Source organism: Citrobacter sp. GW821-FHT02E08 (assembly GCF_059421685.1).
In genome coordinates this window covers 1-230,686 of the sequence record NZ_JBWKVL010000006.1, presented here as the reverse complement: position 1 = coordinate 230,686, position 230,686 = coordinate 1, and the positions used below count along the sequence as shown (strand labels likewise).

The following is a 230,686-nucleotide window of genomic DNA, read 5'->3' as shown; positions in this document are numbered from 1 at the left end:
CGCATCCACTTTCAGCAAATTACGAATTAAATTGATGGCCTCAAGAGGCCTTACGCTAAGGTGATCCAGCGCTTTTAACATCAAATTTCCGAGGTTATGCCCGGAAAGTTCGCCATTACCGCCAAAACGATACTCAAACATGGCCGAAGCGACGCTAGGTTCAGTAATTAACTGGTTCAGACAATTACGCATATCGCCCCAGGCAATACCGCCTTCTGAACGGCGAATACGTCCTGTTGAGCCGCCGTTGTCTGTCGTCGTAACAATACCGGTCAGGCGTGAACCTAATGGCGAGAGTGAAGAAAGAACGCGTCCTAATCCATGCCCTCCGCCGAGAGCCACAACACGGTCGAGGTCTGCCAGCGTGCGATTGCGCATATAAATTCCTGGTGTCAAAAGATCTGCATTACAGTAGCGCAAATCGCGGGTTTTCAGCAATTAGCCAGGTAGGCTGAGTGGAAATAAAATCTTGCCGTCTACCTCTTTATGGCGAGGGGTAAGGTACAGCAAAATGATGTATATCAATGCAAAACTGTGGTTTTTGCTTATTCTGTAGCGAAAGTGCACGATCATGACGCTATATATATGATTATACAGCGTAAGTGTAGATGGCGTAAAAAACGTTTACACGCTAGTATCGGCATAACCACAATAAACACTCTAGCCTCTGCACCTGGGTCAACTGATACGGTGCTTTGGCCGTGACAACGCGTAAACGTGCTTGTCACCAGGGCGCAGGAAGAAATGACTCCGCCTCCCGTATTTGGAAAGGTGTACATGGGCTCACAACTTACCGATGCTTTCGCGCGTAAGTTTTACTACTTACGTTTGTCGATTACCGATGTGTGTAACTTTCGTTGCACCTACTGCCTGCCGGATGGCTACAAGCCTGGCGGGGTCACCAATAATGGCTTCCTGACCGTCGACGAAATTCGCCGGGTTACGCGCGCATTTGCGAACCTCGGCACCGAGAAAGTGCGCCTGACGGGCGGCGAACCTTCCTTACGTCGTGACTTTACCGACATCATCGCCGCCGTGCGTGAAAATGCCGCGATCCGCCAGATTGCTGTCACCACTAATGGCTACCGCCTGGCGCGTGATGCGGCGAACTGGCGCGACGCCGGTCTGACCGGCATCAACGTTAGCGTCGACAGCCTCGACGCCCGCCAGTTTCATGCCATTACCGGGCAGGATAAATTTCAGCAGGTGATGGCAGGAATCGATGCCGCCTTTGACGCCGGGTTTGAAAAGGTCAAAGTTAATACCGTGTTGATGCGCGATGTGAATCACCATCAGCTGGACACCTTCCTTGCCTGGATTCAGGCGCGCCCCATCCAACTGCGTTTCATCGAACTGATGGAAACAGGAGAGGGGAGCGAACTCTTCCGTAAACATCATATTTCTGGTCAGGTGCTGCGTGACGAACTGTTGCGTCGCGGCTGGCTCCATCAGCTACGCAAGCGCAGCGACGGCCCGGCACAGGTGTTCTGTCACCCTGACTATGCCGGTGAAATTGGTCTGATCATGCCGTATGAGAAAGATTTCTGCGCAACCTGCAACCGTCTGCGCGTGTCGTCAGTGGGTAAACTCCACCTGTGCCTGTTTGGCGAAGGCGGCGTCAGTCTGCGCGATCTGCTGGAAGATGACGCTCAACAGCATGCGCTGGAAGACCGCATTTCTGCCGCGCTGCTGGAGAAAAAACAGACCCATTTCCTGCATCAGAACCAGACCGGAATTACGCAAAATTTATCGTACATTGGTGGATAAACGCTAAAAGGAGATTTCAGATGAGTCAGGTAAGTACTGAATTTATCCCAACCCGTATCGCTATTCTTACGATTTCCAGCCGTCGCGGCGAAGAAGATGACACGTCAGGCCATTTTCTGCGTGATTCCGCGCTGGAAGCTGGCCATAAAGTGGTCGATAAAGCCATCGTAAAAGAAAACCGTTACGCCATTCGTGCCCAGGTTTCCGCCTGGATTGCCAGCGACGACGTGCAGGTGGTGCTGATAACCGGTGGGACGGGGCTGACTGAAGGTGACCAGGCGCCGGAAGCGTTATTGCCGCTGTTTGACCGGGAAGTTGAAGGGTTTGGCGAAGTGTTCCGCATGCTCTCTTTTGAAGAGATTGGCACCGCGACGTTGCAGTCTCGCGCGGTGGCAGGCGTGGCCAACAAAACGCTAATTTTCGCCATGCCGGGTTCCACCAAAGCGTGTCGCACCGCGTGGGACAATATTATTGCGCCGCAACTGGATGCCCGCACGCGTCCGTGCAATTTCCACCCCCATTTGAAGAAATAAGTATGTCGCAACTGACCCATATTAACGCCGCTGGCGAAGCGCACATGGTGGATGTCTCCGCCAAAACGGAAACCGTTCGCGAGGCGCGCGCGGAAGCCTTTGTCACGATGCATAGCGAAACGCTGGCGATGATCATCGCTGGCAGTCACCATAAAGGCGACGTTTTTGCGACCGCCCGTATTGCCGGGATTCAGGCCGCCAAACGCACCTGGGAACTGATCCCGCTGTGTCATCCGCTGCTGTTGAGCAAAGTAGAAGTACAACTGCTGGCGGAACCGGAGCACAACCGTGTGCGTATCGAATCTGTCTGCCGTTTGACCGGGAAGACCGGTGTGGAAATGGAGGCGCTGACCGCGGCATCTGTTGCGGCGTTGACCATCTACGACATGTGCAAAGCCGTGCAAAAAGACATGGTGATTGGCCCGGTACGCTTGCTGGCGAAAAGCGGCGGCAAGTCGGGAGATTTTAAGGTGGATGCCGATGATTAAGGTGCTTTTCTTCGCGCAGGTGCGCGAACTGGTCAATACCGATGCGCTGGAACTGCCAGCCAGGTTCACCACGGTGGATGCGCTGCGTCAGCATCTGGCGGCACAAAGCGATCGTTGGGCGCTGGCGCTGGAAGACGGCAAACTGCTGGCTGCGGTTAACCAGACATTAGTCAGCTTTGATCAACCGTTGGTCCATGGTGATGAAGTGGCGTTCTTCCCGCCAGTGACGGGAGGTTGAGATGGCTGAAACGCGAATTATTGTCGGGCCTGCCCCGTTTTGCGTAGGGGAAGAGTATCCCTGGCTGGCGGAACGCGATGAAGATGGCGCCGTCGTTACGTTCACCGGGAAAGTCCGCAATCATAATCTTGGCGACAGCGTGAAGGCGCTGACGCTGGAGCACTACCCTGGCATGACGGAAAAGGCGCTGGCGGATATTGTTGATGAGGCGCGTAGCCGCTGGCCGCTGGGGCGTGTGACGGTGATTCATCGTATTGGCGAACTGTGGCCAGGCGATGAAATCGTCTTTGTCGGCGTGACCAGTGCGCATCGCAGCAGCGCGTTTGAAGCCGGACAGTTCATTATGGATTATCTGAAAACACGTGCGCCGTTCTGGAAGCGTGAAGCGACGCCGGAGGGCGACCGCTGGGTAGAAGCGCGTGATAGCGATCAACAGGCGGCGAAACGCTGGTGAGATAATGTGATACGCTTAGTGACAGGTATCACTTTCAACCAGGAGATTATCATGGACCGATTTCCACGATCCGATTCTATCGTGCAGGCGCGTCCCGGCCTGCAAACCTACATGGCGCAAGTCTACGGCTGGATGACCTGCGGTTTACTGCTGACGGCGTTTATCGCGTGGTATGCCGCCAATACGCCTGAACTGATGATGTTTATCTTTTCCAGCAAAATCACCTTCTTTGGTTTGATTATCGCTCAGCTTGCGTTGGTGGTTGTGCTGTCTGCGATGGTGCATAAACTCAGCGCCGGGATGGCGACCACGCTGTTTATGCTTTATTCCGCGTTGACCGGGTTAACGCTGTCGAGCATTTTTATCGTCTATACCTACTCTTCCATCGCCAGCACCTTTGTGGTCTCGGGTGGCATGTTTGGCGCGATGAGCCTGTACGGTTACACCACCAAACGCGATCTCAGCGGTTTCGGCAACATGCTGTTTATGGCGCTGATTGGTATCGTTCTGGCGTCGTTGGTCAACTTCTGGCTGAAAAGCGAAGCGCTGATGTGGGCGGTGACCTATATCGGGGTGATTGTGTTTGTCGGACTGACTGCGTACGACACGCAAAAGCTGAAAAACATTGGTGAGCAGATTGACGTCCGTGACAGCGCTAACCTGCGCAAGTACTCCATACTGGGCGCGTTAACGTTGTATCTGGACTTTATCAACCTGTTCCTGATGCTGCTGCGTATTTTCGGTAATCGCCGTTAATTGCTGTTGTGCCGGACGGCGTTCGTGCTGAACGCCGTCCGGCAAAAATCACTTCGCCATCGCCTTTTCGTTTTTTGCCCGTAATTTCTTCGCCCGACTCTCCAGTACCAGATAACAGATCAACGCCAGCAGTAGCGGAATAAAATAATAGAGCACCCGCCAGGCGAGCAGGGCGGCGATAATCGTGCCCTGAGAGGTATGTTCTCCTGCGAGAAGGGCGATAAAAACGGCTTCCAGTACCCCAATCCCTGCCGGAATATGCACAATGACGCCTGCAATACTGCTCACCAGTAACACGCCAAGGACAAAGAAATAGTTTACGGACTGCCCCATTAACAGCCAGATGGTCGCCCCCATCACCATCCAGTTAATGCTGGAAATGGCCATCTGTGCGAGGGCGAATTTCCAGGAGGGCAACACCAGCTTTTGCCCTTTGATGGTGAGATGTCGATGCTTCGCAAAGGCGCAGCACCACAGGTACAGCATAATGATCAAAAGCAACGCCACGCCCAGAATACGCAGCGTATTTTCATCGATATACCAATGGTCAGGCAGTTGCACCACGCCGAAGGTAAAGATCACGCCCCCCAGCACGATGTAACCCAGCCAGTTGGTGGCGATGCTGAGTGAAAAAATTCGCGTGACCGTGCTGCCCGGTAAGCCGAGACGGGAATACAGTCGGTAACGCATCCCGATACCGCCAACCCAGGTACTGAGGGTCAGATTGAAGGCGTAACAGATGAAAGAGACCAGCATCACCTGCCGCTTTGCCAGCCGGTGCCCACAGTAGAGGCGCGCGAGCAAATCATAACAGCCATAGAGTAGGTAGCTGACGATCACCAGCCCGATAGCGCCTGCCATGGCCATCCGGTTGTAATCGCGGACAACCGTCCAGACCTCGCTCCAGTCGACTTTGCTGGCGTAGACCACCAGCAGCACGATGACGGCAATAAAAAACAGCCAGGTGAGGATTTTTTTAGCCCTCCGCCAGCGCGCACGCGATTTAGCCATCAGGGTTTGCCCCCCGTATCTTGCGCTTCTACCCGGTCCTGAGTTTCCATCGCAGGCTGGGCTGGTGGTTCAACCCGTGTTAAATGCGGAGTATGGGCCGGAAGCCAGCCGACCAGTGCGGGGAAGTGACGCAAAAAGTGGAACGCCAGTACGCTTTTGGTGAGATTCCACCAGGTGCGTTTAGGTAACATCGAATCATCAACCTGTTTGCAATCATCGGCAATGATCGTGCTGAGATTGTCGCGTAACGTCTGGTTAAATGTCCGATCATGAATGATGATGTTCGCTTCCAGATTGAGCGACAGACTGAGTGGGTCAAGGTTACTGGAACCTACGGTTGCCCAGTGGTCATCCATCAATGCCACTTTGCCATGCAGAGGGCGACGGTGATATTCAAAAATCTGTACGCCGCCTTTTACCAGATAGTTGTAGAGCAGCCGCGCGCCGACTTTGACAATCGGCATGTCGGGCTCACCCTGCACGATAAGCTTTACGCGCACGCCGCGTCGGGCCGCGTTGCGCATCGCATGCAGCAGGCGATAGCCCGGGAAGAAATAGGCGTTCGCAATCATCACTTCGCGTTTTGCCTGAGTGAGCATTTTCAGGTAATGGCGTTCGATATCGTCGCGGTGTTCGTCATTATCGCGCCAGACAAACAACGCCTGCGCTTCGCCGGGCTGGTGATTTTCTTCCGCGCGATGATGGCGCCGCCACCAGCGGCGTGCTGCGCGCTGTCCCGGCAGATTCTCCAGCTCAAATTGCAGAATATCCTCCACAATCGGCCCTTCAACCCGAACGGCGTAATCTTGTTTGGCCTCGGGGCCATAGTCGGACATCTGTTCGGCGGAATAGTTAATCCCGCCAACAAAGGCGATCCGGGCATCGATCACCACAATCTTTCGGTGCATCCGGCGGAACAGATTGGTGCGCATCCCCAACAGGCGGGGGCGGGGATCGTAATAGCGAAAAATAATCCCTGCCGCCGTCAGCGCTTCAACAAAAGCGTCGCTGAGATCCGGGGAGCCGTACCCGTCCAGCAACACTTCGGTGTGTACGCCACGTTGGGCGGCATTAAGCAGGGCCGCGTGCAGTTGTCTTCCTACCTCATCGTCAAACCAGATAAAGGTTTCCAGAATGATTTTCTGCTCCGCCTGGGCGATGGCGTCAAACACGGCAGGGTAAAACCGATCGCCGTTCTCCAGTAACTGGATCTGATTGCCTTCACGCCAACCGCATTTCATAGATGAATCTCCGCACTCAGAGGCGCATGGTCAGATAAGTGTCGCCAGTGATGCAGCGGTAGCGCCGTGGGGGCGCTGGCATTGGCGTTTTTGACATAAATACGATCAAGGCGCAGTAACGGCAGGCGCACCGGAAACGTCCGCGCCGGGCGACCGTAGGCGCGGGTGAAGATCTCCTCCAGGCCCGCTCGGGTCTTTAACGGACGGTTAGCCTGTTGTCGCCAGTCATTAAAATCCCCCGCGACAATCACCGGTTCGCCAGGGGGGAGGCTGTTAACCCAGTCGGCCAGCAGGGTGAGTTGCGCCTGGCGGTGGGCTTCACGCAGGCCCAGATGTACGCACATAACGTGGATCGGGTGGTTCAACTGTGGCGGTATAATGCGGCAATAAAGCACGCCGCGTTTTTCGCTGTTGCCAACGGAGATGTCACGATTTTCATCATATTCAATGGGATAACGTGAGAGTACGGCGTTGCCGTGGTGCCCCTCCGGGTAAACGGCATTGCGCCCGTAAGCAAAATCACGCCACAGGGTATCGGCGAGAAACTCGTAATGGGGAGCCTCCGGCCAGTTTGCAATGCGCTGGGGGTGAACCTCATGGGCGCCCATCACTTCCTGCAAACAGACAATATCCGCACTGACGGCTCGCACCGCCTCCCGCAGTTGCGGCAAAATAAAACGACGGTTAAACGCCGTGAAACCTTTGTGGGTATTGAGGGTGAGCACGTTGAATGAAAATCGCTGCGTTTGTCCGGGCATAATTCTCCTGTTTGCATCACTTTCCTGAATAAAAATAGTGTAGTCGTCGTCACAAAAAGATGCGGTCTTACGGAATTTTCCGTAAAGTCCGGTACTCTGAGTAATTAGACAAAAATCCTTCAGGAGATTAGCCATGAGGTGGCAACAACGTGTTCGTGTCGCAACGGGTCTAAGTTGCTGGCAGATTGTGTTGCATTTACTGGTAGTGGCGTTGCTGGTGACGGGCTGGATGAGCGGTACACTGGTACACGTAGGGCTCGGGCTTTGCGTGGTTTACGGCGTGACAGTGTTGCTGATGCTGGCGTTACAACGCCACCATGAACAGCGCTGGCGTGACGTTGCGGATGTACTGGAAGAGCTGACCACAACCTGGTATTTCGGCGCGGCCATGATTGCGCTGTGGTTGCTGTCTCGTGTTTTGCAAAACAACGTACTGTTGGCTGTTGCGGGGCTGGCAATCCTTGCCGGACCCGCGGTGGTTTCGTTACTGGCGAAAGAGAAAAAGTTACATCACTTTGCGTCTAAACATCGCATACGCCGCTGATCCCGTTGTGGCTGCTATCACCAGTAGCGGCCACAAACTTCCCCAGACAATCTTCAGACTCGCATCCTTCAGGTAAATCTGCTTGGTGATATCCGTAAAGTGGCGGATAGGGTTTATCCACGTTAAATTCTGCAACCAGACCGGCATATTCTCGACCGGAGAGACGTACCCCGAGAGTAAAATCGCCGGCATCATAAAGACAAACACACCGATAAACGCCTGTTGCTGGGTGGCGCACAACGACGAGATCAACAGCCCGAAACCAACCAGTGATAAACCGTAAATCACCATCGTGAAGTAGAACAGGGCCAGTGAACCGGCAAAGGGAATTTGGTATGCCCAGATGCCGATGCCCAGCACGATAGTGGCCTGCCCGGTAGCAACAATCAGCGCAGGGACGGCTTTGCCGATGAAAATTTGCCAGGTGGTCAGCGGGGAAACTAACAGTTGATCCAGCGTACCTTGCTCGCGTTCACGGGCAACGGAAAGCGAGGTTACGATCATTACGCCAATAGTGGTGATCATGGCGATCAGCGACGGCACCACGAACCATTTATAGTCCAGATTCGGGTTGTACCAATTTCTCACGACCAGCTCGCTGTTGTTGGGTTTGGGTTTACCGTCCATCAGTTCCTGCTGATAATCTTTGACGATTTGCTGCAAATAGTTGGCAGCGATTTGCGCGCTGTTGGAGTTTCGCCCGTCAAGAATCAACTGCATCGGCGCCTGCTGGAAGGTATCCAGATTACGCGAGAAATCCGCCGGGAAGCGCACCAGTAACAGCGCTTTTTGGGTATCGATGGTCGGTTGGATCTCTTGCGGGCTATTGAGCAGCAGAATATGCGTAAAGGCTTTGGCGCGGGCAAAACGTTGGGTCAGCTCGACCGAATGCTTGCCGTTATCTTCGTTATAAATGGCGATGGTGGCGTTGGTGACTTCCAGCGTGGCGGCAAAGGGAAACAGAATAACCTGAATCAGCACCGGCACAATCAGGATCGCACGGGTCTGCGGCTCGCGCAGCAGCGATTGCAGCTCTTTGCGGATTAACGTCCATAAGCGATGAAACATGCTCTTCTCCCTAATCCAGCCGACGTTTGGTTTTGAGCCACGTCAGACCAATAAACATGACTGCCGACGCGATTAAAAACAGGACGTTGATCATCAGCACCACCGGGATATTACCGGCCAGAAACAGGCTTTGCAGGGTACTGACGAAATAGCGCGCCGGAATAATGTATGTCACCGCGCGGATCACCGCAGGCATGCTGTCGATCTGGAAGATAAACCCCGACAGCATAATCGAGGGCAAAAAGGCGGCGTTTAACGCCACCTGCGCGGCGTTAAACTGGTTACGGGTAATGGTCGAGATGAGCAATCCCATCCCCAATGTGCTGAGTAAAAACAGGCTGGTGATAAAAAACAGGATCAATAGCGAACCGCGATACGGTACGCCGAGAATAAACACCGAGACCAGCATACAGAGCAGCATCGCCAGCATCCCGAGGAAGTAATAGGGGATCAGCTTACACAGCAGTAATTCCACGCGGGTGACTTCGGTGGAGAGTAGCGCTTCCATGGTGCCGCGTTCCCATTCGCGCGCGATCACCAGTGAGGTGAGGATGGCGCCGATCACCGTCATAATGATGGTGACCGCCCCCGGGATAATAAAATGCTGGCTGATGGCGGCCGGGTTAAACCAATAGCGGGTCTGCACGTCAATCAACGGTTTAAACTCTTCTCCGCGATCTTCCGCCCGCTGCATTTGCCAGATCTGCCAGATCCCCTCGACATAGCCTTGCACAAAGTTTGCCGTGTTCGGCTCGCTGCCGTCAGTGATCACCTGAATCGGGGCGGTATCATTGGCTCGTGCCATTTGCTGGGCGAAATCGACCGGGATCACCACCAGACCGCGAATGCGCCCGGCCTGCATCTTTTCGATAAGCTCATGACGGTTATCGCTGATGGTGGCGTCGATATAGGGTGAGCCCGTCATGGTGTGCGTAAAGTCGAGCGCCTCTTCACTTTGCTGCTCAAGCAGGATCCCCACCCGCAGTTTGCTGGAGTCGAGGTTGATGCCGTAGCCAAAAATAAACAGCAGTAGCAACGGTATCACCACCGCAATCAGCCAACTGCTGGGATCGCGAACGATCTGGCGTGTTTCTTTGATGCACAGGGCGCGCACCCGGCGCCAGGAGAGTACGGTGTTACTCATGCGTATGCTCCTTGTCCCAGTCGTGGATGAGGGTGATAAAGGCGTGCTCCATCGTCGGGTCCGGCGTGTCGTTGTCGGCGGTCTGCGCTTTCAGGTCATCCGGGGTGCCGCTGGCGATCAGTTTCCCGCGATACACAAGCCCTATACGGTCACAGTATTCCGCTTCATCCATAAAGTGGGTGGTGACCATGACCGTCACGCCTTTTTCGACCATGCTATTGATATGCAGCCAAAATTCGCGGCGGGTGAGGGGGTCTACGCCTGAGGTCGGCTCATCGAGAAAGAGAATATCCGGCTCGTGCATCAGCGAGCAGGCCAGCGCCAGGCGCTGTTTAAATCCCAGGGGCAGTTCGTCAGTGGCATGCGACGCAATGCTTTTCAGACCAAAGGCTTCGCTCATCCGCGCAATTTTTTCGTTTTGCGCGCGTCCTCGCAGGCCGTAGACGCCGGAGAAGAAACGCAGGTTTTGCTCCACCGTCAGGTTGCCGTAGAGGGAGAATTTTTGTGCCATGTAGCCCAAATGCTGACGCGCCTTGCCCGAGCTGACTTTCAGATCCATATCCAGTACCAGCGCTTTACCGGAGGTCGGCACCAGCAGACCGCACATCATTTTAAAGGTGGTGGATTTCCCCGCGCCGTTGGGGCCGAGCAGGCCAAAAATCTCCCCACGCTTGACGGCAAAATTCACCTGGTCGGTTGCAGCAAAATCCCCAAACTTTTTGGTCAATTGCTTTGCTTCAATCACCGTCTCGCCGGGCGTTCCCTCCACCGTATGCAGGATTGCGCCAAGCGGGGACTCTGACGTGCCCGCCCCGCCAAGCAGATCAATAAACGCATCTTCAAAGCGAGGCGCAGTTTCATCAATCGCGATTTCCGGCATCCCTTCGCCGTTGCGAATATCGTCAGCCGTGGCCTCTTTTTTCAGGATCAGACGAACGGATTTTCCCTGAATCATGCCGTCGCTGACCTGCGGCAGTTTTAATGCCTGCTGCAACAGTTTGCGGTTGTTTATCTGCGGACTGCTGATTAAAAAACTGCGGCCCGCCATGGTTTGCGTCAGTGCCGTCGGTTCGCCCTGATAGAGAAGTTCACCTTCGTTCATCAGCAGCACGTCGCGACACTGTTCGGCTTCATCGAGATACGAAGTGCTCCACAGAATCAGCATTCCGTCACCCGCCAGCTCATGCACCATCTGCCACAGCTCGCGTCGTGAAATCGGGTCCACGCCGACGCCGGGTTCATCCAGCAGCAGAACCTTAGGCGCGCCGACCAGCGTACAGGCCAGCCCCAGCTTCTGTTTCATCCCGCCGGAGAGCTTACCCGCCAGCCTCCCGGTAAACGGGCCGAGCGAGGTGAATTCCAGCAGTCGCTCAAAGGTTTTTTTTCTCGTCTCACCGGTGACGCTACGCAGATCGGCATAGAGGTTAAGGTTCTCCATGACGGTCAAATCTTCATACAGGCCAAATTTTTGCGGCATATAACCGAGTACGGCATGCAGCGCGCTGTCGTCGCGAATCGGATCAAACCCAATCACCGAAGCCTGACCGCCGTCGGGCTTCAGTAGCCCCGCCAGCATCCGCATCAGGGTGGTTTTCCCGGCACCGTCCGGCCCCACCAGCCCCGTGACATAACCCGCGTGAATCGTGCAGTCGAGCGGAGCCACGGCGCACTTTTCCATTCCCGCAAAGCGTTTAACCAGTCCGTTTAGCGTAATGACGGCGTCATTCATGCCGCGCCTCATTACCGAACTTCAGCGTCACCGGCATCCCCTGGCGTAACGCATCATCGGCATCTGTCACCACAATGCGTAGGCGATAGACCAGATCGGTGCGCAGATCCGGGGTCTCGACGGTTTTCGGGGTGAATTCTGCGGTCGGAGAAACAAAACCGATTTTGCCGTGATAGGGCTTATCGGGACGGCCATCGGTATACAGCAAAATCTCTCGCCCTGGCGGTACCTGGCTCAGGTTACGCTCATCGACGTAGGCGCGAACCCAGACCGGACGCGTCAGCGAGAGGGTGAGAACCGTGCCGCCGGCATTCAGCATGCTGCCCGGCTCCACGGCACGGGTTAACAGCGTACCGTCAGAGGGGGCGACCAGTGCGGTATCCTGCAAGTCGAGTTCGGCTTGCGCCAGTTGCGCCTGCGCCTGTTCAAGGCTGGCTTTCGCCTGGGCGATATCCTGTTGGCGGTTACCGGTGCGGTACTGGCTCAGTTTGTCCTGCGCCGATTTCAGCGTTGCCTGCGCCTGGTCACGGGACGAGCGGGCGTTTTCCAGATCGTTGGCGGAAATTGTGCGGCTTTTCCACAATCCCTGCTGACGCTGATAAAAGTTCTGCGCGTAGTCAAAGGCGGCCTGCGCCTGTTTGACGGCGGCGGCGGCCTGGGCAATCTCTTCATCGCGATAGCCTGCCAGCATCAGGTCATACTGTGCCTTTGCGACTAAGACGCCCGCTTTGGCCTGCATTAATGCGTTTTCATACGGCGCTTTATCGAGCGTGCCCAGCACCTGCCCGGAGGTGATGGTATCGCCTTCGTCAACCGCCAGTGAAGCGAGTCGGCCGCCGACGCGAAAGCTTAAATTGACGGTGCGAATGTCCACATTACCGTACAGCGTCAGCCCGTTATCCTGCCGACTTTGGTACCACCACGTTCCACCAGCAATCACGGCGACAAGCACCGCCACGGCCAGTCCGATAACGACGGGTTTCTTCATGAGTCCAGACTCCTTTGCGTTAAACCTTGCAGAATGAGATCGATATGAAAGGTGATCGTCTGGTAAATCAGCGCAGTTTTCTCCTCATCAAATTGCGACCAGCCTGTGCGCTTGAGGATCGTTTCCTTTCCCAGACGAAACGCCAGCACTTCCCCTAACAGCGCATGGGTATGCAAAATGGTTTGGGTATCTTCGGCATCACTGCCGGTATAGGCCGCAATCAGCCGCGTCAAATGGGTGTGCAGTGGGGCGATAACCTGATGGTGTATCAACTGATAGGCTGCCGTTGGGGAGAGCTGTTCGCGCGAGATGAATTTGCTGAGATTCACCGTGTCTTCCTGGGTCAGCAGCATGATCATGTTCTTACACGCGCGCAGAATCAGCTCGCGCATTGCAGCGCGATCGGGCTGCGGCTGGGCGAAGAGCTGTTCCGCCTCCTCGGCGTGAGGACGAAACTGCCCGCCAATAAAGTCGGCAATCCACTGGGCGCAGGCGAGGTAGAGGTCATCCTTTGAGCCAAAATAGTAGGTAATGGCAGCGATATTCTGCCCGGCCTGCGCGGCGATATCCCGGGTGGTGGCATGCAGGCCATATTCACCGAACTGCGCAAGGGCAGCGGCAATCAGCTGGCTTTTTGCCTGCTCGCCTTTGGTCGTCATGGTTGAGGTATTCATGGCATGACCTAAGTATTAATCAATCGATTGATTAACATTATGACTGATTTTTACGCTTGTCCAGCCCAGCGCTTTATTTTGTTTCAGGTACGCTCCGGGATAATTTATGCGGTACGTCACAAAAACTGCTACACTCCGCCCCTTCATGACACTGTGGTTTTTGTCATCTCTTTTGCGAGTATCTCCCTGAAAACTACACCGGGAACGGTCGGGGCGGTTCGGAGTAGTTATGTCTTTTGATTCCCTGGGTTTAAATCCTGATATTTTGCGCGCCGTTGCAGAGCAGGGCTACCGTGAACCCACCCCTATCCAGCAGCAGGCGATCCCTGCGGTACTGCAAGGCCGTGACCTGATGGCCAGTGCGCAAACGGGTACGGGTAAGACAGCGGGCTTTACGCTGCCGCTGCTGCAGCATCTTATTTCCAATGAACCGCATGCTAAGGGACGTCGCCCGGTACGTGCGTTGATCCTGACTCCAACCCGTGAACTGGCCGCGCAAATTGGCGAGAACGTGCGGGATTACAGCAAATACCTGAACATTCGCTCGCTGGTGGTTTTCGGCGGGGTAAGCATCAACCCGCAGATGATGAAACTGCGTGGCGGCGTAGACGTGCTGGTGGCAACCCCTGGCCGTTTGCTCGATCTGGAACATCAAAACGCCGTCAAATTGGATCAGATTGAAATTCTGGTGCTGGATGAAGCTGACCGCATGCTGGACATGGGCTTTATCCACGACATTCGTCGCGTACTGGCTAAATTGCCGCCGAAGCGTCAGAACCTGCTGTTCTCCGCGACCTTCTCCGACGACATCAAAGCGCTGGCTGAGAAATTGCTGCGTAATCCGCTGGAAATCGAAGTCGCGCGTCGTAACACGGCGTCCGAGCAGGTGACGCAGCACGTCCATTTTGTTGATAAGAAACGCAAACGTGAACTGCTGTCGCAGATGATTGGTCAGGGCGACTGGCGGCAGGTGCTGGTCTTCACCCGCACCAAACATGGTGCCAACCACCTGGCGGAGCAGTTGAATAAAGACGGCATTCGTAGTGCGGCCATCCACGGCAATAAATCGCAAGGGGCGCGTACGCGTGCGCTGGCTGATTTTAAATCCGGCGACATTCGCGTGCTGGTCGCCACGGATATCGCGGCGCGTGGCCTGGATATTGAAGAGCTGCCGCATGTGGTGAACTATGAATTGCCGAACGTGCCGGAAGATTACGTCCACCGTATCGGTCGTACCGGGCGTGCGGCGGCAACCGGTGAAGCGCTGTCGCTGGTCTGTGTTGATGAACACAAACTGCTGCGTGACATCGAGAAACTGCTGAAAAAAGAGATCCCGCGTATCGCGCTGCCGGGCTATGAGCCGGACCCGTCCATTAAAGCCGAGCCGATTCAAAACGGTCGCCAGCAGCAACGTGGTGGTGGCGGCGGCGGCGGTCGTGGCCGATCCCCACAGGGGCAAGGTCAGGGCGGTGCAGGCCGTGGTCAGCAGCAACCGCGTCGTTCAGAAGGTAGTGCGCCTAAAGCCGGGGCCAAACCTTCGCGCCGGTCAGGTGATGCGAAACCGGCGAGCGATAAGCCGCGCCCGCCACGCCGTCCGCGCAGACTGTCTTCGGCAGAGTAATGCAGTAAACGGGAAGCCCGACCGAATGGTCGGGTTTTTCTTTTTGCGACCCGTCTAAGAAAGTGCCACAATAGTGGCTGTTTATACAGTATTTCAGGTTTTCTCATGGCATTGACCGCTGCGCTAAAAGCGCAAATTGCTGCCTGGTATAAGGCGCTTCAGGAACAGATCCCCGACTTTATTCCCCGTGCGCCGCAGCGGCAGATGATTGCTGACGTCGCTAAAACACTGGCCGGGGAAGACGGGCGACATCTGGCGATCGAAGCGCCGACCGGCGTCGGGAAAACCCTCTCGTATCTGATCCCCGGTATCGCCATCGCGCGCGAAGAACAAAAAACGCTGGTGGTGAGTACCGCCAACGTCGCCTTGCAGGATCAGATTTACAGCAAAGACCTTCCCCTGCTGCGAAAAATTATTCCCGATCTTAAGTTCACCGCCGCCTTTGGGCGCGGGCGGTATGTGTGTCCGCGCAATCTGGCGGCGTTGGCCAGCACCGAACCTGACCAACAGGATCTGCTGGCGTTTCTTGACGACGAACTCACACCGAACAATCAGGAAGAGCAAAAGCGTTGTGCCCGGCTGAAGGGCGATCTGGACAGCTACAAGTGGGATGGTTTACGCGATCATACCGATATCGCCATTGATGATTCACTGTGGCAGCGTCTGAGCACCGACAAAGCCGGCTGCCTCAACCGTAACTGCCACTATTACCGCGAATGTCCGTTCTTTGTGGCGCGCCGTGAGATTCAGGAAGCCGAAGTGGTGGTGGCAAACCATGCGCTGGTGATGGCGGCAATGGAGAGCGAAGCGGTTTTGCCGGATCCGAAAAATCTGCTGCTGGTGCTGGATGAAGGGCATCATCTGCCCGATGTTGCGCGCGATGCGCTGGAAATGAGTGCTGAAATCACGGCGCCCTGGTATCGCCTGCAACTCGATCTGTTTACCAAACTGGTGGCGACCTGTCTGGAACAGTTTCGGCCAAAAACCACGCCGCCACTGGCTATCCCTGAGCGTCTGAACGCGCACTGCGAAGAGCTGTATGAGCTGATTGCCTCGCTGAACGCGATTCTGAATCTTTATATGCCCGCCACCCAGGAGGCGGAGCATCGCTTCTCAATGGGCGAATTGCCCGCAGAGGTGATGGAGATTTGTCAGCGGTTGGCGAAACTCACAGAAATGTTGCGTGGGCTGGCGGAGCTGTTTCTCAACGATCTCAGCGAAAAAACCGGAACCCACGATATCGTGCGCCTGCATCGGGTGATTTTGCAGATGAACCGTGCGTTGGGCATGTTCGAAGCGCAAAGCAAGCTGTGGCGTCTGGCGTCGCTGGCACAATCGTCAGGCGCGCCGGTGTCCAAATGGGCCACCCGCGATGTGCGCGACGGGCAAATGCATGTCTGGTTTCACTGTGTCGGCATTCGCGTCAGCGATCAGCTGGAAAGGCTGCTCTGGCGCAGCGTGCCGCATATTGTGGTGACCTCCGCCACGCTACGTTCGCTGAACAGTTTCTCTCGCTTGCAGGAGATGAGCGGACTGAAGGAGAAAGCGGGCGACCGTTTCGTGGCCCTCGACTCGCCCTTCAACCATCTAGAACAGGGGAAAATCGTCATACCGCAAATGCAGTATGAGCCGCTTATCGATAACGAAGAGCAACATATTGCGGAGATGGCGGCCTATTTTCGTCAGGAGCTTGAGAGCAAAAAACACCAGGGCATGCTGGTATTGTTTGCCAGTGGCAGGGCGATGCAACGGTTTCTTGAGCATGTGACGGATTTACGTCTGCTGTTGTTAGTTCAGGGCGATCAGCCGCGATACCGGCTGGTGGAGTTGCACCGCAAGCGGGTGGAAAATGGCGAACGTAGCGTGCTGGTGGGTCTGCAATCTTTTGCGGAAGGGTTGGATCTGAAAGGTGAATTGCTCACTCAGGTTCATATTCACAAGATTGCTTTTCCACCTATCGACAGCCCGGTGGTCATCACCGAAGGGGAGTGGCTGAAAAGCCTGAACCGTTACCGCTTTGAAGTGCAGAGTTTGCCCAGCGCGTCGTTTAATTTAATCCAACAGGTGGGGCGATTGATCCGTAGCCACAGCTGCTGGGGGGAAGTGGTGATTTACGACAAGCGTCTGTTGACCAAAAATTATGGGAAGCGTTTACTGAATGCGTTACCCATTTTTCCGATAGAGCAACCTGTCGTGCCAGACGTTATAGTAAAAACAAAAGCAAAAGCGACTCGCCGCAGACGGCGCTAATGGTGTGTGCACCCCCGCAAGGAGTTTTCGATGGATTACCGCAAAATCATCAAAGAGGTTGGGCGAGGTAAAAATCATGCCCGCGATCTGGACCAGGACACCGCGCGCGGCCTGTATACCCATATGCTAAAGGGGGAAGTCCCTGACCTGGAAATGGGCGGCGTACTGATTGCGCTGCGCATTAAAGGAGAGGGCGAAGCCGAAATGCTGGGCTTCTATGAGGCGATGCAGAACCACACTATTCGTCTGACGCCGCCAGTGGCAAAACCGATGCCTATCGTGATCCCCAGCTATAACGGGGCGCGTAAACAGGCGAACCTGACGCCGTTGCTGGCTATCCTGCTGCGTAAACTGGGTTTTCCGGTGGTGGTTCACGGGGTGAGCGAAGATCTGACTCGCGTATTGACCGAAACTATTTTTGAACTGTTGGGAATTACGCCGACCCTGAATGTCGGTCAGGCGCAGGCAAAACTCGACGGACACCAACCGGTGTTCATTCCCGTCGGCACACTGTGCCCGCCGCTGGAAAAACAGCTGGCGATGCGCTGGCGAATGGGGGTGCGTAACAGTGCACACACGCTGGCGAAGCTGGCGACGCCTTTTGCAGAAGATGCCGCCTTACGTCTTGCCAGCGTTTCTCATCCGGAATATGTCCCACGTGTGGCGAAGTTCTTTGGTGACATTGGCGGACGCAGTCTGCTGATGCATGGCACCGAAGGGGAAGTGTACGCCAATCCGCAGCGCTGCCCGCAAATTAGCCTGATCGATAAGCGTGGAGTGCAGGTGATTGTGGATCGCCAACGTGAGATGCCCGAGGAGCCGGTGCCACTCCCTGTCGCGAAAGATCCAGAAACCACGGCGCGTTGGATTGAGCGCTGTCTGGCGGGTAGCGAACCGGTTCCTGACGCGTTGAAAATTCAAATGGCCTGCTGTCTGGTGGCAACTGGTGAGGTGGAGACACTGACAGACGGTCTGGCACGCGTTGGTCAGAGTTTTTAACGGATTCAGGTAAAAAAAGCCCGTCCAGTGGTGGACGGGCAAACAAAGGGTAACACACAGGTCTATGAGGGTTGGAGCAGGGCGTCTGTTGGCATACAGACAAAAAATTATTTGTAGATAACCGCAGTACCGCTCATTTTGTTGTTGCTGTATGCAGAGGTAATGCTATAGCTGCTTGCGCCAGCAGCAGCGGCTTTCTCAGCCAGTTTCGCTTCCAGACCGTCCAGGGTAGTGGCGCCTTCCGCAGAAACTACACCGATTTTATTCATGTCTTGTGCTTGTGCAGCCGTTACCGGCTCGGCAGCGAAAACGCCAAAAGAGAGTCCAGACAGAGCGATAGCGGCAACAGCATATTTGATGGTTTTCATAGTTAATTTCTCGCAGGTTATTCTGTTAGTAAGACGATGTTCCGTCGATGTGATAAGTATCACGTTATTTAGCGAGAGATAAAATCGAATAGAATTGACGGCGTTAATCAAAAATATTGAATGACAAATAACTTATTGATTATTAATAAATTCGGATTATGCATTTACAGTTCTTGTTGTTGCCGTTTACAGAGCAAAGGATAACGGCACATTTTGCTACGCAGTTCGCCAAAAACCGTGAGCGTAAAGAAAAACGCGTCGCGCGATTTTTTCGGTAAAGATAAGTCAACGTAACTGGCTGTCTTTCGATCCTCTGCGATTATATCCTGAGAATGTTTCGTTTCTTGAATCTTTCTCCTGTTGGCAGGCGAGGCATAACCTCACTCCCGGAACGGCTTTGCGTCGGGCTTCGGGAATAGGATCGCCACACTCTTCGCATTCATGCAGACTTTCCCCCTGGGGTAATTCCCCGCGAACGCGTGCGACAGCATCTTCAATGGTATTGTTGATCTGCTCATTCACGGCGTCGTCATTTGCCCATCCGGATGCCATAAGCCGTTACCTCCACATTCATTTCATAGGGTAATTGTAGTGAATGTGGGGGCAATAATCGCACCGTCAAGACAGCGTCTTCTCAGATCTCAGACCATTCACGCAGCAGGTTATGGTAGAGGTTGAGCAAAGAGAGGATCTCCTCACTTTCGCCGTTGTGGCTTTTGAGTGACTGGATATTTTTGTCCAGTTCAAACAGCATCGCGCGTTTCTTATCATCACGGATCATCGACTGGACCCACATAAATGATGCAACGCGGACTCCCCGTGTTACGGGGGTGACGCAATGCAGGCTGCTGGAGGGATACAGCACCACATCGCCGGCCGGTAACTTCACCGCATGCTGCCCGTAGGTATCGTTAACAATCAGTTCCCCACCGTCATAGCTCTCCGGCGAACTCAGGAATAGGGTGGCAGAAAGATCGGTGCGCATCCAGCCGCTTTCCGGGTGGCTGCGTACTGCGCCATCAACGTGAAAACCATAGGTTTCATTATCCTGATAGCGGTTAAACAACGGCATGGAAATTGTTTTCGGCAAGGCGGCCGAGAAAAACAGGGCGTTCTGGTTGATGGCTGACAGTACCGCCTTCTGTAAGGCGATATACAGCTCGCTTCCGGTATCAACCTGCTGGTTATTTTTGACCTGAGCGCCCTGAGCGCCAGTGGTTGCCCGGCCATCGATCCAGTCAGCCTGCTCAAGTTGTTGTCGACATTGCTCGACGCCTTGCGGCGTTAAAACGCCCGGAATGTGATACATCATGTGCGATTCTCCGAAAAGTGGGGCCGGAGCCCCACGCGATGTAAATCAGAAATGCATATTGGCCGTGAACAGGAAGGTTCTGGGTTCACCCGGATGATAACGGTATCCGCTCTTGTTAATCGAGGAGACGTAGTCAGTATCAAACAGGTTGTAGACGTTCAACTGGAAATCGAGATTGCGGTTCACGCGGTATCCCAGTTTTGCATCCGCGACCCAATAACCTTCGGTATAAGATGGCGTGCCGACTGCACCGTCGGAACCCCGGTGCATGCTGCCGATATAGCGCGCGCCAGCACCGACGGAGAGATCGCTGGTGGCCTGATACTGGCTCCACAGCGTAAAGGCGTGTTCCGGCGTATACGGCAGGGATGAGGAACCATCCTGTGCCACATCTTTGCCGTCGCGAATGGTGGCGTGCTGTTGGGTGTAGCCGCCGATAACCTGCCACTCCGGCGTGATGTTCCCGGCCACAGAAAGTTCATACCCTTCCACACGCTTCTTCCCGTACTGGGAGTACGTCCCGTCGTCGTTCTGTTCAACTTCATTTTCGATATCGGTGCGGAATATCGCGGCGGTTAACAGTAGACGTTTATCCAGCACTTCCCACTTGGTGCCAATTTCGCTGGTTTTCGCTTTCTGCGGTTTGAAGTCAGTACGGTTAGCGCTGTTGCCGCTGCCGCTCTGGGCGAGGGCAAAGTTATTTCCGCCTGGCGGTTGCTGAGAAATGGCGTAGTTAACATAAATATTGCCGTTGTCCGTCAGATGGTACAACGCGCCTGCTTTCCAGTTCACCAGGTTACCCGATTTCGCGGTGTCCACTGTCGTGACCGGGGAACCTTTCGCTGCGCCCGCCGGGCACGCTACCGCGCCGCGTCCAGTGCCGCCACAGGCGGTGGCGCTATCGTACTCGGTACGGTAATTATCGAGTCGAATACCGCCGTTGAGTTCAATGTCGCGGGTGATTTGCAGGGTATCAAACGCGTAGATGCCGAAGGTGTCGGTCTGGCCATTGGCGTTTGCGCCATTACGGGTCAGCCCGCCAATGTGGACGTTGCTATTGGGGTTGTAAATATTGACCGGAGGCGGCGTCAGAGGATTTACACCGTAGTTGGTCTGGGTTTCACGGGTAAATTCAACACCCGTGCTGATGTCATGCCCGATGGAGCCGGTATAAAACGTCGACGTCAGGTTGGTCTGGTTGGTCAGGATCTTGTTGCTGACATCTTTGGTATTCGCCAGACGGGACCAGGTCCAGGAGTCAACGTTGCTGTCAGGCTGTGTGATGTTCGATGCGCCGCCCATTACGGCGGTCATCAGATAATCCTGTTTGACGCGTGACCAGCGTGTGGTGTTACGCAGGGTGGTGCTGTCGGTCAGGTCATGTTCGAAACGCATGGTGGCGGTATCGGTCGTGGAATCGTCGTAATCAGAATCCGTGCCGTAAAAATTGTGCGTATCCACTTTGCCAGAACTGTTGAGCGCGGATGTACCAGCAGAAGGGGCAGAATAGCCCGGTAAACCAATGGTCGGGATACCCCCGTCTGGCGTGTTGTGCTGGGTCACGTGCAGATAGTTCAGATACAGACGAGTCGGCGTACTCAAACCGAAAGCGACGGAAGGGGCGACGCCGTAACGTTCATTTTTAACGTTATCACGGCCCGCATCGTGCGTTTTTTCGCCCATCAGGTTCAGGCGCGCGGCGGTGGTTTCGCCTATCACCTGGTTAATATCCAGCGTACCACGGCGAAACCATGCGCTCCCCACGCTGGCAGAAGCATCAATACCCGAGTCGGTACGTGGCTGTTTGCTGATCATATTGATTGAGCCCGTCGGCGCGCTGCGGCCGTAGTCGGTCCCGGACGGGCCTTTTATCACTTCAACCTGTTCGGTATTGAAGGTATCGCGCGTGACGCTGCCAATGTCACGCACGCCGTCAATATAGATGCTGTTTGAGGTATCGGCGCCACGCATATAAACCGCATCGCCGGTGGTGGAGTTACCGTTCTCGCCTGCAAAGAAAGCGCCAACGCCGGGCACGTTTTTCAGAGCATCGGTCAAATTGGTGGCGCCCTGATCTTTGATCACCTGTTCTGAAATCACCGTCATTGTGCGTGTGGTGTCCGCCACCGGGCGTGAGAATTTCGGATCGGCGGATTGCGTCGGGGCGTAAAGCGACGGGGTGGAGGCCTCCACGACTAACGTATCATCCTGTTTCTTTGTCTGTTCATCTGCGGCGACAGCGTGTGCAACGGGTGAAAGTCCGATGCACAGACCGGCAAAAAACGTGAGCGAATGGAAGCTACTGGAAGGCAGGTTGCGATTTTTATCCATGTTAATAAGCGACTTTTTATTATTTGATTGATATTTCCACACCGCGAAGGGGACATCTCTGCGGATGTCATGCCACTGCAGGTCTCGTCGGTGTGGAATCGTAAGTGATAATGATTTTGATAAGGATTATCACTTGGCGCGACTTTCTATCATTCATTCGTAAAAAAATAAATACATTTATTTACATGGCTCTCAAATTTCACACATAGTGTTTACAAATTAAGCGGATATTGAAGAAGCAAAAGAGCGACAGGAGAGGAGGAAACTGCATCCAGGATGAATGCAGTTGAGCAGGTAACAGCGTTATTTGTAGATGGTTGCAGTGCCGTGCATCTGATTATTACCGCCAGCGGAGTTAACCACAAAACCTTTAGCGCCTTGCTCACGCGCTTTTTCAGCCAGTTTATCTTCCAGATCGCTCAGGTTAGTCGCCCCTGAAGCGGAAACGGTACCAGACGCTCTTAGCTGTCCGGTTTCTGGACTGGTGATTGGCGGTGCGGCAAATGAGGCAAACGTCAGGCCGGTAAGTACGGTGGCTGCAAGTAAAGTGAGGCATTTTTTCATGATGACTTCCTCTGAGAAACAACAGGTAGTGCCTGATAAGTTTAGGACGTCAGAGGACGACAATTAACGCAAAAAATCGATGAAGATCTGCTCATTTTTTGAACAATATATATTGACGAATATTGACAAATCAAGGACATAAATATTGCTTATTTGGGTAACTCTGGTAGTAAAATTTATGTGCTTTGTTGATAACCTTCTGGCGTCATAAAGGTTTTCGCCGCTTAAGCATGTTTACCGCGTTGCGTTATACGGGTATCTTACGCCGCTGTTAAAAGGAGAATGCCATGTCCCCCCAGAAACCGGGATTACACCCCCGTAACCGTCACCACAGTCGTTACGATCTCGCGACATTATGCCAGGTCACGCCAGAGCTGACGCAATTCCTCGTTCGCACGCCAGGCGGCGAACAAAGCGTTGATTTTGCCAACCCGCTGGCAGTAAAGGCGTTGAACAAAGCGCTGTTAGCGCATTTCTACGCCGTGACGAGCTGGGATATTCCGGACGGTTTTTTGTGTCCACCGGTACCGGGGCGTGCGGATTATATTCACCATCTTGCCGATCTGCTCGGTGAGACGACGGGAACCATTCCAACCACGGCGAGCATCCTGGACGTGGGCGTGGGGGCGAACTGTATTTACCCGCTGATTGGGGCGCATGAATATGGCTGGCGCTTTACCGGAAGCGAAACCAGTGATGAGGCGCTCGCCAGCGCTCAGGCGATTATTAAGGGTAATCCGGGGTTAACCCGGTTAGTCCGTTTGCGTCGACAAAAAGATCCTACGGCGATTTTCAACGGCATTATTCATAAAAATGAACAGTTTGAAGCCACCCTGTGTAACCCGCCGTTCCATGACTCGGCCGCTTCTGCGCGTGCCGGCAGCGAGCGTAAACGCCGTAACCTCGGGCAGGATAAAGACGATGCGCTGAATTTTGGCGGGCAGCAGCAGGAGTTATGGTGTGAAGGCGGCGAAGTGGCGTTCATCAAAAAAATGATCGCGGAGAGCCAGGCGTTTGGCCGTCAGGTGATGTGGTTTACCACGCTGGTCTCGCGCGGTGAGAATTTACCCCCGCTGTATCGTGCCCTAACGGATGTTGGCGCGGTCAAAGTCGTTAAAAAAGAGATGGCCCAGGGGCAAAAGCAGAGTCGCTTTATCGCCTGGACCTTTATGGATAACGATCAGCGTCGCCGCTTTATGACGCAGAAACGCTGACCGGCCTAGAGCGTCGGTTCGTCTGGCGGCAGAGGTTGCGCCGCCGCAGTCCCTCCGGTCGGTGCCGGTAGAACCTGATACGTTTGCACCGGGGTACGGATATTGGCGAGGTCAAAGTGTTTTTTGACCTGAGCGTCGAGCGCGAAGCGGACAGTCCACTGCTTCAGCGGCAATGTGGTAAACGATACGCGCAGCGTAAATGACGTATTGGTTAAGCCCACAATGCCGGAGAATGATGGCTCGCCAATAATCAGGCCGCGCACTTCGTCTATTTCCATCACCGCCGCAACGGCGTCTTTCAGCGCCTGGTTAGCTTTGTCGGCATCTTCATGACGATCCACATCATAATTCGCCACGACCGAACCAATACCGCGTACAAAGTTGGCGAAGGTGGTAATCGATGACCACGGAACAATATGGTAAGCCCCGGTATCCTGACGTACGCCCACTGAGCGAATAGACATCCGTTCCACCGTCCCGGTTAACGGGCCGATCGTCACCAGATCGCCGGTGTTCATGCCGTTTTCAAACTGAATAAAGATCCCGGTAATAATATCTTTCACCAGCGTTTGCGAGCCAAATGAAACCGCCAGCCCCAACGCCCCGGCGCCTGCCAGTAACGGCGCGATATTGACCCCGATTTCCGAGAGCACAATCATGATGGTGATGGTACTGATGATCACCGCCAGCGCATTACGAAACAGCGTGAGTAACGTGCGCGTGCGGGCGCTGGGCAGCGGACGCCCGTGGACATCGGAGGCCAGACGGTTTTCTATCAGGCTGGCCAGTACAGTCCAGCCAATGGCAGAGAAAAACAGAATCAGCGCGATGCGGATCAGGATATCCACCGTTTTTTCCCCCGCGCCGTAATGCAGCCAGTTCCAGAAGTCGAACAATCCCCAGGCGTTCAGCAGCAACATGGCGGCGATACAGACCGTCAGGAATCGCGCTACTTTCAGCGCCATAGAGAGCCAGTTATTGAGCCGCTTTTGCAGCTCGGGGTAGTTTCGCTGTGTTTCAGGAGACAGGGTGATGGTTTTGGCTATCCAGCGAGAGAAGACCCCGGAGATAAACGCGGCGGCACCAACAATGATCAGACTGCGTACCGTGGCACCCATCATAAATTTCAGGCTATTGCCGGGATCAAACAGAGAAAAGAAAAACAGCACGATGAAATAGGCGCTGGCCAGCCAGTGCCACACCAGGGCAAAGGCGCGGATAAACAGACTAAAAAACGCCAGCGAACGTTCCGCCAGATCCAGCAGATGCTCAGTGATCTCCTGCTTGTTTTTGAAGATCAGATACAGTGCCCATAAGGTGATGCACAACATGATGATGACGTTGGCCATCGCCCCAACCTGGACATTCACCTGGTTGGAGATAATGGGGACGGCGACAATCAATCCATAGCCAATCAGGCTGCTGAGCGAACTTAAACGGCGGTTCCAGTAGCGTGCTCCGGCATTCTGAAGATTAAACGGGCGTAGCTCTGGCACGCCAGGGCAAAATATCAGGCGCAGGATAGCCTTGAAAAATTCAATCAGCGCAAACGCATTGAGGAACAGACTCTGCTGAAATGCGATGGTGCGGCTACCGGCGTTCATTTTGTCGCTCAGGATCTGCCCGACAAATAATGTCAGCGCCAGCAGCAGCAGGTCGATAATAAACGCGCCGACAATCATTGCGGGTAGCTGTAGCCAGTTACTGCGATCGCGATTTTTGTTACGCGCCCACTGACCCATTTTGCGATACAGCGGCAGCGTACACAGACGGATGACCCAGTAAAAGGTGAAGACGGAGGCCGCCAGCATTAAAAAATGGGTCAGAGCATTTGTAAACGATTGTGAATTGAAGGGTTTGTGCGGGGCGTCGGTAATATTGCGATAGAGTTGGGCAAACTTCCCGGAGAGCGCGTCGCCGTAATGGCGACTGATGTCAGTGACATTCTCCAGCACGGTTTTTTCTTCAGCAAGCGTGGGGGGCGTGATTTTAGGCACCGGCTCTGCGGGAGGCGTCTTCGCGACTGACCGTAACTGCGTAATCAATTCTTTACGCGACGTCTCATTTTCCAGCACGTCTGCGAGCGCCGCATAGGCCGCTTTCTTTTGTTCGACATCAGGTTCCGTTGTGGGTGCCGCGCCCGCTTGAGACGGCGTGCCCGTCGTTACGCCGGGTATCGCGACTGCATGGGCGGGAGCGCCCAGTAGAATGAAGAGGATGAACAGAATCCACCGCATGACTCCTCCAGTGAGAAAGTAAAACAAAAGGATAAGTATAGAGGATGGGGGAGGAGGGATTTGAAATGGGACAATTCGCAGGGAACCTCCCTTCCGAAAGAAGGGAGGTAAGAGCGGGGATCAGGAGACGTGCTGTAAAAATTCCTGTAAACGCTGACTGGGTGGATTTTCAATCAGGGTTTGCGGGTTACCGTCTTCCGCAATGCGGCCTTTGTCGATAAAGATCAGACGTGAGGCCACTTTCTCGGCGAAGCCGATCTCGTGCGTCACGATCACCATCGTCATGCCTTCTTCCGCCAGATCCTGCATCACTTTCAATACTTCGTGGCGCAGTTCCGGATCGAGCGCGGAGGTCGGCTCATCAAACAGCATCATTTTGGGCTTCACCGCCAGCGCACGGGCGATCGCCACGCGCTGTTGCTGGCCGCCGGAAAGCTCAGACGGGTAGTGATGAGCGCGTTCCGCCAGCCCGACTTTCGCCAGCAGCTCTTTGGCCAGTTTCTCCGCGTCCTCTTTTTTCGCGCCGCGTACGCGCTGTGGACCGAACATGACGTTTTCCAGCGCCGTCAGATGTGGGAAGAGGTAGAACTGCTGAAACACCATCCCGGCTTCCTGGCGGATTAAGCGCTCGTCCACCTTCGGATCGTTCACTTTCAGGCCATCGACGATCAGATCGCCAGAGGTGATCTCTTCCAGTTTGTTGATGCAGCGCAGCAGGGTGGATTTACCGGAGCCGGAAGGCCCGATAATAACGACCACTTCGCCCTGACGGATGTTCAGATCGATGTTATGCAGCACCTGGGTTGGACCAAAATGCTTAGAGACGTTTTTAAATTCAATCACAGGATTTTCATCCTTCTTTCCAGACGACGCAGAATAAAGCTCAATACCAGCGTAATGATCAGGTAGAACACCGCAACGGCGCTCCAGATTTCCAGTGCGCGGAAGTTACCGGCAATGATCTCCTGGCCCTGACGAGTGAGTTCAGCCACGCCGATAACAATGAACAGTGAAGTATCTTTAATGCTGATGATCCACTGGTTACCCAGCGGCGGCAGCATGCGGCGCAGCGCAAGTGGCAAAATGACATGACGAATGGTCTCTGTGCGAGAGAGCCCAAGCGCCAGTCCGGCTTCGCTGAAACCTTTATGTATTGAGAGCACGGCCCCACGCGTAATCTCTGCGATGTAGGCGCCAGAGTTGATCATGATGGTGACGACGGCGGCGCTGAACGGGTCAATCCGCAGATCGTTAAACGCCATTGGCAGTGCGAAGTAGATAAACATTACCTGCACGACGATGGGCGTACCGCGGATGACTTCAATAAAGACCAGCGCAACGTGGTTGGCAATCCAACCGCCATAGGTGCGCGCAAAGCCTGCTGCCAGCCCGATAACCAAACCGCCGGCCAGACCGAGGACCGAAATCCACAAGGTCATTTTGGCGCCTTCAATGAGAAGCGGAATGGCGGGCCAGATGGCACTCCAGTCAAACTGCATATGTCGTTCCTGTTACCGTGGTGAAATTATTCAAATGCCCATACTGTTAGATGCAAACAGGGGCTAAAACGTAGGCCCGGTAAGCGTGAGCGCCACCGGGCACGACGAGCCGATATTCAGGCTGTTTTATTTAGGTTCAGTACCGAACCATTTTTTGTAGATTTCGTTATAGGTGCCGTTATCACGCAGCGTCTTCAGCGCGCCGTTCACTTTCTCGCGCAGTTCATCGCTGCCTTTCGGGAAAGCAATACCGTACTGCTGCGCTTCCAGAGACTCACCAACCGCTTTAAACTGGCCGTTGCCCGCAGTTTTGATGAAGTACAGGATGTTCGGCGTATCATGCAGAACAGCGTCTGCGCGGTTGGTGCCCAACTCCATATACGCGTTATCGATGTTCGGGAACTGACGCAGATCTTTGGTTTTGATGTTGGCTTTCGCGTAATCAACAGAACCGGTTCCGCTCTTCACGGCAACGACTTTACCATCCAGGTCTTTTACGCTTTTGACGTCGTTGTTGTTCGCTTTCACCATCACTAACAGACCACTTTTGTAGTAGCCATCAGAGAAGTCGATCGCTTTTTTACGTTCTTCTGTAATGGTGATGCCTGCCAGCGCCAGATCGATGTTTTTGGTTTGCAGCGCAGGGATGATGCCGCTGAAATCCATCGGTTTCAGTTCATAATCCAGCTTCAGTTCTTTTGCTACGGCAGCCCACAGGTCCACATCAAAGCCAACGTATTTGTCGCCCTGTTTGAATTCAAACGGAACGAAGGCCGTGTCGGTCGCGACAACCAGTTTCTTATCCGCGGCGTGAGAGGACACCGCAAAAGCCAGGGTAAGTGCAGCCAGTGAAACTTTTAATACAGACTTCATAGCATTTCCTTTTATATCCACGGGGCGATCCCCTGCGAGAACAGATAATGTAATGAAAAAAACATGCCAACTTTGCAACTCATTGTTTTAACAGGCATGTGTTTTATGTCGTTGCACAATAAGCAGGGCAAAGTCGACGCTTCGCACCGTTTTGGGGCACTGAATTAGTGCAGAATTGTCCTGGTGCAAACGGTACGACTATTTAGCGTAAAAATTGTTGCTAAAACAATCTCTCGTTAACGATTGTGTGAAGTGATTATTACAATTTATTCACTTTGGCAGGGCGGGAGGATCCTTTGGTGCACCATAAAAGTGCAAAACCCCCGCCAGAGCGAGGGTTATTAGAGGGATTACTTATGACGTGCTTATTCGATGTTGGATTCAATGAACCACAGGAATTTGTCGAGATCGCGAGAGGCGGCGGTGAAGATATCTGCGGTGTCTTCATCTTTCGCTTCGCTGATGGCTTTACGCACATCGTTAGCGACTATTGCATAGCGATCGGCCAGCTCTTTCAGGTGATCCTGTACGGTATGGATATCCAGGGGGTAGCTTTTCAGCGGCGTCTTGCTGTTAATGACTTGCGTTGTGCCTAATGCCACGCCACCCAGCTGTACTGCGCGTTCAGCCATCGTATCAAGGTGATCGGTCAATGCGGTACGGAAGCCATCCAGCATTTCATGTACGGCAATGAAATTGGCGCCGCGCATGTTCCAGTGGGCCTGCTTGGTTATCAGTGACAGGTCAATAAACTGGATCACCTGACGATTCAACAGCTCGATTGTCGCTTTCTTATCGCTGTCAGAGACATCGTTACGGGTATAAAGCAGATTAGACGCTTTCGTTTTTACCAATTTAGCGGTACTCATAATCTCATATCCTCTTGATGTTTTGTGTCCCAGGTAATTAACGAAACTAAGTATAGCAGCATATTTAACCCCTGCTTTTTTGGTTGTGCCTATTGCATTAATAGTGTCGATGATGGGAAATATAAAAACAGATAAAAATCAATCATATAGTTGTTTTGTTGCGTATTTGTTACTTATTTTAAACAGGGATTGAAAATGAGAATAAATATGCCAACGAGAACGCCAAAAATAAAAGGATATCAGACGGTTCAGCAGGGGAGAATATTCTGCATGATGATGCACATCATGCAGAACGGCGACGTTAATTAATATCGACTTGCTCTATTTTGGTTTCACGACGCAGGGTGAGCGTTGAACCCATGGATGCCGCAATGATGGCGCATAAGGCCAGCGTCTGTACCCACGTCAGCGTCTCTCCCAGGAAGATCATCCCGGACACGGCGGCCAGGGCAGGCTCCATACTCATCAGCGTGCCAAAGGTGCGCGTGGGCAGGCGTGTCAGCGCAATCATCTCCAGCGAGTAGGGCAGTGCTGTGGAAAGGACAGCGATAGCCAGGCCTATTGGGATAATCGACCAGTGCCACAGGGCATCACCCGCCTGGAGGACGCCAAGCGGGACAAAAACCATTGCGGCAATGAGTGAGCCGACTGCGACGGTGGCGGGACCGTGCTCCTCTCCCGCGCGGTGTCCGGTGAGAATATAAACCGCCCAGCAGGTGCCTGCTCCAAGCGCCAGTAACGCGCCGGTGAGATCAACATGAGAGACATCCTGTCCCAGCGGTAACAGAAACCAGAGCCCGAGGACGGCCAGCGCCACCCAAATAAAATCAACGGGACGTCGTGAAGAAAACAGGGCCACCGCAAGGGGACCGGTGAATTCCAACGCAACGGCGATACCCAATGGCACCGTCTGGATCGACAGATAAAAGAGGTAGTTCATTCCCCCCAGCGACAGTCCATAAAGCACCAGAGGAAGACGTTGTTCTTTTGCAAAACGCAAACGCCAGGGTTTAAAGAACGCGATAAGGATTAACGTACCCAACGCAAGGCGCAGCGCAGTAACGCCCGGCGCACCAACGAGAGGGAAGAGCGTTTTCGCCAGTGAAGCCCCGCTTTGAATAGAGGACATGGCAATAAGTAAAACCAAGATGGGTAACCAGACTGGCGTTTTTCGTGACGACCCCGGCATCCTTTCTCCTGTCAATAAGTGTGTAGAAAAGTAAAAGGGGGAGTGTAAAGGAAATAACCCTCTGGCGGTTGAGTATTCGTTGAAAAAAAAATCCAGAAAATCCGTAAAATGGGTGTTTGTTGATGGATTAATAATCTGCGTGATTAGGATTAATCTGGATGAACGTGCCATATTTTGCGCGTAATAATGGTGCAATCATGCGGAAAAGTGATGTTATTTGAAAGAGATAGCGAGCTTTGGAAACGTTCTGTTACATGAAAGGCTTCGTTAGACATCGCGAATCACAAAGAGTTTCTCATCAATATTTGATATATTTAAAGCTTAGGATTTACTTGAAGCACATTTGAGGTGGTTATGAAAAAAATTGCATGTCTTTCAGCACTGGCCGCTGTACTGGCTATCTCCGCAGGTACTGCTGTAGCTGCTACTTCTACCGTTACTGGTGGTTACGCTCAGAGCGATGCTCAGGGCCAGGCCAACAAAATGGGCGGTTTTAACCTGAAGTATCGTTACGAGCAGGACAACAACCCGCTGGGCGTAATTGGTTCCTTCACCTACACCGAAAAAAGTCGTACCAACAGTGCAGGCGATTACAACAAAACCCAGTATTACGGCCTCACCGCTGGTCCGGCTTACCGTCTGAACGACTGGGCAAGCATCTACGGTGTAGTGGGTGTTGGCTACGGTAAATTCCAGGAAACGAATTTACCGACTGACAAACACGACACCAGTGACTACGGTTTCTCCTACGGTGCCGGTGTTCAGTTCAACCCGATCGAAAACGTTGCTCTGGACTTCTCCTACGAGCAGAGCCGTATTCGTAGCGTTGATGTTGGTACCTGGATCGCGGGTGTTGGTTACCGCTTCTAATCACTACGGTGATATGAAAAATCCGCCTCTTGGGGCGGATTTTTTTTGTCTGAAAATGGCGAAAGCGACGGGGGATATCTCATCCCCCCGTTCGGTTATCACGATTTGGTGTCGAAGATGTCAGTGCCAAGGTGGTTGTAATCCACCTTCTGTAATTTGAAGTTGGTAATGAAGGTAGGCCCGGCTTTCTGCTCAGAGATGAAACGGTATTTGGTAGTGATCTCTTTTGTGCTGATCCCGGTCCATTGTGCGAAAAAGCCCAGGAAGTCATTAGCGGAACGGCGCGCTTTGATTTTGCGGTGGGTTTTATCATCGCTGGAGATCACCATAAACGGCACCTGGAAGTTCTGCTGGAACTGATCATCATGCGCCAGATATTGCACCTCTTTTCCACGCTCTTTAAACGCCAGACCGTGATCGGAGAAATAGACCATCGAGAAACTGCTGCCGCTATTGCGCAACTGGTCGTACAGCTGGCGTAGCAGGTCGTCAGTTTGCGTCATGGTGTAGAGATAGCAGGATGTCTCTTTTGACTGCACGAATTCCGCGTATTTACCTTGCGTACGATCGCAGGCCTGCGGATGAGATCCCATTAAATGCAGGACAATAAGCTGCGGCTGCGTATGCTCGGTTTCGAGTACCTGGGCGGTCATTTTTAACAGCGCTTCGTCACGCGCATTTTTGTTCGCTTCAAAGTTGCCGTCTTTCAGGAAATGCACTTCGTCAGCACGTTTCGCAATACTGGCGATAGCGGTGTCGTACTCGCCAATTTGCCCCTGATTAGAGAACCACCATGTCTGGAAACCGGCTCGGTTGGCCAGCGTCACAAAGTTATCCTGATACTGCGGTTGATTGTCCACCACACGGTTAAGCGTCAGGCCAAGCGATTTTTGTGTGGATCCGCTCGCAGCAACGTAATCCATAAAAATATTGCCGTTGACCGTGCTGGCGAAGGGGGTGTTATCCCAGTGACCGCCAAACGCCCCCAGCGCGTCCCGGCGTGCACTTTCGCCAATCACCACCACATAGGTATGGTATTTGGGTTTGACCGCCGTCACAGTCCAGGTGTCCTTCATCCCGGCCAGTTTCGCCATCCGCGCCTTTTCATCAATCACTTCATTGTTATTGACGATAACGTCTTTGACGAAGCGGAATACCGGGTAACCCGTATCTTTCAGTTTAAAGACGCCGCCCCATGCCAGGTTTTGTACGGGGGTAACAAAGAACGTGATGACGCTAAACAGCAGGCACAGGCTGTTGAGCGTATTCCAGGGCTTCTTTTCGGTCTCTTTTTTGCGGCGGATAGCAATCACGCCCAGCGCAAAAATGAAGACGCCCACCAGGTAGTTGTACCACGGGAAGATCGTCAGGATCTCGGCCGACTCTTCCACGTTGGTCGAATGCATCGCCAGCAGGGTATTAAAGTTGGGCGAACCGTATGCCTGGCCGAACGGGAAATACATTGCGGCGATCAATGAACATACGCCGACCAATACCTTTTGCGTACGCGGCGCGCTGCGCCATAGCAGCAGCAATATGCAGGTAAAGGCTGCACTATAAAGCAGGCTAAAGGGGTAACCCAGTGCGAGGTTAATCAGCAAAGATTGTAAAAAGTAAAAGGCCGTCCACGGGGTAATGACCCGGCTGCGGGCAATAAGCGAGTCTTTGAGGGTTAAATTCATATGCCACTATTACAAAAACGCCATGTGCTTACCCTGGCGCAAAGGGTTAATGCCTGCCTGAGAGTGCGTGAAGAGGGTATCTGCGTGCCGCAATATATGCAGGGCTGCAAGAAGATAGAACTTGCTCATGTTTAGGTCAACTACTACAGCGAAAATGTTTTGCGAAGGGGATAACAAATCAGACAAAAAGAAGGGGTATTTGCGCTGAAACGATAAAATGATCTGTAGTGGAGATAAGAAAATGATGCGGCGTACCGCGACGCCGCGTTAGCGTGAGGAGGGTTTATCCTGCTCTGGTTTGCCGTTGATCATTTCGCACAGCATTGAGATCAGCATTAACCGTACCTTAAAGGGGGAGTGACTAAACACGCGCATGCACCTCTTGAATTCGTTCATATAAACCTCCTGACTTCTCGATCCCATCAATCCGTGAGGGATGACTGTATTACATACAGATATAGCACAGGCTATATTATATAGCTATTGCTAAAACGTTAATTTTTTGTGCCAGGACAACTCTGGTTTACAATGACTTCTCTTACATCAGATACAGTCAACACGTCACAGTCATGGGGAAGCAGAATGAGTCGTCGCGCAGGTACGCCAACAACAAAAAAAGTGACGCAATTAGTGAATGTCGAGGAACATGTCGAGGGGTTTCGTCAGGTCAGGGAAGCGCACCGTCGTGAACTGATTGATGACTATATCGAGCTGATTTCCGACTTAATCATCGAGGTCGGGGAGGCGCGTCAGGTCGATATGGCGGCCCGACTCGGTGTTTCGCAACCCACCGTCGCCAAAATGCTTAAACGGCTGGCCTCGGTCGGGCTGATTGAAATGATCCCCTGGCGAGGGGTGTTCCTGACCCCGGAAGGGGAGAAACTGGCGCAAGAGACCCGTGAGCGGCATCAGATCGTTGAAAATTTTCTGCTGGTGCTGGGTGTGAGTGCGGATATCGCGCGCCGTGATGCAGAGGGAATGGAGCATCACGTGAGTCAGGAAACGCTGGAGGCTTTTCGACTGTTTACACAAAAGAACGGAACCGCATCTGAATGAGTCTTCCCTTTTTTTTGCGCGCGCTCAGGCGCGATCGCTTTTTTCAGTTGTTGATGATTATTGGGATTGGCTTAAGTTTTTGTGTACCGTTTGCGCCTCGTCGTTGGCTCGCTGCCATTGACTGGCATACCATTATTACCCTCAGCGGTTTAATGCTGCTGACAAAAGGGGTTGAACTGAGCGGCTACTTCGATGTGCTGGGGCGCAGAATGACCCGCAGGTTTGCCACCGAGCGTCGTCTGGCGATGTTCATGGTGCTGGCGGCCGCAGGGTTGTCGACATTTCTGACCAACGATGTGGCGTTGTTTATCGTGGTCCCTCTCACCATTACCCTCAAAAAACTGTGCGCGATTCCGGTTAATCGGCTGATCATTTTTGAAGCGCTGGCGGTGAATGCCGGTTCACTGCTCACCCCCATTGGCAACCCGCAAAATATTCTGTTGTGGGGACGTTCTGGCCTGTCATTTACCGCCTTTACCTGGCAGATGCTGCCGCTCGCTGTCGCAATGATGCTGACCTTACTGGTGCTGTGCTGGTTCTGTTTTCCGGCGAAAGCGCTGCAATACCATACCGGGACGCGCTCGCCAGACTGGCAGCCGCGGTTGGTGTGGTGCTGTCTCGGGCTGTACATCGTCTTTCTGAGTTCGCTGGAGCTGAAGCAGGAACTGTGGGGACTGGCGATTGTGGCGGCAGGATTTCTGGTACTGGCGCGCCGGGTAGTGCTCAGCGTTGACTGGACGTTGCTGCTGGTGTTTATGGCGATGTTTATCGACGTGCATTTATTAACGCAGCTTCCCGCGTTGCAGGCAATTTCAGGCCATATCGGCACGCTTTCCGGGCCGGGACTTTGGTTGACGGCTATCGGACTGTCGCAATTTATCAGCAACGTGCCCACGACGATTTTACTGTTGAACTATGTACCGCCTACGCTGTTGCTGGCATGGGCTGTTAATGTCGGCGGTTTCGGTCTGTTACCGGGCTCGTTGGCAAATCTGATTGCATTACGCATGGCAAACGACCGACGCATCTGGTGGCGTTTCCATCTGTATTCGTTACCGATGTTGGTATGGGCGGCGTTGGTAGGGTATGGATTGTTGCTGTTGAGATAGCGCTTAGGCAGGATGTTGGCTGGCGTGTTAAAGGCCCGATAAGCATAGTGCTATCGGGCCTTTTTCATGGAGTTAGTTCAGACGAACCGGCATACCAGAACGGTTCTGTACTGCCTGTTCAACGACGGACTGATCGACGTCAGGCTGACCGGTGATGCTTGTAATGCTCTTGTTCAGCGTAATCGGCACGATCTCACCGCCTTCAAACTGAGCTTCAGTGGTTGACAGTGGGTTATGCACCTCAATGTAGCGGCTGCCGTCTGGCTCGGTGGTAGCTTTCACAGGTTCATCAATGAACTGAACGCGCGTACCGACCGGCACATTCTGAAACAGGAATTTGATGTCTTCGTTACGCAGACGCACACAACCGTGGCTCACGCGCAAACCAACACCAAAGTTGGCGTTAGTCCCGTGGATAGCATACAGACGGCCAATATACAGTGCGTACAGACCCATCGGGTTATCCGGACCGGCAGGCACGACCGCAGGCAGCGGTTCACCCGCAGCACGGTATTCGGCGTGCATTTTTGCCGTCGGCGTCCAGGTCGGGCCTGCTTTTTTACGTTCCACTTTGGTGGTCCAGTTGATCGGCGTATCTTTACCTAACTGGCCAATACCAATCGGCAGCACGATAACGGTGTTGGTGCCTTTCGGGTAGTAGTACAGACGCATTTCAGCACTGTTGATGACAATACCTTCATGCACGGTATCCGGCAGGATCAACTGCTGCGGAATGTTCAGCACCGTACCGCCTTTCGGCAGGAAGGTATCCACGCCAGGGTTCGCTTCCAGCATGTTGGAAAGACCCATCTGGTATTGGGCTGCAAAATATTCCAGCGGCTGGGTGTTGCCTTCCGGGACAGTGATGACCTGGTTTTGACCAATCACCCGGCTACCGTCTGTCGGAAGTGGATACGTAACGGCTGAAGCAGTGCTGCAAAAGCCAACAACTGCGAGTGCCGCCGCGAAAAACGTTGTCAATTTCATATTCATATTCATTTATGCGAGATTCAGTGCCAGGCAGGCTATTGGGTTGAGAATTCTGTAGTGTTGGGAGCGCATTATATGTGCATTCGGGTTCACAGGGAAATCAGATGTGTACGAAATCACATTTTTCCCTTGATCTGACCTTTTGTTCTGCATTCCTGCTCCTGACAATACGCGATCTTATTTAAGACTTGTGGCATAATATGCGGTTTGTCACATATTTTTCTCAGGATACGCCAGTGTTAGTTTCCAGCAACGTCACCATGCAGTTCGGCAGTAAGCCGCTGTTTGAAAATATTTCCGTCAAATTTGGCGGCGGCAACCGTTACGGCCTGATTGGCGCGAACGGTAGCGGTAAATCCACCTTTATGAAAATCCTCGGCGGCGACCTTGAGCCGACGCTGGGTAACGTCTCCCTCGATCCCAATGAGCGTATTGGTAAGCTGCGTCAGGATCAGTTTGCGTTCGAAGAGTTCACTGTACTGGATACGGTGATCATGGGCCACGCTGAACTGTGGGAAGTGAAACAAGAACGCGATCGCATTTACGCGCTGCCGGAAATGAGCGAAGAAGACGGCTATAAAGTGGCCGATCTGGAAGTGAAATACGGCGAGATGGACGGCTATTCTGCTGAGTCACGTGCTGGTGAACTGCTGCTGGGTGTTGGCATTCCGGTAGAACAGCATTACGGCCCGATGAGCGAAGTCGCTCCCGGCTGGAAGCTGCGTGTGCTGCTGGCGCAGGCACTGTTCTCAAACCCGGACATCCTGCTGCTTGATGAACCGACCAACAACCTGGACATCGACACCATTCGTTGGCTGGAGCAGACGCTGAACGACCGCGACAGCACCATGATCATTATCTCGCACGACCGTCACTTCCTGAACATGGTCTGTACGCACATGGCGGATCTGGACTACGGCGAGCTGCGTGTTTATCCCGGTAACTATGACGAGTACATGACGGCGGCAACCCAGGCGCGTGAACGTCTGCTGGCCGATAACGCCAAGAAGAAAGCGCAGATTGCCGATCTGCAGTCCTTCGTTAGCCGCTTTAGCGCCAACGCCTCGAAATCGCGTCAGGCAACGTCACGTGCGCGTCAGATTGATAAAATCAAGCTCGACGAAGTGAAGGCTTCCAGCCGTCAGAACCCGTTCATCCGTTTCGAACAGGACAAGAAACTGTTCCGTAACGCGCTGGAAGTGGAAGCGCTGGCCAAAGGCTTTGATAACGGTCCGCTGTTTAAAAACTTCAATTTACTGCTGGAAGTGGGCGAGAAGGTTGCCATCCTGGGGGCGAACGGCGTGGGTAAATCGACCATGCTGAAAGCGCTGGTAGGCGACATGGCGCCGGATAATGGCACCGTTAAATGGTCTGAGAATGCGCAAATTGGCTACTACGCGCAGGATCACGAATATGAGTTCGAAAACGATCTGACCGTTTTCGAATGGATGAGTCAGTGGAAACAGGAAGGTGACGACGAGCAAGTTGTTCGTAGCTTCCTTGGTCGTCTGCTGTTCAGCCAGGACGATATCAAAAAGCCCGCTAAGGTGCTGTCCGGTGGTGAAAAAGGGCGCATGCTATTCGGTAAGCTGATGATGCAGAAACCGAATATTCTGGTGATGGATGAACCGACCAACCACCTGGATATGGAATCTATCGAATCGCTGAACATGGCGCTGGAGATGTATCAGGGCACGCTGATCTTCGTTTCTCACGACCGCGAATTCGTTAGCTCGCTGGCAACCCGCGTGATCGAAATTACGCCGGAACGCGTGATCGACTTCACCGGTAACTACGAAGATTACCTGCGTAGCAAAGGCGTCGAATAATCAGGCTCTAATACTGCCTGAGTAATGCCCAATGCAACATTGGGCATTTTTCCTGAGACCTTCCCCCGGCTTGTGGTCTGGGGAAGGTGACAAACCCCATACTTAACGCTTCGACACCGACGTGTCTTCCTGCAAATATTTCTTACCGACGTCCAGATACTGCTGCCAGTCGTAATGAAAGAGATCGTGAACCCCTTCCCGGTAGTGATAGTTCAGACGACTGTGTAACGGCTGTCCTGTTTTTGGCTGTTGGTCGGTTGTGAAAATATCATCGGTATAAAGCTGATAGACGCTTTTGGCGGCCACAACAGATAAAAACTCGCCTTTGGGATCTGACCATTGATCCTCTTTCGCGCTGGCGACATACACCGGACGGGGGGCGATCAGGTCGATCAACATATGCTGGTCTACGGGTAGCGCATCAATGTTATTGGCATAGCTCGCGTATTTGACCGAGAACCAGTGCGGGAAATCGGTGGTGATTGACGCCAGCGTTTCGCCATAGTTACGGCGTGCCAGCGCCGCGCCGCCTTCACCGGCGTTGTTGGCGATGACGTAGCGAAAACGCAAATCATTGGCGCCTGCCCAGAGTGCCGTTTTGCCCAACCGCGAATGACCGATGACCGCCAGACGGTCGCTGTCGACATCCTTACGGGTCTGCAGATAATCCGCGACGGCGCTTAAACCGCCGGCCCAGACGCCAATCGCGGAATAGTCTCCCACCGCTTCACCGGGACGGCTGGTTTGGATAAAGCGTTTAAAATCAGCAGGGTTATCGGCGACGACGTCACCATAATACAGGGTGGCGACACCGAAGCCTTGCGACACGATGTCATCGAATGGCCAGCGATAGGCGCGCACGCCGCGCGAGGCGGGGGTGAAGGTATTGTGCAGCGTCGTGACCTGTGTGGGGTCGACTTTGCTGCCGCAGACCAGCGGATTCGCCCATTGCGTGGAAACAGGCAGTGCAGGATTGAACGTCACCCCGTGGTTGCCGCAGAAGTTATACCCGACGAATACCGGCACCGGTTTGGCGGAATCAGGCATATACATCAGCAATTGCGCAGGCCGACCGTCCAGCGATAAATCCACGGTCTGCCAATAGCCTTTGGAAAGCGTTAAGGGATGCTTTGCCGATGTTTTTATAACTTTCACCTGCTTAAACGTGAAAGTTTTGCCGTACACGTTGTCATGAAACAGATTTAAAATTTCACTACGCCGCGTTGTTTCCCATGTGAGTCTGGCATCCTTTGTGCCCGCCGGAATTGCCTGCGGCAGCGACAGGGTGCCTGTTTTACTTTCATCGTAATTGGGTTTGAAGCCTTCGGCGGCAAAGGTTGAAGGGGCGGTGAAGGCGGCAAGCGAGACAACGACAGCTAAGATAGTCTTGTTCATAAAAACTCCGTGAAGGGGTCCATTCATGTCCGACTCTCCCAAAGACGCCCGTCGTGGGCGTCTCTGTTAACAGGTAAGAACCGTACAAGGTGGAACTCACCGTTGATGTCACTGCAATGTGGAGGTGGAGAGGCAAAAATGCGCATCGTCTCGTGAAACTTCTTTGCCATCGATAAACACGGTGCGTGGGTCATTGCCCACCAGCGTAACGGCCAGTTTGTGCCACGCGGGCTGATAGTGGCCTTTACGGGTGAAGTTCACATGGATCGCGCTGGCGCTGCAACGCATCTCCCACGTAAGCCACAGCGCATTGCCTTGCTGATAATTCCAGCTCTCGCCATCATCTTCAAACAGCATACCGGTCGTCGTACCTGTGCCCTTCACGGGGAAGAGTTTCAGCTCGCGCGTATCATCTTTTTCTGCGCTGACGTGGGTGATGCGTTCGCTCAGCGGTAAACCGGCGCCTGCCCGTACCAGCAGCGGCAGTTTTTCCAGCGGGGCATCGCGGGTAATCCACTGGCCGCCAGAGAACCATTCATGAGTGTAAAAATCGTACCAGCCTGTTTCGTTATCCGGTAACCAGATGCGGCGCTGGCGCTGGCCCTCTTCAACTACGCTTGCGACTAAAATATCGCGGCCAAGCAGGAAATCGTCGCACTCTTCGAAGGTTTGCGTGTCATGCTCATGGTCGAGGAACGTTGGGCGCAGCATCGGCTCATCGTCGGCATGGGCTTGCCAGAGCAGGGTATAAAAATAGGGCAGTAAGCGATAACGCAGCTCAATTGCACCGCGAATGGCGGGCGTCACACCCGGGTACATCCACGGTTCATTGACCGTATGGTCATCATTCCAGGAGTGAATGGTAAAGCGTGGGTGCATCACGCCATTCTGTACCCAGCGTACGAACAGTTCTGCATCCGGTTTGTCGCCAGAAAAACCACCTACGTCGTGCCCCACGTTAAACAGGCCGGAAAGGCTCATCCCCAGCCCCATTCTTGTGTTGTAGCGCAGCGTGTCCCAGTTGGTGCGGTTGTCGCCACTCCAGGTCTGGACGTAGCGCTGCATCCCGGCGCAGCCGGAGCGCGAGATCAGATACGGGCGTTTTTCCGGGGCAAAGCGCTGCTGGGCTTCCATAGAGGCGCGCATCATCAGCAGAGGCATCACCGGGCGAATGTGCTTAATGGCGATTTCCTGGCCAAAACCGTGACAGCGGGCTTCGCCGTCCCACACTTCAAACTCGTTGTTGTCGTTCCAGGTCGAGTCGATGCCCATCTCCAGCAACTGGGTCGTCACGCCATCCTGCCACCATTGAATAGTCTGCGGGTTGGTAAAATCGAGATTAGACCCTTCATCGTCCCAGAAGCTGGAGCGTTCCGGCGCATTCGTTTCTGAATCACGAATGAACAGACCTTTTTCCGCCACTTCGTTATAGCGCGGATGGTCTTGCAGCAAGCACGGCTTGATGTTGGCCGCGAGTTTCAGCCCTGCGTCATGGAACGCGCGGGACATCACTTTCGGCTGCGGCACTTTGTCGTAGTTCCAGTTGAAGACGTAGCGCTTGCCGTTGATCGAGGTATAGCCAGAAGAAAGCTGGAATGAGTCGCACGGAATCGCGTGTTCTTCGCACAGGCGAATAAAGTTCATCAGCTGGTTTTGCGCGTCCGGCGCGTCGGTGTAGTGCATGGTCGAGCCGCTGTAGCCCAGACTCCACTTCGGTCCGAACAGCGTTTTTCCTGTCAGACGCACAAACGCTTTGGTCACGTCCAGCACCCGCTTGCCGGTAAACATGTAGTAATCGATATCACCAGCTTCCGCCTGCCAGCGGCGATACGCGGTGTGATAGTTGTCAATTTCATTACCCAGATCCAGCCAGCAGCTGCTCAGGTTGTCATAAAAAAGACCGTAGCTCACGTCGTCGCGGCGGGTTATGGTGAAGGGAATATGTTTGTACAGCGGGTCGGTGCTGACGGCGTTATAGCCCATCGCATCCAGATTGCGCATCTCATAGCGTTTACCGTTGCGCTGTAAATTACCGGCTTTCTCACCCAGCCCGTAAAAGCGTTCATCTTTTCGGCGACTCAGATAGTGCGCCACGCCGTCGCCGTGGGCATTCAGCAGATAGGCGCTGGTGCTGCGATCGCTCGCCAGCGGCTGCCAGTCGCCCGCCTCATCGCGATAATGCCACTCCAGCCACAGCGGCTGGTGGACGGTGACGCGCAGCTGTTCAGTGCTGATCGTCACGGTTTCGTCCTGCTGCTCCAGGGTCCACGCCGGGCAGCTAAAGCCGCTGAGGTCATCGCGATGGCGCCCCTCCCAGGGCACATCTTGTTTAGGTGCGATGCTCCAGGTTCTGTCCAGCGCCAGCGCGCCTTTACGCTTAATCAGTACGCGGAACAGATTCTCTTCCAGTACATACAGGCATACGCGGTGCTGGTTATCCACCAGCAGCTCCAGATGATGCGCTGATTGCTTATCAACGATCCAGTTCTTCAGGGTTTTCATATGCAATACATCCACTATCAAGCGCGCTTGGCGCGACGTTCAGCAATAAATGCCACCAGGAAAATAGCGCCAATCAGGTCGAAGAAGCCCATGGCGATGAAGAGTGGGTTAAAGCCGATTTTGTCAGCGGTAACACCAATCAAAAGGGAGAACAGGAAACTGGCGATCCACGCCGCCGAACCGCGCATGCCGTTGACGGTCGCCATCTGACCTTTATCAAATGACTCCACGACCAGCGCACTCAGCATGCAGGAGATGATCTGATGCCCGAAGCCGCCGATGGACATCAGGATCACGGCAACAATCGGATCCCGGGTGATCGCCACCGCGGCGAGCGAAATCATCATAAATGCGCCGGTGACGGAGCTGGCGATGGTTGAGTTAACGCGTGAGTAGCCGAACAGGCGGGTATAGAGTTTGGTCAGATAGCCACTTGCCACGCTGCCCAGATCAGCGGCGAGAAACGGCAGCCAGGCAAATAAGGCGATCTGCTTGAGATCCATATTGTATTCTTTGGCGAAGTAGAGCGGCATCCAGAAACTGAACACTGCCCATGCCGGTTCCGCCATAAATGCCGGGATGGCGATACCATAAAAACGTTTGTTTTTAGCGACGCCTTTCAGCGCGGTGAAGAAGGGCTGTTTTACGGGCGCGGGCTCGTTGTCCTGCTTGATCCAGGCCAGCTCGTCCTTGCCGAGATTCGGGTGTTTTTCCGGGTTATGGTAGAACGCCCACCACAGAATCACCCACAGCAGCGCCAGCACGCCGGTGAACATAAATGCACCCTGCCAGCCAAAAGAAGCGTGGGCAAAGTAAATAATTGGCGGCGCTAACATCGCACCAATTGAGAAACCCACACCTGCCCAGCCAGCGGCAATCGGGCGTTCGGTTTTCGGGAACCATTCGCCAAGGGTTTTGGCGTTGGCCGGGGTGGCAGCGGCTTCGGCACCGCCCATAAAGAAGCGCAGAATAGCCAGATGCAGCCAGTTCCCGGCGCCAGCGTGAGCGATACAGGCAATGGCCCACAAACAGGCGCAGATCATAAAGCCGAGCTTCAGGCCGATCACATCAATCAGCCAGCCGCACAGGGGCTGGAAAAGGGTGTAAGCGAGCTGGAAGGCGCCAACGATCCAGGAGTATTGTTCGGTGGTAATACCCAGACTGTCTTTGAGCTCCGGGGCCAGAATACCTAACGAGTTTCGCGTGATGTAGTTAACTGTGACGCCAAGTAAAAACAGCACCAGCATATACCAGCGCAAGTTTTTCATGACACGGCGGGTTTTGCTTGCCGTAACTGTGTTGTTAATGTCCTGACTCATTTCTTTCTCCACAAGACGGACGATATAGGGAAAATTCATTCCAGTTGTCATACAGATTTGTATCGATTTGATATGTATCTGTTTTATGGTCTAAAGCTGACATACAACTAGTATGGGAGTGGTGTAACAAATTCACCTTAAGGGAGAAAAGAGGTGGGTAATAGCGGATTTTGTGCAAGCTTTCTCATAACGATTGTCTTTTATTTGTCATGATGCGCCGGACACCCGTTACTGCTTAATCTCAGGGTTATGAAAATTTTTTCATTTGCCCGATGGAGCGAGATCACAAAATGGATAAAAGGCTCAAAATCGCCGAAATTGCCGCCCGTACGCAGCTCTCCATCAGCACCGTTTCCCGGGTGCTCGCGGGGAAGGCCAACACCAGTGAAAAAGCACGCAGTAAGGTACTGGCCTGCGCGCGGGAACTGGGGGTGATGGACGGTATGGCGGCGGGGCGGCTGCTGCTCAATAACCTGTTGGTTTTTGCGCCACAACGGGCGTTTGATGAGCGGTCCGACATCTTTTACTACCGGGTGCTCCAAAGTTTAAGTAAAGGGCTGGCTTCCCATGAGGTCAGGCTACGCTATTGCGCGCTGGAAGAGCTGGACAGCGATGCCCAGCTTTTTCTGACGCGTATTAACGAGCCGGAAACGCAGGCAGTCATGCTGCTGGGTATCGATGATCCGCATATTCATGATCTGGTGGTGGATGTCGGGAAACCCTGTATGTTGATCAACTGTCGCGACAGAAGACAGCGTTTGCCTGCGGTCGCGCCTGACCATCGCGCGATTGGCGAGCTGGCGGCTGACTATCTGTTTGAGATGGGCCACCGGGAAATCATGAACGTGTTCTGTCTTCGTCGTTACACGATGGAACTTCGGCTGGCGGGCGTTCGCGATGCCTGGCAGTCGCATAATCTGACGTTTAATGATCAACGCGATTTGCTGGTGGTGCCCAGTTTCAGCGCGAAAGAAACGGAGCTGCAGGTAAGCGAATGGTTGAAGCACACGCCAGCCAAAGCGCTGCCGACAGCGTTTCTGGTGGGCGGTGATTTTATGGCCGCAGGGACGATCAGCGCACTGCAAAAGCAGGGGTTGCGTGTGCCGCAGGATGTCTCGGTAATGAGTATCGACGGATTTAATCTGGCGACGATTCAGGATGTTCTCTTAACTGCTGTTCATGTCCCGCGCGATGCGCTGGCAATAGAGGCCGTGCATATGCTCCAGCAGCGGCTGATGCGCCCCGATGCGCCGGTCGGTACGCTGTTGCTCAATGGTTCGCTGGCAATCCGCGAATCTGTCCGGCGGATACGTCAGGGAAAACGACGCACCGCCGTAGAGAGAGAAGGGCTGTATGACGATTAAGCCATACCCAGCGCGCGCTTACCGTGAATATTCAAATCATCGAGCGTAAAGCGTCCTTCCCAGTTGGTTTCATAATCCTCGCGGGGGAAGTCGCCCGGCGAGGCGCCTTTCTCCAGTGCTGCTTTGACTTTGTGCGCGTAAGCCAGATTTTTTTCGCACAAAGGCGCGGCGGGGATGTACATCACGTTACCCCAGCCTTGCTGGTTTTCAACGGGTGCCACGGAGTGAATGACGTCGCAATGCCACCAGACAGAGTCACCGGCTTCCAGTTGTGGAATGCTGGTTAACGCTTCAATCAACAACGGATGCCATTGTTCAGAAATGGGCAATACTCTGCCTGGCGCGACGCCGCACAGTTCATCTTCCGGGACATCATCCAGCAGGGGACGTAACAGGACATACGCCATCGCTTCCGGGATCGGCACCACGTGCAGCAATCCCTGGCCGGGCAACATATCGGAAAGCGCGGTCCAGCCCTGGAAAGTACGGAACACTGAACATTTGGTGGTGTTCTCCACGGTGTACTCTTCCACGTCGGTACGGTGCGCAGCGTTCCACGGATCGTACTGATCGACATTGCCGCCAAACACCTGCGCGAAGACCTGTTGATACGCAGGGAGCAGCCAGCGTTCCAGGGCGCCAGAGTCGGTATGCGCGCCAAGCCCTTTTGAGGTTGTTCCCGGCGGGCGGCGGCGAATACGATCCGGGTAGATAACGCTCACATCCGGGTTAAACCACTGCTTGCCGTCGCTTTCAAAGGTCCACAAACGGTTGAGAAACGACTGGGCGTTAGCCATCTCCTCGCTTTGACGCGCCTGCATTTGCGCCTGTGACCAGTAGATCGGATAAATTTCCGGTCGGGAGGCGGACAGTGTCCCGAAAAAGTTATCGCCCGGACCTTTATACACCTCGTCAAAATGGTTGTGATCCAGGTAGTCGAGCATGGACTGATCCCAGTCCAGCGCCTGTTCCCGCGGGAAATGCTGCTTAATGACCACGCAGCCGTGTTGTTTAATCTCTTCTCGCTGCGCGGCCGTGATGCGACCTGCTTTCATGTCAGCGTAAGTGAGTTCAGGCCAGACAGTTTCGCCGCGTGCTTTACGCGCATTAATGTCCGCCACGCGGGTTGCAATCACATCACTGAGTTTGTCAAAAACCTGCTGAACATCACCGATTTGTGCTCGCAGCGCTTTTTTCATCTGGCGGATAGCGGATTTGTGGTCGGCGGGTAACGTATCGCTGGTAAAGGTAAGAGCCATAAACACCTCACTTAAACTTTCATTCGAAAGAAATGTAACTTACAAATGATACTTTAAGTTAAAAATAAGTTAATGCAAGTTGAAATTTTCGACAGTGTGAAAAGAATGCTGAGTGAGGAAGAAAAATTTGAGCGCAATGCGCGAAGGGGCACAGGAATCAGAGAGAACCTTTTACTCTGGTGAAGGGTGACTCACCGCCGCCTCCCTGCGGGCCGCCCCGGCCAGTCGTCAACGTCGCATCGATTTTCAGCCGGACCGTGGTGTCGCTTCAGCATTCTGACTTTCAGTGGTTTCCGTCTGGCTGTTTAAACAACAACTCAGATGGTCAGGTGTGGGGAGAGTCCGGCCGAAAATTGTCGACGTGTTTCCGTAAGGCCGGGGAACCCGCAGGGATGCGGGTTCAGGGCGCGTTTTACACGGACGTTACCTCGCGCCCGACCCGGTAGCCTGGAGGAATAAGCGGAGGTACACCGCGAAGCGGCAATTTTCCTGCCGGGAGCCGGGATTGTTAAGGGTGCGGCGATAGCACCCTTAACCCGTTCACGGGACATGAAATGCCAGAGAAGCGAGGAACATAAAGTGAACGGAACCCTTCGCAAAACCAGCATGTTGAATCTGCAGGGTAAATGCCTTATTGCTTTTTGGTTGGTCAGTGCTGAACCAACCAGCATTAAATCACAACGCTCCGGATTGATGAGTCATTCATTGAACGGGGCGGTTTTATCCAGTACGGCCTGAATAACGTTCAACGCGCCCTGGTGATTATTATCGTCAGTTGCATAGCGAGAGAGGGCTTTGATGCTGTCTGCGGCGTTCTTCATGGCAAACGAGTAGCGTGCCATTTTCAGCATTTCCGCGTCGTTGCCGCTGTCACCGATGGCGACCACATTTTGCGGTGACAAATTCCAGCGTTTTAACAGGCGGCTAATGCCGTTGGCTTTATGCAGACCCGGAATGATCAGGTCTATAAAGCCGAATCCGCTGGTGACCGGTTTCATAATACCGTCCAGTGCGGTATGCAGCGTGTCGATCATCATAGGGATCTGCTGATCCGGTAAATTCAGTGAGAATTTAAACAGCACGTCATCGATGTCGTGATAATCCTTCACCGGTTTCAGGCGGTGATAGTGTTTTGACATCAGCGCCACAAAGGCGTCGGGGGCGTTTTCGCTGATGTACGCGCTTTGCAAACCACAGGCGACGAAATTGAGCTGTTTATCTTTTAACAATTCACCAATCACGATGCGCGACTCGTGGCGGGTCAATTCGCCGTGAAACAGCTGTTTGCCATGCTCAAAAACCAGCGCACCGTTTTCGGCGACAAAAGAGATTTCATCTTTGAGTTCGGGGAAGAAGGAGATGAGTTGGTAATACTGATTGCCGCTGGCGACGACAAATTCAACATCGCGTTTTTTCAGTTCCTGATACTGCGCCATAAAACGCGCATGATCGTACTGCTTGGCGTCGTCGAGAAAAGTCCCGTCCATATCGGTGACGATAACTTTTACGGTCATACATTGCTCTCCAGAATATTACTGCGACTAGCAACATTCTAATAACAATGTGACCTGAAGCACAAATTTAATTTCGAATGAAAGTGGGAGGGGGTACAGACGCTGTAGGCCGGATAAGCGTCAGCGCCATCCGGCAATCGTGAGGAGTGGCTGCCGGATGTCGGTGTGAACGCCTAATCCGGCCTACAACTCTTATGTCATCGTCCGTTTACAGCATATGTTCGGTACGGGCGATGATATCGTCCTGGGCATCCGGAGAGAGCGCGGTGAAGAAGGCGGAATAGCCTGCCACACGCACGACCAGGTCGCGATACTGATCCGGGTGCTTTTTCGCTTCCAGCAAGGTTTCACGCGAAACGATGTTGTACTGAATATGCCAGCCTTTGTGCTCTTCAAAGAAGGTGCGCAGCAGGATCATCAGCTTCTGCTTGTCGGACTCGTTTTCCAGGGTGGCTGGATTCAACTTCTGGTTGAGCAGCACACCGCCGAGAATGGAGCCGGTCGGCAGTTTGCCGACGGATCCAATCACCGCCGTAGGTCCGAGGTGGTCAGTACCAGAAGAGGGGCTTGCACCTTCCGCCAGCGGCGTGTGGGCTTTGCGGCCATCCGGCGTTGCCATCGTCGCGGCGCCAAAAGGCACGTTGGCAGAGATAGAGGACGTACCGGCGTAGTAGTTGCCACCCGTCGGGCCACGACCGTAACGCGGGTTATGGTACTGTTTCAGTTCGTCGATATAGGTCTGGTAAGCACGGGCCAGCAGAGTATCGACGCTATCATCATCATTACCGTACTTCGGCGCGCCGTTGATCAGACGCTGACGCAGCTGTTCATGGGTCAGCCCCTCGAAATCGTCAGCCAGTGCCGCCGCCAGCTGTTGTTGACCAATCGCACCCTGGTCAAAGACCAGTTTTTTCACTGCGGCCAGGCTGTTGCCCAGGTTGGCGATACCCACCTGCAGACCCGAAACCCAGTCATACTTCGCGCCGCCTTGCTTGATGCTTTTCGCCCGCTCGATGCAGTCATCGACCAGCGCCGAACAGAGAATGTCATGTACGTTCTCTTCCAGCATGGTATCGACCACATACTCAATTTCGATCGATTTACGGGTGTAGTAGCGGATCTGGGTATCCCAGGCTTCCATCACCTCGTCGAAATTGTTGAAGTTACCGGCAGAGAGCGCTTTTTCCTGCGGCAGGAAGACTTTCCCGCTGGTGGCGTCACGACCGCCTTCCAGCGCCGCCAGCATCACGCGCGCAAAGTTAATAAAGCTCATCCCGGTGCAGCGGTAACCCCATTTGCCGCCAACGGCGGTTTCGATACAGCCGATTGCCGCGTAGTCGTAGGCGTCCTGCGGGTCGATGCCGAGTTTAATAAATTCCGGAATAACGATTTCGTCGTTGTTAAAGGCTGGCATCCCAAAACCACAGCGAATCACCTGTACGCAGGCGTCGAGGAAGTCATTGCTCATCCCGGCGTGGTAGCGCACGCTGAGGTTTGGCTGCGTTGAACGCAGACGACCACAGGATTCCAGAATAGCGTAGGAGAGCGGGTTAACCGCATCCATAGGCTGGTCGTTAACCAGATTCTGACCGCCAATGGTGACGTTCTGATACAGCGGGCTACCGGCAGACGCTTTGGAGTGGGAGCCGGAGCGGATTTTGTTCACCTCCAGCAGTTTCAGCCAGCAGCTGTGCAGAAGTTCAATGGCGTGCTCGCGATCCAGCGTCTGGTTCAGCTCGACGTCGCGACGGTAGTACGGATAGAGATACTGGTCCATACGACCGAACGAGACGGAGTGGCCGTTAGACTCAATTTGCAGAATGAGCTGGATGAAGTAGCACAGTTGTAACGCCTGCCAGAAGGTTTTTGGCGGTTCGTGAGCGATCACATCGCAGTTTTCCGCCATGGCCAGCAGTTCGTCGCGGCGGCTTTCGCGCGTTTCGGTGGCCGCCATTTCGCGCGCCAGGTCGGCAAAGCGCTCGATGTGCAGACTCACCGCGTCGAGAACGATATCAATCGCTTTCAGGAACTGATCGCCGTGCAGATCTTCCAGACAGGTGAGGTTAATGCGGGAACGACGTTCGTCGACTTTGTGGCGCAGGCCATCGAGCCCTTTTTCCAGCACCAGCGGGAAGTTGACCGCCAGATGCGCATCGCCGGAGGTCATGTTGCCTTCGGCCTTGATGATCCCCGTTTCCAGCAGACCTTTTTGCTCATCGGTAAACATGCCGTAGCAGCGATCCTGAACGGTCTGTCCGCGCCACCAGGGGCAGACTTCATGCAGCACGCGTTTGTTCTCTTCGCTGACCGCAAAACCCGCACCCGGACGATCGGCGAGGTCATCGATCTCTTTTTCAATCCACGAGACGGTGTATTCCGGGAAGATAGGCGCAGCGCGGACTTCACTTGCCTGGTTGCCGATGATCAGCTCGTCGTGTTTGATCCAGATGGTACGTTCCGCCAGATGATGCGCCAGCGCCAGAGCACGACGAACCGGGATAGGTTTATTCAAATGCTGCTGGTACATCTCGGTGTAGTGCTGGGCGCGTTCGGTACATACCGGCGGTTTCACAATATGGATCAGCGCAGTTTTGTGGGCCTTGATGCGGTCGCTGAGTGTATCCAGTTTCAGTGTGGTCATGGGAATTATCCTCGTAAAGTCGCGGTCAAACCTTTCGTGCTGGCGTACTGTTGCGCAAAGTCGAGCAGCGCAGGCGCATCAAGCGGTTTGTCTGGGGCGTTGTAGGGTTGACTGAGTAAGTGGTATTTGTTGATGCCCAGCGTGTGGTAGGGCAGAAAATGGATTTCACCGACGTGCAGTTCGTCGGCGGCAAAATCGGTAATGGCTTTTATCGCCTCTTCATCGGCATTAAAGCCCTGAATCAGCGGCACGCGAATAATGATTTTTTTCCCTGCGGCAGCCACTTTTTTCAGATTTTCCAGCACCCGGGCGGCGTTGCCATCGGTCCATTGTTTGAACGGGGCGTCGGCTACATGCTTCAGGTCTGCCAGAAACAGATCGATATTCGGTAACGAGGGCGCAATGTATTTCCAGGGCACATGCAGGCAGGTTTCCACGGCAGTATGAATGCCTGCATCATGGCTGGCTTTGAAAAGCGCGGCCGCCAGTTCTGGCTGCATAAACGGTTCGCCGCCGGAGAGGGTAATTCCACCGCCGCTGCGATCGTAAAAGGGTTTATCGCGCAACACGGTGGCCATGATCTCTTCCACGCTTTTCATCTCGCCGCACACGGTTAACGCCTGTGTCGGGCAGCAGTCGGTGAGCGCATTGATATGGGCGTCGTTCAGTTTTTCACGGTGGATCAGCAGGCCATTCAGCGTACGCTCGCACACACCTGGGGCTGCCTGAGCGCAAAGATCGCACCCTTCCAGGCACAAACGCGCATCGTATAAAAGATCCTGCGTACGTGCGCGGCTCTCCGGGTTCTGGCACCAGCGGCAGCTCAGGGAGCAGCCTTTGAGGAACACCACGGTTCGTATACCTGGGCCATCGTGAGTGGAATAGCGCTGAATGTTGAAAATCATAAAACGGCCCTCTTGTTTCGTATAAAGATTAAATTACTTTCGAATGAAAGTTATATTGACGCAAGTCAACTAACCGAGCAGTTTTGCCGTGGTATCGTGAATCCATGCTAAATCTCACAGTTTGAGGAATGATTATGGAACTCTATCTGGACACTTCTGATGTCGATGCCGTGAAAGCCCTGGCGCGCGTTTTTCCGCTGGCGGGTGTCACCACCAACCCCAGCATTGTGGCCGCAGGTAAAACGTCGCTGGACGTGTTATTGCCTGAGTTATATGAAGCGATGGGCGGTAAAGGACGTTTGTTTGCCCAGGTGATGGCCACCACCGCAGAAGGAATGGTCAGCGATGCGCGCCTGCTGCGGGCGATTATCCCTGACATCGTGGTGAAGATCCCGGTCACCTCAGAAGGTCTGGCCGCCATTAAATTGCTGAAATCTGAAGGTATCCCTACGCTGGGTACGGCGGTTTACAGCGCTGCGCAAGGGCTGCTGGCAGCGCTGGCTGGAGCGGATTACGTTGCGCCATACGTGAACCGTCTCGATGCGCAGGGCGGTGATGGTATTCAGACGGTCAATGAACTTCAGCAACTGCTGCACATGCATGCGCCGCACGCTAAAGTCCTGGCGGCCAGCTTCAAAACGCCGCGTCAGGCGCTGGATTGCCTGTTGGTAGGGTGTGAGTCTATTACTCTTCCACTGGATGTCGCCCAGCAGCTGATCAGCTCTCCGGCGGTGGATGCTGCGGTGAAGAAATTTGAGCACGACTGGCAGGGAGCCTTCGGGCGGACCTCTCTGTAAGTTCTGATACCGGGTGGGCGTCATGCTCACCCGGTCTTATTTACTTCCCGCACACCTCACAGCCCGGATTGCGCATCAACTTCATTTCGCGGAACTGGCAGGTCATGGCGTCATACATGACGATTTTGCCGGAAGCAGGCTTTCCGTACTGCGCCAGTAATTTAATCGCCTCCATGGCCTGCAACGAGCCAATCACGCCGATCAGCGGCGCCATAACGCCCGCTTCCACGCAGGTCAGCGCGTTCTCGCCGAACAAACGACTCAGACAGCGATAGCAAGGTTCACCGTCTTGCCAGGTGAAGACGGTAATTTGGCCTTCCATGCGGATAGCCGCGCCGGAAACCAGCGGCACTTTTGCGGCGAAGCAACCTGCGTTGAGCTGATTACGCACCGTGACGTTATCGGTACAGTCCAGCACCAGGTCATGCTCAGCGATCAGCGCATGGAGGGCTTCATCCTCCAGCAGGGCGTTAAGCGGGGAGATAATGATATGCGGATTAATACGCATCAGCGCGTCACGGGCGGATTCGACTTTGGGTTGCCCGACCGTCGCGTCACTGTGCAGCGTCTGACGCTGTAAATTGGAGACCGACACCGTATCAAAATCGAGCAGCGTCAGATTGCCAACCCCCGCGCTTGCCAGATATTGCGTGGCCGCACATCCCAGTCCACCCAGCCCGACCACCAGCACGCGCGCCGCTTTTAAGGCTTCTTGCCCGTCAAAATCGAAGCCACGCAGAATGATTTGCCGGTTGTAGCGCATCATCTCCTGGTCGCTGAGCTCAGCCATTACAGACCTCCAAACAGCGCGTTAAACGGCTCGACTTCCACCCATTCGCCCGCTTCAACATTGCCGCGATCGCGCTCCAGCACAATAAAGCAGTTCCCCTGGCTAAAGGAGCTGAAAATATGTGAACCCTGATGTCCGGTGGTGGTGACTTCCAGTTCGCCCTCGGCGGTGCGCTGCAGTACGCCGCGCTGAAAATCAAGACGCCCGGGGGTTTTCTTCAGCCGAGAGGCGGTGCGCACCCGCTGGCGCGCGGGCAGTCCGCATGCGGTATTGCCGCTGAGTTTAGCCAGCAGTGGCTGAACAAGTTGATAAAACGTCAGCGCGGCGGAGACCGGGTTGCCCGGCAGACCGCAGAACCAGCTATTGTTGAGTTTGCCAAAGGCGAAAGGTTTACCGGGCTTAATGGCCAGTTTCCAGAACGTGATTTCGCCCAGCTCTTCCAGAATCGTTTTGGTGTAGTCCGCTTCGCCAACGGAGACGCCGCCAGAGCTAATCACCACATCCGCCTGGCTGTCCGCTTCTACAAATGCGGCGCGTAAGGCGTGCGGGTCGTCGCGGATAATGCCTAAGTTGATAACGTCGCAACCGAGCTGTTCCAGCATCAGATGCACCGTTAAACGGTTGGTGTCATAAATTTGCCCGTCGCCCAGCGGCTGACCCGGCAGTTGCAGTTCATCACCTGTCGAGAACAGCGCCACGCGCACTTTACGTACCACCGGGACGTCGGCGATGCCCAGCGAGGCCAGTACTGGCAGTTCTGCGGTGGTCAGGCGCGTTCCCGCCGCAAATACAGTGGCGCCAGCGGTAATATCTTCTCCGCGATGGCGAATGTTTTGCCCGTCGCGGACTTCCGCCGTAAAGCGTACGCCTTCGTCCGTTTGTTCTGTTTGTTCCTGCATTACCACCGCTTCGCAGCCTGCGGGGACGGGAGCGCCAGTCATAATACGGATACAGGTATGTGCAGGCCATTCACCCTGAAAAGGCTGCCCGGCAAAGGCTTTACCGGCCACAGGAAGCGGCTTACCGGAGGCCAGATCGCCTAAACGAACCGCATAGCCGTCCATCGCCGAGTTATCAAATCCCGGCACATCGAGGGGAGAGACAACGTCGTTTGCCAAAATGCGACCAAAACACTGAACCAGCGGCAGCGTTTCGACAGCAGTAAGAGGGGTAATGCGCGATAACATTTGCGTGAGTGCCGATTCAAGCGGCATTAATCCGGCGGTAAATTCCATGGAAATACTCCTGCGGGGCAAATTCGAATCCGTCTATTATGTCAGAAAATGCCAGCAGACTGTATGCCACCTCGGGCTTAACCTTTACATGCTGCTTGCATCTTTCTATATTCAAAAATCGAATGAAGAATTCACAATAATTCTGATATTTATAGCAAAAGTGTGTGCCACCGTTAATGGACGACAAAAATGGGCAAAGCAGTCATTGCGATTCACGGCGGCGCAGGCGCCATTTCCCGCGCGCAATTGAGCCAGGAGCAAGAGCAGCGCTACATCCGGGCGCTGTCCGATATTGTTGAAGCAGGGCAAAGGATGCTCGAAGCGGGAGAAAACGCGCTTGATGTGGTGACGGAAGCGGTGCGCTTGCTCGAAGAGTGCCCTTTATTTAATGCCGGTATTGGCGCGGTGTTTACCCGGGATGAAACCCACGAACTGGATGCCAGCGTCATGGATGGCAACACGCTAAAAGCCGGTGCCGTCGCCGGGGTGAGCCAGTTGCGTAATCCGGTGCTTGCCGCCAGGTTGGTGATGGAGCATAGCCCACATGTCATGATGATGGGCGAAGGGGCGGAAAATTTTGCGTTTTCGCAGGGGATGGCACGCGTTTCACCTGATATTTTTTCGACTCCCCAACGTTACGAACAGTTGCTGGCGGCACGTGCCGCAGGCGAAACGGCGCTCGACCACAGCGGCGCGCCGCTGGATGAAATGAAAAAAATGGGCACTGTCGGTGCAGTTGCACTGGATCAATACGGCAATCTGGCGGCGGCGACGTCAACCGGCGGCATGACCAATAAATTGCCTGGACGCGTCGGCGACAGCCCCCTGGTGGGCGCGGGGTGCTATGCCAATAATGCCAGCGTCGCGGTGTCCTGTACGGGAACCGGTGAGGTGTTTATCCGCACGCTGGCGGCCTACGATATTGCGGCGCTGATGGATTACGGCGGACTCAGCCTTGCCGACGCCTGCGAGCGGGTGGTGATGGAAAAATTACCGGCGCTGGGCGGTAGCGGCGGATTAATCGCCATCGATCATGAAGGAAATGTCGCCCTGCCGTTTAACTGCGAAGGCATGTATCGTGCCTGGGGATATGCCGGGGATACGCCAACCACGGGGATCTACCGGGAAAAAGGGGACACCGTTGCCACACAGTGACGAACTGGACGCCAGCGATGTACTGGCCGTCAGCAATCTGAATATTGCGTTTTCACAAGAGCAGCAACGCGTAAGCGCGGTGCGCAATCTTTCGTTTCGCCTCAAGCGTGGAGAGACGCTGGCGATTGTCGGCGAGTCGGGGTCGGGAAAATCGGTCACCGCGCTGTCGTTGATGCGCCTGATTGAGCAGGCCGGAGGGGAGATTCAGTGTGATGAAATGCTTCTGCGCCGGCGTAATCGTCAGGTGATTGAGCTGGGCGAGCAAAATGCGTCTCAGATGCAGAGCGTGCGCGGTGCGGATATCGCCATGATCTTTCAGGAGCCGATGACCTCGCTCAACCCGGTCTTTACCGTGGGAGAGCAAATCGCCGAGTCGATCCGCTTGCATCAGGGCGCCAGTCGCGAAGAGGCGATGGCGGAAGCCAAACGGATGCTCGACCAGGTGCGTATCCCCGAGGCAAACGCCATTTTATCCCGTTATCCGCACCAGCTTTCCGGTGGTATGCGCCAGCGTGTGATGATCGCGATGGCGCTGTCGTGTCGCCCGGCCGTGTTGATTGCGGATGAGCCGACGACGGCTCTGGACGTCACGATTCAGGCGCAGATCCTGCAATTGATCAAAGTGTTGCAGCAGGATATGTCGATGGGGGTGATTTTTATCACTCATGATATGGGGGTAGTGGCTGACGTCGCCGATCGGGTACTGGTGATGTATCAGGGCGAGGCCGTGGAAACCGGCAGCGTTGAGCAGATTTTTCATGCGCCGCAACACCCGTATACCAAAGCGTTACTGGCGGCAGTACCGCAACTGGGGGCGATGAACGGGCAGGCGTTTCCGCGTCGTTTCCCGCTCATTTCACCCAACGATCCACAACAGCGCGAACCGCAGACAGCGCAGGATACGGTCGTCGCAGGCGAACCTATCTTGCAGGTGCGTAATCTGGTGACGCGTTTTTCGTTGCGAAGCGGCATCTTTAACCGGGTGACCCGGGAAGTCCATGCCGTAGAAAATGTCAGCTTTGATCTCTGGCCGGGGGAGACGCTTTCGCTGGTGGGGGAGTCCGGCTGTGGCAAATCCACGACCGGACGCGCGCTGTTACGGCTGGTGGAATCACAACGCGGCGAAATTACCTTCAACGGTCAGCGTATTGACACCCTTCCGGCGAGTAAATTGCAGCCGCTGCGCCGGGATATCCAGTTCATTTTTCAGGATCCTTATGCCTCGCTGGATCCTCGCCAGACGGTGGGATACTCCATTATGGAGCCGCTGCACGTTCATGGCGTGCTAAAAGGCGATGCGGCAGCGTCGCGGGTGGCCTGGCTGCTTGAACGTGTCGGCTTGCGTCCGGAACATGCCTGGCGTTATCCGCACGAGTTTTCCGGTGGTCAGCGTCAGCGTATCTGTATTGCTCGCGCACTGGCGCTCAATCCAAAGGTGATCATTGCCGATGAGGCCGTCTCCGCGCTGGATGTCTCTATTCGCGGGCAGATCATCAATCTGTTGCTCGATCTCCAGCGGGAGATGGGGATCGCTTATCTGTTTATCTCCCACGATATGGCGGTGGTTGAGAGAATCAGCCATCGCGTAGCGGTGATGTACATGGGGCAAATCGTGGAAATTGGCCCTCGCCGCGCCCTGTTTGAGAATCCGCAACATCCTTATACCCGGAAGTTAATGGCGGCCGTCCCGGTGGCCGATCCTTCCCGACATCGGCCACAACGAGTGCTGCTGTCTGATGATATCCCCAGTAATATTCGTAAGCGTGGGGAGCAGATTACGCCCGTGTCGTTGCAGTTGGTTGGGCCGGGTCATTACGTTGCGCGTGTGCAGCCGGAAAATGCGCTTTCGCGTTTATAACACTCAGACACACAGGGTTTCAGGAGAATAATATGACAAAATTTGTTGCCCGTAATTGGCTGGTTGCAGCAGGCGTTGCCTCGGCGTTGACGGCGTCGCCTGCGTTTGCGGCGAAAGATGTTGTGGTGGCGGTCGGCTCCAATTTCACGACGCTCGACCCGTATGACGCGAATGACACCTTATCGCAGGCGGTGGCGAAGTCGTTTTATCAGGGACTGTTTGGCCTTGATAAGGATATGAAACTTAAAAACGTGCTGGCAGAAAGCTACAGCGTGTCCGACGACGGTTTGATCTACACCGTGAAACTGCGTCAGGGGGTCAAGTTTCAGGACGGCACCGACTTTAATGCGGCGGCGGTAAAAGCCAATCTGGACCGGGCAAGCAATCCGGAAAGCCATCTCAAACGCTATAACCTGTACAAGAACATCGCGAAAACAGAGGTGGTGGATCCCGCAACGGTGAACATCACGCTGAAACAACCGTTTTCTGCATTCATCAATATCCTGGCGCATCCGGCGACGGCGATGATCTCCCCGAAGGCGCTGGAAAAATACGGTAACGAGATTGGATTCCATCCGGTCGGTACTGGCCCGTATGAACTGGATACCTGGAACCAGACTGATTTCGTCAAAGTGAAGAAATTCACCGGTTACTGGCAGCAAGGGTTACCTAAGTTAGACAGCATCACCTGGCGGCCAGTGGCGGACAACAACACGCGCTCGGCCATGCTGCAAACGGGCGAGGCGCAATTCGCCTTCCCAATCCCTTACGAGCAGGCCGCGCTGCTGGAAAAAAACAAAAACCTGGAGTTGGTCGCCAGTCCCTCTATTATGCAGCGTTACATCAGCATGAATATCACGCAGAAACCGTTTGATAATGCCAAAGTGCGCGAAGCGCTCAACTACGCCATTAATCGTCAGGCGCTGGTGAAAGTGGCGTTTGCCGGTTATGCAACGCCTGCCACCGGTGTGCTGCCTCCAGCGATTGCGTTTGCGCAAAGCTACACGCCGTGGCCGTACGATCCGGCAAAAGCGCGTGAACTGTTAAAAGAAGCGGGTTATCCGAATGGTTTTAGCACCACGCTGTGGTCGTCGCATAATCACAGTACCGCGCAAAAAGTGCTGCAGTTTACCCAACAACAGCTGGCGCAGGTCGGCATTAAAGCGCAGGTGACGGCGATGGATGCCGGGCAGCGCGCGGCGGAAGTGGAAGGTAAAGGGCAAAAAGAGAGCGGAGTAAGACTGTTCTACACCGGCTGGACCGCCTCCACGGGGGAAGCCGATTGGGCGCTGTCGCCGCTGTTCGCGTCGCAAAACTGGCCGCCAACGTTGTTTAATACCGCGTTCTACAGCAATAAGCAGGTCGACAGCGATCTGGCGGACGCGCTGAAAACCAATGACCCAACGGAGAAAGCGCGCCTGTACAAAGAGGCGCAGGACATCATCTGGAAAGAGTCCCCGTGGGTGCCGTTGGTTGTCGAAAAACTGGTTTCAGCACACAGTAAAAATTTGACCGGTTTCTGGATTATGCCGGACACGGGTTTCAGTTTTGAAGATGCGGATTTGAAGTAAGCCATATATTCTGCCCCTGATGTTCAGGGGCAGACGCAGGGAGTCTGATGTTTAGTTATGTTCTCAAGCGTCTGCTGGGGTTAATTCCAACCCTGTTGATTGTCGCGGTGCTGGTGTTTTTATTTGTCCATCTGTTACCCGGCGATCCGGCACGGCTGATTGCCGGACCGGAGGCCGATGCGCAGGTGATTGAACTGGTGCGCCAGCAGCTTGGCCTTGATCAACCGCTACATGTTCAGTTCTGGCATTACATCACCCACGTTCTCCAGGGGGACTTTGGGACGTCGATGGTTTCCCGCCGCCCGGTCTCAGAAGAGATCGCCAGCCGCTTTATGCCGACGTTTTGGCTGACCATCACCAGCATGGTTTGGGCCGTTATGTTTGGGATGACGGCCGGGATTATTGCCGCAGTCTGGCGTAACCGTTGGCCGGACAGAGTGAGCATGACGCTGGCAGTCACGGGGATCTCTTTCCCGGCGTTTGCGCTTGGCATGCTGCTAATGCAGGTCTTTTCCGTCGAACTGGGCTGGTTGCCCACGGTCGGCGCAGACACCTGGCTGCACTACATTTTGCCGTCTGTCACGCTGGGCGCGGCGGTCGCCTCGGTGATGGCGCGATTCACTCGCGCGTCGTTTGTCGATGTGCTCAGTGAAGATTACATGCGTACCGCCCGCGCGAAAGGGGTGAGCGAAACCTGGGTTGTGCTAAAACACGGTTTGCGTAACGCCATGATCCCGGTTGTCACCATGATGGGGCTACAGTTTGGCTTTTTGCTTGGCGGCTCTATTGTCGTCGAGAAAGTGTTTAACTGGCCGGGGCTTGGCCGCCTGCTGGTAGACTCGGTGGAAATGCGCGACTATCCGGTGATTCAGGCTGAGATCTTGCTGTTTTCTCTGGAATTTATTCTTATCAATTTAGTGGTGGATGTGCTCTACGCCGCCATTAATCCGGCTATCAGGTACAAGTAAGGATGCGACTGTTCAACTGGCGCCGTCAGGCAATTTTAAATGCCATGCCTCTGGTGAAACCGGACAGGGTTCGCACCCCGTGGTATGAGTTCTGGCGGCGTTTTCGTCGTCAGCGTGTGGCCATGATCGCCGGTGTTTTTGTGCTGCTGTTGATCCTGGTGGCGATCTTTGCCCGTGGGTTAACGCCGTTCGATGCGGAAAATTACTTCGATTACGACCGCCTCAATGACGGACCTTCCATGCTGCACTGGTTTGGCGTCGATTCGCTGGGCAGGGATATTTTCAGTCGCGTGCTGGTTGGGGCGCAAATCTCCCTGGCGGCGGGGGTATTTGCGGTGTTTATTGGCGCGGCGATAGGTACGGTCTTCGGTTTACTGGCGGGCTACTACGAGGGCTGGTGGGACAGAATGATCATGCGTATCTGCGATGTGCTGTTTGCTTTTCCGGGCATTCTGCTGGCGATTGCGGTGGTGGCGGTGCTGGGCAGCGGCATTGCCAATGTGATTATCGCTGTGGCGATCTTCTCCATTCCTGCGTTTGCCCGTCTGGTGCGGGCGAATACCCTGGTGTTAAAACAGCAAACGTTTATTGAGTCGGCGCGCAGTATTGGCGCCAGTGATGCCACCATTCTTTTCAACCATATCCTTCCAGGAACGGTCTCTTCGATTGTGGTCTTTTTTACCATGCGTATCGGCACCTCGATTATCTCGGCGGCCAGTTTGTCTTTTCTCGGGTTAGGCGCACAGCCGCCGACGCCGGAGTGGGGGGCAATGCTCAATGAAGCGCGGGCGGATATGGTGATTGCGCCGCACGTGGCATTGTTCCCGGCGGTCGCGATTTTCCTGACGGTGCTGGCGTTTAACCTGCTGGGCGATGGGCTGCGCGACGCGCTGGATCCGAAGATTAAAGGGTAGCTGCGGCAGGCCAAATTGAACGGTAAGGAGATCCCTCAGATACGTTTACCCAGGATATGCAATGTGCTTTGCTGGGTTGAGGTGCTGAACGTTGTATCTTTGATATGTGTTAACCCCTGGCGGGTGTAAAAGCGGTACGCCCGCGGGTTAGCGTCTAAAACTTCCAGCCAGAAAAAGGTTTCACCACGGTATTGCGCCATACGCACTATTTCTGCAAGCAGAGTCTCACCGTAGCCCTTGCCGGTTTCACCAGGTAACAGATAGAGTTTATGCAGCAATGTACCTGTCGGGCCGTTTTCATCCACGGGGCAGTGCCAGGATACTTTGGCGAATCCGACCGGAGCAGTCTCTTCTGCGATAAACCAGCAACTGGCTTCGCTTTGTAATTCTTCCTGTATTGCGGGCAGAGAGTACTCCTGAAAGAGAAAAGCCTGCAATTCGTTGTGTTCATGCCACAAGTGGGCAAAGTGGTGAGTGTAGCTGGAATAACCCATTTGACTTAATAATGCTGCATCATCCAGATGTGCTTTTCGTACTGTAATCATTCTCTGGTCAACTCCCTATTGTGAATTACTTTCTAATGTAGTCGAATGCGGCATTATTTGTGGCTAAGATGCGTTTGGCATTTCAAAGCATTTTTACGGCGTTATCTAACCAGGTTGGAAGTTTTCCTTATACCTGTTGAGATAGAATATGGACTGCTCCCCAATAATTAACATAATGTGATGCTTTTAGCGTCCGCTGTTGGCACGACTCTGCTAACAGCAATGCTACTGTCGGGTATGAGGGAATTAATACTAATACCTCTTAGTATCGGATGGTCTAAGGCAACTGTTCACGGGGCGATCGCAATTCTCTCACAGCAGAATGGGGTAAGCACCGACCATAGATAACGGAGGAGTAGAGATGACCATTATCATCAACTATCTGACAAAGGCATTTGAAAGGCTCACCCAGTGTTGGGCTGTCAAGTAACTGGGTAGCTTCAGCAATAGTGTCGAAGTCAAGCGTAATGCTAACATCTTTAACCCAGGTGTCAGGAAGTCGCTGTTTCACCAAAAGCTCAGCCAGCAAACATGTGTATCGCCGCGCTATGTAATTCATCAGGACAACGCTGGCGTCGTGTTTATGCACGGGAAATGAAAACCTCAATGAGGTGAGCCTCCTTTCAGTAGCGGATAGCTTTAACTGACCAATAGACCAGTATCCACCGAACTCGTTGTTTCAGCTGACAAAGCTTCCATTAAGTGAATTAGCAATTCCTCTAAGCTCAGTTCTTCGTGCCATTGCGAGTTCCTGTCTGCTGGTCAAATTCCTCAATCGGTAACCGTAAACTGTATCGAATCACTGCGCCAGTCTTCATTATTCCTTTTGCATCGCCTGGACCTGCTATCAGTAAATTGACATGACAAATTCGCTAATATGTTAACCAATAGGGAACCGGTGGTTTCCTCAGAATTATGGGTTTCCATAGGAAACCCATCTTCAAACGTAATACGCTTGTTCATGTAAAAATTCAGCAAAACAAAATGAGCTTTGCAGACCTAAAATAGATTGGACTATCTGCAATTAAAGATAGATTTTCATTAATGTCGTCACAAGTTTTATATAAAGGTCTTTTGCTTCCTGATGATTTCCAGCCAGCAATAGTTCATAACCTTGTTTGATATAGTCATCCCACATCCACTGATACACTGCCTGGGGATTTTCGCTGGCGTCAATTTTATCAAGGATTTTGGGCGCAATATGATAATACTCTCCGACCAAATTTTCGCCGTCCGGCTGCTCAAGCAAGATATGGTCACGAAAATGACGGAAGGATTGCAATACCTCACAATCATCTTCATAGCCCATTACGCGGCAGGTTGCAGTGGTCAGAAAGCAACTGCTGTCGCTGGAGGAGCTGGGGTACGAGGTATGCTCTGTGCGTTGGTAAGAGGTTTTGTAGGCGTTCTCGCGGCTGACTTTTTCCTGGATAGTCTTTTCCAGACGTGTCAGCATCTTGATCGCACTGATATCGCCGGCGCTGATACTTTTTTGGTAATAGGTTCGCGCCAAATTGAGGTCAATCGGTGTGCCGTCGCCATAGTGATGCATTCTGCCCAGTAAGGTCCAGGCTCTGGTCTGCTGGCACTGCTCGAGGATCGCGTGTGCTTCGGTAAATCTTTTTTGTAAGTGCAGCAGGCTGCCGTAGATATACCGATCATTGTCATCAAAAAATGCCGCATTTTTGCGCTGTGTTCTGGCTGCATCGTGCCATAGGTAGTGATAAATCTGCAGCGCGTTCTTTCTGGAGGGCGTCATTTCCTGCGGAGCGGCGTATTTGCTGTACTCGATCCGGGCAATCGCTTTGAGTGCATCCAGATGACCTAATGCCGCCGCAATACGTAAATGAAGATGGGCGTTCTCTGGACGATGGTTGTCGATAAAATGGCAGCCATAGAGATAATTGGCGCCGGGATGCAGGGCGTTGGCCAGATAACGCAAAGTTACCTCGGCTTCTCTGGGGGATTTTTTATCCACTCGGCGTAATAAGAGGTCACCGGAAAGGGAGTCGCCAAGCATGTAAGCGCGGCGGAGATATTTCTCGCCTTCATTGGGGCGTGAGGTCAGTTTCCAGCAGCCGAGTGTATAAAATTCTTCGCCTGTCCGGCACACAATATTGGCCGCATAGCGCTGGCCAGCCTCGGCGTCGTTCACGCCCAGCGCGGCGCGAAAATGCAGGCAGGCGCGATAAATGAAATCATCCTGACTGCCGCTCAGTGCGCGTAATTCCGCCAGGTACGCGCTGCTGAGTGGCTTATTGCTAAGTTCGCTGATAAAGAGATTGAGGATATTCGCATGGGGGTAACCAGCAAGGCGCAGGTCGCCGGCAAGACGGATGGCTTTACTTGTCTGTTTCTTGTAGCTAAGTGAAATGAAGCGCTGTTGCGCATATTTCCACTGCCGATCGCGCAGGGAGGAATGGGCATCTGTTCCGGGTAGCTCCGGCGCACGTTGTTTTTCAAAAATCGTCTCTACTTCGCGGCACTGGCTTAACAGGAGGTCCAGGCACTGGCGGTAGCGCAGGGTGGACTCTGCAAGCTCATCACACTGCTTTTTCGTTTGCAGCATCATCGTTTCGATAACGTTGCTGACATGCGTGTCTGCATCGTTTTGCACCAGATCCGCGTTCGCATTCGCGATAATGTGCTTACTGCGTTTGATCTCCCCTTCCAACCAAATCAGCGGTTCTTCGAAAATGGCCTCAATCTCGTGATAAATTCCGCTATTGACTGTTGGGCGCAGCGACGTCAGTTCCGGGGGCGGTGTTTCCTGGAGACATAATTTACGAAACATGCCTTTTAGTTCGGCGGCTTGTCCTTCACGAACTGATACCAGATGGATTTGCGCCGTACTTCCGGTCTGTTCAAGTACTTTCAGCGTACGTTTTATCAGGTATTGTGACCTGGCTGGCAAGATGATGGTGTTGGCAACGTCCAGAAGTCCGTTGAAATAGAGCGAGTCTGGTGAAGCGCGGGAAGGAATGTCAACCAGCGTAACTGCTGGGCCGATGTGGGGCACTGCGAGCGCAAAGGCGGAGATAAAGTTTTGCAATTCGCCCTTATGCTGCCGCATTTTTTCGAAGGTATCGAGGATGGCAGATTCGTTCATCGGGCAGTGCTTGTGATACAGCGTAACGCCGCCCTGACAGGCAAGCGAGTATGGGCGGTTCATCAGCGTCGGGATAGTGTCATTCGCGCGATGAAAACGTCGCGATTGCATAAATGCAGGCAACAACGTATCGCGTTCATGTCCCCGGAAACCGATATAGCAGACCACATGATGATTAATGAGTTGGGGAAAGCGCAGCATGACAAGGAGACGATCGAGGGCCTGCTGTTGGGCCAACTGAAGTGCTGCTTTATCCGGGTAGCTACTGGGTAATAAATGTTGTTCGATGAGTGTGTCGCAGGATGCTTTCAGCATCTTCCACGGTGCGGACCAGGTATCCTGTTGCGGTTCATCCTGCAGCAGGCTGACAAGGTCATCAAGAAAGTGTGGCATCGCTTTATTCATGATTTAATAACTTATCGATCTGAAGATTAAAGGCTTTACTCTGACGGGTAAGCTCGGCGATTAGCGTGTGATTTAGACTGTAAGCTTCAACCAATGAGCGGATATACTGTGGTGATTCGCTTTTCACGATACCGCGCCGGATCGGAGCATTAGTCTGGCTAAGCGCGTCGCGCTTTTGTTGATTCATTTGCTGCCACTCGGTCTGCAGATTCAACAGTTCTTGTTTCATATCCTGACGAGCCTGCTCGTCATTGCAGGCCTGCGCAATAAAATCGCTCAGTAGCGTTGCGCCTAAATACTCTGTGTTGAGCGTTGATGAAAAGGCCGTCACGCCACAATAAGCAATTCCGGCATTATCCAGTTGGTCCTTAAATGTGGTGATGATGCTGCGCAGATCGCCTTCGGTTTTTCCATCCGCTTTGTTTAACACTACCAGGCAAGGGTGGGCTAAATGCAGCGAGTTAAGAAAGGCAATATCACTCTGGCCTAATGAGCCGTTATCGGCGGTTGCCAGCCATATAATGTAGTCGCAGTTGCTCAGATGCTCCCTGGCAATTTTTTCATCAAACAGGCGATCGCCACGGTTTTCTTCGTCGTCATTGTTATAGCCTGGCGTGTCAAGCAGCGCGATACCAGGCCACGGGAAGTCTGGCAGTCCTATCACGATCTTCTTGAGAATGTCGGAGAAACCCAGACCATAGTTTTTATAAAAAACGTGGGCAATGCTTTGTAATTCTTCCGGCTCCAGGGGAACCCGTGTTTCATTCGCCGTGTAGGCTGCGATGGACGGGTGCTCCTGACCTACCAGGTATGTGGCGACCGCAGTTGTTGGGCGTTGCCCGGTGGGAAGGTGGGGACGTCCGGTCAGGGTATTGAGAAAGTGCGACTTACCGGCGCTAAATCTGCCTCCCACTCCGACCAGACATTTGTTTTTAAGCTGCGGAAGTTGCGCTTGCTCAACGAATTTTGCACTCAGGGTGCGAAAGGCTTCTACCAGCGTACGCTCTCGCTCATCTTTAAGCGCATCCCGGCTTATTATTTCGGGCAGATACTCCTGCAGGTTGCGACGAAGAAGCGAAAAATATTTTTGATTCTGCGTGTTGCCAGCGTACAGGCGAAGCAGTAACGCTAGCGCGACATCTTTTTCCTGCGTGCTATCGCTGGCCAATTCTGTGGGAATGTCATCCGTGAATAAATCCTCGAAATCCACGCTAAACCTCCTGATGGGATAATTCTGTACGCAATCCCCGCAGTAGCGTTATTGTCTCGTCATAGCGGGCAATATTGCTTTGTTTATCCGTGTATTGTGCGGCGAGTTTATCAAGGCTGCTCTGTACGGACTGGCTAATATCGCCGACAAATGCGTCATTTTGTTGATGCAGAATTCTGATAAAACGGATCTGTTGTTCATCCAGCGTAAGCCGGATCTTTTTGCTGATGCTGTCCAGTGCATTTTCCAGCGCCACTTTTAATCTGGCAATATCCTCATTTTTCGTGCTGGCACCAAATTGATTAATAATTTCGTCGATCTCGGCTTGTGGCTCATAAAGGGGAGGGGTGATCTGCAATTTATCGAGGCTTATTTGCAGTGGTACAAGAATAGTCTCTTTGCTAAAGGTAACATCAGCTTCCTGAAAAGCATCCAGTACGCGTTTTTTCAGCTGCGACCTTAAGGTATCCAGCGGCGCAAAATGGCTATATGCCGTGAGGATCTCCGAATGTACGCTTCTGGTATAGCTGCGCAGCGTGTGGATAATATCTGAAGTTTCCGCCATATGTTCGGTTACCGACACAATATGTGTGTGGGTTTTCTTCCAGAACCACATGCCGCTGGTGGTGCTGCGATCCACATCACGGCTTTTACTGCTGACGCTCAGTTCACGGTAATTATCAATAAGCCCAATAATACGCAATTTCAGGCGTTCAAATTCCTGATTCATCTGCAGCTCTGCCGTACTGAAATGGACATTAATATCCGCGTCGATTTTTTTGACGCTCTGAGTGAGCGCATTAATCCCCGTCTGCAGGGTTTCCAGATCAACTGAACCGAGCGTCTCTTTGTCGCCCTGTGCGGCGGTTTCGAGGTGTTTAAGGCAGTCGCGTAGTTCACTATTTTTGCCGCGGATTAAATCAATTTGATGCGCATACTTAATCTGGTCTTTTTTCTCCCGGCACAGCTCCAGCTCCTGACGCACTTTTTTTAATCCGGCAATTACCCGAAAATCCTTCGCTTCACACGGAGCGTTAGTAAAGCTTGCCAGGTTATCCCGGGTGAGTTTCTCTTCCTCGCTTAAGGGGTGCTGCTGTTCCATTTTCCACGCGATACCTTCCAGTAAGGCCGATATCAGGACCGGTTCCTGCGTATCGAAACGATCTTTCATGGCGTCGACGACGTTTTGCCGCGTAGCCATAAAGGCATCCTTAAAAAACGTTTTCTGGCCGCGATGATCCTGAATAGCTAAATCCATTTTACTGGCAATAATAATGTGATGAAGAATGCCATCATTGACCAGTTTGTGTTTAATAAGATCCATATCCTGTTTGGATAAAAATTCACCTGCAGAGGAGAGGATCATGACGCAATCACACTGGCAGAGGAAATTAATTGTTTCCCGGCTGCGGGAAACAACAGGGTCATTTAACCCCGGGGTATCGATAATTTCGATATCGCGGAGCATCTCATGGTTAAGGTTTAACTCAACATGACGGACAAGGGGCGTTAAACGCCCGCGGGATCCAATGTACTCGCTGAGTTTTGCCTGGATTTCGCTCAGGTCGCTAAAAGGGATAAGTTGTTCCCCTTTTTCCAGCTCGCTATAGATGTCCAGTCTTTCGCTTTCCGCTGTTTCCCGGAGTTCGCGGCAGGCAGCTAATTCGGGTGGCAGTTCGTGGATAATACTTTTTCGGGCTCTCTCTTCGTTGAAGGTGGTGCCGGGTCTGCTGGCTTGACGGGAGCGCACCTCGCTCAACTTTGTGGCAATAATCTTATCGGCGGCATCGGCGTCACTCTCTATGTTTTGCCAGTCCTGGGGCGAGTAAAACACCAGCTTTGCACACTGTTCCTGCGCATAGCGCAGACGGGTCAGCGAAGCGGTCATCGGTGTCGCTGCTTTCGGTAAAATATGCTGACCGTTGAAGAGAAGGGCATTCAGAAAGGTGGATTTCCCCGCTTTTACCGATCCGACGATGCCGATGCGTAACAGTCGGCTGGCTTCGTCTTCAGCGGCGAGGCTGCGCCGCATGTTTGCGAGGATTTGATTTAGCTGGAACAGTCGCTCTTCACGCAGAAAATCCTTATGGGGAGTAAGGTTGGCGCAGACGTTTTCCAGTGTTTGCATAAATGCGTGAATACCATCGCGTGGGGTGGAGGCGCTCATGATTCATCGTCCCTGAATAAGTTATGGGTGTACAGCTAGCGATTTTTGTCGTTGTTCGATTTCTCGAATGGCGTCACGGACTTCGTCGATCTGCGCAGACCAGAGATCTTGCTGGGCGAGCCATTCAGCTTCGTGTTGACGCTTTTCTTCACGGCAATGCTCAAGTGCGGAGCGACTCTCTTCTATCCGGGTACGCCACTCTTCTTCCAGACCGGCGATTAACTCCAGCTCAATTTCCGGCAGTATTTCTGCCAGCGCTTCACGCGCTCGCTGTCGGATTTCAGGGAATACTTTCTCCTGCAGATTTTGCTTAACCAGTTCTCGTTTACGCTCTTGCGGGTCTGAAAAAAGCTTAATAATGTCGGGTAAGAAAATGATCAATAACTCGACAATAGGGTTAATGACTGAGGTCGTCACGGCGAGGGCAGTGGAGATGAGTTTATACCAACGACTGCCTTTACTCACCGTTGCCAGCGTTTCCAGAACCAGCATGGCGGTTTGTGAACCGTTTTGCAGAATGCTGCCAATATCGATATTTTCACCGACAGCCTCATTCTGCATATTCACAACGATATCCGAGAGATTAACTCGTAGGGCCTGGTTCAGAGAGGTGCGATAAACATCGCTAATGATTGCTGCCGTACGGGTTTGGAAAATATCTTCGCCCTGCATAAGGCAGTTGTATAACACGTCAAGATTTTTCACCAGCGCGTTATGCACGTCGCCGCTCACCTTATCCATCGTATTTTGGCGAAGTGTCCCGGAAAGACGGCGTTTCTGGCGTGCCAGCGTGTCATTCAGCTCCTGACAGGCGCGGTCGTACTGGTAAATTTGCGCATCAAGGGCGCCGGGATCCAGTGTGCTGCTTTTGCGCAGCATTGTAATATGATCCAGAAGACGGGAAGCCGATGACTGAATTTGCCCGGCAAAATGGATAACTTTGAGATCCTGGATATTCAACTGAAGCAGGGCATCCTGCAGGCGATCGGCGGTTTCACGATCATTACGACTTGCCCGCACGACGATCCGCGGCTGGCATCCCAGATCGCTTAGCCTACCGGATATTTCCTCTTCAACATTATCCAGCGATTCCGGCGTCAATTTATCGCACTTGGTCAGAACCAGGAGTAAGGGGACGGGCTGGAACGCAATTTCATGCAGCACGGCCGCCAGGCTGGCATGCAGGGTTCCGCTTTCAGCCGAAACCACGACAATAAATGCCGCGCCGCGTTCCGCGTAGCGGTAAAATGCATCAACATGCCGCTTTATTCCTGAATCTACGCCCGGCATATCCACCGGAATGAGACCATGCAGATCGCGGAGCCGGGCAGAGGGTACGGTTAAGCAGGCATATTGATCCTCCGGCGTTGCATCGTTATTAACATCAAGGGCGTTTTGCGGAGCATAGTGCACCTCTCTGACGGTGCCATCAGCCAGGGCAATAACCAGAGTCTGTTGATCGCCGTAGTGCAATTCTGTTGCCAGCGCGGTGGTTGGGGCCTGGTCAACCGGTAATATATTCTGCCCCAGCCATAGATTGAGGAGAGACGATTTGCCGGCGCTAAATATGCCAATCAGCGGCACGCAAGCGGTAAAATTATTTATCTGAAATAATTGCGATGTGAAATCATTAAAAATATGGGGAGCGGTAGTTTCAAATTCTTTACTTATGCCGATAAGGCGTGTTAACGGTCCTGTCAGTGCATCAGACATGTTCAACCTTTCAGTTTTCAATGAGCTATAGGCATATTAAAGCGAGAATCATGCTTTGTCTTCTATAAAGAATGTGTTCCAGGATCTGTATCGTGATTGTGAATAAGGTCACGTAAAGGATATTAAATTTCCCAAAATTGCCTGATGCATCAGAGAAATAAATATTGAAGTAGTCAAACGGGTTGTTGAGCGCGATACATTTTGTATTCAGCGCTGCTTCAAGTTTCTTATGGCCGTAATCTGGAGAGACGACGGCTTGCCAGAAGGAACCGTCTTTCTCTGCAAAGGGGATTGTGTAGGTTATAAAGGTAGTGATCTGCCTGAGAGGGTTAAAGCCCGGTTTGGTGTTTATGGGAAACGGTTTTGTGGTCATGTCTAAATAAATGACACGCTTTATGCCAAATTGAAACACTATCATGAATTACCAGAGCAGCAGTACCGACTCATCAAGGATGACGAGCAGATACTGCTGGCCTTTTCACGGATGTTATCGTGTGCTACACGTGAGCCGTAACCGGCGGAAATATTGTCGTCGGTAGTTTCTGTTCAGGATATCAACAGCAGTGAGCCCCCTTTGAGCTGATCAATAAGCGCCTGCACAAGGGCATACTCTACGGCAGGGCAGCCATGGGATCGTCCACAACGGCCATATTGCTTAACATACTGCTCCCCCGCGTAAGGGACGCCATGAAAGACAATCCCGCGCTTAAAAGCATTACTGTTGCTTTCTTCCAGACCTTCCAGTCTTAGTGCTCTGCCATGTTGTGCCATCGTATAGGTGCTCAGCGTTTTATAGAGTCCTAACGAACTTTGGTATGACTCTGGTGTATTTGAAAAAGTTGTCGCCAGTCCGTCATGATTTGGGTCGCTGCCCGTCCCATGTACCGCATGAACACTCTGAACCGTCTTATTGACCCGATCAAATATATGCATTCTTTTTGTTTTGGAATGCTCTTTAATTTTGAAAACAGCCCAATATCGGGGATTAGACCCGGCATTATTATGTGTCTGCCAGTCAATCATTCTTTTAATGTCATCGTGCGGAACACCAGCATTTTCCGCCAGTGCATATAATTCCTCTCCGATAGATGTTCCCGGCACCAGTGGAGGTACACTAACGTCTACGCTGTCATTATCAATCAGTGAATGAAGTCTATTGGCCCTGTTTGTCCAGCCTTTAAGGAAAACCTTCTGGGATGGATTATTGGCGGCAATCTGGTTAAATCGTTCAATAATTTTATCGGCAAACAGCGGGATGAATTTGTCATCGGTAGTATTATTGATGGCTTCCAGCGTCTCACTGTTCATTCTGGCGGTTTGATTAATACCCAGCACCGATTGACAAAGTTTTAATGCTGTTCCAGGACCACACAATACGCCCATATCAAATAGCGCGGTAGCAATGCTCTGGTCTAACACTTGATCAAGATTTAATACATCCCAATAATTTTTTTTGTAGATAATATTAATGGTTTCAAAACTCATGTTTTTTACTTCTTCTTCTGTAACGTCATCTCTCCCCAGATACTCCTCTAATCTCTTAAGCGTGATGCCTTTATTTGTTGGCCCGCCTCTGTCCGCCGGATGGTTTGTATAGCCACCCTCATTTTTTAAGGTAAATATCAGCGCTTCATCAATATTTGACCCCGGTTGATCAATTACGTTATCAATTGTCGTGATATCCGGTATAGGGTCGTCTGGAAGCGGTTTATCCGTAAAAGATTTTTCGGCCATGAAGGCTTCGAGTTTTTTAATTGCAGACAACGTCAAAGGTCCGATGAGGCCATCTATTTTCCCACTATAAAGATCTAATGATTTTAATGCTAACTGGAGTGACTCAATTTTGTTATGAGTAAACATCGTATTCTCCTTTATGAGGGGAGTACAGATAGCAGTGCTATCCTGTACTTATTTATTTGATATTAGCTCCAGGAATGGGGAAGAGAATTCATTCGCAAAATGAGGTGCAAATAACATCATGCTCAAGCACTACACCAGTCAGACCAACGTTGTATTGCTGTGTACCTTTTTAGAAAAATAACTGTTCTCCTCCCCACTAAAGTTTTATTGCAACTCTTGTTTGACGGCAAAGAGAGAATAATCCACACGGATGTTTCCTGTTAGATCGGGGATGCCATCTCGTTTCCTTTCACCATATCGATAATGCTCTTGCTTGTTGAGTGACATATAAAGCAAGCCGAGTTGATCATCGGGATTATTCTTCAGTGTGGTGGAGACGATATTAGTTAAGAATTTTGCAATCATCACACCCGCAGCAAACGCGGGATTTGCTGCGCCAAGAATCAGTGTTCCTAAACTTGCAGCAAAAACATCAAACTCAGGTTGCATAACTGCCGATTCCAGCTGCCTTCCTATTTCATTGGTATTATTGTCATCCTTAATCACCGTCAGACACCAGTTGAAATTATCTGGGATATTGGGGGATGAGTAGAGAGCATATCCAGTATCACCAAAAGTGAGTACAGAATTATCTCTGACCTCAGAGACTTCACTAAAATATCGTGCTGACACAACTTGTTGAACTGCCTGTGTGAGTAGCTGTTTTTTTACCTCCTCATCATTTTCCGAATACCAGGCATCAAGTATCGGAATGTCTGCATCTGAGGTAATAAAACTAATTAATTTAACTTGTACAACATCATCGCCAAAAAAGAGAAAACCTTTTTTATGATTATCTAAAATCCTGATTCTGTTTATTCTAAAATAAAACATACTCCCTCCTGTTGTAGGTGGAGATGACATGTGTATTGAATTCAAATAATCAACGTTATTAATTATCTGTTCAATAGCAGTATAGATTGACCACCCAGACCACGCCAATTGTTGCCATTCGCATCATCATTAAACTGAGAGGAAAAAAATTTCATGTTATTAATTTATTATTGTTCAATGATATTGTGTTATAAGAAATTGGAATGGCAGGATAAAATTATCCTCTTTTTTGATTTTTTGACGGAAAAAACGTTATTGCTGACGTTGAAAAAAGCCAGGTATAAAAACCTGGCTTTCTTCGGGAGTGGTGAGCCCGCTTATCCTCAGTACACGCTGCTCTGAAGGCGGCGCAAAGGGTTAAACGCGGCTACCCCACAGATCGTATTCGTCGGCGTTCTCTACTTTCACGCGCACGATATCGCCTGGTTTTACGTTTGTTTCACCGTTCAGATAGACCGCGCCGTCGATTTCCGGAGCATCGGCCATGCTGCGGCCAATTGCGCCTTCTTCGTCGACTTCATCCACGATGACCATAATTTCGCGGCCCACTTTTTCCTGCAGGCGTTCAGCAGAAATTTGCTGTTGCACCTGCATAAAGCGGTTCCAGCGCTCTTCTTTTAACTCTTCCGGCACCTGATCCGGCAGTTCATTGGCACCTGCACCTTCAACCGGGCTGTACTTAAAGCAACCAACCCTGTCCAGACGCGCTTCTTTCAGGAAGTCGAGCAGCATCTGGAAGTCTTCTTCTGTTTCGCCAGGGAAGCCAACGATGAAGGTAGAACGCAGGGTCAGCTCCGGGCAGATTTCGCGCCACTGTTTGATGCGCGCCAACTGGCGGTCCACAGACCCAGGGCGCTTCATCAGCTTGAGAATGCGCGGGCTGGCGTGTTGCAGCGGGATATCGAGGTAAGGCAGGATTTTGCCTTCCGCCATCAGTGGGATAACGTCATCCACGTGTGGGTACGGGTAGACATAGTGCAGACGCGTCCAGATACCCAGTTTTGAAAGTTCTTCACACAGATCAACCATGCTGGTTTTGACCGGCGCACCGTTGTGGAAACCGGTACGGTGTTTCACGTCTACGCCGTAGGCTGAGGTGTCCTGGGAGATAACGAGGATCTCTTTGACGCCCGCATCGACCAGACGCTTCGCCTCGCTCAGCACTTCGCCAATCGGGCGGCTTACCAGATCGCCACGCATAGACGGGATGATGCAGAACGTGCAGCGATGGTTGCAGCCTTCAGAAATTTTCAGGTAAGCATAATGACGCGGGGTCAGTTTGACGCCCTGTTCCGGCACAAGGCTCAGGAACGGATTGTGTTTCGGTTTGGGCACATAGTGGTGAACATGTTCCAGCACTTGCTCGTAGCTATGAGGTCCGGTGATCTCCAGCACTTTCGGGTGAACTTCGCGGATCTGATCGACTTTCGCACCCAGACAGCCGGTGACAATCACCTTGCCGTTTTCGTTCAGCGCTTCACCGATCGCTTCCAGTGATTCTTGTACGGCGCTGTCGATAAAGCCGCAGGTATTGACGATAACCATATCGGCGTCGTCGTAGCTTGGCACCACGTCATAGCCTTCGGTACGCAGTTCAGTCAGGATTCGCTCCGAATCGACGAGGTTTTTCGGGCAGCCAAGGGATACGAAGCCGATTTTCGGCTGGTGGGTTACTTTGCTCATAGCTTAAAAATTGTTCAGTTATTGGAATGGTCAGGGCAGGGATTCTACAGAGATCTGGGCAAAAATTGTATCGCAATCTCACCGGGCGTTCAGCACAGGCAAGATGAAGGTTATAGATACAATGTAAATTTTGTTAATTTATGGTGAATTGTTGATCTCAGGCATCATTGTGTTCAAAAAATGACCATACTATTAAGTTGCACCATGAGTAAATAGAGGAGGAACAAGGTATGGTCGTTGGCAGACTGAGAACCGCTCTGCTTAACAAGCTGATCAACGCGCGAATCGATCTCGCCGCGTATCTGCAGTTGAGGAAAGCGAAAGGCTACATGTCAGTCAGCGAAAGTGATCGTCTGCGTGATAACTTTTTTGAATTGAATCGCGAACTTCACGATAAACCACGACTGCAGAAACTTCATCTGGATATAGAAGAATGGGAGGCATTGCATCTTGCTGAAGGTGCATTAGCTGCCGCTGCCGTCTGCCTTATGAGCGGGCATCATGATTGTCCGACTTTCATTTGCGTCAACGCAGAGAAACTTGAAAACTGTCTGACGAATTTGACGCTCAGCATCCAGTGCCTGAAAACGCATTCCATGCTGGCACAGGTCTAAGCAGGGGGGAGGCAACTCCCCCTTATCATTAGTTTTTGTAAAAATAATTCTGCACGCCTTCTCGCTGACTACGCTTTAACGCATAGCCCTACAGGAGGCGTTATGCGTCGATCTCATCGCTGGTTACTCCCATTATTGCTGTTCTCAACGCTTGGCAATGCCGCGCCATCCGCAGTCAGGGTCGACGTGCTGCAAACCAAACTTGATCACCCATGGTCGCTGGCTTTTTTACCCGACAATCGCGGTATGTTGATTACGCTTAAAGGCGGCCAACTGCGGCACTGGCAAGCTGGCAAAGGGCTTTCCGATCCGCTGACGGGAGTGCCAAAAGTGTGGGCGCATGGGCAGGGGGGATTGCTGGACGTGGCGCTGGCACCAGACTTTGCGCAGTCACGCCGCGTCTGGCTCAGTTTTTCGGAAAGCGATCTAAACGATAATGCGGGCACGGCGGTGGGGTATGGGCGACTCAGCGAAGACCTGAAACGTCTTGAGAACTTCCAGACCGTGTTTCGGCAAATGCCGAAACTGTCCACCGGAAACCATTTTGGCGGACGATTAGTATTTGATGGCAAAGGGCATCTGTTTATTGGCTTAGGGGAAAATAATCAGCGTCCTACCGCACAGGAACTGGATAAATTGCAGGGCAAAGTGGTACGTCTGACCGATCAGGGAAAAATCCCGCCCGATAACCCGTTTGTCAGCAAAGATGGGGCCCGACCTGAAATCTGGGCGTATGGCATTCGTAATCCGCAGGGGATGGCAATGAACCCGTGGAGCAATACGCTCTGGCTGAATGAACATGGTCCCCGTGGCGGGGACGAAATCAATATTCCGGAAAAAGGCAAAAACTACGGCTGGCCGCTGGCAACCTGGGGAATTAACTACAGTGGTTTTAAAATCCCGGAAGCGAAAGGGGAGATTGTGGCGGGGACAGAGCAGCCGATCTTTTACTGGAAGCACTCGCCCGCCGTCAGTGGTATGGCTTTTTATCACAGCGACCGATTCCCGCAGTGGCAGCAAAAACTCTTCATTGGGGCGTTAAAAGAGCGGAATGTGATTGTTATGACGGTCGACGGAAATACGGTGACGGAAGATGGACGTATCCTGGGGGAGCGAAGACAACGCATTCGTGATGTTCGCATCGGGCCAGACGGTTTTTTATATGTGTTAACCGATGAGTCCGACGGGGAATTACTCAGAGTGAGTCCCCGCTAGTAGTGTGTGATGCCCTCAGATGCCGGGTTAGCCTGTGGCTCGCAGACTAACCCGCTGACAGATGCAGCTTAGCTGACCGGGATCATCACGATTTTACGGAACGCCGGACGTTCGCTGAGTTGCTGATACCAGCGCTCAAGGTTCGGACGCGGTGTCCAGGTCAGGCCGACATTGAACAGGTTATAGACGAAAGGCGCGATGGCAATATCGGCCACGCCAAATTCGTTACCGGAGAACCAGCGTTGAGTAGCCAGCGCGTCGTCAAGCATACCAAACAGGCCATCGCACACTTTCGCGCTGGCGTCGATGGCCGCAGGATCGCGCTGTTCCACCGGGGTTCTGACCAACCCAAACAGGATTACGCGGTGCGCCGGACTCAATGTCTGGTTTGCCCAATCCATCCATTTTTCACCTTCCGCGCGTCGGGCCGGGGAGTCTACCCACAACCGGTTTTGCCCGTACTGTGCCGCCAGATAACGCACAATGCTATTGGATTCCCACAGCACAAGGTTGGCTTCATCATCACGCAGTAGCGGCACCAGACCGTTGGGATTCATGGCCAGATATTCAGCGTCATGATTGAGGCCAAATTGACCTCCGGCGAGAATGTGTTGAAAGGGTAATTCCAGCTCTTCAAGCGTCCATAACACTTTTTTTACGTTAGTCGAGTTGTTCCTTCCCCACAGCGTAATCATAGTAACCCCTTAATTTGATTGGGCAGCCTTAGGGCTGCGTCGGCGTCTGACCGGGTACATGGTGAAATAAAGCTAATATTTACGCAACAGCCTGTAAAAAAATCGTGTGGAATGCAGCGTAGCGGGGCGTTATTGCATAAACTTTAAAAACTTTACCTGGTTACGGTTTCTTTAAGCTCGCAAGTGCGTTATTACTCACCAAACTTGTAACACGGTGATGTAACGTGTTTTTTTTGGAATGGATACTCGGGTGGCATTTATGAAGCAATACTCCTTTTCTCTTCGCAGCCTTGCTGCGGGCTCAGCACTATTATTCCTTTTTGCGCCGACCTTGCAGGCGGCCGAGCAGACGACCGCGCCGCCGAGCGTTGATGCGCGGGCATGGGTCCTGATGGATTACGCCAGCGGGAAAGTGCTGGCTGAAGGTAATGCGGATGAGAAACTCGACCCTGCCAGTCTGACTAAAATTATGACCAGCTACGTGGTCGGACAGGCGCTGAAGGCCGGAAAAATCAAGCTGACGGACATGGTGACGGTGGGGAAAGATGCATGGGCGACGGGAAATCCGGCATTGCGCGGCTCATCGGTGATGTTCCTTAAGCCTGGCGATCAGGTGGCGGTTTCCGACCTTAACAAAGGCATTATCATTCAGTCAGGTAACGATGCCTGTATTGCCCTCGCCGATTATGTTGCCGGCAGCCAGGAATCGTTTATCGGATTAATGAATGGGTATGCGCAAAAGCTTGGCCTGACTAATACGACCTTCCAGACGGTACACGGTCTGGATGCGCCAGGGCAGTTCAGTACCGCCCGGGATATGGCCCTGCTGGGAAAAGCTTTGATCCACGACGTGCCTGAAGAGTACGCCATTCATAAAGAAAAAGAGTTTACGTTTAACAAGATCCGCCAGCCAAACCGTAACCGTCTGTTGTGGAGTACCAATCTGAATGTCGACGGAATGAAAACCGGGACAACGGCAGGCGCTGGCTACAATCTGGTTGCCTCTGCAACGCAGGGCGATATGCGCCTGATCTCGGTGGTGTTGGGGACGAAAACTGACCGTGTTCGCTTTAATGAATCGGAGAAATTACTGACCTGGGGCTTCCGCTTTTTTGAAACGGTGACGCCCATTAAACCGGATGCCACGTTTGTCACGCAGCGCGTCTGGTTTGGCGATAAGAGCGAAGTGAACCTGGGTGCGGGTGAAGGCGGTTCGGTGACGATCCCGCGTGGACAGCTTAAGAACCTGAAAGCGAGCTTTACCCTGACGGAACCGCAGTTAACCGCGCCGCTGAAGAAAGGCCAGGTGGTGGGCACCATCGACTTCCAGCTTAACGGGAAATCCATTGAGCAGCGTCCGTTAATGGTGATGGAAGCGGTGGAAGAGGGCGGATTCTTTAGCCGGATGTGGGATTTTGTGATGATGAAATTCCATCAATGGTTTGGCAGCTGGTTCGCGTAATCCCCGTGATGTCGGATGGCGGCATTTGCTGCCATCCGGTAAATACTGTCTCAATACATGAGTTTAATGCGCTGCGCTTTCGCGTAATCGACCAGTTCATCATCCGGGCGGCAGTCGCTGATAATGGTATCAAAGCAGGTTAATTCCCCCATTCGCGCCGGTCGCACTTTGCCAAATTTGCTGTGATCCACGACCAGAACGTGGTACTGCGCCATCGACATCGCCCACTGTTTCACCGGTAACTCTTCCAGATTAAAACAGGTCGCGCCTTTGCTGACATGCACGCCAGCGGCTGAATAGAAGGCGATATCCGGGCACAGGTTATTCAGGGTTTCCTGAAAATTGAGCGGCTTAAAAATGGCATTGCTGGCGTGAAATTCACCGCCGCACAGGATGGCGCGACACAATGGTTTTTCCTGCAACGCCAGAAAGGTATTCAGCGAATAGCAAACAGCGGTGAAGGGGAGGTCATTATCAATGGCTTCAATAATCCACGGCGTGGTGGTGCCACAGTCGAAAAAAAGCGTCTGGTGCGGTTGTACCAGGCTTGCTGCCAGCTGCGCCGCGCGCCGTTTTTCTTCGACCAGACGGGATTTCTGATCGCTGAGTAAATAGTGACTGGCGCTACGGGGTTCCAGAACGATATAGCCACCCAACAATACAACGGGCGCGCTTTGATTGTTCAGGTCGCGACGGATGGTCATCTCAGATACGCCCAGAAGGGTCGCGGCTTCTTTTAGGTGTAATTTATCGCTGCGCTTTAACGCTTGCAGTAATTGACCAATACGCTCGTCGCGTCGTGTTTCCATAGTTCCCCTGGAGAGTTAAGTCATCACCCTGCACAGTACAGGGCGATTAATACTACTCTTTTTTCATCAGATTAGTCACGTACCCAGCCTTTTCGAATGGGAAGCGCAAAACATATGCGATAGCACGTTTGCAGGCTGCGATAGAGCGACGCGCCATATTTTTGCCAAATCATCTGCGCGCTCAGACATCCGATCATTGCCACCAGTAAACCGCCGACCATGTCCAGCGGCCAGTGTACGCCGAGGTAAACGCGCGACCAGGCGATAGTCACCGCCAGCGCCATTAAAACGGCTCCTGACCAGATCCGGTGCCAGAACAAAAATGCCAGCGCAACGGTGAAAATCACCGTACCGTGATCGCTGGGAAACGAGTCATCTGCGGCATGATGCAGGAAGTTATAGCCAATATGGTCGACAAACGGACGATCGTGTGGGAACAGATGCCCCATGACCCAGGAGACGGCCAGACTGACTACCAGGGCGATCGCCATCTTTATGATTAACTGGCGCTGGGTACTGACCTGCTCTCGCGGTCCCCAAAGCCAGAGTACCACCGCCAGCAGCGGCACAATACTGATCAAATCTTTGGCAATGAAAATGGCGAGATCAATTATCCACTGCGCGGAATCGGGGGTGGCGTTGATCAAAGAGAACAGTGAAGTATTAATATTTTCCAGCATAACATTCAGACTTAGCGCAATGAGGTGAATAAAGGACAGCCATGTAAATGACCCGTGCCTGGCTGAGAATAAAAGCCCTGCTAAATACCGTAAAGCGGTATTGTCTTAAAGGTGTCATCTCAGGGTAATTAACAGAGTTCCGACAACATCATAGCGGTAGCAACTTAAATTAACCTTAAAGGAAACAGGTGCTAATCGACATTCTGTAAAAATGTGCGCTATTTGCGGTCAACGCGCATAATTTGCTATATCCGCAGACGCGCTTTCATTACACTTTGCGCGATTTTTCATTTGTGAAGAGATTGCATGCAAAACCGTTTATCTTCTGGCGCCCGACTCGGTCGTCAGGCATTGCTTTTCCCTCTCTGTCTGGTGCTCTACGAATTCTCCACCTATATCGCTAACGATATGATCCAGCCCGGAATGCTGGCGGTAGTGGAACAATACCAGGCCGGAATTGACTGGGTGCCGACATCAATGACCGCCTACCTTGCTGGCGGCATGTTTTTGCAGTGGCTGTTAGGGCCGCTGTCGGATCGCATTGGTCGTCGCCCGGTGATGCTGGCGGGCGTGGTGTGGTTCATCGTCACCTGTCTTGCCACGCTGCTTGCGCAAAACATTGAGCAATTTACCTTTCTGCGCTTCCTGCAGGGGATCAGCCTGTGTTTTATCGGCGCCGTGGGTTATGCCGCGATTCAGGAATCTTTTGAAGAGGCGGTGTGCATTAAAATTACCGCGCTGATGGCCAATGTGGCGCTGATTGCGCCCTTGCTGGGGCCTCTCGTCGGGGCCGCGTGGGTCCATGTGCTGCCGTGGGAAGGCATGTTCGTTCTGTTTGCCGTACTGGCGGCATTCGCCTTTTTCGGCTTACAGCACGCCATGCCGGAAACGGCAACCCGGATAGGCGAAAAGCTCTCGCTGAAAGAGTTGTGGCGGGATTACAAGCTGGTGTTAAAGAACGTGCGCTTTGTGGCAGGCGCACTGGCGCTGGGGTTTGTCAGTTTGCCTCTGCTGGCATGGATCGCGCAGTCTCCCATTATCATCATTAGCGGCGAACAGCTCAGCAGTTATGAATATGGTCTGCTACAGGTTCCTATTTTTGGCGCACTTATCGCAGGGAATCTGGTGCTGGCGCGTCTGACGGCCAGGCGGACGGTCCGTTCGTTAATTATCATGGGCGGCTGGCCGATTATGCTGGGGCTGATTCTCGCGGCTGCGGCGACGGTCGTCTCCTCTCATGCCTATCTGTGGATGACGGCAGGCCTCAGCATCTATGCATTTGGTATTGGCGTGGCAAACGCGGGGCTGGTGCGTTTGACTCTGTTTGCCAGCGACATGAGCAAAGGCACGGTGTCTGCCGCGATGGGCATGTTGCAGATGCTGATTTTTACCGTCGGTATCGAGGTGAGTAAATATGCTTATCTGGGCGGTGGAAACGGTCTGTTTAGCCTGTTTAATCTGGCAAACGGGATTATCTGGCTGCTCCTGATGTTTATCTTCCTGAAAGATAAACAGGTAGGCGCTTCACGGGAAGGATAATCACCAGCCTGCCGGAGCGATCCGGCAGGCTGGCCGTTTGAAACGCCGATCATGCAAAGCAGGGCGCTCGCCGATCAGTGTGAGAACGGTGCCTCGTTGCGAAGAATCCTGTCAATCACGTCCAGCACGCCCTGTTTGTTGTTCGAGCCAGCACGGTACTTAGCGGCGGAGACCACGGCCTCTTTGGCATTCTCCATCGCATAGCTAAAACCGGCCTGGCGCAGCATTTCTATATCGTTACCGCCATCGCCGAAGACAGCGACCTCATCATCGTTGATACCCCAACGTTGTTGGAGCAGACGCAGGCCATTGGCCTTATGTACGCCCGGGATTATCAAATCGATACTGCCGTAACCGGTATGCACCGGCACCATGATGTCGCCGATGGCCTCGTGCAGTTCGGCCTGCAGTTCAGGAATGCGATCTTCGGAAATGTTAAGACCGAATTTAAAGAAAATGTCGTTGATATTGCTGAAGTTATCGACGAATTCAAGACGATGGTAGTACATCGCCGCCATCTCTTTTAAGGCATCATCGTACTGCTTCAGGGTGTACGCACTGTTTTTACCGCAGGCGATTATTTCCACCTCCGGGCGCGTCAGCAAATGGTCAACCACCGCATGAAAATGGGCGCTGGGCAACTTACCGTTGAACACGTCGTTTCCCTCGCTCACCACCCAACCGCCGTTTTCAGCGACGAAGGCGATTTCGTGGGCAATGTCAGGGAAAAAAGAGATAAGCTGATAATACTGGTTGCCGCTGGCGACCACAAAACGGATCCCTTTCTCTTTCATCTGCTGATACTGCGCCATAAACCGGTCACGGTTATAGGTTTTTTGGTCGCTCAGAAAAGTACCATCCATATCTACCGCAATTAACTTGATACCCATTAACCATTCTCCGTCGCAGTGTGCGTTTTTGTTTCTGGTTTAGCGACCGCTTTAGCAACCAGCGCCGCCAGCAGCACCAATGCCAGAACGACCAGCATGGCGCTACGCAACCCATAATGTTCGCCGAGATATCCCAACAGGGGCGGCCCGACGAGGAAGGCGAGATAACCTGTGGTGGCGACCACGCTGACGCGCGTCGGGGCGTCGGGGCCGGTATCGCTGGCGGCAGAGATCGTCAATGGGAAGCCGAGCGAGGCGCCAAGCCCCCAAAGAACCACGGAGACCCCAGCCACCCAGGCGCTATCGACAAAGACGATGAGACCAATACCGATCGCCCCCATTAGCGCGCTGGCGCGCACCACCGCCACGCGGCTATATCTGTCAATAAACCAGCCGCCGGTGAAACGCCCAACGGTCATCCCTAGCGTGAAACCGGCGTATATCAGAGAGCCGGACGTTGGGCTAAATCCGTGCCCGTCTACCATCAGCAACGGTAACCAGTCATTGGCGGACCCTTCCGCAAATGCCATCGCCAGTACCACTACGCCAATAAGCAATAGCTGGATATCCCGGTAAAAGGGCAGCCCTTTTTCCGCAGAATGGGCGCCATCTGCGGCGTTTTTACCGGTGCCGTCGGGGATTTCCCGAATGGCGATAAAAATAGGTGCAATGGCTATCATGCCAGCCAGCAAAATATGCGTTGTGGCCGGTACGCCAAATGCGGTCAACATCATGCCCACACCGGCGCCTGCCAGTGTGCCCAGACTATAAAAGCCATGCATCATCGGCAGGACGGTCTTGTTCATTTCGCGTTCAACCGCCGCGCCCTCGACGTTGATCGCGACCTCTGCAGAACCGAAACTGGCGCCAAAAACACCTAAACCCAGCGCAAAGAGCAGCGGAGAGGTAAGCCCTAACGCAATGCTGAGAATCACCATACCCACGACCGCGCATGACATCGTTATCTGAATAACGTTGCGTGTACCAAATCGCTTCACCAGCCAGGCCGAACACAGAATACCGCTCATCGATCCAATCGAAAGACCAAACAGTACTGCCCCCATTTCCGCCGTTGAAATAGAAAGAATGTCCCGGATGGCGGGGGTGCGCGTCGCCCAGGACGCCATCAGCAATCCTGGTATGAAAAAGAACATAAACAGCGCCCAGGTTCGGCGTCTTAATGCCCTGCGTGATGAACTGGCGGTCATGAATTCAAGCCAAAAAGAGAGGAGAGGAGACAACATTAGCAATTTTGTGTACATTTGTACACAAATGGAATGAGAGGACACAGTGTGCGACGTGCAAACGATCCAAACCGACGAGAAAAAATCGTTCAGGCTACGCTGGAGGCGATAGTGACGCATGGTCTTCATGCCGTGACGCATCGCAAAATCGCCACTATTGCCCAGGTGCCGCTGGGGTCAATGACCTACTACTTTTCAGGCATCGACGATCTTCTGATGGAGGCGTTTAGCGGTTTTACCGAAAGCATGTCGCAGCAATATCAGACCTTTTTTGATGAAGTGAAAGATGCGCAGGGTGCCTGCAATGCCATTACCGACATGATTTACGGCTCACGGGTCACAACGCCGGACAACATGGAACTGATGTACCAGCTGTATGCATTTGCCAGTCGTAAACCGGCCTTAAAACAGGTGATGCAGAACTGGATGCAGCGCAGTCAGCGCACGCTGGAGCAGTGGTTTGATCCGGTCACCGCCCGTGCGCTGGACGCATTCTTAGAAGGTATGACCCTGCATTTTGTGACAGACACCACGCCGCTCGCGCGTGAAGACATTCTGGTGATGGTAAAGCGAATCGCCGGGGAGAGCTGAAGCAACGTCTGCAGTCTCATCCGTCGAGCGTTGCACCCGCCGTCATATTGACCACCGTTGCGGTCATCGCGCTTGCGTGATCCGACGCGAGAAACGCCATCGTCTCAGCCACTTGCGAAAGCGTTGGCAGCCGTTTGAGCATTGTGCTTTGCGCCGCGCCCGCGACCCACTCTTCTACGGATAATCCCATCGCTTGCGCCTTTGGCATAAACACGTCGCGGGTATAAGAGCCGGCCTGCACCGCGTCGGTAATCGCATGACAACGCACGCAGATAGCGCGAATATTTCTCGGGCTGACTTCACTGGCCAGCGCTCTGGTGAACGCTTCCGTCCCTGCACAGCCGACAATGTGACCGGAGTGGCCCGACACCGCCATGTGGCCTGCGGGAGCAACGACCGTGAGGATTGTTCCTCTACGTTCACCCCCCATATGGGGAATAACCGCTTTGGATATATTGAAGTGTGCAGACAGAAACGGGCTTATACCCTGCATAAATTCGGCCAGAGATAATTCTGCGATTCCTTTTCCCTGATTGTGGTTAAAGCCGGTTGCGTTTACCACGATGTCAATGCCGCCGGCCTGTTGGGCCAGTTGCGTCGTGCGCGTCAGGGTGGACTGCTCGTCGAGTACGTCGAGGGTAAATGTCCCGGCCATTCCTCCTGCGGCGCGGATTTCGCCAGCCACCCGATCCAGGCAAGTCTGGTGGCGTGCGCCAAGGTACACCTGCGCCCCTTCACGCGCCATCACATGCGCAACCGCGCTGCCAATTGCGCCGCTACCCCCGAAAATGACAGCGATTTTGCCTTCAAGAAGCATTGCGTTATCCCATCACCCGTCTGCCCATTCAAAATTATGGGCAATAACCCGCATCATGCAAGCGGCGCAGGTGGGCAGCAGGTTATGTTGCAGGCGCTGATTCTAGGGCAAGGTCACGGGGGCTGCTTTTTCTTCGCGTTCAGAGAGTTCACGTATGGCCTGCGCTAACTTTTCCTGGCTCTCACTTAATTGATTCGAAAGGGCTATATTGCTGACCGTCAGGGCATCAATTTCTGTCTGATGTTTTTTGTTTTTTTGGACAAGAATGACCGCCAGGACAGGAGCAAGTAAGGCTAACAAGGGTACAAAAACGAGAAATAAAATCATGTCTAAATCCTTTTACGCTATCAATATGAAACAGTTGTACGTTTTATACATGCAATCACTTCGATATCCGAAAAAGCACATTCGAAATTATTTTCTGTCGTTGGAATTTTAATTATAGCCGTAGTCAGTCTTGTCGCGATGGCGACCAGGAATCGAGAGTGTTCAGAAGTGAAGAGGGCGAAAACGTCAGGGGGAAGGAACTCAGATTTCTGCGACCGGTTTTAGCGCAGGCACCATTTTGTCGCCACACTCGTTAAAAGCGTGCTCTAAGTAGCTGATTTGAAGGGGGCTGAAATTCAGGCAACAAAAAACCCATCAACCTTGAACCAAAACGGCGGGGTTGATGGGCTCCACAAATTGGGGACATCAAAGAAAAGCAGTGGCACTAGTTATGACTGACACCTTTAAGAAAAGTTCTACTAACCTGCAAAAATTTTTCACTTAAAGGCAAATGTCCGTTTTATCCTAAGCCGGGCCAGATGATGACGATCAGTGTCCCCGCCAGCGTCAGCAAGACGTTGGCAATCGCATAGGTGCCTGCATAACCTAACGCAGGGATGTTGCTGCGTGCGGTATCGCTGATGATTTCCATCGCTGGGGCGCAGGTACGAGCCCCCATCATCGCGCCAAACAATAAGGCGCGGTTCATACGTAATACATAGGCGCCAAACAGGAAGCAGATGACAACGGGCACCAGGCTGACCACCAGACCCGCAATCAGCATTTGTCCGCCGACAGCACCAAGTCCGTTGCCGATACCACTACCTGCACTCAAACCGACGCCTGCCATGAATACCATCAGGCCAAACTCTTTCACCATGTTCAGCGCTCCCTGAGGGATGTAGCCAAAGGTGGGGTGGTTGGCGCGCAGAAAGCCCAGCATGATTCCGGCAAACAGCAGCCCGGCAGCATTACCGATCCCAAAGCTGAAGTTGCTGAACTGGAAGGTGATCATCCCGATCATCAGGCCAATGATAAAGAAAGCGCAGAAGGCCAGCAGGTCAGTGACCTGGCTGTGGATGGAGATAAATCCAATGCGATCCGCAATGGTTTTGACGCGACGGGCATCGCCGCTCACCTGCAGGACATCACCTTTGTTCAGCACCACGTTGTCGTCGATGGGCATCTCAATCTGGCTGCGGATCACGCGGTTAAGAAAACAACCGTGGTCAGTGAGTTTCAACTGCGCAAGACGGCGTCCCACGGCATTGTGGTTTTTCACCACGATCTCTTCGGTGACGATGCGCATGTCGAGCAAATCGCGATCGAAGACCTCTTTCCCGTTACGGAAGCTGTGATCGAGGCGGGCGTGGGCATCAGGGTAACCCACTAACGCGATTTCATCGCCCATTTGCAACACCGCATCACCATCGGGATTCGCCAGAATACCGTTACGGCGGATCCGCTCGATGTAGCAGCCGGTCTGACGATAAATACCCAGCTCGCGCAGATTTTTACCGTCGGCCCATGCAACGAGTTCCGGCCCCACACGGTAGGCGCGAATCACCGGCAGATAGACTTTACGGTTAGCGTCAGTGTCCAGACCGCGTTCACGCGCGATCTGCTGGGCGCTGGTTTGCAGATCCTGGTGCTGGAGTTTAGGCAGGTAGCGGGCGCCGACAATTAAACTGACCAGGCCTATGAGATAGGTCAGCGCGTAGCCCAGGCTCAGATTATCCAGCGCGGCGGAAAGCTGAGAACTCGCCATTCCGGAATGGCGCAGCGTGTCGCCCGCACCGACAAGCACCGGCGTGGAGGTCATCGAACCGGCGAGCATACCGGCCGTCAGGCCGATGTCCCAGCCAAACAGCTTACCTAACCCCAGGGCGATCAGCATGGCGCTACCCACCATCACCAGGGCTAACATCAGATAATTTTTCCCATCGCGAAAAAAAATGGAAAAAAAGTTAGGCCCAGCTTCCACGCCGACACAGAAAATAAACAGCATAAAGCCGAGATTCAGGGCGTCAGTGTTAATACTGAAGTGCTGCTGCCCTAATAATAATGAGACGACTAAAACGCCAATGGAATTACCAAGTTGGACCGATCCCAGGCGCAATTTGCCCAGACACAGGCCAAGCGCAAGGACCACAAATAATAACAGGATGTAATTCCCATTTAACAAATCTGCGACGTTTATATTCACGGAGACTAACTTCTTGTTTACTAGTAAGCTGTTGAAAGAAATGACAATTTACGCTAATGTTTTTGCCATGAATTAAGGGGCGACGACATCGTGCACAGCCTCCAAAATAAAAGCAACAAAGCAATTTATGCGGTTAGTTTAATCTCATTACGTATCAACGGCTATAAGAATCGTGTGGGCGTGTTTTGGCATGGAATGCCGGATGACTTTATCTGACTGGACGCCTTCGGGCGAAAAGAGTGTTCGATAGAGATAGTGTCAGGAGGAACGATTGAAACATAAACAAGGTTGGGCAGGCGCTGTCTGCTGCTTTGTACTCTTTATTGTGGTGTGTCTTTCATTAGTGATGAACGTGAAAGGGGCGTTTCGGGCTGCAGGTCATCCTGAGATTGGGTTACTGTTTTTTACGCTACCCGGTGCCGTGGCCAGTTTCTGGTCCCATCGCAGGGAAGTGATTAAACCCCTGTTTGGCGCGATGCTGGCGGCGCCCTGTTGTCTGTTGCTAATGCGGTTTTTTTTCACACCAACCCGCTCTTTGTGGCAGGAGCTTGCGTGGTTGTTTAGCGCGGTGTTCTGGTGTGCGCTTGGGGCACTCTGCTTTTTATTTATCAGCAATTTGTTTGACCCACGGCGCAAGAAAAGCGAATAACGCCCTCATGACGAGGGCGTTACGTCGCATCAGGCAAACAGATTGACGTTCTCTTTTGCCCATGCTTCAAAATCGGTGCAGCCGCCGATGTGTTTTTGATCGACAAAAATCTGCGGTACGGTCTCAACCGGTTTGCCAACAGTCTTTTCCAGATCTGCTTTCGAAATCCCTTCAGCGTGAATATCGATATAGCGATAGTTGAAATCGTCGTGCTCGTTGCTTAATTTCTCTGCCAGCTCTTTGGCACGTACGCAATAGGGGCATCCTGGACGACCGAAAATCACGGTAAACATTGTTTCTCTCCTCGAACTTACTGAGCCTGACGGCGAATCCAGTAATGATGCCGCTAAATGGCGTGGATGAAAAGCAGGTTGCACCTGTTGCTTTGATATCTTTAGGCTATATCTGTTAAGCAAGGTATATCCGAACGCTTTACAATGAGCATCCGTTCATCGGGAGACATCATATGCGGACGATTGGCGCGCTACCCAAAAGTGTGTTGATACTCGAGTTTTTCGGTATGGTGATACTGGCGCTGGCCCTGTTATCGCTCAATCACACTCTCACACTGCCTGCACCTTTTAACACCTCGCTGGCGGAGATAGCGATGATCTTTATTGGCGTCCTGCTGATGCTGCCTGCCGCAGTCGTGCTGATGTGGCGAATCGCGCAACGACTCGCTCCGCAACTGATGATGCGTACCCCCGACACCTCATCCCGTTCTGACAGAGATAAACCTCATGACTCCAACCATTGATTTACTGCGTGGCCACCGTTCTATTCGCCATTTTACTGATGAAGCGCTCTCCGATGCGCAGCGCGAGGCGATTATCGCCGCCGCGCAGGGAACGTCGAGCTCCAGCTTTCTGCAGTGCAGCTCTATCATCCGTATTACCGATAAAACACGGCGTGAAGCGCTGGTAAACTTAACCGGCGGGCAAAAACACGTGGCTCAGGCCGCTGAGTTCTGGGTGTTTTGCGCGGATTTTAATCGCCATTTACAGATTTGCCCCGATGCCCAGTTAGGCCTCGCGGAGCAGTTATTGCTGGGTGTCGTCGACACCGCGATGATGGCGCAAAATGCGCTGACCGCCGCAGAATCTCTGGGGCTGGGTGGAGTGTTCATTGGGGGGCTGCGTAATAATATCGAGGCGGTAACGGAAATGCTGAAATTGCCAAAACACGTGCTGCCGCTGTTTGGCTTGTGTCTCGGTTGGCCCGCCGATAATCCTGGGATTAAACCGCGTTTGCCAGCCGGATTGATTGTTCACGAGAACCAGTATCAGCCGATGGATGCTGCTTTGTTAGCACACTATGACGAGCAGATCGCGCACTATTACCAGACGCGAGACAGCAACACGCGCCGCGATACCTGGAGCGATCATATTCGGCGTACCATCATTAAAGAAAACCGACCTTTCATTCTGGAATATTTACATAAACAAGGCTGGGCGACGCGCTAAAGGCAATAACCCAGTGTATGATACGCAGGCTTTTACCAGGTCTTTCAGAGAGGTGCAGGGTGAAAATTGCCATTTTGTCCCGGGACGGAACGCTCTATTCTTGTAAACGCCTGCGAGAGGCGGCGATGAAACGCGGCCATCTGGTTGATATTCTCGATCCCCTTTCCTGCTATATGAACGTGAGTCCGGCAGGGTCGTCCATTCATTACAAAGGCCGCCAGCTTCCTCAGTATGATGCAGTCATCCCGCGTATTGGCTCCGCGATAACGTTTTACGGCACGGCGTCCCTGCGTCAGTTTGAGCTGCTCGGCAGCTACCCGCTTAATGAATCCGTTGCGATCACCCGCGCGCGCGACAAGCTGCGTTCGTTACAGTTACTCGCCCGGCAAGGGATCGATTTGCCCATTACGGGGATCGCCCATTCGCCAGATGACACCAGTGATCTGATCGAGATGGTTGGCGGCGCGCCGCTGGTGGTTAAACTGGTCGAGGGAACGCAGGGGATTGGCGTCGTGCTGGCCGAAACGCGCCAGGCGGCGGAGAGCGTGGTTGACGCCTTTCGCGGGCTTAACGCGCATATTCTGGTGCAGGAGTATATTGCGGAAGCCAAAGGTCGCGATATTCGCTGTCTGGTGGTGGGCGACGAGGTTGTGGCGGCTATCGAACGGCGGGCAAAAGAGGGCGATTTTCGCTCTAACCTGCATCGCGGCGGTGTTGCCAGCATTGCCCAAATTACGGCACGTGAACGAGAGATTGCCATCAAGGCTGCGCAAACGCTGGGGCTGGATGTCGCGGGTGTCGATATTTTGCGTGCCGAGCGGGGGCCGTTAGTGATGGAAGTGAACGCATCGCCAGGCCTGGAAGGGGTAGAGAAAACCACAGGGGTTGATATTGCCGGGCGAATGATCCAGTGGATTGAACGTCACGCGACAGCCGAATTTTGCCTTAAAACGGGTGGCTAATCTCAATATTGTCCCTAATCGTGGTATGACGCGGTCTTTTTGCGTAAGCTGTGCCCGGTATTTTTTCATCGTAAGAGGTAGCACATTATTATGACATCACTGGTCGTTCCCACTCTGGATACGTTGCGTCAATGGCTCGACGACCTGGGCATGAGTTTTTTTGAATGTGATACTTGCCAGGCGCTGCATTTACCGCATATGCAGAACTTCGATGGCATCTACGACGCAAAAATTGATTTGGTGGATAACACGCTGCTGTTTTCTGCCATGGCGGAAGTCAGACCTTCCGCGCTGTTGCCGCTGGCGGCCGATTTATCCGCGATTAACGCCAGTTCGTTAACCGTGAAGGCGTTTCTCGATATGCAGGATGACAATCTGCCGAAGCTGGTGGTCTGCCAGTCGTTATCCGTGATGCCTGGGGTGACGTACGAACAGTTTGAGTGGTTTGTTCGTCAGAGCGAAGAGCAGATCTCAATGGTTATCCTGGAAGCAGGGGCGCACCAACTTTTGTTCAGCGCTGACGAAGACGCGCAAAAAGACGGCGCTGAAAACCATTTTCTTCACTGATCTCTTTCAAAAAAAAGCAGCCGCTGCCAAAGCGGCTACTGTTTTCATTGCGTTATGCTGCATTTAACCTTTTCTTAAAGAATTATTCACTTCCTTTCTGGCTGTTTCGCTTTACGTCATAGACAAATCCTGCATAAAAAATTGATAAAAGGCGTTTTTTAATCTGAGCTATAGTCTCAAACCCTGGCTAAAGTTATTCTTGCGAGGCTTTTATATCGCGAGCAATGACGGCAGGGGGAGAGTCGACTCTTCTTTACCTGTGTCGGATGAAAAAATATGCATATTTTTTGCATATCTTAGAATGTGACAATATTGATTCGTTTGTTAACGGATTTTCATAAGGAAAGAGATTATGACCGCCTTAAATAAAAAATGGCTATCGGGTCTGGTTGCGGGCGCTTTGATGGCCGTCTCTGCCGGCACGCTCGCTGCTGAACAAAAAACCCTTCATATCTATAACTGGTCTGATTATATCGCCCCGGATACGGTGGCTAATTTTGAAAAAGAGACAGGCATTAAAGTTATCTATGACGTGTTTGACTCCAATGAAGTCCTTGAAGGTAAGTTGATGGCCGGGAGTACCGGTTTTGATCTGGTGGTGCCATCCGCGAGCTTTATGGAACGTCAGTTAACGGCGGGTGTGTTTCAACCTCTGGATAAAAGCAAACTTCCTGACTGGAAAAACCTCGATCCTGAATTATTGAAGCTGGTTGCCAAGCACGATCCGGGCAATAAATTTGCGATGCCGTATATGTGGGCGACGACCGGTATTGGCTACAACGTCGATAAAGTGAAAGCGGTGCTGGGGGAAGATGCTCCGGTGAACAGCTGGGATCTGATCTTTAAACCTGAAAATCTCGAGAAGCTGAAAAGCTGTGGTGTCTCTTTCCTGGACGCGCCTGAAGAGGTGTTTTCTACGGTGCTGAACTATCTGGGCAAAGATCCGAACAGTACTAAGGCAGATGATTATACCGGCCCGGCAACCGAGCTGTTGCTGAAGCTGCGTCCCAATATTCGCTACTTCCATTCCTCGCAATACATCAACGATCTGGCCAATGGCGACATTTGCGTGGCGATTGGTTGGGCAGGGGACGTCTGGCAGGCCGCTAACCGTGCAAAAGAAGCTAAAAATGGCGTAAATATTTCCTATTCAATCCCGAAAGAGGGGGCGATGGCGTTCTTTGACGTCTTTGCGATGCCTGCTGACGCGAAGAATAAAGAGGAGGCTTATCAGTTCCTTAACTATCTGTTGCGCCCGGATGTGATTGCTCACATTTCCGACCATGTGTTCTACGCTAACGCTAACAAAGAAGCGACAACGTTGGTCAGTCCGGAAGTCCGTGACAACCCGGGTATTTATCCGCCAGCGGATGTACGCGCCAAAATGTTCACGCTGAAAGTTCAGGATCCGAAGATCGACCGTGTTCGTACACGTGCCTGGACCAAAGTGAAGAGCGGTAAATAAGCGTTTGAGGTTATTGCCCGGTAACGCGCACGCTTACCCGCCCTGCAGGACATTACGTTTTGTGGGGCGGGTAACTAACACGCTACCCGGCAATGCGCACCGTGATGGTGCGTAATTTGCCCTGTTTTTTGTTTTATGCCGGAGAGCACCCCGTGAATGAGCCAATCCTCCGCCCGCAGGCGAAAATCCGTAAAGCGCTAACGCCGCTTCTTGAAATCCGCAATCTGACTAAGTCATATGACGGTCAGAGTGCCGTGGATGACGTCAATCTCACTATTTATAAAGGCGAAATATTTGCATTACTTGGCGCATCGGGCTGCGGGAAATCCACGCTGCTGCGTATGCTGGCGGGTTTTGAACAACCGACCACCGGACAAATCATCCTGGATGGCGTTGATTTGGCGCATGTACCGCCTTATCTACGCCCGATCAATATGATGTTTCAGTCTTATGCGCTGTTTCCACACATGACGGTGGAGCAGAACATTGCGTTCGGCCTCAAGCAAGACAAGCTGCCAAAGGGCGAAATCGACGCACGAGTGACTGAAATGCTGGGGCTGGTGCACATGCAGGAGTTTGCCAAACGTAAGCCGCACCAGCTTTCAGGTGGGCAACGTCAGCGCGTGGCACTGGCGCGCAGTCTGGCTAAGCGTCCGAAGTTACTGCTGCTGGACGAACCCATGGGCGCACTGGATAAAAAACTGCGTGACCGGATGCAACTGGAAGTGGTCGATATCCTCGAACGCGTGGGCGCGACCTGCGTCATGGTAACGCATGACCAGGAAGAAGCGATGACCATGGCCGGGCGTATTGCGATCATGAATCGCGGGAAGTTCGTACAAATTGGCGAGCCGGAAGAGATCTATGAACATCCGACCACTCGGTATAGCGCGGAGTTTATCGGTTCTGTGAATGTCTTTGAGGGCTTGTTGAAAGACCGTCAGGAAAATGGACTGGTGATCGACTCTCCGGGGCTAGTGCATCCGTTGAAGGTGGATGCCGATGCGTCGATTGTCGATAACGTGCCGGTGTATGTCGCGCTTCGTCCAGAGAAGATCATGTTGTGTGAGGCGCCACCGGCCGATGGTTACAATTTTGCCGTGGGTGAAGTGGTGCATATTGCCTATCTCGGCGATCTCTCCATTTATCATGTGCGTGTGAAAAGCGGCCAGATGATCAGCGCCCAGTTACAGAATGAACACCGCTATCGCAAAGGTTTACCCACCTGGGGCGATGAAGTGCGTCTGTGTTGGGATGCGGACAGCTGTGTGGTGTTGACGGTTTAAGGAGCGAAGATGAGTACACTTGAACCTCCGGCACGCGTGAACAAACACAGCAATTTCACGCTGTTTATGTCGCGTATGCAAATGAAGCACGGGCGCAAGATGGTCATTGCGCTGCCCTATATCTGGCTGATCCTGCTCTTTCTGCTGCCGTTTCTGATTGTCTTTAAAATCAGTCTGTCGGAGATGGCGCGGGCGATTCCGCCGTATACCAATCTGATGGAGTGGGCTGACGGGCAGTTGTCTGTCACGCTCAATCTGGGGAATTTCCTGCAACTGACGGACGATCCGCTCTATTTTGACGCGTATCTGCAATCACTTCAGGTGGCGGGGATTTCGACACTCTGCTGTTTACTGCTGGGGTATCCGTTGGCGTGGGCGGTGGCGCACAGCAAATCTTCGACGCGCAACATCCTGCTGTTGCTGGTGATTTTACCGTCATGGACCTCGTTTTTGATCCGTGTTTATGCCTGGATGGGGATCCTGAAAAACAACGGGGTGCTGAATAACTTCCTGATGTGGCTGGGGGTCATCGATCAGCCGTTGACGATTCTGCACACCAATCTGGCTGTGTACATTGGAATTGTGTATGCCTATCTGCCGTTTATGGTACTGCCGATTTATACCGCGTTAACGCGCATTGATTATTCGCTGGTGGAGGCCTCGCTGGATTTAGGGGCAAAACCGTTGAAAACCTTCTTCAGTGTCATCGTGCCGCTGACGAAGGGCGGCATTATTGCCGGGTCGATGCTGGTCTTTATCCCGGCGGTCGGGGAGTTTGTGATCCCGGAATTGCTCGGTGGTCCGGACAGCATCATGATAGGTCGCGTGCTCTGGCAGGAATTCTTCAACAACCGTGACTGGCCGGTCGCTTCTGCGGTGGCCATTATCATGCTGTTACTGCTGATCGTACCGATCATGTGGTTCCACAAACATCAGCAAAAAAGTGCGGGGGAACACGGATGAATAACTTACCGGTAGTCCGTTCGCCCTGGCGAATCTTCATTCTGGTGCTTGGTTTTACCTTCCTCTATGCGCCGATGCTGATGCTGGTGATTTACTCCTTTAACAGCTCCAAACTGGTGACGGTCTGGGCGGGCTGGTCCACGCGTTGGTACGGCGAGCTTTTTCACGATGAAGCGATGATGAGCGCAGTCGCCCTGAGCCTGACCATTGCCGCCTGTGCGGCCACCATGGCGGTGATTCTCGGCACCATTGCTGCCGTGGTGATGGTTCGCTTTGGGCGTTTTCGCGGCTCCACCGGGTTTGCGTTTATGATAACGGCGCCGCTGGTGATGCCAGACGTCATTACCGGACTGTCGTTGCTGCTGCTGTTTGTGGCATTGGGACACGCTATCGGCTGGCCGGCGGATCGTGGCATGTTGACCATCTGGCTGGCGCACGTCACCTTCTGTACCGCGTATGTGGCGGTGGTGATTTCATCAAGGTTGCGCGAACTGGATCAATCGATTGAAGAGGCGGCGATGGATCTTGGCGCCACACCGTTGAAAGTGTTCTTTGTGATCACCTTGCCGATGATTATGCCGGCGGTGATCTCCGGCTGGCTGTTGGCCTTCACGCTCTCGCTTGACGATCTGGTTATCGCCAGCTTTGTCTCTGGTCCTGGTGCGACGACCTTACCGATGCTGGTTTTCTCCAGCGTACGAATGGGGGTTAACCCGGAAATAAACGCCTTAGCGACCCTGATCCTTGGGGTGGTCGGAATTGTCGGATTTATCGCCTGGTATCTGATGGCACGTATGGAAAAACAACGGATCCGCGATATCCAGCGTGCAAGACGCGGCTGAAGAAACTAAAATCTGCCCACCTGGCTACACTCTGCCGCGCTTGTCGCGGCATTGCTTTCACGGAAGAGAACACGTTGGGATTTTTTAAAAAATCAGCCTCATCACATGCTCGTTTGAATGTCCCTGCTTTGGTGCAGGTGGCGGCGCTCGCCATTATTATGATCCGCGGCCTTGACTTGCTGATGATTTTTAACACGCTTGGCGTGCCGGGAATCGCTGAATTTATTCATCGCAGCGTGCAGACATGGAACCTGACCCTGGTCTTTTTGGGGAGTCTGGTACTGGTATTTGTCGAAATTTTCTGCGCGTTTTCGTTAGTCAAAGGGCGCAACTGGGCCCGCTGGATCTATCTGCTGACCCAGGTCATTGCGACCGGTTATCTGTGGGCGGCTTCGCTGGGGTACGGCTATCCTGAACTGTTCAGCATCGCAGGCGAGTCAAAACGTGAGATCCTACGTACCCTTGTGATGCAAAAACTGCCCGATATGCTGGTTTTGCTGCTGCTGTTTATTCCTCCCGCCAGCCGCCGGTTTTTCCGCCTGCAATAATGTGTATAATCACCGCCCTGGTAATTTGAAGGTTTTCTTATGCACTGCGCACTCTATGACGCAGGTCGCTGCCGCTCTTGTCAGTGGATCACAGCGCCGATAAGCGAGCAACTCGCCGCCAAAACAGCCGAACTGCAAAACTTGTTGACCGAACGCCCGGTCACCGAGTGGTGTGCGCCTGTCTGCGGCCCTGAACAGGGATTTCGCAATAAGGCGAAAATGGTGGTCAGCGGCAGCGTGGAGAAACCACTGCTGGGAATGCTTCATCGTGATGGCACGCCGGAAGATCTCTGCGATTGCCCGCTGTACCCTGACTCTTTCGCCCCCATTTTTGCGACGCTGAAACCGTTTATCGCACGGGCTGGACTGACGCCCTACAATGTGGTGCGCAAGCGTGGCGAACTGAAATACATCCTGCTGACACAAAGCCAGCAGGATGGCGGCATGATGTTGCGCTTTGTGTTGCGTTCAGAGGCTAAACTCGGGCAATTACGTGCGGCGTTGCCGTGGTTACTGGCGCAGTTACCCCAACTGAAGGTCATTACCGCGAATATTCAGCCTGTGCATATGGCGATCATGGAAGGGGAGACGGAAATCTTCCTGACCGAGCAGCAGGCGCTGGCGGAACGTTTTAACGGCGTACCGCTGTGGATCCGCCCACAGAGCTTTTTCCAGACTAACCCCGTGGTGGCAAGCCAATTATATGCAACGGCGCGTGACTGGGTGCGGCAACTTCCGGTCAACCATATGTGGGATCTGTTCTGTGGCGTTGGCGGGTTTGGCCTGCACTGCGCGACGCCGGAGATGACGCTTACCGGAATTGAAATCGCCCCGGAGGCGATCGCCTGCGCAAAGCAATCCGCCCGTGAATTAGGGTTACAGAATCTGCATTTTCAGGCGCTGGACTCAACCCAATTTGCCACCGCTCAGGGGGGCGTACCTGAACTGGTGCTGGTCAATCCACCGCGTCGCGGTATTGGGAAGGCGCTGTGTGACTATTTAAGCCAGATGGCGCCGGAATACATTATCTATTCCAGCTGTAACGCACAGACAATGGCGAAAGATATCGGCGAATTACCGGGTTATCGCATTGAACGCGTCCAGCTTTTCGACATGTTCCCGCATACCGCCCATTATGAAGTGTTGACGCTGCTGGTCAGACAATCATAAAGCCGCTTATCACTACACCGTTAGTTTAAGACCGAGATATCCGGGGCGACCACCGGGTTTGGCGTCCCTCCGGGAACCAAATCCCGGTGTTTCCCCTCATTCATTGTCTTAAGTGAACGGTGTTACGCGATAAGCGGCTTTATTCATTTCCGGTCTTACTGCGGGAACCATTGATCGCTGATTTTCTGATACGTGCCGTCGGCTTTAATGGCGGCCAGCGCACCGTTCAGTTTTTCCAGCAGGGCTTTATTATCCGGGCGGACGGCGATGCCAAGACCGGTACCGAAGTATTGCGGATCGGTCACTTTTTCCGTGGCAGTGCCCAGTTGAGGGTTGGTTTTCAGCCACTCATTCACCACTGCGGTATCGCCGAATACGCCATCAATACGGCCATTCTTCAGGTCGATAATCGCATTTTGATAGCTGTCATAGGCCACGGTTTTTACCTCAGGGTGTTTGTCCTGCAGGTACTTCTGGTGGGTGGTGCCGTTTTCCATACCGATACGCTTGCCTTTCAGATCCGAGAAGGTCTTGTAGGTCTCTTTTTTCGCAATCACTAACGCAGAGTTGGCGTAGTAAGGCGTGGTAAATGAGACCTGCTTGCTACGTTCCGGCGTAATGTCCATACCCGAAATCACCGCGTCATATTTTTTGAATTTTAAGGCGGGGATCAGGCTGTCAAAAGCATGATTGGTAAAAGTACATTCAGCCTGCATTTGTTTGCATAATGCTGTCGCCAGATCGATATCAAAACCGACAATTTTGTTGTTCGCATCCATCGATTCAAAAGGAGGGTAAGTGGCGGAAACGCCGAAATTGATCTTTTCAGCCGCTGCGGCGCCAGTTGCAAACGTTGCGAGTAATGCAGCCAGAACTAACTTTTTCATTGTGAAACTCCCGTCTGTCAATCTTATGATTTTTACCGTGTCTGCGGTACGAATTCACAATGCCATTTAATGAATTTATATGCAATAAAAACGATTAGTTATTTTGTGATGAATAAAAAAAGACGGACAATTGTGAGACTTGTCCGTCTTGTTGATTCGCCGTTATGCAGTTTAAGGTTTAATTTCTGCGCTCAAACGCCAGGGCTTTACGCTCGACCAAACGCATCAGCAGCGTCAGCAGGCCGTTAACGATCAGGTAAATGACGCCTGCCGCGCCGAAGACCATCACATCATAGGTGCGACCGTACAGCAACTGACCATGTCCCATCACTTCCATCAGCGTAATGGTGTACGCCAGCGAGGTACTTTTGAAGACCAGTACCACTTCGTTAGAGTAAGAGGAGAGGGCGCGTTTAAAGGCGTACGGCAACAGAATCGCCAGCGTGTCTTTTTTGCTCATCCCCAGCGCGCCGCAGGACTGCCATTGCCCCTCTGGAATGGCGCGGATAGCGCCATAGAACAGCTGCGTGGTATACGCTGCGCTGTTCAGTGATAACGCAATTAACGCGCACAGCCACGGCTCCGAGAGCAGATGCCACAGAACCGGATACTCTTGCAGCGACGGGAACTGTCCTGGTCCGTAGTAGATCAGGAAGATCTGCACCAGCAGCGGTGTTCCGGTAAACAGCGTGATATAGGCGCGAACCACCCAGACCAGCACTGGCGTTTTCAGCGTCAGGATGATGGTGAAAACCAGCGCCAGGATCAGGGCAACCACAATCGACGCCACGGTCAGCGTCAGGCTGGTATGCAGCCCTTTCATTAACTCAGGTAAATACTCAAGCATCAGCCCGGTCTCCGTTCAAAACGTGTCGCGCGCAGGTCAATGCGTTTGAGAATGTACTGACTAACCAGGGTGATGACCAGATAGATAGCCGCCGCCACGATGTACCATGTGAATGGTTCCTGGGTTCGGGTGGCAATACTTTTTGTTTGCAGCATCAGGTCGTTGACGCTGATAAGACTGACTAACGCGGTATCTTTCAGCAACACCAGCCACTGGTTACCCAGTCCCGGCAGAGCATGACGCCACATTTGCGGCATCACCAGGCGAAAGAAAATCGCCGCTTTTGACAGACCCAACGCCTGACCCGATTCCCATTGCCCGAGCGGAACAGCTTTCAACGCCCCACGCAGAGTCTGCGAGGCATAGGCCGCATACAGCAGCGACAAGGCAATCACACCGCAGAGAAACGGACTAACGTCGAAGTTTTCGATCTGCATTTGCAGCGGAATCTGCACAACGCCGAGGTTAATGGTGAATCCGTCCGACAGCATTAACAGAAGCTGAGAGGAGCCGAAATAGATAAACAGCACGACCAGAATTTCTGGCAGTCCGCGCAGAATCGTGACCAGCGCCGAACCTGCCCATGCAACCGGACGCCATTTTGCTGACTCCCAGACTGCAAAGAACATGGCGAGCGCCAGGCCAATGATCAGTGCGCAAACGGCAAGGCCGACGGTCATCCCGGCGGCGCTTGCTAAAGGAAAAAATTCATTCATCAAGGATTACTTCTGGAACCATTTGTTATAGATGGTTTCGTACGTCCCATCTTTCTTCACTTTTTCCAGCGCAGTGTTGAATTTCTGCTGCAGCTCGCTGTTGCCCTGACGGACCGCAATGCCCAGACCTGTGCCGAAGTAATCTTTATCGGTGACTTTGTCGCCCACCGGTGCCAGCTTCGGATTGTCCTTCAGCCATTCAGTCACCACAGCGGTGTCACCAAAGACGCCATCAATACGGCCGTTTTGCAGATCCAGTTTGGCATTCTGGTAGCTGTCGTACGGAACGGTCGTGATTTCCGGATGCTTATCCATGATGAATTTCTGGTGCGTGGTGCCGTTTTGTACACCGACTTTTTTGCCTTTCAGCTGATCAACGCCGGTAAATTTACCCTGCTGACCAATGAACAACGCAGAGTTGTCGTAGTACGGGGTGGTGAACAGCACCTGTTTTTCACGCTCCGGCGTGATATCCATCCCCGCCATGACCGCATCGAAACGACGGAATTTGAGGCTTGGGATCAGGCTGTCAAACGCCTGGTTAGTGAACGTACAGGTCGCATCAATCTCTTTACACAGCGCATTCGCCAGATCAACGTCAAAACCGACGATCTTGTTGTTAGCGTCCATGGATTCAAACGGAGGATACGACGCTTCAGTAGCGAAACGAATGGTCTGGGCTGCTGTAGCAGAAAGGCTAAAACTGGCAATTAGCGCGGCAATCAGAACTTTTTTCATTGTCATTGTCCCGAAACTTAGTGAGAGAGATAGTTTTTAAATGCATCGGTCTGCGGATCCGCAAAGCAGCTCGCATCCCCTTGCTCGACGATATGACCGTTTTCCATATACACCACGCGGCTGGCGGTTTTACGCGCCACTTCCACTTCGTGAGTGACGATCACCTGAGTAATGTTGGTTTCAGCCAGTTCACGAATGATACTGACGATTTGGGCAGTGATTTCCGGGTCCAGCGCGGCTGTCGGTTCATCAAACAACAGAATCTGGGGTTCCATCATCAGCGCGCGCGCAATGGCCACACGCTGTTGTTGACCGCCGGAAAGGTGCAACGGGTAACGATCGCTGTACGGCTTCAGACGCAGACGTTCCAGCAGTTTTTCCGCGCGCGCCAGCGCCTGGTCTTTGCTCAGACCCAGTACGCGGCAGGGCGCTTCAATCAGATTTTGTTGTACCGTGAGATGGGGCCACAGATTGTATTGCTGAAAGACCATGCCCACGTTCTGACGCAGCTCGCGAATCGCCTTATCGGAAGGCGATTTCATGAAGTCGAAATGGTTACCTGCGATAGTGAGTGTGCCGGAACGCGGCATCTCAAGCAGATTGAGTACGCGCAGTAGCGAGCTTTTACCCGCCCCGCTTGGGCCAAGTAACACCAGTGTTTCGCCCTGAGGGCAATCCAGCGTGATATCGAACAGCGCCTGATGCGCGCCGTAGAAGCAGTTAATGCCGTTTAATTGAATACTCATTGACACTCGTATACTGGCAGTCTGATAGCTATTGAAGCCGCAGATACTACCTTTGACAGAATAGTTATGCAATATTTATGCGTTAAAAGTTAAATGCAAACCGCATTCTTCACTAAACATAGCACAAAATAGCGGAGTCGGTGGGCGGCAAGAATAATTGTCGGCATTCTATGCAGAATGCCAGACAATTTATGGGGGTTATGATTTAGGCATCTGAGGGGATAAGCAGAAGACCTTCTGGCTATCATGCCGCGAGGCTGCCGGATGGCGCTACAGTTTACAACGCCTTATCCGGCAAGCCGGGGGTTAGCGGTTCTCGATCGACTGGCGTAACGTACCGGCTGGCGCATCAACGCTGCCGCCCACATAGCGTACATCGTCAATCACCCAGCACTGGCCTTCATGAATCATCAACACTTCATCACGCCAGCTTTGCGTCCCCTGTTTTTGCTCTACGCGCAGCGGAATATTACGTGCATCACTATTCGGAATAGTCGACGCGCTGGCAACGCTGGCGCTATCCGGCAGCGCAGAGCGGCTTGAGAACGGATCGCTGCCCATCAACTGACTGTGATTCTGATCGCGACTGGCATCGGTCAGTAATTTCGCCAGATTATCGCTCAGGTAAGGGCGAAGAGCGGTAATGTCATTGTTACGGTGCTGGATGCGGTAATCATAGAACTGTTGAGCCACGCTGTCCGGGCCGCCTTCTACGCAGGAGCCGCTACGCGAACCATTGTCCTTGTATGCGGGGGTTACGGTCGTTGTACAGGCGCTGAGAAGCAGCGCGCAGGGAACAAGCAGGGAGAGTGTGCGGTAGCGCATAGTGATTTCCTTATTAAGCTTTCTGCATAAAAGCTGTCTACGATAATGAATAATATCTTTTCAATGATAGCGTATCGGTCCGATAATGCTTTTGAGATCGAGTGCTTAGGCAAATAAGGAGACCAACATGCAGTTTTCGACTACCCCAACGCTGGAAGGACAGAGCATCGTGGAATATTGCGGTGTAGTGACCGGAGAGGCGATTCTCGGCGCTAACATTTTCCGCGATTTCTTTGCCGGCATTCGCGATATCGTCGGTGGCCGTTCCGGTGCCTATGAGAAAGAGTTGCGTAAAGCGCGTGAAATCGCCTTCCAGGAACTGGGCGAACAGGCGAAAGCGCTGGGCGCAGACGCGGTGGTTGGCATCGACATCGATTACGAAACCGTCGGCAAAGACAGCAGTATGCTGATGGTGAGCGTCAGCGGTACGGCAGTGAAAACACGCCGATGAGACGTGGGTTGTGGCTCATCGCGCTCACGCTGCTCTTAGCGGGATGTGCGGGTGAGAAAGGCATCGTCGATAAAGCCGGGTATCAACTGGATACCCGTCGCCAGGCGCAGGCGGCGTATCCGCGTATCAAAGTGCTGGTTATCCATTACACCGCGGATGATTTTGATTCTTCCCTGGCGACGCTGACCGATAAAAACGTCAGTTCGCACTACCTGATCCCTGCCGTCCCTCCGCTTTATGGCGGCAAGCCGCGGATCTGGCAGCTTGTGCCTGAGCACGATCTGGCCTGGCATGCGGGGATCAGCTACTGGCGAGGCGCCACGCGTATCAACGACACCTCAATCGGCATTGAACTTGAGAATCGCGGGTGGCAAACGTCAGCGGGAACAAAGTATTTCGCTCCCTTTGAGCCCGCGCAGATCCAGGCGTTGATCCCGCTCGCGAAAGAGATCGTCACCCGCTATGACATCAAACCGCAGAATGTGGTGGCGCATGCGGATATTGCCCCACAGCGCAAAGACGATCCGGGACCGCTCTTTCCGTGGCGTGAGCTGGCGGCACAGGGCATTGGCGCGTGGCCAGACACCGCTCGAGTGACGTTTTATCTGGCCGGGCGAGCGCCGCACGCCCCCGTGGATCCCGCCGTATTGCTGGATTTACTGGCGCGCTACGGCTATGAGGTGAAACCAACGATGACGCAGCGCGAACAGCAACGGGTGATTATGGCGTTCCAGATGCACTTCCGCCCGGCGTTATGGAACGGCGTGGCGGATGCAGAAACGCAGGCGATTGCTGAAGCGCTACTGGAAAAGTACGGGCAAGATTAACGCGGCAGCTTACCGTGGTCGCGAAGCCAGGCGGCGGTGCGTTCAATCCCTTCGTCCAGGGTAATGACGGGCTGGTAACCCAGCTCTTCCTGCGCACGAGAGGTATCCAGCGTAAAGTCGAAGTTCAGCTTCGACACGCCGTAGTGCGTTAATTTGGGCTCTTTCGCTGATTTATTGCCAAAGCGTTCCATACTGCGGGCGATCATATCCAGCATCGGGTAGGGCACGGAGCGAATGCGGCAATCAATATTTAACTCAGCAATGAGTTTCTGCACGATGCTGCGCAATGTGCGGTGTTCACCGTTGGTGATGTTATAGACGCGACCCGACGGCAATGAATCACAGGCGTCCTGACTGGCCAGCCACATGGCATGGATGGCATTTTCGTAATAGGTCATGTCCACCAGCGCGCTGCCCCCGTGCGGCAACAGGATGCTACCGTAATGGTACATCATGTGCGCCAGACGCGGGATAAACACCTTATCGTGGGGGCCAAACAGACTTTGCGGACGCAACACGGTAAACCGCGTTTGCGGATTGGCTTGCGCTAACAGGCTGATCACCTCTTCGCCAGCGGCTTTACTGCGTGCGAACTCATTTGCGAATCGGTGAGGGCGGAAGTCCTCTTTGATGTCGCGATGGTGGTGGTAATCGAAATACAGTGAGGGGGAAGAGATATGAATAAAGTTGCGCACGCCCCAGGCAACGGCCCATTCACCCAGGCGACGGGTAGCGCGAACATTGGCCAGATCGAAGGCTTCCTGCGTTCCCCACGGTGAGGTAAAACTGGAGCAATGCCACAGTGTGTCAATACCTGCGAGCATCACCTTGGCTTGCGAAGAGACCAGTTCGGTCAAATCCGCATGCACGAATTCTGCCCCCATCTTCTCCAGCAGCTTCCCCATCGCTTCATTGCGACCGGTGGCTCTGACGCTGATGTCTTTATTGCGCAAAAACTCAACCGCGTTTCGACCTAAGCCGCTGGTGGCGCCGGTAACCAGTACCTTCATATCAATCCACTGTGTTTAATAAAACGTCGTGCGCATTCTTCCGTGAATTACGTCTGTATGCAATGGGAAACATGAAACAATACAGTATGTTTTTATTACTAATCTGTGATTTGTTCCGCAAGTCTGGCAATTCGTTTCGCCATACCGCGAAAAATAAACAGATGCGCGGGGATCATCAGCAACCAGTAGAAGAGTCCGGGCATTCCGTGCGGATGCCACCAGGCACGCACATCTATCTGTCGGTGGTCGCCTTTGTCTTCGAGTGTAAAACTCAGACGACCCAACCCCGGGGCTTTCATGCCAAACAGCAACGTGAGTTGTTTTTCTGGCTCGACGATGATCACTTTCCAGCTGTCTACCGTATCGCCCACCTGCAAAAGCTCACGCGCGGGTCGACCTTTTGCCAGTTTATGGCCGATCAGCCTGTCCATCAGCGCCCGGGTCTGCCACAAAATATTGCCGAAGAAGTAACGCTCTTTCCCGCCGAGACGGTTCACCACCTGCCATAACGCTTTCAGACTGGCGGGGGTCTTGACGGTAAAGCCAGCCTGTTTGGCAAAATAACCGTATTCCGGACGCCAGCGGGCAAACGCCAGGGCGTCGTATCCCCAGTCGCTGGAGTTCACCAGCTTTTCCTCTTCTTTCAGCGTACTGCGAACGGCATCGTCAAAGGTGATGAGCGTTTGCGGTATCAGCGCGCGCAGTGCGGTGTCGTCGGCCAGCAGATCGTGTTTCAGCCCCTGTATCAATGCTTTTGCTGTGGTGGGCGGCACCGAAGTAATGACGTTTAAGAACCAGACTGAAATCCAGCGGGTCGGGAAAGGGATGGGAATCAGCAGTCGGTGTTTGCCGCTGACGGCCATAAAGTGCTCAAACTGTTCCTGATAGCTCAGTACCTGCGGTCCGGCAGCTTCGAGAATGCGATGTTCGCGGGCAGGATGGTCCAGCAGTGCCACCAGATAGTGGAGTAAGTTTTCCAGCGCAATGGGCGTGGTGCGTGAGCGTACCCAGCGCGGCGGCGTCAGCACCGGCAGGTTATAGACCATGTCGCGCATCACTTCGAAGGCGGCGGAACCGGCTCCGACAATAATACCGGCGCGCAACTCGGTGACCGGTACGCCGGAATCACGCAGGGTTTCCGCCGTGAGCTGCCGCGCGCGCAAATGTTCAGACTGCTCATGCACGGGAGCCTGCAACGAACTAAGAAAAATCAGCTGTTTGACCGGGGTGTTTCGCAGCGCATCGCGGACGTTCAGCGCCACCTGACGTTCATGGGCGATAAAGTCGCCTTTTTCGCCCATGCCGTGAACCAGATAGTAAACCATATCGACCCCTGCCAGCAGGGGGGCGAGATTATCCGGCCAGTTCAGATCAACCTTATGGCAACTGACATTCGCCAGTTGTTGTTTTTCCAGTCGTTCTATACGACGTGCCGCCGCCAGCACCTGATGCCCCTGTTGGCTGAGTACCTGCACCAGATGTTGACCAATATAACCACTGGCGCCAAGCACCAAAATTCGTTGCGGCACGTCTGTCTCCTTAGCGATGTAAAAAAGCGCGCCAGTGGGCGACAACGTCGGCAAGCTGCTCGCGCGATACGTCCAGATGCGTGACCAGACGCACAATCGGCGAAGCATTGATCAGCACGTCGTGCGCGCGCATATGCTCGCCTAATGCGGCGGCATTCTCTTCGCCAACGCGGACAAACAGCATGTTGGTGTCGTGGCGCATTACATCCGCCCCGGCTTCGCGCAGTTGCTCTGCCATCCAGGCGGCGTTGTCGTGATCGTCCTGTAAACGTGCGACGTTATTTTTCAGTGCATACAGTCCGGCGGCTGCCAGAATTCCGGCCTGGCGCATGCCGCCGCCGGTCATCTTACGCCAGCGGGTTGCGCGTTTAATATAGTCATGGCTGCCGACCAATAAAGAGCCGACCGGCGTTCCCAGACCTTTCGACAGACAGATGGTGAATGAATCGCAATACTGCGTGATCTCTTTGAGCTCGCAGCCATAAGCGACCACGGCGTTGAAAATACGCGCGCCGTCAACGTGCAGCGCCAGACCGCGTTCGCGGGTGAACGTCCACGCCTCTTTCAGATACTCGCGCGGCAGCACTTTCCCGTTGTGGGTGTTTTCAAGGCTGAGCAGACGGGTACGGGCAAAATGGATATCGTCCGCTTTGATCTTTGCCGCCACCTTATCCAGCGGTAGCGTACCGTCGGAGGCGGCATCGATAGGCTGAGGCTGAATGCTGCCCAGCACCGCGGCACCACCGGCTTCATACAGATAATTGTGCGCTCCCTGACCGGCGATATACTCTTCGCCGCGCTCGCAGTGGCTCAGCAGCGCCACCAGATTCGCCTGGGTGCCGGTGGGTAAAAAGAGTGCCGCTTCTTTGCCGGAAAGCTCGGCGGCGTACTGTTGCAACGCGTTAACGGTGGGGTCATCTCCGTACACGTCGTCCCCGACCGGGGCGGCCATCATTTCTTCAAGCATGGCGCGACTCGGACGGGTAACGGTATCACTGCGTAAATCGATCATTGCACATTCCTGGTGTTTAAAAGGCGATGTGCATTGTTTTACCTGAGCCAGTTGGTTTTTGCCAGTTCGATCACTTCGTCGCCGCGTCCGCTGATGATCGCGCGCAGCATGTACAGACTAAAACCTTTGGCCTGCTCCAGTTTAATTTGCGGTGGAATGGCCAGCTCTTCTTTCGCGACAACCACGTCGACCAGCACCGGACCGTCGATGGACATCGCTCTTTGCAGAGCCTCATCAACGTCTGAGGCTTTTTCCACGCGAATGCCGGGAATGCCGCAGGCTTCGGCGATGCGGGCAAAGTTGGTGTCGTGCAGTTCGGTGCCGTCAGTAAGATAGCCGCCTGCTTTCATTTCCATCGCCACAAATCCCAGTACGCTGTTGTTGAAGACGACAATTTTCACCGGCAGTTTCATCTGCACAACAGAGAGAAAATCACCCATCAGCATACTGAAGCCGCCGTCGCCGCACATCGCCACCACCTGACGCCCCGGCGCGGTCGCCTGTGCGCCCAGCGCCTGCGGCATCGCATTGGCCATTGAACCGTGGTTAAACGATCCGAGCAGGCGGCGTTTGCCGTTCATTTTCAGGTAGCGCGCCGCCCAGACGGTGGGTGTGCCGACATCGCAGGTGAAGATGGCGTCATCGGCGGCGAAATGGCTGATTTGCTGCGCCAGATACTGCGGGTGAATGGCTTTGTCGCTCGGTTTTGCCAGGTCGTCCAGCCCTTTACGCGCGTTGCGATAGTGCTCCAGCGCCTTATCGAGGAATCTGCGGTCGGTTTTTTCTTCCACCAGCGGCAGCAGCGCGCTGAGCGTTGATTTGATATCGCCAACCAGCGCCATATCGACCTTGCTGTGGGCGCCGATGCTGGCGGGGTTGATATCTACCTGAATAATTTTGGCGTCAGCGGGATAGAAGGCGCGATAGGGGAACTGGGTGCCGAGCAGGATCAGCGTGTCGGCATTCATCATGGTATGAAACCCGGAGGAAAAGCCGATAAGCCCCGTCATGCCTACATCGTAGGGGTTGTCGTATTCGACATGCTCTTTCCCGCGCAGGGCGTGAACAATCGGGGCTTTGATTTTGGCGGCAAACTCGACCAGCTCTTTATGGGCGCCTGCGCAACCGCTGCCGCACATCAGCGCAATATTGCTGGAATAGCGTAACAGCTGCGCCAGTTTTTTGAGCTCTTCGCCATTAGGTGTGACAACGGGTTGCGGCGCGTGGTACCAGTGCGTACTGGCGCCCTCTGGCGCAGGTTTCAGCGCGACATCGCCCGGCAGCACGACAACTGAAACGCCGCGATTCAGCACCGCCTTACGCATTGCAATCGCCAGAACCTGTGGGATCTGTTCTGGGCTGGAAACCAGCTCGCAATAGTGGCTACATTCACGGAACAACTCTTGCGGGTGGGTCTCCTGGAAATAACCGCTCCCTATTTCGCTGGAGGGGATATGAGCGGCAATGGCCAGCACGGGAACGTGATTGCGATGACAATCGAAAAGACCGTTAATCAGGTGCAGGTTACCCGGACCACAGGAGCCCGCACACACCGCCAGTTCGCCAGTAAGCTGCGCTTCCGCGCCAGCGGCAAAAGCCGCTACCTCCTCATGGCGGGTCGACATCCATTCAATCGTTCCCATGCGATTAAGGCTGTCACTCAGACCGTTCAGTGAGTCGCCCGTCACACCCCAGATACGTTTCACGCCAGCCTGTTCAAGGGTTTTGGCAATAAAAGTAGCAACGGTTTGTTTCATGGTTTTCCATCTCCTTAAATGTGATACCGGTTACAAGTTTAGTCGAAGATGGCGGTTGTGCTTTTTATTTTCCCTTTGTTTTGTATGGGTTTAACGCGTTGTGCCGTGCTGCGCGAAGCATAAAAAAACGGCCACCGTTTCCGATGACCGTTTCCGTTGTGGGCCGAATAAGGCGGTTTACGCGAGCACTAAATCACCCTGTGGATGGCAGGAACAGGCCAGTACATAGCCTTCGGCGATCTCTGCATCGGTCAGCGTCATGGTGCTGGTGACCGTGTAGTTACCATCCACCACTTTGGTTTTGCAGCAACCGCATACACCGGCACGGCAGGCGACGGTGAGCGGTATGTTATTGCTTTCCATCGCTTCCAGCAGCGTGGTGCCGACCGGCGCATAAAACGCTTTTGCGGGCTGTAGCTTGGTGAACTTCAGACCGTCGGTTGCGGCTTCAGCGACAGGCGTGAAGAACTTCTCTTTAAAGAAGCGGGTGACGCCGAGCGCCTTTACTTCCTGCTCGACCAGATCCATATACGGCGCCGGACCACAAGTCATAACGGTACGAGACGTCAGATCAGGAACACGTTGCAGCAGTTCAGTGGTCAGGCGGCCTGACACAAAACCGTCGGTGGCATCATTTTCAGCGACCAGCGTTACCGGATACTGACGCCACTCCTGCGCGAAAATGACATCCTGCGGCGAGCGCACGTTATAGATAACCTGCACATCGGCCTGCGGGCGATATTTTGCCAACCAACGGCGCATTGACATGATCGGCGTCACGCCGCAGCCTGCCGCCAGCATCAGGAATTTCTCTTCGGCTTTATCTTCGCAGGTAAAGTCGCCCATCGCATCGGAGAGCCAGAGGTAGTCGCCGCGTTTGACATCACGGGTTAACCACTGTGAGCCCGCACCGTCATCAATACGGCGAACGGTCAGCGTAATGTACTCACTGACGCCCGGCGTGGAAGAGAGAGTGTAAGCACGCAGTGTCTCTGCCGAGTTGCGTACGCTGACCAGCGCATACTGTCCGGCGCGGTACGGATAATAGTCGTGGCACAGCAACGAAATCGTCCAGACATCCGGGGTTTCCTGATGAATGTGATGAACCTGCATCCGCCATGGGCACTGATGGGTTGGCATTGTCATGATGTAACTCCTTACGCGCTCAGCAGTTGCTTCATATCTTCTTCAACGGTGGTGACGGAACGCAGACCAAATTTCTCGTTGAGTACGGCCAGCAGGTCCGGGGTGAAGAAGCCTGGCGCTGTAGGGCCGGTGACGATGTTTTTCACACCCAAAGACAGCAGGGTCAGCAGGATCACAATTGCTTTCTGTTCGAACCAGGAAAGCACCAGAGACAGCGGCAGATCGTTCACGCCACAGCCCAGTTTTTCCGCCAGCGTGACCGCCAGAATAATGGCTGAGTATGCGTCATTACACTGACCTGCATCAACCAGACGCGGCAGACCTTCGATATCGCCGAAGTCCAGTTTGTTGAAACGGTATTTGCCACAGGCCAGGGTCAGGATCAGACAGTCGTCCGGTACGCTGGTGGCGAAATCGGTGAAGTAGTTACGTTCACCGCGCGCGCCGTCGCAGCCGCCGACCAGGAAGATGTGGCGCAGTTTTTCACGGCTCACCAGATCGATCAGCGTATCCGCAGCGCCCAGCAGCGTCTGACGACCGAAACCGACGGTGATCAGGTGCGGGATCTCACTGTACGGGAAGCCTGCCATCTGCTGCGCCTGAGCGATAACCGGACCGAAGTTGTCACCTTCGAGGTGGCTAACGCCCGGCCAACCGACGATGCTGCGGGTCCAGATACGGTCGTCATACGCGCCAACGGTCGGGTCGATGATGCAGTTAGAGGTCATCACGATAGGGCCTGGGAAGCGGGCGAACTCTACCTGCTGGTTCTGCCAGCCGCTGCCGTAGTTACCGATCAGATGTTTGAATTTACGCAGTTCCGGGTAACCGTGCGCAGGCAGCATTTCGCCGTGGGTATAGACGTTAACGCCGGTGCCTTCGGTTTGCTCCAGCAGGTTGTAGAGATCTTTCAGGTCGTGACCGGAGATCAGAATACATTTGCCTTCGGTGGCTTTAACGTTGACCTGAGTCGGTGTTGGGTGACCGTATTTGGTGGTTTCACCGGTATCCAGAATGCTCATCACTTTGAAGTTCATCTGACCGATTTCCATTGAGCACTCCAGCAGAGCGTTCATATCGGAAGGCCAGGTGCCCAGCCACGCCATAATTTTGTGGTACTGTGCGTAGATATCGTTGTCGTACTGACCGAGTACGTGCGCGTGCTCCATGTAAGCCGCAGCACCTTTCAGGCCGTACAGGCAAAGCAGGCGCAGGCCGAGAATGTTTTCGCCAATGGTGGCTTTGTCTTTATTCGGGGTAAATTCAGCGGCCTGACGTTGCAGCGCGCCCAGATCGTCGCTCGCCAGTTGCAGGTCAGCCATCGGGTTGTTGACGGTGGCGTTGGCGTCGATATTCAGACACTGTGCTTTCAGCGCTTCACGCATCGCGATGGCTTCGCGGGCGTAGCCGACAATGCGGGGTGAATCGAAGTTAACGTTGGTCAGCGTGGAGAAAAACGCACGCGGCGCAAAGTTATCAATCTCGTGGTCAATGATGCTGTATTCACGGGCTTTAACGGCCCATGCAGACAGACCTTGTAGGGAGGCAATCAGCAGATCCTGCAGATCGGAGGTTTCAGCCGTTTTACCGCACATACCCTGCGCGTAAGAGCAGCCGTTTCCTGCCGGAGTACGGATGGTTTGTTCACATTGCACACAAAACATGGTCACACCTTTTAAAGTTATATTTAATATACATCTTTAAGATTATGCCTGTGCGCGAAGGGATAAAAGGGATTTCTGATACAACTTGCAGGGAGATTGATTTAGCGCAATTTTGGCGGTAGGGCTCTACCGCCAGGGAGGTATCAGGCGGAGAAAAACGCCATCAGGATGGGTACCAGCAGACTCAGTATAAAACCGTGAACAATCGCGGCGGGGACCATCTCCAGACCGCCAGTGCGCTGCAATACGGGCAGGGTAAAATCCATCGACGTGGCGCCGCACAACCCTAGTGCGGTAGAACGGCTACGACGGACTAAACCTGGGATCAGCATGATGGCTACCAGCTCTCGCGCCAGATCGTTAAAGAAGGCGGAACTGCCAATGACCGGGCCGAAGGATTCGGTGAGCAGGATGCCCGAAAGGGAATACCAGCCGAAACCGGATGCCATTGCCAGCGCGGTGTTGAGAGGCAGGTCGAGAATAAACGCATTGATCAGGCCACCCACCAGGGAGCTGGCAACCACCACGACCGCGACAATCATTCCCCGGCGATTCAGCACAATTTGTTTCAGGGTCATGCCGCTGTTGCGTAATTGAATCCCCACCAGGAACAATAAAAAGATCAGCGTATATTCGCTGGCTTCGGTCGCGTGTTGTAAAAAAGCCAGCCCGCTGAGACCAAGCGCAAAACCGAGCACCACGACGCCGCATAATTTAAGTGACTCCAGCGCCATAGCAATACGAGACGGCAGTTTTTCCTGCTGGTGGTTGTGCCGCCACGGTATTGAGCGTTCCAGCCACAGTAAGGCAGCAATATTACACAGCAAAATAACGGTAATACTGACGGCAGAGTAATAAAAAATAGAGAACAGATTACTGGCGAGGTTATCCAGAAACGCCAGACTAATACCCATAAAGAAAAGGATGAGATAAACCATCCAGCTCAGCATCCGATTAATCAGGATTAATGCGGCTTTCTGTCGAAGAGGAACGAGGTAGCCCACCATCAGCGGGAGCAGAATGATTAAGAGTCCTGAAAACATGAACAGCCGGGTCCTTTAATGAGAATCTGTTTAGCGCCAGTGACACTACCCAATTCCGGCTGTGCAGTCAAAGAGCAAAATAAAAGCCGGGTAGCTTACGCCTTACCCGGCTTACATTCTTATTGCAATTTACGGACCTGTAGGTCAGATACGCTAATTGCTATCTGACACTGCAGCGCGTGCATTAATCAGTATCCGTGTCGCGTTTTTCCAGCAGCGTGCGGTAGATAAGACCACCGAGGATGCCGCCGATGATTGGCATCACCCAGAACAACCACAGCTGTTCCAGCGCCCAACCGCCCTGGAAGAGGGCAACAGCGGTACTACGTGCCGGGTTAACGGACGTATTGGTCACTGGAATACTGATTAAGTGAATCAGGGTCAGCGCAAGACCAATCGCAATAGGCGCAAAGCCTGCCGGTGCGTTTTTATCGGTTGCGCCGTGAATCACTAATAAGAAGCCGGCAGTCAGGACAATTTCAATAACAATCGCGGAAAGCATTGAATAGCCGCCTGGCGAATGTTCACCGTAACCGTTTGATGCAAAACCACTGGCGGTTGCATCAAAGCCTGCTTTACCGCTGGCAATAAGGTAAAGCACTGCCGCTGCAATAATGCCGCCGACGACCTGAGCGATGATATAACCAATAACGTCTTTTGTCGGGAAACGACCGCCAGCCCATAAACCTAACGTGACTGCCGGGTTAAAATGACCACCCGAAATATGACCGACAGCAAATGCCATGGTTAAAACGGTCAGACCAAATGCCAGCGCAACACCGGCAAATCCAATACCTAATTCAGGAAATGCTGCTGCCAGAACGGCACTCCCGCAACCACCAAAAACAAGCCAGAATGTACCAAAACATTCGGCCGCTAATTTTCTGAACATATCCACCTCAATTTAAAAAATTGGTCATGATTTCTCATACCAACCGTATTTATCGCCATAAAAGGGTGACGATAGAATGCATGAACCGGTATTTTAAAAACTAACGCCACCCAATCACCAGTTAAATAAATCTACGAAATTTGATTTAGGGCAATGTGCAGCTATTCCTTGTGCCAATTTTCCATAGACACAGTGTAGTGCATTTTCACCCGAAGGTAGTTTCGTTAAATTTAATATAATTCACTGACTTAACTATTATATTGTTATGATATTGTTGAAATGTGACAGAGCGAAGTATTTTGTGTGACTCGTACATAATTCAATCAGTTGCCTGTTGTGAACGTGCGGACATCACATCAGTCGTGAGATTTTACCGTTATACTGCGGATAGCTTAATGGATTAGTGACTCTTTTCTGGAGGAAACATGATTCTCGAACGTGTTGAGATTGTGGGTTTTCGCGGGATCAATCGACTGTCGTTGATGCTGGAGCAAAACAACGTACTGATTGGGGAGAACGCCTGGGGTAAATCCAGTTTGCTGGATGCGCTGACCCTGTTGCTGTCGCCGGAATCCGATCTTTATCATTTCGTCCGCGAAGATTTCTGGTTTCCTCCCGGCGATATCCAGGAGCGGGAACACCATCTGCATATCATTCTTACGTTTCGCGAATCGCAACCTGGTCGCCACCGGGTGCGTCGTTACCGCCCGCTTGCTGACTGCTGGACACCGTGTCGCGACGACTATCACCGCATTTTTTATCGTCTGGAAGGCGAATGCGGTGAAGACGACAGCGTCATGACGTTGCGCAGTTTCCTTGATGGCGACGGACATCCATTACCCGTTGACGATATTAACGACCAGGCCCGGCATCTCATTCGCCTGATGCCGGTACTGCGCCTGCGCGATGCGCGTTTTATGCGCCGGATCCGTAACGGTACGGTGCCCGATATGCCCGATGTGGAAGTGACCGCCAGACAACTGGATTTTCTGGCCCGGGAACTGGCGATGCGTCCCCAGAATCTGACCGATGGTCAGATACGCCAGGGGCTGTCGGCGATGGTGCAATTGCTGGAACATTACTTCTCTGAACAAGGTGCCGGGCAATCACGCTATCGCCTGATGCGTCGGCGTTCGAACAACGAACAACGAAGCTGGCGGTATCTGGACATCATCAACCGGATGATCGACAAACCCGGCGGGCGTACCCATCGGGTGATTCTGCTGGGACTGTTTTCAACGTTATTACAGGCAAAAGGCACCCTGCGGCTGGATAAAGATGCGCGGCCGCTGTTGCTGGTGGAAGACCCGGAAACGCGGTTGCATCCCATTATGTTGTCGGTCGCCTGGCAGTTGTTGAATCTTCTGCCGCTGCAACGTGTGGCCACCACCAATTCCGGTGAGCTGCTGTCGCTCACGCCGGTGGAGCATGTTGTTCGTCTGGTGCGTGAATCCTCGCGCGTGGCGGCGTGGCGGTTGGGACCCGGCGGGTTGAGTGCGGAAGATGGACGACGCATTGCCTTTCATATTCGTTTCAACCGCGCCTCTTCTTTATTTGCGCGCTGTTGGTTGCTGGTCGAGGGTGAAACTGAAACCTGGGTTATCAACGAACTGGCGCGTCAATGCGGGCATCACTTTGACGCTGAAGGGATCAAAGTGATTGAGTTTGCCCAGTCCGGTTTAAAACCACTGGTGAAATTCGCCCGACGTATGGGGATTGAGTGGCATGTGCTGGTCGACGGCGATGAAGCAGGGAAAAAATATGCCGCTACGGTGCGCAGTTTGCTTGAGAATGACCGGGAAGCGGAGCGTGAGCATCTCACCATATTACCTGCGCTGGATATGGAACATTTTATGTACCGGCAGGGATTTTCAGATGTCTTTCACCGGGTGGCGCAGATCCCGGAAAATATTCCGATGAACATGCGCAAGATTATTTCGAAAGCGATCCATCGCTCATCGAAACCGGATCTCGCCATTGAAGTCACTATGGAAGCAGGGCGGCGCGGCGTTGATGCAGTACCGACCCTGTTCAGAAAGATGTTCTCACGTGTGCTCTGGCTGGCGCGCGGTCGGGCCGATTAACGGCGGAACAAATCTGACATTTGCGCCTGAATAGCGTCCAGCATCTGATAGCGACGACGGTATTCTGCGCGCTTCTTGCTGGCAATTTCCGACATGTCCTTGCGTGTGAGCGTGCAGGGAAGGTGGTAATACCCTTTCTCATCGCACTCCCCTCCGCAGGAAGCCCAAAAGGCATTGTAGTCGGCGTGAATATTGTCCTCTTTATCGCGATAGCGCAGGCTACGGTAAATGTGCGTTTCGTTGCTTACAGCCAGAATTTGTTGGACCTGTAAACGTTCGGCGAATTGGCATACGGCCTCCATGACCAGACGTTTGGGAAATAATCCATGACAGGATTTGGTCGCGCTTTGAATGGCTTCATGGGGGAGCTCGCGCTTGCCGCCCTGTAGCCCGCCAATAAACAGGGTTCGTTTCCCCTGATATTCACACAGCGTGAAAGTGATTTCCGCCAGCGTATCGCCGTCACCGTTACGCACGAGCAGGGTGCTGTCACCCTCTTTATCGAGAGAGATCATCATGGTCAACTCAAGGGTGAAGATTTCCCCATTTTTACCTTCCAGTTGCGCCAGCTGTAGCCCGGATGTATTCATATATGTTCTTAATTCTTCGGGCGTCATAAACCTATGCAGCAGGGCGTAATGATAACGCAATGCTTCCAGTAATTGTTTGCGGCCAAGATTTGCCGCAAGGTAGGGGCGATGAAGGCGAACCGGGAGTCGCGGTTGTCGCGTCAGTAAGACGTTAAGATCCGGCCACTGTGAAAGCTCGGCCATCCATTCACGACTCAAGCGGGGCATCAGCAGGGAGCGCAACATAAATTTCCGCCGGAAACTGCGTTGATGCCAGAATTTGCCCGGGCGCCACAGGCCGCGGGTCAGACTGAAAAATAACCCCAGACTCGTTATGGGGCGAGAAGGAGAGAAAGCATTTTCGGTGAGCTGCGACATATTCAACCATCCAATAAAAAGGTGTCGCATGGATTTCACCATCAGCATACTTAACCAAATATCAATAACTCTGTTACTCTCATTGCCTTTCAATACTTGTTTATTATTGGTTGATGTTGGCTCAATCACTCTGGCGCAATAGACGGGGAATTCAGGATTTTTATGAACATCAAGGGAAAACTAAAAAAGCGGTATCTGCTGGCGATAGGGGTCATTATCGTGGGGCTGATTGCTGCCTGGAGAACACTGAATGCGCCGCTGCCTAATTATCAGACGCTGATTGTTCGCCCCGGTGACCTTCAGCAAAGCGTACTCGCCACCGGGAAACTGGATGCGTTACGTAAAGTGGATGTCGGGGCACAGGTCAGCGGGCAGCTGAAGACGCTGTCGGTGGCCATTGGCGATAAAGTCAAAAAAGACCAGTTACTCGGCGTTATCGATCCGGAACAGGCGCAAAACCAGATTAAAGAAGTCGAAGCCACGCTGATGGAACTGCACGCTCAGCGACTTCAGGCGCAAGCCGAATGGAAACTGGCGCGCGTGACGTACTCTCGCCAACAGCAACTGGCAAAAACACAAGCCGTCTCGCAGCAGGATCTGGACACTGCCGCCACGGAGATGGCCGTTAAGCAGGCGCAAATCGGCACCATTGACGCGCAAATTAAGCGCAATCAGGCCTCTCTTGATACCGCGAAAACCAACCTGGATTACACCCGTATTGTGGCGCCGATGGCGGGGGAAGTAACGCAAATCACCACTCTGCAAGGGCAAACGGTTATCGCCGCCCAACAGGCGCCGAACATCCTGACGCTGGCGGACATGAGCACCATGCTGGTGAAAGCGCAGGTGTCGGAAGCGGATGTCATTCATTTGAAACCGGGGCAAAAGGCCTGGTTTACCGTGCTTGGCGACCCTCAGACGCGTTACGAAGGGGCGCTGAAAGACGTTCTGCCGACGCCTGAAAAAGTCAACGATGCCATTTTTTACTACGCCCGTTTTGAAGTGCCCAATCCGAATGGCGTTTTGCGTCTCGACATGACGGCTCAGGTTCATATTCAGCTCACCGACATTAAAAATGTGCTGACTATTCCACTCTCAGCGCTGGGCGACCCGATTGGAAATAATCGCTACAAAGTCACCCTGCTGCGCAACGGCGAAACCCGTGAACGGGAAGTATCGATTGGCTCGCGTAATGATACCGATGTGGAGATCGTCAAAGGCCTGGAAGAGGGTGATGAGGTCGTTACCGGTGAGGGCAAACCGGGAGCCGCGCAATGACGGCATTGCTTGAACTGAACGATATTCGCCGTAGCTATCCGTCGGGAGAGGAGCAGGTGGAGGTGCTTAAAGGCATCTCGCTGCATATTCAGGCGGGTGAAATGGTGGCGATTGTCGGTGCTTCAGGCTCGGGTAAATCCACGCTGATGAATATTCTGGGGTGCCTGGATAAACCCACCAGCGGCACCTATCGGGTGGCGGGGCGGGATGTTTCTACCCTCGACAGAGACGCGCTGGCGCAGTTGCGGCGTGAACACTTTGGCTTTATTTTCCAGCGTTATCATCTGCTCTCACATTTGACGGCGACGCAAAACGTCGAGGTGCCGGCGGTGTATGCCGGAACCGAACGTAAACAGCGTCTGGCGCGCGCCCAGGATCTCCTGCAACGGCTGGGGCTGGGGGATCGCATGGATTACCAGCCATCCCAGCTTTCTGGCGGGCAACAGCAGCGTGTCAGCATCGCCCGCGCGCTGATGAACGGCGGACAGGTTATCCTGGCGGATGAGCCTACCGGGGCGCTGGACAGCCGTTCTGGCGAAGAGGTGATGGCCATTTTGCATCAACTGCGCGATCGCGGTCATACGGTCATTATCGTTACTCACGATCCGCAGGTCGCGGCACAGGCTGAACGGGTGATTGAAATCCACGATGGCGAGATTGTGCGTAACCCGCCGTCGAAAAAAACGGTCAGCGGTGAGAGTATCGCCGAGTCTGCCGTTAAGACCGCCTCCGGCTGGAATCAGTTTGTCAGCGGTTTTCGCGAGGCGCTGACCATGGCGTGGCTGGCAATGGCGGCCAACAAAATGCGCACGTTGCTCACGATGCTGGGGATCATCATCGGTATCGCATCGGTGGTGTCGATTGTGGTGGTGGGCGATGCGGCAAAGCAACTGGTGCTGGCGGATATCCGTTCCATCGGAACCAATACTATCGATATCTATCCCGGCAAAGATTTTGGCGATGACGACCCGCAGTATCAGCAGGCGTTGAAATACGACGATTTGACGGCGATTCAAAAACAACCCTGGGTCAGTTCCGCGACGCCTGCGGTTTCGCAGAATCTGCGCTTACGTTATGCAAATATCGATGTGGCGGCCAGCGCCAATGGCGTCAGCGGAGATTATTTTAACGTTTACGGGATGAGTTTCAGCGAAGGGAATACCTTTAATCGTGAACAGTTAAACGGGCGGGCGCAGGTGGTGGTGCTGGACAAAAACACCCGGCGCCAGCTATTTCCGAACAAAACTACCGTGGTGGGCGAAGTTATCCTGGTCGGCAATATGCCTGCCACGGTGATTGGGGTGGCGGAAGAGAAACAGTCGATGTTTGGCAGCAGTAAAATCCTCAGAGTCTGGCTGCCGTACAGCACAATGTCAGGGCGGGTGATGGGGCAATCGTGGCTGAATTCGATTACGGTTCGCGTGAAAGAAGGTTTTGACAGTGCTCAGGCGGAACAACAGCTCACCCGTTTATTGACGTTACGCCACGGTAAAAAGGATTTCTTCGCCTGGAACATGGACGGCGTCCTGAAAACGGCTGAAAAGACCACCCGTACCCTGCAACTGTTTCTGACCCTGGTGGCGGTGATCTCGCTGGTCGTCGGCGGGATAGGCGTTATGAACATTATGCTGGTTTCGGTGACGGAACGTACGCGGGAGATCGGTATCCGGATGGCGGTGGGGGCGCGCGCCAGCGACGTGCTACAGCAGTTCTTAATTGAAGCGGTGTTGGTGTGTCTGGTGGGCGGAGCCTTAGGCATTGGCCTGTCGATGTTGATCGCCTTTACGCTGCAACTGTTTTTACCCGGCTGGGAAATAGGTTTCTCGCCGATAGCCCTGATTACCGCTTTTTTGTGTTCAACATTTACCGGGATTTTATTCGGTTGGTTACCGGCGCGAAACGCCGCCCGACTGGATCCTGTCGATGCGCTGGCCAGGGAATAATGTGTTGTATTCCTTCAAAAATAAAAATGCCAGCCCTGGGGGCTGGCATTTTGACTGCAGGATGTACACAATGAGACAGAAGAGCTATGCGACAGCTTCTGCTTCAATGATAGGCACGATGACACTGGCGTGATTGCCTTTTGGCCCCTGGTGAACATCAAACTGGACAGATTGTCCGGCTTTTAGCGTTCTGTAGCCATCCATCTGGATGGTAGAGTAATGGGCGAAAATATCTTCGCCGCCGCCTTCAGGGCAAATGAAACCAAACCCTTTGGCATTGTTGAACCACTTAACAGTACCCGTTTCCATGCTTCGACATCCTTCGTAAATCTTATATAAGTAAGATGGAATGAACCGGTGGTAGAGCGGAGGCTGTTCAAAACCTCGCCAACTCTCGAGAGTACAATTTAGAGAAATCAGGCGAGCCGTCAAGCATTTGGCGGGGGGGGTAGGGTAAAAATGAATCAAAATTTTGAAGCAGTTAACGCTATTGCCGGGTAATGTGACAGATGTCGCGGATGACAGTGATAGATGATAGTTATCTATTAATTGAGGTAAATTACTTGTGCGCATAAGCTCTTGTCAGCGGCAGAGTAACTGCCGGTAACCGTAACCGAAGATGACGACTGACAATGGGTAAGACGAAAGACTGGCTGGACTTTGACCAGCTTGCGGAAGATCAAGTGCGCGACGCGCTAAAACCGCCATCTATGTATAAAGTGATATTAGTCAATGATGATTACACTCCGATGGAGTTTGTTATTGACGTGTTACAAAAATTCTTTTCTTATGATGTAGAACGTGCAACTCAATTGATGCTCGCCGTTCACTACCAGGGTAAGGCCATTTGCGGAGTCTTTACCGCCGAGGTTGCAGAAACCAAAGTGGCGATGGTGAACAGGTATGCGAGGGAGAACGAGCATCCATTGCTGTGTACGCTGGAAAAAGCCTGAATGCAGGCATAAAAATTGGGGGAGGTGCCTATGCTCAATCAAGAACTGGAACTCAGTTTAAACATGGCTTTCGCCAGAGCGCGCGAGCACCGTCATGAGTTTATGACCGTCGAGCACTTGTTACTGGCGTTGCTCAGTAACCCATCAGCCCGCGAAGCGCTGGAAGCGTGTTCCGTGGATCTGGTTGCGCTCCGTCAGGAACTCGAAGCCTTCATTGAACAAACCACACCCGTTCTGCCTGCCAGCGAAGAAGAACGCGACACGCAGCCGACGTTGAGTTTTCAGCGTGTGCTGCAACGCGCCGTCTTCCACGTTCAGTCCTCCGGTCGTAGTGAAGTTACCGGCGCTAACGTACTGGTCGCTATTTTCAGCGAACAGGAATCACAAGCGGCCTATCTGCTGCGTAAGCACGAAGTCAGCCGTCTTGATGTGGTGAACTTTATTTCTCACGGCACGCGTAAAGATGAGCCGAGTCAGTCTTCTGACTCAGGCAACCAACCGAATAACGAAGAGCAAACTGGCGGGGAGGAACGTATGGAGAACTTTACGACTAACCTTAACCAGCTTGCGCGCGTGGGAGGGATCGATCCGCTGATTGGCCGTGAGAAAGAGCTGGAGCGTGCCATTCAGGTTCTGTGCCGCCGCCGTAAGAATAACCCGTTGCTGGTGGGTGAATCCGGTGTCGGTAAAACGGCGATTGCCGAAGGACTGGCCTGGCGTATTGTCCAGGGTGATGTGCCGGAAGTGATGGCGGATTGCACCCTCTACTCACTGGATATTGGCTCGCTGCTGGCAGGGACCAAATATCGCGGTGACTTTGAAAAACGCTTTAAAGCGCTGCTGAAACAGCTGGAACAGGACACTAACAGCATCCTGTTCATCGATGAGATCCACACCATTATTGGTGCGGGGGCGGCATCGGGCGGCCAGGTGGATGCGGCAAACCTGATAAAACCGCTGCTCTCCAGCGGCAAGATCCGCGTGATCGGTTCTACGACCTATCAGGAATTCAGCAACATTTTCGAGAAAGACCGTGCTCTGGCGCGTCGCTTCCAGAAAATCGATATTACTGAGCCGTCGGTGGAAGAGACCGTGCAGATCATTAACGGTCTGAAACCGAAATACGAAGCGCACCATGATGTTCGCTATACCGCGAAAGCGGTGCGGGCGGCGGTAGAACTGGCGGTGAAATATATCAATGACCGTCATCTGCCGGATAAAGCGATTGACGTGATCGACGAAGCAGGGGCGCGTGCGCGTCTGATGCCGGTCAGCAAGCGCAAAAAAACCGTCAACGTGGCGGATATTGAATCCGTGGTAGCGCGTATTGCGCGTATCCCAGAGAAGAGCGTCTCGCAGAGCGATCGCGACACGTTGAGAAGTCTCGGCGACCGTCTGAAAATGTTGGTCTTTGGCCAGGATAAAGCCATTGAGGCGCTGACCGAGGCCATCAAGATGAGCCGCGCAGGACTGGGGCACGAGCATAAACCTGTCGGTTCATTCCTGTTCGCCGGACCTACTGGCGTGGGTAAAACCGAGGTCACGGTACAGCTCTCCAAAGCGCTGGGGATTGAACTGCTGCGCTTTGATATGTCCGAGTATATGGAGCGTCACACCGTCAGCCGTTTGATCGGTGCGCCTCCGGGATATGTCGGTTTCGATCAGGGTGGTTTGCTCACCGATGCAGTCATCAAACATCCGCACGCCGTGTTGCTGCTGGATGAAATCGAGAAGGCCCACCCGGATGTCTTTAACCTGTTGTTGCAGGTGATGGATAACGGTACGCTGACCGATAATAACGGCCGCAAAGCGGATTTCCGCAACGTGGTGCTGGTGATGACCACTAACGCCGGCGTGCGTGAAACTGAGCGTAAATCCATTGGCCTCATTCATCAGGACAACAGTACGGATGCGATGGGTGAGATTAAGAAAGTCTTTACGCCGGAATTCCGTAACCGTCTCGACAATATTATCTGGTTCGATCACTTGTCTACCGAGGTGATTCATCAGGTTGTTGATAAATTTATTGTCGAGTTGCAGGTTCAACTGGATCAGAAAGGTGTCTCCCTGGAAGTTAGCCAGGAAGCGCGTGACTGGCTGGCTGAGAAAGGCTACGACCGGGCAATGGGTGCACGCCCAATGACTCGCGTGGTGCAGGACAACCTGAAAAAACCGCTGGCTAACGAGTTGTTGTTTGGCTCGCTGGTGGATGGTGGTCAGGTGACTGTCGCCCTCGATAAAGAGAAGAATGAGCTGACGTATGGTTTCCAGAGTGCGCAAAAGCACAAACCAGAAGCCGCGCATTAATATCTTATCGTCTGATGAACCGGGCCACTGAGCCCGGTTTTTTTATGCCTTTTTTATGTCGGATGGCGGCATACGCCTTATCCGAACTACGGTACATGCTCATTCGTAGGCCGGATAAGGTGTCTGCACCGCCATCCGGCAATATTCGCGTGACGGTGCAATATGCGAAAAAAAGCCCGTACTTTCGTATGAGCTCTTTCTCAAAGATGGCGGTGAGGGGGGGATTGACTCGCTTCGCTCGCCCTGACGGGCAGCCCACTCACTGCGTTCGTGGTCTGTCCAACTGGCTACGCCAGTTGTCGAACCCCGGTCGGGGATTCTCATCCCCCCGGTGTGTGCAACATACGAAAAAAAAGCCCGTACTTTCGTACGAGCTCTTTCTCAAATATGGCGGTGAGGGGGGGATTGACTCGCTTCTCTCGCCCTACGGGCAGCCCACTTACTGCGTTCGTGGCCTGCCCAACTGGCTGCGCCAGTTGTCGAACCCCGGTCGGGGATTCTCATCCCCCCGGTGTGTGCAACGTGCGAAAAAAAAGCCCGTACTTTCGTACGAGCTCTTTCTCGAATATGGCGGTGAGGGGGGGATTCGAACCCCCGATACGTTGCCGTATACACACTTTCCAGGCGTGCTCCTTCAGCCACTCGGACACCTCACCATATTGTTTTGCTGCCTGACCGCTTGGGGGGCAACGGGGCGCTACTATAGGGAGTTGCGCTAAAACGGTCAAGCAGTATTTACGCTTTCACTCTCGTTTGGTTACGCAGTGTACATCTTCCTGCTCGATGTGGTGCAGGGGAGATGTATCAGCGCTGTGAATCTAGCTTTTCGCTGTTCTTCACCACATCCTGTGCTTTGCTGTAGCTTTCAATCAGCAATTGATAAGCAGGGAATATGTGGGTGTACACTTCAGCCCATTCAGCCGCGTCTTCACGATTCCAGGTCCCCTGGAGTTCGGAAGCGACTGCCGCCGTATCCATCGGTACGACACCTGCCTGCACCACGCGGGCGAGGGTGATCTCTTGCGCCATTTTGCTGTACGTGCCCGAAGCATCAATCACGGCGAAAACCTTGTAATCTTCAGCCACTGCGCTGATGGCCGGGAACGCCATGCACACGCTGGTAATCGTGCCTGCGATAATCAGCGTTTTACGGCCCGTTGCTTTTACCGCCTTAACAAACTCGTCGTTATCCCAGGCGTTAATTTCGCCTTTACGTGCAACGTACTGCGCATGCGGTGCATTGGCGTGGATCTCGGGGATAAGGGGGCCATTAGGACCCTGCGGTACGGATGCGGTGGTAATAACCGGCATTTTCGACAGGGTTGCCATTTTGGCCAGCGCGGCGGCGCGTGCGCGCAGCTCCGGCATTGGCATATCGCCCACGGTCTGGAACAAACCGCTCTGGTGATCGATCAACAGCATCACGGAATCATTCACATCAATAACCGGACGCAAACCATTAAAATTAGCAGGACTGGACATGGTGTTCTCCTCAATGTTTTCAGATTTGGCCAAAACGACCAGAGTTAAAATCGCGAACAGCCTCAGCGATCTCTTGCTTTGTGTTCATCACAAAGGGGCCATAACCGACAATCGGTTCATTTAACGGTTCCCCCGCCAGCAACAGGACGGTGGCGTCGCTGCTGGCATCGAGATGGAAGGCTTCTTCCTGTTGGCTGAGTACCGCCATTTGCGCTTCATTGACCGGCGTGGCGCCGTTTACCGTAATGCTGCCTTTCAGGACAATCAGTGCGGTGCTCCAGCCCGCGGTCTGAGAAAGCGTGATGTCGCAGCCTTGCTGTAAACGCATATCCCAGACATTCAGCGGCGAGAAGGTGTGTGCCGGGCCTTTTGTCCCCAAAAAGTCGCCAGCGATAATCCGCGCCGTGCCAGCCTCGCCAGGTAAGGCAACGGTGGGAATTAACTCATTGCTGATACTCTGGTAGCCCGCAGCGGCCATTTTGTCTTTGGCGGGCAAGTTCACCCACAACTGCACCATCTCCAGCTCTCCCCCGCGTTCAGTAAATGCAGGAGAGTGAAATTCTTCGTGCAGAATGCCCGCGCCCGCCGTCATCCACTGCACGTCCCCTGGGCCGATGATGCCGCCGCGACCGGTTGAATCGCGGTGCTCAACTTCACCGCTGTAAACGATCGTGACCGTTTCGAACCCACGGTGTGGATGTTCACCAACGCCGCGTTTTTCAGTGCCTGGCGCGAAGGTGTGAGGGCCTGCGTAATCCAGAAGCAGGAACGGACTCAACGATTGCGCATGGGACTGGTAAGAGAACAGCGAACGAACCGGAAATCCGTCGCCAACCCAGTGCGGGCGAGGTGCGGTGTAGACGCCTGTTACCTGTTTCATCTTTATCTCCTCAATGGCGTAGTGGTGTTGCCAATAAGCTTATATTCATGACAATAAGGTGTGTAGTAGCTAAAATGGCATGGACTGTTCTAAAAATGGGACAATAAAAATGAAACCGGATCTCAATGATTTTGCGTGGTTTGTTCATGTCGTCGAGGAAGGGGGATTTGCTGCGGCAGGTCGCGCGCTCGATGAACCTAAGTCAAAACTCAGTCGGCGTATCGCACAACTTGAGGAACGTCTGGGGGTCAGGCTGATTCAGCGTACGACACGGCAGTTCAATGTGACTGAAGTTGGGCAGACGTTTTATGAGCATTGCAAAGCGATGCTGGTTGAGGCGCAGGCGGCGCAGGATGCTATCGCTGCGCTACAGGTGGAGCCGCGCGGCGTGGTGAAGCTGACCTGTCCTGTCACGTTGCTGCATGCGCATATCGGTCCGATGCTGGCTAAATTTTTGGCGCGCTATCCCGATGTTTCACTGCAACTGGAAGCGACTAATCGTCGTGTTGATGTGGTGGGTGAGGGGATTGATATTGCGATTCGCGTCAGGCCGCGTCCTTTTGAGGATAGCGATCTGGTGATGCGTGTATTATCCGATCGCGGACATCGCCTGTTTGCCAGCCCGGCATTGATCGCCCGGATGGGCAATCTTTCTTCCCCCGCAGAGCTCAACAACTGGCCGGGCCTGAGTCTTGCCGCCGGGAAACATATACACCGATGGGAATTGTTTGGACCAGAAGGGGCGAGGGCCGAAGTGCATTTTACGCCGCGTTTGATTACCACCGATATGCTGGCGTTGCGTGAGGCGGCAGTCGCGGGTGTTGGCGTTGTACAGTTACCGGTATTGATGGTCAAAGAGCAGCTGGCTGCCGGCGACCTGGTGGCTTTACTGGATGGCTGGGAGCCGAAAAGGGAAGTTATCCACGCGGTATTTCCAACGCGTCGTGGATTGCTGCCTTCCGTACGCGCAGTAGTTGATTTCTTAACGGAAGAGTATGCGCGGATGGTAGAAGATTAACGCCTGACATTGCGCCCACAAAAAAGGCCGGATAAACCGACCTTTTATTATCTTTACGCCATTCGGGCGTGAAAACAATCAGCGACTACGGAAGACAATGCGGCCTTTGCTCAGGTCGTACGGGGTCAGCTCAACAGTCACTTTGTCGCCCGTCAGGATGCGGATATAGTTTTTACGCATTTTACCGGAGATGTGTGCAGTAACCACGTGACCGTTTTCTAACTCTACGCGGAACATGGTATTAGGTAACGTTTCAAGAACGGTACCCTGCATTTCAATATTGTCTTCTTTGGCCATCTAATCCTCTGGGGTATCACTACCGTAATTTGAACCGGCAAGATAATGCCGAAGTTCTTTTAATAAGTAAAGATTTGCGCGTTTAAAACACAGCAAATCAGGTTTGGCGCATTACTCCGATCACACACGGCAAAGCCGCACTAAAAGCGCAACGTATAAGGGAGCGATGAGATAAACGATGGGCGTTACCTGACGCGAACTGTTCCTTAACGGCGGCGGGGTAATGGGCATAACCTGCTCTGCGGCACAATTATAACACCGCAACAAAAAATGTGCCGAAAACATTCACTCCTGAGGCGAAAATAACGTGCGAGGCACCCAAAAAAGGGCTGGCAGCCGCTGCGGGCGCATTATACTGAGGTGTTCAAGGTATTCACGACGGGCTATTTCCACGGCCCCCAGCGACGCGGTATGGCTATTGAGCACCTGGCAGTCGATCAGTTTTCCCCCCTGACGGCGAAATTCAGTGCAAAAAACAAGCAGTGCTGTTTTGGAGGCATTTTCCTGGCGGCTGAACATCGACTCACCGCAAAAAAGGGTGCCTTGCGATACGCCGTACATTCCGCCCACTAATTCATTGTGGCGCCATACTTCAATGGAGTGCGCATGGCCCAATTCATGTAGACGATGATAAGCCTCCACCACATCGCGCGTTATCCATGTTCCTTCCTCACGATCGTTGGCACAGCCTTCAATGACCTGATCAAACGCATAATTCAGCGTCACCCGATAGGGCGAGTGCTTGTGAAAACGCTTCATGCTGCGGCTGAGATGAAAATGTTCCGGCCATAAAACAGCGCGAGGGTCGGGGGACCACCAGAGAATCGGATCGCCAGGCGAAAACCACGGAAATATGCCCCGCTGGTACGCCATTAATAAGCGGGCGGGGCTAAGATCGCCCCCAAGGGCTAATAACCCATTGGGCTCGCGCAAAGCGCCTTCCGGGGAAGGGAAGGCTATTGAGTGGCGAGAAAGCTGAACCAGGCGCATGACAGCACAACTCCAGTACGCAAGTCGGATCGTTCAATAATAGCTTACAGACGTTGCTTAAACTGGTAATAACGACCCTGCCTGGCTAACAGATCTGCGTGATTACCTTGCTCAATAATTTGCCCGTTGTCCATCACTATTATTTGATCAAAACGCGACAGCCCGCGCAGGCGGTGTGTGACCATTAACAGCGTTTTGTTTCGCATAACATCAGCAAGCAATTCAAGCATTTGGCTTTCGGTTGTGGCGTCTAACCCCTCGGTCGGTTCATCCAGCAACATCAGCGGGGCGTCGTGCAATAATGCGCGGGCGATAGCCAGACGGCGAAGTTCACCGCCGGATAACTGACGGCCCCCTTCGCCTAACCAGCTATTAAGCCCGCCATCGTCGAGTAATTTCTCCAGACCGACACGGCACAGCATTTCTGACAGCGCTTCGTCACTGGCATTAGGGGCCGCCAGCAGAAGGTTGTCACGCAGTGTGGCGCTGAACAGATGTACGCGCTGCGGTACGACGCTGATGGTGGCGCGTAGCGTTGCTTCGTTAAGTTCAGAAATCGGCTGATTGTTGATGAGGATCTCGCCCTGCTGCGGGTCCCACGCCCGGGTCAGTAACTGCAATAGCGTCGATTTTCCGCAGCCTGTACGCCCAAGAATGGCAATATGCTCGCCAGGGTTCGCGTGCAGCGAGAGGGATTCCAGCGCTTTTTGCGTCTGCTCAGGGTAGCTGAACGAAATATCACGCATCGTCAGCGTCACCTGCTCTGGCACCGCTGAATCCGTATCTGGAAATTCCACCTCGGGCTTCTGTTCGGTGAGATCGGTAATACGTAGCGCAGAGGCGATAACCTGACCAAGATGCTGGAACGCTCCTGTTACAGGAGCCAGCGCCTCAAATGCCGCCAGCGCGCAAAAGACGAAGAGTGCGATCAGGGCACCGGGTTTGTCGTTGCCACCCACGCCGCCGGAGGCCATCCACAGCATTAACATGACCGCCATCGCGCCAATCAGCAGCATGACGGCCTGAGACAGTGCGGTCAGTTCAGACTGGTGGCGTTGGGCTTCATGCCACTGCAATTCTGTACTTTCCATCTGTGCCCGGTAGCGATCGCTGGCGCCAAAGATCGTCAATTCCGCTTGTCCTTGCAGCCAGGCGGTGAGCTGCTGGCGATACTGTCCACGCAGGTGGGTCAGGCTCTGTCCGGTACTCTTCCCCGCGCGGTAAAACAGCGGAGGCAGAATGAACAAGGTCAGCAACATAACCCCCCCGAGCGTTATCGCGAGGGTGACATCGAGAAAGCTCAGGCCCAGGGTGACGACCAGAATCACCACAAAGGCGCCCACTATTGGAGAGATGACGCGCAAATAGAGATGATCGAGGGTATCGACATCGGCAACCACGCGGTTAAGCAACTCTCCCTGGCGATAACGGGCAAGTCCCGCCGGAGAGAGCGGTAACAGTTTGCTGAAGGTATAAATTCGCAGATGCTGCAAGACGCGAAACGTCGCGTCGTGGCTCACTAAGCGTTCAAAATAGCGACCCGCAGTACGGGTAATCGCCGCACCGCGTACGCCTGCGGCAGGCAGCATATAGTTAAAACTGTAAAGGCCGGTAACACCCACGACGGCGGAAGCGGACAGGAACCAGCCGGAGAGCGTCAACAGCCCAATGCTGGCCAGCAGCGTGACGATCGCCAGTACGATCCCGAGCGTTAACATCCATTTATGGCGCTTGTAGAGCGCTAAATAGGGGAGCAAGGCGCGCATTCAGATGTCCTCCTGACGGTGAGCCAATAACGTGGCAAACGGCCCGTTGGCGGTACTGAGTTGGGTATAGTGGCCGTGTTCGACAATGTGCCCGTCCTGCATCACCCAAATGGTATCCCAGTCGACCAGATCTTCGAGCTGGTGGGTGACCATCAAGGTAGTCTGGCGTCGGGACGCGGCGTTCAATGCCTGCATAACGCGCTGTTCGCTGTGTGCGTCCAGGCTGGCTGCGGGTTCATCAAGCAACAGCAGTTTGCACGGGTTCAACAACGCGCGAGCAACCGCAACGCGTTGCGCCTGACCGACGGAAAGTCGACCGGCCTGATCGCCCGTTGGTGTGTCCAGGCCTTGTGGCAGCATCGGCAGAAACTCACTGACCCAGGCGTTGTCGAGCGCGGCTTTGAGCTCTTGCTCAGTGGCATTCGGACGCGCTAACAGCACATTTTCCCGCAATGTTGCCGCAGGGAGTTGCGGATTTTGCCCGACCCAGGAAAGCTGCTTACGCCAGGAGTCAGGAGACAAATCGCGCAGTTCAATGTCGTTAACACGCAATGACCCCTGGTAGGAGAGAAAACCGGACAGCGCATTCAGCAGAGAACTTTTCCCTGAACCGCTGCGCCCGACCAGCACCGCACGGTGGCCCGCTGGCAGTGAGAAATTCAACGGACCGGCGAGAGTTTTACCTTCCGGGGAGGTGATAATAAGGTCCCGGGCTTCAATCGAGACAGGGTCTTTCGTCGCCAGCTCAATATCGCCACGTTCCGGGTGGGCGAGGGGCGTTTCCATAAACGTTTTCAGGCTGTCAGCCGCACCCACGGCCTGAGCTTTAGCGTGATAAAACGTGCCAAGATCGCGTAAAGGCTGAAAGAACTCAGGGGCAAGAATCAGCGCCAGGAAACCGGCGGCAAGCGTGACGCTGGTGCCATAGTGCCCGAAGTTAAGTTCGCCAAGATAAGAAAAACCGAAGTAGACAGCGACCAGCGCGATAGAAAGCGAGGTAAAGAATTCCAGAACGCCCGAAGATAAAAAGGCGAGGCGCAAGACCTCCATGGTGCGTTGGCGAAAATCCTGCGACGCAGCGCGAATGCTTTCAGTTTCGGCTTCCCCACGCCCAAAAATGCGTAACGTTTCCATACCGCGCAAGCGATCGAGAAAATGACCGCTCAGACGTGCAAGCGCCTGGAAGTTACGGCGGTTGGCATCTGCGGCCCCCATGCCAACCATCGCCATGAATAACGGAATCAGCGGCGCCGTTCCGAGCAGGATCAGCGCGGCAGCCCAGTTGGTTGGAAAAATGGCGGCGACGATCAGCAGTGGCACGCAGACGGCAAGCGCCATTTGTGGAAGATAGCGCGCATAGTAATCGTGCATATCGTCAATCTGTTCAAGCACCAGCGTCGCCCAGCTTCCCGCAGGCTTTCCCTGAATCCACGCCGGTCCCGCCTGTTGCAGACGGTCCAACACCTGGCGACGTATTTCGAAGCGGATATGCTGCCCGGCATGAAAACCGACCCGTTCACGCAGCCAGACGACCCAGGCGCGCAGGATAAAAATCAGTGCCAGAACGATAAAAGGGAGGAGGAGGGCTTCACGAGGAATGTTCTCCATAATCATATGCTGCAGAATACGCGCCATGATCCAGGCTTGAGCGACAATCAATAAGCCGCTGACAAATCCCAACAGACGAGAAATGTTCAGCCAGCGCTGGGAGAGGACGCTTTGCTGTTTTAACCAGCGAGTTAACTCTTTTTGACGGGTTTTATTCATTGCACGCTTAGCAGGTGAGTTATCAGAATTTTAGGCAGGGCAATGTTACAACGGGGCAAAAATAAAGGCGACTTATAGTCGCCTTTTTTACTTTTGTTGATGATTTGTAAACTTATTTGCCAGCGTCGGCTAAACCGTCGAGATAACGCTCTGCATCCAGCGCCGCCATGCAACCTGTTCCCGCAGACGTAATCGCCTGGCGGTAAATGTGGTCCATCACGTCGCCAGCCGCAAAGACACCCGGAATGCTGGTTTGCGTGGCATTACCGTGAATGCCTGACTGAACTTTGATGTAGCCATTTTCCAGCTCAAGCTGACCGTCGAAAATAGCGGTATTCGGGCTGTGGCCGATGGCAACGAACAGGCCCGCAACGTCCAGCGATTCAATGTTGTCGGTGTTATGCGTATCGCGCAGGCGCAGGCCAGTAACGCCCATCTGATCGCCAGTCACTTCTTCAAGCGTACGGTGGGTATGCAGCACGATATTGCCGTTTTCGACTTTATCCATCAGACGTTTGATCAGGATTTTTTCTGCACGGAAACTGTCGCGACGGTGAATCAGATGGACTTCAGAGGCGATATTCGCCAGGTACAACGCTTCTTCAACAGCCGTGTTGCCACCGCCGATGACCGCGACTTTTTGATTGCGATAGAAGAAACCGTCACAGGTGGCGCAGGCGGAAACGCCGCGTCCCTTGAACGCTTCTTCTGATGGCAAGCCGAGATAGCGAGCGGAAGCCCCGGTAGCGATGATCAGCGCATCACAGGTGTATTCGCCATTGTCGCCAGTCAGACGGAACGGACGGTTCTGCAAGTCCACCTTATTGATATGATCAAAAATTATCTCAGTATCAAATTTTGTCGCATGTTCATGCATGCGTTCCATCAACAGCGGCCCCGTCAGGTCGTTTGGATCGCCTGGCCAGTTTTCCACTTCGGTCGTGGTGGTCAGCTGACCGCCTTTTTCCATACCGGTGATCAGGACCGGTTGCAGGTTTGCACGCGCAGCGTAGACCGCAGCGGTATATCCCGCTGGTCCTGAACCAAGAATAAGCAGTTTACTGTGTTTGGTCGTGCCCATGAGATCCCCATAGTTGTTGGCAGGCTATGGGCAGGATTGTAGGGAATTTGGTGGCGTAAAAAAAGAGTATAGCGATTTTGTTAACAATTTGTGTAATAGCAGGAACCAATGAGAGGCCATGGTGTGGGCGCTACTATAATGATTTCTACTTAAAATAGGGCTGTTATAAGGTGATAAAATGACGATTAACGACCGCTCCCAATGAATAATTGGCATGTTGTACTAAAAATCGATGTTTTGCTTTGACAATCCCCTGCTGTTTTGCGAAAACATTCATTGAAGAAGAAAACAGTGATATGTGTGTGATGCATAACCATGCATGTAAATACCATGTTTACCGGCTAGCGAAATCTACGCATGGTGTGGACAGACGCCATTCGTGATATCGATAGCGGCCATCAGGCAACGGTCTTCTCACTATAGACCCGGCATTGCGCGCCGTTAATCCCTCTGGGTTTCGGTCTATTGTGATGGGCATAGGCTCTAAACAGTGATGTGCAAAGAGTCAGGCAGGAGTAGGGAAGGAATACAGAGAGACAATAATAATGGTAGATAGCAAGAAGCGCCCTGGCAAAGATCTCGACCGCATCGATCGCAACATTCTTAATGAGTTGCAAAAGGATGGCCGTATTTCGAACGTCGAGCTTTCTAAACGAGTTGGACTTTCACCGACACCCTGCCTTGAGCGTGTTCGTCGGCTGGAAAGACAGGGATTTATTCAGGGCTATACAGCACTGTTAAACCCGCATTATCTGGATGCATCACTTCTGGTTTTTGTTGAGATTACTCTGAATCGTGGTGCGCCGGATGTGTTTGAGCAATTTAACACCGCAGTACAAAAACTTGAAGAAATTCAAGAGTGTCATTTAGTTTCCGGTGACTTCGACTACCTGTTGAAAACACGCGTGCCGGATATGTCTGCCTATCGTAAGCTGCTGGGGGAAACCCTGCTGCGTCTGCCTGGCGTGAATGACACACGTACCTATGTGGTGATGGAAGAAGTAAAACAGAGCAATCGTCTGGTAATTAAGACGCGCTAACACGGAACAGGTGCAAAATCGACGCAGTTTGATTACACTCCTGTTAATCCATACAGCAACAGTGCCGGGGCAACCCGGTGCTGTTGTCCGTTTTAGCATCGGGCAGGAAAAGCCTGAAACCTGGAGAGCCTTTTTTGAGCCAGGAATACACTGAAGACAAAGAAGTCACATTGACAAAGTTAAGCAGCGGGCGCCGACTTCTGGAAGCGTTGCTGATCCTTATTGCCCTTTTTGCCGTCTGGTTGATGGCTGCCTTACTGAGTTTTAATCCCTCAGATCCCAGTTGGTCGCAGACTGCATGGCACGAACCTATCCATAATCTGGGCGGCATGCCGGGAGCCTGGCTGGCTGACACCTTGTTCTTCATTTTCGGCGTAATGGCTTACACCATCCCGGTCATTATGGTGGGGGGATGCTGGTTTGCCTGGCGACATCAGGCCAGCGACGAATATATCGATTATTTTGCCGTGTCGTTGCGCGTGATTGGCGTGCTGGCGCTCATTCTGACCTCCTGCGGTCTTGCGGCAATTAATGCTGATGACATCTGGTATTTTGCCTCTGGCGGCGTGATTGGCAGTCTGCTGAGCACGACGCTTCAACCTTTGCTGCACAGCAGTGGGGGAACCATTGCGTTATTGTGCATCTGGGCCGCCGGCCTGACGCTGTTTACAGGGTGGTCATGGGTCAGCATTGCCGAAAAATTAGGCGGATGGCTGCTCAATCTTCTGACATTCGCCAGTAATCGTACCCGTCGTGATGATACGTGGGTCGATGATGAAGAGTATGAAGATGACGACGAGTTTGCCGATGAACCTTATGGCGTCAAACGAGAGTCCCGACGCGCACGTATTCTCCGGGGTGCATTGGCGCGACGCAAACGTCTGGCAGAGAAGTTTACCAACCCACGCGGTCGTCATACCGATGCGGCGCTATTTTCCGGCAAACGCATGGATGATGAAGAGGAAATTGAATACAGCGCGCGTGGCGTACCTGCCGATCCTAACGACGTGCTTTTCTCCGGGCATCGTGCGACTCAGCCTGAGTATGATGAATATGATCCGTTGCTCAATGGTCACTCGGTCACCGAACCGGTAGCTGCCGCCGCCGTGGCGACAGCGGCTACGCAAGCCTGGGCTGCGCCTGCCGATCCCGCGCTGCAAACACCGTCGATTCCCGGTGCCGAACCTGTACCCGCTGCACCTGAGATGCAATGGCAATCTGTACCAGGTCCGGAATATACCGACACCGTTATTGCCCCAGCGCCGGAAGGGTATCCGCAACCGTCGCAATATGGTCAACCACAGGTTCCTGCTCATGAACCCTGGCAGCAACCTGCGCCAGTTGAACCTGAGCCGCACTATTATGCGCCACCAGTTGCGGAACCTGGCTACGAACAGCCTGTAGCGCCGCAACCGCAAACGCCATGGCAGCCACAAGAAGCCGTTGCGGAGCAAAGCTGGCAACCTGAACCGGTTTACCCACAAGAGCCGGTGCATTCCTCTGAGCCTGTTCATCAACCGGAACCCATTGCCGTTGAGCCAGAGCCAGAGGTTGAAGAATCTAAACCTGCACGCCCACCGCTTTACTATTTTGAAGAAGTGGAAGAAAAGCGTGCGCGTGAGCGTGAGCAACTTGCGGCGTGGTATCAGCCAATTCCTGAGCCAGTGAACGAACCTGAGCCGGTGAAGTATTCTTCACCCGTGACGGCGGCTATTCCTCCAGTAGAATCAATTGTCGCAGCTGCACCATTAGCGGCAGGCGTGAAAGACGCAACGTTGGCGGCAGGGGCGGTAGCCGCTGCGGCAGCACCAGTATTTAGTCTTGCGGGGGATGGCGCGCCACGCCCGCAGGTTAAAGAAGGTATTGGACCGCAGTTACCGCGACCAAATCGTGTGCGTGTACCAACACGCCGTGAGCTGGCATCGTATGGCATCAAATTACCGTCTCAACGCATGGCGGAAGAGAAAGCGCGTGAGGCGGAGCGTCTCGATTCTGATACGCAGTACTCTGAAGATGAAATCGAGGCGATGCAGCAAGATGAACTGGCTCGCCAGTTTGCACAATCGCAGCAGCATCGTTATGGCGAAGAATATCAGCACGATGGTTCTCAACCGGAAGACGAAGATGCCCGCGCTGAAGCCGAGCTGGCGCGTCAGTTTGCCTCTTCACAGCAACAACGTTATTCCGGCGAACAACCCTCAGGCGCGAATCCATTCTCGCTGGATGATTTTGAGTTCTCACCGATGAAAACATTGGTGGATGAGGGCCCGCATGAGCCGTTGTTTACGCCAGGTGTGATGCCGGAGTCTGCGTCTGTTCAACAACCGCAATATCAGCAGCCTGTTGCACAACCGCCCCAGTATCAACAGCCACATCAGCCTGTTGTTCAACCGCCGCAGTATCAACAGCCACATCAGCCTGTTGTTCAACCGCCGCAGTATCAGCAGCCACAGCAGCCTGTTGCGCAGCCGCCGCAGTACCAGCAGCCACAACAGCCTGTTGCGCAGCCAAAAGAAAGCCTGATTCATCCGCTGCTGATGCGTAACGGTGACGGTCGCCCGGCGCTTAAACCGACCACGCCGCTGCCGTCGTTAGATTTGCTGACGCCGCCGCCAACGGAAATTGAGCCAGTGGATACCTTTGCGCTTGAGCAAATGGCACGCCTGGTCGAAGCTCGACTGGCGGATTTCCGCATTAAAGCGGATGTTGTGAACTACTCACCGGGTCCGGTAATCACCCGCTTCGAACTGAACCTGGCGCCGGGTGTGAAAGCGGCGCGTATTTCCAACCTGTCGCGCGATTTGGCCCGCTCGCTGTCTACCGTCGCGGTGCGCGTAGTGGAAGTGATTCCAGGTAAACCTTACGTAGGTCTGGAATTGCCGAACAAAAAACGCCAGACCGTTTATCTGCGTGAAGTGCTCGACTGCGCGCGCTTCCGTGATAACCCGTCGCCGCTCTCTGTGGTGTTGGGTAAAGACATCGCCGGTGATCCCGTGGTGGCTGACCTGGCGAAAATGCCGCACCTTCTGGTTGCCGGTACTACCGGTTCCGGTAAATCGGTCGGTGTGAACGCCATGATCCTCAGCATGCTCTACAAAGCACAGCCTGAAGACGTTCGTTTTATCATGATCGACCCGAAAATGCTGGAGCTCTCGGTTTATGAAGGTATACCGCATCTGTTAACGGAAGTGGTTACCGACATGAAAGATGCCGCCAACGCCCTGCGCTGGAGCGTCAACGAGATGGAACGCCGCTACAAGCTGATGTCAGCGTTGGGCGTGCGTAACCTGGCGGGTTACAACGAGAAGATTGCCGAAGCGAAACGCATGGGCCGTCCGATTCCGGACCCATACTGGAAACCGGGCGACAGCATGGATGTCACGCATCCGGTGTTGGAAAAACTGCCGTATATCGTTGTGCTGGTGGATGAATTTGCTGACCTGATGATGACCGTCGGCAAAAAAGTGGAAGAGCTGATCGCACGTCTGGCGCAGAAAGCGCGCGCTGCGGGTATCCACCTGGTGCTGGCTACGCAGCGTCCGTCGGTTGATGTTATTACCGGCCTGATTAAAGCGAACATCCCAACGCGTATCGCGTTTACAGTGTCGAGCAAGATCGACTCCCGTACTATTCTCGACCAGGGTGGCGCGGAATCGTTGCTCGGAATGGGGGATATGCTTTACTCCGCCCCGAACTCTAGCACGCCTGTACGTGTTCACGGCGCGTTCGTTCGCGATGAAGAAGTTCACGCTGTCGTGCAGGACTGGAAAGCGCGTGGTCGTCCACAGTACGTCGACGGCATCACCTCCGATAGCGAAAGTGAAGGCGGCGGTGGCGGCTTAGACGGTGGCGAAGAGCTGGATCCCTTATTCGATCAGGCCGTGAATTTTGTGACCCAAAAACGTAAAGCGTCGATCTCCGGCGTACAGCGCCAGTTCCGCATTGGCTATAACCGTGCGGCGCGCATCATCGAGCAGATGGAGGCGCAAGGGATCGTCAGCGAACAAGGTCATAACGGCAATCGTGAAGTGTTGGCTCCGCCTCCCTTTGATTGATTGCAAAGTTCGGTAAATAAATAAGAATTCAGTATTTTCTTCTTTCCTCATGCTGATTTTTGGCCTGGAATGGATAGCAGAGGGATCTCCCCATCGGGAGTGACGTATTTTGAGGAATAACAATGAAAAAAATCGCAATCACCTGTGCATTACTCTCAAGCTTTGTCGTGAGCAGCGTATGGGCCGATGCCGCCAGCGATCTGAAAAGTCGTCTGGATAAAGTCAGCAGCTTCCACGCCAGTTTCACTCAGAAAGTGACCGACGGTAGCGGTGCAGCAGTGCAGGAAGGCCAGGGGGATTTATGGGTCAAGCGCCCAAATCTGTTTAACTGGCATATGACGCAGCCTGACGAGAGCATTCTGGTGTCTGACGGTAAAACGCTGTGGTTCTTTAACCCCTTTGTCGAGCAGGCAACGGCGACCTGGTTGAAGGATGCGACAGGCAATACGCCGTTTATGCTGATTGCCCGCAACCAGTCCAGCGACTGGCAGCAATACAACATTAAGCAAAACGGCGATGACTTCGTCCTGACGCCGAAAACCAGCAACGGTAACCTGAAGCAGTTCACCATCAATGTCGGGCGTGACGGCACCATTCATCAGTTTAGTGCGGTAGAGCAAGATGGTCAGCGCAGCAACTATCAGCTGAAGTCTCAGCAGAATGGCGCTGTAGAAGCATCGAAATTTACCTTTACCCCTCCGCAAGGCGTAACGGTAGACGACCAACGTAAGTAGAGGCCTGTGAGTGAGCAATCTGTCGCTCGATTTTTCTGATAATACTTTTCAGCCACTGGCCGCGCGTATGCGGCCAGAAAATTTAGCACAGTATATTGGTCAGCAGCATCTGCTGGCTGCGGGTAAGCCATTACCTCGCGCCATCGAGGCGGGTCATCTGCACTCCATGATCCTGTGGGGGCCGCCTGGCACGGGAAAAACCACCCTTGCCGAAGTGATCGCCCGTTATGCCAATGCTGATGTCGAACGTATTTCGGCTGTCACTTCTGGCGTGAAAGAGATCCGCGAAGCCATTGAACGTGCTCGCCAGAACCGTAACGCGGGCCGTCGCACGATCCTGTTTGTCGACGAAGTTCACCGCTTCAATAAAAGCCAGCAGGATGCGTTTCTGCCGCATATTGAAGATGGCACTATCACCTTTATCGGCGCCACAACTGAAAACCCTTCCTTTGAGCTGAACTCCGCGTTGTTGTCGCGAGCGCGTGTCTATTTGTTGAAATCGCTGACCACCGACGATATTGAGCAGGTGCTGAGCCAGGCGATGGAAGACAAAGCACGTGGCTATGGCGGTCAGGATATCGTCCTGCCGGATGAAACATGCAGGGCGATAGCCGAACTGGTTAACGGCGATGCGCGTCGTGCGCTAAATACGCTTGAAATGATGGCGGACATGGCGGAAGTCGATGCCAGTGGAAAACGTGTTCTTCAGCCTGCGTTACTGACAGAGATTGCCGGGGAGCGCAGCGCGCGCTTTGATAACAAAGGTGACCGCTTTTACGACCTTATCTCCGCATTGCATAAATCTGTTCGCGGCAGCGCCCCGGATGCGGCGCTCTACTGGTATGCGCGTATCATTACTGCCGGTGGCGATCCGCTGTACGTGGCGCGTCGTCTTCTGGCTATTGCGTCTGAAGATGTGGGTAATGCCGACCCACGCGCCATGCAGGTGGCGATCTCCGCATGGGACTGTTTCACCCGCGTTGGCCCGGCAGAAGGCGAACGTGCGATTGCGCAGGCGATTGTCTACCTGGCCTGTGCGCCAAAAAGTAATGCTGTTTATACCGCTTTCAAAGCCGCGATGGCCGATGCACGTGAACGCCCGGATTACGACGTGCCGGTTCACCTGCGTAATGCACCGACTAAACTGATGAAAGAAATGGGGTATGGGCAGGAGTATCGCTATGCCCATGATGAGCCCAACGCGTACGCCGCAGGTGAAGAGTATTTCCCGGCTGAAATGGCACAAACGCGCTATTACCATCCGACTAAACGGGGTCTTGAAGGTAAGATTGGCGAAAAGCTCGCCTGGCTCGCTGAACAGGATCAAAATAGCCGCACAAAACGCTACCGCTAGCGCAGGCGTTGCGGTAATGTTGGCAATGTATCTTTGCAACCGCAGGCTGCGGTTGCATTCCCTTTTTTAATTCGATAAGCACAGGATAAGCATGCTCGATCCCAATCTGCTGCGTACCGAGCCAGACGCAGTCGCAGAAAAACTGGCACGCCGGGGCTTTAAGCTGGATGTAGATAAACTTCGCGCTCTTGAAGAGCGTCGTAAAGTACTGCAGGTAGAAACCGAAAACCTGCAGGCAGAGCGCAACTCGCGATCGAAATCCATTGGCCAGGCGAAAGCGCGCGGGGAAGATATCGAGCCATTACGCCTGGAAGTGAACAAACTCGGTGAGCAGCTTGATGCCGCGAAATCTGAGCTGGATGTGCTGCTGGCGGAAATCCGCGATATCGCGCTGACCATCCCGAACATCCCTCACGATGACGTACCGGTCGGTAAAGACGAAAACGACAACGTTGAAGTCAGCCGCTGGGGCACCCCGCGTCAATTCGATTTCGACGTTCGCGACCACGTTACCCTGGGCGAAATGCACAGCGGTCTCGATTTCGCTGCTGCGGTTAAACTTACCGGCTCTCGCTTTGTGGTGATGAAAGGTCAGATCGCCCGTATGCACCGCGCACTGTCGCAGTTCATGCTGGATCTGCACACTGAACAGCACGGTTACAGCGAAAACTATGTACCGTATCTGGTGAACCACGACACGCTGTACGGTACCGGTCAGTTGCCGAAATTTGCCGGCGATCTGTTCCATACGCGTCCGCTGGAAGAAGAATCCGACAGCAGCAACTATGCGCTGATCCCGACTGCAGAAGTGCCGCTAACCAACCTGGTGCGCGATGAAATCATCGACGAAGACGACCTGCCGATCAAAATGACCGCGCATACGCCGTGCTTCCGTTCCGAAGCGGGTTCTTACGGTCGTGACACGCGTGGTCTGATCCGTATGCACCAGTTCGACAAAGTTGAAATGGTACAGATCGTTCGTCCGGAAGATTCCATGGACGCACTGGAAGAGATGACCGGCCATGCTGAGAAAGTGCTTCAGTTGCTGGGTCTGCCGTATCGCAAAATTGTTCTGTGTACCGGTGACATGGGCTTCGGCGCATGCAAGACCTACGATCTGGAAGTGTGGATCCCGGCTCAGGATACCTATCGCGAGATCTCTTCCTGCTCTAACGTCTGGGATTTCCAGGCTCGCCGTATGCAGGCGCGTTGCCGCAACAAGTCTGACAAAAAGACCCGTCTGGTTCATACACTGAACGGTTCTGGTCTGGCCGTTGGCCGTACGCTGGTGGCGGTAATGGAAAACTATCAGCAGGCAGATGGCCGCATTGCGGTGCCGGAAGTATTGCGTCCGTATATGAACGGACTGGAATATATCGGCTAATACTGCTTTCTTTGAGTTAAAAAAGCGCCTAAGGGCGCTTTTTTTATGTCCGTTTGATACCGAACAATAATCCATACCCCCTTAGAGGTAATACTGGCTTCGTATGAAACTCAGCAGATTTCGCTGAATTTCATCACACTCATTATATACAAAACTATATAGCGATGATGTCGATATATAAATAACTACACAACGAAGTTTTGCCTTTGTTATGTGAGCAGCAGAGTGAGCCATTATGAAAACTAAGATCCCCGATGCCGTACTGGCAACTGAGGTGAGTCGTCGCGGTTTGGTAAAAACGACGGCGATAGGCGGACTGGCAATAGCCAGTAGCGCGTTCACCCTGCCATTTACCCGAATCGCGAATGCCGCTGAAGCAATCAGCCCGGCTCAGTCCAGCGAAAAAGTGGTCTGGAGCGCCTGTACGGTAAACTGTGGTAGCCGCTGTCCACTGCGTATGCATGTGGTGGATGGGGAAATCAAGTACGTTGAAACCGATAATACCGGTGATGATGATTACGAAGGATTGCATCAGGTACGTGCCTGCCTGCGTGGACGCTCTATGCGTCGACGTGTCTACAATCCCGACCGCCTGAAATATCCGATGAAACGTGTAGGCAAGCGCGGCGAAGGCAAATTCGAGCGTATTAGCTGGGATGAAGCCTACGAGATCATCACGACCAATATGCAACGTTTGATTAAAGACTATGGCAACGAGTCGATCTATCTGAACTATGGTACCGGTACGCTCGGCGGTACGATGACGCGTTCATGGCCGCCAGGCAAAACGCTGGTTGCGCGTCTGATGAACTGCTGCGGTGGGTATCTGAACCATTATGGGGATTATTCTTCTGCGCAAATTGCAGCCGGACTGAATTACACCTACGGCGGCTGGGCGGATGGCAACAGCCCTTCTGATATTGAGAACAGTAAGCTCGTCGTCCTGTTTGGTAATAACCCTGGCGAAACCCGCATGAGCGGGGGCGGGGTAACCTATTACCTCGAACAGGCGCGTCAGAAATCAAATGCACGAATGATCATCGTCGACCCGCGCTACACCGATACGGGGGCAGGGCGAGAGGATGAATGGATCCCGATTCGTCCGGGTACCGACGCGGCGTTGGTTAATGCGCTGGCGTACGTACTGATTACCGAAGACATGGTCGATCAGCCGTTCCTCGACAAATATTGTGTGGGTTACGACGAAAAAACCTTACCTGCCAGTGCGCCGAAAAATGGCCACTATAAGGCTTATATTCTGGGGCAAGGTAAAGACGGTATAGCGAAAACGCCTGAATGGGCAGCGCAAATTACCGGTATTCCGGCTGAGCGAATTGTGAAACTGGCCCGTGAAATCGGCAGTGCTAAACCGGCCTATATTTCGCAAGGTTGGGGGCCGCAGCGCCATGCGAATGGTGAAATTGCGACGCGTGCCATTTCCATGCTGGCGATACTAACCGGCAACGTTGGTATTAACGGTGGTAACAGCGGTGCGCGCGAAGGTTCTTATAGCATTCCGTTTGAACGTATGCCGACGCTGGAAAACCCGGTAGAAACCAGTATTTCGATGTTCATGTGGACGGATGCGATTGAACGCGGTCCTGAAATGACCGCGCTGCGCGACGGTGTGCGTGGTAAAGACAAGCTTGATGTGCCGATCAAAATGATCTGGAACTACGCGGGCAACTGTCTTATCAACCAGCACTCGGAAATCAACCGCACGCATGAAATTCTCCAGGATGACAAGAAGTGCGAAATGATTGTTGTCATCGACTGCCATATGACCTCTTCAGCGAAATATGCCGATATTTTGCTGCCTGACTGCACGGCATCCGAACAGATGGACTTTGCGCTGGATGCCTCCTGCGGGAATATGTCGTATGTGATTTTCACCGATGAGGCCATCAAGCCCCGTTTTGAATGTAAGACGATCTACCAGATGACCAGCGAGCTGGCAAAACGTCTGGGGGTAGAGCAGCAGTTTACTGAAGGGCGTACCCAGGAAGGGTGGATGCGCTATTTGTACGAGCAGTCGCGCAAAGCCATGCCGGAACTTCCGTCATTTGAAGAGTTCCGCAAGCAAGGGATCTTTAAACAGCGCGATCCTGCAGGACATCACGTGGCGTACAAAGCGTTCCGTGAAGACCCACAGGCTAATCCACTGACGACACCGTCCGGTAAAATCGAGATCTACTCGCAGGCGCTGGCAGAGATTGCAGCGAGCTGGGAATTGCCTGAAGGTGATGTGATCGATCCGCTGCCGATCTATGCGCCGGGTTTTGAAAGCTACAACGATCCGTTGACCAAAGACTATCCGCTGCAGTTGACGGGCTTCCACTACAAGTCTCGCGTGCACTCAACTTACGGCAACGTGGATGTGCTGAAAGCGTCCTGCCGCCAGGAAATGTGGATTAACCCGATGGATGCGCAAAAACGTGGCATCAAAAACGGAGAGAAGGTACGTATCTTCAATGGCCGTGGTGAGCTTCATATCGAAGCCAAAGTCACGCCGCGTATGATGCCAGGCGTTGTCGCCCTGGGTGAAGGGGCCTGGTATGACCCGGATGCGAAACGCGTAGATCAGGGCGGGTGTATTAACGTTCTGACAACGCAGCGTCCGTCGCCTCTTGCGAAGGGGAATCCGTCACATACCAACCTCGTTCAGGTTGAAAAGGTCTAAGGAGTAACCGATGACAACCCAGTATGGATTTTTTATTGATTCCAGCCGTTGCACCGGTTGCAAAACCTGCGAACTGGCTTGCAAAGACTACAAAGATTTAACCCCGGACGTCAGTTTCCGTCGTATTTACGAGTATGCCGGCGGCGACTGGCAGGAAGATAACGGCGTATGGCACCAGAATGTCTTTGCCTATTATCTCTCCATCGCCTGCAACCACTGTGAAGATCCGGCCTGTACCAAGGTCTGCCCAAGCGGTGCGATGCATAAACGTGAAGACGGTTTTGTGGTGGTGGACGAAGATGTCTGCATCGGTTGCCGTTATTGCCATATGGCCTGCCCGTACGGCGCACCGCAATACAATGCCGCTAAAGGCCACATGACCAAGTGCGATGGTTGTCACGACCGTGTCGCCGACGGCAAAAAACCGATCTGCGTGGAGTCCTGCCCGCTGCGCGCGCTGGACTTCGGCCCGATTGACGAGTTGCGTAAAAAACATGGCGAACTGGCCGCAGTCGCACCGTTACCGGGCGCGCATTTCACGAAGCCATGTATCGTTATCAAACCTAACGCCAATAGTCGCCCGACCGGAGATACCACCGGTTATCTGGCAAATCCGAAGGAGGTGTAAGATGGGAAGTGGATGGCATGAATGGCCGCTAATGATCTTCACGGTCTTCGGACAATGTGTGGCTGGCGGTTTTATCGTAATGGCATTAGCGCTGATGAAAGGGGATCTGCGTGCTGAATCTCAGCAGCGGGTCATTGCCTGTATGTTTGGCCTGTGGGTGCTGATGGGGATCGGTTTTATTGCCTCAATGCTCCATTTGGGCTCACCGATGCGCGCCTTTAACTCGCTTAATCGTGTGGGATCTTCAGCGCTCAGTAATGAAATTGCCAGTGGCTCTCTCTTCTTTGCCATTGGCGGGATCGGCTGGTTGCTGGCTATGCTCAGGAAACTCTCTCCCGCGCTGCGTAATCTGTGGCTGGTTGCGACGATGGTACTGGGCGTTGTCTTTGTCTGGATGATGGTGCGTGTGTATAACACCATCGACACCGTACCGACCTGGTACAGTGTGTGGACTCCGGTAGGCTTCTTCCTGACGCTGTTAATGGGCGGTCCGTTATTGGGTTATCTGCTGCTGCGCCTGGCGGGTGTGGACGGATGGGCAATGCGGTTGTTACCGGTTATTTCTGTACTGGCGCTGGTTGTCAGTGCCATGATGTCGGTGATGCAGGGCGCTGAACTGGCGACGATCCATAGCTCAATTCAGCAGGCATCTGCGCTGGTGCCGGATTACGGTTCATTAATGGCCTGGCGTATTGTGCTGCTGGCTGTGGCGTTATGCTGCTGGATCCTGCCGCAGCTCAAAGGGTATCAACCCGCAGTACCGCTGCTGTCAGTCGCGTTTCTCCTGCTGTTGGTGGGGGAGTTGATTGGTCGTGGCGTGTTCTACGGTTTGCATATGACGGTCGGTATGGCGGTCGCGAGCTAAGCGTAGAGAGTGTCAATCATCTGAACCGGGGCTTTTGCCCCGGTTTTTCTTTTTTAACAGCAAGGAGTCTAACGAACGAAAAATAGGGCATTTTCAATCATGAAATTTTTCGACTGAACGAAACGGGACAATTTTGTCTTAGATCAATTAAAACAATAACCTGGGATTTATCACTTTCCATTCATTCATGTTAAGAATCAGTATTTCAAATCGATAGCCCAGAAACCCCGCCACGCCGCTGATTTCGCCGATTGACAATGTTTTTGCCGGTGGCATGATGCGCATGAAATTTGAACTTCCTCACGGTTTTTATCCATGTCCACCTATACCCGGCCTGTCATGCTGTTGCTGTGTGGCTTGCTTTTATTGACTCTGGCGATAGCGGTATTAAACACGCTCGTTCCGCTATGGCTCGCCCAGGAAGAACTGCCGACCTGGCAGGTCGGCATTGTCAGTTCGTCCTACTTTACCGGGAACCTGGTCGGGACATTACTCACAGGGTATTTAATTAAACGCCTTGGGTTTAATCGCAGCTATTACATTGCGTCGCTGATTTTTGCCGTCGGCTGCGTAGGGCTGGGCGTGATGGTGGGATTCTGGAGCTGGATGACCTGGCGCTTTATCGCGGGCGTCGGTTGCGCCATGATTTGGGTCGTTGTCGAAAGCGCGCTGATGTGTAGCGGCACGTCGCGAAACCGTGGCCGGTTGCTTGCTGCCTATATGATGGTCTATTACGTGGGGACATTTCTTGGCCAGGTGCTGGTCAGTAAAGTGCCGACGGATCTGATGAACGTGCTGCCCTGGGTAACCGGAATGATTCTGGCTGGGATTTTACCGCTGCTCTTTACCCGTATTCTGAATCAGCAGTCTGAAGACCAAAGCACGACGCCGATTGTCTCTATGCTTAAGCTGCGCCAGGCGCGGTTGGGCGTGAATGGCTGCATTATTTCCGGAATTGTGCTGGGTTCTCTGTACGGTCTGATGCCGCTTTATCTGAAGCACCAGGGGATCAGCAACGCCAGTATCGGTTTCTGGATGGCGGTATTAGTGAGTGCCGGTATTCTGGGGCAATGGCCGATTGGCCGTCTGGCCGACAAGTTTGGTCGACTGCTGGTTTTACGTGTCCAGGTCTTTGTGGTGATCCTCGGCAGTCTTGCCATGATGATGCAGGCTGCAATGGCGCCAGCGCTGTTTATTCTGGGTGCAGCCGGTTTTACGCTTTACCCGGTGGCGATGGCATGGGCCTGTGAAAAGGTCGGACAGCACCAACTTGTGGCGATGAATCAGGCGTTATTGCTGAGCTATACCGTTGGTAGCCTGCTTGGCCCCTCATTTACGGCGATGCTGATGCAAAATTATTCAGATAATCTGCTGTTTATTATGATTGCCAGCGTATCGTTTATTTATCTGTTGATGTTACTGCGCAAGGCTGGCGAGCATCCAACCCCCGTGGCGCATGCCTGATGTAAAAAAGCCTGTTCACAACAGGCTTTTTTTATGCCGTCATATCTAAGAGTTTTACGTATTGTTTACTTCCTGAGAGAAACGATAATTCAATCAGGCATCTCTTTTAAAAGGCTGCAATCATGTCAACACGTCGTTTCCTCACTACCGCGTTGGCGGTGGTGTTGTCTTTAACATTCGCTTCTGCTCCGGTTATCGCCGATCCTGGCAATGGTAATGGGAATAGCGGCGGTAAAAGCAATAGCGGCAACCATGGTAATGGAAATTCCGGTAACCATGGAAATAAACAAAATCATGAGAATAAGTCAAAGGCGGATAAAAAGAACGTCGATGATGATGTCTCTATTCGGATTAATTACGATCGCGCACGGTCGTTGGCACTCAATTACGGTTTAACCGGATATAAAGCGCTTCCCCCCGGCATTGCCAAAAACTACGCCCGTGGTAAGCCTCTGCCGCCGGGGATAGCAAAGAAAATGGTGCCTTCTTCAATGCTGGGGCAATTACCGTCTTATCCGGGTTATGAATGGCGCATTGTCGGTGAGGATCTGGTGTTAATTGCACTGAGTACCGCGATTGTCACCTCCGTGATAAACGGCGTCTTTAAGTAAGCCTAAAAGCTGCATTACGATGGGCCATGGCAATACAGCATGACCGTACGTATTTATTTGCTCGAGGCACTTTTCCTGACACCAGGTTTGTTTTTCAGCCTGTAATCTACAACCTGCAGTGGCGCTGAAGGGACAGCAGGTATGTTTCGCCGAAATAGCCGGTGCGATGATGGTTGCGGATGAATTACTTCATGCGCTGAAGGAACTGGATGAGCGCTATGCGGAATGCAGCAAAGCGCATAAGAAGCGTATTTTTCAGTCGAGCACGCGGCAAATACGCTGTCGGAAAATTTTATGTCGTGAAGATCTTACTCCAGCGGTGCCAGCGTTTGTGGGACGGTATACTGTTTCCCGTCATAGTGCAGGGTCCAGGTGGCCTTACCAGGTGTATCTTTCGCAGTACATTCACCATTAGCATCAATAAAGGCTGTGGATGCCACACTTTTTTCGCTGACACGGATATCGGCGTAACCCTTATGGGAAGAGGGGGCGATAGCAAGAGTACGTTTGATATCGTTAAACTCTCCAGCACAGTTTCCGTCCCATTCGCCGCTGTTAGCCGTCAGCGCGATCCCCTTTAATACCAGGCGTAGTTGGTCATTTTCAATGACGTACAACGACAGCGCATCTTCACCAATCGGATTAACACGCGAGCTGCCGCTACGGGTGATGTGCAGACCAAAGGCGGTTTGGCCGGGAGCCACTTTCCAGCGTGCGGTATCAAGGGCGATACCCGTAATGCGGATAGCATCATCACTCATCCGCTCTGGCAGGAGTAATCGTTGTTTAACCTCCAGGGTGACGGAGTTGAGTACCAGCAACTCCAGATCGCCATTGTGTCCATAGTCGATTTTCTCCTGGGACATCAGGGGTACAGCCGCAAGTGTCAATTCAGACTGGGCAGGCCAGACGCGGCAAATTGCGCTTTGTGGTGAGTTGCCCGTGATATCGATAACCTGATTACCATGGGTGATCATCGTACCTTCCGCTGCCGGTTTCGCATCTGGCCACACGTGCTGCACAATGGCATTAATATCGCAACGAGTGGCGGCGTTCAGGCCCTGGCTGGACAGCAGTAAAATCCCTGAAATAAGTAAGCGCATAATTATCTCCTTTAACGGCCTGACAGGTAGACGCTGGCTGCAACCTGCTCGCTGTCGGTTAAATCAACGATCATCGGTATATGCCCTGGGTGACTCTTTTGGCTAATTATGGGAAGGGGGAAACGCTCAGTTGCGTCGGTGCAGATTTGATTATTAGCAACTTTATAAATATTGCCTATTCGGGGGCTGAGCGGCGCTGAGCGTAGTTTGTCGATATCGCTTTGGCTGTAAGGATTGCATTCATTACAGCGAGCAAAGGGATTACCGTAGAAGAACGCGACGGTTTCTTCAGTATTGTCATCGTTATACAAATAACGAAGCTCCGGCCCGGGATCAACCCGGGCCGGAGCTTCGTGGCGTGTAAACAGAAGCGCGAACATTCCATATCGCAAAACGCCATCCATGCTTTGCTTCCTTAATACATTAATATCAATACATCACTTTATGACCATACTGCTCGAGAATGCCTTTTACGCGGTCCATGGTCTCTTTCTTCGGTGGATGAACGCCATCAAGTTTGTACTCTTCACCCATCGCCACCCATTTGTGTTTACCCAACTCGTGATACGGCAGCAGCTCAATTTTCTCGACGTTGCCCATATCACGGGTAAACTCGCCCAGGCGATGTGCAGAGTCATCATCATCTGACCACCCCGGTACGACGACGTAGCGGATCCACACGTTAATATTTTTCGTGGACAGGTAGCGGGCGAATTCCAGCGTGCGATGGTTAGAGACGCCTACCAGGTTCTGGTGGATCTCGTCATTCATTTGCTTCAGGTCAAGCATGACCAGGTCAGTCACTTCCAGCAGCTCATCGATCACCGGATCGTAACGACGGACAAAACCGTTTGTGTCGAGGCAGGTGTGAATGCCCTCTTTTCTACAGGCGCGGAACCAGTCGCGAACGAACTCCGCCTGCAGAATAGCCTCACCGCCGGATGCGGTAACGCCGCCGCCGGAGGCGTTCATAAAGTGACGATAGGTGACGACTTCTTTCATCAACTCTTCAACAGTCACTTCTTTACCGCCGTGCTTATCCCACGTATCACGGTTATGGCAGTACAGGCAGCGCATCAGGCAGCCCTGGAAAAAGGTAATAAAACGGATACCTGGGCCGTCAACGGTGCCACAGGATTCAAAGGAGTGAATGCGACCAATAACTGACATTGCGGTGTTTCTCCAGATGTGGCCCATCCGGGGCCGTGTGAGTGCACAGTTGTTCACTGTGTCGAGTCTGTTTTGGCAGTCATCCATTGAGTATAGATAGCTGACGAAACAGGCTGCGGGTAGGGGGACTACCTGTTAAAAAGGCCCCACTTACGTGGAGCCTTTATTGTACGCTTTTTCAGTCAGACAGGGAATTACATGGTCTGAGTGAAGGTACGGGTAATAACGTCCTGCTGCTGTTCTTTAGTCAGGGAGTTAAAACGTACTGCGTAGCCAGATACACGGATGGTCAGCTGCGGATATTTTTCCGGGTGTTCCATCGCGTCCAGCAGCATTTCACGGTTCATGACGTTTACGTTCAGGTGCTGACCGCCTTCAATGGAAGACTCGTGATGGAAGTAACCATCCATCAGGCCTGCCAGGTTGGTCTTACGAACTTCGTCGTCTTTACCCAGTGCGTTCGGAACGATAGAGAAGGTGTAAGAGATACCATCTTTAGCGTAAGCAAACGGCAGTTTTGCAACGGAGGTCAGAGAGGCAACAGCACCTTTCTGGTCACGGCCGTGCATTGGGTTAGCACCCGGTCCGAACGGCGCGCCAGCACGACGACCATCTGGGGTGTTACCGGTTTTCTTACCATACACAACGTTAGAGGTGATGGTCAGAACAGACTGAGTCGGGATAGCGTTACGGTAAGTATTCAGTTTCTGAATTTTCTTCATGAAACGTTCTACCAGGTCAACCGCCATGTCATCAACGCGAGAGTCGTTGTTACCAAACTGCGGGTATTCGCCTTCGATTTCGAAGTCAACAGCCAGACCGTCTTCGTCACGAATCGGTTTAACTTTCGCATATTTGATTGCAGACAGGGAGTCAGCAGCAACGGACAGACCAGCGATACCACACGCCATGGTGCGGATTACGTCACGGTCGTGCAGCGCCATCAGAGAGGCTTCGTAGCTGTACTTGTCGTGCATGTAGTGGATAACGTTCAGCGCGGTGACATACTGCTTAGCCAGCCAGTCCATGAAGTGATCCATGCGGTCCATCACTTCGTCGAAGTTCAGAACGTCGCCTTTGATCGGTTCAGATTTCGGACCAACCTGGATTTTCAGTTTTTCATCAACGCCGCCGTTGATTGCGTACAGCATGGTTTTCGCCAGGTTTGCACGCGCACCGAAGAACTGCATTTGTTTACCAACAACCATCGGGCTTACGCAGCAAGCGATAGCATAATCGTCGTTGTTGAAGTCCGGACGCATCAGGTCATCGTTCTCGTACTGCAGAGAAGAGGTGTCGATGGACACTTTAGCGGCGAATTTCTTGAAGTTCAGAGGCAGTTTTTCAGACCACAGAACGGTGATGTTCGGCTCCGGAGAAGGACCCATGGTGTACAGGGTGTTCAGGAAGCGGAAGCTGTTTTTGGTTACCAGAGTACGGCCGTCAACGCCCATACCACCGATAGATTCAGTTGCCCAAATCGGGTCACCAGAGAACAGTTCATCATATTCAGGAGTACGCAGGAAACGAACCATACGCAGTTTCATGACCAGGTGGTCAATCATTTCCTGAGCGTCAAGCTCTGTGATTTTGCCTGCTTTGATATCACGTTCGATGTAAGCATCCAGGAAGGTGGATACGCGACCGAAGGACATTGCTGCACCGTTCTGAGACTTAACAGCGGCCAGGTAGCCGAAGTAGGTCCACTGGATAGCTTCCTGAGCGTTGGTAGCCGGACCAGAGATATCGCAACCGTATTTAGCTGCCATTTCTTTGATCTGACCCAGCGCGCGGTGCTGTTCAGCGATTTCTTCACGCAGACGGATAGTTGCTTCCAGGTTTACGCCGTTTTCCAGATCGGACTGCAGAGAGACGAACTGAGCGTATTTGTCTTTCATCAGGTAGTCGATACCGTACAGCGCAACGCGACGGTAGTCACCGATGATACGGCCACGGCCATACGCATCTGGCAGACCAGTCAGAACGCCAGACTTACGGCAGTTCAGAATGTCTTTGGTGTAAACATCGAATACGCCCTGGTTGTGGGTTTTGCGGTATTCGGTGAAGATTTTTTTCAGCATCGGGTCCAGTTCGCGATCGTACGCTTTGCAGGAACCTTCAACCATTTTGATGCCGCCAAACGGGATAATCGCACGTTTCAGCGGAGCTTCAGTCTGCAGACCAACAATTTTCTCGAGCGCTTTGTTGATGTAACCCGCGTCGTGAGAAGTGATGGTGGATGCAACGGAGGTGTCAAAGTCAACAGGCGCGTGAGTGCGGTTTTCCTGTTTAACGCCTTCCATCACGCTGTCCCACAGAGCTGTGGTCGCATCGGTCGCGCCAGCCAGGAAGGACTCGTCACCCTCATACGGAGTGTAGTTTTTCTGAATGAAGTCACGGACGTTTACTTCATTCTGCCAGTCACCTTTGGTAAAACCTTCCCAGGCTGTGGCTAACTTTTCATTAAGCTCGGACATGTAACACCTACCTTCTTAAGTGGATTTTTTATTTACTGCGTATAACAAACATCAAAGGACTAATGATGGTCGTTGCCACGCAGGTAAATGACCCAGTATGTCAACCCGACCAACAAACCGCCGCCGATAATGTTACCGATCGTAACCGGAATCAGGTTATCGGTGATGAAATTCATCACGGTCAGGTGAGTAAAATTATCCGGAGCGGAACCGACAGCGGCCCAAAATTCCGGTGTTGCGAAGTCGCGGATTACAATACCCAAAGGGATCATAAACATGTTTGCGATACTGTGCTCAAAACCGCTGGCCACAAACATGGCGACCGGTAATACCATGATGAACGCTTTGTCCATCAGGCTGCGACCCGAGTAGCTCATCCACACGGCCAGGCAAACCATCAGGTTAGCAAGAATACCGAGGCAGACAGCTTCAACAAAAGTATGGTGCATTTTATGGTCAGCAGTTTGCAGAACGTTGAGTCCCCATGCGCCATTGGCGGTCATATACTCGCCAGATAGCCACATAAGTAATACGAACAGCAAGGCGCCGATCAGGTTGCCAACATAAACGTTAAGCCAGTTTTTTGCCAGTTGACCCCAGGTGATACGGCCGCTGGCCTTGGCGACGACAATCAGTACGGTTGACGTAAAGAGGTCTGCGCCGCAGATAACACAAAGAATCAGCCCCAGAGAGAAGCAGATACCCCCCACCAGTTTAGCCATACCGAACGGCATCGTTCCGGTACCGGTTGTGGCGGTAATATAGAAAACAAAGGCGATTGAGATGAATACACCGGCAGTAATCGCCAGATAGAAAGTCTTCAGCGGATGTTTCGTTGCTTTATAGACACCTGCTTCTTCGGCCACTTTGGCCATTGCAGCAGGGAGTAATAGATCAAAAGGGTTGTCAGCTTTCACACTAACTCTCTCTTTATTAAGTCGGCGACGAGATACTAACAAAGCATTATAGATGAGAATTTGATATAGATCATATCTCACCTGGCTTATAGGCCTTCAAGTCGCATGGTTTTTGCACGATTGCGATGTAATTAATTGATTTATAAAATAAAAATAAATTTTAAAAGTTATAATGTGAGTTGAATTTTTTCTCTGGACCTCTGGAAATGCAGTTAATTAAAATGGAGTAATTGACATATATAGCAACACTTACGCATTATTTTATGTAATATCAACTACCAATATTTAACCTTGTCATTACATTTATTTTTGGTTAGGCAAAAATAAGTAAAACGGGGCACTAAAAGCGCCCCGTAATATAGCTCAACCGAGTGTTCAAGCCTACTTAGAGTATGCTATTCGGTTTTATTTTGACCACCAGAGGGCTTTTGCACGTTGCAGCTTCTCATAGGCCTTCAACAGAGACTGGTGCGATGGGAAAGCCAGTAAGTCGCCGTCAACCGCCTGTAACCCATAAAACGCCGATTCGCCGCTCAATGCCGCGCTTGCCGCTTCAACGGCTTCTGCGCCATACATGCGAATAAAGGCATTCAGATATTGCAGAGGTTCACGATCTTCTTCCTGCGCCAGCAGCAGTAATGTCTGTAGGCAACGGTAGTAGTTCGCACGTTCAGCGCTGAAGACAGAGGCGTTAAACTCCATCGTCCACTCAGTCCAGATCAGCGCCTGCTCAAGGTCGCCGCCTGCCAACGCCAGCATTGCTTTTAGCTCGCCAATACGCAGCGTAGACCAACCGTTATCCGGCCCGGTTGCCAGTCCCAGCAGTTCGCGTACGCGGGTAAAGTCGTCAAAACCTTCTTCGTCGAGTTGTTCGATCAGATTCAGGTAGGCTTCTTTTTCCCACTCGCTACCCGGCAGAGCAAGGATCGTTTCGCGCAGATGGCTACCCATGCTGTTGTTGGCTAACCACAGATCTTCGGCCGGGTAGATGTCAGACATGCCCGGCACAATGATACGGCAGGCATAAACGCCCAGGTGCTCATAGTCGGCGATGTACACTTCTTTATCTTCAGCATTGAAGATAGCCATCAGGGTCGCGAATTCTTCTTCCGTGGTGCCGGAGAAATTCCAGTCAACGAACGGGTAATCGGCATTCTGCTTGAACAGATCCCAGGAGATCAGACCGCTGGAATCGATGAAGTGAGTTTCGAGGTTGGTGTGTTCAGCCACTTCTTCATCATCAAAAGTTGGCGGAGTGAACACATCAAGATCTTTCAGACCGCGACCCTGCAACAGTTCGGTGACCGTGCGCTCCAGCGCCACGCCGAAGTCCGGGTGCGCACCGAAGGAGGCGAAGCAGGTGCCGTTGGCTGGGTTGAACAGAACCACGCAGATAACCGGATACTGGCCGCCCAATGAACCGTCATAAGCGAAAATCGGGAAACCTTCGGCTTCCAGCTTCGCGATGGATTCGACTACCGCCGGATAACGCGCCAGCACATCGGCAGGGATTTCCGGCAGGCTGATGCTTTCCGCGATAATGCGATTCTTCACATAACGTTCAAAAACTTCAGACAGCCCCTGAACGCGCGCTTCATTCGGTGTGTTACCGGCGGACATCCCGTTAGAGACATACAGGTTGCCGATAATATTCATCGGAATATACACGGTCTTGTTATCAGACTGGCGGGTAAACGGCAGACCGCAGACGCCGCGCTCTTCGTTACCGGACTGCAGGTCAATCAGCATGCTTCCGGTCAGTTCGTTATCCGGATCGTAAAACGCACGCAGACGCGCATCCAGCAGACCTTCAGGAACGTCGTCGTCTTCGGTTAACGGGAACCATTTTTCGTTCGGGTAATGTACGAACGGACCGTTGGCGATGGTGTCGCCGAGCCAGAAATCAGCAAAGAAATAGTTCGTGGACAGACGCTCAAAATATTCGCCCAGCGCGGAGGCCAGTGCCGCTTTTTTGGTTGCGCCTTTACCGTTGGTGAAGCACAGCGCGCACTCTTTGTCGCGAATGTGCACAGACCAGACGTTTGGCACCGGATTCAGCCAGGAGGCCTCTTCAATATGGAAACCAAGGTCGAGCAGTTTTTGCTGGAAGCGAGCGATGGAATCTTCCAGAGCAGCGTCTTTGCCAGGGATAAATGTTTGCGTCATGAAAATCACTTTTGTCGTACGGAAAGCGCGCAATGATACGGGTTTTCCAGGCATGGCGCTATCGCCACCGGGCCTTCGGCGTAAATAAAAGTATTGACTATGCTTTTACAAAACTCACCCGCGCAAGGGCATAAAAATGAAGGCGTTTGATTGGCAACGTATGGCGCTGGATAACGTGCCGCTGGAGTTTCTGGGGGAAGTTGCGCTGCGAAGCTTCTATACCTTTGTTCTGGTGTTTCTTTTTCTGAAGATGACCGGACGCCGTGGCGTACGGCAGATGTCGCTCTTTGAAGTGTTGATCATTTTGACCCTGGGGTCGGCCGCCGGAGATGTCGCGTTTTATGATGATGTTCCGCTGCTCCCGGTGCTGGTCGTTTTTCTCTCGCTGGCCTTGCTTTATCGGTTGGTCATGTGGCTGATGGCGCACAGTGAGAAACTGGAAGATATGCTGGAAGGCAAACCCGTGGTGATCATTGAGGACGGTGAACTGGCCTGGTCGAAGCTCGGGCGGGCGAATATGACCGAGTTTGAGTTCTTTATGGAGTTGCGTCTAAATGGTGTTGAACAACTGGGGCAGGTGAAACTCGCTATCCTCGAAATCAATGGGCAAATTAGCGTCTATTTTTTTGCCGACGAAGAGGTGAAGTCTGGACTCAGCATTTTGCCTAAACAGTGTACGCAGCGATTTAAAGTTGTTCCCGAGGCGGGGGACTACGCCTGTGTGCGTTGCAGCGAAGTGGTAGCGATGAAAGCTGGCGATCATCAATTATGTCCACGCTGTGCAAATCCAGAATGGTCGAGGGCCAGTCAGGCAAAACGGATCGTCTGACAGCAAAAATATCGGTTTTAACCCGACAAACCGACAGATTCTGTTGTGTGATACAACGCGCATTTTTGCGCCGGTCAGTTTTACCCATTGCGGCGCGTGTCACTGAATGATAAAACCGATATCCACAGCAATAACATATATCCAATGTCTGTCGTTCTGCTGTTCGCAACTGACGGGATGTTGAGTTGAAAACAATACAACGTGGTGAGGGGAAATGGCTCAGGTCTTCAATTTTAGTTCAGGTCCGGCAATGCTACCGGCAGACGTGCTTAAACTGGCGCAACAGGATCTCTGTGACTGGCAGGGTCTTGGCACATCGGTAATGGAAATTAGCCACCGCGGCAAAGAGTTCATCCAGGTCGCAGAGGAAGCAGAGAAAGATTTTCGCGATCTCCTCAGCATCCCCTCTAACTACAAAGTCTTGTTCTGCCATGGCGGTGGCCGTGGTCAGTTTGCCGCTGTTCCGCTCAATATTCTGGGCGATAAAACAACGGCGGATTATGTTGACGCCGGATATTGGGCTGCCAGCGCCATTAAAGAAGCCAAAAAATACTGCGCCCCCAATGTGATTGACGCCAAAGTCACCGTTGACGGTCTGCGTGCGGTTAAGCCAATGAGCGAATGGCAGTTGTCCGATAACGCCGCCTATTTGCACTACTGCCCGAACGAAACCATCGACGGTATCGCGATCAATGAAACGCCGAATTTTGCGTCTGATGTGGTCGTAACCGCCGATTTCTCTTCGACAATTCTCTCTACACCGCTGGATATTTCCCGTTACGGGGTGATTTATGCCGGTGCGCAGAAAAATATCGGTCCTGCGGGTCTGACGATTGTGATCGTTCGTGAAGATTTACTGGGCAAAGCGCATACATCCTGCCCGTCTATCCTTGATTACAGCGTGCTGAACGAGAACGACTCCATGTTCAACACACCGCCGACATTCGCCTGGTATCTTTCTGGCCTGGTCTTCAAATGGCTGAAAGAGCAGGGCGGTGTGGCCGCGATGGATAAAATCAATCAGCAAAAAGCCGAACTGCTGTATGGCGTGATTGATAACAGTGATTTCTATCGTAACGATGTGGCGAAATCTAACCGCTCCCGCATGAACGTACCGTTCCAGTTGGCTGATAGCGCGCTGGATAAACTCTTCCTGGAGGAGTCATTTGCAGCAGGTTTACATGCGCTGAAAGGCCACCGAGTGGTGGGGGGAATGCGCGCCTCTATCTATAACGCCATGCCGCTTGAAGGCGTTAAAGCGCTGACCGATTTCATGATCGATTTCGAGCGTCGTCGCGGTTAATTGGCGGTACTTTTTCATCCCCACAGCTTGCCTGTGGGGTTTTTATTTCTGTTTTTGAGAGTTGAGTTTCATGGAATCCCTGACGTTACAACCCATCGCGCGGGTCGATGGCACCATTAATCTGCCTGGTTCCAAAAGTGTGTCAAACCGCGCTTTGTTACTGGCGGCGTTAGCACGCGGCACCACTGTTCTGACTAACCTGCTGGACAGCGATGACGTTCGCCATATGCTCAATGCGCTAAGTGCGCTGGGGATTGATTACACCCTGTCTGCCGATCGTACCCGCTGTGAGCTCAACGGCAACAGTGGCGCGTTACAGGCTGAAGGTTCGCTGGAACTGTTTCTCGGTAATGCGGGAACCGCCATGCGCCCACTGGCGGCAGCATTGTGCCTGGGAACGAACGATATCGTGCTGACGGGTGAACCGCGCATGAAAGAACGTCCAATTGGACACCTTGTGGATGCCTTGCGTCAGGGCGGGGCGAATATTGAGTATCTGGAGCAGGAAAACTATCCGCCGTTACGTCTTCGCGGTGGATTTACCGGTGGGCAGGTTGAGGTTGACGGCAGTGTTTCCAGCCAGTTTCTCACCGCATTGTTGATGACCGCGCCGCTGGCGCCGCAAGATTCGACGATTGTTATCAAGGGTGAACTGGTTTCTAAACCGTATATCGATATCACGCTGAATCTGATGAAAACGTTTGGCGTTGAGATTGAGAACCAGAATTACCAGCGTTTTGTCGTCAAGGGAGGGCAGCAGTATCTGTCTCCGGGCGCGTATCTTGTCGAAGGCGATGCTTCTTCCGCATCGTATTTCCTCGCGGCAGGCGCCATTAAAGGTGGAACGGTGAAGGTAACCGGTATTGGCCGTAACAGTATGCAGGGCGATATTCGTTTTGCCGATGTGCTAGAAAAAATGGGCGCGACGGTAACCTGGGGTGACGATTTTATTGCCTGCACGCGGGGTGAATTAAATGCCATTGATATGGATATGAACCATATCCCGGATGCAGCAATGACCATTGCAACAGCGGCATTGTTTGCGAAAGGCACGACGACGCTGCGTAATATCTATAACTGGCGTGTGAAAGAAACCGATCGCTTATTTGCAATGGCGACCGAGCTGCGTAAAGTGGGCGCTGAAGTGGAAGAAGGGCACGATTTCATTCGCATCACACCGCCGGCTCAATTACAGTTCGCCGAGATTGGCACGTACAACGACCACCGCATGGCGATGTGCTTCTCGCTGGTGGCGTTATCCGACACGCCGGTAACGATTCTTGATCCTAAATGTACCGCCAAAACCTTCCCGGATTATTTCGAACAACTGACGCGAATTAGTACGCTTGCGTAATCATAAATAATGAGTGATGAACGCCGACCTTGAGTCGGCGTTTTTTTTCGGACTTTTTAGCCGTTCGCAACAATGTTAATCTCCGTGTGCTTTTATAACTCATTAATATTTATAGAAATTATGTTTAATCAACGGATGATTCACATGAAAAATGTAAAATTACTGCTGGCACTGGCCGTTTCCGCCGCGCTGCTGAGTGGCTGTCAGAATACACACGGTATCGACACCAATATGGCGGTAAGTTCAGGGTTGTCTGCTTACAAAGCAGCGACGCTGACGGATGCCGATGCTAAAGCGATGGCGAACCAGGGTTGTCAGGAACTGGATAGCCAAAATCAAATGGCCAGTTCGTCCAGCAAATACAGCAAACGCTTAGCCAAAATCGCCAAAGCGCTGGGTAATAACATCAACGGTACACCGGTAAATTATAAGGTATACATGACCAGTGATGTTAACGCCTGGGCGATGGCAAACGGCTGCGTACGTGTCTATAGCGGCCTGATGGACATGATGAACGACAATGAAATCGAAGGCGTTCTGGGCCACGAACTGGGTCACGTCGCGTTGGGGCATTCGCTGGCAGAAATGAAAGCATCTTACGCTATCGTTGCCGCACGCGACGCTATCTCCGCCACCAGCGGCGTAGCGGCTCAGCTTTCTCAATCTCAGCTTGGCGATATTGCTGCCGGGGCAATCAATGCCAAATACTCGCGTGATAAAGAGTCAGAAGCGGATGATTTCTCTTACGATCTGATGAAAAAACGCGGTATCAGCACGCAAGGGTTAGTCGGCAGCTTTGATAAGCTGGCAACCATGGATTCGGGTCATGCTAAATCGATGTTCGATTCCCACCCGCCATCAACCGAACGTGCGCAACATATCCGCGAACGTATCGCTGCGGATAAAAAGTAAAAGTTTGTCATGTTCCGGGCTGATACCCTCTCAGCCCGCTATAATTGCGTAATTATTCTGCATTCCATCTCCTGTTGCCCGTAATTTGCAAGCAATACTCACTTTCCGTCGTACAGACGCGTATAATGCGCGGCGTTCACGTTAACGGTATGCCTTTAAGGAGATAAAGATGACAGCAATTGCCCCGGTAATTACCATTGATGGCCCAAGCGGTGCAGGTAAAGGCACCTTGTGCAAAGCAATGGCGGAAGCATTGCAGTGGCATCTGTTGGACTCTGGTGCGATTTATCGTGTACTGGCGTTGGCTGCGTTACATCATCATGTCGATGTAACCTCTGAAGACGCGCTGGTACCGCTGGCATCTCATCTGGATGTCCGTTTTGTCTCAACGAACGGCACTCTGGAAGTGATTCTGGAAGGGGAAGATGTAAGTGGCGAAATACGGACTCAGGACGTCGCCAATGCCGCCTCTCAAGTGGCGGCTTTTCCACGCGTTCGCGAAGCGTTGCTACGCCGTCAGCGCGCGTTCCGTGATGCGCCTGGTTTGATCGCTGACGGACGAGATATGGGCACGGTGGTATTCCCTGATGCGCCTGTAAAAATTTTCCTTGACGCCTCTTCTGAAGAACGTGCTCATCGCCGTATGCTTCAGTTGCAGGAGAAGGGCTTTAGTGTTAACTTTGATCGCCTTTTGGCCGAGATCAAAGAACGCGACGATCGCGATCGTAATCGTGCTGTAGCGCCGCTGGTTCCCGCTGCTGATGCTTTAGTTTTGGATTCTACCCGATTAAGCATTGAGCAAGTGATTGAAAAAGCGTTACAATACGCGCGCCAAAAACTGGCACTCGCTTAAACGCGACCGAATTTGCAGTACCCCCGTTGCAATGGAATGACAGCGGGTATGTTAAACAACCCCATCCGGCATGGAGCCAGGTGGACGTTAAATATGAAACCTGAAGATTAAACATGACTGAATCTTTTGCTCAACTATTTGAAGAATCCTTAAAAACAATCGAAACCCGTCCGGGTTCCATCGTTCGTGGTGTTGTTGTTGCTATCGACAAAGATATCGTACTGGTTGACGCCGGTCTGAAATCTGAGTCTGCCATTCCGGCAGAGCAGTTCAAAAACGCCCAGGGCGAGCTGGAAATCCAGGTTGGTGACGAAGTTGACGTTGCACTGGATGCAGTAGAAGACGGCTTCGGTGAAACTCTGCTGTCCCGTGAGAAAGCTAAACGTCACGAAGCTTGGATCACGCTGGAAAAAGCTTACGAAGAAGCTGAAACTGTAGTCGGTGTTATCAACGGCAAAGTTAAAGGTGGCTTCACTGTTGAGCTGAACGGTATTCGCGCGTTCCTGCCAGGTTCTCTGGTAGACGTTCGTCCGGTTCGCGACACGCTGCACCTGGAAGGCAAAGAGCTTGAGTTCAAAGTAATCAAGCTGGACCAGAAGCGTAACAACGTTGTTGTTTCTCGTCGTGCCGTTATCGAATCCGAGAACAGCGCAGAACGCGATCAGCTGCTGGAAAACCTGCAGGAAGGCATGGAAGTTAAAGGTATCGTTAAGAACCTCACTGACTACGGTGCATTCGTTGATCTGGGTGGTGTTGACGGCCTGCTGCACATCACTGACATGGCATGGAAACGCGTTAAGCATCCGAGCGAAATCGTAAACGTGGGCGACGAAATCACTGTTAAAGTGCTGAAGTTCGACCGCGAGCGTACCCGTGTATCTCTGGGCCTGAAACAACTGGGCGAAGATCCGTGGGTAGCTATCGCTAAGCGTTATCCGGAAGGTACCAAACTGACTGGTCGCGTGACCAACCTGACCGACTACGGCTGCTTCGTTGAAATCGAAGAAGGCGTTGAAGGCCTGGTTCACGTTTCCGAAATGGATTGGACCAACAAAAACATCCACCCGTCCAAAGTTGTTAACGTTGGCGATGTAGTGGAAGTTATGGTTCTGGATATCGACGAAGAACGTCGTCGTATCTCCCTGGGTCTGAAGCAGTGCAAAAACAACCCATGGCAGCAGTTCGCGGAAACCCACAACAAGGGCGACCGTGTTGAAGGTAAAATCAAGTCTATCACTGACTTCGGTATCTTCATCGGCCTGGACGGCGGCATCGACGGCCTGGTTCACCTGTCTGACATCTCCTGGAACGTTGCAGGCGAAGAAGCAGTTCGTGAATACAAAAAAGGCGACGAAATCGCAGCAGTTGTTCTGCAGGTTGACGCAGAACGTGAGCGTATCTCTCTGGGCGTTAAACAGCTCGCAGAAGATCCGTTCAACAACTGGGTTGCACTGAACAAGAAAGGCGCAATCGTAAACGGTAAAGTCACTGCAGTTGACGCTAAAGGCGCAACCGTAGAACTGGCTGACGGCGTTGAAGGTTACCTGCGCGCTTCTGAAGCTTCCCGTGACCGCGTTGAAGATGCAACTCTGGTTCTGAGCGTTGGCGACGATGTTGAAGCTAAATTCACCGGCGTTGATCGTAAAAACCGTGCAATCAGCCTGTCTGTTCGTGCGAAAGACGAAGCTGATGAGAAAGATGCAATCGCAACTGTTAACAAACAGGAAGATGCAAACTTCTCCAACAACGCAATGGCTGAAGCTTTCAAAGCAGCTAAAGGCGAGTAATTCTCTGAAACTTCGGGGTGTTTCATTCTGAAGTATCACGAGTTTACTTGACAGATTGCGGGATTCGTCCTGTAATCAAGCACTAAGGGCGGCTACGGCCGCCCTTAATCAATGCAGCGACAGTAACAGCTAATTTTGCCTTTAAGGAACCGGAGGAATCATGACCAAGTCAGAATTGATTGAAAGACTTGCAACCCAGCAATCTCACATTCCCGCGAAAGCGGTTGAAGATGCAGTGAAAGAGATGCTGGAGCATATGGCCTCGACTCTTGCGCAGGGCGAGCGTATTGAAATCCGCGGTTTCGGCAGTTTTTCTTTGCACTACCGCGCACCTCGTACCGGACGTAACCCGAAGACTGGCGACAAAGTGGATCTGGAAGGAAAATATGTTCCTCACTTTAAACCAGGTAAAGAACTGCGCGATCGCGCCAATATTTACGGTTAAGTTTTAACTTAAAACTTGAGCCAGAAAAAAGCACCGTAGAGGTGCTTTTTTCGTTTCTGGAACCCCGTCAAAGATGGGGAACTGGAATCCCCTTCGCATTTGTATTTGCGCGTTTCAGCCGCCATCCAAAAACAGCGGAATCCTTGCTGTAAGTTGTCAAACTGCCACCGGACAACCACACCACAAAACGGCACACTTTCTCTAACAGGGAGGTGCCTATGAAAATAACAACGGTGAGTGCGTGCGCATTGTCTGGCATTCTTCCTCTGTTGCTATTACCCGCACTACCGGATACGCCGTATCTCGCCGTCGTATTCCTTCTGGCGTGTGTATTCTGTTTTATTCCCCGGCGTTGGTCGCGTTATGTCACACTGACTGTGCTCTTCTTTCTGTGGGGGATCTTCGCCGCAAAACAGACTCTCTGGCCGGGCAATACATTGCCTGGTGCAACGCAACAGGCTGTTGTGCAAATAACCGCGACTGACCATATGACGACGCATTATGGGCAAGTTACGCATGTGCAGGGGCAGCGACTATTTCCTGCGGTGGGAATCGTTTTAAACGATCAGTATTTGCCAGGCGAAGTGTGCGCCGGGCAACAGTGGGCAATGACGCTAAAGATACGCGCGGTACATGGTCAACTGAATGACGGTGGGTTCGATAGCCAACGTTATGCGTTGGCCCAGCATCAACCTCTGACGGGACGTTTTTTGCAGGCAAGTGTCATCGACCCCCGGTGCAGCTTACGTGCTCGTTACTTGTCTTCTCTCACGGCTTCGCTGGAAAACTATCCCTGGCAGCAGGTTATCCTGGGGCTGGGCATGGGGGAGCGTCTGTCGGTGCCGCAGGAGGTGAAAGACCTCATGCGGGATACTGGCACAACACATCTGATGGCGATTTCCGGTCTGCACATTGCCTTTGCCGCGTTGCTCACGGGGGGAATTATTCGAGGTATGCAATTTGTGTTGCCAGCGGGGTGGATTCGCTGGCCGGTTCCCCTTGTGGGTGGAATCGGCAGCGCCCTGTTTTATGCCTGGCTTACGGGGTTGCAGCCACCCGCATTACGCACGGTTATTGCCTTGAGTGCATGGGGAATACTTAAATTAAGCGGACGGCAATGGAGTGGATGGGAGGTCTGGCTTTGTTGTCTGGCGGCGATTGTTATTGCCGATCCTGTTGCCATTTTGTCGCAGAGTTTGTGGCTGTCGGCATTGGCGGTTGCTGCACTTCTGTTTTGGTATCAATGGGGTCCTGCTCCAGCCTGTTCGGTATCACGCGTGGGGCGCTTGATATGGAGTCTTATCCATCTGCAGTTAGGCATTACGGTGTTGCTCTTACCTGTGCAAATTGCGATCTTTCATGGCCTGAGTGTGACCGCATTTCTGGCAAATCTGTTTGCTGTACCGCTGGTGACATTTATTTCTGTCCCGCTCATTCTGGCTGGCATGGTGGTGCACCTGACGGGACCACTCCTCATTGAAGAGGGATGTTGGTATCTGGCCGATCGTTCACTGGCACTCTTGTTTTGGCTGCTCAGCCATTTACCGGAAGGCTGGATCAGTATTGATAAGCGGTGGCAATGGTTGGCATTGTCTCCCTGGTTAATAATCATTGCCTGGCGGTTTGCTGTTTGGCGTACCTGGCCGGGGGTATGCCTGGCAGGAGCGATTTTAGTCAGTTGGCCCGTATGGCGTACAGAGCCCAAAGATGAATGGCAGGTTCACATGCTGGATGTCGGGCAGGGGTTGGCGATGGTCATTGCCCGCAATGGCAAGGCTATTCTCTATGATACCGGGCGAGCCTGGCCGGAGGGTGACAGCGGGCAGCAGTTGATCATTCCCTGGCTACGCTGGCACAACCTGAAACCCGAAGGCATTATTCTCAGCCACGAACATCTGGATCATCGTGGTGGATTGCACTCATTACAGAAAGCCTGGCCAACGCTTTGGATAAGAAGCTCGTTAGGATGGGAAGGGCATCAGCCCTGTTTTCGGGCAGAACAGTGGAAATGGCAAGGATTGACGTTTCGCGCGCACTGGCCGATCAAAGGTAATAAAGAAAATGGGAATAACCGTTCCTGTGTCGTCAAAGTCGATGACGGTAAATACAGTGTGCTGTTGACGGGGGATATTGAATCCGGCGCAGAACAAAAAATGCTAAGTCACTATTGGCAACATTTACAGGCGACATTTATTCAGGTTCCGCACCATGGTAGCAATACGTCTTCGTCGCTGGCGTTAATTCAACGTGTTGAGGGGCAGGGGGCGCTGGCCTCGGCATCGCGTTACAACGCCTGGCGATTGCCGTCACGGAAAGTCAGGCAGCGATACCGTCAGCAGGGATATCAATGGCTGGATACGCCGCATCAGGGGCAGATTTCGCTTATCTTTTCCTCGCAAGGTTGGCGAATACGCAGTCTGCGGGAGCAAATTTTACCTCGTTGGTATCATCAGTGGTTTGGCGTGTCAGAGGATAACGGGTAGAATATGCGGCTATTTCAACAAATGCTGGTTTTTTGAATGCATAACGATAAAGATCTCTCTACGTGGCAGACATTCCGCAGACTGTGGCCAACCATTGCGCCGTTCAAATTGGGCCTGATCGTGGCGGGTGTGGCGTTAATCCTCAACGCAGCGAGCGATACCTTCATGTTATCGCTCCTGAAGCCGTTACTGGATGAAGGTTTTGGTAAAACAGACCGTTCGGTGCTGCTTTGGATGCCATTGGTGGTGATTGGTCTGATGGTATTACGTGGCATCACCAGCTATGTCTCCAGCTACTGTCTTTCGTGGGTGTCAGGTAAGGTCGTGATGACAATACGTCGTCGCTTGTTCGGCCATATGATGGGGATGCCCGTCTCCTTTTTTGATAAGCAGTCGACAGGCACTTTGCTCTCGCGCATTACCTACGACTCAGAGCAGGTCGCATCTTCCTCTTCTGGGGCGCTGATCACCGTTGTGCGTGAAGGGGCCTCGATTATCGGTCTGTTTGTCTTGATGTTCTACTACAGCTGGCAACTGTCGATCATTCTGATCGTACTGGCGCCCGTTGTCTCAATTGCGATTCGCGTGGTTTCTAAGCGTTTTCGTAGCATCAGTAAAAACATGCAGAACACGATGGGGCAGGTCACGACCAGTGCTGAGCAGATGCTGAAAGGCCACAAAGAAGTGTTGATTTTTGGTGGTCAGGAAGTCGAAACCAAACGTTTTGACAAAGTCAGCAATAAAATGCGTATGCAGGGGATGAAGATGGTGTCGGCCTCTGCTATCTCTGACCCCATCATTCAGCTGATTGCGTCTTTGGCGTTGGCCTTTGTCCTGTATGCGGCCAGCTTCCCGAGCGTCATGGAAAACCTGACCGCAGGGACGATCACCGTTGTCTTCTCATCCATGATTGCCCTGATGCGCCCGCTGAAATCTCTGACCAACGTCAACGCACAGTTCCAGCGTGGGATGGCGGCATGCCAGACACTATTTGCGATTCTGGACAGCGAGCAAGAGAAAGATGAAGGTAAGCGTGTTATTGAACGTGCAAGCGGCGACCTGGAATTCCGCAACGTCACCTTCACCTACCCGGGACGTGAAGTGCCTGCACTGCGTAATATCAGTCTGAATATTCCGGCAGGTAAAACCGTGGCGTTAGTCGGGCGTTCAGGCTCAGGGAAATCGACGATCGCCAGTCTTATCACCCGTTTTTATGACATTGATGAAGGCCATATCCTGATGGACGGGCATGACCTGCGTGAGTATACGCTGGCATCCTTGCGTAACCAGGTTGCTCTGGTTTCACAGAACGTACATCTTTTTAACGATACCGTCGCTAACAACATTGCCTACGCACGTAATGAGGTGTACACCCGCGAGCAGATCGAAGAGGCTGCACGTATGGCGTATGCGATGGACTTTATCAACAAAATGGATGACGGTCTGGATACAGTCATTGGTGAGAACGGTGTCCTGTTGTCTGGCGGTCAGCGCCAGCGTATTGCGATTGCGCGTGCTCTGCTGCGCGACAGTCCGATTCTGATTCTGGACGAAGCCACTTCCGCGCTGGATACCGAGTCGGAGCGTGCGATCCAGGCTGCGCTGGACGAACTACAGAAAAACCGTACATCGCTGGTTATTGCTCACCGCCTCTCCACTATTGAACAGGCAGATGAGATTGTAGTGGTGGAAGACGGGCTGATTGTTGAACGTGGAACCCATACTGACCTGCTGGAACATCGCGGTGTCTATGCTCAGTTGCACAGAATGCAATTTGGTCAATGATCGCACGCATCTGGTCCGGTGAGTCGCCTTTATGGCGGCTATTACTCCCACTCTCCTGGCTATACGGCCTGGTGAGCGGGAGTATCCGCTTGTGCTACAGGCTGGGATTAAAACAAACCTGGCGTGCGCCAGTGCCGGTCGTTGTCGTGGGGAATCTGACGGCGGGTGGCAACGGTAAAACGCCGGTCGTTATCTGGTTGGTTGAACAGCTCCAGCAGCGTGGTATTCGCGTGGGGGTGGTTTCACGGGGTTACGGTGGTAAGGCGCCATCCTATCCGTTGCTCCTGACACACGAGACCACGACAGCGGAAGCGGGTGATGAACCGGTTCTGATCTCTCAACGTACCGGCGCGCCGGTTGCCGTTTCGCCCAATCGCTGCGATGCGGTAAAAGCCATTTTGGCTCATCATGATGTGCAAATTATTGTGACCGATGATGGGTTGCAACATTACCGTCTGGCGCGTGATGTAGAAATCGTGGTGGTTGACGGTGTTCGCCGATTTGGCAATGGCTGGTGGCTGCCGGCAGGCCCGATGCGCGAGCGTGCGGGTCGGCTTAAATCGGTGGATGCAGTTATTGTTAATGGCGGCGTTGCTGAATCGGGTGAAATTCCCATGCTTCTGGAACCCGGCCTTGCAGTCAATCTGCGCACCGGTGAACGCTGTAATGTGGCGCAACTGCGTAATATTGTCGCTATGGCGGGCATCGGCCATCCTCCCCGTTTCTTTGCGACACTCGACGCATGCGGCGCACATCCGCAAAAATGCGTGGCGCTGGCAGATCATCAGTCGCTCAGTTACGGTGACGTCAACGCATTACTCACCGAAGGTCAGACGCTGGTGATGACGGAAAAGGATGCCGTTAAGTGCCGCTCGTTTGCAGACGATAACTGGTGGTATTTGCCTGTTGATGCTCAGCTGTCTGGTGAAGAACCGGATGCCTTGCTTAAGCAACTCATTTCGCTGGTTCGTTAGCTGAATCAGGCTGCGGCGGCGAACGATTTATGGAGTTCTCAATGTTGTTGCCGCAACTCTCTCTTACCGACGCTCGTCACCTTCACCTTGCAGCCCAGGGGCTGTTAAAGAAATCACGCCGTCGCGCGCAGCCTGGCGATATTCTCGCCGCCATTTCGCGCATGTCGCTGTTGCAAATCGACACCATCAACATTGTCGCACGTAGCCCGTATCTGGTGCTATTCAGCCGCCTTGGGAACTATCCGCCGCAGTGGCTGGATGACGCATTATTGCGCGGTGAACTGATGGAGTACTGGGCGCATGAGGCCTGTTTTCTGCCGCGTAGCGACTTTGCGCTCATCCGCCACCGAATGCTGTCGCCCGAGAACATGGGCTGGAAGTATAAAGCGGCCTGGATGAAAGAGCATGCCCATGAAATCGAGCAACTGATGCAGCATATTCATCACAACGGTCCGGTGCGCTCTGCGGATTTTGAACATCCACGCAAAGGGGCTAACGGCTGGTGGGAGTGGAAGCCCCATAAACGTCATCTCGAAGGACTGTTTACCGCCGGAAAGGTGATGGTGGTGGAACGTCGCAACTTTCAGCGGGTGTATGATTTGACGCAACGCGTCATGCCCCACTGGGATGATAAACGTGACTTACTTTCTCAGGCGCAAGCGGAAACCGCGATGCTGGATAACAGTGCGCGCAGTCTGGGGATATTCCGTGAACCGTGGCTGGCGGACTACTACCGCTTAAAACGGCCTGCGTTGAATGCATGGCGGGACGCCCGCGCTGAGCAACAGCAGATCATTCCAGTCGAGGTTGAAACATTAGGCACGTTGTGGCTCCATGCAGACCTTCAACCGTTGCTTGAACAGGCACTGGCAGGCCAATTAACGGCGACGCACAGCGCCGTGTTGTCACCGTTTGACCCCGTTGTCTGGGATCGAAAACGGGCAGAGCAACTGTTTGATTTCACTTATCGTCTGGAGTGCTACACCCCGGCGCCTAAACGACAATACGGTTATTTTGTCCTGCCGTTGTTGCATCGAGGGGCGCTGGTCGGGCGGATGGATGCCAAAATGCACCGCAAAACGGGGGTGCTGGAAGTCATTGCGCTGTATCTGCAGGAGGGGATCAAGCCCGGTGCAACCCTGCAAAAAGGTCTGTTTCAGGCGATTAGCGATTTTGCGCGTTGGCAGCAGGCAAGGCGCGTTACGCTGGGCGTTTGTCCCCAGGGTTTGTTTAGTGACTACCGCCAAGGCTGGGAAATAGACGCAGAGGGATAGACGATTATGTTAATATTTACAGAATCACAATCCGGTCCATCTGGAGGAACTATGGATCATCGTCTGCTCGAAATCATTGCCTGCCCGGTATGTAACGGCAAACTCTGGTACAACCAGGAAAAACAAGAACTGATTTGCAAACTGGATAACCTCGCTTTCCCATTACGCGATGGTATTCCGGTATTACTGGAAACCGAAGCCCGTCCTTTGACCTCCGACGAGAGCAAATCATGAGTTTTGTGGTCATTATTCCTGCCCGTTTTGCATCGACGCGCCTGCCGGGTAAACCATTACAGGATATCAACGGCAAGCCGATGATTGTGCACGTGCTGGAACGTGCGCGTGAATCCGGGGCCGATCGTATTATTGTGGCGACCGATCATGAAGATGTGGCGCGCGCGGTAGAGGCGGCTGGCGGTGAGGTGTGCATGACCCGCGCCGATCATCAGTCGGGTACCGAGCGACTGGCGGAAGTCGTGGAAAAATGCGGATTCAGCGATGATACCGTCATTGTGAACGTACAGGGCGATGAGCCGATGATCCCGGCGGTAATTATTCGCCAGGTCGCGGACAACCTGGCGCAGCGCCAGGTCGGTATGGCAACGCTGGCGGTACCGATTCACAGTGCGGAAGAGGCATTCAATCCAAACGCGGTGAAAGTGGTGCTGGATGCACAAGGCTACGCGCTTTACTTCTCTCGTGCGACGATCCCCTGGGATCGCGACCGTTTTGCCAATAGCCGTGAGACCATTGGCGATACCTTCCTGCGCCATTTGGGGATCTATGGCTATCGTGCCGGATTTATTCGCCGCTATGTGAACTGGCAGCCAAGCCCACTGGAACACATTGAGATGCTGGAGCAGCTTCGTGTGTTGTGGTATGGCGAAAAAATCCATGTTGCCGTTGCTAAAGAAGTTCCTGGAACTGGTGTGGATACAGCCGAAGACCTTGAGCGCGTTCGCGCTGAAATGCGTTAAGCTTCAATACCGACACCCCGCTCAGTTATGAGAGGGGTGTCGTACCGTTACGATTTTCCTCCACTTTTCTTTTCATCAATTGATCTCATCAGGGTGACATCTGTCCATACGACGCTCATTATGAAAGCAGTAGCGTTTATGAGGGCAATCTGAAATGGAACAGCTGCGAGCCGAATTGAGTCATTTACTGGGTGAAAAACTCAGCCGTATAGAGTGCGTGAATGAAAAGGTAGATACGGCGCTGTGGTCACTGTATGACAGCCAGGGAAAACCGATGCCGCTCATGGCGAGAAGTTTCACCACGCCAGGTATGGCGCAACAGTTGGCGTGGAAAACGACCATGCTGGCGCGTAGCGGCACGGTGCGTATGCCGGTTATTTACGGCGTCATGACCCATGAAGAGCATCCCGGCCCCGATATTTTACTGCTGGAAAGGATGCGTGGCGTACCCGTTGAAGCGCCAGCGCGAACGCCTGAACGGTGGGAGCATTTAAAAGACCAGATTGTTGAAGGTTTGCTCTCCTGGCATCGTCAGGATAGCCGTGGCTGTGTGGGCGCGGTGGATAATACGCAGGAAAATATCTGGCCTTCCTGGTACCGCCAGCGTGTCGAAGTGTTATGGAGCACGTTAAACCAGTTCAACAATACGGGGTTAACGATGCATGACAAGCGCATTCTGTTCCGTACCCGGGAATGCCTGCCAGCATTGTTTGAAGGATTTAACGACAATTGCGTACTGATTCACGGCAATTTCAGTTTGCGCAGTATGCTTAAAGATGCCCGCAACGATCAGCTTTTGGCAATGGTAGGACCTGGCGTGATGCTGTGGGCGCCACGGGAGTACGAATTGTTTCGCTTGATGGACAATGCACTGGCGGAAGGGTTGCTCTGGCATTACCTGCAACGCGCGCCAGTCGCAGAATCCTTTATCTGGCGGCGTTGGCTCTATGTATTGTGGGATGAGGTTTCGCAACTGGTCAATACAGGGCGTTTTAATCGCGCTAACTTTGATCTTGCGGCCAAATCACTCCTGCCCTGGCTCGCCTGACAACCCTTTAAGCCACTGCCAGACGCGACCTAATGTTTCATATCCGACGCGATCGCTGTGCATCAACCAGACGGGAGAAGGGATCGCGCGCTCCCACGGATTGAGCGGCGAATCAATCGCCAGCTGATTTGCCGGGGCGGGGAGCGGATGAAGCCCCGCCTGCTGGAAGAAAATCATGGCGCGCGGTAAATGCGACGCGGAAGTGACCAGCAGGAACGGCGCATCGCCGATGGCCTGTTTAACGGCAGCCGCTTCTTCTTCAGTGTCTTTGGGGCTGTCCAGGGTGATGATATCGCTTAGCGGCACGCCGAGTGACTGCGCGACTCTGGCTCCGGCTTCAGCCGTACTGACATTATTCGTTTTTGCTCTTGCGCCGGTAAAAATCAGTTTTGACCCCGGATTGGCCAACCAAAGACGCACTCCTTCGTTAAGACGCGGCAGGCTGTTGCTGATCAAGTTTGAACTTGGTGCCCACTGTGGATTCCAGGTATAACCGCCGCCCAGCACCACGACATATTCGACTTTTTGCGTGTTTTGCCAGGTGGGATACTGGTCTTCGATCGGTTTCAGTAAGCGATCGGCAACCGGTTGCAGGCTCAATAGCAATAATGCGAGCCAACCCAGGCTCAGACACACCTTGCCGGTTTTTTGAAAGCGACTAAACCACACCAGTGCCAGTCCCACCCCCATGATCAAGAGCATGAGCGGGAGCGGCAGCATCATACCGCCAATCACTTTCTTCAGTGTAAAAAGCATCCTTTTTGGTTCCTTTTTTAACCATACAGCAGGGGATCTGCAGGGATATTACACCAGACAGGTTCATTCTCGGCGTGGCTGTGACAAAATAGCGGTTTGATCAGAGAACCCCTTTGTTCGCCTGTGGAGAGCCCGATGCGGGATCGCAATTTTGATGACATTGCAGAAAAGTTTTCCCGTAACATTTACGGAACCACCAAGGGGCAGCTGCGGCAGGCCATTTTGTGGCAAGACCTTGACCGTGTCCTGGCGGAAATGGGTGAGCAAAAACTGCACATCCTGGATGCTGGCGGTGGTGAAGGGCAGACCGCGATCAAAATGGCTGAACGGGGTCATCGGGTCACACTATGCGATCTGTCCGGCGAAATGATTGCGCGCGCGCAATTGGCGGCTGAGGCGAAAGGCGTAAGCGGAAACATGCATTTTATACAATGCGCCGCTCAGGATGTTGCTTCGCATTTGGAAAGCCCGGTTGATCTGATATTGTTTCATGCTGTGCTTGAGTGGGTCGCTGACCCCGTCAGCATGTTACAAACGCTTTGGTCTGTGTTACGTCCCGGCGGCGTGCTGTCATTAATGTTCTACAATGCTAACGGCCTGTTGATGCACAACATGGTGGCAGGGAACTTTGACTACGTGCAAGTCGGGATGCCAAAACGTAAAAAACGTACGCTTTCGCCAGACTATCCGCGTGAACCGGGGCAGGTTTACCAATGGCTGGAAGAGATTGGCTGGCAGATTACCGGCAAAACGGGTGTACGTGTGTTTCATGATTATCTGCGTGAGAAGCACCAACAGCGTGACTGTTATGAAATGTTAGTCGAATTAGAAACGCGCTACTGTCGCCAGGAGCCTTACATTAGCCTTGGCCGTTACATTCATGTCACCGCTCGCAAACCGCAGATGCAAGGATAACTTATGAGTGAATTTTCCCAGACAGTCCCCGAACTGGTTGCCTGGGCCAGAAAAAATGACTTCTCCATCGCGCTGCCGGTAGACAGACTTTCGTTCCTGCTGGCGGTGGCCACGCTCAACGGCGAGCGTCTGGACGGTGAGATGAGCGAAGGGGAACTGGTGGATGCATTCCGCCATGTCAGTGATGCGTTTGAGCAAACCAGCGAAACCATCGGCGTGCGCGCCAACAACGCGATCAACGATATGGTTCGTCAACGTCTGCTGAACCGCTTTACCAGTGAGCAGGCGGAAGGGAATGCCATATACCGTCTGACGCCGCTTGGGATAGGCATTACCGACTACTATATTCGCCAGCGTGAGTTTTCCACGCTGCGTCTCTCAATGCAGCTGTCCATTGTGGCGGGTGAATTGAAGCGTGCCGCAGATGCGGCGAGCGAAGGCGGCGATGAATTCCACTGGCATCGTAATGTGTATGCGCCGTTGAAATATTCCGTGGCGGAAATCTTCGACAGTATCGACCTGACGCAGCGCATCATGGACGAGCAGCAACAGCAGGTGAAAGACGACATTGCCCAGTTGCTGAACAAGGACTGGCGTGCCGCGATTTCGAGCTGCGAAATGTTGCTGTCTGAAACCTCCGGCACGTTGCGTGAACTTCAGGATACGCTGGAAGCGGCGGGCGATAAGCTGCAAGCCAATCTGTTGCACATTCAGGATGCGATCATGACGCGCGACGATCTGCATTTCGTCGACAGACTGGTCTTCGATCTCCAGAGCAAACTGGATCGCATTATTAGCTGGGGTCAGCAATCCATCGACTTGTGGATTGGCTATGACCGGCACGTGCATAAATTTATCCGTACCGCCATTGATATGGATAAAAACCGCGTCTTTGCGCAACGTTTACGTCAGTCCGTTCAGACCTATTTTGACGATCCGTGGGCGCTAACCTACGCCAATGCAGACCGCCTGCTGGACATGCGCGATGAAGAGATGGTCCTGCGCGACGAAGAGGTAACCGGGGAGTTGCCGCCGGATCTGGAATATGAAGAATTTAACGAGATTCGGGAACAGCTGGCGGCGCTCATCGAAGAACAGCTGGCTGTATACAAATCCAGACAAGCACCACTGGATCTCGGTCTGGTGGTGCGCGAGTATCTGGCGCAATACCCGCGTGCGCGTCATTTTGACGTCGCGCGTATTGTAATTGATCAAGCGGTACGTCTTGGCGTAGCGCAAGCAGATTTCACCGGACTGCCGCCGAAATGGCAGCCGATTAATGATTACGGAGCCAAGGTACAGGCGCATGTCATTGACAAATATTGAACAAGTGATGCCAGTTAAGCTGGCGCAGGCGCTGGCAAACCCGTTATTTCCGGCGCTGGACAGCGCATTACGCTCGGGCAGACATATTGGTCTGGATGAACTGGATAACCATGCCTTTCTGATGGATTTTCAGGAATATCTGGAAGAGTTTTACAGCCGCTATAACGTTGAGTTAATTCGCGCGCCGGAAGGTTTCTTCTATCTTCGCCCGCGTTCCACCACGATTATTCCGCGCTCCGTGTTGTCGGAGCTGGACATGATGGTCGGTAAAATCCTGTGCTATCTCTATCTCAGTCCGGAACGTCTGGCGAATGAAGGGATTTTTACCCAGCAAGAGTTGTACGACGAACTGCTGACGCTGGCTGACGAAGCCAAACTGTTGAAGCTGGTGAACAACCGCTCGACCGGTTCAGACGTTGACCGTCAGAAACTGCAGGAAAAGGTACGTTCATCGTTAAACCGTCTGCGTCGCCTGGGCATGGTGTGGTTTATGGGCCACGACAGCAGTAAATTCCGCATCACCGAGTCGGTCTTTCGCTTTGGGGCGGATGTCCGTAGCGGCGACGATCCTCGTGAAGCGCAGCGCCGCTTAATTCGTGATGGCGAAGCGATGCCTGTCGAAAACCATCTACAGCTCAATGATGAGCCCGAAGAGAATCAGGCGGACAGTGGAGAGGAAGAATAATGATTGAACGCGGTAAATTTCGCTCACTAACGCTGATTAACTGGAACGGTTTCTTCGCCCGAACGTTTGATCTCGATGAACTGGTCACCACATTATCCGGGGGGAACGGGGCAGGGAAATCCACTACCATGGCGGCGTTCGTTACGGCGCTTATCCCGGATCTGACCCTGCTGCACTTCCGTAACACCACCGAGGCGGGAGCGACCAGCGGATCGCGAGACAAAGGTCTGCACGGTAAGCTGAAAGCGGGCGTCTGTTACTCAATGCTGGATGTCCTCAACTCACGCCATCAGCGTGTGGTTGTGGGCGTGCGTTTGCAGCAGGTAGCCGGGCGCGACCGTAAAGTCGACATCAAGCCGTTCGCCATTCAAGGGCTGCCGATGTCGGTACAACCGACGCAACTGGTCACGGAAACCCTCAACGATCGCCAGGCTCGTGTGCTGACGCTTGCGGAGCTGAAAGAAAAGCTCGACGAGATGGAAGGCGTGCAGTTTAAGCAGTTCAACTCGATTACCGACTATCACTCGCTGATGTTCGATCTGGGCATTATTGCTCGCCGTCTCCGCTCCGCGTCAGACCGCAGTAAGTTCTATCGCCTGATCGAAGCGTCACTTTACGGCGGTATCTCCAGCGCGATTACGCGCTCGCTGCGTGACTACCTGCTGCCGGAAAACAGCGGTGTACGTAAAGCGTTCCAGGATATGGAAGCCGCGCTGCGTGAAAACCGTATGACGCTGGAAGCGATTCGCGTCACCCAGTCTGACCGCGACTTGTTTAAGCATCTTATCAGCGAAGCCACTAACTATGTGGCGGCTGACTACATGCGCCATGCTAACGAGCGGCGGGTCCATCTGGATAAAGCCCTTGAGTATCGCCGTGAATTGCACACCTCCCGTAAGCAACTGGCGGCGGAGCAGTACAAGCACGTCGATATGGCGCGTGAGCTGGGCGAGCACAACGGTGCAGAGGGCGATCTGGAAGCCGACTATCAGGCGGCGAGCGATCACCTGAATCTGGTGCAAACGGCCCTGCGCCAGCAAGAAAAAATTGAACGTTACGAGGCTGACCTGGATGAATTACAGATCCGCCTTGAAGAACAAAATGAAGTGGTCGCCGAAGCGGTCGATCGTCAGGAAGAGAATGAAGCTCGTGCCGAAGCCGCAGAGCTGGAAGTGGATGAGCTGAAAAATCAGCTCGCCGATTATCAGCAGGCGTTGGATGTACAGCAAACGCGCGCCATTCAATACAACCAGGCGATTCAGGCGCTTGCCCGGGCTAAAGAAATTTGCCATCTGCCGGATTTAACGGCGGACAGTGCGGCGCAGTGGCTGGAAACCTTCCAGGCCAAAGAGCAGGAAGCGACGGAAAAACTGCTCTCGCTGGAACAAAAAATGAGTGTGGCGCAAACCGCGCACAGTCAGTTTGAGCAGGCGTATCAACTGGTGGCGGCGATCAATGGCCCGCTGGCGCGCGGTGAAGCGTGGGATGTCGCACGGGAACTGCTGCGCGACGGCGTCAACCAGCGTCATCTGGCAGAACAGGTTCAGCCGTTGCGTATGCGCCTGAACGAACTGGAACAGCGTCTGCGTGAACAACAGGAAGCCGAACGCCTGTTGGCTGAGTTTTGTAAGCGTCAGGGTAAGCATTTCGATATCGACGAACTGGAAGCCCTGCATCAGGAACTGGAAGCGCGTATCGCCGACCTTTCTGACAGCGTGTCGAATGCGCGCGAACAGCGAATGACGCTGCGTCAGGAGCAGGAGCAGGTTGAGTCGCGTATTCAGCATTTGATGCGGCGAGCCCCTGTCTGGCTGGCGGCGCAAAATAGCCTGAATCAGTTGTGCGAGCAGAGCGGCGAAGAGTTTACCTCCGGCCAGGATGTGACCGAGTATCTGCAACAATTGCTCGAACGTGAACGTGAGGCGATTGTTGAGCGCGACGAAGTGGGCGCGCGTAAAAATGCGATAGATGAAGAGATTGAACGCTTAAGCCAGCCAGGCGGCTCGGAAGATCAGCGTCTAAATACGCTGGCCGAACGTTTTGGCGGCGTGCTGTTGTCAGAAATTTATGATGACGTCAGCCTTGAAGATGCGCCGTACTTCTCCGCGCTGTATGGCCCTTCGCGTCATGCGATCGTGGTGCCGGATCTGTCTCTCATCAGCGAACAGCTGGAAGGGCTGACGGATTGCCCTGAAGATCTCTATTTTATCGAAGGTGACCCGCAGTCGTTTGATGACAGCGTCTTCAGCGTCGACGAACTGGAAAAAGCGGTGGTGGTGAAGACTGCCGAGCGCCAGTGGCGCTACTCCCGCTTCCCGGAAGTCCCGATCTTCGGGCGCGCGGCGCGTGAAAACCGTATCGAAAACCTGCACGCCGAGCGCGAAGGGCTTTCCGAACGGTTCGCGACGCTCTCTTTCGATGTGCAGAAAACCCAGCGTCTGCACCAGGCGTTCAGCCGTTTTATCGGCAGCCACTTAAGCGTTGCTTTTGACGCCGACCCGGAAGCGGAAATTCGCCAGTTGAATGGCCGCCGTGTTGAACTGGAACGCGCGCTGACCAATCATGAAAATGAAAATCAGCAGCAACGTGTCCAGTTCGAGCAGGCTAAAGAGGGCGTTTCCGCCCTGAACCGCTTGCTGCCGCGCCTGAATCTGCTGAGTGATGAAACGCTGGCGGATCGCGTTGATGAAATTCAGGAGCGTCTGGATGAAGCTCAGGAAGCCGCGCGTTTTGTGCAGCAGCACGGTAACCAGCTGGCTAAACTGGAACCGATAGTCTCTGTTCTGCAGAGCGATCCGGAACAGTTTGAGCAGTTAAAAGAAGACTACGCGTATTCTCAGCAGGTGCAGCGTGATGCGCGTCAGCAGGCCTTTGCGCTGAGCGAAGTGGTGCAGCGTCGTGCCCACTTTAGCTACTCCGACTCGGCGGAAATGCTCAGCGGCAACAGCGATCTGAACGAGAAACTGCGTGAACGTCTGGAGCATGCTGAAGCTGAACGAACCCGTGCTCGCGAAGCATTGCGTGGACACGCTGCGCAGTTGGGCCAGTACAACCAGGTTATGGCGTCGTTGAAAAGTTCGTACGACACCAAAAAAGAGCTGCTTAACGATTTACAGCGCGAATTGCAGGATATCGGTGTTCGTGCTGACAGCGGCGCGGAAGAGCGCGCCCGCATTCGTCGTGATGAGCTGCATGCGCAGTTGAGCAATAACCGCGCACGTCGTAACCAACTGGAAAAAGCGTTGACCTTCTGCGAAGCGGAAATGGACAACCTGACCCGTAAACTGCGCAAGCTTGAGCGTGATTATCATGAAATGCGTGAGCAGGTCGTGACCGCGAAAGCAGGATGGTGCGCCGTGATGCGGATGGTGAAAGACAACGGCGTTGAGCGTCGTCTCCACCGTCGCGAACTGGCCTATCTGTCGGCGGATGAACTCCGTTCGATGTCGGATAAGGCGCTCGGTGCGCTGCGTCTGGCCGTGGCGGATAACGAACATCTGCGCGATGTTCTGCGGATGTCTGAAGATCCGAAACGTCCTGAGCGTAAAATTCAGTTCTTCGTGGCGGTCTATCAACACCTGCGCGAACGTATCCGCCAGGATATCATCCGTACTGACGATCCGGTTGAAGCCATTGAACAAATGGAGATCGAACTGAGCCGTCTGACGGAAGAGTTGACTTCCCGCGAACAGAAACTGGCGATCAGTTCGCGCAGTGTGGCGAACATTATTCGCAAGACTATCCAGCGTGAGCAGAACCGCATTCGCATGTTGAACCAGGGATTGCAGAGCGTTTCCTTCGGTCAGGTCAACAGCGTGCGTCTTAACGTCAATGTCCGCGAAACCCATGCCACGTTGCTGGATGTCCTTTCTGAGCAACATGAACAGCATCAGGATCTGTTTAACAGCAACCGCCTGACCTTCTCCGAAGCGCTGGCGAAGCTGTATCAGCGTCTGAATCCGCAGATCGATATGGGGCAGCGTACGCCGCAGACGATTGGCGAGGAGCTCCTGGATTACCGTAACTACCTGGAAATGGAAGTCGAAGTTAACCGTGGGTCTGACGGTTGGTTGCGAGCAGAATCCGGCGCCTTGTCTACCGGTGAAGCGATCGGTACCGGGATGTCCATTCTGGTGATGGTAGTACAAAGCTGGGAAGATGAAGGACGCAGACTGCGCGGAAAAGACATCTCTCCATGCCGTCTGCTGTTCCTTGATGAAGCGGCCCGTCTGGATGCGCGTTCCATCGCAACGCTGTTCGAACTGTGCGAACGCTTGCAGATGCAACTTATCATCGCAGCGCCAGAAAACATCAGCCCGGAGAAAGGCACCACTTACAAACTGGTGCGTAAGGTCTTCCATAATACGGAACACGTTCATGTGGTCGGATTGCGTGGTTTTGCCCCGCAATTACCTGAGCCTCTTCCAGGGACCGAAGATGCCTCATCGCAGGCAAGCTAGATGAAAAGGGCGGCTGAAAGGCCGCCTTTTCCTTTTCAGAAAACAGCAATGTTGGGTGAAATATCTTTAAACTTCTTTACATTAGGTCAGGCAAAAACTTTTTGATGTTTATATACTGAAGGTAAGCCTGACGAGTAAGCAGGCTTGCTCGTCATACTTCCGTGTGTATTGGCGTTAAGCAGACGGTCTTGCAATGTAAAGTATGATTAAGAAAACAGGGGGCAAGGGATGTTGCTTAATAAAATATGTGGTCGTCGACTCTCGGCACTCAGTTTATGCCTGGTCGTAATATTTGCTCCACTGTTTAGTGTGCAGGCCGACGAGCCTGAAATGATTCCTGGCGACAGTTCCGCCGCGCTCAGCGAACAGCCTACCGCGTTGTCTCAGCCGCAAGCCCAGTCGCCCGTCACTGCGATGATGGTCGGGATTCAACCTCTTCCAGAAGGCGCCGCAGGTAAAGCCCGCGCCGAAATACAATCGCAATTACCGTCCGGGTATACACCGGTCTACATGAATCAGCTCGAGCTTCTGTACGCGGGGCGAGAGATGAAACCGATGTGGGAGAACCGCGAGGCGGTAAAAGCGTTTCAACAGCAGTTGGCTGAAGTCGCGATTGCAGGATTTCAGCCACAGTTTACCACCTGGGTTGCGTTGCTGACCGATCCTTCGGTGACGGGCCTGGCACGGGATACTGTCCTTTCCGACGCGATGATGGGGTATCTCCATTTTATCGCCAACATTCCGGTGAAAGGTACGCGTTGGCTGTATAGCGATAAACCCTATGCGCTGACGACACCGCCCATTTCGGTCATTAACCAGTGGCAGGTCGCGTTGGAAAATGGCCAGCTTGCCCCGTTTGTAACGAGTCTGGCACCTCAGCACCCTCAGTACGCGGAGATGCATGGCGATTTGCTGAAGCTGGTGGCGGATTCTCGCCCGTGGCCGCAGTTGAGCAGCACCGCGACACTGCGACCCGGCCAATGGAGTAATGACGTCCCTGCGCTACGGGAGATTTTACAGCGGACAGGTATGCTGGAAGGGGGGCCAAACATCGCCTTGCCTGGCGATGAAACGCCAGCCAGTGCGGTGGTCAGTCCTTCTGCCGTTGCCGTTGACGCGAAACCGGCAGCGCGGCAAACAAACTCAAAACGCAAATCGGCTCCCGCCGTTCGCGGCGTTTACGATCGTGAACTGGTCGAGGCCGTCAAACGTTTTCAGGTGTGGCAGGGGCTGGGGGCTGATGGCTCCGTGGGTCCGGCAACCCGTGACTGGCTAAACGTGACCCCCGCGCAACGTGCGGGTGTCCTGGCGCTGAATATTCAGCGTCTGCGGCTACTGCCGGGTGAATTATCCACCGGTATTATGGTGAATATTCCGGCCTATTCACTGGTGTATTACCAGAACGGCAACCAGGTATTGGCGTCACGCGTTATTGTTGGGCGTCCCGATCGCAAAACGCCGATGATGAGCAGCGCATTGAATAATGTGGTCGTTAACCCGCCGTGGAATGTCCCGCCGACGCTGGCGCGGAAAGACATCCTGCCGAAACTGTGGAACGATCCCGGTTATCTGGAGCGTCACGGTTATACCGTGATGCGTGGCTGGAACAGCAAACAGGCGATCGACCCCTGGCAGGTCGACTGGGGAACGATTACCGCGTCAAATCTTCCGTTCCGCTTCCAGCAGGCACCGGGCGCGCGCAACTCATTAGGGCGCTATAAATTCAATATGCCCAGTTCTGAAGCGATTTATCTGCACGATACGCCAAACCACACGTTGTTCCAGAAGGACACACGAGCGCTCAGTTCTGGGTGTGTACGTGTGAATAAAGCGTCGGAGCTGGCGAATATGCTGCTGCAGGATGCGGGCTGGAATGATACCCGTATCTCCGATGCGCTGAAGCAAGGTGATACACGGTATGTCAACATTCGCCAAAATATTCCGGTTAACCTCTATTACCTGACGGCGTTCGTCGGTGCTGATGGGCGTACCCAGTATCGTACAGATATTTACAATTATGATCAGACGGCGCGATCCAGTGCACAGATCATGTCGAAAGCAGAACAATTAATCAGGTAAATGAAGACGTTCTACTTAATCTGTTGTCGTAATACTTAGCCGCAACGGGGCCGCCTGGCTGCAGGCCCCGTCGTTGCTGGGGATGGGTTATCTTGACGTCGGCTTTTTTGCCAGTTAAGGTGCCCTTCGTGCGCCAGAAGTGCATATTAACGATAACATTTACTTGTAGACCTGATTATCATGGACAAATTCAACGCTAATCGCCGCAAATTGCTGGCGTTAGGTGGTGTTGCCCTCGGTGCAGCCATCTTGCCCACGCCTGCGTTTGCAACCCTCTCTACCCCTCGTCCGCGCATTCTGACACTCAATAATCTTCATACCGGAGAGTCGATAAAAGCGGAGTTTTTCGATGGCAGAGCCTATATTCAGGATGAATTAGCAAAACTTAATCATTTTTTCCGTGATTTTCGCGCGAATAAAGTGAAGTCCATCGACCCAGGATTGTTTGACCAGCTCTTTCGCCTTCAGGGGCTTTTAGGAACCCGTAATCCCGTACAGCTCATCTCGGGCTATCGTTCGGCTGATACCAATAACGAATTACGCGCGCGCAGCCGTGGTGTAGCGAAAAAAAGCTATCACACGAAAGGGCAGGCAATGGATTTCCATATTGAAGGTGTTTCATTGAGTAATATTCGCAAAGCTGCGTTATCTATGCGCGCAGGTGGTGTAGGATACTACCCACGTAGTAACTTTGTGCATATTGACACCGGTCCGGCACGGCACTGGTGATCTACAGGCTTAACGAAACAGGAGCAGTATGAACTATCGTATTATTCCGGTCACCGCATTCGCCCAGAATTGTTCATTAATCTGGTGTGAGCAAACCCGTCTGGCCGCGCTGGTTGATCCCGGCGGCGATGCAGAGAAGATCAAACGCGAAGTGGAGGCCAGTGGCGTTACGCTAACGCAGATTCTTCTCACGCATGGTCACCTTGATCATGTTGGAGCGGCGGGTGAACTGGCTGAGCATTATGGCGTGCCTGTGATCGGCCCGGAAAAAGAAGATGAGTTCTGGCTGCAGGGTTTACCGGCGCAAAGTCGCATGTTTGGCCTCGGAGAGTGTCAGCCACTGACGCCTGACCGTTGGCTGAATGAAGGCGATCGTGTGAGCGTAGGGAATGTGACTTTACAGGTGTTGCATTGTCCGGGACACACGCCAGGTCACGTGGTCTTCTTCGATGAACAATCGCAGTTACTGATTGCTGGTGATGTGATTTTCAAAGGCGGCGTTGGGCGCAGTGATTTCCCGCGTGGGGATCACAATCAGCTGATCGATTCGATTAAACGTAAACTGTTGCCATTGGGCGACGATGTGACGTTTATCCCCGGGCATGGTCCGCTTTCCACGCTGGGCAACGAACGGTTGCATAATCCGTTCCTGCAGGACGAAATGCCTGTCTGGTAACCGCATAAAAAAGCCCGCAATAGCGGGCTTTTTTTTTTCAGTCTGTTTTACAGCACGGCAACGATGGCTTCGCACAGCGGCGCCATGTTATCTGGCGTCATGCCTGCCACGTTCACACGACCAGAAGCCACAGCGTAGACACCAAACTCTTCACGCAGACGCAGGACTTGTTCTTTGGTCAGACCGCTGAACGAGAACATGCCGTTTTGTTTGATGATGAAGCTGAAGTCGCGGTTCGCGCCTTTTTCTTGCAGGGTATTCACAAACAGCAGACGCATACGCTGAATACGTTGGCGCATATCGGTCAGTTCTTGTTCCCAGATAGCACGCAGAGCGTCGTTGCTCAGAATGGTCGCTACCACCGATGCGCCGTGCGCCGGCGGGTTGGAGTAGTTCGCGCGAATAACGGATTTCATCTGGCTGAAGGCACGGTCAACGGTTTCAGCATCCGCCGCTACCAGCGTGCAGGCACCAACGCGTTCGTTATACAGGCCAAAGTTTTTGGAATAAGAACTCGCGACGATCAGTTCTTTATGCAGCCCGGCGAAAGCGCGCAGACCTTCCGCATCTTCTTCCAGACCACGGGCAAAGCCCTGATAGGCGAAGTCAAACAACGGCAGCCATCCTTTCTCAACGGAAAGCTGAGCCAGCGTTTGCCATTGTTCAAGCGTAGGATCAATACCGGTTGGGTTGTGGCAGCAGCCGTGGAACAGAACGACATCGCCCGCCTGAGCCTCGCTCAGACTGCTCAGCAGCGCGTCAAAGTCCAGACAATGGTTTTCAGCGTCGTAATACGCGTATTCACGCACTTCCAGACCGGCGGAATTAAAGACGCTCTTATGGTTCGGCCAGCTCGGGTTGCTCACCCATACGCGTTTGGCCGCGGTATTTTTTGCCAGGAAATCAGCAGCAACACGCAGAGCGCCTGTACCACCCGGAGTTTGCGCAGTGCGAGCCCGTTTGTCGTTGATCAGGGCGTTACCTTTGCCAAATAACAGTTCCTGAGTGCAATGACCAAACTCTGGAATACCGTCAATGCCGAGGTAGTTTTTCGTCGTTTCATTTTCGAGTAAATATTGCTCGGCTTTTTTAACGCTGGTTAGCACCGGCGTTTTGCCAGTCTCATCTTTATAGACACCGATACCCAGGTTAATTTTCCCAGGACGGTCATCGGCACGAAACAGATCGGCCAGACCCAGAATGGGGTCGGCAGGGGCGGCGGTAATGTTCTCAAACATGACGAGGTTCCATTGTAGTTACAGAAGGGAAATCCGTAATCAGGTTAACGGTAGATTTACAAAATGCCAACTGTTAGTGACAAAAAGCCTGATTGTTTTTAGAAGACACGAGAATTTGCTGGCAGACATAAAAAAACAGGACCGAAGTCCTGTTTTTTAGGCATTTAACAAAGAGGTCTGCTATTAGAACTGGTAAACGATACCGACAGCTACGGTGTCGTCTGAGCCAATACCCAGTTCGTTGTCAGAATCGATCTGGTTGATGATGTAGTCGACGTAAGTGGACATGTTTTTGTTGAAGTAGTAGGTTGCGCCCACTTCGAAGTAGTTCACGAGATCAACATCGCCGATGCCTTCGATATCTTTACCTTTAGATTTGGTATAAGCGATGGACGGACGCAGACCGAAGTCGAACTGATACTGAGCAACCAGCAGGACGTCTTCAGTTTTGTTAGCGTAACCATTCAGGCCATTGAGGCCGTTAGAGATACGGGTTGCGTTATGTGTTTCGCTGTAGTTAGCCGCCAGGTAGATGCTGTTCGCATCATATTTCACGCCAGCTGCCCACTGTTCAGCTTTCGCTCCACCGTTAGCGTAAGTCAGCGCTTCCTGATCGTTGGTACGGTCAGCCGCGCCGTAGGCACCGACGATACCGAAACCTTCGTACTCATAGCTGATTGAACCACCAACACCATCACCGTTAGAACGACGAACATCGCTGTCACGCTCGTTTTTACCCAGGTACTGTACAGCGAAGTTCAGACCGTCAACCAGACCGAAGAAGTTGGCGTTACGGTAAGTCGCCAGACCGCCGTTACGCTGAGCGAAGAACATGTCAGATGCGGCGGTATCACCACCAAACTCTGGCAGCATATCGGTGTAGCCCAGTGCATCGTAAACCACGCCGTAGTTACGACCGTAGTCGAAAGAACCATAGTCGCCGTATTTCAGACCCGCGAAAGCCAGACGGGTTTTGTTACCGTCTTGAGCGTCGCTACCGCCTTCGGAGTTGTTACCGGCAAAGTTATATTCCCACTGACCGTAACCGGTCAGATCGGAGTTGATCTGTGTTTCCCCTTTGAAACCAAGACGGGCATAAGTTTCGTCGCCGTTGCCGCCGTAACTGTTTTTGCCATTGTCTTTAGAAAAATAACGTAAACCTACTGCTTTACCGTACAGGTCCAGCTTATTAGCATCTTTGTTGTAGATTTCTGCTGCGTTTGCGGTACCTGCTGCCAGCAGTGCAGGGATAACCACTGCCAGAATGTTGCGCTTCATCATTATTTATTACCCTCATTGGTTTTTTTATGACACCTGCCACTGCCGTCAATGAATTCTGTCAATAATAATTTACGGAACTATTGATGAGAGTTTGGTGTCTTTATGTGTCTGACAGGCATCTTTCCATTCAAACCACCGTTTCGCTACAGCGAAAATGCTACAAAGTTAAAGATTTTGTTTCTAAGAGAAAAAATGTGTAACAAAAAATTAAATTTGATGAACTTTGTGAACGCCGTCAAATTTCAGCGTGTTTTCTCGATTTGAAACGCCATTTTTAATTCTATTTATATGATTTTCTTATGTTTAATTTAGATAAAGCGAGGGATTTAACGTGATGTAACCGCTGGAAAGGTGAGTTGCATTTCATTTGAAGACGTCTGGACTTCTAAGTGGCAGGTTAAAAAGTGTGCTATAAGCTAGGGGAAAACTCATCTTCAACATAAATTTGCATATATTTTATTCATAAATATTACAGGGAAATATGACGTAACAAGAATGTGGGTTTTGAGGGGTTGCTATTAGATTTGATTACTTTTTGCTCACAAAACTTGACAATTGCACAGATAAAAAAGGCCAGCGAGGCTGGCCTTTAGAGGTGACGGAGGATTAGAAGCTGGCGTTACGCGGTGTACGCGGGAACGGAATCACATCACGGACGTTTTGCACGCCAGTGACATACGCGATCAGACGTTCGAAGCCCAGACCGAAACCGGAGTGCGGAACAGTACCGTAGCGACGCAGATCGCGATACCACCAGTAATCTTCTTTGTTCAGCCCCATTTCTGCCATACGCGCATCCAGCACATCAAGACGCTCTTCACGCTGAGAACCGCCAATAATTTCGCCAATACCCGGCGCTAACACGTCCATTGCAGCCACGGTTTTACCGTCTTCGTTAAGGCGCATGTAGAACGCCTTAATGTCTTTCGGGTAGTTTTTAACGACCACAGGGGCTTTAAAGTGTTCTTCAGCAAGGTAACGCTCATGCTCGGAAGACAGGTCCACACCCCAGAACACCGGGTTTTCAAATTTCTTACCGCAGTTTTCCAGAATGGTCACCGCATCGGTGTAATCAACCTGAGCAAAATCAGCTTCGATGAAACGTTCCAGACGGGAAACGGCGTCTTTGTCGACGCGTTCGGCGAAGAACTTCATGTCATCTGCACGTTCTTCCAGTACGGCCTTAAAGGCGTACTTCAACATCGCTTCCGCCAGACCCGCAACATCGTTCAGGTTTGCAAACGCCACTTCCGGCTCCAGCATCCAGAACTCCGCCAGATGACGGCTGGTGTTGGAGTTTTCTGCACGGAAAGTCGGTCCAAAGGTATAGATTTTGGACAGCGCGCAGGCGTAGGTTTCACCGTTCAACTGACCAGAAACGGTCAGGAACGCTTCTTTACCAAAGAAGTCTTTGTCGAAGTCGACTTTACCTTGATCATTACGCGGCAAGTTTTCCAGATCCAGCGTAGAAACGCGGAACATTTCACCCGCGCCTTCCGTATCGGAAGCGGTGATCAGCGGCGTGGATACCCAAAAGAAACCCTGCTCGTGGAAAAAGCGATGCAGCGCTTGCGCCAGGGTATGACGTACACGCGCTACCGCACCAATCATGTTAGTACGCGGACGCATATGCGCGACTTCACGCAGGTATTCAATGCTGTGACGTTTTGCCGCCATCGGATAGGTGTCTGGATCTTCAACCCAACCGGTCACTTCGACTTTGGTGGCCTGGATTTCAAAACTTTGTCCCTGACCTGGCGACGCAACGACATGGCCCGTTACAACCACCGAGCAGCCGGTCGTCAGACGTAAAACGTCTTCATTGTAATTGGGTAGAGAATTATTGATGACAGCCTGTACAGGATCAAAGCAGGAACCGTCATAAACGGCGAGGAAGGAGATGCCAGCTTTTGAATCTCGGCGGGTACGTACCCATCCGCGCACGGTGACTTCGCTGTCAACGGCTACACGGCCCTGGAGTACGTCGGCAACAGGCGCAACGCTCATAATATTCTCTCTGTTAATAGTCGGAAAAAATAAACACTTGTCCACCCTGATTGGGGGGATACCTATGTTACCTGGCATCTGCAATCAGACAAGCAGAATTCACAGGCAAAGTGAAAGATTTCGGAAATAAACAATAAATAAAGGGAGCCAAAACGGCTCCCTGGGATGATTAACTGGCTTTTTTGATATGCGGAAGGTCGAACGCTTTACGCAGTGCGCGCACAAACGCTTTGTCATGACAGATGGTTTTACCTGGGCTGTCTGACAATTTGGCGACGGGTTTACCGTTGCATTCCACCAGCTTAATGACAATATTCAGCGGCTTCACCTGCGGTAAGTCGCAACTCAGGCGCGTGCCAATGCCAAAACTGAGCTGAACGCGTGGTGCGAAGTGGCGATAAAGATCGACCGCTTTTTTCAGATCAAGATTGTCTGAGAAAACCAGTGTTTTGGTTAACGGGTCAATGCCCAGCTTTTCATAATGCGCGATCGCCTTTTCACCCCACTCAACGGGATCGCCAGAGTCATGGCGCAGCCCCTGATAACGGGTCGCAAACTCCATACCAAAATCGCGCAAAAACGCGTCCATGGTGATGCAGTCGGTGAGTGCGATGCCGAGCTGGTCAGGATATTCATTCAGCCAGGCGGCAAGAGCCGCACGCTGACTGGTCGCCAGATCCGGACTAATTTGCTGGTGCGCCTGGAACCACTCGTGCGCCTGCGTGCCCATCGGGGTGAGGGACAACCGGCGAGCGAGGTCGTAGTTACTGGTACCGACAAACCAAGGTTCCCGTTGAAGGCGTTCAACAATCGCCTGCTGCACCTCGCGTGAGAAACGGCGACGAGTGCCAAAATCCATCAGATGGAAGCGGGACATATCGAGATCGGCCGTTAAAGCAGAGAAATCGACTAGCTTACTTTCCAGCGCATCAAGCGCCTGCGCCACGCCCGCTTCTGGCGTACGATACCGGTGCACCAGTTCACTGATCACCGCCAACAGCGGGACTTCCCACATGATGACTTCACGCCACGGGCCGGTTAAGCGGATATTCAGCTTACCGTTATCATTCGTGACGCTCACCTGTTCGGGGTTGTAGCGGAATTCCCGCAACCAGTTAAGGTAATCAGCAGTAAAGAAGGGCAGGTTGGAGAGCCATGTAAACTCGTCCTCCTGAAGTTGCAGGTGCTGCATCGCATCCACCTGCTCGCGAATTGCATCTGCATAAATACCCAGCAGGTCGTCGCCGCGGCAACGAAACTCCGCCGCTACGTGAACATCGTAGTAGCGGTGAAAAACGGCTTGCTGCATATGCAACTTATAAGCATCTGTATCCAGCAGCGAGTGCAGAACAGGAGAAGCGAATTGTGTCATAGGTGCGCAGTAGCATCCTCTCACGGGAGCGTTTAGTACAATAAACAACTAAGAAAACCGCTGGAGTATACCTTGTTTAGCGATTTATTGAACCCCGATCACAACATAAGCGCTCTTTGGGGTCGAGTACATTTCGTGCCTCGTGTTATAAAAATGTAGCAAAAAGGGTGTTTGTGACTGAAAAGATGAACATTCTGCGTAGCGTGATTTACACAACAGGAATAGACTGGAGTCGAGACTCTACAGAAGATGCTAAAGGTTTTTTTATGACACAACAGCCACAAGCCAAATACCGTCACGACTATCGTGCGCCGGATTACCAGATTACTGATATTGATTTGACCTTTGACCTGGATGCTGAAAAAACCGTGGTCACTGCCGTGAGCCAGGCTGTTCGTCATGGCGCGTCGGATGCCTCACTTCGCCTCGAGGGCGAAGACCTGACGCTGGTGTCAATCCACGTGAATGATCTGCCGTGGACAGCGTATAAAGAAGAAGAGGGCGCGCTGATCCTCAGCGACTTGCCAGAGCGTTTTACCCTGCGCATTGTTAATGAAATCAGCCCGGCGGCGAATACCGCGCTGGAAGGGTTATACCAGTCCGGTGATGCGTTATGTACGCAGTGTGAAGCAGAAGGCTTCCGTCATATTACCTGGTATCTCGACCGCCCGGACGTACTGGCGCGTTTTACCACCAAAATCATTGCTGACAAAAGCAAATATCCGTTCCTGCTCTCCAACGGCAACCGTGTTGCGCAGGGCGAGCTGGAAAACGGGCGTCACTGGGTACAGTGGCAGGATCCCTTCCCGAAACCTTGCTATCTCTTTGCGCTGGTCGCCGGTGATTTCGACGTCCTGAGCGATACCTTCACTACTCGTTCCGGGCGGAAAGTGGCGCTGGAGCTGTACGTTGATCGCGGCAATCTGGATCGCGCGCCGTGGGCGATGACGTCGCTGAAAAATTCCATGAAGTGGGATGAAGAGCGCTTTGGTCTCGAATATGACCTCGACATCTATATGATTGTCGCCGTCGACTTCTTCAATATGGGCGCGATGGAGAATAAAGGACTTAACATCTTTAACTCCAAATACGTGCTGGCGCGTACCGATACCGCCACCGATAAAGATTACCTCGACATTGAGCGCGTCATCGGACACGAATATTTCCACAACTGGACCGGTAACCGCGTGACCTGCCGCGACTGGTTCCAGTTGAGTCTGAAAGAGGGGTTAACGGTGTTCCGCGATCAGGAGTTCAGCTCCGATCTCGGCTCCCGTGCGGTTAACCGCATCAGTAATGTGCGCACAATGCGCGGTTTGCAGTTTGCTGAAGATGCCAGCCCGATGGCGCATCCTATCCGCCCGGATAGTGTCATCGAGATGAACAACTTCTACACCCTGACCGTTTACGAGAAGGGATCAGAAGTCATTCGTATGATCCATACCCTGCTGGGTGAAGCGAATTTCCAGAAAGGGATGCAGCTTTACTTTGAACGCCACGATGGCAGCGCGGCGACCTGCGATGATTTCGTGCAGGCGATGGAAGATGCGTCAAACGTCGATCTCTCTCATTTCCGTCGCTGGTACAGCCAGTCCGGTACACCGGTGGTCACCGTAAAAGACGACTACAACCCGGAAACCGAGCAATACACCCTGACCATCAGTCAGCGTACGCCTGCAACGCCGGATCAGGCAGAGAAGAAACCGCTGCATATTCCGTTTGCTATCGAACTGTATGATAACAAAGGTAAAGTGATTCCGTTGCAGAAGGGCGGTCATCCGGTCAATGCGGTGCTCAATGTGACGCAATCTGAACAGACGTTTGTCTTCGATAACGTCTACTTCCAGCCTGTACCCGCGCTGCTCTGCGAGTTTTCCGCGCCGGTGAAGCTGGAGTACAAATGGAGCGATCAGCAGCTGACCTTCCTGATGCGTCACGCGCGTAATGATTTCTCCCGCTGGGATGCGGCGCAAAGCCTGCTGGCGACGTATATCAAGCTGAACGTTGCGCGTCATCAGCAGGGGCAACCGCTCTCTCTGCCGGTCCATGTCGCTGACGCCTTCCGCGCGGTACTTCTGGACGAGAAGATTGATCCCGCGCTGGCGGCTGAGATCCTGACGCTGCCTTCAGCCAATGAAATGGCCGAACTGTTTGAGGTCATCGAGCCGGTAGCGATCGCCGCCGTGCGCGAAGCATTAACCCGCACGCTGGCGACGGAACTGGCCGATGAGTTCCTGGCGGTTTATAACGCTAACCACCTTGATGAGTACCGGGTTGAGCATGCCGATATCGGTAAACGTACGCTGCGCAACGCCTGTCTGCGTTTCCTGGCCTTTGGTGAAACCGAACTCGCAAATACATTAGTGAGCCGACAGTACCAGAAAGCCAACAACATGACCGACGCGCTGGCGGCACTTTCTGCGGCGGTGGCGGCGCAACTGCCGTGTCGCGACGCCCTGATGCAAGAGTACGACGATAAGTGGCATCAGGATGGTCTGGTGATGGATAAATGGTTCATCCTGCAATCCACAAGCCCGGCCGACAACGTGCTGGAGACGGTACGCGGCCTGCTGAAACACCGCTCCTTCACCCTGAGCAACCCGAACCGTATTCGTTCACTGATTGGCGCGTTTGCTGGCAGCAACCCGGCAGCGTTCCACGCCGAAGACGGTAGCGGTTATCAGTTCCTGGTCGAAATGTTGACCGAGCTCAACAGCCGCAATCCGCAGGTGGCTTCACGGTTGATAGAACCGCTGATCCGACTGAAACGTTATGACGTCAAACGTCAGGCGAAAATGCGTGCAGCGCTGGAACAGTTAAAAGGTCTGGAGAATCTCTCCGGCGATTTGTTCGAGAAAATCAGTAAAGCGCTAGCCTGATGAAAAGCCCGGTGGCGCAAGTGCCACCGGGCTTTTTGCACTCAGAGATTATTTCTCTATTTGTGCCCGGGACAGCACGTTCCCTTCCCATCCTTTTTGCGCATAGTCATTCAGGTGATCGATTCGTTTCACCGGTTCACCGGCAGCAAAGTTAATCTCCTGCATTTTGATCCACACCTGACCGGCAGCAAACGTCGATTTGAAGTGGTATTCCCCGTGGCTTAAATCAGAAAGGGTCGTCCAGTAAGTGCCGATGCCTTTGTTTTGATCCGAACGTTTACTGTATTTCGCATACATATCAGTGACTTTTTGCTCACCCGGACCTGACGGATAGCCAATAGGGTAGGCCACGTTGTTAATCGCGGATAAGACAAAACCCTGGGCCTGATTTTTGTTGTCGGGCTGTGGCACATTTTTCAGGTTAAAGCTGGCGCGCACCAGACGTTCGTCCGCCTCAAGCCCTCCGGGGATCTCACTACGTTTGGCATGCTTATATTTCGCCAGATTACGTAGCTGCGCGTCGTAGGCAGGAGGATTGGTCATCACCTGATATTCTTTATTGTGGTAAACGTGTACGGTGCCGTTGTCGATCTCAATAATGGCAGAGTCACCGCTGACGTCTTCAATGGCGATATGTTTGGTGTCGGATGCGTAATCAATGGGCATTTTTGCCGCGACCAGACGCACATTCTGCTGGAGTCCTTTGACGGCTTCGTCAACCGTCGCGTAGTTGTCCAGAATGTAGCTCAGCCAGGCACGACTTTCTAACACCGGTTTATCCTGGTTATCTTTTTGCGCCTGGCTGCCATTTGAATAATACAGCGTATGCCCCGCCAACCCTTTTTCATTCATACCATCCATTGGAAAAACGCCGTCAGCATAGATGGCCACGCTGCCATAGCGCGTCACCCATTGGGCGCTATCTTTAGCATCACCGCCGTTATGTGCAATCCCGCGCGGGGTGATCACCAGAGACGGGTCTACCGGGCCAAAAAAATCGAGATTACGCGCGCTGACCATATAGCCGGGATACATGTTCATAAACAGTCGGGTGCAGGCGTCTGCGCTTGCGCTCACCCCTAACGTAATGGATGCACCGAGTGTCAGTGCGGCGAGTGCAGTCAATTGACTTTTCATTGTGTTTTCCCTTGTTGTTCTAAGACGAGGTCAGTGTAGGGAACAAAACAGATCGCACAGAGTCAGTGACTGTGGGAAAATCCCCCAGAGTTTATTGGGGGATGAACATGAAACCGATCCGCTTTACGCTTGCGCAAATTGACGCGTTTGCCTGTGTCTGTGAAAGCGGCACGCTGACCGCTGCGGCGAAAAAACTGAAAAAAGATCGCACCACCGTGAGTGAGTTGGTGGATTATCTTGAGCTGGATCTGGGCTACTCACTTTTTAATCGCACCACCCGACCGTTAACACTGACGGCAGAAGGACAGTTGCTCTATCGACAGGCGCGGCTGTTTTTACAGGAGGCGCAGTCATTTGGTCAGATAGCCGGGCAAATTCCTCAGCAGATAAATACCCAACTCACGTTGTGCTACGACGCGTTCACGCCACGGCGTTTCTTGTTGCGCTTGGCTGATGTGCTAAAAAAACAACACATTCATTTGGATCTGCTGTTAACCGGGCGTGAACGTGCAGAGCAGATGATTGAGTCAGGGGCGGCTGATATGGGGATCTTTCAGGCGATTAATCGTCCTATCAATGCCCGTTTTCAATGGCGGTCAATAGGCGCAATAACGCTGGCACTCTATGCTAAGGAGGGTTTTTTCCCCACTTCCCCGGTCTCTTTACTCAGCCTTGCATCCTCGGTACAACTCATTCCTTTTGCCGGATTACCTGAGCATATGGCGCAGCGCTTGCAAATTGCCGACCGCATTCAGCGGGTTAATGAACTGGATATGCTGCAATTATTATTGGCGCAGGGGTTTGGCTGGGCATTATTACCGACGCATCTGGGGGCTGAGAGTTGGCCTGGGATCAGCCAAATTGATGCGGAATTTGGCAATACCGGTCTGACGCATCCGCTGGTGGCGCTGTGGGATCCGGGACAAAAAAATCAACCTGCCATTCTGCAATCACTCTCATTAATGCCGGCGATATTCAGGGAGAATGAAGAACCGTTGTCGTGAAGGCAGGGCAGTGTATTCTGCCCTGCGATGTCACCGTTAGCCGTGTTGTAGCTGACGAACAGGCCACGCGTTATCTCCCCGTTGCATCACCCGGTTTAACACTTCGGCTTCCAGCTCTGCTAACCGTACCGAACCCCGTCGGCGCGGGCGCGGGATATCCACGGTCAGATCCAGACCGATTTTCCCGTCCTCAATCAGCAGCACGCGGTCGGCCATGGCAACCGCTTCACTGACGTCATGCGTAACCAGCAGCACGGTAAAGCCATGCGCCTGCCACAGCGAGACGATTAAATCCTGCATCTCCAGACGGGTTAAGGCATCCAGTGCGCCAAGCGGCTCATCCAACAGCAACAGGCCGGGTCGATGGATTAAGGCGCGTGCCAGCGCCACCCGCTGCTTCTGCCCTCCGGAGAGCGCGGCGGGCCATTCGGTGGCACGATTTTCCAGGCCGACTGCCGCCAGCGCCTTGCGAGCAGCGTCCTGCCAGTAGCCTTTCAGCCCCAGCCCGACATTGTCGATAACGGACTTCCACGGGAGCAGCCGCGCATCCTGAAACATCATTCGTGTATCGTCCTGGATTTCTGCTAGCGGGGTGGTTCCGGCGAGCAGTTCGCCTGCCGTCGGTGTTTCCAGTCCGGCCAGCAGCCGCAGCAGGGTGCTTTTACCCCCGCCGCTACGCCCGACGACGGCGACAAACTGGCCTGCCGGAATATGCAGATCCAATTGATTGAGCACGGTATTACTGGCGTAGCGCCTGGTGACCGCATTGAGCAGCAGCGGTGTGCCCTGATTCAGACGTGCGGTATTCATACGGTTGCCTCCTTCACGTAATAGGCCGGGTTCCAGCGTAGCCAGATGCGCTCAAGCCACTGTGCGCTAACATCGGCGAGTTTACCGAGCAGGGCATAGAGAATAATGGCGACCACGACCACATCCGTTTGCAGAAATTCGCGGGCATTCATCGCCAGGTAGCCAATCCCGGAGTTAGCCGAAATCGTTTCGGCCACAATTAACGTCAGCCACATCAGCCCAAGCGCAAAACGTACGCCAACCATAATCGAGGGGAGGGCGCCGGGCAGGATCACGTGGATAAACAGCGGGAAACCCGACAGGCCGTAACTGCGTGCCATCTCCACTAATCCACGATCGATATTGCGGATCCCGTGCCAGGTGTTGATATACAAAGGAAACAGTGTCCCCAGCGCGACCAGAAAGATCTTCGCGGACTCATCAATACCGAACCACAGGATAACCAGTGGGATCAGCGCCAGATGCGGCACGTTACGCAGCATCTGAATTGAGGTATCGAGCAGACGTTCCCCCCAGCGTGAAAGACCGCTGATAAGCCCCAGTGTCAGGCCAATCGATCCGCCGATCGAGAAGCCGATCAGCGCACGCCAGGAGCTAATAGCCAAATGCTGCCACAGCTCACCACTGACGGAGAGTGTCCAGAACGCTTCAACCACGCCTTCCGGTGAAGGGAATAGGCGACCGGAGAGCCAGCCAATTGAAGATGCAAGCTGCCAGAGTGCAACGATGCCCACCGGTAAAAACCAGGGGGCAACGCGCAGTAACCCTTTGTGTGTTCGCGTTGCCATCAATGTATTCCTTAACGTTGCGCGACGTTACGCGGGATAAATTCGTTCGCCACCGCTTCGCCCTGCTGAAGCAGTGGCTGCGGTTGCGGAATTTCCGGTATCGCGATATCAAGATGCGGGAACAGCAGTTCACCCACTTTGTACGCCTCTTCGAGATGCGGATAACCGGAGAGGACAAAGCTGTCGATACCGAGCGCCGCATACTCATTAATGCGTGCTGCCACCGTTGGGCCATCGCCTACCAGCGCGGTTCCCGCACCGCCACGCACCAGCCCGACGCCTGCCCACAGATTTGGGCTGATCTCAAGCTTGTCCCGCTTGCCGTTATGCAGCGCCGCCATACGATGCTGACCGACGGAGTCGGTTCTGGCGAAAGCCGCCTGCGCTTTGGCAATGGTGTCATCATCCAGATGCGCAATCAGCCGATCTGCGGCCTGCCAGGCTTCTTCATTGGTTTCGCGAACAATCACATGCAAACGAATGCCAAAACGGATCTTGCGCCCGCGCGCAGCGGCTTTGGCGCGTACCTGTTCGATCTTCTCTCTCACCAGCGCCGGCGGTTCGCCCCAGGTGAGATAAAGATCAACCTGTTCGGCGGCCAGATCCTGCGCCACGTCGGAAGAGCCGCCAAAGTAGAGGGGAGGGTGCGGCTGCTGTATCGGCGGGAAGAACAGTTTTGCCCCGCGAACGTGAATATGTTTGCCGTGAAAATCGACGGTTTCGCCCTGCAATAACCGCCGCCAGACCTGAGTAAATTCAGAAGAAGCGGCATAGCGTTCGCTGTGATCGAGGAAAACGCCGTCGCCTGCCAACTCTTGTGGATCGCTGCCGGTGACCAGATTAAAGAGCGCGCGACCGTTGGAGAGCCTGTCGAGCGTCGCGGCCTGGCGCGCGGCGACCGTGGGTGACGTCACGCTGGGGCGCAACGCCACGAGGAACTTAAGCCGTTGCGTTACCGGGATCATTGACGCTGCAACCAGCCACGCATCTTCGCAGGAGCGTCCGGTGGGGATCAGCACGCCGGTAAAGCCCAGGCGGTCTGCGGTTTGTGCGATTTGTTGCAGATAACCGTGAGTGACCGGGCGCGAACCTTCTTCTGTTCCCAGATAGTGCCCGTCACCGTGTGTAGGTAAAAACCAGAACATATTCAAACTCATAATTTTTCTCCTTCCTGCGAAGTGGCGTGCCAGATGCGGTCGCGAATATCGATTTTTTTCGGTACCAGGCGGTTGTCGTAAAACAGATCGGCGGTTTGTTGCTGCAGCGCGGCAACCGTGGCGTCAACCGGCGCGATTGTGGTCGGTGGGCGATGATCCAGATAGCTGGCGATCACCGGCGCGGGCAATCCCATCGTTTTGGCAAGCAGCGCAATACTTTGTTCGCGTTGGCTAAGCGTCAGCGCATCGGCCTGACTGAAGGTGTTGAGCACGCCCTGAATAAAGGCGCCATTTTTTTCAGCATACGGGCGCGCCGCCAGATAGAACGAACCGGTTTGTTTTAAGTCAGAGCCGTCCTTCAGTACGCGCACGCCGCCTTGCAGAAGTGCTGCTGAATAGTAGGGATCCCAGATAGCCCAGGCATCGACGTTACCCTGCTGGAAGGCCGCACGGGCGTCCGCCGGGGTCAGAAAAGTCGGTTGAATATCGGTAAATTTTAACCCGGCCTGCTGCAAAGCCCGGAGCAGCAGGTTATGTGAACTGGAACCTTTCTGGAAAGCGACCTTGCGCCCTTTTAAATCCGCCACGCTTTTAATGGGACTATTTTCAGGTACCAGAATCACTTCTGCCTTCGGTTTAGGCGGTTCGACGCCGACATACACCAGGTCCGCCCCGGCGGCCTGCGCGAAGATCGGTGGTATGTCGCCAGTGCTGCCCAGATCGATACTGCCGACATTCAGCGCTTCAAGCATCTGCGGCCCCGCCGGGAATTCTACCCAGGAGATTTTCGTTTGCGGATAGCGCGTTTCCAGAAGTTGGTGGCTTTTTGCCAGCACCATACTGATGCTGCCTTTCTGATAACCGATACGCAGCGTCTCGGGCGTGGAGGTCGCTGCGTGAGACAGGGCTGAAAGTGACAGTAAACCGGTCAGCGCCAGCCAGGGTGAATGACGTTTGAAGAGATTAAGCATGGGCGATCCCCTGTGATGGGTGAAAATCAGGAACCTGTACATCCCGACGATGCAGCGCCTGCCAGAACGTCTCGAGAGCGTTGTCCAGGCGCAGTTGTAGGTTCGGGGTGAAGTGCGGTTTATGCTGATAATCAATAACCTGAGAGTCATCAGCAAACACGCCATGCAGAATTTCCTGCGCTTTAAGCGCGCTTAATACCGGCTTGAGCGCATAGTCAACGGCCAGTAAATGCGCGACGGTGCCGCCGGTGGCGAGAGGCAACACCACCTTCCCGTCGAGCGCCCGCTCAGGCAGCAGGTCAAGCAACGTTTTTAACGCCCCGGAATAGGCCGCTTTATAAACGGGCGTGGCGACAATCAGCCCATCGGCCTCTTTTAACTGGGCGACCAGGGTTTTCAGCGCGGGGCTGTCGAATCGCGCATATAAAAGATCTTCAGGCGCAAAGTTGTGGAGGTACCAGTGGCAGACCTCGACATCCAGAACACTGAGTTTTTCACGGGCATATTCCAGTAACGCACTGGAACGAGAGGGAAAACGCGGACTTCCCGCCAGAGTGATGATGCGCATATTCTCAATCTCTCCTTATAACCAATTAGTTGCTTTTTACTAACGTTGATAACAATTTGTGCAGTCTGACAGAGAGATTTTGTGAATCGAAATGATTTATCCGGCAGAGAAAATCTGAAAAACGCATAATTGAGTGGGGAGGAAGAAAACGATTGCGTGGACATCGTCATTTATTGCCGCAGGTCAATTCCCTTTTGGTTCAACATCGCACATAATACGCCCCCGGTTTGCACACCGGGAATCCAGGAGAGTTCATGTACTACCCCTTCGTTCGTAAAGCCCTTTTTCAGCTCGATCCAGAGCGCGCTCATGAATTAACATTTCAACAATTACGCCGTGTCACAGGTACACCGCTGGAAGCGCTTGTGCGCCAGAAAGTGCCAGCAAAGCCTGTTACCTGTATGGGGCTGACTTTTAAGAACCCGCTTGGTCTGGCCGCAGGTCTGGATAAAGATGGGGAGTGCATTGATGCGCTGGGCGCAATGGGGTTTGGCTCGATAGAGATAGGCACCGTGACGCCACGCCCTCAGCCTGGCAACGATAAACCCCGCCTTTTCCGCCTGGTCGATGCGGAAGGGTTGATCAACAGAATGGGCTTCAATAACCACGGTGTCGATAACCTGGTGGAGAACGTTAAAAAATCGCATTTTGACGGCATCCTGGGGATTAATATCGGTAAAAATAAAGATACGCCGGTAGAGCAAGGCAAAGATGACTATCTGATTTGTATGGAAAAAGTCTATGCTTATGCAGGTTATATCGCGATCAATATCTCTTCACCAAATACGCCAGGATTACGCACGCTGCAATACGGCGATGCGCTGGACGATTTATTGACGGCAATTAAAAATAAACAAAACGATCTGCAGGCGATCCATCAAAAATATGTGCCGGTGGCGGTAAAGATCGCGCCGGATCTTTCCGAAGAAGAACTGATCCAGGTTGCTGACAGTTTAGTCCGTCATAATATTGATGGTGTTATTGCCACCAATACAACGTTGGATCGTTCTTTGGTTCAGGGAATGAAAAACTGTGACCAAATGGGTGGTTTGAGTGGACGACCGCTGCAATTAAAAAGTACAGAAATTATTCGACGTCTGTCGCAGGAATTAAACGGGCAGTTACCGATTATTGGTGTCGGTGGTATTGACTCGGTGATAGCGGCGCGTGAAAAAATGGCGGCTGGCGCCTCACTGGTGCAAATTTATTCCGGCTTTATTTTTAAAGGTCCGCCGCTGATTAAAGAAATCGTTACCCATCTCTAACCTTTTCCCTTAATCGGACAACCAGGGCTTTATTTCCAGCCCTGGTTGTTTTATATTCCTTCACTGTTGCTTATTTATACATTTTAGTCTTTTCTTATTAAGGCAATTAACGAAGCGGCAATCAGGACAATGTTGCAACAGGATGTTAAGCCCAGGAGATAAACGAATGCGAATTAAACCTGACGATAACTGGCGCTGGTATTATGATGAAGAGCATGATCGAATGATGCTCGATCTGGCCAATGGCATGTTATTTCGCTCGCGTTTTGCTCGCAAAATGCTCACTCCTGATGCTTTTTCACCCGCCGGTTTTTGCGTAGAAGATGCCGCGCTTTATTTTTCCTTTGAAGAAAAATGCCGCGACCTTGAATTATCGAAAGAACAGAAAGCGGAACTGGTGCTTAATGCGCTGGTGGCTATTCGCTACCTCAAACCCCAGATGCCAAAAAGCTGGCACTTTGTTGCGCATGCAGAAGACTGGTCGCCCGTCTCCGGCGATGCGGCCTGCGTGTACTTGAGCGACACCGAAGAGCAGGTCAATTTACTGGTGGTGGAACCGGGTGAAAATGCGGCGCTTTGTCTGCTTGCTCAGCCTGGCGTGGTGGTCGCGGGACGCACGATGCAGCTGGGTGATGCGATAAAGATCATGAATGACAGACTGAAACCGCAAGCCATTATTGACAGTTTCAGCCTTGAGCAAGCCGTTTAACTTTCCAGTCTGAGCGCCGTTTTCGGCACACAACTACAGCAAAGAATCGTGCCATCCTCGCCTATCGCTGATTTTTTCAGCGGGCTGACTTCGCCCTCCAGCAACCGTACCCGGCAGCAACCGCAAATACCCGCCCGACACGAATAGGGAACCCGAATCCCCTGGTTTTCCAGCTGTTCTAACAACACCTGCTGGTTGTTGCCACGAAAAGTCTGTCCATGCCAGTCGATATTCACCGCAGCATCCGGGTGTTGTTCTGCAGTGACGGTATCGTCAGGTGCCGCGGCACCGTATGCTTTTGCCGGCCCCGTAGCCAGTATTTCGACCTCATCGCCTGTGCGGATCACGCCACTGTTGCGCGCAATCAGATTCTGACCGAAATCAACATCGCCATTATCCAGGGCCGTGCGAAAACGCCGTAATGTGGCTAACGGTTCGCCAGAAGGATGTTTTTGCCCTTTTTCCGGGCTGACAGTGGTGAAAATACAGCGGCTGCACGGCTTTGCAACGTCAAAAATAACGTCGCCAATGCGGATCACTTTCCAGGTGTCCTCTTCCCAGGCGGCAGCACCGCTCACCACCAGGTTAGGGCGAAACTGTTCCATTTTCACGCTGGCCGGGCAGCGCTGTTGTAAATCACGCAGAGAGGCTTCACTGGTCAGCAGGTAGGGAAAACCATCCGCGAAGGAGAGCGGTACGCCGCTGTGTTGTTTAACGCGTCGCGTCAGGTTTGGTCCGACCCACCGTAATTGCACTTCGCGGGAAAAGAAACCACTCAGCCACCGATTAACAGCATCGGGTGCGATGCGGGCGGTAAAATGGTTTCCCCAGACTTCAGTTGGGGCATCTTGTTCGGCAAAATCAGCAAACCGTACCAGCGCGCTGCTGCCGTCCGGGGCGGTAAGATGCAGCCCGTCGTGCAACGGGGAAGGGGTAAAGCGAACCATTTGCGGGAACTGGCGGGCAGTGATGAACGTGCCATCGGGGGTGGTTATCATAAAAATACGATCAAACGCCAGACCACTGGCGTCAGCCAGCGCGTGTGTCAGGCCAATGCCGCGCATTGATTTAACCGGATGAACAAAAAGTCTGGTTAACGTCACCACTGTACAGCCCTCAAATGAAAATAAGCCCTCAACTTTATGACATACAGCCCATATTAGCTATAATGCGCAGCAATTTTCCCCGAGTAAAAGTGACGATATGAATTCTCTGTTTGCCAGTACGGCCCGTGGGCTGGAAGAGCTGTTAAAAACTGAACTGGAAAACCTGGGCGCCGATGAGTGCCAGGTCGTTCAGGGTGGTGTCCATTTTAAGGGCGACACACGGCTTGTTTACCAGAGCCTGATGTGGAGCCGTCTGGCCTCTCGCATCATATTGCCGATGGGGGAATGCAAGGTCTATAGCGATCTGGACCTGTATCTCGGCGTTCAGGCAATCGACTGGACAGAGATTTTTAATCCTGGTGCCACGTTTGCCGTGCACTTCAGTGGCCTGAATGACACCATCCGTAACAGTCAGTACGGCGCAATGAAAGTGAAGGATGCCATCGTGGACGCCTTCACCCGCAAGAATCTGCCGCGCCCGAATGTGGATCGTGAATCCCCGGATTTACGTATCAATGTCTGGCTGAACAAAGACACCGCCAGTATCGCCCTTGATCTGAGCGGCGACGGTCTGCATCAGCGTGGCTATCGCGATCGTACTGGTCAGGCGCCAATTAAAGAAACGCTGGCGGCGGCGATTGTGATGCGTTCTGGCTGGCAGCCGGGCACGCCACTGCTCGACCCAATGTGCGGTTCGGGTACGCTGTTAATTGAAGCGGCAATGTGGGCGACCGATCGTGCCCCAGGCTTACACCGTGGATACTGGGGCTTCAGCGGTTGGGCGCAGCATGATGAGGCAGTCTGGCAGGAAGTAAAAGCGGAAGCGCAGGTTCGTGCCCGCAAAGGCCTGGCCGACTACAGCTCACGCTTTTATGGTTCAGACAGCGATGCGCGCGTGATTGAGCGTGCGCGCAGTAACGCCCGCCGCGCAGGCATTGGCGATCTCATCACTTTCGAAGTCAAAGACGTTGCACAGCTGAGCAATCCGCTGCCCGAAGGTCCGCACGGGACGGTTATCAGTAACCCGCCGTACGGTGAACGTCTGGACAGCGAGCCGGCGCTTATCGCGTTACATAGCCTGCTCGGCCGTAACATGAAAAACCAGTTCGGCGGCTGGAATTTGTCGTTGTTCAGCGCGTCTCCGGATTTGCTCAGCAGTCTGCAATTGCGCGCCGATAAACAATTCAAGGCCAAAAACGGTCCGCTGGATTGTGTGCAGAAAAACTACCACGTCGCAGAGACCACTTCTGAAAGCAAGCCTGCCACGGTGGCGGAAGATTACGCCAACCGACTGCGTAAAAATATTAAGAAGCTGGAGAAGTGGGCGCGTCAGGAAGGGATTGAATGCTATCGCCTTTATGATGCCGACCTCCCGGAATATAACGTGGCGGTTGACCGCTACGGTGAGTGGGTGGTTATCCAGGAATATGCGCCGCCGAAAACGGTAGATGCGCAAAAAGCGCGCCAGCGTCTGTTTGATATCATTGCGGCGACCCTCGCCGTGCTGGAGATGGCCCCGAACAAGCTGGTGCTGAAAACGCGTGAGCGTCAGAAAGGGAAAAACCAGTACCAGAAGATGAACGAGAAGGGCGAGTTCATCGAAGTGAGCGAATACAACGCGCGTCTGTGGGTCAACCTGACCGACTATCTGGATACGGGCCTGTTCCTTGATCACCGAATTGCGCGCCGCATGCTGGGCCAAATGAGCCAGGGGAAAGATTTCCTTAACCTCTTCTCCTATACCGGCAGCGCCAGCGTACATGCTGGTTTGGGTGGCGCCCGCAGCACCACCACGGTAGATATGTCGCGTACCTATCTGGAGTGGGCGGAGCGCAACTTGCGACTGAATGGCCTGAGCGGTCGTGCGCATCGTTTAATCCAGGCGGATTGTTTGGGATGGTTGCGTGAGGCGAATGAGCAATTCGATCTTATTTTCATCGATCCACCGACGTTTTCTAACTCAAAACGTATGGAAGATTCGTTTGATGTGCAGCGCGATCATCTGGCGCTGATGAAGGATCTGAAACGTCTGCTGCGTAAGGGCGGCACCATCATGTTCTCTAACAACAAACGTGGATTCCGTATGGATCTCGACGGACTGGCAGCACTGGGACTGAAAGCACAAGAAATTACGCAGAAAACGCAATCCCAGGACTTTGCCCGTAACCGCCAGATCCACAACTGCTGGCTGATTACCTCAGCCTGAAAGGAAAAGTAAATGTCATTAATCAGTATGCATGGCGCATGGCTGTCGTTTAGCGATGCGCCGCTTCTTGATAATGCAGAATTGCATATCGAAGATAACGAACGCGTCTGTCTGGTGGGCCGTAACGGCGCCGGAAAGTCGACCCTGATGAAGATCCTCAACCGCGAACAAGGTCTGGATGACGGGCGCATTATTTATGAACAGGATCTGGTGGTTGCGCGTTTGCAACAGGATCCCCCGCGTAACGTTGCAGGCAGCGTGTATGATTTTGTCGCCGAGGGTATCGAGGAACAGGCGGAATACCTGAAACGGTATCACGATATTTCTCGCATCGTGATGACTGATCCCAGCGATAAGAACCTCAATGAAATGGCGCGGGTACAGGAACAACTCGATCACCATAACCTGTGGCAGCTCGAAAGCCGTATTAATGAAGTGTTGGCGCAATTAGGGCTTGATCCTAACGCGGCGCTCTCTTCCCTTTCGGGGGGATGGCTGCGTAAAGCTGCGCTGGGCAGAGCATTGGTGAGCAACCCGCGCGTATTGCTGCTGGACGAACCGACTAACCACCTGGACATTGAAGCTATCGACTGGCTGGAAGGATTCCTGAAATCCTTCAATGGCACGATCATTTTTATCTCTCACGACCGTTCGTTCATTCGTAATATGGCGACCCGTATTGTCGATCTGGATCGCGGGAAGCTGGTCTCTTATCCGGGCGATTACGATCAGTATCTGCTGGAGAAAGAAGAAGCGCTGCGGGTCGAAGATCTACAGAATGCGGAGTTTGATCGCAAACTGGCCCAGGAAGAGGTGTGGATCCGTCAGGGGATTAAGGCGCGTCGTACGCGTAACGAAGGTCGCGTCCGCGCACTGAAAGCTATGCGTCGTGAACGTGGCGAACGCCGCGAAGTCATGGGTACTGCGAAGATGCAGGTCGAAGAAGCGACGCGCTCGGGCAAAATCGTCTTCGAAATGGAAAACGTGGATTACCAGGTTGATGGCAAACAGCTGGTGAAAGATTTCTCCGCGCAGGTACAACGCAGCGACAAAATTGCGCTGATTGGGCCAAATGGCTGCGGTAAAACGACGTTGCTGAAACTGATGCTGGGCCAGCTTCAGGCTGACAGTGGCCGTATTCATGTCGGTACAAAGCTCGAAGTGGCCTATTTTGATCAGCATCGCGCCGAACTGGATCCCGATAAGACTGTGATGGACAACCTCGCGGAAGGCAAACAAGAGGTGATGGTTAACGGTAAATCACGCCATGTGCTGGGCTACCTACAGGACTTTTTGTTTCACCCTAAACGTGCCATGACGCCGGTTCGCGCATTGTCGGGTGGCGAGCGCAACCGTCTGCTGCTGGCGCGTTTATTCCTCAAACCCAGCAATCTTTTAATTCTTGATGAACCAACCAACGATCTCGACGTCGAAACCCTCGAGTTGCTGGAAGAAATGATTGACGGTTATCAGGGGACAGTCTTGCTGGTGAGCCACGATCGTCAGTTTGTGGACAACACCGTGACGGAATGTTGGATCTTCGAAGGTGACGGCAAAATTGGTCGCTATGTCGGCGGCTATCACGATGCGCGTGGACAACAGGTACAACATCTGGCGTTTAAACAGCCTGTTGTGAAAAAAAATGAGGAACCTGCTGCACTTAAAGCAGAAATTGTAAAACGAGCGAGTGGCAAACTAAGCTATAAACTACAGCGCGAACTGGAACAGCTACCCCAGCAGCTTGAAGAGCTGGAAGCTAAACTGGAAACGCTGCAGGCGCAAGTTGCTGACGCCGCCTTTTTTAGCCAGCCGCATGAGCATACACAAAAAGTTCTGGCTGACCTGAGTGAAGCGGAACAAGAACTTGAGCAAGCCTTTGAGCGCTGGGAGTATCTTGAAGCCTTGAAGAATGGCGCATAATTAAAGGAGCACATATGTGCGAACATCACCATGCTGCGAGGCATATATTATGCTCGCAATGTGACATGCTGGTGGCATTACCCCCGTTAGAGCATGGACAAAAAGCGGCATGCCCACGATGTGGCACAACATTAACAACCGAGTGGGACGCGCCAAGGCAGCGTCCCACCGCGTATGCAATAGTGGCTTTATTCATGCTGCTACTCTCCAACCTATTCCCTTTCGTGAGTATGAATGTGGCGGGGGTGAGCAGTGAAGTTTCGTTTCTGGAAATTCCGGGCGTTTTATTTTCTGAAGATTACGCCAGTCTCGGTACCTTCTTTTTATTATTCGTTCAGGTGGTGCCCGCCTTTTGCCTGATCACGATATTACTGCTCGTTAATCGTGTTGCCATGCCGGAAAAACTACAGGCCAGGCTGGCGCGCGTTTTGTTCCAGTTAAAATCCTGGGGCATGGCTGAAATATTTCTCGCCGGGATATTGGTGAGTTTTGTCAAACTGATGGCCTACGGCGATATTGGCGTAGGCAGCAGTTTCATTCCGTGGTGTCTGTTTTGTATTTTGCAGCTCCGTACGTTTCAGTGTGTGGATCGTCGCTGGCTGTGGGATGACATTGCGCCTGCGCCTGAAATTGCGCAGCCGTTAAAAGTGGGAACGCCGGGGATTCAACAAGGTTTACGTTCCTGTTCCTGCTGTACGGCGGTACTGCCTGCCGATGAGCTGGTGTGTCCACGCTGTAATACCAAAGGGCATGTGCGACGTAAAAACAGTCTGCAGTGGACCATGGCATTGCTGTTCACCTCGATCATGCTTTACCTTCCAGCCAATATCATGCCGATTATGATTACTGATTTGCTGGGTTCAAAATTGCCATCCACCATTATTGCTGGGGTGGTTTTACTGTGGAGAGAGGGATCTTATCCGGTTGCGGCTGTGATATTTATCGCCAGTATTATGGTGCCAACGTTAAAAATGATTGCGATTGCATGGTTATGCTGGGACGCAAAAGGGCATGGAAAGCGTGACAGCGAAAGAATGCATTTGATTTACGAAGTCGTGGAATTTGTCGGTCGTTGGTCAATGATCGATGTTTTTGTTATTGCCGTACTCTCTGCGCTGGTGCGCATGGGAGGGTTGATGAACATTTATCCTGCAATGGGTGCGTTGATGTTTGCTTTAGTCGTCATTATGACAATGTTTTCTGCGATGACGTTTGATCCTCGTCTGTCGTGGGACCGTAAACCAGAACCAGACCATGAGGAGTCCTGACAGCATGGAATCTAAAAGTGGGGAAGCCAAAGTGCAGAAGGTAAAGAACTGGTCTCCCGTGTGGATATTCCCCATCGTCACTGCGCTTATTGGGGCATGGGTTCTGTTTTACCACTACAGTCATCAGGGACCAGAAGTCACCCTGATTACCACCAATGCCGAAGGCATTGAGGGCGGTAAAACCACCATAAAAAGCCGTAGCGTCGACGTTGGTGTTGTCGAAAGCGCGACGCTAACCGATGACTTAACCCATGTAGAAATCAAAGCACGCCTCAATTCCGGCATGGAAAAGTTGCTGCATAAAGATTCTGTCTTCTGGGTGGTTAAGCCACAGGTAGGACGTGAGGGGATCAGCGGCTTAGGTACGCTGCTGTCTGGCGCCTATATTGAACTGCAGCCAGGTAATAAAGGAAGCCAGCTCAATAAATACGATCTGCTGGACTCTCCGCCGCTGGCGCCGCCGGATGCGAAAGGGATCCGCGTGATTCTGGACAGCAAAAAGGCCGGGCAGTTAAGTCCGGGCGATCCGGTGCTGTTCCGTGGCTATCGTGTAGGCTCCGTTGAAACCAGCACGTTTGATCCGCAAAAGCGCAGCATTAGCTATCAGCTCTTTATCAATGCGCCGAACGACCGCCTGGTCACCAATAATGTGCGTTTCTGGAAAGACAGCGGCATTGCGGTCGATCTCACCTCTGCGGGAATGCGCGTAGAGATGGGCTCGCTGACCACCTTGTTTGGCGGCGGTGTCAGTTTTGACGTCCCGGAAGGGCTTGAGCAGGGGCAACCTGTCGCGGAAAAATCGGCGTTCGTCCTCTATGACGATCAGAAGAGTATTCAGGATTCGTTGTTTACCGACCATATCGACTATCTGGTGTTCTTTAAAGATTCGGTTCGTGGATTACAACCTGGCGCGCCGCTGGAATTCCGTGGTATTCGTCTGGGTACCGTCAGCAAAGTGCCGTTCTTTGTGCCAAATATGCGTCAGGTATTTAACAACGACTTCCGCATCCCGGTACTGATCCGTATCGAACCTGAGCGTCTGAAAGCACAGTTAGGCGAAAATACGGATGTGGGCGCACATCTGCAGGAATTGCTGAACCGTGGCTTACGTGCATCGTTAAAAACGGGGAATCTGGTGACTGGTGCGCTGTATGTTGACCTCGATTTCTATCCGAAGGAACCCCCTATTAAGGGCATCCGTGAGTTTAGCGGCTATCAGATCATTCCGACCGTGAGTGGTGGTCTGGCGCAGATCCAACAACGTCTGATGGAAGCGCTGGATAAAATCAACAATCTGCCGTTGAATCCGATGATTGAGCAGGCGACCAATACGCTCACTGAAAGCCAGCGTACGATGAAGCACCTGCAAACCACGCTGGACAACATGAACAAGATTACGTCCAGTGAGTCGATGCAGCAGCTTCCAGCGGATATGCAAACTACGCTACGCGAACTGAACCGCAGTATGCAGGGCTTCCAGCCAGGTTCTGCCGCGTATAACAAGATGGTGGCGGATATGCAGCGTCTTGATCAGGTACTCCGCGAACTGCAGCCGGTTCTGAAAACGCTCAACGATAAGAGCAATGCGCTGGTGTTTGAAGCGAAGGACAAGAAAGATCCAGAGCCGAAGAGGGCGAAACAATGAAAAAGTGGCTAGTGGTGATGATGTCGGTCTGGCTGACGGCATGCAGCTCCGGTGGAGAAAGTAAAAGCTATTACCAACTGCCCATTGCGCAGGGGGGCATGCAAAGTACCGCGAATCAGGGAAACCGTCTGCTGTGGGTGGAACAGGTTTCGGTACCTGATTACCTGGCAGGGAATGGCGTGGTCTATCAGACCAGCGATGTGAAGTACGTGATTGCGAACAACAACCTCTGGGCCAGCCCGCTGGACCAGCAGTTGCGCAATACGCTGGTGGCCAGCCTGAATACCCAGCTTCCGGGTTGGGTTGTCGCCTCTCAGCCGCTGGGAAGCACTCAGGACACGCTAAACGTCACGGTGACCGGATTCCACGGTCGCTATGATGGCAAGGTTATCGTGAGTGGTGAGTGGCTTCTGAACCATCAGGGGCAGCTGATTAAGCGTCCATTCCATCTGGAGGCGACACAGCAGCAGGATGGCTATGATGAGATGGTAAAAGTGCTGGCAACGGCATGGAACCAGGAGGCCGCGTCTATCGCTCAGGAGATAAAACGCCTTCCTTAAAGTTTAAAAAATTGTAAATTAAACCGCCTCAGACTAACCCCTGAGGCGGTTTTTTTTCATTATTATTCCGGGAAAATAGCTGTCCTGGCTCACATTTCTTGTACAAATGAATTATTGGGTAGCTCACAAATATGACACTGGCGTGAATTTTGCGCATTGACGGAACCAATGTTTCGCGGTATTCGTTTTAGTGTGATTGCACACTTCGTAATCACTGTTTTCTTTTCCACCAGATAAAAGATGAGGGAAACGAGGCATGAAGAGACAAAAACGAGATCGCCTGGATCGGGCACATCAACGTGGATATCAGGCCGGCATCGCCGGACGCTCAAAAGAAATGTGTCCCTATCAGACGCTGAATCAGAGGTCATACTGGCTGGGAGGCTGGCGAGAAGCCATGGCGGACAGGGCAGTTTTGGCCTGATTCTGTCTCTTTAGAAAAAAGAAACCTCCGCATTGCGGAGGTTTCGCCTTTTATCACTCAGTCAGCAAAAGTGGCTGGCTGTAAAAGTGCAGGATTAGAACGCGGAAGTGTCCTGGAACAGGCCCACTTTCAGGTCATTGGCGGTGTAGATCAGACGGCCATCGACCAGAACTTCACCATCAGCCAGACCCATGATCAGGCGACGGTTAACGATGCGCTTGAAGTGGATACGGTAAGTGACTTTTTTCGCGGTCGGCAGAACCTGGCCGGTAAATTTCACTTCGCCTACGCCCAGGGCGCGGCCTTTACCTTCACCGCCCAACCAGCCGAGATAGAATCCAACCAGCTGCCACATTGCGTCCAGACCTAAACAGCCCGGCATGACCGGATCGCCGATAAAGTGACACCCGAAGAACCAAAGATCCGGGTTAATATCCAGCTCAGCTTCGACATAACCTTTGTCAAAGTTGCCACCGGTTTCAGTCATCTTGACGACACGGTCCATCATCAACATGCTTGGTGCTGGCAGTTGTGGGCCTTTAGCGCCAAACAGTTCACCGCGACCAGAGGCAAGAAGGTCTTCTTTTGTATAGGATTCGCGTTTATCTACCATGTTCTCTGTAAGCCTTATTTTATTGAAGCACGCAGGATAGCTAACACGTGTACGCTGAACAAGTCCGATCAGTTCGGAACAAACCAATTCAGCCAACGCAGCGGCCAGGGGAAACGGTGACGACCTTCCAGTTGCGTTGCTGCTGCAATACGCTCCTGGATAGTTTGCATCAGCGTTGTCTGACCTTCACCGTCCCACACCAGATTTAACAGAAGCGGCAGGGCGTCTGTCACGTCATCCACCGCCCAGATACTGAATTTCTCTTCTTCAACGGCCTGTAGCAGCGCAGGTTGCAGACTAAGATGTCTGACGTTGGCCGCTGGAATAATCACGCCTTGCTTGCCTGATAATTCTCGCTGCTGACAAATAGTAAAGAAGCCTTCAATCTTCTCGTTTAAACCGCCTACCGGTTGTGCACGACCGAATTGATCGACAGAACCGGTAATCGCGATACTTTGATTAACAGGAACATCAGCCAGAGCACTGATCAACGCGCATAATTCAGCCATTGATGCGCTGTCGCCATCGACTTCGCTGTAGGACTGTTCAAAGGTCAGCGAGGCGGAAAACGGGATCTGCTGCTCAAGCTGCAGCTCAGACATCAGGAAAGCCTGCATGATCATCATTCCCTTGGCATGGATATTCCCGCCAAGTTCCGCTTTTCGCTCAATGTCAGTGAATTCCCCATCGCCAATATGCACCACGCAGCTAATACGTGACGGTTCGCCAAATGCGCGAGGGTGACCAGGAAACTCAATCACCGAGAGCGCATTGATTTGACCAATGCGTTCGCCTTCGGTTTCGATCAGGATCTGTTCCTGGAGGATTTCATCCTGCATCCGTTCGGCAAGGAAACCCTCGCGCCATTCACGCTGGGCGAGCATCAGACGAAGTTGTTCTGCGTTGCAGGTCTCCCCTTCACACAGCGGGGCGACGTCTTTGAACTGACGAGCAATCCATAGCGGGCAGAGCGGCAAGGTGTCCTGCTCGCCAGTATAGCGCACCGCTTCACGAATCAGGACCTGCCACGCATCAGGGCCGGGGTAAGGCAGATTATTGCTTCTGGCGACCTGGGTCACCCACTGGCACCACTGCGTCATGGATTCTTCATCCACGATCTGCAGGTTGTCTTCAAATTCGCTATAGATAGCCTGCTCTGCGAGTTCCGGCTCCATTTCCTGGAAATCCGCTAACGACTCGCGGTCACCCACCAGTACCACTTTCATTTTAAGCGGCATAGAGGGCACGGAAACAGGCAGCGGGCGAGACTCATCGAATGCGACCCAGTCAAAGCTTTCGCGGCTCACGATGGCTTTCAGGCGCATCCATAACAGGGGCTGGGCCAGCAGCGTGCGCAGAGAAATAACCAGAATGCCGCCATTAGCCTGATGTACCAGGCCGGGTTGCAGGGTGATTTCTCCGTTAAACTGACGCAGGCAGCCAAACAGTTGTTCGGCTTCAACCCAGTCGGCACTGACCACCTGAGTTAACGTCGCAAAATTGTCTTCTGCTTTTTCTGCTTCGCGAAAACGAATGTGATGACCTGAAATCTCGTAATGACCGCCGGTCAACTTACCGTCGTCGGTGTGCAGCGTTCGGACTGCATCGGCCAGGAGGTTGATATACTCAAGCTCTTGCGGGGCCTTTGCCAGCATAAAAGATGACGACGCACGTGGCTGGAGAAGTTGCTCCAGACCAAACTGCAATCGCGGTTGAGTATCACTGAGTAAGGTGTCGTTTTCGTCAGTAAAGTGTGGCTGTGCAAATATCTCCTGATAACTGTCGGTATCAGGAACCAGATCACGCCATGCAAGTTTCGTAATGGTCAAAGTTGAGGTTTTTTAGTCTGTTGTGAAAAACGCGATTATACCGTAACCGGCAACACTGCACACGTGGAAAGCGAACGGAAACACGCAGTATGACGCGCGACAGTTCACAGGCTGGATATTCTTTTCTTCAGATGCTTAAAAAGCTGATATTCTGATAAGAGTTACACGGTAACATTGAGATCGCAATGAAATATCAACAACTTGAAAATCTTGAAAGCGGCTGGAAGTGGAAGTATCTGGTGAAAAAGCACCGCGAAGGGGAGTTGATTACCCGTTACGTGGAGGCCAGCGCAGCCAAAGAGGCCGTCGATTTGTTGCTAACCCTCGAGAATGAGCCGGTTCGGGTCAATACCTGGATTGACGAGCATATGAACCCTGCGCTGCTAAATCGGATGAAACAGACGATACGGGCACGACGCAAACGACACTTTAATGCTGAGCATCAGCATACGCGTAAGAAATCGATCGATTTAGAATTTATCGTCTGGCAACGCCTGGCTGGACTTGCGCAGCGCCGTGGCAAAACGCTTTCAGAAACGATAGTGCAATTGATTGAGGATGCGGAACATAAAGAGAAGTACGCCAGTCAGATGTCTACGCTGAAGCAGGATCTGCAGGCCTTATTGGGTAAAGAATAGCGTATGGCTCTGCCAGCATGTTCTGAGTACACAGTGGCATGGCAAAAAAAAACCCCGCAAGCGGGGTTTTTTATTAGACGGAAACTTAAGCCTGAGGCTGAGTTACAACGTCTTTGATACCTTTAACTTCGATCTCAACACGACGATCCGGAGCCAGGCAGTCGATCAGTGCAGCGCGAGCTTTCACGTTGTCACAGGTGTTGCCAGTAACCGGGTTGGATTCGCCCATGCCACGTGCAGAGATTTTGTCAGAAGGAATACCTTTAGAGATCAGGTAATCAACAACGGACTGAGCACGTTTCTCGGACAGACCCTGGTTGTAAGCGTCAGAACCGATGCGGTCAGTGAAGCCCAGAACAACAACGGAACCGTCTTTCGGATCCAGGTTGCTCAGCTGGCTGTACATCTGATCCAGAGCCTGCTGGCCTTCTGGTTTCAGAGTTGCTTTGTTGAAGTTGAACAGAACGTCAGACTTCAGAGTGAAGTGCTTGGTCTGTACTTCTGGAGCCGGAGCCGGAGCTACAACTGGAGCCGGTTCACCCTGGCCGAAACGGTAGGAAACACCTACGCTCAGCAGGCCGTTGTCCGGACGACCACCAACGGTGTTAGCGTCACCGATGTTGTTGGTCCACTGGTATTCCAGACGGGTAGCGATTTCAGGAGTAATTGCATACTCAACACCACCTGCGAATACTGGGGATACGCCAGTGTCGTGGTCTTTGAAGCCAGTGTTGTTTTTAGCGTCTGCACGCCAAACCATACCACCCAGACGAGTGTAGATGTCCAGATCGTCAGTGATTGGGTAACCCAGTTTAGCGGTCAGCTGAACGCCCTGAGCTTTGAAAGCGCCGGTCTGAGTGTTGCCTTTGTACGGCATACGACCTAACCAGTCGTAACCCATTTCGAAACCAACGTACGGGTTAACCTGATAACCACCGAACGCGCCTGCGCCCAGCTGGCTTTCTTCAGTTGAACCGTTGTTGTTGATTTGGTTGTTGCCAATGTCATGGAACTGAGACCAGCCCAGTTTAGCACCGGTATACCAGGTGTTATCTTTCGGAGCGGCCTGCGCTACGGTAGCGAAACCAGCCAGTGCCACTGCAATCGCGATAGCTGTCTTTTTCATTTTTTGCGCCTCGTTATCATCCAAAATATGCCATGAATATCTCCAACGAGATAACACGGTTAAATCCTTCACCGGGGGACCTGCTCAATAGTTACTCTACCGAATCTGCGGCTTAGGCCGAACACCCCTGGCGATGTAAAGTCTACAACGTAGTGGAAAACTTACAAGTGTGAACTCCGTCAGGCATATAAAAAAAAAAGGCTTGTATACACATTATTTAACATTTAGAGATGAGAAATTGAGCTGCAAAAATCGCTGAAACCGCTTCTGGCAAGCGTTCGCACCAAAAAAGCCTTAGGCTTCAATACACCGGTAAAGCATGAAAAAAAAATCCAGGATTAATCCTAATTTTACTCAATGATACAAATTAGAGTGAATTTTTAGTCCGGAATGCTGTCTCGTGGCTAAGGAGTGGGCTCGTACCGGACGCATAATAAATCCCATTGCATTTCCCTCATCGGCAGCTTTTACCAGTTGCGTATGCTCTTCTTCGGTCAATTCATCCGACAACCAACCGATCACGACACTGTAATTTCCTGTGCGCAATGCCCGAATCATTGATTCTAAAGTATGGCACGGAGAAAGCTGGTTTATTTGCATCACCTTAGTGAGGGGAAGTCCTGCTGACTGCACCCATTCACGGCTGAGTTTTTGCTGTGGCGTCAGCCAGAGCTGCCAGCGCGATTGCTGCCCTAATTGTTGCAGCAGGGGCAAAAGGAGTAATTGGGTCATCATGGGCTGGTCTTCGCGGTAGACCACTTCACTGATAAGCCCTGCGGTGGAGTTCTCCGAAGAGACACGCGCAATTCGACCGGAAGTGGAAGAGAGCGCCGAAGAACGATTTGCATAACCTGATGTGTACATAATCAATCCAGCCCTGTGAGTTACTGTATGGATATACAGTAACCCTGTGACCAATAAAGATCAACCTTATTTTCGGAAACAGACTCGCAATTTTTATTCGTCGTCGCAGTAAAAACAAAATTCATCTTGCCCCTTTAGAATAAGTTGCCTATTTTCGTCATTAACGGAGTTGTTACTGCAATTTATTTATTTAGCTTATGATTTAAAAAGGATTTTTATGAGAGCACATTCTTATAGTCGAATCTATAAATCTCAAGAATACCTGGCTTCACTGGGCACGATTGGCTACCGCTCGCTGTTTGGCAGTTACAGTTTGAGTATTGGGGATACTGTCTTTGCGATGGTTGCTAATGGTGAGTTATACCTTCGTGCCTGCGAGCAAAGCGTACAGTACTGTGTGAAACATCCACCTGTCTGGCTGACGTTTATGAAGCGCGGACGTCAGGTAATGCTCCACTATTATCGGGTGGATGAAAGCTTGTGGTGCGACCAGCAGCAACTGGTGTGCTTGTCGCAGTATTCGCTGGATGCGGCGGTAAAGGAAAAACATTCCCGTTTTTCGCAACATCGTCTGAAGGATTTACCGAATATGACCTTTCATCTGGAGATCCTCCTGAACGAAGCGGGGATTAAAGATGAGAGCACATTACGGAATCTGGGGGCGAAAATGAGTTGGCTAAGGCTTCGTCATCTTAATAAATCCCTGACGGTGAAAATTCTCTATTCCCTTGAAGGGGCGATTCTCGGGGTACATGAAGCCGCGCTCCCGGCGGCGCGCCGCCAGGAGCTTGCAGATTGGGTTCAGACACTTATGACAGAACAGGGGTATTAGACGGCAGTTGCGTAATCTGTCGTTGCAGACGACCGATCTCAGGGAGCAACGCGATCAGCAAGCCAATCTGCTGCACGACAAGCGGTTCTTTGCTGTCCGGGAGAGGTTCCAGATGCTGAATCCGCTGTTTTAGCCCCTCCAGCGCCTGATGTACCCGTTGTTCGTCTGCGGGCTGATGATGAAGCGCATCATCGACATAGCATACCGCATCGTCCAGCAGGGTCAGAACTTCCTGATTGGTTAACTGCTCACGGTGAGCGCCTAACGCGGAAATGTAGCTGGTAAAAGTATGGTTGAGGCAGAGTAACCGAAACGCGGCCTCACGCGTTTCTGCGGTGACATCGGGCTCGCTCGACATATTGGACACCACCGATGCCAGCTCTGCATCGCGATTGTGTGCATCCCGGCGGGCAATACGGTAGGCCAGTCGATTATCACGACCCTGGTGATATTGTTCGAGGATTGCATCCAGGTAGCGGCAGTTTGCATCTGTCGCGCGTTCCAGAACACGCGGAAGGTTGCGAAAACGCCAGTCTGGCCAGATGAAACTGACGGCAGCCCACGCGATGGCACAGCCAATGAGAGTATCAATGACGCGCGGCAGAGCGACCTCAAAACCTTCTCCCAGCAAGTTAAAGCACAGCAACACCAGTAAGGTAATGAACATCGTGGCATGGGCATACTGCACATTGCGAAATGCGAAAAACAGCACGCCTGTAATTACCAGCAGGATCAATTGCCCTTCGAGGGAGGGAACGAACCACAATATCGGCAAACCAATGGCGACACCCACCAACGTGCCGATAATCCTCAACGCCAGACGATGTCGGGTGGCGTTATAGTTTGGCTGGCACACAAACAGACTGGTAAGCAGGATCCAGTAACCGTGATCCATTCCGGTTATTTGAATCAAGGCATAACCCAGGCAGAGAACCAACGACATTCTTACTGCGTGACGAAACAGGGCGGAATCTGGCGTGAAATTGCGGCTGAACCGTAGCCAGGTATCGCTGAATCCGTGCGGGCTATCGTCTGCCAACTGATTCTCTGATTCATTGCGAGGCATCGCCTGCGCTTGCTCAGATTCAATCGTGGCCAGTTGCGCATCTATTGCGCGTAAGTTTGCGAGTAAAAATCCCAGCGTTTTCAGTAAGTCTGCTGAAGCGCCGCCAGCCCGCATGCGTTCGAGCGCCGCGTCAAGGTGCGTGAATGCACGTTCAAAATGCGGATCATGTTGATATTGCGTGCGCAGTAAAAGGCAGCGCGACAGATGCATACAGGCTTGCCCTTGCATCGACATCAGACGCTGAAAGCGGAACATCACGTCGCTGTGGCGGAAATGATCGCGTAACGTTTGATACTGGATATGCGATGAACTGGCCCGTTCATGAATATCCTGCGCAACAAAATAGTAGTGCAGCGTGCGGCGCGTACCGCGTTGCCCACGGTCGCCACGCAGACGAGTGAGCAGAGAGATTTTAGTCTGGTTCAGCGTCGCCATCAGTTGCCCGTTGGCCAGCGCTAAATCGTACAAAGGTGCCTGGCTCTCATCTTCAATATCCGGATCATATAACCGGGATTTTAATTCCAGATAATGTGCGAGCTGCTCATAGCTGCGCGCCAGATTATCCTGCAGCGGGCGGATAGGGAATAACAGATGCCCGGTCAGCGTAAGCAGGTTGTACCATACAGCCCCAGCCAGCAGAAACAGTGGTTGCTGGTACCACTGCTCGTACAGCGATGCGCCAAGCATGGTGTAGATGGCGATCAGCAATGCGCCAAAAGCAATGGTCGCGTAGCGCTGACCGAGACCGCCGAGCAAAATAAATCCGCTGGTCGATAACGTCAGGCCAATGGCGAAAAGCCAGGGCCACGGAAACAACAATTCCACGGAGGCGGAGGCGATGAAAAAACAGATCAGGGTGATGATCAGATTGCGCAGACGTCCTGCAAGGCGATCATCCAGATCGGTCAACGCAGCGGCCACCATACCCAGCGTTAGGGGTATGGTCAGTTTTACATCGCCCAGCCACCAGGGCAGGGCCGTTGTGCCACACAGCGCGATAAAAATACGCACATAATATAACCAGGTACTGTTCCAGGTGTACCGCCTAAGCAAGGGACTCAACATAAAGGCCATCAGTCCTGATTATTCAAAACGGCGACGCGCATTCGCTTCGCGCGCAGCCTGAGCGGTTTCAACAGTGACCACGCGGCGGCCAACCGGCCAGAGTGCGATGGCGGCAATTTTAAAGTTCGCAATGCCGACAGGGATCCCGATTATCGTAATGCATTGGGCAATACCGGCAGCAATATGCATCAGGCATAACCACCAGCCGAACAGAATCAGCCAGAAAACGTTGAGTAACGTACCGCCCGTATTCATCAGCGCATTTTTGCCCGCTGGGTTGAGTTCATCCACATGAATCGCTTCGTTGCCGTAGGGAAACAGAGAGAGTTTGGTTATCTCCCAGCACGAGCGTGTCAGGGGTAATGTAAAAATCAGAACGATACTGACGAGTGTCGCCAGTAACCAGGCCAGGGTGGTCGCAAAACCCCCCAACACAAAATTTAGGATATTCAGAACGGTACGCATAAAGCCTCGGTCAAATCTGGTTTTCTATGATTCAAGGCAATTGTAACGTTTTTTTGGGCTGGAGCACGTTTTCTCTGGCGGTTACACTGAGAAGTAAACCTCTCGTGTGGATCCGCTGAGTCATGGAACTGAAAGCAACTTCTCTTGGAAAACGTCTGGCACAACACCCTTACGATCGGGCTGTTATTCTTAATGCCGGTATCAAAGTCTCTGGCGATCGCCATGAATATCTTATTCCATTCAATCAGTTACTGGCTATCCATTGCAAACGCGGCCTGGTGTGGGGAGAGCTGGAGTTCGTCCTGCCGGATGATAAAGTGGTGCGCTTGCACGGTACAGAATGGAGCGAAACGCAACGGTTTCACCATCACCTGGAGGCGCACTGGCAACGCTGGAGTCAGGAGATGAGTGACGTTGCTGCACGGGTATTGCAGGAGCAATTAGACCTCATTGCACAGAGGACGGGGGAAAACACATGGTTGACCCGAGAGCAAACGTCAGGAATTCAGCAGCAAATTCGTCGCGCGTTTGCGGCGCTGCCGTTGCCTGTCAACCGACTGGAATCTTTTGAAAATTGTCGTGATGCATGGCGTAAGTGCCTGGCATGGCTAAAAGATATCGAAGGCTGTCGACTGGCGCATAATCAGGCTTATACCGATGTCATGCTGACAAAATATGCGGCGTTTTTCGAACAGATAGAATCGTCCCCGTTGAATCCCGCACAGGCCAGAGCGGTCGTCAACGGCGAGCATTCGCTGTTGGTTCTTGCCGGGGCTGGCAGTGGCAAAACGTCGGTGTTGGTTGCTCGTGCCGGTTGGCTTTTGGCCCGAGGAGAGGCGGCGGCTGAACAAATTCTGCTGCTGGCTTTTGGCCGTAAAGCAGCCGAAGAGATGGACCAGCGTATTCGCGAGCGGTTGCATACTGAAGAGGTCGCCGCGCGAACGTTCCATGCGCTTGCGCTGCACATCATCCAGCAAGGGAGCAAAAAAGTCCCGACGATCAGTAAACTTGAAAACGACACTGACGCGAGACATCAGCTCTTTATTTCGGCGTGGCGACAGCAGTGCAGTGAGAAAAAGGCCCAGGCAAAAGGCTGGCGGCAGTGGCTGGAAGACGAAATGCAGTGGACCGTGCCGGAAGGCAATTTCTGGGATGATGAAAAGCTGCGACGTCGACTGGCACCACGACTGGATCGTTGGGTGAGTCTGATGCGGATGCATGGCGGCACACAGGCCGAGATGATCGCCAGCGCGCCGGAAGCGATCCGCGACCTGTTCGGTAAACGTATCAAATTGATGGCACCGCTACTGAAAGCGTGGAAAAGCGCGCTGAAAGAGGAAAATGCTGTCGATTTCTCCGGGCTTATTCATCAGGCGATTGTGATCCTTGAAAAGGGGCGCTTTATCAGCCCGTGGAAGCATATTTTGGTTGACGAGTTTCAGGATATCTCCCCGCAACGCGCGGCATTGCTGGCCGCGTTGCGTCGGCAAAACCCACACAGCACATTGTTTGCCGTCGGGGATGACTGGCAGGCCATTTATCGTTTCAGTGGGGCGCAGCTTTCGCTCACGACGGCGTTTCATCAAACGTTTGGCGAGGGCGATCGGTGCGATCTTGATACCACATATCGTTTCAACAGTCGGATCGGTGAAATTGCTAACCGCTTTATCCAGCAGAATCCGCACCAACTCGCAAAACCGCTCAACAGTCTGACAACCGGAGACAAGAAGGCGGTCACGCTGCTGGAGGAAAGTCAGTTGGATGCCTTACTGGATAAGCTTTCTGGTTATGCAAAAGAAGATGAGCGGATTCTGGTACTGGCGCGCTACCATCATTTGAAACCTGCCTGTCTGGATAAGGCCGCGACGCGCTGGCCAAAACTACAGCTGGATTTTATGACCATTCATGCCAGTAAAGGCCAGCAGGCAGACTATGCGATCATCGTCGGGTTACAGGAGGGAAGCGATGGTTTTCCGGCACCGGCGCGCGAGTCAATCATGGAAGAGGCCTTGCTGCCACAGGTGGAAGATTTCCCGGATGCGGAAGAGCGGAGGTTGCTGTATGTGGCGTTGACACGTGCCCGGCATCGCGTGTGGATTTTATTTAATAAAGAAAATCCGTCTTGTTTTGTCGACGATCTGAAGCATCTGGATGTGCCGGTAGCGAGGAAACCTTAAGAAACAGGCGGCAAACGCCGCCTGTAGGCTTATGGCTTGAGGCGTTCGGCCAGGTAGCGCTCATAATCCGGGATCAAAATATCCACTTCATCACTGAAATTCGACGACTGGATAATAAAATCGGCGGTAGAAACGTTGGTGGCAACCGGGATATTCCACACGGTTGCCAAACGCAGCAGCGCTTTGACATCCGGATCGTGTGGTACCGCATTGAGCGGATCCCAAAAGAAAATCAGGACATCAATTTTCCCTTCAGAAATCAGTGCGCCAACTTGCTGGTCGCCGCCCATCGGGCCACTCAGCATGGCGTTTACGTCCATACCTGTCGCGCGTTGAATTAAGTTACCCGTCGTTCCGGTTGCGTAAAGTTCGTGCTTTTCCAGCAATGTCTGATGGCGTTCAACCCAGTTCATCAACATCTTTTTGCAGTGATCGTGTGCAACCAGCGCAATATGTTTGCGCGCCGGCAAAGTGCGAGTCGTCAGTTCCATAGTTCAATTCCGTAGTTAACCTTGCTACAGAGTACTGGAAGCACTTGACGCTGCAAGAGAAAGACGTAAAAAATGCGGACAGTCGTCAAAACGTTATGAGGATGGCTGTTTTTCTGCCCATTTCAGAAAGTTAGTCCGGGTTTGCGGATCGGCTTGTTTAAACCAGTATTTGAGTCGTTGCTCGGTGAGCGTCTGGGATTGTGGCGGAATGGCATCCAGCTCTGAAATCCCCGAAAGCAGGGTGCTGTCATCGGCCATCATCGTAGCAAACTGCGGCAGAGAGGCGTGTTTAGACGCTTTATTATAGCGTTCAGTTTCAAGTTCATAATCAATGATTTTGCCCGTCGAGGTGACGGCCAGAATATCAAGCTTTACAGGGATTGGCATGGCGTCGCCATCGAGAAGTTCAAGGCGTGGCGCGGCATCAAAATGCGCTGTTTCTCGCTCGTTCTCCAGTCGTGGCAGATGAAAATTGACCTGGCTGATGAGCTGAGTATCGAAGCTCACCACCAGGGGGGGTGAGATATAGAGTCGCTCTTCATGGCTGGAGAGGCGAATGGCCTTCTCCACACGAAAAACCAGCTGATGCGGACCATTATCCAGTTCAATACTGTCGGCCCCCCGTAACAGCGAACTGGAGACTTTTTTACCATCTAAAACAAGAAGATCAACATCACTGGAGAGGCGTAATGTGGTGGCGAAAACGGTGGCCGGCAAAATCAATGCAATGAAGGTTGTCACAATGCCGGCTTTCATAGGGTTCTCCTGTCCAAAGACCGCATAATGAATAATGTATCAAAATTTTTCTGTAATCATCTTTACTAACATATAGACATATTTTTAACTTTTGCTCTCATACATTCGTATGGGGCGAATGGTTGGGATGTCGGGTTTGTCGTACACTTTGCAAAACAGCCTGGAGAAAGATGATGAAAGAGACCGATATTGCTGGCATTTTGACGTCCACCCGAACTATTGCGCTGGTGGGGGCGAGTGATAAACCCGATCGCCCGAGCTATCGTGTGATGAAATATCTGCTCGACCAGGGCTATCACGTTATTCCTGTGTCACCCAAGGTTGCCGGGACGACGCTGTTAGGGCAGAAAGGCTACGCGACGCTGGCCGATGTGCCGGAAAAAGTTGATATGGTGGATGTTTTCCGCAATTCAGAAGCCGCGTGGGGCGTTGCGCAGGAGGCGATTGCTATCGGCGCGAAAACGCTGTGGATGCAGTTGGGCGTGATTAATGAGCAGGCTGCGGTACTGGCGCGAGACGCGGGTCTGACCGTCGTGATGGATCGCTGCCCGGCGATTGAAATTCCACGTCTGGGGTTGGCAAAGTAAGTCTGTTCGGTTGCCGGATGGCGCGTTGCTTATCCGGCCCACGGTTCATGGCCGGATAAGACGCGTAGGCCCGATAAGCGAAATGCCACCGGGCACGGGCTAAAATCAGTTACGTAGTCGTGGTGCCTGGAGTTGTTTACGAATCGTGCGGGCCAGTTCATCCATTGAAGGCTGCTCAGGATGCTCGTCCTGAGTTTCGCTACTTAACTGCGCTTCAGCCAGATACGTATGAACAGGCTGACCGTTATCGTCTTCCATCACCACGTGATACCAGGGAGCAGCGCGAAGTTCGTCGTTAACCGCCAACTCATCAGGTGACGGTTCCTCGAGCGAATAGACCGGGTCGATATCCACGACCACTCCGAGATAACCTAACAGGGAATGGCGGACCTGCTGGCCAATACCGAATTTGCTGGCAATCATAGTCACCTCCCGGGAAATTAATACTCTCTATTTGAGGGTAAAATTCCACTTTTCAAGTTACATGACGCGACAGGCAAACCCTTTCAGATACAGCCCTTCCGGGTAGGTAGCGATCACCGGATGATCGGCAGCCTGACGGAACTGCTCTATAAATTGTATATCACGACCAGCATCTAATGCGGCATCGGCGATGATTTTCTGAAATAAATCGGTTGTCATCAGCCCGGAACAGGAAAATGTCAGCAACACGCCGCCTGGATTCAGCAACTGGATTGCCAGCATATTGATGTCTTTATAGCCGCGGCATGCGCCCATCAACTGACTTTTATTTTCGACAAATTTCGGCGGATCCATCACGATCACGTCAAATTTCTCGCCACGATCGCGGTAGGTGCGCAGCAGTTTGAAAACATCGTCACGCACAAACTCGGCTTTGCTGAGATCCAGCTTGTTCAGTTCAACGTTTTGCTTCGCAATGTCCAGCGCTTCCTGAGAGGTGTCGACACTCACGACCTGGCGACATCCGCCCATCAACGCCGATACCGCGAATCCCCCGGTATAGGAGAAACAGTTCAGAACGCGTTGGTTTTCTACATAGCGACGCGTCGCCAGGCGGCTGTCACGTTGATCAAGGTAGTAACCGGTTTTATGTCCGCCCTGAATATCCACCAGCAGCTTCATACCGTGTTCTTCAATGGGAAGCAGGGCAGGAGGCAGTTCACCAGTAACGGGCCCCTGGGTTAACTCCATACCTTCTTTTTTACGCACCGCAACATCGCTGCGGTCATAAATGGCGCATTCGGGATACAGTGTCTGCAATGCGCTGATCAAGGCGGCGCGCTGATATTCTGCTCCCGCGCTCAACAGCTGCAGCACAAGGAAGTTGCCGAAACGGTCGATGGTTACGCCTGGCAGCCCATCAGACTCACCGGCAATCAGCCGATAGCTGTCCAGCCCGTCTTTCTTCGCCAGCCACTCACGCCACTGCTGTGCCTGCTGCAGACGACGGGTGAAGAAGGCGATGTCGATGGATTCCGTTTTATCGAACGTCCAGACGCGTGCACGAATCTGCGACGCAGGCGAATACGCGCCGCGTGCTAACCATTTGCCCTGATGGTCAACAATATCGATGGTTTCACCGAGGTTGGCTTTGCCTTCCATGCGAGCGACCGCACCGGAAAAGACCCACGGATGGCGACGAAGTAAAGATTTTTCGCGCCCTTTGGCTAACACTAAACGTACACTCATAATTTACTATTCTGTCGAATCAAAGAAATGGGCGCCATTGTCCTGAGTTTTGCGAGGATTTGCAACGCGCCCCGCGATGATAAGGAGCACAGCAATGTCAAAAATCTGCATAATCGCCTGGGTGCACGGTCGCGTTCAGGGTGTTGGCTTTCGCTATAGCACGCAGCATGAAGCGCAACGACTGGGATTAACCGGTTACGCGAAAAATCTGGATGACGGTAGCGTAGAAGTGGTGGCCTGCGGCGAAGCTGAGCTCGTTGAAAAACTGCTTAAGTGGCTGAAGGATGGGGGGCCAAGGAGCGCCAGAGTTGACCGGGTTCTCAGTGAACCGCATCGCTCTGGCGCCGAGTTAAAAGGCTTTAGTATTCGCTACTAAATACACTTCACCGGCTTGGGCAGGCCTGCAATTTTTGTGGCCTGTTTAGCCGGGCCTTTCGGGAACAGGCGGTACAGGTAGCGACTGTTGCCTTTCTCTTCACCCAGTTTATTTGCCATGGCTTTTACCAGCATACGGATCGCGGGCGATGTATTAAATTCCAGGTAAAAATCACGGACAAAGCGTACCACTTCCCAGTGTTCTGCCGAGAGGGTTATGCCTTCGTTTTGCGCAATAACAACTGCCAGAGGCTCGCTCCATTGCGACGTCTCTTTCAGATAGCCTTCGCTATCGGTATCGATTTCTTTCCCTTCAAAGATCAACATAATTCTTCACAGCGTGAGTAAAACGGTCGCTAGTTTACCAAAAAACAAAGCCCCGCATAAGCGGGGCTGGATGACACATTTTGTCTCTTAGTCGCGGCTGGCGAAACCCAGAATGCTCAACAGGCTGACAAAGATGTTGTAGAGCGAAACGTACAGGCTGACCGTCGCACGGATGTAGTTAGTCTCACCGCCACGGATAATGTTGCTGGTCTCAAACAGGATGGCACCGGAAGAGATCAGGATAAATACCGCGCTAATAGCAAGATGCAGCGCTGGCAGTTGCAGGAAGATGTTCGCCACCATACCAATCAGTACGACAACCACACCTGCCATCAGCATACCGCCGAGGAAGGACATGTCTTTACGCGTCGTCAGAACGTAGGCGGAGCAGCAGAAAAAGACCAGTGCAGTTCCACCCAACGCCATCGCGATCACATCACCCATACCTGCGGACAGATAGGCATTCAGCATCGGGCCGAGAATGTAGCCCAGGAAGCCGGTAAATGCGAAAGCGGCGAGGATGCCGGTCGGTTTGTTCGCTGTTTTATAGGTCAGGAACATCAGGCCATACATACCCACCAGCGTCAGAATCAGACCCGGAGACGGCAGCATTAATACGGTGCTTGCCGTGGCGGTGATCGCTGAAAACGCCAGCGTCAGGCTCAGCAGAAAATAGGTATTTCTCAGCACTTTGTGCGTGCTGAGTTGCGATGTACGGTCGCGCGAAGAAGTAATTATACGATCCATGAGTCACTCTCTTATGACAGATGTAATTAATGACGGAGGATAAAGAAATCGCTGGCAATGACACAGCGGTTTTACCCATCTTTACGCAGTTGATCTCTAACGGGATAAGCATTTTATTTCAGAAAAATCAGGTAAACCAGTTTAACACACCAATTATGCACTGCGGGGAGATCAACGTCGTATAGGTGACTGAAAATTATTGCTTTATTACATGGCGCCCATTATGAGTGGTGATGTCCTCATCAACAGATCAATAAGGTAAAGGGAATGACTCAACTTAACCCGAGGGTGTTTACGTTTACGCTGTTGGCCGTCAGTCTGATGTCGATAACCACTGCGGCATGGGCAGCGAATGTTCCGGCCGGAACGGTATTGGCAGAAAAACAGGAGCTGGTCAGAAACAACGGTAGCGAACCGGCATCGCTGGACCCACATAAAGTTGAAAGCAATGTCGAGTTCAGTTTAATCAGCGAGATGTTCGATGGACTGGTCGCCGTCACTCCTGAAGGGGCGATTGAACCGCGACTTGCCCTGTCGTGGGAAAATAAAGCCAATACGGTCTGGACGTTCCATTTACGCCCTGGGATCACCTGGTCTGATGGCTCGGCTATCACGACACAGGATATCGTCTGGAGCTGGCAGCGTTTAGTTTCGCCCAAAACGGCCTCTCCGTATGCGACCTATCTGGGGAATATGCATGTACTGAACGCCGCAGAGATTGCACAAGGCAACAAAGCGCCGGGTACGTTGGGGGTCAAAGCCATCAATGACAGAACGCTGGAAATCACGCTAACGCAGCCAACCGCCGCCTTTCTCGCGATGCTGGCCCATCCATCGCTGGTGCCGCTGGATAAAGTCCTGATAGGCCGTTTTGGCGATAAGTGGACAAAACCTGAACATTTCGTCAGCAGCGGAGCCTACACGCTCTCGCAATGGGTGGTGAACGAACGGATTATGACGGTGCGCAACCCTCGCTACTGGGATGACCAACATACTGTTATCAATAAAGTCACCTGGCTGCCTATCAGCTCTGAGGCGGCGGACGTTAACCGCTACAAAGCGGGAGAGATAGATATTGTCTATACCGTGCCGGTGAACCAGTTCGCGCAACTGAAAAAAACAATGGGCGACGAGCTACGCGTCGCACCACAACTGTCTACCTATTACTATCAGTTCAATACCACCCGTGCACCGTTCAATGACCCGCGCGTACGCCGTGCGCTGAATATGGCGCTGGATAAGGACATTATCGCGCAGAAAGTCATGGGGCAGGGGCAACGCGAAGCCTGGGTCATCAGCCAGCCTGATATTGGCGGTGTGACGCTACGTGCGCCTGACTATGCCTCCTGGCCACGGGACAAACGCATCGCAGAGGCGAAAAAACTGTTAGCCGACGCGGGATTTGGTCCGGAGCATCCGCTTTCGTTCAATTTGCTTTATAACACCTCGGAAACGCATCAGCGCATTGCCATTGCGGCGAGTTCGATGTGGAAGAAGAACCTCGGCGTTGAGGCGAAATTACAAAACCAGGAATGGAAAACGATGCTCGATACCATGCATACCGGTAATTTCGATGCGGTTCGTTATGCCTGGATTGCGGATTACGATGATGCGGCAAGTTTCCTGAATACCTATCGTACGGGCGACAGTGAAAACACGAGCAAGTACAGCAATCCGGCGTATGACGAGGCGTTACGTAATGCTGCGAAAGCAGCAACGGTCGCGGAGCGAGGTAAATATTATCAACAGGCTGAAGACATGTTGGGGCAGGACGTACCCGCCATTCCGGTTTATCACTACGTTCGCACCCATCTGGTGAAGCCGTGGGTAGGCGGATTTGTCTCCGACAGTCTGGGGAATTACTACAGCAAAGATATGTACATCATAAAACATTGATGGTTTTGCGCTGAATAAATGGTCAATTTGTTGTTATTTCAGGCTATTAACAGCATTTTGACTATTTTTCAGGCAAATGAACGTTTTGGTGCTTTACAGGTCCGTTCGGGATGTTTATAGTGCGCCTCATTGGAAGCGTGGCCGAGTGGTTGAAGGCACCGGTCTTGAAAACCGGCGACTCGAAAGGGTTCTAGAGTTCGAATCTCTACGCTTCCGCCAAATACAGAGAAGGGGTTACCGAAAGGTAACCCCTTTTTCTTTTTTGGTGTTTTTACCATAAGTTGACGCCTCCTAACCATCGAGTGTCCCTGCTGGAAGCAATAGCTGCCATAGACCCTATTAAAGTTATGGTTATTGTGGTCTGGGGGTATCATGTACCGCTGAAGTCATCGTCATTCCAGAGTTAACCATCTCTTCAGGTTCACCAGCCCAAAGATGAACACTGTGCTTACAGTAGAGTCATCTTTAGCGTTTGATACGTGCTTTCATCTTGAGTGTTCTGGCGCGGTTAAGCGTTTTGAAGCGCAACCTGGAGTGCCCCCGAGCCGTACATTATTCAGCACTGAATTATCCGACGCCATCAGAGTTTGCAGCAGGCTGGCGAAACGGAAAAATTAAAGGTAAACAAACCGACATTACTCACTGACGGTAGTCTCTAATTCTGGGGACAGGTCACATCATACATAATGACCTCGTTTATGATGTTGATGGCAGGTAAATATAAGTTAGTTTCGGTATGTCAACGAAGCGGTACTAATAATGTATTATTTTCAGGTTTTTTTATAAACTTTTATATTATTGATTTTAGCGTGTCTATATTAATAATTAATTTTTTCTTTATGATTTATTCAATATTCATCTGGAAAATTTCACCTATCGTGTTGTATTGCTGGATAGTTAAAGCGCGGCTATCAGCGCAACGTTGGTCGGTTAATTACCGGTGGTTCATTTTCGCTGTTTAATATTATTGACGGTTGTTAACTTTATGGCTTTATTAAATATCAGGGGATCGCTTGTCTGAAGCCTGTTATCACTTTGGCAAAGTAAGTCGTCGCGATTTTCCAGTGGGAGCTGAGCATATCCATCGTAGGGTCATTTTGTGAAGTGAAGGGGGAATATAGATCGTTTGCCCCCTCGGAGCTCGGAGCTGCTCTGTCTACTCGCTCAGTTAGCAATTGCAGGCGCGTAATCCGAGTGCCGCGTACAGGCTTCGCCTTTTCGTGCCCTTTCATAATCATTCTTGAGAGAAATGAACATGGCCGATATTAATAAGCATGACCCTAAATTTATCCTCCTGCAAACCTCGATAGCACAAGCGTATGTCGACGGTGTCAACTTTAATTTACTCTCCAACCCTCTGCTTCCATTCGGTATTCGTACCTTCGATGGTAGCTTTAACCACCTGGTCACAGGGCAGAACAAGTTTGGTGCCATAGACCACTCCTTCCTGCGCGTGTTTGATCACGCGTTTCAAACGGGATACGCCGGGATATGGTCAGTTATAGATCCGCCGCGATCGGTTATCAGTAACCAGACCGCCAACATCTTACCCGCAGTTGAAGTGAACAAAGGTCCCGATCCGGTCATCAGCACCGGTCTGGATGGTGTGTTTGGCACGCCGTCGCCGCAGGAGGTTGTTGAGCTGGCGTCGAAATCCAGGCCTTCTACGCTGACCCAGGACACGAGCACAGTGCCTGACGGCATGAACACCATGTCGAAAGCTGCCGATCCCATTATCTTAGCGAGCAAGGAAACGTCGGCGGATGACGATGACGATGATGATGGCGATGACGATGTCGGCGGCGACGGTGCCTTCCCGCTCAACGCCAGTGATGTCGCCAACCTGAAGAATCTGGTCAACGGGCGTGAAGGCGGTGAAGACAACGATGCGCTCGGGATCCGCGATCTCGAAGGCACCGGCAATAACCGTGTTCACCTTGACTATGGTTCGGCCGATCAGCCGTTCACACGACTCACCGACGCGCACTACGGCGCCTGGAATGAGACGACTCACAACCGCGACATCAATCCCCTGTTCTCCGGGCTGGATCCGCGTGCCATCAGCAATATCCTTGGCGCACAGGAAGCAAACCTTTCCGGAAACGCCGCTGGCGTGAACAGCTTGTTCACGGCCTTCGGTCAGTACTTCGATCACGGTCTCGATTTCCTCGGTAAGGGAGGTAACGGAACGATCCAGATTGGCGCTCCGGGCACGGTTCCAAATCCTGCTGACCTGACTCGCGGCACCGTTGACAGCATTGATGCCAATGGCATCCCGCAGCATCTCAATAAGACATCGCCATTCGCTGACCAGAACCAAACTTATGGCTCGAACGAACTCGTCGGCCAGTTCCTGCGCGAAGGCGACGGACATGGCGGGTTTACGGGCAAGCTGTTGGAAGGCGGAGTGGATCCCTCAAATCCGAATTTCAAGCTGCTGCCCACGCTGAGCGAACTGATCCTGCATCACTGGAACAACAACACGCTGTTCACCGACAACTCGCTGCCGGGCGACCATAGCGTGACCTTCCGGGAGTACTTCGCCGGACTGGTCGACAGCAATGGCGTTATCAACAAGTCGATGCTTCCTGCCATGACGTCTAATTTCATGGGAAGTGGCTTTGCGCTGCTGCTCGACACCAACCCCTTTATCAACCTGCTCGACCACTACGTAGCGGGTGATGGACGTGCGAACGAGAACATCGCACTCACTGCGATCCACAACATCTGGGAGCGGAATCACAACTTCCATGTCAACGGATTGCTCGAAGCCGGATTCGAGGGCACTGCTGAAGAACTGTTCCAGGCCGCCAAGATAATCAACGAGGCTGAGTATCAGCGCGTTATTTACACCGACTTTGCCGACAAGTTGCTTGGTGGCATGAGAGGCGAGGGCGATCACGGCTTCGCCGGGTACAATCCGGAAGTGGATGCACGCGTCTCGCACGAGTTCGCGACTGCAGCTTACCGGTTCGGTCATTCGCTGATAGGGCAGACGCTGACGGTGCTCGACGCTCAGGGCAATGCAACGCAGGTACCGCTGTTCGACGCGTTCCTCAACCCGACCAACGATACGAGTGCGTTCATCCTCCCCAGTGGGCAATTGCCTTACTCTCCCAAGCCAGGCTTCGAGCAACTGGGTGTCTCCGGGATCATTGCCGGTGGTGTTGTCCAGCAAGCGGAAGAAGTCGACGTCAATATCGTCGATGCTGTCCGAAATGACCTCATACGTACCAGTGCTGACGTGTTCGCCTTCGACGTCGCCCGCGAGTGGGACGTCGGTCTGGGTTCGATGAACCAGATCCGGGCCGACCTGATGGCCTCTCTCGATCCGTATGTGAAGGAGGCGGTCAGCTTTGCTGGCGATCTCACACCCTACAGTTCGTGGGAGGATTTCCAGGCACGGAACGATCTCAGCGATACAGTCATTGAGCAATTCAAGCAGGCGTATCCAGACCTCGTGCTGGAAGATGCTCAAATTGCAGACTTCCTGGCGGCGAATCCTGGCTATAAATTTGTCAACGGAAACACCGTCAAAGGCATCGACAGAGTTGATCTGTTCGTTGGCGGACTCGCCGAGAAGCACATCAATGGCGGTGTGGTTGGTCAGACTTTCTGGGTCATCATCCACGAGCAACTTGACCGGATCCAGGAAGGTGACCGGTTGTATTATCTCGACCGCGTGGAGCATCTGGACCTCTACGAGGTTATCGAGGAGCAGGGCTTTGCCGGGATCGTGGCACGCAACACGGGCCTGACCAATCTTCCCGAGAACATCTTCGGGACGAGTCAGCTCGATAATCCACCGGTCGTTGCCAACCGCAACCTCGTCCTCAATGGTGGGAACGGCATTGACGTCCTCAATGGTGGGCTTGGCGACGACGTCCTCAATGGTGGTGGCAGCAACGACACGCTCAACGGTGGGGCCGGCAACGACACACTCAACGGCGGCACTGGCGCCGATGTGATGGTGGGTGGTCTCGGCAATGATACCTATATTGTTGATAATACTGGCGACGTTGTCACTGAAGGTCTTAATGGCGGGACGGATGGCATCCAGACCACCCTCAACAATTACACGTTGGGCAATAACGTTGAAACACTGGTGTTCACCGGGACAGGCGCTTTCACTGGCAAAGGGAATGCCATTGCCAACACCATCACGGGTGGCAGCGGTAATGACTTTTTGTATGGGATGGGAGGAAACGACCAACTGAACGGTGGGGCAGGAAATGACTCCCTTGATGGCGGTGACGGTGCCGATAACCTTCAGGGCGGGGCTGGCAACGATAACCTGATAGGCGGAGCGGGTAACGATAGACTCGAGGGTGGCCAGGGTGCCGATAGCATGACGGGGGGGGCCGGAGATGACGTTTATCTGGTTGATAATGCTATGGACAGTGTCAAGGAAGCTCTTAATGGCGGGACGGATGTTGTCCAGACCACCCTCCAAAATTACACGTTGACCAATAACGTTGAAACACTGGTGTTCGCCGGGACAGGCGCTTTCACCGGCAAAGGGAATGCCATTGCCAACACCATCAACGGTGGCAGCGGTAATGACTTTTTGTATGGGATGGGAGGAAACGACCAACTGAATGGCGGGGCAGGAAATGACTTCCTTGAAGGTGGTGAGGGTGTAAGTATCCCGCATAATCGTGCCATTCACATTTAGAGATCATCCGGCATACTCAATCTGCCAACGAAGGAGATC

At 52.8% G+C, this 230,686-nt stretch carries 196 protein-coding genes, 2 tRNA genes, 1 other RNA gene, 1 pseudogene and 1 riboswitch (1 of these 201 cut by a window edge); of the genes and pseudogenes, 96 read left to right on the top strand and 104 right to left on the bottom strand.

All coding sequences use genetic code 11. The annotated features are described in order from the left end of the window. Positions 1–378 carry the 5' end (the start) of a uridine diphosphate-N-acetylglucosamine-binding protein YvcK gene (gene yvcK, locus AC07UY_RS10970; protein WP_494659410.1) on the bottom strand. 531 nt of this gene lie to the left of the window's left edge, so 378 of the gene's 909 nt are visible here — the first part of the coding sequence; its start codon is at positions 376–378; the stop codon falls past the left edge of the window. A gap of 266 nt (positions 379–644) precedes the next feature. After that, positions 645–790, top strand: a riboswitch (molybdenum cofactor riboswitch). Between yvcK and moaA the strand changes: the two genes are divergently transcribed. From moaA to AC07UY_RS10940, 6 genes are all read left to right on the top strand, one after another. Further along, positions 778–1,767 (top strand): GTP 3',8-cyclase MoaA, encoded by a 990-nt coding sequence (gene moaA, locus AC07UY_RS10965; protein ID WP_192611643.1) that lies wholly within the window; start codon positions 778–780, stop codon positions 1,765–1,767. Its footprint overlaps the riboswitch before it by 13 nt. 20 nt (positions 1,768–1,787) lie before the next feature. Beyond that, positions 1,788–2,300 (top strand): molybdenum cofactor biosynthesis protein B, encoded by a 513-nt coding sequence (moaB, locus tag AC07UY_RS10960; protein ID WP_203358413.1) that lies wholly within the window; start codon positions 1,788–1,790, stop codon positions 2,298–2,300. 2 nt (positions 2,301–2,302) lie between these two features. After that, complete coding sequence (gene moaC, locus AC07UY_RS10955) at positions 2,303–2,788, top strand: cyclic pyranopterin monophosphate synthase MoaC (protein WP_494659411.1); 486 nt, start codon at positions 2,303–2,305, stop codon at positions 2,786–2,788. Beyond that, a complete protein-coding gene (gene moaD, locus AC07UY_RS10950; RefSeq protein WP_494701173.1) occupies positions 2,781–3,026 on the top strand; it encodes a molybdopterin synthase sulfur carrier subunit in 246 nt (81 codons plus the stop codon). Before moaC ends, moaD begins: the two co-directional genes overlap by 8 nt. Position 3,027: 1 nt before the next feature. Then, positions 3,028–3,480, top strand: a complete 453-nt coding sequence (moaE, locus tag AC07UY_RS10945; protein ID WP_494701172.1) for a molybdopterin synthase catalytic subunit MoaE — start codon at positions 3,028–3,030, stop codon at positions 3,478–3,480. A 51-nt stretch (positions 3,481–3,531) separates the two neighbouring features. Continuing rightward, on the top strand, positions 3,532–4,236 hold the full coding sequence (locus AC07UY_RS10940; RefSeq protein ID WP_203358409.1) for a Bax inhibitor-1/YccA family protein: 705 nt from the start codon (positions 3,532–3,534) through the stop codon (positions 4,234–4,236). A gap of 48 nt (positions 4,237–4,284) precedes the next feature. Here the strand turns inward: AC07UY_RS10940 and AC07UY_RS10935 are convergent, their stop codons facing one another. Genes AC07UY_RS10935 through AC07UY_RS10925 form a run of 3 tightly spaced genes read right to left on the bottom strand, consistent with a single transcriptional unit; the run spans position 4,285 to position 7,246 of the window. Beyond that, positions 4,285–5,247 (bottom strand): lysylphosphatidylglycerol synthase domain-containing protein, encoded by a 963-nt coding sequence (locus tag AC07UY_RS10935; RefSeq protein WP_494701171.1) that lies wholly within the window; start codon positions 5,245–5,247, stop codon positions 4,285–4,287. Next, complete coding sequence (gene clsB / locus AC07UY_RS10930; RefSeq protein WP_494701170.1) at positions 5,247–6,488, bottom strand: cardiolipin synthase ClsB; 1,242 nt, start codon at positions 6,486–6,488, stop codon at positions 5,247–5,249. The genes AC07UY_RS10935 and clsB overlap by 1 nt, the downstream gene beginning before the upstream one ends. Then, positions 6,485–7,246, bottom strand: a complete 762-nt coding sequence (locus AC07UY_RS10925) for an endonuclease/exonuclease/phosphatase family protein (RefSeq protein ID WP_494659414.1) — start codon at positions 7,244–7,246, stop codon at positions 6,485–6,487. Before AC07UY_RS10925 ends, clsB begins: the two co-directional genes overlap by 4 nt. 133 nt (positions 7,247–7,379) lie before the next feature. Here AC07UY_RS10925 and AC07UY_RS10920 point away from each other — a divergent pair, with 133 nt between their 5' ends. Further along, complete coding sequence (locus AC07UY_RS10920; protein ID WP_203358405.1) at positions 7,380–7,790, top strand: YbhQ family protein; 411 nt, start codon at positions 7,380–7,382, stop codon at positions 7,788–7,790. Here AC07UY_RS10920 and AC07UY_RS10915 read toward each other — a convergent pair. Genes AC07UY_RS10915 through cecR form a run of 5 tightly spaced genes read right to left on the bottom strand, consistent with a single transcriptional unit; the run spans position 7,752 to position 13,393 of the window. Beyond that, a complete protein-coding gene (locus tag AC07UY_RS10915; protein ID WP_192611653.1) occupies positions 7,752–8,858 on the bottom strand; it encodes an ABC transporter permease in 1,107 nt (368 codons plus the stop codon). The genes AC07UY_RS10920 and AC07UY_RS10915 overlap by 39 nt on opposite strands. A 10-nt stretch (positions 8,859–8,868) precedes the next feature. Beyond that, entirely contained in the window at positions 8,869–10,002 is a 1,134-nt protein-coding gene (locus AC07UY_RS10910; protein WP_203358404.1) for an ABC transporter permease, read from the bottom strand. Next, complete coding sequence (locus tag AC07UY_RS10905; RefSeq protein ID WP_203358403.1) at positions 9,995–11,731, bottom strand: ATP-binding cassette domain-containing protein; 1,737 nt, start codon at positions 11,729–11,731, stop codon at positions 9,995–9,997. Before AC07UY_RS10905 ends, AC07UY_RS10910 begins: the two co-directional genes overlap by 8 nt. Continuing rightward, positions 11,724–12,719: a secretion protein HlyD gene (gene hlyD / locus AC07UY_RS10900; RefSeq protein ID WP_203358402.1), complete on the bottom strand. Its 996-nt coding sequence runs from the start codon at positions 12,717–12,719 to the stop codon at positions 11,724–11,726. The genes AC07UY_RS10905 and hlyD overlap by 8 nt, the downstream gene beginning before the upstream one ends. Next, the gene (gene cecR / locus AC07UY_RS10895; RefSeq protein WP_494701169.1) at positions 12,716–13,393 is read right to left on the bottom strand and encodes a transcriptional regulator CecR; all 678 of its coding nucleotides are present in this window, start codon (positions 13,391–13,393) and stop codon (positions 12,716–12,718) included. Before cecR ends, hlyD begins: the two co-directional genes overlap by 4 nt. Before the next feature lie 229 nt (positions 13,394–13,622). On the opposite strand from cecR, the gene rhlE reads away from it, so the two are divergent. From rhlE to ybiB, 3 genes are all read left to right on the top strand, one after another. Further along, the gene (gene rhlE / locus AC07UY_RS10890) at positions 13,623–15,014 is read left to right on the top strand and encodes an ATP-dependent RNA helicase RhlE (protein WP_203358400.1); all 1,392 of its coding nucleotides are present in this window, start codon (positions 13,623–13,625) and stop codon (positions 15,012–15,014) included. A 105-nt stretch (positions 15,015–15,119) separates the two neighbouring features. Next, on the top strand, positions 15,120–17,264 hold the full coding sequence (gene dinG, locus AC07UY_RS10885) for an ATP-dependent DNA helicase DinG (protein ID WP_494701168.1): 2,145 nt from the start codon (positions 15,120–15,122) through the stop codon (positions 17,262–17,264). A gap of 30 nt (positions 17,265–17,294) precedes the next feature. Next, positions 17,295–18,263, top strand: coding sequence for a DNA-binding protein YbiB (ybiB, locus tag AC07UY_RS10880; protein WP_494701167.1), 969 nt, complete (start codon positions 17,295–17,297; stop codon positions 18,261–18,263). A gap of 107 nt (positions 18,264–18,370) precedes the next feature. Here the strand turns inward: ybiB and ybiJ are convergent, their stop codons facing one another. The 5 genes from ybiJ to mcbA form a co-directional block, all read right to left on the bottom strand. Continuing rightward, on the bottom strand, positions 18,371–18,631 hold the full coding sequence (ybiJ, locus tag AC07UY_RS10875; protein WP_203358397.1) for a DUF1471 family protein YbiJ: 261 nt from the start codon (positions 18,629–18,631) through the stop codon (positions 18,371–18,373). A 285-nt stretch (positions 18,632–18,916) separates the two neighbouring features. Continuing rightward, positions 18,917–19,183, bottom strand: a complete 267-nt coding sequence (locus tag AC07UY_RS10870) for a DksA/TraR family C4-type zinc finger protein (protein ID WP_203358396.1) — start codon at positions 19,181–19,183, stop codon at positions 18,917–18,919. Between the two features lie 82 nt (positions 19,184–19,265). Further along, the gene (gene ybiX, locus AC07UY_RS10865) at positions 19,266–19,943 is read right to left on the bottom strand and encodes a PKHD-type hydroxylase YbiX (RefSeq protein ID WP_494701166.1); all 678 of its coding nucleotides are present in this window, start codon (positions 19,941–19,943) and stop codon (positions 19,266–19,268) included. A 45-nt stretch (positions 19,944–19,988) separates the two neighbouring features. Continuing rightward, a complete protein-coding gene (locus AC07UY_RS10860) occupies positions 19,989–22,274 on the bottom strand; it encodes a catecholate siderophore receptor Fiu (protein WP_494701165.1) in 2,286 nt (761 codons plus the stop codon). Positions 22,275–22,577: 303 nt separating this feature from the next. After that, the gene (mcbA, locus tag AC07UY_RS10855; RefSeq protein ID WP_203358393.1) at positions 22,578–22,838 is read right to left on the bottom strand and encodes a DUF1471 family periplasmic protein McbA; all 261 of its coding nucleotides are present in this window, start codon (positions 22,836–22,838) and stop codon (positions 22,578–22,580) included. Between the two features lie 287 nt (positions 22,839–23,125). Between mcbA and rlmF the strand changes: the two genes are divergently transcribed. Beyond that, complete coding sequence (gene rlmF / locus AC07UY_RS10850) at positions 23,126–24,052, top strand: 23S rRNA (adenine(1618)-N(6))-methyltransferase RlmF (protein WP_494701164.1); 927 nt, start codon at positions 23,126–23,128, stop codon at positions 24,050–24,052. Positions 24,053–24,057: 5 nt separating this feature from the next. Here rlmF and ybiO read toward each other — a convergent pair whose 3' ends face one another. The 6 genes from ybiO to rhtA form a co-directional block, all read right to left on the bottom strand. Further along, positions 24,058–26,289: a mechanosensitive channel protein gene (ybiO, locus tag AC07UY_RS10845; RefSeq protein WP_494701163.1), complete on the bottom strand. Its 2,232-nt coding sequence runs from the start codon at positions 26,287–26,289 to the stop codon at positions 24,058–24,060. Between the two features lie 120 nt (positions 26,290–26,409). Continuing rightward, a complete protein-coding gene (glnQ, locus tag AC07UY_RS10840) occupies positions 26,410–27,132 on the bottom strand; it encodes a glutamine ABC transporter ATP-binding protein GlnQ (RefSeq protein ID WP_192611668.1) in 723 nt (240 codons plus the stop codon). Next, a complete protein-coding gene (glnP, locus tag AC07UY_RS10835) occupies positions 27,129–27,788 on the bottom strand; it encodes a glutamine ABC transporter permease GlnP (RefSeq protein WP_203358390.1) in 660 nt (219 codons plus the stop codon). Before glnP ends, glnQ begins: the two co-directional genes overlap by 4 nt. 126 nt (positions 27,789–27,914) lie before the next feature. Further along, a complete protein-coding gene (gene glnH, locus AC07UY_RS10830; RefSeq protein WP_192611669.1) occupies positions 27,915–28,661 on the bottom strand; it encodes a glutamine ABC transporter substrate-binding protein GlnH in 747 nt (248 codons plus the stop codon). A gap of 365 nt (positions 28,662–29,026) precedes the next feature. Beyond that, positions 29,027–29,530 carry a DNA starvation/stationary phase protection protein Dps gene (gene dps, locus AC07UY_RS10825; RefSeq protein ID WP_162383360.1) on the bottom strand — a complete coding sequence of 168 codons (504 nt, stop codon included), beginning with the start codon at positions 29,528–29,530 and terminating at the stop codon, positions 29,027–29,029. 301 nt (positions 29,531–29,831) lie between these two features. Next, the gene (rhtA, locus tag AC07UY_RS10820; RefSeq protein ID WP_494659424.1) at positions 29,832–30,719 is read right to left on the bottom strand and encodes a threonine/homoserine exporter RhtA; all 888 of its coding nucleotides are present in this window, start codon (positions 30,717–30,719) and stop codon (positions 29,832–29,834) included. 354 nt (positions 30,720–31,073) lie between these two features. On the opposite strand from rhtA, the gene ompX reads away from it, so the two are divergent. Beyond that, entirely contained in the window at positions 31,074–31,589 is a 516-nt protein-coding gene (gene ompX / locus AC07UY_RS10815; RefSeq protein WP_192611671.1) for an outer membrane protein OmpX, read from the top strand. A gap of 98 nt (positions 31,590–31,687) precedes the next feature. Here ompX and AC07UY_RS10810 read toward each other — a convergent pair whose 3' ends face one another. Together AC07UY_RS10810 and mntS are read right to left on the bottom strand one after the other, a co-directional pair. After that, positions 31,688–33,271, bottom strand: a complete 1,584-nt coding sequence (locus AC07UY_RS10810) for a phosphoethanolamine transferase (RefSeq protein WP_203358388.1) — start codon at positions 33,269–33,271, stop codon at positions 31,688–31,690. Positions 33,272–33,538: 267 nt separating this feature from the next. Next, the gene (gene mntS / locus AC07UY_RS10805) at positions 33,539–33,667 is read right to left on the bottom strand and encodes a manganase accumulation protein MntS (RefSeq protein ID WP_494659426.1); all 129 of its coding nucleotides are present in this window, start codon (positions 33,665–33,667) and stop codon (positions 33,539–33,541) included. Positions 33,668–33,853: 186 nt separating this feature from the next. On the opposite strand from mntS, the gene mntR reads away from it, so the two are divergent. After that, a complete protein-coding gene (mntR, locus tag AC07UY_RS10800; protein ID WP_203358383.1) occupies positions 33,854–34,327 on the top strand; it encodes a manganese-binding transcriptional regulator MntR in 474 nt (157 codons plus the stop codon). Then, positions 34,324–35,436: an anion transporter gene (locus tag AC07UY_RS10795; RefSeq protein ID WP_494659427.1), complete on the top strand. Its 1,113-nt coding sequence runs from the start codon at positions 34,324–34,326 to the stop codon at positions 35,434–35,436. The genes mntR and AC07UY_RS10795 overlap by 4 nt, the downstream gene beginning before the upstream one ends. A gap of 72 nt (positions 35,437–35,508) precedes the next feature. On the opposite strand, the gene ldtB is transcribed toward AC07UY_RS10795, so the two are convergent. Continuing rightward, on the bottom strand, positions 35,509–36,429 hold the full coding sequence (ldtB, locus tag AC07UY_RS10790) for a L,D-transpeptidase (protein ID WP_276292309.1): 921 nt from the start codon (positions 36,427–36,429) through the stop codon (positions 35,509–35,511). A gap of 233 nt (positions 36,430–36,662) precedes the next feature. On the opposite strand from ldtB, the gene AC07UY_RS10785 reads away from it, so the two are divergent. After that, complete coding sequence (locus AC07UY_RS10785; RefSeq protein ID WP_203358380.1) at positions 36,663–38,255, top strand: ABC-F family ATPase; 1,593 nt, start codon at positions 36,663–36,665, stop codon at positions 38,253–38,255. A 102-nt stretch (positions 38,256–38,357) separates the two neighbouring features. Here the strand turns inward: AC07UY_RS10785 and AC07UY_RS10780 are convergent, their stop codons facing one another. The 3 genes from AC07UY_RS10780 to AC07UY_RS10770 all read right to left on the bottom strand — a co-directional run bounded on the left by AC07UY_RS10780 (position 38,358) and on the right by AC07UY_RS10770 (position 43,471). Further along, a complete protein-coding gene (locus tag AC07UY_RS10780) occupies positions 38,358–39,650 on the bottom strand; it encodes a glucuronyl esterase domain-containing protein (protein ID WP_494659428.1) in 1,293 nt (430 codons plus the stop codon). Between the two features lie 108 nt (positions 39,651–39,758). Beyond that, positions 39,759–42,152: a glycoside hydrolase family 31 protein gene (locus tag AC07UY_RS10775; RefSeq protein WP_494659429.1), complete on the bottom strand. Its 2,394-nt coding sequence runs from the start codon at positions 42,150–42,152 to the stop codon at positions 39,759–39,761. A gap of 17 nt (positions 42,153–42,169) precedes the next feature. Then, positions 42,170–43,471 (bottom strand): MFS transporter, encoded by a 1,302-nt coding sequence (locus AC07UY_RS10770; protein WP_203358377.1) that lies wholly within the window; start codon positions 43,469–43,471, stop codon positions 42,170–42,172. A 290-nt stretch (positions 43,472–43,761) separates the two neighbouring features. Between AC07UY_RS10770 and AC07UY_RS10765 the strand changes: the two genes are divergently transcribed. Next, a complete protein-coding gene (locus AC07UY_RS10765; protein WP_203358376.1) occupies positions 43,762–44,835 on the top strand; it encodes a LacI family DNA-binding transcriptional regulator in 1,074 nt (357 codons plus the stop codon). Here the strand turns inward: AC07UY_RS10765 and AC07UY_RS10760 are convergent. The 4 genes from AC07UY_RS10760 to AC07UY_RS10745 all read right to left on the bottom strand — a co-directional run bounded on the left by AC07UY_RS10760 (position 44,832) and on the right by AC07UY_RS10745 (position 51,154). Continuing rightward, entirely contained in the window at positions 44,832–46,094 is a 1,263-nt protein-coding gene (locus AC07UY_RS10760) for a DUF1479 domain-containing protein (RefSeq protein WP_494701162.1), read from the bottom strand. The two genes, AC07UY_RS10765 and AC07UY_RS10760, sit on opposite strands and share 4 nt — an antisense overlap. Before the next feature lie 698 nt (positions 46,095–46,792). Continuing rightward, positions 46,793–47,608 carry a Cof-type HAD-IIB family hydrolase gene (locus AC07UY_RS10755; protein WP_494701161.1) on the bottom strand — a complete coding sequence of 272 codons (816 nt, stop codon included), beginning with the start codon at positions 47,606–47,608 and terminating at the stop codon, positions 46,793–46,795. Between the two features lie 208 nt (positions 47,609–47,816). Next, positions 47,817–50,249: a glycyl radical protein gene (locus tag AC07UY_RS10750; RefSeq protein ID WP_203358373.1), complete on the bottom strand. Its 2,433-nt coding sequence runs from the start codon at positions 50,247–50,249 to the stop codon at positions 47,817–47,819. Between the two features lie 5 nt (positions 50,250–50,254). Further along, entirely contained in the window at positions 50,255–51,154 is a 900-nt protein-coding gene (locus AC07UY_RS10745; RefSeq protein WP_494659433.1) for a glycyl-radical enzyme activating protein, read from the bottom strand. A gap of 134 nt (positions 51,155–51,288) precedes the next feature. Here AC07UY_RS10745 and fsa point away from each other — a divergent pair, with 134 nt between their 5' ends. Next, complete coding sequence (gene fsa / locus AC07UY_RS10740; RefSeq protein ID WP_301696285.1) at positions 51,289–51,951, top strand: fructose-6-phosphate aldolase; 663 nt, start codon at positions 51,289–51,291, stop codon at positions 51,949–51,951. A gap of 40 nt (positions 51,952–51,991) precedes the next feature. On the opposite strand, the gene moeB is transcribed toward fsa, so the two are convergent. Together moeB and moeA are read right to left on the bottom strand one after the other, a co-directional pair. After that, on the bottom strand, positions 51,992–52,741 hold the full coding sequence (gene moeB / locus AC07UY_RS10735) for a molybdopterin-synthase adenylyltransferase MoeB (protein ID WP_494659434.1): 750 nt from the start codon (positions 52,739–52,741) through the stop codon (positions 51,992–51,994). After that, on the bottom strand, positions 52,741–53,976 hold the full coding sequence (gene moeA, locus AC07UY_RS10730) for a molybdopterin molybdotransferase MoeA (protein ID WP_494701160.1): 1,236 nt from the start codon (positions 53,974–53,976) through the stop codon (positions 52,741–52,743). The genes moeB and moeA overlap by 1 nt, the downstream gene beginning before the upstream one ends. 189 nt (positions 53,977–54,165) lie before the next feature. Between moeA and iaaA the strand changes: the two genes are divergently transcribed. The 5 genes from iaaA to gsiD are packed head-to-tail and all read left to right on the top strand — an operon-like array spanning position 54,166 to position 60,442. Further along, positions 54,166–55,131 (top strand): beta-aspartyl-peptidase, encoded by a 966-nt coding sequence (iaaA, locus tag AC07UY_RS10725; protein ID WP_494659436.1) that lies wholly within the window; start codon positions 54,166–54,168, stop codon positions 55,129–55,131. Beyond that, entirely contained in the window at positions 55,118–56,989 is a 1,872-nt protein-coding gene (gsiA, locus tag AC07UY_RS10720; protein WP_494659437.1) for a glutathione ABC transporter ATP-binding protein GsiA, read from the top strand. Before iaaA ends, gsiA begins: the two co-directional genes overlap by 14 nt. A gap of 32 nt (positions 56,990–57,021) precedes the next feature. Beyond that, entirely contained in the window at positions 57,022–58,560 is a 1,539-nt protein-coding gene (gene gsiB / locus AC07UY_RS10715) for a glutathione ABC transporter substrate-binding protein GsiB (RefSeq protein ID WP_494659438.1), read from the top strand. A 47-nt stretch (positions 58,561–58,607) separates the two neighbouring features. Then, positions 58,608–59,528 carry a glutathione ABC transporter permease GsiC gene (gsiC, locus tag AC07UY_RS10710; RefSeq protein ID WP_192611691.1) on the top strand — a complete coding sequence of 307 codons (921 nt, stop codon included), beginning with the start codon at positions 58,608–58,610 and terminating at the stop codon, positions 59,526–59,528. 2 nt (positions 59,529–59,530) lie between these two features. Beyond that, positions 59,531–60,442 carry a glutathione ABC transporter permease GsiD gene (gsiD, locus tag AC07UY_RS10705; RefSeq protein ID WP_494701159.1) on the top strand — a complete coding sequence of 304 codons (912 nt, stop codon included), beginning with the start codon at positions 59,531–59,533 and terminating at the stop codon, positions 60,440–60,442. A gap of 35 nt (positions 60,443–60,477) precedes the next feature. On the opposite strand, the gene AC07UY_RS10700 is transcribed toward gsiD, so the two are convergent. The 8 genes from AC07UY_RS10700 to rimO form a co-directional block, all read right to left on the bottom strand. After that, a complete protein-coding gene (locus tag AC07UY_RS10700) occupies positions 60,478–60,987 on the bottom strand; it encodes a GNAT family N-acetyltransferase (protein WP_494659440.1) in 510 nt (169 codons plus the stop codon). 1,024 nt (positions 60,988–62,011) lie between these two features. Continuing rightward, entirely contained in the window at positions 62,012–64,489 is a 2,478-nt protein-coding gene (locus AC07UY_RS10695; protein ID WP_494701158.1) for a CFI-box-CTERM domain-containing protein, read from the bottom strand. 4 nt (positions 64,490–64,493) lie between these two features. Beyond that, the gene (locus AC07UY_RS10690) at positions 64,494–65,711 is read right to left on the bottom strand and encodes a dynamin family protein (protein WP_494701157.1); all 1,218 of its coding nucleotides are present in this window, start codon (positions 65,709–65,711) and stop codon (positions 64,494–64,496) included. Position 65,712: 1 nt separating this feature from the next. Next, complete coding sequence (locus AC07UY_RS10685; protein WP_494659443.1) at positions 65,713–67,878, bottom strand: dynamin family protein; 2,166 nt, start codon at positions 67,876–67,878, stop codon at positions 65,713–65,715. A gap of 21 nt (positions 67,879–67,899) precedes the next feature. Next, positions 67,900–69,591, bottom strand: a complete 1,692-nt coding sequence (locus AC07UY_RS10680) for a dynamin family protein (RefSeq protein ID WP_494701156.1) — start codon at positions 69,589–69,591, stop codon at positions 67,900–67,902. 546 nt (positions 69,592–70,137) lie between these two features. Continuing rightward, entirely contained in the window at positions 70,138–71,451 is a 1,314-nt protein-coding gene (locus tag AC07UY_RS10675) for a murein L,D-transpeptidase catalytic domain-containing protein (protein WP_494659445.1), read from the bottom strand. Between the two features lie 204 nt (positions 71,452–71,655). After that, on the bottom strand, positions 71,656–72,324 hold the full coding sequence (locus AC07UY_RS10670; protein WP_494659446.1) for a hypothetical protein: 669 nt from the start codon (positions 72,322–72,324) through the stop codon (positions 71,656–71,658). Between the two features lie 357 nt (positions 72,325–72,681). Continuing rightward, on the bottom strand, positions 72,682–74,007 hold the full coding sequence (gene rimO, locus AC07UY_RS10665) for a 30S ribosomal protein S12 methylthiotransferase RimO (RefSeq protein WP_494659447.1): 1,326 nt from the start codon (positions 74,005–74,007) through the stop codon (positions 72,682–72,684). Between the two features lie 230 nt (positions 74,008–74,237). Between rimO and bssR the strand changes: the two genes are divergently transcribed. Both bssR and AC07UY_RS10655 read left to right on the top strand, forming a co-directional pair. Then, a complete protein-coding gene (gene bssR, locus AC07UY_RS10660; RefSeq protein WP_494701155.1) occupies positions 74,238–74,621 on the top strand; it encodes a biofilm formation regulator BssR in 384 nt (127 codons plus the stop codon). Between the two features lie 102 nt (positions 74,622–74,723). Next, on the top strand, positions 74,724–75,836 hold the full coding sequence (locus AC07UY_RS10655; RefSeq protein WP_494701154.1) for a PQQ-dependent sugar dehydrogenase: 1,113 nt from the start codon (positions 74,724–74,726) through the stop codon (positions 75,834–75,836). 68 nt (positions 75,837–75,904) lie between these two features. Here AC07UY_RS10655 and AC07UY_RS10650 read toward each other — a convergent pair whose 3' ends face one another. Continuing rightward, positions 75,905–76,531, bottom strand: coding sequence for a glutathione S-transferase family protein (locus AC07UY_RS10650; RefSeq protein ID WP_494659450.1), 627 nt, complete (start codon positions 76,529–76,531; stop codon positions 75,905–75,907). 259 nt (positions 76,532–76,790) lie between these two features. On the opposite strand from AC07UY_RS10650, the gene dacC reads away from it, so the two are divergent. Further along, positions 76,791–77,993 (top strand): serine-type D-Ala-D-Ala carboxypeptidase, encoded by a 1,203-nt coding sequence (gene dacC, locus AC07UY_RS10645; protein ID WP_203358355.1) that lies wholly within the window; start codon positions 76,791–76,793, stop codon positions 77,991–77,993. A 50-nt stretch (positions 77,994–78,043) separates the two neighbouring features. On the opposite strand, the gene deoR is transcribed toward dacC, so the two are convergent. Next, the gene (gene deoR, locus AC07UY_RS10640) at positions 78,044–78,802 is read right to left on the bottom strand and encodes a DNA-binding transcriptional repressor DeoR (protein ID WP_494659451.1); all 759 of its coding nucleotides are present in this window, start codon (positions 78,800–78,802) and stop codon (positions 78,044–78,046) included. Positions 78,803–78,873: 71 nt separating this feature from the next. Next, positions 78,874–79,482, bottom strand: coding sequence for an undecaprenyl-diphosphate phosphatase (gene ybjG / locus AC07UY_RS10635; protein WP_494659452.1), 609 nt, complete (start codon positions 79,480–79,482; stop codon positions 78,874–78,876). A gap of 306 nt (positions 79,483–79,788) precedes the next feature. Between ybjG and AC07UY_RS10630 the strand changes: the two genes are divergently transcribed. Then, on the top strand, positions 79,789–81,021 hold the full coding sequence (locus tag AC07UY_RS10630; protein ID WP_494659453.1) for an MFS transporter: 1,233 nt from the start codon (positions 79,789–79,791) through the stop codon (positions 81,019–81,021). 74 nt (positions 81,022–81,095) lie between these two features. Here AC07UY_RS10630 and AC07UY_RS10625 read toward each other — a convergent pair whose 3' ends face one another. Then, entirely contained in the window at positions 81,096–81,911 is an 816-nt protein-coding gene (locus AC07UY_RS10625) for a Cof-type HAD-IIB family hydrolase (protein ID WP_494701153.1), read from the bottom strand. Then, the gene (locus tag AC07UY_RS10620; RefSeq protein WP_494701186.1) at positions 81,911–83,119 is read right to left on the bottom strand and encodes an MFS transporter; all 1,209 of its coding nucleotides are present in this window, start codon (positions 83,117–83,119) and stop codon (positions 81,911–81,913) included. The genes AC07UY_RS10625 and AC07UY_RS10620 overlap by 1 nt, the downstream gene beginning before the upstream one ends. An 84-nt stretch (positions 83,120–83,203) precedes the next feature. On the opposite strand from AC07UY_RS10620, the gene AC07UY_RS10615 reads away from it, so the two are divergent. Next, on the top strand, positions 83,204–83,746 hold the full coding sequence (locus AC07UY_RS10615) for a TetR/AcrR family transcriptional regulator (RefSeq protein ID WP_494701152.1): 543 nt from the start codon (positions 83,204–83,206) through the stop codon (positions 83,744–83,746). Positions 83,747–83,762: 16 nt separating this feature from the next. Here the strand turns inward: AC07UY_RS10615 and AC07UY_RS10610 are convergent, their stop codons facing one another. The 3 genes from AC07UY_RS10610 to AC07UY_RS10600 all read right to left on the bottom strand — a co-directional run bounded on the left by AC07UY_RS10610 (position 83,763) and on the right by AC07UY_RS10600 (position 87,036). Then, positions 83,763–84,563 carry an SDR family NAD(P)-dependent oxidoreductase gene (locus AC07UY_RS10610; protein WP_494701151.1) on the bottom strand — a complete coding sequence of 267 codons (801 nt, stop codon included), beginning with the start codon at positions 84,561–84,563 and terminating at the stop codon, positions 83,763–83,765. Between the two features lie 102 nt (positions 84,564–84,665). After that, positions 84,666–84,890, bottom strand: a complete 225-nt coding sequence (locus AC07UY_RS10605; RefSeq protein ID WP_494701150.1) for a hypothetical protein — start codon at positions 84,888–84,890, stop codon at positions 84,666–84,668. Positions 84,891–85,350: 460 nt separating this feature from the next. Beyond that, the gene (locus AC07UY_RS10600) at positions 85,351–87,036 is read right to left on the bottom strand and encodes an aspartate:alanine antiporter (RefSeq protein WP_271444992.1); all 1,686 of its coding nucleotides are present in this window, start codon (positions 87,034–87,036) and stop codon (positions 85,351–85,353) included. 271 nt (positions 87,037–87,307) lie between these two features. On the opposite strand from AC07UY_RS10600, the gene AC07UY_RS10595 reads away from it, so the two are divergent. Next, on the top strand, positions 87,308–87,685 hold the full coding sequence (locus AC07UY_RS10595) for an inner membrane protein YbjM (protein WP_203358337.1): 378 nt from the start codon (positions 87,308–87,310) through the stop codon (positions 87,683–87,685). A 29-nt stretch (positions 87,686–87,714) separates the two neighbouring features. On the opposite strand, the gene AC07UY_RS10590 is transcribed toward AC07UY_RS10595, so the two are convergent. Then, on the bottom strand, positions 87,715–87,978 hold the full coding sequence (locus AC07UY_RS10590; protein ID WP_203358336.1) for a GrxA family glutaredoxin: 264 nt from the start codon (positions 87,976–87,978) through the stop codon (positions 87,715–87,717). A 173-nt stretch (positions 87,979–88,151) separates the two neighbouring features. On the opposite strand from AC07UY_RS10590, the gene AC07UY_RS10585 reads away from it, so the two are divergent. The 10 genes from AC07UY_RS10585 to rlmC all read left to right on the top strand — a co-directional run bounded on the left by AC07UY_RS10585 (position 88,152) and on the right by rlmC (position 96,951). Further along, complete coding sequence (locus AC07UY_RS10585) at positions 88,152–88,442, top strand: YbjC family protein (RefSeq protein WP_494659459.1); 291 nt, start codon at positions 88,152–88,154, stop codon at positions 88,440–88,442. Next, complete coding sequence (gene nfsA, locus AC07UY_RS10580) at positions 88,426–89,148, top strand: oxygen-insensitive NADPH nitroreductase (protein WP_494701149.1); 723 nt, start codon at positions 88,426–88,428, stop codon at positions 89,146–89,148. Before AC07UY_RS10585 ends, nfsA begins: the two co-directional genes overlap by 17 nt. A 59-nt stretch (positions 89,149–89,207) precedes the next feature. Next, a complete protein-coding gene (rimK, locus tag AC07UY_RS10575) occupies positions 89,208–90,110 on the top strand; it encodes a 30S ribosomal protein S6--L-glutamate ligase (protein ID WP_203358333.1) in 903 nt (300 codons plus the stop codon). A 90-nt stretch (positions 90,111–90,200) separates the two neighbouring features. Beyond that, entirely contained in the window at positions 90,201–90,677 is a 477-nt protein-coding gene (locus tag AC07UY_RS10570; protein ID WP_203358332.1) for a type III secretion system chaperone family protein, read from the top strand. A gap of 352 nt (positions 90,678–91,029) precedes the next feature. Beyond that, positions 91,030–92,142 (top strand): spermidine/putrescine ABC transporter substrate-binding protein PotF, encoded by a 1,113-nt coding sequence (potF, locus tag AC07UY_RS10565; RefSeq protein ID WP_203358331.1) that lies wholly within the window; start codon positions 91,030–91,032, stop codon positions 92,140–92,142. A gap of 152 nt (positions 92,143–92,294) precedes the next feature. Beyond that, entirely contained in the window at positions 92,295–93,428 is a 1,134-nt protein-coding gene (gene potG, locus AC07UY_RS10560) for a putrescine ABC transporter ATP-binding subunit PotG (protein WP_494659461.1), read from the top strand. A gap of 9 nt (positions 93,429–93,437) precedes the next feature. Continuing rightward, the gene (potH, locus tag AC07UY_RS10555; RefSeq protein WP_494659462.1) at positions 93,438–94,391 is read left to right on the top strand and encodes a putrescine ABC transporter permease PotH; all 954 of its coding nucleotides are present in this window, start codon (positions 93,438–93,440) and stop codon (positions 94,389–94,391) included. Continuing rightward, positions 94,388–95,233, top strand: coding sequence for a putrescine ABC transporter permease PotI (potI, locus tag AC07UY_RS10550; RefSeq protein ID WP_203358328.1), 846 nt, complete (start codon positions 94,388–94,390; stop codon positions 95,231–95,233). The genes potH and potI overlap by 4 nt, the downstream gene beginning before the upstream one ends. A 50-nt stretch (positions 95,234–95,283) precedes the next feature. Beyond that, a complete protein-coding gene (locus tag AC07UY_RS10545) occupies positions 95,284–95,781 on the top strand; it encodes a YbjO family protein (RefSeq protein ID WP_494659556.1) in 498 nt (165 codons plus the stop codon). 39 nt (positions 95,782–95,820) lie between these two features. Then, positions 95,821–96,951 carry a 23S rRNA (uracil(747)-C(5))-methyltransferase RlmC gene (gene rlmC, locus AC07UY_RS10540; RefSeq protein ID WP_494701148.1) on the top strand — a complete coding sequence of 377 codons (1,131 nt, stop codon included), beginning with the start codon at positions 95,821–95,823 and terminating at the stop codon, positions 96,949–96,951. Positions 96,952–97,106: 155 nt separating this feature from the next. Here rlmC and artJ read toward each other — a convergent pair whose 3' ends face one another. The 6 genes from artJ to AC07UY_RS10510 form a co-directional block, all read right to left on the bottom strand. Next, positions 97,107–97,838: an arginine ABC transporter substrate-binding protein ArtJ gene (artJ, locus tag AC07UY_RS10535; protein WP_494701147.1), complete on the bottom strand. Its 732-nt coding sequence runs from the start codon at positions 97,836–97,838 to the stop codon at positions 97,107–97,109. A gap of 178 nt (positions 97,839–98,016) precedes the next feature. Beyond that, complete coding sequence (gene artM / locus AC07UY_RS10530) at positions 98,017–98,685, bottom strand: arginine ABC transporter permease ArtM (protein ID WP_192611724.1); 669 nt, start codon at positions 98,683–98,685, stop codon at positions 98,017–98,019. Next, a complete protein-coding gene (gene artQ / locus AC07UY_RS10525) occupies positions 98,685–99,401 on the bottom strand; it encodes an arginine ABC transporter permease ArtQ (RefSeq protein WP_203358325.1) in 717 nt (238 codons plus the stop codon). Before artQ ends, artM begins: the two co-directional genes overlap by 1 nt. A 6-nt stretch (positions 99,402–99,407) precedes the next feature. Beyond that, a complete protein-coding gene (gene artI / locus AC07UY_RS10520; protein ID WP_192611726.1) occupies positions 99,408–100,139 on the bottom strand; it encodes an arginine ABC transporter substrate-binding protein ArtI in 732 nt (243 codons plus the stop codon). Between the two features lie 17 nt (positions 100,140–100,156). Next, entirely contained in the window at positions 100,157–100,885 is a 729-nt protein-coding gene (artP, locus tag AC07UY_RS10515; protein ID WP_203358324.1) for an arginine ABC transporter ATP-binding protein ArtP, read from the bottom strand. Positions 100,886–101,191: 306 nt separating this feature from the next. Then, on the bottom strand, positions 101,192–101,710 hold the full coding sequence (locus AC07UY_RS10510; RefSeq protein WP_494659466.1) for a lipoprotein: 519 nt from the start codon (positions 101,708–101,710) through the stop codon (positions 101,192–101,194). A gap of 127 nt (positions 101,711–101,837) precedes the next feature. Between AC07UY_RS10510 and AC07UY_RS10505 the strand changes: the two genes are divergently transcribed. Together AC07UY_RS10505 and AC07UY_RS10500 are read left to right on the top strand one after the other, a co-directional pair. Beyond that, complete coding sequence (locus tag AC07UY_RS10505; protein WP_001160726.1) at positions 101,838–102,161, top strand: heavy metal-binding domain-containing protein; 324 nt, start codon at positions 101,838–101,840, stop codon at positions 102,159–102,161. After that, positions 102,158–102,988, top strand: coding sequence for an N-acetylmuramoyl-L-alanine amidase (locus tag AC07UY_RS10500; protein WP_494659467.1), 831 nt, complete (start codon positions 102,158–102,160; stop codon positions 102,986–102,988). The genes AC07UY_RS10505 and AC07UY_RS10500 overlap by 4 nt, the downstream gene beginning before the upstream one ends. Here AC07UY_RS10500 and AC07UY_RS10495 read toward each other — a convergent pair. From AC07UY_RS10495 to aqpZ, 8 genes are all read right to left on the bottom strand, one after another. After that, positions 102,985–103,998 (bottom strand): 3-beta-hydroxysteroid dehydrogenase, encoded by a 1,014-nt coding sequence (locus AC07UY_RS10495; protein ID WP_494701146.1) that lies wholly within the window; start codon positions 103,996–103,998, stop codon positions 102,985–102,987. The genes AC07UY_RS10500 and AC07UY_RS10495 overlap by 4 nt on opposite strands. Positions 103,999–104,096: 98 nt before the next feature. Then, on the bottom strand, positions 104,097–105,527 hold the full coding sequence (locus AC07UY_RS10490) for an SDR family oxidoreductase (RefSeq protein ID WP_494701145.1): 1,431 nt from the start codon (positions 105,525–105,527) through the stop codon (positions 104,097–104,099). Between the two features lie 10 nt (positions 105,528–105,537). Beyond that, entirely contained in the window at positions 105,538–106,539 is a 1,002-nt protein-coding gene (gene ltaE, locus AC07UY_RS10485) for a low-specificity L-threonine aldolase (RefSeq protein WP_203358319.1), read from the bottom strand. A 38-nt stretch (positions 106,540–106,577) separates the two neighbouring features. Then, positions 106,578–108,296: a ubiquinone-dependent pyruvate dehydrogenase gene (poxB, locus tag AC07UY_RS10480; protein ID WP_494659470.1), complete on the bottom strand. Its 1,719-nt coding sequence runs from the start codon at positions 108,294–108,296 to the stop codon at positions 106,578–106,580. Between the two features lie 177 nt (positions 108,297–108,473). Further along, positions 108,474–109,442, bottom strand: a complete 969-nt coding sequence (hcr, locus tag AC07UY_RS10475; RefSeq protein ID WP_192611734.1) for an NADH oxidoreductase — start codon at positions 109,440–109,442, stop codon at positions 108,474–108,476. Between the two features lie 11 nt (positions 109,443–109,453). Next, complete coding sequence (gene hcp / locus AC07UY_RS10470; RefSeq protein WP_494701144.1) at positions 109,454–111,106, bottom strand: hydroxylamine reductase; 1,653 nt, start codon at positions 111,104–111,106, stop codon at positions 109,454–109,456. 143 nt (positions 111,107–111,249) lie between these two features. Beyond that, positions 111,250–112,149: a LysO family transporter gene (locus AC07UY_RS10465; protein WP_192611736.1), complete on the bottom strand. Its 900-nt coding sequence runs from the start codon at positions 112,147–112,149 to the stop codon at positions 111,250–111,252. 184 nt (positions 112,150–112,333) lie between these two features. After that, positions 112,334–113,041, bottom strand: a complete 708-nt coding sequence (gene aqpZ / locus AC07UY_RS10460; RefSeq protein ID WP_494659473.1) for an aquaporin Z — start codon at positions 113,039–113,041, stop codon at positions 112,334–112,336. Between the two features lie 425 nt (positions 113,042–113,466). Here aqpZ and AC07UY_RS10455 point away from each other — a divergent pair, with 425 nt between their 5' ends. Then, positions 113,467–115,125: an ATP-dependent endonuclease gene (locus AC07UY_RS10455; protein WP_203358313.1), complete on the top strand. Its 1,659-nt coding sequence runs from the start codon at positions 113,467–113,469 to the stop codon at positions 115,123–115,125. Here the strand turns inward: AC07UY_RS10455 and AC07UY_RS10450 are convergent. Beyond that, a complete protein-coding gene (locus AC07UY_RS10450; protein ID WP_494701185.1) occupies positions 115,122–116,072 on the bottom strand; it encodes a VirK/YbjX family protein in 951 nt (316 codons plus the stop codon). The genes AC07UY_RS10455 and AC07UY_RS10450 overlap by 4 nt on opposite strands. Positions 116,073–116,234: 162 nt before the next feature. On the opposite strand from AC07UY_RS10450, the gene macA reads away from it, so the two are divergent. Continuing rightward, complete coding sequence (gene macA, locus AC07UY_RS10445; RefSeq protein ID WP_203358312.1) at positions 116,235–117,350, top strand: macrolide transporter subunit MacA; 1,116 nt, start codon at positions 116,235–116,237, stop codon at positions 117,348–117,350. After that, a complete protein-coding gene (gene macB / locus AC07UY_RS10440) occupies positions 117,347–119,293 on the top strand; it encodes a macrolide ABC transporter ATP-binding protein/permease MacB (protein WP_494701143.1) in 1,947 nt (648 codons plus the stop codon). Before macA ends, macB begins: the two co-directional genes overlap by 4 nt. A gap of 84 nt (positions 119,294–119,377) precedes the next feature. Here the strand turns inward: macB and cspD are convergent, their stop codons facing one another. Next, positions 119,378–119,602, bottom strand: coding sequence for a cold shock-like protein CspD (gene cspD, locus AC07UY_RS10435; RefSeq protein WP_162379603.1), 225 nt, complete (start codon positions 119,600–119,602; stop codon positions 119,378–119,380). A 323-nt stretch (positions 119,603–119,925) separates the two neighbouring features. Here cspD and clpS point away from each other — a divergent pair, with 323 nt between their 5' ends. Beyond that, complete coding sequence (clpS, locus tag AC07UY_RS10430) at positions 119,926–120,246, top strand: ATP-dependent Clp protease adapter ClpS (protein WP_192611741.1); 321 nt, start codon at positions 119,926–119,928, stop codon at positions 120,244–120,246. Between the two features lie 30 nt (positions 120,247–120,276). Next, entirely contained in the window at positions 120,277–122,553 is a 2,277-nt protein-coding gene (clpA, locus tag AC07UY_RS10425) for an ATP-dependent Clp protease ATP-binding subunit ClpA (RefSeq protein WP_494659475.1), read from the top strand. 388 nt (positions 122,554–122,941) lie between these two features. On the opposite strand, the gene AC07UY_RS10420 is transcribed toward clpA, so the two are convergent. The 4 genes from AC07UY_RS10420 to AC07UY_RS10405 all read right to left on the bottom strand — a co-directional run bounded on the left by AC07UY_RS10420 (position 122,942) and on the right by AC07UY_RS10405 (position 124,915). Beyond that, positions 122,942–123,077, bottom strand: a non-coding RNA gene (locus AC07UY_RS10420) — RtT sRNA. A gap of 44 nt (positions 123,078–123,121) precedes the next feature. Further along, positions 123,122–123,209, bottom strand: a tRNA-Ser gene (locus tag AC07UY_RS10415). A gap of 148 nt (positions 123,210–123,357) precedes the next feature. After that, a complete protein-coding gene (locus tag AC07UY_RS10410; protein WP_494701142.1) occupies positions 123,358–124,035 on the bottom strand; it encodes an isochorismatase family protein in 678 nt (225 codons plus the stop codon). Positions 124,036–124,054: 19 nt separating this feature from the next. Beyond that, the gene (locus AC07UY_RS10405; RefSeq protein WP_494701141.1) at positions 124,055–124,915 is read right to left on the bottom strand and encodes a pirin family protein; all 861 of its coding nucleotides are present in this window, start codon (positions 124,913–124,915) and stop codon (positions 124,055–124,057) included. A gap of 109 nt (positions 124,916–125,024) precedes the next feature. Here AC07UY_RS10405 and AC07UY_RS10400 point away from each other — a divergent pair, with 109 nt between their 5' ends. Continuing rightward, positions 125,025–125,933, top strand: coding sequence for a LysR family transcriptional regulator (locus AC07UY_RS10400; protein ID WP_494701140.1), 909 nt, complete (start codon positions 125,025–125,027; stop codon positions 125,931–125,933). 78 nt (positions 125,934–126,011) lie between these two features. Here the strand turns inward: AC07UY_RS10400 and infA are convergent, their stop codons facing one another. The 5 genes from infA to trxB all read right to left on the bottom strand — a co-directional run bounded on the left by infA (position 126,012) and on the right by trxB (position 131,834). Then, positions 126,012–126,230 (bottom strand): translation initiation factor IF-1, encoded by a 219-nt coding sequence (gene infA / locus AC07UY_RS10395; protein WP_001040187.1) that lies wholly within the window; start codon positions 126,228–126,230, stop codon positions 126,012–126,014. Between the two features lie 285 nt (positions 126,231–126,515). Next, on the bottom strand, positions 126,516–127,220 hold the full coding sequence (gene aat / locus AC07UY_RS10390) for a leucyl/phenylalanyl-tRNA--protein transferase (RefSeq protein ID WP_494701139.1): 705 nt from the start codon (positions 127,218–127,220) through the stop codon (positions 126,516–126,518). Positions 127,221–127,264: 44 nt separating this feature from the next. Next, positions 127,265–128,986, bottom strand: coding sequence for a heme ABC transporter ATP-binding protein/permease CydC (cydC, locus tag AC07UY_RS10385; protein WP_494701138.1), 1,722 nt, complete (start codon positions 128,984–128,986; stop codon positions 127,265–127,267). Continuing rightward, positions 128,987–130,753, bottom strand: coding sequence for a heme ABC transporter permease/ATP-binding protein CydD (gene cydD, locus AC07UY_RS10380; RefSeq protein WP_494701137.1), 1,767 nt, complete (start codon positions 130,751–130,753; stop codon positions 128,987–128,989). Positions 130,754–130,865: 112 nt separating this feature from the next. Next, positions 130,866–131,834 (bottom strand): thioredoxin-disulfide reductase, encoded by a 969-nt coding sequence (gene trxB, locus AC07UY_RS10375; protein ID WP_494659482.1) that lies wholly within the window; start codon positions 131,832–131,834, stop codon positions 130,866–130,868. A 545-nt stretch (positions 131,835–132,379) separates the two neighbouring features. On the opposite strand from trxB, the gene lrp reads away from it, so the two are divergent. From lrp to AC07UY_RS10320, 11 genes and pseudogenes are all read left to right on the top strand, one after another. Then, a complete protein-coding gene (gene lrp / locus AC07UY_RS10370; RefSeq protein ID WP_000228473.1) occupies positions 132,380–132,874 on the top strand; it encodes a leucine-responsive transcriptional regulator Lrp in 495 nt (164 codons plus the stop codon). Between the two features lie 134 nt (positions 132,875–133,008). Next, positions 133,009–136,929, top strand: coding sequence for a DNA translocase FtsK (gene ftsK, locus AC07UY_RS10365; RefSeq protein WP_494701136.1), 3,921 nt, complete (start codon positions 133,009–133,011; stop codon positions 136,927–136,929). 122 nt (positions 136,930–137,051) lie between these two features. Continuing rightward, positions 137,052–137,663: an outer membrane lipoprotein periplasmic chaperone LolA gene (lolA, locus tag AC07UY_RS10360; protein WP_162380079.1), complete on the top strand. Its 612-nt coding sequence runs from the start codon at positions 137,052–137,054 to the stop codon at positions 137,661–137,663. Positions 137,664–137,673: 10 nt separating this feature from the next. After that, positions 137,674–139,017 (top strand): replication-associated recombination protein RarA, encoded by a 1,344-nt coding sequence (gene rarA / locus AC07UY_RS10355; RefSeq protein ID WP_494701135.1) that lies wholly within the window; start codon positions 137,674–137,676, stop codon positions 139,015–139,017. A gap of 91 nt (positions 139,018–139,108) precedes the next feature. Next, positions 139,109–140,401: a serine--tRNA ligase gene (gene serS, locus AC07UY_RS10350; RefSeq protein ID WP_203358299.1), complete on the top strand. Its 1,293-nt coding sequence runs from the start codon at positions 139,109–139,111 to the stop codon at positions 140,399–140,401. 235 nt (positions 140,402–140,636) lie between these two features. After that, positions 140,637–143,081 carry a dimethylsulfoxide reductase subunit A gene (dmsA, locus tag AC07UY_RS10345; protein ID WP_494659485.1) on the top strand — a complete coding sequence of 815 codons (2,445 nt, stop codon included), beginning with the start codon at positions 140,637–140,639 and terminating at the stop codon, positions 143,079–143,081. Positions 143,082–143,091: 10 nt separating this feature from the next. Next, entirely contained in the window at positions 143,092–143,709 is a 618-nt protein-coding gene (gene dmsB / locus AC07UY_RS10340; protein ID WP_203358297.1) for a dimethylsulfoxide reductase iron-sulfur subunit DmsB, read from the top strand. A 1-nt stretch (position 143,710) separates the two neighbouring features. Further along, positions 143,711–144,574 (top strand): dimethyl sulfoxide reductase anchor subunit family protein, encoded by an 864-nt coding sequence (locus AC07UY_RS10335; RefSeq protein WP_494659486.1) that lies wholly within the window; start codon positions 143,711–143,713, stop codon positions 144,572–144,574. 315 nt (positions 144,575–144,889) lie between these two features. After that, positions 144,890–146,038 (top strand): MFS transporter, encoded by a 1,149-nt coding sequence (locus tag AC07UY_RS10330; protein ID WP_494659487.1) that lies wholly within the window; start codon positions 144,890–144,892, stop codon positions 146,036–146,038. Between the two features lie 122 nt (positions 146,039–146,160). After that, on the top strand, positions 146,161–146,649 hold the full coding sequence (locus AC07UY_RS10325; protein ID WP_203358294.1) for an anti-virulence regulator CigR family protein: 489 nt from the start codon (positions 146,161–146,163) through the stop codon (positions 146,647–146,649). 103 nt (positions 146,650–146,752) lie between these two features. Next, positions 146,753–146,952, top strand: a pseudogene (locus AC07UY_RS10320) (MurR/RpiR family transcriptional regulator); the annotation flags it as partial. A 5-nt stretch (positions 146,953–146,957) separates the two neighbouring features. Here AC07UY_RS10320 and AC07UY_RS10315 read toward each other — a convergent pair. The 6 genes from AC07UY_RS10315 to ycaO all read right to left on the bottom strand — a co-directional run bounded on the left by AC07UY_RS10315 (position 146,958) and on the right by ycaO (position 154,482). Then, complete coding sequence (locus AC07UY_RS10315) at positions 146,958–147,752, bottom strand: PA3715 family protein (protein ID WP_494701134.1); 795 nt, start codon at positions 147,750–147,752, stop codon at positions 146,958–146,960. An 11-nt stretch (positions 147,753–147,763) separates the two neighbouring features. Further along, positions 147,764–148,156 carry a hypothetical protein gene (locus tag AC07UY_RS10310; protein WP_494701133.1) on the bottom strand — a complete coding sequence of 131 codons (393 nt, stop codon included), beginning with the start codon at positions 148,154–148,156 and terminating at the stop codon, positions 147,764–147,766. A 25-nt stretch (positions 148,157–148,181) separates the two neighbouring features. Further along, positions 148,182–148,922 carry a pyruvate formate lyase 1-activating protein gene (pflA, locus tag AC07UY_RS10305; RefSeq protein WP_494701132.1) on the bottom strand — a complete coding sequence of 247 codons (741 nt, stop codon included), beginning with the start codon at positions 148,920–148,922 and terminating at the stop codon, positions 148,182–148,184. A 194-nt stretch (positions 148,923–149,116) separates the two neighbouring features. Continuing rightward, a complete protein-coding gene (gene pflB, locus AC07UY_RS10300) occupies positions 149,117–151,399 on the bottom strand; it encodes a formate C-acetyltransferase (RefSeq protein WP_203358290.1) in 2,283 nt (760 codons plus the stop codon). A gap of 59 nt (positions 151,400–151,458) precedes the next feature. Further along, the gene (gene focA / locus AC07UY_RS10295; RefSeq protein WP_494701131.1) at positions 151,459–152,316 is read right to left on the bottom strand and encodes a formate transporter FocA; all 858 of its coding nucleotides are present in this window, start codon (positions 152,314–152,316) and stop codon (positions 151,459–151,461) included. Positions 152,317–152,721: 405 nt separating this feature from the next. Continuing rightward, a complete protein-coding gene (ycaO, locus tag AC07UY_RS10290; protein ID WP_494701130.1) occupies positions 152,722–154,482 on the bottom strand; it encodes a 30S ribosomal protein S12 methylthiotransferase accessory factor YcaO in 1,761 nt (586 codons plus the stop codon). 136 nt (positions 154,483–154,618) lie between these two features. Between ycaO and AC07UY_RS10285 the strand changes: the two genes are divergently transcribed. The 14 genes from AC07UY_RS10285 to AC07UY_RS10220 all read left to right on the top strand — a co-directional run bounded on the left by AC07UY_RS10285 (position 154,619) and on the right by AC07UY_RS10220 (position 170,506). Continuing rightward, the gene (locus AC07UY_RS10285; RefSeq protein WP_494659491.1) at positions 154,619–155,311 is read left to right on the top strand and encodes a DUF421 domain-containing protein; all 693 of its coding nucleotides are present in this window, start codon (positions 154,619–154,621) and stop codon (positions 155,309–155,311) included. 214 nt (positions 155,312–155,525) lie between these two features. Next, positions 155,526–156,614: a 3-phosphoserine/phosphohydroxythreonine transaminase gene (serC, locus tag AC07UY_RS10280; RefSeq protein WP_494659492.1), complete on the top strand. Its 1,089-nt coding sequence runs from the start codon at positions 155,526–155,528 to the stop codon at positions 156,612–156,614. Between the two features lie 70 nt (positions 156,615–156,684). Continuing rightward, the gene (gene aroA / locus AC07UY_RS10275) at positions 156,685–157,968 is read left to right on the top strand and encodes a 3-phosphoshikimate 1-carboxyvinyltransferase (RefSeq protein WP_494659493.1); all 1,284 of its coding nucleotides are present in this window, start codon (positions 156,685–156,687) and stop codon (positions 157,966–157,968) included. Positions 157,969–158,112: 144 nt separating this feature from the next. Further along, entirely contained in the window at positions 158,113–158,880 is a 768-nt protein-coding gene (gene loiP / locus AC07UY_RS10270) for a metalloprotease LoiP (protein WP_203358284.1), read from the top strand. A 169-nt stretch (positions 158,881–159,049) separates the two neighbouring features. Next, entirely contained in the window at positions 159,050–159,733 is a 684-nt protein-coding gene (gene cmk / locus AC07UY_RS10265) for a (d)CMP kinase (RefSeq protein ID WP_203358283.1), read from the top strand. A 113-nt stretch (positions 159,734–159,846) separates the two neighbouring features. Next, positions 159,847–161,520 (top strand): 30S ribosomal protein S1, encoded by a 1,674-nt coding sequence (gene rpsA, locus AC07UY_RS10260; RefSeq protein ID WP_004860074.1) that lies wholly within the window; start codon positions 159,847–159,849, stop codon positions 161,518–161,520. Between the two features lie 160 nt (positions 161,521–161,680). Further along, positions 161,681–161,965: an integration host factor subunit beta gene (ihfB, locus tag AC07UY_RS10255; protein WP_002463068.1), complete on the top strand. Its 285-nt coding sequence runs from the start codon at positions 161,681–161,683 to the stop codon at positions 161,963–161,965. 218 nt (positions 161,966–162,183) lie between these two features. Next, the gene (locus tag AC07UY_RS10250; protein ID WP_494659494.1) at positions 162,184–164,448 is read left to right on the top strand and encodes a ComEC family protein; all 2,265 of its coding nucleotides are present in this window, start codon (positions 162,184–162,186) and stop codon (positions 164,446–164,448) included. A gap of 36 nt (positions 164,449–164,484) precedes the next feature. Further along, positions 164,485–166,233 carry a lipid A ABC transporter ATP-binding protein/permease MsbA gene (gene msbA, locus AC07UY_RS10245; protein WP_203358281.1) on the top strand — a complete coding sequence of 583 codons (1,749 nt, stop codon included), beginning with the start codon at positions 164,485–164,487 and terminating at the stop codon, positions 166,231–166,233. Continuing rightward, positions 166,230–167,207 carry a tetraacyldisaccharide 4'-kinase gene (gene lpxK, locus AC07UY_RS10240; RefSeq protein ID WP_494659496.1) on the top strand — a complete coding sequence of 326 codons (978 nt, stop codon included), beginning with the start codon at positions 166,230–166,232 and terminating at the stop codon, positions 167,205–167,207. Before msbA ends, lpxK begins: the two co-directional genes overlap by 4 nt. Positions 167,208–167,248: 41 nt before the next feature. Next, a complete protein-coding gene (locus AC07UY_RS10235) occupies positions 167,249–168,481 on the top strand; it encodes a winged helix-turn-helix domain-containing protein (protein WP_494701129.1) in 1,233 nt (410 codons plus the stop codon). Between the two features lie 51 nt (positions 168,482–168,532). Then, complete coding sequence (ycaR, locus tag AC07UY_RS10230) at positions 168,533–168,715, top strand: protein YcaR (protein ID WP_162380057.1); 183 nt, start codon at positions 168,533–168,535, stop codon at positions 168,713–168,715. After that, positions 168,712–169,458, top strand: coding sequence for a 3-deoxy-manno-octulosonate cytidylyltransferase (gene kdsB / locus AC07UY_RS10225; protein WP_494659498.1), 747 nt, complete (start codon positions 168,712–168,714; stop codon positions 169,456–169,458). The genes ycaR and kdsB overlap by 4 nt, the downstream gene beginning before the upstream one ends. 154 nt (positions 169,459–169,612) lie before the next feature. Next, complete coding sequence (locus tag AC07UY_RS10220; protein WP_203358277.1) at positions 169,613–170,506, top strand: YcbJ family phosphotransferase; 894 nt, start codon at positions 169,613–169,615, stop codon at positions 170,504–170,506. Here AC07UY_RS10220 and elyC read toward each other — a convergent pair. Beyond that, positions 170,483–171,262, bottom strand: coding sequence for an envelope biogenesis factor ElyC (elyC, locus tag AC07UY_RS10215; RefSeq protein WP_494701128.1), 780 nt, complete (start codon positions 171,260–171,262; stop codon positions 170,483–170,485). The genes AC07UY_RS10220 and elyC overlap by 24 nt on opposite strands. Positions 171,263–171,397: 135 nt before the next feature. Between elyC and cmoM the strand changes: the two genes are divergently transcribed. From cmoM to AC07UY_RS10180, 7 genes are all read left to right on the top strand, one after another. Next, positions 171,398–172,177 (top strand): tRNA uridine 5-oxyacetic acid(34) methyltransferase CmoM, encoded by a 780-nt coding sequence (cmoM, locus tag AC07UY_RS10210; RefSeq protein WP_276292210.1) that lies wholly within the window; start codon positions 171,398–171,400, stop codon positions 172,175–172,177. A 3-nt stretch (positions 172,178–172,180) separates the two neighbouring features. Beyond that, positions 172,181–173,503 carry a chromosome partition protein MukF gene (mukF, locus tag AC07UY_RS10205; RefSeq protein WP_494701127.1) on the top strand — a complete coding sequence of 441 codons (1,323 nt, stop codon included), beginning with the start codon at positions 172,181–172,183 and terminating at the stop codon, positions 173,501–173,503. Then, positions 173,484–174,188 (top strand): chromosome partition protein MukE, encoded by a 705-nt coding sequence (mukE, locus tag AC07UY_RS10200; protein ID WP_162380051.1) that lies wholly within the window; start codon positions 173,484–173,486, stop codon positions 174,186–174,188. Before mukF ends, mukE begins: the two co-directional genes overlap by 20 nt. Beyond that, a complete protein-coding gene (gene mukB / locus AC07UY_RS10195; RefSeq protein ID WP_494659501.1) occupies positions 174,188–178,648 on the top strand; it encodes a chromosome partition protein MukB in 4,461 nt (1,486 codons plus the stop codon). Before mukE ends, mukB begins: the two co-directional genes overlap by 1 nt. A 228-nt stretch (positions 178,649–178,876) precedes the next feature. Then, on the top strand, positions 178,877–180,727 hold the full coding sequence (gene ldtD / locus AC07UY_RS10190; RefSeq protein ID WP_494701126.1) for a L,D-transpeptidase: 1,851 nt from the start codon (positions 178,877–178,879) through the stop codon (positions 180,725–180,727). 180 nt (positions 180,728–180,907) lie between these two features. Then, positions 180,908–181,456, top strand: coding sequence for a peptidoglycan L,D-endopeptidase MepK (mepK, locus tag AC07UY_RS10185; protein WP_203358270.1), 549 nt, complete (start codon positions 180,908–180,910; stop codon positions 181,454–181,456). Between the two features lie 28 nt (positions 181,457–181,484). Continuing rightward, the gene (locus AC07UY_RS10180) at positions 181,485–182,132 is read left to right on the top strand and encodes an MBL fold metallo-hydrolase (RefSeq protein WP_203358269.1); all 648 of its coding nucleotides are present in this window, start codon (positions 181,485–181,487) and stop codon (positions 182,130–182,132) included. 47 nt (positions 182,133–182,179) lie between these two features. Here AC07UY_RS10180 and aspC read toward each other — a convergent pair whose 3' ends face one another. The 4 genes from aspC to pncB all read right to left on the bottom strand — a co-directional run bounded on the left by aspC (position 182,180) and on the right by pncB (position 188,030). Then, positions 182,180–183,370 carry an aspartate transaminase gene (gene aspC / locus AC07UY_RS10175; RefSeq protein WP_494659503.1) on the bottom strand — a complete coding sequence of 397 codons (1,191 nt, stop codon included), beginning with the start codon at positions 183,368–183,370 and terminating at the stop codon, positions 182,180–182,182. Positions 183,371–183,553: 183 nt separating this feature from the next. Further along, a complete protein-coding gene (gene ompF / locus AC07UY_RS10170) occupies positions 183,554–184,651 on the bottom strand; it encodes a porin OmpF (protein WP_203358267.1) in 1,098 nt (365 codons plus the stop codon). Positions 184,652–185,257: 606 nt separating this feature from the next. Beyond that, positions 185,258–186,658 (bottom strand): asparagine--tRNA ligase, encoded by a 1,401-nt coding sequence (asnS, locus tag AC07UY_RS10165; protein WP_203358266.1) that lies wholly within the window; start codon positions 186,656–186,658, stop codon positions 185,258–185,260. Between the two features lie 169 nt (positions 186,659–186,827). Beyond that, positions 186,828–188,030: a nicotinate phosphoribosyltransferase gene (gene pncB / locus AC07UY_RS10160; RefSeq protein ID WP_203358265.1), complete on the bottom strand. Its 1,203-nt coding sequence runs from the start codon at positions 188,028–188,030 to the stop codon at positions 186,828–186,830. Between the two features lie 266 nt (positions 188,031–188,296). Here pncB and pepN point away from each other — a divergent pair, with 266 nt between their 5' ends. Continuing rightward, a complete protein-coding gene (pepN, locus tag AC07UY_RS10155; protein ID WP_494701125.1) occupies positions 188,297–190,909 on the top strand; it encodes an aminopeptidase N in 2,613 nt (870 codons plus the stop codon). 48 nt (positions 190,910–190,957) lie between these two features. Here pepN and AC07UY_RS10150 read toward each other — a convergent pair whose 3' ends face one another. Further along, on the bottom strand, positions 190,958–192,046 hold the full coding sequence (locus AC07UY_RS10150) for a linear amide C-N hydrolase (RefSeq protein WP_494701124.1): 1,089 nt from the start codon (positions 192,044–192,046) through the stop codon (positions 190,958–190,960). Positions 192,047–192,153: 107 nt separating this feature from the next. Between AC07UY_RS10150 and AC07UY_RS10145 the strand changes: the two genes are divergently transcribed. Continuing rightward, positions 192,154–193,050 (top strand): LysR family transcriptional regulator, encoded by an 897-nt coding sequence (locus tag AC07UY_RS10145; protein ID WP_494701123.1) that lies wholly within the window; start codon positions 192,154–192,156, stop codon positions 193,048–193,050. 36 nt (positions 193,051–193,086) lie between these two features. Here the strand turns inward: AC07UY_RS10145 and ssuB are convergent, their stop codons facing one another. Genes ssuB through ssuE form a run of 5 tightly spaced genes read right to left on the bottom strand, consistent with a single transcriptional unit; the run spans position 193,087 to position 197,344 of the window. Beyond that, complete coding sequence (gene ssuB, locus AC07UY_RS10140; RefSeq protein WP_494701122.1) at positions 193,087–193,860, bottom strand: aliphatic sulfonates ABC transporter ATP-binding protein; 774 nt, start codon at positions 193,858–193,860, stop codon at positions 193,087–193,089. Beyond that, a complete protein-coding gene (gene ssuC, locus AC07UY_RS10135) occupies positions 193,857–194,648 on the bottom strand; it encodes an aliphatic sulfonate ABC transporter permease SsuC (RefSeq protein ID WP_494659508.1) in 792 nt (263 codons plus the stop codon). Before ssuC ends, ssuB begins: the two co-directional genes overlap by 4 nt. Positions 194,649–194,659: 11 nt before the next feature. Beyond that, complete coding sequence (gene ssuD / locus AC07UY_RS10130; RefSeq protein ID WP_494659509.1) at positions 194,660–195,805, bottom strand: FMNH2-dependent alkanesulfonate monooxygenase; 1,146 nt, start codon at positions 195,803–195,805, stop codon at positions 194,660–194,662. Next, positions 195,802–196,776 (bottom strand): sulfonate ABC transporter substrate-binding protein, encoded by a 975-nt coding sequence (locus AC07UY_RS10125; RefSeq protein ID WP_494659510.1) that lies wholly within the window; start codon positions 196,774–196,776, stop codon positions 195,802–195,804. Before AC07UY_RS10125 ends, ssuD begins: the two co-directional genes overlap by 4 nt. Beyond that, entirely contained in the window at positions 196,769–197,344 is a 576-nt protein-coding gene (gene ssuE / locus AC07UY_RS10120; protein WP_494701121.1) for an NADPH-dependent FMN reductase, read from the bottom strand. The genes AC07UY_RS10125 and ssuE overlap by 8 nt, the downstream gene beginning before the upstream one ends. A gap of 254 nt (positions 197,345–197,598) precedes the next feature. On the opposite strand from ssuE, the gene pyrD reads away from it, so the two are divergent. Both pyrD and zapC read left to right on the top strand, forming a co-directional pair. After that, complete coding sequence (pyrD, locus tag AC07UY_RS10115) at positions 197,599–198,609, top strand: quinone-dependent dihydroorotate dehydrogenase (RefSeq protein WP_192611792.1); 1,011 nt, start codon at positions 197,599–197,601, stop codon at positions 198,607–198,609. A gap of 166 nt (positions 198,610–198,775) precedes the next feature. Beyond that, the gene (gene zapC, locus AC07UY_RS10110) at positions 198,776–199,318 is read left to right on the top strand and encodes a cell division protein ZapC (RefSeq protein ID WP_494701120.1); all 543 of its coding nucleotides are present in this window, start codon (positions 198,776–198,778) and stop codon (positions 199,316–199,318) included. On the opposite strand, the gene AC07UY_RS10105 is transcribed toward zapC, so the two are convergent. Continuing rightward, positions 199,315–200,424, bottom strand: coding sequence for a YcbX family protein (locus tag AC07UY_RS10105; protein ID WP_494701119.1), 1,110 nt, complete (start codon positions 200,422–200,424; stop codon positions 199,315–199,317). The genes zapC and AC07UY_RS10105 overlap by 4 nt on opposite strands. A gap of 97 nt (positions 200,425–200,521) precedes the next feature. Between AC07UY_RS10105 and rlmKL the strand changes: the two genes are divergently transcribed. The 6 genes from rlmKL to rmf all read left to right on the top strand — a co-directional run bounded on the left by rlmKL (position 200,522) and on the right by rmf (position 208,447). Further along, a complete protein-coding gene (gene rlmKL, locus AC07UY_RS10100; protein WP_494701118.1) occupies positions 200,522–202,630 on the top strand; it encodes a bifunctional 23S rRNA (guanine(2069)-N(7))-methyltransferase RlmK/23S rRNA (guanine(2445)-N(2))-methyltransferase RlmL in 2,109 nt (702 codons plus the stop codon). Between the two features lie 12 nt (positions 202,631–202,642). Next, entirely contained in the window at positions 202,643–204,550 is a 1,908-nt protein-coding gene (locus AC07UY_RS10095; protein WP_203358253.1) for an ABC transporter ATP-binding protein, read from the top strand. A gap of 14 nt (positions 204,551–204,564) precedes the next feature. Beyond that, positions 204,565–205,818, top strand: coding sequence for a membrane integrity-associated transporter subunit PqiA (gene pqiA, locus AC07UY_RS10090; protein ID WP_494659514.1), 1,254 nt, complete (start codon positions 204,565–204,567; stop codon positions 205,816–205,818). Between the two features lie 4 nt (positions 205,819–205,822). Continuing rightward, entirely contained in the window at positions 205,823–207,463 is a 1,641-nt protein-coding gene (pqiB, locus tag AC07UY_RS10085; RefSeq protein ID WP_203358251.1) for an intermembrane transport protein PqiB, read from the top strand. Further along, positions 207,460–208,023: a membrane integrity-associated transporter subunit PqiC gene (gene pqiC / locus AC07UY_RS10080; protein ID WP_494701117.1), complete on the top strand. Its 564-nt coding sequence runs from the start codon at positions 207,460–207,462 to the stop codon at positions 208,021–208,023. The genes pqiB and pqiC overlap by 4 nt, the downstream gene beginning before the upstream one ends. Positions 208,024–208,279: 256 nt before the next feature. Next, entirely contained in the window at positions 208,280–208,447 is a 168-nt protein-coding gene (gene rmf, locus AC07UY_RS10075) for a ribosome modulation factor (protein ID WP_192611800.1), read from the top strand. Positions 208,448–208,541: 94 nt separating this feature from the next. On the opposite strand, the gene fabA is transcribed toward rmf, so the two are convergent. Beyond that, positions 208,542–209,060: a bifunctional 3-hydroxydecanoyl-ACP dehydratase/trans-2-decenoyl-ACP isomerase gene (fabA, locus tag AC07UY_RS10070; protein WP_010429339.1), complete on the bottom strand. Its 519-nt coding sequence runs from the start codon at positions 209,058–209,060 to the stop codon at positions 208,542–208,544. Between the two features lie 68 nt (positions 209,061–209,128). Continuing rightward, positions 209,129–210,889 carry an AAA family ATPase gene (locus AC07UY_RS10065; RefSeq protein WP_494659515.1) on the bottom strand — a complete coding sequence of 587 codons (1,761 nt, stop codon included), beginning with the start codon at positions 210,887–210,889 and terminating at the stop codon, positions 209,129–209,131. Positions 210,890–211,074: 185 nt separating this feature from the next. Here AC07UY_RS10065 and matP point away from each other — a divergent pair, with 185 nt between their 5' ends. Next, entirely contained in the window at positions 211,075–211,527 is a 453-nt protein-coding gene (matP, locus tag AC07UY_RS10060) for a macrodomain Ter protein MatP (RefSeq protein WP_203358249.1), read from the top strand. Between the two features lie 85 nt (positions 211,528–211,612). Here matP and ompA read toward each other — a convergent pair whose 3' ends face one another. Further along, positions 211,613–212,653 (bottom strand): porin OmpA, encoded by a 1,041-nt coding sequence (ompA, locus tag AC07UY_RS10055; RefSeq protein ID WP_494659516.1) that lies wholly within the window; start codon positions 212,651–212,653, stop codon positions 211,613–211,615. Between the two features lie 354 nt (positions 212,654–213,007). After that, entirely contained in the window at positions 213,008–213,517 is a 510-nt protein-coding gene (gene sulA / locus AC07UY_RS10050; protein ID WP_494659517.1) for an SOS-induced cell division inhibitor SulA, read from the bottom strand. 217 nt (positions 213,518–213,734) lie between these two features. Here sulA and AC07UY_RS10045 point away from each other — a divergent pair, with 217 nt between their 5' ends. Then, positions 213,735–214,349 (top strand): TfoX/Sxy family DNA transformation protein, encoded by a 615-nt coding sequence (locus tag AC07UY_RS10045; RefSeq protein ID WP_494659518.1) that lies wholly within the window; start codon positions 213,735–213,737, stop codon positions 214,347–214,349. On the opposite strand, the gene yccS is transcribed toward AC07UY_RS10045, so the two are convergent. After that, positions 214,327–216,480: a YccS family putative transporter gene (yccS, locus tag AC07UY_RS10040; RefSeq protein WP_203358246.1), complete on the bottom strand. Its 2,154-nt coding sequence runs from the start codon at positions 216,478–216,480 to the stop codon at positions 214,327–214,329. The two genes, AC07UY_RS10045 and yccS, sit on opposite strands and share 23 nt — an antisense overlap. 18 nt (positions 216,481–216,498) lie before the next feature. Further along, positions 216,499–216,945, bottom strand: coding sequence for a YccF domain-containing protein (locus AC07UY_RS10035; protein ID WP_276292182.1), 447 nt, complete (start codon positions 216,943–216,945; stop codon positions 216,499–216,501). A gap of 122 nt (positions 216,946–217,067) precedes the next feature. Between AC07UY_RS10035 and helD the strand changes: the two genes are divergently transcribed. After that, positions 217,068–219,122 (top strand): DNA helicase IV, encoded by a 2,055-nt coding sequence (gene helD / locus AC07UY_RS10030; RefSeq protein WP_494659520.1) that lies wholly within the window; start codon positions 217,068–217,070, stop codon positions 219,120–219,122. 29 nt (positions 219,123–219,151) lie between these two features. Here helD and mgsA read toward each other — a convergent pair whose 3' ends face one another. Together mgsA and csgI are read right to left on the bottom strand one after the other, a co-directional pair. Beyond that, positions 219,152–219,613, bottom strand: a complete 462-nt coding sequence (mgsA, locus tag AC07UY_RS10025) for a methylglyoxal synthase (protein ID WP_494701116.1) — start codon at positions 219,611–219,613, stop codon at positions 219,152–219,154. A gap of 93 nt (positions 219,614–219,706) precedes the next feature. After that, on the bottom strand, positions 219,707–220,369 hold the full coding sequence (gene csgI, locus AC07UY_RS10020) for a curli synthesis inhibitor (protein WP_494659522.1): 663 nt from the start codon (positions 220,367–220,369) through the stop codon (positions 219,707–219,709). A gap of 173 nt (positions 220,370–220,542) precedes the next feature. On the opposite strand from csgI, the gene AC07UY_RS10015 reads away from it, so the two are divergent. Next, positions 220,543–220,956, top strand: coding sequence for a CoA-binding protein (locus tag AC07UY_RS10015; RefSeq protein ID WP_192614325.1), 414 nt, complete (start codon positions 220,543–220,545; stop codon positions 220,954–220,956). 105 nt (positions 220,957–221,061) lie between these two features. Here AC07UY_RS10015 and hspQ read toward each other — a convergent pair whose 3' ends face one another. After that, positions 221,062–221,379, bottom strand: a complete 318-nt coding sequence (hspQ, locus tag AC07UY_RS10010) for a heat shock protein HspQ (protein WP_162382774.1) — start codon at positions 221,377–221,379, stop codon at positions 221,062–221,064. Between the two features lie 57 nt (positions 221,380–221,436). Beyond that, positions 221,437–222,627 carry a 23S rRNA (cytosine(1962)-C(5))-methyltransferase RlmI gene (gene rlmI, locus AC07UY_RS10005; protein WP_203358241.1) on the bottom strand — a complete coding sequence of 397 codons (1,191 nt, stop codon included), beginning with the start codon at positions 222,625–222,627 and terminating at the stop codon, positions 221,437–221,439. 94 nt (positions 222,628–222,721) lie between these two features. Here rlmI and yccX point away from each other — a divergent pair, with 94 nt between their 5' ends. Further along, positions 222,722–223,003 (top strand): acylphosphatase, encoded by a 282-nt coding sequence (gene yccX, locus AC07UY_RS10000; RefSeq protein WP_494701115.1) that lies wholly within the window; start codon positions 222,722–222,724, stop codon positions 223,001–223,003. On the opposite strand, the gene tusE is transcribed toward yccX, so the two are convergent. Next, positions 223,000–223,329: a sulfurtransferase TusE gene (gene tusE / locus AC07UY_RS09995; RefSeq protein WP_494701114.1), complete on the bottom strand. Its 330-nt coding sequence runs from the start codon at positions 223,327–223,329 to the stop codon at positions 223,000–223,002. The genes yccX and tusE overlap by 4 nt on opposite strands. Positions 223,330–223,416: 87 nt before the next feature. Then, positions 223,417–224,076 (bottom strand): FtsH protease modulator YccA, encoded by a 660-nt coding sequence (gene yccA, locus AC07UY_RS09990; protein ID WP_494701113.1) that lies wholly within the window; start codon positions 224,074–224,076, stop codon positions 223,417–223,419. Positions 224,077–224,343: 267 nt separating this feature from the next. Between yccA and AC07UY_RS09985 the strand changes: the two genes are divergently transcribed. The 3 genes from AC07UY_RS09985 (at position 224,344) to AC07UY_RS09975 (ending at position 230,647) form a co-directional block, all read left to right on the top strand. Beyond that, positions 224,344–225,972, top strand: coding sequence for an ABC transporter substrate-binding protein (locus AC07UY_RS09985; protein WP_494659524.1), 1,629 nt, complete (start codon positions 224,344–224,346; stop codon positions 225,970–225,972). Positions 225,973–226,103: 131 nt separating this feature from the next. Continuing rightward, a tRNA-Ser gene (locus AC07UY_RS09980) sits at positions 226,104–226,191 on the top strand. Between the two features lie 1,036 nt (positions 226,192–227,227). After that, positions 227,228–230,647 carry a peroxidase family protein gene (locus AC07UY_RS09975; protein WP_494701112.1) on the top strand — a complete coding sequence of 1,140 codons (3,420 nt, stop codon included), beginning with the start codon at positions 227,228–227,230 and terminating at the stop codon, positions 230,645–230,647. Positions 230,648–230,686 lie beyond the last annotated feature (39 nt).

Excerpts from the sequence above, each read along its gene's own strand:
- AC07UY_RS10145 (WP_494701123.1), top strand. The coding sequence starts at position 192,154 with ATGAAACCGATCCGCTTTACGCTTGCGCAAATTGACGCGTTTGCCTGT.
- AC07UY_RS10935 (WP_494701171.1), bottom strand. The coding sequence starts at position 5,247 with ATGGCTAAATCGCGTGCGCGCTGGCGGAGGGCTAAAAAAATCCTCACC.
- AC07UY_RS10285 (WP_494659491.1), top strand. The coding sequence starts at position 154,619 with ATGAAGGCGTTTGATTGGCAACGTATGGCGCTGGATAACGTGCCGCTG.
- clpA (WP_494659475.1), top strand. The coding sequence starts at position 120,277 with ATGCTCAATCAAGAACTGGAACTCAGTTTAAACATGGCTTTCGCCAGA.
- gsiD (WP_494701159.1), top strand. The coding sequence starts at position 59,531 with ATGCGACTGTTCAACTGGCGCCGTCAGGCAATTTTAAATGCCATGCCT.
- AC07UY_RS10700 (WP_494659440.1), bottom strand. The coding sequence starts at position 60,987 with ATGATTACAGTACGAAAAGCACATCTGGATGATGCAGCATTATTAAGT.
- AC07UY_RS10925 (WP_494659414.1), bottom strand. The coding sequence starts at position 7,246 with ATGCCCGGACAAACGCAGCGATTTTCATTCAACGTGCTCACCCTCAAT.
- zapC (WP_494701120.1), top strand. The coding sequence starts at position 198,776 with ATGCGAATTAAACCTGACGATAACTGGCGCTGGTATTATGATGAAGAG.
- AC07UY_RS10125 (WP_494659510.1), bottom strand. The coding sequence starts at position 196,776 with ATGCTTAATCTCTTCAAACGTCATTCACCCTGGCTGGCGCTGACCGGT.
- AC07UY_RS10920 (WP_203358405.1), top strand. The coding sequence starts at position 7,380 with ATGAGGTGGCAACAACGTGTTCGTGTCGCAACGGGTCTAAGTTGCTGG.
- dps (WP_162383360.1), bottom strand. The coding sequence starts at position 29,530 with ATGAGTACCGCTAAATTGGTAAAAACGAAAGCGTCTAATCTGCTTTAT.
- AC07UY_RS10405 (WP_494701141.1), bottom strand. The coding sequence starts at position 124,915 with ATGAAACAGGTAACAGGCGTCTACACCGCACCTCGCCCGCACTGGGTT.
- pepN (WP_494701125.1), top strand. The coding sequence starts at position 188,297 with ATGACACAACAGCCACAAGCCAAATACCGTCACGACTATCGTGCGCCG.
- AC07UY_RS10810 (WP_203358388.1), bottom strand. The coding sequence starts at position 33,271 with ATGAATTTAACCCTCAAAGACTCGCTTATTGCCCGCAGCCGGGTCATT.
- pncB (WP_203358265.1), bottom strand. The coding sequence starts at position 188,030 with ATGACACAATTCGCTTCTCCTGTTCTGCACTCGCTGCTGGATACAGAT.
- AC07UY_RS10685 (WP_494659443.1), bottom strand. The coding sequence starts at position 67,878 with ATGAGCGCCTCCACCCCACGCGATGGTATTCACGCATTTATGCAAACA.
- pyrD (WP_192611792.1), top strand. The coding sequence starts at position 197,599 with ATGTACTACCCCTTCGTTCGTAAAGCCCTTTTTCAGCTCGATCCAGAG.
- moeB (WP_494659434.1), bottom strand. The coding sequence starts at position 52,741 with ATGGCTGAGCTCAGCGACCAGGAGATGATGCGCTACAACCGGCAAATC.
- rhtA (WP_494659424.1), bottom strand. The coding sequence starts at position 30,719 with ATGCCGGGGTCGTCACGAAAAACGCCAGTCTGGTTACCCATCTTGGTT.
- infA (WP_001040187.1), bottom strand. The coding sequence starts at position 126,230 with ATGGCCAAAGAAGACAATATTGAAATGCAGGGTACCGTTCTTGAAACG.
- AC07UY_RS10625 (WP_494701153.1), bottom strand. The coding sequence starts at position 81,911 with ATGGGTATCAAGTTAATTGCGGTAGATATGGATGGTACTTTTCTGAGC.
- AC07UY_RS10455 (WP_203358313.1), top strand. The coding sequence starts at position 113,467 with ATGATTCTCGAACGTGTTGAGATTGTGGGTTTTCGCGGGATCAATCGA.
- ybjG (WP_494659452.1), bottom strand. The coding sequence starts at position 79,482 with ATGCTGGAAAATATTAATACTTCACTGTTCTCTTTGATCAACGCCACC.
- AC07UY_RS10795 (WP_494659427.1), top strand. The coding sequence starts at position 34,324 with ATGAGTCTTCCCTTTTTTTTGCGCGCGCTCAGGCGCGATCGCTTTTTT.
- ybiJ (WP_203358397.1), bottom strand. The coding sequence starts at position 18,631 with ATGAAAACCATCAAATATGCTGTTGCCGCTATCGCTCTGTCTGGACTC.
- dmsA (WP_494659485.1), top strand. The coding sequence starts at position 140,637 with ATGAAAACTAAGATCCCCGATGCCGTACTGGCAACTGAGGTGAGTCGT.
- AC07UY_RS10755 (WP_494701161.1), bottom strand. The coding sequence starts at position 47,608 with ATGACCGTAAAAGTTATCGTCACCGATATGGACGGGACTTTTCTCGAC.
- ybiO (WP_494701163.1), bottom strand. The coding sequence starts at position 26,289 with ATGCGGTGGATTCTGTTCATCCTCTTCATTCTACTGGGCGCTCCCGCC.
- mntS (WP_494659426.1), bottom strand. The coding sequence starts at position 33,667 with ATGAACGAATTCAAGAGGTGCATGCGCGTGTTTAGTCACTCCCCCTTT.
- ssuC (WP_494659508.1), bottom strand. The coding sequence starts at position 194,648 with ATGGCAACGCGAACACACAAAGGGTTACTGCGCGTTGCCCCCTGGTTT.
- moaD (WP_494701173.1), top strand. The coding sequence starts at position 2,781 with ATGATTAAGGTGCTTTTCTTCGCGCAGGTGCGCGAACTGGTCAATACC.
- pqiB (WP_203358251.1), top strand. The coding sequence starts at position 205,823 with ATGGAATCTAAAAGTGGGGAAGCCAAAGTGCAGAAGGTAAAGAACTGG.
- loiP (WP_203358284.1), top strand. The coding sequence starts at position 158,113 with ATGAAAAATGTAAAATTACTGCTGGCACTGGCCGTTTCCGCCGCGCTG.
- AC07UY_RS10235 (WP_494701129.1), top strand. The coding sequence starts at position 167,249 with ATGTTGTTGCCGCAACTCTCTCTTACCGACGCTCGTCACCTTCACCTT.
- matP (WP_203358249.1), top strand. The coding sequence starts at position 211,075 with ATGAAATATCAACAACTTGAAAATCTTGAAAGCGGCTGGAAGTGGAAG.
- nfsA (WP_494701149.1), top strand. The coding sequence starts at position 88,426 with ATGACTCCAACCATTGATTTACTGCGTGGCCACCGTTCTATTCGCCAT.
- AC07UY_RS10760 (WP_494701162.1), bottom strand. The coding sequence starts at position 46,094 with ATGGCTCTTACCTTTACCAGCGATACGTTACCCGCCGACCACAAATCC.
- gsiB (WP_494659438.1), top strand. The coding sequence starts at position 57,022 with ATGACAAAATTTGTTGCCCGTAATTGGCTGGTTGCAGCAGGCGTTGCC.
- tusE (WP_494701114.1), bottom strand. The coding sequence starts at position 223,329 with ATGTTGATCTTTGAAGGGAAAGAAATCGATACCGATAGCGAAGGCTAT.
- trxB (WP_494659482.1), bottom strand. The coding sequence starts at position 131,834 with ATGGGCACGACCAAACACAGTAAACTGCTTATTCTTGGTTCAGGACCA.
- lpxK (WP_494659496.1), top strand. The coding sequence starts at position 166,230 with ATGATCGCACGCATCTGGTCCGGTGAGTCGCCTTTATGGCGGCTATTA.
- serS (WP_203358299.1), top strand. The coding sequence starts at position 139,109 with ATGCTCGATCCCAATCTGCTGCGTACCGAGCCAGACGCAGTCGCAGAA.
- kdsB (WP_494659498.1), top strand. The coding sequence starts at position 168,712 with ATGAGTTTTGTGGTCATTATTCCTGCCCGTTTTGCATCGACGCGCCTG.
- mgsA (WP_494701116.1), bottom strand. The coding sequence starts at position 219,613 with ATGGAACTGACGACTCGCACTTTGCCGGCGCGCAAACATATTGCGCTG.
- artM (WP_192611724.1), bottom strand. The coding sequence starts at position 98,685 with ATGCTTGAGTATTTACCTGAGTTAATGAAAGGGCTGCATACCAGCCTG.
- AC07UY_RS10680 (WP_494701156.1), bottom strand. The coding sequence starts at position 69,591 with ATGTCTGATGCACTGACAGGACCGTTAACACGCCTTATCGGCATAAGT.
- cydC (WP_494701138.1), bottom strand. The coding sequence starts at position 128,986 with ATGCGCGCCTTGCTCCCCTATTTAGCGCTCTACAAGCGCCATAAATGG.
- moaC (WP_494659411.1), top strand. The coding sequence starts at position 2,303 with ATGTCGCAACTGACCCATATTAACGCCGCTGGCGAAGCGCACATGGTG.
- hcp (WP_494701144.1), bottom strand. The coding sequence starts at position 111,106 with ATGTTTTGTGTGCAATGTGAACAAACCATCCGTACTCCGGCAGGAAAC.
- AC07UY_RS10870 (WP_203358396.1), bottom strand. The coding sequence starts at position 19,183 with ATGGCATCCGGATGGGCAAATGACGACGCCGTGAATGAGCAGATCAAC.
- aat (WP_494701139.1), bottom strand. The coding sequence starts at position 127,220 with ATGCGCCTGGTTCAGCTTTCTCGCCACTCAATAGCCTTCCCTTCCCCG.
- AC07UY_RS10905 (WP_203358403.1), bottom strand. The coding sequence starts at position 11,731 with ATGAATGACGCCGTCATTACGCTAAACGGACTGGTTAAACGCTTTGCG.
- AC07UY_RS10695 (WP_494701158.1), bottom strand. The coding sequence starts at position 64,489 with ATGCCACACTTTCTTGATGACCTTGTCAGCCTGCTGCAGGATGAACCG.
- mepK (WP_203358270.1), top strand. The coding sequence starts at position 180,908 with ATGGACAAATTCAACGCTAATCGCCGCAAATTGCTGGCGTTAGGTGGT.
- rpsA (WP_004860074.1), top strand. The coding sequence starts at position 159,847 with ATGACTGAATCTTTTGCTCAACTATTTGAAGAATCCTTAAAAACAATC.
- ybiB (WP_494701167.1), top strand. The coding sequence starts at position 17,295 with ATGGATTACCGCAAAATCATCAAAGAGGTTGGGCGAGGTAAAAATCAT.
- AC07UY_RS10570 (WP_203358332.1), top strand. The coding sequence starts at position 90,201 with ATGACATCACTGGTCGTTCCCACTCTGGATACGTTGCGTCAATGGCTC.
- cmk (WP_203358283.1), top strand. The coding sequence starts at position 159,050 with ATGACAGCAATTGCCCCGGTAATTACCATTGATGGCCCAAGCGGTGCA.
- lolA (WP_162380079.1), top strand. The coding sequence starts at position 137,052 with ATGAAAAAAATCGCAATCACCTGTGCATTACTCTCAAGCTTTGTCGTG.
- rimO (WP_494659447.1), bottom strand. The coding sequence starts at position 74,007 with ATGAGCAAAGTAACCCACCAGCCGAAAATCGGCTTCGTATCCCTTGGC.
- artI (WP_192611726.1), bottom strand. The coding sequence starts at position 100,139 with ATGAAAAAAGTTCTGATTGCCGCGCTAATTGCCAGTTTTAGCCTTTCT.
- helD (WP_494659520.1), top strand. The coding sequence starts at position 217,068 with ATGGAACTGAAAGCAACTTCTCTTGGAAAACGTCTGGCACAACACCCT.
- AC07UY_RS10510 (WP_494659466.1), bottom strand. The coding sequence starts at position 101,710 with ATGCGCTACCGCACACTCTCCCTGCTTGTTCCCTGCGCGCTGCTTCTC.
- fabA (WP_010429339.1), bottom strand. The coding sequence starts at position 209,060 with ATGGTAGATAAACGCGAATCCTATACAAAAGAAGACCTTCTTGCCTCT.
- AC07UY_RS10505 (WP_001160726.1), top strand. The coding sequence starts at position 101,838 with ATGCAGTTTTCGACTACCCCAACGCTGGAAGGACAGAGCATCGTGGAA.
- glnP (WP_203358390.1), bottom strand. The coding sequence starts at position 27,788 with ATGCAGTTTGACTGGAGTGCCATCTGGCCCGCCATTCCGCTTCTCATT.
- AC07UY_RS10095 (WP_203358253.1), top strand. The coding sequence starts at position 202,643 with ATGTCATTAATCAGTATGCATGGCGCATGGCTGTCGTTTAGCGATGCG.
- AC07UY_RS10585 (WP_494659459.1), top strand. The coding sequence starts at position 88,152 with ATGCGGACGATTGGCGCGCTACCCAAAAGTGTGTTGATACTCGAGTTT.
- ldtD (WP_494701126.1), top strand. The coding sequence starts at position 178,877 with ATGTTGCTTAATAAAATATGTGGTCGTCGACTCTCGGCACTCAGTTTA.
- AC07UY_RS10670 (WP_494659446.1), bottom strand. The coding sequence starts at position 72,324 with ATGTTTTATTTTAGAATAAACAGAATCAGGATTTTAGATAATCATAAA.
- artJ (WP_494701147.1), bottom strand. The coding sequence starts at position 97,838 with ATGAAAAAGTTAGTTCTGGCTGCATTACTCGCAACGTTTGCAACTGGC.
- AC07UY_RS10915 (WP_192611653.1), bottom strand. The coding sequence starts at position 8,858 with ATGTTTCATCGCTTATGGACGTTAATCCGCAAAGAGCTGCAATCGCTG.
- AC07UY_RS10465 (WP_192611736.1), bottom strand. The coding sequence starts at position 112,149 with ATGTTTTCAGGACTCTTAATCATTCTGCTCCCGCTGATGGTGGGCTAC.
- AC07UY_RS10590 (WP_203358336.1), bottom strand. The coding sequence starts at position 87,978 with ATGTTTACCGTGATTTTCGGTCGTCCAGGATGCCCCTATTGCGTACGT.
- pqiA (WP_494659514.1), top strand. The coding sequence starts at position 204,565 with ATGTGCGAACATCACCATGCTGCGAGGCATATATTATGCTCGCAATGT.
- hlyD (WP_203358402.1), bottom strand. The coding sequence starts at position 12,719 with ATGAAGAAACCCGTCGTTATCGGACTGGCCGTGGCGGTGCTTGTCGCC.
- rhlE (WP_203358400.1), top strand. The coding sequence starts at position 13,623 with ATGTCTTTTGATTCCCTGGGTTTAAATCCTGATATTTTGCGCGCCGTT.
- aqpZ (WP_494659473.1), bottom strand. The coding sequence starts at position 113,041 with ATGTTCAGAAAATTAGCGGCCGAATGTTTTGGTACATTCTGGCTTGTT.
- AC07UY_RS10745 (WP_494659433.1), bottom strand. The coding sequence starts at position 51,154 with ATGATTTTCAACATTCAGCGCTATTCCACTCACGATGGCCCAGGTATA.
- clsB (WP_494701170.1), bottom strand. The coding sequence starts at position 6,488 with ATGAAATGCGGTTGGCGTGAAGGCAATCAGATCCAGTTACTGGAGAAC.
- serC (WP_494659492.1), top strand. The coding sequence starts at position 155,526 with ATGGCTCAGGTCTTCAATTTTAGTTCAGGTCCGGCAATGCTACCGGCA.
- ycaO (WP_494701130.1), bottom strand. The coding sequence starts at position 154,482 with ATGACGCAAACATTTATCCCTGGCAAAGACGCTGCTCTGGAAGATTCC.
- AC07UY_RS10630 (WP_494659453.1), top strand. The coding sequence starts at position 79,789 with ATGCAAAACCGTTTATCTTCTGGCGCCCGACTCGGTCGTCAGGCATTG.
- AC07UY_RS10330 (WP_494659487.1), top strand. The coding sequence starts at position 144,890 with ATGTCCACCTATACCCGGCCTGTCATGCTGTTGCTGTGTGGCTTGCTT.
- potF (WP_203358331.1), top strand. The coding sequence starts at position 91,030 with ATGACCGCCTTAAATAAAAAATGGCTATCGGGTCTGGTTGCGGGCGCT.
- AC07UY_RS10910 (WP_203358404.1), bottom strand. The coding sequence starts at position 10,002 with ATGAGTAACACCGTACTCTCCTGGCGCCGGGTGCGCGCCCTGTGCATC.
- AC07UY_RS10605 (WP_494701150.1), bottom strand. The coding sequence starts at position 84,890 with ATGATTTTATTTCTCGTTTTTGTACCCTTGTTAGCCTTACTTGCTCCT.
- AC07UY_RS10035 (WP_276292182.1), bottom strand. The coding sequence starts at position 216,945 with ATGCGTACCGTTCTGAATATCCTAAATTTTGTGTTGGGGGGTTTTGCG.
- AC07UY_RS10620 (WP_494701186.1), bottom strand. The coding sequence starts at position 83,119 with ATGACCGCCAGTTCATCACGCAGGGCATTAAGACGCCGAACCTGGGCG.
- AC07UY_RS10450 (WP_494701185.1), bottom strand. The coding sequence starts at position 116,072 with ATGTCGCAGCTCACCGAAAATGCTTTCTCTCCTTCTCGCCCCATAACG.
- potH (WP_494659462.1), top strand. The coding sequence starts at position 93,438 with ATGAGTACACTTGAACCTCCGGCACGCGTGAACAAACACAGCAATTTC.
- yccA (WP_494701113.1), bottom strand. The coding sequence starts at position 224,076 with ATGGATCGTATAATTACTTCTTCGCGCGACCGTACATCGCAACTCAGC.
- pqiC (WP_494701117.1), top strand. The coding sequence starts at position 207,460 with ATGAAAAAGTGGCTAGTGGTGATGATGTCGGTCTGGCTGACGGCATGC.
- AC07UY_RS10495 (WP_494701146.1), bottom strand. The coding sequence starts at position 103,998 with ATGAAGGTACTGGTTACCGGCGCCACCAGCGGCTTAGGTCGAAACGCG.
- moaB (WP_203358413.1), top strand. The coding sequence starts at position 1,788 with ATGAGTCAGGTAAGTACTGAATTTATCCCAACCCGTATCGCTATTCTT.
- ssuD (WP_494659509.1), bottom strand. The coding sequence starts at position 195,805 with ATGAGTTTGAATATGTTCTGGTTTTTACCTACACACGGTGACGGGCAC.
- pflA (WP_494701132.1), bottom strand. The coding sequence starts at position 148,922 with ATGTCAGTTATTGGTCGCATTCACTCCTTTGAATCCTGTGGCACCGTT.
- ybiX (WP_494701166.1), bottom strand. The coding sequence starts at position 19,943 with ATGATGTATCACATTCCGGGCGTTTTAACGCCGCAAGGCGTCGAGCAA.
- AC07UY_RS10335 (WP_494659486.1), top strand. The coding sequence starts at position 143,711 with ATGGGAAGTGGATGGCATGAATGGCCGCTAATGATCTTCACGGTCTTC.
- macA (WP_203358312.1), top strand. The coding sequence starts at position 116,235 with ATGAACATCAAGGGAAAACTAAAAAAGCGGTATCTGCTGGCGATAGGG.
- ompF (WP_203358267.1), bottom strand. The coding sequence starts at position 184,651 with ATGATGAAGCGCAACATTCTGGCAGTGGTTATCCCTGCACTGCTGGCA.
- ihfB (WP_002463068.1), top strand. The coding sequence starts at position 161,681 with ATGACCAAGTCAGAATTGATTGAAAGACTTGCAACCCAGCAATCTCAC.
- AC07UY_RS10400 (WP_494701140.1), top strand. The coding sequence starts at position 125,025 with ATGAAACCGGATCTCAATGATTTTGCGTGGTTTGTTCATGTCGTCGAG.
- ssuB (WP_494701122.1), bottom strand. The coding sequence starts at position 193,860 with ATGAATACCGCACGTCTGAATCAGGGCACACCGCTGCTGCTCAATGCG.
- pflB (WP_203358290.1), bottom strand. The coding sequence starts at position 151,399 with ATGTCCGAGCTTAATGAAAAGTTAGCCACAGCCTGGGAAGGTTTTACC.
- AC07UY_RS10780 (WP_494659428.1), bottom strand. The coding sequence starts at position 39,650 with ATGAACAAGACTATCTTAGCTGTCGTTGTCTCGCTTGCCGCCTTCACC.
- ltaE (WP_203358319.1), bottom strand. The coding sequence starts at position 106,539 with ATGATCGATTTACGCAGTGATACCGTTACCCGTCCGAGTCGCGCCATG.
- macB (WP_494701143.1), top strand. The coding sequence starts at position 117,347 with ATGACGGCATTGCTTGAACTGAACGATATTCGCCGTAGCTATCCGTCG.
- moaA (WP_192611643.1), top strand. The coding sequence starts at position 778 with ATGGGCTCACAACTTACCGATGCTTTCGCGCGTAAGTTTTACTACTTA.
- AC07UY_RS10940 (WP_203358409.1), top strand. The coding sequence starts at position 3,532 with ATGGACCGATTTCCACGATCCGATTCTATCGTGCAGGCGCGTCCCGGC.
- AC07UY_RS09985 (WP_494659524.1), top strand. The coding sequence starts at position 224,344 with ATGACTCAACTTAACCCGAGGGTGTTTACGTTTACGCTGTTGGCCGTC.
- ssuE (WP_494701121.1), bottom strand. The coding sequence starts at position 197,344 with ATGCGCATCATCACTCTGGCGGGAAGTCCGCGTTTTCCCTCTCGTTCC.
- rlmC (WP_494701148.1), top strand. The coding sequence starts at position 95,821 with ATGCACTGCGCACTCTATGACGCAGGTCGCTGCCGCTCTTGTCAGTGG.
- rlmKL (WP_494701118.1), top strand. The coding sequence starts at position 200,522 with ATGAATTCTCTGTTTGCCAGTACGGCCCGTGGGCTGGAAGAGCTGTTA.
- dinG (WP_494701168.1), top strand. The coding sequence starts at position 15,120 with ATGGCATTGACCGCTGCGCTAAAAGCGCAAATTGCTGCCTGGTATAAG.
- csgI (WP_494659522.1), bottom strand. The coding sequence starts at position 220,369 with ATGAAAGCCGGCATTGTGACAACCTTCATTGCATTGATTTTGCCGGCC.
- artQ (WP_203358325.1), bottom strand. The coding sequence starts at position 99,401 with ATGAATGAATTTTTTCCTTTAGCAAGCGCCGCCGGGATGACCGTCGGC.
- sulA (WP_494659517.1), bottom strand. The coding sequence starts at position 213,517 with ATGTACACATCAGGTTATGCAAATCGTTCTTCGGCGCTCTCTTCCACT.
- AC07UY_RS09975 (WP_494701112.1), top strand. The coding sequence starts at position 227,228 with ATGGCCGATATTAATAAGCATGACCCTAAATTTATCCTCCTGCAAACC.
- potI (WP_203358328.1), top strand. The coding sequence starts at position 94,388 with ATGAATAACTTACCGGTAGTCCGTTCGCCCTGGCGAATCTTCATTCTG.
- glnH (WP_192611669.1), bottom strand. The coding sequence starts at position 28,661 with ATGAAGTCTGTATTAAAAGTTTCACTGGCTGCACTTACCCTGGCTTTT.
- mntR (WP_203358383.1), top strand. The coding sequence starts at position 33,854 with ATGAGTCGTCGCGCAGGTACGCCAACAACAAAAAAAGTGACGCAATTA.
- cspD (WP_162379603.1), bottom strand. The coding sequence starts at position 119,602 with ATGGAAACGGGTACTGTTAAGTGGTTCAACAATGCCAAAGGGTTTGGT.
- AC07UY_RS10180 (WP_203358269.1), top strand. The coding sequence starts at position 181,485 with ATGAACTATCGTATTATTCCGGTCACCGCATTCGCCCAGAATTGTTCA.
- AC07UY_RS10610 (WP_494701151.1), bottom strand. The coding sequence starts at position 84,563 with ATGCTTCTTGAAGGCAAAATCGCTGTCATTTTCGGGGGTAGCGGCGCA.
- AC07UY_RS10860 (WP_494701165.1), bottom strand. The coding sequence starts at position 22,274 with ATGGATAAAAATCGCAACCTGCCTTCCAGTAGCTTCCATTCGCTCACG.
- deoR (WP_494659451.1), bottom strand. The coding sequence starts at position 78,802 with ATGGAAACACGACGCGACGAGCGTATTGGTCAATTACTGCAAGCGTTA.
- yccS (WP_203358246.1), bottom strand. The coding sequence starts at position 216,480 with ATGTTGAGTCCCTTGCTTAGGCGGTACACCTGGAACAGTACCTGGTTA.
- aroA (WP_494659493.1), top strand. The coding sequence starts at position 156,685 with ATGGAATCCCTGACGTTACAACCCATCGCGCGGGTCGATGGCACCATT.
- AC07UY_RS10315 (WP_494701134.1), bottom strand. The coding sequence starts at position 147,752 with ATGCGCTTACTTATTTCAGGGATTTTACTGCTGTCCAGCCAGGGCCTG.
- gsiC (WP_192611691.1), top strand. The coding sequence starts at position 58,608 with ATGTTTAGTTATGTTCTCAAGCGTCTGCTGGGGTTAATTCCAACCCTG.
- mcbA (WP_203358393.1), bottom strand. The coding sequence starts at position 22,838 with ATGAAAAAATGCCTCACTTTACTTGCAGCCACCGTACTTACCGGCCTG.
- bssR (WP_494701155.1), top strand. The coding sequence starts at position 74,238 with ATGGTCGTTGGCAGACTGAGAACCGCTCTGCTTAACAAGCTGATCAAC.
- AC07UY_RS10325 (WP_203358294.1), top strand. The coding sequence starts at position 146,161 with ATGTCAACACGTCGTTTCCTCACTACCGCGTTGGCGGTGGTGTTGTCT.
- AC07UY_RS10770 (WP_203358377.1), bottom strand. The coding sequence starts at position 43,471 with ATGAGTCAGGACATTAACAACACAGTTACGGCAAGCAAAACCCGCCGT.
- AC07UY_RS10655 (WP_494701154.1), top strand. The coding sequence starts at position 74,724 with ATGCGTCGATCTCATCGCTGGTTACTCCCATTATTGCTGTTCTCAACG.
- cecR (WP_494701169.1), bottom strand. The coding sequence starts at position 13,393 with ATGAATACCTCAACCATGACGACCAAAGGCGAGCAGGCAAAAAGCCAG.
- rlmF (WP_494701164.1), top strand. The coding sequence starts at position 23,126 with ATGTCCCCCCAGAAACCGGGATTACACCCCCGTAACCGTCACCACAGT.
- moaE (WP_494701172.1), top strand. The coding sequence starts at position 3,028 with ATGGCTGAAACGCGAATTATTGTCGGGCCTGCCCCGTTTTGCGTAGGG.
- asnS (WP_203358266.1), bottom strand. The coding sequence starts at position 186,658 with ATGAGCGTTGCGCCTGTTGCCGACGTACTCCAGGGCCGTGTAGCCGTT.
- lrp (WP_000228473.1), top strand. The coding sequence starts at position 132,380 with ATGGTAGATAGCAAGAAGCGCCCTGGCAAAGATCTCGACCGCATCGAT.
- AC07UY_RS10675 (WP_494659445.1), bottom strand. The coding sequence starts at position 71,451 with ATGTTTACTCATAACAAAATTGAGTCACTCCAGTTAGCATTAAAATCA.
- mukB (WP_494659501.1), top strand. The coding sequence starts at position 174,188 with ATGATTGAACGCGGTAAATTTCGCTCACTAACGCTGATTAACTGGAAC.
- aspC (WP_494659503.1), bottom strand. The coding sequence starts at position 183,370 with ATGTTTGAGAACATTACCGCCGCCCCTGCCGACCCCATTCTGGGTCTG.
- ompX (WP_192611671.1), top strand. The coding sequence starts at position 31,074 with ATGAAAAAAATTGCATGTCTTTCAGCACTGGCCGCTGTACTGGCTATC.
- msbA (WP_203358281.1), top strand. The coding sequence starts at position 164,485 with ATGCATAACGATAAAGATCTCTCTACGTGGCAGACATTCCGCAGACTG.
- yccX (WP_494701115.1), top strand. The coding sequence starts at position 222,722 with ATGTCAAAAATCTGCATAATCGCCTGGGTGCACGGTCGCGTTCAGGGT.
- clpS (WP_192611741.1), top strand. The coding sequence starts at position 119,926 with ATGGGTAAGACGAAAGACTGGCTGGACTTTGACCAGCTTGCGGAAGAT.
- AC07UY_RS10750 (WP_203358373.1), bottom strand. The coding sequence starts at position 50,249 with ATGACCACACTGAAACTGGATACACTCAGCGACCGCATCAAGGCCCAC.
- moeA (WP_494701160.1), bottom strand. The coding sequence starts at position 53,976 with ATGGAATTTACCGCCGGATTAATGCCGCTTGAATCGGCACTCACGCAA.
- dmsB (WP_203358297.1), top strand. The coding sequence starts at position 143,092 with ATGACAACCCAGTATGGATTTTTTATTGATTCCAGCCGTTGCACCGGT.
- ompA (WP_494659516.1), bottom strand. The coding sequence starts at position 212,653 with ATGAAAAAGACAGCTATCGCGATTGCAGTGGCACTGGCTGGTTTCGCT.
- AC07UY_RS10220 (WP_203358277.1), top strand. The coding sequence starts at position 169,613 with ATGGAACAGCTGCGAGCCGAATTGAGTCATTTACTGGGTGAAAAACTC.
- dacC (WP_203358355.1), top strand. The coding sequence starts at position 76,791 with ATGAAGCAATACTCCTTTTCTCTTCGCAGCCTTGCTGCGGGCTCAGCA.
- ycaR (WP_162380057.1), top strand. The coding sequence starts at position 168,533 with ATGGATCATCGTCTGCTCGAAATCATTGCCTGCCCGGTATGTAACGGC.
- AC07UY_RS10765 (WP_203358376.1), top strand. The coding sequence starts at position 43,762 with ATGGATAAAAGGCTCAAAATCGCCGAAATTGCCGCCCGTACGCAGCTC.
- hcr (WP_192611734.1), bottom strand. The coding sequence starts at position 109,442 with ATGACAATGCCAACCCATCAGTGCCCATGGCGGATGCAGGTTCATCAC.
- AC07UY_RS10410 (WP_494701142.1), bottom strand. The coding sequence starts at position 124,035 with ATGTCCAGTCCTGCTAATTTTAATGGTTTGCGTCCGGTTATTGATGTG.
- elyC (WP_494701128.1), bottom strand. The coding sequence starts at position 171,262 with ATGCTTTTTACACTGAAGAAAGTGATTGGCGGTATGATGCTGCCGCTC.
- cmoM (WP_276292210.1), top strand. The coding sequence starts at position 171,398 with ATGCGGGATCGCAATTTTGATGACATTGCAGAAAAGTTTTCCCGTAAC.
- hspQ (WP_162382774.1), bottom strand. The coding sequence starts at position 221,379 with ATGATTGCCAGCAAATTCGGTATTGGCCAGCAGGTCCGCCATTCCCTG.
- AC07UY_RS10015 (WP_192614325.1), top strand. The coding sequence starts at position 220,543 with ATGAAAGAGACCGATATTGCTGGCATTTTGACGTCCACCCGAACTATT.
- AC07UY_RS10250 (WP_494659494.1), top strand. The coding sequence starts at position 162,184 with ATGAAAATAACAACGGTGAGTGCGTGCGCATTGTCTGGCATTCTTCCT.
- AC07UY_RS10310 (WP_494701133.1), bottom strand. The coding sequence starts at position 148,156 with ATGGATGGCGTTTTGCGATATGGAATGTTCGCGCTTCTGTTTACACGC.
- rlmI (WP_203358241.1), bottom strand. The coding sequence starts at position 222,627 with ATGAGTGTACGTTTAGTGTTAGCCAAAGGGCGCGAAAAATCTTTACTT.
- mukF (WP_494701127.1), top strand. The coding sequence starts at position 172,181 with ATGAGTGAATTTTCCCAGACAGTCCCCGAACTGGTTGCCTGGGCCAGA.
- iaaA (WP_494659436.1), top strand. The coding sequence starts at position 54,166 with ATGGGCAAAGCAGTCATTGCGATTCACGGCGGCGCAGGCGCCATTTCC.
- poxB (WP_494659470.1), bottom strand. The coding sequence starts at position 108,296 with ATGAAACAAACCGTTGCTACTTTTATTGCCAAAACCCTTGAACAGGCT.
- cydD (WP_494701137.1), bottom strand. The coding sequence starts at position 130,753 with ATGAATAAAACCCGTCAAAAAGAGTTAACTCGCTGGTTAAAACAGCAA.
- AC07UY_RS10500 (WP_494659467.1), top strand. The coding sequence starts at position 102,158 with ATGAGACGTGGGTTGTGGCTCATCGCGCTCACGCTGCTCTTAGCGGGA.
- artP (WP_203358324.1), bottom strand. The coding sequence starts at position 100,885 with ATGAGTATTCAATTAAACGGCATTAACTGCTTCTACGGCGCGCATCAG.
- AC07UY_RS10650 (WP_494659450.1), bottom strand. The coding sequence starts at position 76,531 with ATGATTACGCTGTGGGGAAGGAACAACTCGACTAACGTAAAAAAAGTG.
- AC07UY_RS10045 (WP_494659518.1), top strand. The coding sequence starts at position 213,735 with ATGAGAGCACATTCTTATAGTCGAATCTATAAATCTCAAGAATACCTG.
- AC07UY_RS10150 (WP_494701124.1), bottom strand. The coding sequence starts at position 192,046 with ATGAAAAGTCAATTGACTGCACTCGCCGCACTGACACTCGGTGCATCC.
- mukE (WP_162380051.1), top strand. The coding sequence starts at position 173,484 with ATGTCATTGACAAATATTGAACAAGTGATGCCAGTTAAGCTGGCGCAG.
- AC07UY_RS10775 (WP_494659429.1), bottom strand. The coding sequence starts at position 42,152 with ATGAAAACCCTGAAGAACTGGATCGTTGATAAGCAATCAGCGCATCAT.
- fsa (WP_301696285.1), top strand. The coding sequence starts at position 51,289 with ATGGAACTCTATCTGGACACTTCTGATGTCGATGCCGTGAAAGCCCTG.
- ldtB (WP_276292309.1), bottom strand. The coding sequence starts at position 36,429 with ATGAATATGAAATTGACAACGTTTTTCGCGGCGGCACTCGCAGTTGTT.
- rmf (WP_192611800.1), top strand. The coding sequence starts at position 208,280 with ATGAAGAGACAAAAACGAGATCGCCTGGATCGGGCACATCAACGTGGA.